Genomic DNA, 230,686 nt, shown 5'->3' with positions numbered 1-230,686 from the left:
ACCCGTGACCAGCGCGACTTTACCCTGTAATTGAAAGAAATTCATATTAAAATCCGTGATCTTTGTCTGTTCGGCGCTCATCCTTTTATCCCGCCATTCCTTTTTTGTTAATTTCTGAGTACATTGTAAAACGATTTTCTGTTAAAAATCAACTGATTTTAAGAGAAATTTCTTTTTTAATGTGTTTTATTCCATTCAAAAGAGAAATTTCTCTTAAACTGATAGTTGAATGAAAACGGTTAGAGTTGGATTTCTCGACGTTCGTTCTCTTTTCTGGACGTCATTAATAATTTTCTCGTCATCATTAGCCAGATTCTCGACATCTGCATGGTCTTTTTCGCCGTCCCAAGCCATTTTCTAGACGTTCTCTCCCACTTTCTCGACGTCAATTCCGGTTTTCTTGACGTCACCTGCTTCTTTCTCGACGTGACTCTCTCTTTTCTCGTCGTCATCGCCCACTTTCTCGACGTGGCTATCGCTTTTCCTGACGTCCCCGCTCCCTTTCTCGACGTCTCACACACCCATCACATAAAAAAGAGGCTCCCCAAACGGGAAACCTCTCCAAAAAAACTCTATTCCACTGTCTCAAGCGCCGCTTCTCTCAACCGTTCAGCAAATGCATCAGCCGCGATCGCTTTTGTTCCGCCGCCCTGAACAAAATTCGGCTTGCCGCCGCCTTTAGCTTCAATAAGAGGCATTACTTTCTCGGCTGCTTCTTTCATATTTCCACTGCAATTTGCTCCTTGAGCTAACACATACTGTAGCTGGTCCTTCTGTTCGCTCACAAGCACTACAATCCCTGAAGGCGTCTGTTCTACAATTTTCTTCCCAAGGTCTTGAAGGGTCTTGATCGTACGGTTCTCATAAACACGTTCTATAACCGGAACACCAGCAGCTTCACCTGCAGTTGATGCAAGATCGCGCGCTTCATATTCTAATAGTTGAGCCATTTGTTCGGCTAGCTGCTTATCTTTTTGCTTACTTTCCTTAATAAATGAGGAAACCTCTTGTTCCAAAGCTTCTTCAGGTCGCTTCATAAGGCCCTTAATACCGTTCAGCACCTTATGCTTGTTGCCTAATTGCTCAAGCACGCGGTTTCCACACACAAACTCGAGGCGAACTATCTTTTTCTGACGACTCCAGCCAAGGAGTTTGATCATCTGCACTTCGCCCGTGGATCTTGGATGGGTTCCGCCACAACCGTTATAATCCACATCAGGAATTACAACAAGACGAACGGCTTCATCGACAGCGAGTTTCTTACGAAGGGGGTACTGATTTGACTCATCCACCGTCATCCATTTAGTTTCAATTGGACGATTGTCACGGATCACCTCGTTCACCCGTTCTTCCGCTTTCTCAAGCGTCTCTTCCGTTAGGTCCGTAGCATCTAAATCGATGGATACGATTTCTGCACCCAAGTGGAAACTAAGCGTGGCCATGCCGAACTCATCTTGCATGATCGCAGATAAGATGTGCTGACCTGAATGTTGTTGCATATGATCAAAGCGCCTCGCCCAATCCACAACACCGTTCACTGTACTAGCATCTAGTGGTTCAGCTACATAATGGCGCACTTCTCCATCCACTTCTTCGACATTATCGACACGAATCTCATTCAGAGTTCCCTCATCAAAAGGTTGCCCCCCGCCTGTCGGATAAAAGGCCGTTTCTTCTAACACGACATAGTCACGACCCTCTTCATCCTTATCGTTTTTAACCACTTGCGTATCGAAAGACGTTTGGTACGCATCGTTATAAAATAATTTCTTCGTCATTCCTTATGCCTCCCATGCTGATGTATCGCGCTATTTATTAGATCGGAAGGTGTAACTCGGCTTTGGTTCCTGTTCCCTTCTCCGATTCAAATCGAATGTCCCCGTGGTGAGCCTTTACGATCTCAAAACAAATCGGAAGCCCCATCCCGAGACCATGTTCCTTAGACGTGTAAAAAAGAGTTCCTAGGTTCGCAACCTGGTCAGGCGACATCCCTTCCCCCTCATCTTCGATCGTCACAACCATTTCCCCGGTCGTCCGATCAGAGGTTAAGCGTACGGTAATATTCCCGCCATCTTCCATCGCCTCTGAAGCATTCTTGATAAAATTGATCAGCACTTGCTTGATCTTAGATTCATCCAAACTCACGATGAGATCCTGAGCTTCTGATTGGAATCCTATGGAAATCCCCTGGGATCTCAAACTACTCTTCATTAAATCGATGGTGTCGCTAATCAATCGATGAAGGTTACAAGGGCCAGGCTGAATGGCTGTCGGTTTACCAAGGAGCACGAACTGATTGACAAGCGTCTTCATCCGCTCTAATTCTGTTGAAATGACAGCCAGGTATTGTTCTTGATGTTGGCCTTCCTTCAGAAGCTCTGTTAAGCCGATAATAGAAGTCAGAGGGTTACGGATTTCATGAGCCAGTCCAGCACTGAACTTTCCGAGCGTCGACAGCTTCTCAGATTGAATCAGCTGCTTTTGAAGATCATAATAGTTCGTCATGTCCCTGAGTTGCGCAAAAGTACCAATAATATTATCCCCATCGAATAGAGGTAAAACATCAAGCTGGCAAATCCTTTTCTTTCGCTCATCATCCATATAAATCGTGACTTCCTCATTCTCAACTTTCGCTCCTGTTTTGAGAACCTGGTCAATATACGGTTTTATATAGTAGGTTTGCTCCCCTTGATCAAAACGCTCTTTCGTTTCGTAATCCATGATCTCCTCCAAGGAAGCATTGTACCTGGTTATGTATCCTTCCTTATCCGTCATCAAGACACCAAGAGGCGTTGTATCAATCATAATCCTGTTTAAGATCTCGAGCTCATTGTTCTTCTCCATGAGTCTAAGCTCACGCTCAATTGAATCTACCGTGGAAGATAAAAGCCCAAGATGAAAATGACTCGCATAGTCAACAAGGGTCATAATGGAAACCGTTCCTGTTAGATGTCCATCCCCCGAATAACTAAACGGCGCTGAGTAGCAAGCAATACCATGCAGCGCATCATAGTAGTGGTCGTCTCCAACCAACGCAACTGGTGTACCATGATAGAGTGAAAGACTAATGGAATTGGTACCCGCACGTTTCTCATCAAAGCGTACGCCGTTATGGATTCCGAACGTATTAACCATCTCCATAATACTCGGATCCCCGAATTGATCAATGAGATAGCCTTCCTCATCCGTCGTTGCAATTAAGATCGGTGCGCCATTCATGTAGTAGATCACTTTCTCCATAAAGTGATGAATGATCGGCAGCGAGACTTCTAGTTTCTTTCTGCTTCGCTCGATCTCTTCTTCTGTTAATTCGACTTGCAAGCTTGGCACACTGTTTGGATCCAGCCGGTAATTCTCCTTACACCTTTTCTTCGATTGCTCTATATATGTACGAAAATCGGTCATCCTCAACCCCCTCACCTCATATAGTTTCCTTATTTACCACTGTATCACACAAAGTGCTTCAATAAGAAAATCGAGCAAGAATTTTGCTTTAGAAGTTTATTTTATCAAAATATGTAAAAAAAGAATCTTTTTAGTAATTCTTTATTACCATTTATATCCTAACGTGTTATAATGCCATTAGAACTATATTCGACAAGTCAGACATCTTACCAACCTAGCCATTGGGGAGATTAACTATGGAATTTCGACATTATATAAATGAACACACGCCAACGGAAGAATTAAAAACGACCATTACGGATTTACGATCAACGATGATTGAAACAGGACTCACTTATGGACTTAATGACGATCGAACAATTGAGCTTAGTCAGAAGTTAGACCAGTATATTACGGAAATCCAAAAACGAAATGGGAATTCTCTTATGTAAAGCCTGAAGCTGAATGCTTCGGGCTTTTTTAGTATATAGCGCATACCATTCCCCCTTTTAACGCCTCTTTCTACCAATCATGCCCCCTTATTCTATATCTAAAAAATATACACGTTTCCTTCCCATTACCAAATCTCTCCCTTGAGGGATTATAAGACTATCCCCCCTCTTAACATAGGCATGACCAAATACCTAACCGATAAAGTATACGATAATAATATATTAAAATATTTAAAATGCATTGCTATGTTAAAAATTACATGTTTAAATACATGTAATACTAAAAATTGGTATTATAAAAATGTTACCAACGAGGGATGGTGGTTATTGTGAGGCGGTTGTTAAAAGATTTAAATAAAGAAGATCAAATTTCTAGCGACGTCGTTGTTAATGATAAATTAATATTAAAAAAAGGCACTCAATTGAGTCCTCACCTTCTGGAAAGACTAAAAAAATGGGGAGTCCTAGAAGTTGAAGTTAGTTCAAAAGTCCCTCACCCCTATCAAAATAAGGGGGCCGCAGATTCAACCCATCCCTATTATGAAAAATTATTCTATGAAAGCTTAGCTCAGGTTTATTCGGAAGAACGATACGGGCTATCCTTACATAAGGAAGAAATGATTCATTGGGTTAAAGAGTTGTTTATTACTATTATGAATGAGTCCTCAGCCACTCAACTGCTTTTAGACTTAAAGGAGAAAGATCCTTATTCGTATTTTCATTCATTTGACGTCTTCGTAATTAGTACCTTGTTTAGCAATTACTTAGGATCGGAGAATACATATGACTTAGCCAAATCATCCTTGTTTCATGATTTGGGCAAATTAGAAGTGCCGGATTCGATCTTGTTAAAGGAGCAAAAGCTTACATTTAAAGAGTACGAAACAATTCAAGAGCATACATTAAACGGAGAAAGATTGTTAAAGGGTCTGGATGAATCTATATTAGCTCAAGCTATGGCCCGTACTCACCACGAAAGACTAGATGGTTCAGGTTACCCCGACGGATTGACAGAAAAAGATCTCTTGCCAAGCAGTAAACTTTTGAGCATCGTTGATGTATATTCAGCTTTAACGTTGGACCGAGTCTATCGCTCAGCTAAACCATCGATTGAGGCAATGGAGATTTTACTAGAATCACCTAAACAATTTGATTACGAGCTAGTATATCGTTACATGAACATGATGAAAATTTATCCTTTAAACACCACGGTGTTAACCTCGACAAACGAAATAGCTCAAGTTACTTATATCTCTGATCAACAACCTGTAACACCGATTATTCAACTAGAGAAGAACAAAGAATATAAACAGATTCCTCACGACCTTTCTTTAACCATCAAAGAATTTGTCGGATGGAAAGAAGACTATGTGAAAGAAAGAGAAAAATCCAACTGGGATTTATACATGAATAGCTTATTATCCGCTGATAAAAGACAAGCAGAACTACAGCTAAACAAGATCATCGATAATATGAGAATTGAAGACATCTTCACAGAAGTATTTGCTACATCCATGAAACAAATCGGAGACATGTATGAATCGGGAGAGGTAACCATTGCAGAGGAACATGTAGCCACTTATATGACCAAGGAATTAATGAAAATGTTCTCAAAAGACGATCAATTGGAAAAATCCAAGTCTGGGAAAATTCTTTTAACGACCGTTGGAGATGAAAAACACAGTTTACCTTTGGAACTATTCTCCGAGACATTAGAACTGAACGGATGGGAAACCTATCATTTTCATCCTTCCATCCCTATAGAACCACTAACAGAATTCGTCAAAGCCAACCATATATCCTTCGTTGGTTTTTCTGTAATCATGGCAAAGAACATCCCACATGTGGAATCTGCTATTCAATATATAAAACAAAAGCTACCATCAATAAAAATCCTAGTAGGCGGCCCTCATATCCAACACATTTCCCCTAGTATGGTTGATGGTTTTGCCGAAAGTGCTACAGAAGGTTTACGTATAATGAATAATCTCAGATTCGAGATTCCAACGAATGCTTAAGACTCAAAGGCCTTACAATACTTTAGGTCCAATAAAAGAGCAGAAGCCCCTCCAAAAAGGAGAGTCTTCTGCTCTTTTAATGAAAAACTTATAAATACATGTGAACCCCAGGTCCAAAAGGAATACCTAAGAATGCAAATGCTAGTAATAGTACAATCCATACAGATAAGAAGATGATACTATACGGAAGCATAAGCGAGATTAGGGTTCCGAGACCGGCTTTCTTGTCGTACTCTTTCATAAACGCTAGAACGATTATGATATACGGGTTCATCGGTGTAATAATGTTCGTAGATGAATCCGCAATACGGTACGCCGCCTGAATAAAGGCTGGATGATAATCTAAGATGTAGAACATTTTGATGAAGATTGGCGCTTCTAGTGCCCACTGTGCTGAACCACTGAATACCAATAGGTTCATAAGTGCGGTTAAGAAAACGAAACCGATAATAACAGGAATACCCGTTAACCCGATGGATTCTAGTAAATCCGCTCCACTTACGGCAATCCACGTACCGATGTTTGTCCAATCAAAGTACGCAATAAATTGAGCAGCAGCGAAGATTAGTACGATGAATCCAGACATGTCTTTAATAGCGTTACCCATGAAGGTGGAGATGTCTTTCGTTGATGTAATCTTTTTCACTGTCACACCATATGCGACAGCCACTGTCACAAACATAAAGAGAATGATTGGAATAATTCCATCTAAGAAAGTGGAATCCAGAATGCCACCTGTTTCGCTACGTAAAGGTGAATTTGGCCAGAATAGAGCTACAAGCAACACGCCGATATAAGCCACTAGAGCAATGGCAGCGTTCTTTAACCCTTTCTTCTCTAGAGGAGTGGATGCATTCATTTCATTCTTCAGATCTCCCTCGTACTTACCAAGACGAGGTTCAACAATTTTCTCCGTCACAAGAGCACCTGTGATGGATAGCACAACAACCGATGCGATCATAAAGTACCAGTTGTCGAGTGGTGTTACGACAACACTCGACTCTAAACCTGCCATAACCTCTGTTGAGATTCCTGATAACAGAGCATCCGTACCGGCTACAACAATGTTCGCTGTAAACCCAGAACCGACCCCTGCGAAACCAGCAGCAAGACCTGCAAGAGGGTGTCGACCAACTGTGTAAAAGACCATTGCAGCTAAAGGTGGGACGATCACAAACGCGGCATCAGATGCAAGATTTCCCAAAATTCCGACAAATATAACTGCATAAGTTGTAAGGCTCGCTGGTGCTTTCAAGATTGTACTCTTAATCGCTGTTTCAATCAGCCCTACTTTATCCGCTAAACCAATTCCCAACATCATCGCAAGCACAAGACCTAAAGGCTTAAAGCCAGTAAAGTTCTCAAGCATGGACGTTAACATGTACTGAAGACCTTCACCAGAAACTAAACTTTTAATCGCAACTTCTTCTCCAGAACCTGGTTGAACTACGGAAGCACCTAAGCTTGAAACAACCCAAGAAAGTAAAATCATAAAGAGTGCAAGATAAACAAATAACATAAACGGATCCGGAAGCTTGTTGCCTGCCTTTTCAATTCCATTCAAGAAACGAGACATCCCTTTGGACTGCTTTTTGTCCTCAACTTGTGAAACATCAGTTTGTGGTAATGCCATGAACCCACCCTTTCTGTTATTAATGGTCATATTCCTTTATCCTTCCGTAAATTGGAAGGGAGAAAAGAGGGAATCAAAATCCCCTCTGTCCTTACTGATCCAAAACGAGTGAAAATACCTTTCGCGGTCTTCCTCGCTCTCCAGATTGAGCCTCGCCGCTTTGCTGAACGAGCCCCACTTTCTCCATTTCACTCAAAATCCTTCGCCCATTTCGCTCTGTACTCTGAAGCCAACGGGATAGATCCTGAGAGGTAAACGTTGTCCGCTCATAATGATGAGCGTACGATATAATCTTCGAGACCACTCCTGGACTAAGGGCAGCATCCTTAATCTTATCGGCCCACTCTCCAGCTCCTACCGTTTGATAAGAAATCGCCGCTTCCTGCTGCTTCAGCGTAATCGACTGGTACTCATCCACTATGAGAAGAGTCGGCTCATCAAATGTTTTATAATTTCGGAAGCCGAAGCGTACGTTTTGCTCTGCCTGAGAAACCGTCTCCCCAAAGCCAATGGCGATGTTCACCTGACTGGAGGTCTGCATTTCGGCATTTTGGATAAGGCTGAATAACTCCTCCTCAACCTCTGTCCACATCTGCCCCCTCGTTGTGAAGATAAAGAAGACCCCGTCCCCAATCTGCATCAGGGAACCACTCGTTTTCTCCGCAATTCGGAGGAGGAAGCGTCTGAGATCTAACTCCTGGTGCTTCATCCGGAAAGAATACTGAAGTTCTTCCCGTTGTTTCACTTCGAAGTCGACGCGACACCCGATCACAGCGACCTGTGCATTACGCAGTCGCTTTGACTGAGCCCGTTCTTCTAAGAATTGAAGAATGAGCTTAATCGATAAATAAGATGGCGTCACCCGGAAAACCGGTACTCCTAACGCTTTTAGCTGCCTGTACACCGTTTTGATCGATGTAATCGCAACCTCCGCTTTCCCTTCCTTATAAAGGTTGGAGTGGAAGTCCACCAATTCATTAGAATACTGATAACCCTCAAAGGGGTGGTTGTAATAGGTAAGCGACTGAAGGTCATAGTAGGAGAGAATCTTTTCGATTTCGTCGTCTGTAATGGTATCGATACTTACCTTCTCAAAAACTTTCTTACTCGTTAGCTGTGCTTCAAGTAAAATACCGAAGAAACTCGAACCGTGAAGGGGAGGATAACTCCCTTCTTCTGGTGTGATTAAGTTTTTCTCATAAGCATATGTGTAATTAAGGATTCCGGAGAAGAACCATTGATCCACCTCATATCGATGAGCGGAGAGAATGTCTTCTATATCCGATAAATCGTCGTACGTATAGGAAGCGACTTCTATGTCCTTAAATTCATCCGTTACATAAAGAATTTGTTCAAGGGAGTCCTGCGGTGCTATGACTCCGATCTTGGTTTTCATGTACATCACCTGTCTTCTGTCTTAAATATTCAGCTATGATTCGACTTCCTTTTTCTAAATCTGCCACTGAGGCATATTCTGCAGGATGATGACTAATCCCTTCTTTACAAGGAATGAAAATTAGACCAGAGGGCCATCTTACCGCCATATTCATCACATCGTGACCCGCTCCGCTATCCATCTGGATTGCTTCATATGATAGAGACTCACAAATGTCTACTAGATGTTTTTGCATCGTTTCATCCAATGCGACAGAATCGTTATCCACCAGGGTCTCAACCTCGATCTGAACATTCCGATCAATAGCAATCTGACCACATCGCTTACGAATATCTTCTGCCAATTGTCGTTTGGCCTCATCGTTTACGCTTCGTATATCAATACCAAGCTCGACTTCACCTGGTATGACGTTCATCGCATTCGGCCCAATCGCTACGGTGCTCACGGTAGCCACAAGGCGTTTCTCTAAAGCTTCATTTCGCCGGAGCGCCTCTTCCTCAACATAAGAGATAAGAGGAGCAATGGAAGCCAAGGCGTCCTGCCTTTTAGGCATCGGGGTGGTCCCGGTGTGGTTGGCCATCCCTCTCACGGTAACCTTCAAACGGATCGGACAAGCAATGCCTCGCACAATCCCTACTTCCGCCTGATGATCTTCTATCTCCGTACCCTGTTCTATATGAAGCTCAAGGAAACTTTCAAGACCTTCATCTGGCACATAAGCCTGATCAGCCGTATCCCAATCTAACCCGAAGGATTCGAAAACCTCACGGATCGTCTGACCCTCTCGGTCTGGAATGTCAGCAAGATCTTCTTGATCAAGGAGTCCTGTGATGGCTTTACTGCCAATCGTCGAGACTCCAAAGCGCGCGGATTCTTCAGAAGCGAAACAGATCACGGCTATGTTCTTCGTTGGAACAACGCCTTCATCTTTCATCAATTTAATGGCCGCTAAGCCCGTCAGCACACCAGCGGCTCCATCATAGCCACCGCCATTGTATACTGTATCGAGATGAGAACCGACTCCAACCGCCTGAGCCCCGTCTGCTACGTGCCACATTGCCCATTGATTCCCGGCCTCATCCTGCTTCACTTCAAGACCAAGTTCAGTAACCACTTCACGAAAAGCCTGGTGAGCTTCCCCTTCTTCAGGACTATAACTGAGCCTTGAGAACCCATCTGCCGGATTCATATCAGTCGTTCGATTCAATCGTCGTAACGTTTCGTCTAGCCACTTTTGCATCTCCAGTCCCTCCTTTTGCAATAGTGATATACATATCCAATGCAACCGCAAGAGCGCCTTCGTCGAAATCAAAAGACGGATGGTGATGCCCAGCAGCTAGTGGAGTCCCAAAGAGCATGTACGTCGCAATGCCATCATGCCCCTTCACTTCATTCACCATAAAGCTCGCATCTTCAGACCCAGATACAGACACAACCGGAATAATTTCTTCAATAACCGGACTATCTCTTCCCCACTCTTTAATCCATTCAACCGCTTCTTCGCTACAGCTGAAAGAGGACGTTTCGCCAACTTCATCGATCTCACAAGAGACATCATATAAATCGGCAACAGACCGAATCATACGAGTCGCTTCGTCATGAACAAAACAATGTACCTCGTGATTCTCACCTCTTGTCTCAAGCTCCAAATAGCCATGATCCGCAATGACGTTTCGGCCGCTACCTGCCTCTAATCTGCCAACGTTCACACGACTTGCGCCTCCGCTATGTCTTGGAATCGCATAAAGCTGCGTCGAGGCGGTCGCCGCAGCCAGTAATGCATTACGTCCTTCTTCCGGCTTCATACCAGCATGTGCGGAACGCCCTTTATAGGTCACATTCATTTTTGATGATGCGAGGAAGCCCTTAACAGAAGCTCCCACCGTTCCAACCGGCATGGAATGAATGCCAATGTGACCGGTATAGAATTCATCTACATTATGAAGCCAGCCCTGATCTGTCATCGCTTTTGCCCCTCGTCCACCTTCTTCAGCTGGTTGAAAAAGAAGCGTCAACTTCCCTGACAAAGCATCCTGTTCTCGGCTGATAAAATGAGCAAGAGCAACACCTATTGCCGTATGTCCATCATGACCACAGGCATGCATCACGCCATCTACTTTCGAGTGAAACCCTTTATGGAACGGTATATGAGAAGGATCCTTCGTCTCATTAATCGGAAGAGCATCGATATCGAATCGAAACGCTTTGTGAGGACCAGGTCTTCCTGTCTCCCATGTGGCGACAAGACCGGTATGGCCTCCCTTCATCGCGTTAAGCCACTCTTCTTCAACGCCCCATTCTCTCGCAGCTTGTTCCTGCTTATGTAAAATGGATTCTCTCGGAACCCCTTTTCGTGATTCAGAACTAAGGGCTTCTTTTCCAAGGAAAACCGTAAACCCGAGCGCCTCTAATTCTTTCCCGACCCGGTACGTCGTCACATACTCTGTAAAACCAAGCTCCGGATACTCATGAAGAGCACGGCGCCAATCCACAAGAATGGAGTTCAGCGGTGCGTTACTCACTGCCTCCACCTCCTTGAAGGGTTAAAAGCGTATCGTACGCAATTTGAGCCATTGTGGCACTGCCACCTGGGAGTGCTTTCTCATTTAACATAAACTTCGGATCGTGAAGTCCCATTTGATCTTCTTCTGATTCAATTCGCGTCCCGAGCCAGATGAACGCTCCGGGGTAACGTTCTAGGAATCTGGAGAAATCCTCTCCTGCAAGAACCGGCTGAACCTCCGGTGTAGAATCTTCGCCAAGCACCGTTCTCGCTGATCCTCTCGCCACTTCGGCCCATTCCGGTGTATTAATCGTGGATGGATAGCCATCTAAATACTCGATCTCTACGCTACCTTCAAACGCTTCTGCTACATTCTCTACAATCTTATGGAAACGATGCTTCACGCGTTCTTTAATCGCTGGCTTGTACGTTCGAACCGTTCCTTCAAGCGTCACTTTGTCTGCAATGACATTGTGCGCATAGCCACCGTGAATACTACCAACAGTCACAACAGCTGACTCAATCGGATCCACGTTTCGGCTGACGATGGTCTGGAGACTTGTGATGATTTGATTCGCCATAATAATCGCGTCATTCCCGTCTTGTGGCATACTCGCATGCCCGCCTTTCCCTTTTACGGAAATCGTAAAGCGATCAGAAGCTCCCATCATTTCCTGATCCCGAATCCCAACCTGTCCAACCGGAAGCGTCGGCCAAACATGTTGTCCGTAAATCACATCTGGTTCGTATTGTTCAAATACGCCATCATCCAACATCGGCCCCGCTCCGCCTGTGGGTGAATTCTCTTCAGCTGGCTGGAATACTAAAAGGACCGTTCCAGCTAACTGTTCCTTCAATTGATTTAATGCGTACCCAGTCCCTAAAAGCATAGACGTATGGGCATCGTGTCCACAGGCATGCATAACGCCATCGACCTCAGAACGATAGTCCACTTCCGCCTGTTCCGTAATCGGCAACGCGTCCATGTCCGCTCGCAGCGCCACCGTACCACCAGGTTGTTCCCCTTTGATGATCCCAAGCACGCCCGTGTCCGCAAATCCTTTCTCAAAAGGAATACCATACTCCGTCAGCTTCTCCTGAACAAAGCGCGATGTGTTCCACTCTTCCCCGCTACGCTCCGGGTATTGGTGCAAATATCGGCGAAAAGCAACAATATCGTTTTCTACCGGTTTAATAAGTTCTCGAAATGCATCTTTCAAACGACCACTCCTTAATAAAGGACATATTCCTTAAATGTTCCTTAATTAAATCTTAGTGTTACTATACTTTAAAGATCGAGATCTGTCTAGGGTAAATTTAGAAAGATTCAGATTTCTTTGTTCACTGTATGAGGACAACTTGAGCGCTCGACTTGTCTTTTTAAGATTGGAAATTCCAGAATTTGATTCTTCTTTTCAGCTGTATATTCTTTACAACAGTCGTTCGTGAAGCGCTTTCATGAGTTAGTGTCTTCTATTTAGTTGCTTTACCTAACGTTTTAGGACTGTTTTGGTTTGTCTTTCTGATATGGTAATAATAGCTACATGTGTGTTTGGGAAATTTGTTGGGATTGGGGTGGTGGGACTGGGGGACAGGTTCATTGTCCCGCGGGACCAGGGGTCTGGTCCCTTGTCCCGCTTTGGGATTGAGGGACAGGTTCATTGTCCCACGGGACCAGGGGTCTGGTCCCGTGTCCCGCTTCAAAGGCAAACTCCATTTACAATAGTTAATAACGAGACGTTAGGACATCCATTTAATCCCATAAAAATTGTTAACTCTTAATATTTTACAATATAATACATTCGAGAGGTTTGAAGGTTGAAAATCGGGTATATAGAACTTAAGGCTTACCATGCAATAAATGAGTCATCTAATAGAACTATCAAAAAATAGTAAAATTTGCACATTGAGGACCACATTTGGATTGTAATGTAAAATTTTTAATGATTAAATTAGGATAATTATTAGAGGATGGAGGTGTAATATAGGGAGAAAAAAATACCAGATCGAGGCGGTGGTTCACTTGAAGCAACTGACTAGAAATTTAAAAGAGGGAGACCTTATTTCTCAGGATGTGTCAGTCGGGGAAAAGTTGATTCTAAAAAAAGGTACAAAAATGACGCTCAATATTCAGGAAAGACTCAAAAAATGGGGCGTTGAGGAGGTTCAAATTCAGACAGCTGAAGAACCTGTACATAATGAACAACCAAACAAGAAAATACTTTCCGAAAATCCAACAAGATATGAATCGTTATTCCAAGAAAGCCTATCTACCGTATACTCAGAAAACAGATACGGCGTGGCACTCCATGCCAAAACCACGATCCACCGGCTTAAAGAGCTGTTTATTAAAGTAATGACCCACTCCCCTTTAAGCAGTAAACTTATGCAATTAAAGAAGAAAGATCCTCACTCCTTCCACCACTCCTTTGACGTATTTGTCTTTGGCGCTATTTTTAGCGATTATTTAAAGACTGGGGATCAGGAAGACTTTGCTACGTCCTGTCTATTTCATGACATTGGTAAGCTGGATGTGCCAGATACCATATTACTGAAAGAGTCAAAACTCACCTTTAAAGAATACGAGATGATTAAAGAACACACCATCAACGGAGAAGACACGCTAAGAGACCATAACGCTTCTTTATTAAGCCAAAAAATGGCTCGTTCCCACCACGAAAGACTAGACGGTTCCGGCTATCCCGACGGTTTCGAACATCTTTCTGACCCAGAGAAAATAATCGGCATCATCGATGTCTATTCCGCACTAACCTTAGATCGCGTGTACCGTTCAGCCAAGCCATCTGTAGAGGCACTCGAGATCATTCTCGAATCGAAATCACAATTCGATCCTCAGTTGGTCTACCGATTTATGAACATGCTGAAGATCTACCCACTCCACACGCGCGTTTTAACCTCAACAAACGAAAGAGCGCACATTATTTATGTGTCTGACAAACAACCCTTAACACCCATTATTCAATTCGAAAACACGGACACCGTAAAACAAATCCCTCATAATTTCTCCCTGTCCATCTCTAGATTCCTTGGATGGAAAGAAGATTATATTAGAGAGAGAAAAGAATCAAATTGGGCGCTTTATATGAAAAGCCTCTTTAATGCTGACAAGAGAATGGCCGAGTATCAATTTTATAAGCTGATTGATGACTTAAGAATGGAGAATATCTATACAGAAGTGTTCGCCGCTTCCATGAAAGAAGTCGGTCAGATGTATGCTGAAGGCAAGATATCCATTGCAGAAGAACACGTAGCTACCTATATGACGAAGGAACTTATGAAGAGCTTCACTCAGGAAAAAGGGAAAGAAGGAAATCAACAGGGAAAAGTCCTCTTAACCACAGTAGGAAAAGAAGGCCATAGCTTGCCTCTTGAACTATTTTCGGAAACGCTAAAGATCAATGGATGGGACACCTATAATTTCACCCCTTCCATTCCGATTAATGAACTGATCCATTTTGCCAAAATAAACGAGATAGCGTTTATCGGTTTCTCTATAATTATGAAAGACAACATCCCTCAACTAGAATCAGATCTACACCTCATAAAGACCGCCCTTCCATCCGTTAAGATTCTGGTCGGCGGCCCTCAAATAGATGAGGTTTCTCATGAGAACGTCGACGGTTTTGCGAAAGATGCTACGACGGGGCTTAGGGTTATAACGGAGTTGAGGGGATGAGCTGGGATTGTGGGATGCGGGGACAGGTTCCTCGTCCCGCGGGACCGGGGGTCTGGTCCCTTGTCCCGCTTCTGCTCTCTTACATTAATAGGAGGAGAGAGGCATTTATCACTCTTTTTTTCTTCAAAGTTCTCTATCTTCCTCTTCTTACATTCCTGCCATACTCTTCTACCAAATCAATAGCTAGCCTTCGCTGTTCTGCGGGAACTTCAATAATAACCTCACATTCAAAGTAACCAAATTCAAATATGTTTCTTTTATTATACGGAATGGAATAGTAGGGAGTTAGGTGGTTGTTTTTCAAAAGCCAGTACAGCTCCTGGGCTTTTCCGATCTCTTTTTCAGTACTACGAAAGATCACCGAAAGCTCATCCTTCTTCTCAAACACATAGAGATAAACCGCTAGCACCACACACAACGTCAGTAATACGGCATTTAACACCCTGACTCACCATCTTTCTTTTGAACTCTCTCTTTATAATAGTAATTAGGTACATGATTAACGTTTTCGAGAAGGCTTACACGTCAAATTGAGAAAGTTTTCGGGACTGGGGGACAGGTTTCTCGTCCCGCGGGCCCGGGGGTCTGGTACCTCGTCCCACTTGAGATGCGCCCCCTCCTCTCCATCTGTTACCTTTTACGAGAGTTATTGCTCTAAAAAGTCACAGAGGAGAACCATCTACGACCTTTTGATAAGATGGCAGCGTTAAAAGGTCACATATAGAGGCGATCTGTTACCTTTCTCTCTCAAACATCAGCCAAAAGGTAAGAGATTCGATCTATCTGTGACCTTTTTGAGATTTTTACCTAGAAAAATGTCATAGATTCTTGGTCTTGATCTACTGGGAGGGAGAGCGATGGAACCTTGCCCTGGCCCATAAGACTCACAAACCAGTCCGTTCCTTCAACTTTCTTCGAATCTCTTTGTTTTTCTCAATTTCCTTTTTCATAAGGACTATAAGATCTTCTTCAATTACCTTTTCAATTTCCTTGTAGCGTTTGGAAATAGTTGTTGAGGATCCACCATATTTTTCTCCTAACCCTTTTAGGGTCATGCGCATTCCACCAAGAACCTTTAGAGTGATATATTCGATGGAGGCTGCGTAATTAGCTGGCTTTTTGATATCTGGATTTTTCTTATCGCAATATTTTCTCCACAAGAATAAAGCGGTGTACTCAAAATTCTCTGGGTACTCTTCCCCTGCTGCAATCCCTTGGCTGATACGATCCGCTACTTCTTTAAACTGCTCGTTCTCCCATTCGAATTCAGGAACGGTAGACTTCGCTCCCGTACCACTTGGAGATCCGCAACACTTTTTATATTTCTCCCCGCTCCCACAAGGGCATGGTTCATTTCTTCCAATTTTACTCATAGTGTATCGTTCTCCTTTGTTCGTTTTTCCTCTGCAAGTATTAAGGGACAGGTTCCTCGTGCCACGGGCCCAGGGGTCTGGTCCCCCGTCCCAAAATTCATGCTCCTTTTCTCCATTTTAACCACTCAAGATGCAACAAAACTACTCGACCTCAAACCTACAGCGCAAAACGCCACAACACAACGCTCCACACAAAAACCCCCCTCTTGATCAAACGTTTGATCAAGAGAGGGATATCCGTTGTAATGCCTTTATTTACGCTGCTTCTGATGTTTCGTCTTTTCCACCGCGTGTCTTCCAGCTGATAAAGAAGCCGATTGCTAGAAGAGCGAACGTGCTGATGACAAAGAGAAGTTTTGATTCCATCAGGCTGATTAGATTTCCTAGGATGATCCCGACTGTACCGAAGTCAGCGTCACCGAATGTTGTTCCTTCAAATCCTAGTGAGCCTAGTACCGGTAGTAGAAGAGCCGGAAGGAAACTGATGATCGCACCGTTTGCGAATGAACCGACAACTGCTCCTCGGCGGCCACCTGTTGCGTTACCGAACACGCCGGCTGCTGCTCCTGTGAAGAAGTGAGGAACAAGACCTGGAACGATGACCTTAAGGCCAAAGATCGGTAGTAGGAACATGCTTAGTAGTCCTGCTACGAAACTTGTTAAGAAACCGATGATTACAGCGTTACTCGCAAATGGGAAAACCGCTGGAGCATCAAGAGCTGGCTTGGCATTTGGAACCACTTTATCTGCGATTCCTTTAAATGCTGGAACGATTTCAGCAAGTAACATGCGCACACCTGCTAGAATGATATAAACGCCTGCTGCGAATGTTAGACCTTGCATAAAGGAGAAGACTAAGAAGTTCTGCCCTCCGCTTAATTCTGTTTCAATGAAAGCAGGTCCTGCAAATGCTGCAACAACGAAGAACAAGATGACCATCGTCAAGGATACGGACACGGATGTGTCACGAAGGAATCCTAGAGATTTTGGAACTTTAATTTCTTCTGTTGATTTAGAATTCTTACCAATGCGCTTTCCGATGAAAGCAGAAACAAAGTATCCTGTAGAACCGAAGTGACCTACGGCAAAATCGTCTGAACCTGTGATCTCTCTCGTATAAGGTTGCAGAATTGCCGGGAAAAGTACCATTAGGGAACCAAGAATAATAGATCCGATAATAACAAGAGATGCACCTGATAAGCCGCCTTGCGAAAGGATAACTCCGATTAGGCAGGCCATAAACATCGTGTGGTGACCCGTAAGGAAAATGTACTTAAATGGCGAAAAACGAGCGATTAAAATGTTCGCTACCATTCCAAATAACATGATCATGGCTGTCTCTGTACCAAAGCTTTGCTGAGCCATAGCTACAATCGCTTCATTATTTGGAATGACTCCATTCACACTGAATGCATGGTCAAACATAGCGCTAAATTTCGTTAATGATTGAATTAGAACCTCTGCACCAGCACCCAGGATAACAAATCCCATGATCGTCTTTAGCGTTCCTGATAACGTATCAGCGAAATTCTTACGCTGAGCTACCAGACCAACGAGGGCGAACAGCCCGACCAGGATGGCGGGCGTTCCCAGAATGTCTTTCATAATTAAATCGATCATAATGTCTTCCCTCCTCTTGATTGCCTGACTTTAGATATTTTGCTCTAAAGCTTCTCTAAGTTCGTTCTTGTCCATTAAGTTCTTAAGCTGAACAACATTCTTGCTGCCGTCGTCTAAGCTGCCAACAATGTCTTCAGAACCAAGGTATAGGTCTGCTTGCTCTGATTTTGCAGAAGATAGGTCTGTGTGAGATACTTCTGCTTCTTTGTTAAGATCTTTCAAAATGCTTTTTACGTTCATTTCTACAATCATGCTGCTTCCTAATCCGTTACCACATACGACTAATACTTTTTTCATTCTAAATCCCTCCAAATTTTTTATACGTGCGAGTAGTTATTTACTAAGCTTAATACATCTTCTGTCGTGCTAGCGTTTAAGAGTTGTTCCATATTCTCCGGCTCAGACAGCATCGTTGTAAGCTGAGACAGAGCGGTTAAATGCGTTTCGTTATCGATTGCGGCTAACACAATAATAAGGTTGGCCTTGTGTTTCTCCTGATCAGAGAACGCAACCGGTTCGTCTACCTTGAGTAAGCTCATCCCAAGCTGCTCAACTCCCGCTTCCGGGCGAGCATGAGGAATCGCAATCTTTGGCGCAATGACAATATAAGGTCCTAATTCATTCACAGTATCAATCATGGCATCCACGTAGCGCTGTTCGATCTTCCCTGTTGCCAGTAGCGGCTGTGATGCTTTCGTAATCGCATCTTCCCAGGACGGGACAGATGGTTCAAACTGAATCGTTTCTGATGTAAGCAATTCGTTTAACATAGGTTTGTAAGGCTCCTTTATCGAAAAGGTCTGATTGGCTTGATAGGACATAAGCTGCTGCTTTAACGCATCTTCATCATGGACGGTCGCATGCTGCTTAATCATCGCTATCAGCTCATCTGTCTGGTCCAGTTCCGCCGATGGTTCCTGAAGCCTGTGGTTCAACTGCTTCAGCACATATTCCTTATCCACATCTTGCAAAAGAGCGGGAACGTGAATGACAGGTGTTTCTTTTTCTTTTAAGAAATTCGTTGCAAAAATCACATCGGCTCGTAGCTTGGTTTGCTGATACTCGCGGAAAGAGAGCGTGGCGATTACATCAATCCCTGTCATCATCGCCTCTAGCTGAGCTTTCAGCATATTGGATGTACCGATGCCATTTTCACACACAATAATCGCTTTATACTTCTTCTCAATCGTGCGGTCTTCCTTCGAGAGCCACCCTCCAAAGTGCATCGCGATATACGCAATTTCCTCATCTGGAATCGGCTTCTCCATATAGCGCTCAAGGTGAATGATCGAGCGCTTGGTCAATTTAAAGATCTCCTGGTAATGGGCTTGAATATGTTCAGATAGCTCATTATTTGAAGGAACATCGTATTTCAACCGATAATAAACCGGTTTCAAATGAAGCAATAAGTTCGCTTCCAGTTGCTCCCGATCTTCGAATAACACACAGGAGTAAATCTGAAAATCATCAACCATATCGTGAATCACTCGCTTCAATCCAGGCGCCTCAGGGTCCTCGTAAGGAGACGATGGCGGTTCCTGATGAACTTTTGAGCTTAGTAGATTCATAGCTAGAAAAGCTGTTTCATCTTCTGAAAAAACGTTATAGCCTTCTGCTCTGAGATGTTCGTTAATAAGATGAGCCGCTGTATAGGCTTTTGTCTTCTGAATCGCGTTTCGCTCGTCTTCATCTAACTGAATCTGCTTTTCATTCTTCACTCGTTCGATTGAAATGATCATTTGCATGGACAAAACCGTGATCATTTCATCTGTGAAAACGATCCCAAGCTCCTTCTCCGTTTCATAAAGCACCTTTTTAATAAAGGCCATGGAATCCGACTTATCGAATGAGGCAGGCAACAAAATTTGAAAAGCTTCCTCTCGTACCCCCTGCCACTTCTCATCGGTCTTCACTGAAACCAAGATGTGAGAAAGAAGCTGACGTTTGTGCAACTCTGCTCCTTCAAGGAAGTAACCATGACTTCTTGAATACTGCAGATCAAGTCGATGTTTCTTAAAGTATTCTTTAATTCCATCTAAATCCTTAATAATGCTTCCCCGACTCATTTGCGTATGTTCCATTAGATCCTTCATACGAATGTCGGCTGTATCGTTCAGCAAGTAGAGAGTTAAAAGAACTTTCCTCTCCTCCCGTGATAACCGGTAATCCCAGCGATCAGAGAGCTGAATCTTTTCGGGTAGCTGCATTTGCGTTTCAGTAGTAAGGAAAAATCCCTTCCCCCTATGACGCTGCACTTCCTCAAGCTCGTTATCTTCGAGCCAATCATTAATTTGTTGAATATCGTAATAGACTGTCCGGGCCGAAACACCGATCTTCTTCTGTAACCACTTGGTCGAAATCGGCGTATCCGATTGGTACAGCTGTGTGAGTAAATACGTTCTTCTCTTATCTAAAACCATGTCTCGCCCTCCACCTCCGGATGATGAAGTTTGCAAAATGATTATCCAAAGTCATCATGATGTTGAATATATTCTTAGTATAGAGTGTATTTCGTAGTTATGAAAGGGGTTTCAGTGTTTAACAAATGTAATAGAGAAGTTTGCAATTTTGCACAGAAGGTAGTAATGGGCCTGGGGGACAGGTTCCTCGTCCCGCGTGACAAGGGGTCTGGTCCGTTGTCCCCTTGTAGTCCGATGGCTTGGTTAACCAGACTTTTCTAGTTAAATGGAAAGAGTTGCTTGGTGGGAGTTGGGGATGGCGGTGGGTCTGGGATGGAGGGAGTGTGGGATGGAGGGACAGGTTCATTGTCCCACGGGACCAGGGGTCTGGTACCCTGTCCCGCTTCTTTGATGTTTTACTAGAGTTATAGCTCTAAAAAGTCACATAGAAGAACCATCATTTACATTTCATCCACATTAAAAACCTAAAAGGTCACAGAATAGGCTGTTCTACGACCTTTTAATCGTTATTACCATACAAAAGGTAACATAGACGCTCAATCAATGACCTTTTAAATGACTCTTAGTGGTAAAACGTCACAGAGTTCAGCGTACTCGCTCTCAATGCAAAAAACCCTTCTTCAGCAAGAAGGGCTTTCAGATAGAACTGCAAAAAATGGGACGAGGAACCTGTCCCTCAAATCCCGCTTCTCAAGTCCCCAACCGGACACGACCAATAACACTCTTAGATATACCCGTAACGCGGGAAAGCTGCCTATAGGTTACACCATCCAATTTTTTAAGCTGAGCCAGGATGCGGTTACGCTCTTCCCTTCCCATTTGCTGAAGCATTGTACTGTGAGGAACACCTAGCTTCACCATGCATTCCCTCACCTCGTGATCAGAAATTCGTTTGTCCTGAACCATTTCCAAGCAATGATCATCATTCTGTTCTTCCATGTGAGAAATATAGCGTATGAGAGCTGTCGAGTAGTCAGAGGAGTAGAGTGTCAGTCCCTTGCCTATATCTACAGGAGCAGAATGACCGAGGTAAGCTTGAAGACTTGTCCACTCGCTTTTCCATACGTTTTGAACGAGTCCAGCCTTCAAAGGGTTCTGGTGGATATACCTTATAACGGTAAGGAAATACTCATGATCGTGAACACATTCACTGAGGAAACGAGCCTGAAAAAGATGGCCAACTCTAGCATACTTCCTGTTATACCAGTATACATAACTTGAACTGATCCGTTTTAAGGTCAATGAGAAAGGCTCCATCCCTTCTTCGAACAAGAGATGGACATGATTATCCATAATGCAGTAGCCGTACAGTTTGAAATGGAAATGATTTTTGTAGTGTGTAAGGGTGGTGAGGAATTGTCGTTTGTCTTCAGGGTCTTCAAAAATCGTCTGCTGGTTAATGCCTCTTAGCATAACGTGATAAATCCCTGTTCGACTTTTTTCTCTTGGCTTTCTTGGCATTTGAGGACCTCCTTTAGTAGGAAGAAATGAGGGCTAACGTGGATATGAGGGGAGTCGTTCTTTCTTAAGTTTCTACGCCTTCTTGTAAAACCCTGCACAAAAAAAGAGAACAAACCTCTCTTCCCGGGGCCAGTATGGTAAAATAACTCCACACAAAAGGAGGGATTTTAATGGCTATACCATTTGTGAACCTTTTCCTATCAATGATTGCCATTGTCCTAGCGATCATGAGTTGGACAGGAAACGGGGATTGGTTTGGGTACATATCGGTCTTGTTAGGAGTTAGTTCTTTACTGAACGCGGTTAGTGACAAGAGAGAAAAGAAGCACAAAAAGATGATCCTTTCACTCGTTCTTGGCGCGATCTTAGTAGGACTTGGAGCTATAGAGATTGTTCTATAGATTGCCGTTTAAACTCAGCTTTCTAAAAAAATGAACCAGATGCCCCCTTCTTCCAAGAAGGGGGGGTTTTTTACGATTCACTAGAAGAGAAGAAAAGGGACAAGGAACCTGCCCCCAGTCCCGGGGGACGATGAACCTGTCCCCCAATCCCAACCACCAATCCCAATCCCAGCTAAACCGTTCCCGCCGCAGGGTCATGAACCCCGTGACGATAGAAGTCAGCATGAATCGGCTCAAGCGGCTTACGACCTAAGATAAGGTCGGCTGCTTTTTCAGCAAGCATCAGTACAGGCGCATGGATGTTGCCGTTTGTTACGTAAGGCATGGCGGACGCGTCAACCACTCGTAGGTTCTCAACGCCGTGTACCTTCATTGAATGTGGGTCGACAACTGACATCGGATCTGTAGCTGGTCCCATTTTCGCTGTACAAGAAGGGTGCAAAGCTGTTTCGGCATCTTCTTTTACCCACTCGAGGATCTCTTCGTCTGTTTGAACAGAAGGACCTGGTGAGATTTCTCCTCCATTATAGGTGTTCATACTTGGTTGAGCCATAATGTTTCGGGTTACTCTTACAGCTTCAATCCACTCACGTCGATCTTGTTCCGTGGAAAGGTAGTTGTACACCATGCTCGGGTGCTCTTTTGGATCTGTTGAACGGATCTTAAGGGAACCGCGTGCATCAGAGTACATCGGTCCAACGTGTACTTGGAATCCGTGTTTTGTTGCAGCTTTCTGGCCATCGTAACGGACCGCTACCGGAAGGAAATGATACATCAGGTTCGGGTAGTCCACGTCCTCATTCGAACGGACGAATCCTCCTCCTTCGAAGTGGTTCGTCGCCGCTGGACCGGTACGTCCGAACATCCACTGTAAACCGATCCAAGGCATGCGCGCCTTGTTTAAGTTCGGCTGCTCAGACACAGGCTCCGGGCATGTGTACTGGATGTATGCTTCAAGGTGGTCCTGAAGATTCTCCCCAACTCCCGGAAGGTCAACGACTGGCTTAATGCCAAGAGACATCAGGTGGTTCGCATCGCCTATACCTGAAAGCTGTAGCATTTGCGGCGTGTTAATCGCACCTCCAGAAAGGATGACTTCCCCAGCTTTTACTTGGTGAGTCTGTCCATTCCGAACATACGTCAGGCCTGTAGCTTTTTTCCCTTCGAAATCAATTTGCTTAACAAAAGCACGCGTTTTAACCGTTAAATTCTCACGATCCATCACAGGGTGCAGATAAGCGCGTGAAGCTGACATTCGTTGTCCTTTGTAGACGTGTTTATCAAACGGTCCGAATCCTTCTTGGCGGAATCCGTTCACATCAGGGGTTCTTGAATAACCTGCTTCAACACCGGAGTCAAAGAAAGCTTGGAATAAAGGATTCTTGGCAGGCCCGCGCTCTAATTTAATTGGACCGTCCTGGCCGCGCATCTCGTCATTTGGAGAAGCTAACGCATTCTCTAAGCGTTTGAAATATGGCAGGCAGTGGGCGAAATCCCACGTGTCCATTCCTTCATCTGCTCCCCAGCGCTCGTAATCTAATGGGTTACCACGCTGATAGATCATCCCGTTAATGGAACTTGAGCCACCAAGAACTTTTCCGCGGGCATGTTTAATGCGGCGTCCATTCATATGCGGTTCAGGGTCAGACTCGTACTTCCAATCATAAAGGCTTTTCCCAGCCGGAAACGGCAGAGCTGCCGGCATTTGGATTAGAAGGTCCCAGGAGTAGTCACTGCGGCCTGCTTCTAGAATAAGAACACTCTTCTTCCCGTCTTCACTTAGGCGGTTACCAAGCACGGAGCCTGCACTCCCGCCTCCAACAATTACAATGTCATATGATTCAGTCATATCTGTTCCTCCTTGATGAATTGGCGAAGAAAGGCTTCACGACGCCTTTCTTCATTTATAAAATGAATGCTTATAAAAGCTTGTCCATTTAGAACCAATTGATTGGTTCAGGGTTTAAGTTTTGGAAAATATGCTTTGTTTCCGTGTATTCTTCAAGACCTAATTTGCCTAGCTCGCGGCCGATACCAGACTGCTTGAATCCTCCCCACGGAGCATGAGGGAAATACAAGTTAAAGTCGTTGATCCACACTGTACCCATGCGCATCTTCGCAGCACAGCGTTCAGCTTTTCGTGTGTCATTCGTCCAAACTCCACCAGCAAGTCCGTAGATGGAGTCATTCGAAATTCTTACAGCTTCGTCTTCTTCAGTGAATTTCTCAACGGTGATAATCGGACCAAAGGCTTCTTCTTGCACAACCGTCATGTCTGATGTGCAGTCTGTGAAAATCGTTGGCAGGTAGAAGAATCCTTGCTGTAGCTCAGGATCGTCAGGACGTTTGCCGCCAACGGCTAACGTTGCCCCCTCGTTAACTCCTGCTTCTACATACTTCTCAACCTTCGCCAGGTGTTCAGCTGAAATAAGTGGTCCCATTTGCGTATCTTCATCAAATCCGCTGCCTAGCTTGAACTTCTTCACACGCTCAACAAGCGCTTGAACGAACTCGTCGTGAATGCTTTCTTCTACAATTAACCTAGTCCCAGCGGAACAAATTTGCCCTGCGTGGAAGAACACGCCGTTTAACGCTTGGTCGACAGCTGTTTCGAAATCCGCATCGGCAAAAATGATGTTCGGATTCTTCCCGCCAAGCTCAAGCGCAAGTTTCTTCACATTCGAACTTGCCGCTTGCATAATCTTTTTGCCGGTTACAATGCCACCTGTGAAGGAAATAAGATCGACATCTGTGTTGCTAGAAAGCTCTGCTCCAATCGTGCTTCCTGCACCAAGAACAAGGTTGGCCACACCCGCAGGTACGCCTGCCTCTTCAATGAGTTGGAAGACTTTGATCGTTGTTAGCGGTGTAATTTCACTCGGTTTCATAATGAGTGTGTTCCCCGTTGCAAGCGCCGGCGCTAATTTCCATGACGCCTGAAGTAAAGGATAATTCCAAGGCGTTATCTGTCCGCATACACCTACTGGTTCGCGAACGACTTTACTAATGGAGTTCGCTACCGGTGAATCGATCATCTCTCCACCATCTTTATCTGCAAGCTCCGCGTAATAACGGAAGACACCAGCGATATCCTCCATGTCCCCGCGACTCTCTTCTACCGTCTTTCCGGTATCTAATGATTCTAAGTAAGCAAGTTCCTCTTTATCTCGTTCAATAAATTCAGCAATCGTACGCACGATCGCGCCACGCTCTGTCGCAGGCGTCGACGCCCACTCTCCTTTATCAAAAGCAGCTCTCGCAGCAGCAATCGCTTCTTTTGCTTCAGTTTCATCTCCCTCAGGAACCGTTGCAATGACTTCCTGGTTATATGGATTCATGATTGTACGCGTATTCTCTGAATCCGCGCCAACCCATTTCCCATTTATATAATGTTGAAGCTGTAGTTTCAGATCCAATCCGATCCACTCCTTCGCATTGATTTTTGATTTATATTAAGTTTATTAAATATTTATTTAACGTTTTTAACGATAACACTATGATTAAACCTTGTCAAAATCTCTTCTCCAATACTAGAACTAGAAAGATAAGAAATTACTGGATTACCTATTCTAATAAGGATGGCGGATGTTTTTCTTTCCTGAAATTTACGATCAGCATTTGACATTTAATCTGAACGCGTTAACATAAAGTTCGTAAAGAATATTAGAATTTTTTTTAATAAAGATACTTTTGTTGAAGGAGCGACCCTATGAGTGAGTCAACCGAAAGACCAAAGCTCAAAATAGAAGAAGCAAAAGATAAAGTCATGGGCGCCATTGCAGAAACGATGGACCTATACGGGGTAACCCCGGCCGCTGCAAGCTTGTATGCAACCATGTACTTTGAAGATCAGATGACGCTTGATGAGATGCGCTCTGAGCTCGGCATGAGTAAGCCAAGTATGAGTACGAGCGTCCGCAAGCTTCAGGACATAGAAATGGTAAAGAAAACCTTCACCCGTGGTTCAAGAAAACACACCTATGTCGCAGAGAAAGATTTCTTCCAGTCCTTTATGGCGTTTTACTGTCAGATGTGGGAACGGGAAGTGAAAACAAATCTTGGAGCGATTGATTCAGCTCAGGAAGATTTTATAGAAGTTATGAAAGATTCGGAGAGCACACAAGAGATCGTCGCGAAGGCGAAGAAATACTACGATCAATTAGAAGAATCAAAAAAGTATTATCATTGGCTCGAGGAATTAGTTGAAAGCATCCGAAGCGGTGAGATCTTTGAATTCTTACCGAAAGATCAAACGGAATAAGAGGTGTGCGGGCAGCAACGTGTAAAGAAGCTGCCCCCTCTCTTCCCACCCACTCTTACATAGAAAAGAGCGGGATTCGTTTTGCATTTTTGTTAAGAAAATTCTTAATACATTTAACGTTAAATGTATTTAAGAAATAGATATCATTAAGAAAAGGGGAGTTTATCACCATGAAATCATGGAAAAAACAATGGAGCATGTTGCTTACAATCGTTATGATTACGGTACTCACAGCATGCGGAAGCACCAATGAAGCAGGTGGAGAAGAAGAAAGCAACAAGGAGCTCACGATCGGCCAAATCAGCTGGGCTGAAAACATCGCCGTCACGAATATGTGGAAGGTGATTTTAGAAGATAAAGGATATGAGGTAGAACTTGAGAACTTAAACATGGGAAGCACAATGGCAGCGTTAAAAAGCGGTGACCTGGATGCAAGTTTAGAAATTTGGTTACCTGTTCAGGATGCCAATTACTTAGAAAGCTATCAGGACACGGTCAATTTCTCCGATGCAACCTGGTATGACAACGCAAAAGTTGGACTTGTCGTCCCGGAATACTTGGACGAGGTAAACAGCATCGAAGACTTAAATGAGCACAAGGAAATGTTCGAAGGCAATATTGTCGGATTCGACCCAGGTGCCGGCACAATGGAAGTAACGGAACAATTAATCCAAGATTATGACCTTGATTACGTGCTTCAATCAAGCTCCGAACCAGCGATGTTAGCTGAAATTGGTGAAGCCGTGAAGAACGAAGAACCAATCGTAGCCCCACTTTGGAGTCCGCACTGGATCTTCTCCAAATACGATCTTAAATTCTTAGAAGATCCGAAGAAAACCTATGGCGGCGTAGAAAAAATTCACCACGCCACACGCCAAGGCTTCGCAGACGACCATCCAGAAGTGAGCGAATGGCTTAAGAACTGGAAGATGAATGACCAGCAAATTGGTGAACTAATTAATGTTGTCGAAAATAGTGAAGAACCAATCGACGGCGCCCGTGAATGGGTTGAGGAGAATGAAGAATTGATTGGGGAATGGGTGAAATAACTTGGGATTGGGGGACAGGTTCCTCGTCCCCCGGGACCAGGGGTCTGGTACCTTGTCCCGCTCTCTTACGTTTCACTAGTTTTATAGCTTGAAAAGGTCACAGATAGATTCTATCTGTGACCTTTTTTCTGGAATTAAGCCTTAAAAGGTCATAGAAGAGGTCGATCTGTGACCTTTTAAGGGTTGTAGCTTGTCAAAAGGTAATAGAGGGGCTTGATCTGTGACCTTTCAATCGGTTTTAGTTGTTAAAAGGTTACAGAAGGCCTCCTGAGAAACACCACCCCTATAAGCACGAAACCCTTATTTGTACCATGACGGATTAAGAAGGTTTTTGTGACGAATGACTGAAGAGAATTTATGCCCAGGGGCTGTCACCCTGATAAAGAACCTCTCATCCACCAAGATGGAAATACCCTCCAAGAGATAACGATCGTTAAAATCCCATTATTTACACATTTACCGCTACTTTGAACCTATGTAAAATAACTCATGCAGGAGGTGGAAACATTATGTTTTCTTATATACTTTTACTAATTTTAACTTGGGTGTTTGCTATAGGTCTGTTCAGCGCAGTCCATTCTGTATTAAATAGTAAAATAGAGAATGACGCTAGTACCGCCATTAAGGCTCTCGCACTCCCCGTTGCCATTTTAATTACTATAGCCACAACCGGCATAGTTTTTCACGGCACTTCTTTTCTACTATTCTTTGCTATGATTTTCGGAGTTACATTAAAGGGGCAAATGAAATTTTGGCGTCAGAAAAAAACTGTACATAGTCTCGAGGGCAAATAAAATGAAAATCCATAATTCTATTGCCTTAATCCTTAGTCTTGTTTTCGCGTTTAATTTTTACGATGTTAAGGGAAATGAAGCTTTGCTAATAGGCTTCATATTTTTCTTAATGTTACGTTTCATGATTAAAGAGCTCATTATTGTGATAAAAGAACGCACTAACCCACACAATGAGGTCGAGCATGAAGATGAAATGGATCTCAAGAGCTTCCTCAATTCGATAGAAGAACAAGTTGAAGAGGAAAAATTGAATGTCGTCCAAAGGGCAAGTAAGGCACAAAATACTTATCAACATAGTGCGTTAATGATGTTGGATCATTTAACCCTCGTCTATTTCCCCCTCCTATACGGAGTATTACATTATACAGAGGAATTAAATATAGATGAGCATCAAGCACTATCTATTAATCAAACGATTTGCAAACAGAGTTTAAATGAATGCAACTACATCCATAAGATTTTCCTTAGCTATTTTATTTATGAAAATCAAATAGATACTAGGGCAAAGGAGCATTTATTGTACCTTTTTAATATCTCTATTGTTGAATACGAGCGATACACAACAGAACCAACTGAAAAGATCATGGATATATTTGGGTTACCCGTTACGCCCTCTTTCAAAAAACTCGTAACTCTAGCATTGCAAAATCCATATCATTCGGGGCTAGGGGATAAGTTCATTATTCCAAGGGACTAAGCTACGGCCCGCTGTCCCTCAAACATTTGAAATAAAAACACCGCCAATGTCGCAACTGAATCGACGTTTGGCGGTGTTTTTCATATGTTGTTCATGACACCTATTAAAATTTATTCTATCGTAAATTTCATTTGAACAGCACGCTCTAGTTGCAGTCCACCATTGCTCTCAATCTCTTTTGAGATAAACAGCGTGTAAGTTTCACCTGAGTTGTACTCCTTTTCCGGTGCCACGGATACCACATTTGTTTCAGCGTCGTACGATATACTTACCGGCACAAAACTCATTTCTTCATCAAAAACAATAAAATTCAATGAATCTACCGCTTCCTCAGAAAGGTCAGAATTAAAAGTAACGTCCCACGTTTTATTTGCTTCTACGTCTTGCTTTTCCTGATAGTCCTCTTTCTCAGTATTTGCTTTTTCTTCCGTAACCGATTCTTGTGACTTTTTCAGCAAGGATTGTAATTCATATACTTCATTTCGAAGTTCCTCTATTTCTTCTTGTAAGCTTTCATTATCGAAGTCATCTTTATCGGTTCCAAACTTCTTACCCGCCCAATGAGAAAGGTGATCCGTCTGTTTTTCTAGCGCATTTAATTTATTTAACTGAGCGTTTAATTTTCCAGAAAAGCTATCCGCTTCACGATCAAATCGTTCGAGTTCTTCCTCTTCTTGAACTTCGACTTCTCCAGCCACAACGTCCTCTTCATCTTCCATTTCTTCATCGGATTCGTCAGATGAATCTTCTTCTTTTTCATCTTCTGAATCTTCACTGTCTTCTTCATCTTCACGTTCAACATCTTCTTCCTCGTCTTCCGTTGAACTGTCTTTCTCAGTATCTTCATAGGAGTCCTCATACTCACCATCGTCTGTTTCTTCTTCATTTTCACTCTCTATCTCTTGATCGACTTCTTCCTCATCATCGATTGTATCTAGAGGTTCCGAAGTCTCACCTTCTTCGTCTTCCTGGTCATCTTCATCTAAATGAAAATACTCTTCCATACGATCTTTGATTTCCTCATTCTCAGACTCAATACGATCAAGGCGTCTTTCTATCGTATCAAACCTACGATCCGCAGCTTTCTCCCATGCTCTATGTTTTCTGTCGTAGCTTTTTTCTTTCCTTTTCTCTTTTCTCTCTTCTTTTACATCTTCACGATCATCGTGATCGAATTGATGATGCTGCTCATGAACTTTTTCTTCTTTCTCTTTAGCCATTGAGACTGAAGGTGTAGCTCCAAGTAATGCAGCAGTTGTCATGACAGCAAAGATAGGTTTGATTGATTTCTTCAACATAATACCTCCCAAAGTATGTAACCCATTTAATCTCTTTATCGGAATGTGACCAATACATTTAAACGAGAAACCTCTAAACCATCGGATAGACCCACGCATCATACGAATATTGGAAATCCCCGCAAAAATATAAGAGCAGCAATTGAGCTATGTAAAGAAAGGCTTATCTCTATTATAGAAACCTGCATCATTTAGGCATTTTGTACCCGAACGTCCCATATAGTTTGAAATACACACCTAGGACTCCAGTCACAAAAACAAAACTAAGGAACTATAAATAATACTTTATTTAGTTATATAGGAATATTAATTATTTTAAAGAAATTATTGACAATAAGGCTAATATACTATTTAATCGTAAATGTTACAAAAATATTTCAAAGGAAGAGGTGTTAGGTATACGACCAGTATTTCTATAGAAAGTGCAGTAATCCACCCCAATGGATCGCTTGATTTAAAGCGATGAACCTCACCGAAACCAAAGAATGAATTCGTGATCACCTCCAATTCATTTCAACAACTTTCAGTACACAAGCAGTAAATTACTATAGTCGAAAACATACAGGACCACTTTGAACGTTTTCTCAGAGAATTTGAAACTTGAACTTCTACTCCATTATCCCAACTTAATAAAACCAGACACGTCTTAAGTATCGTTGATCAGCTTCTAAATATTCTAGAAGGGAATCCCTTCACAGGGCACCCCTCTTTTCATGTAATTTATTTTTAAATGTAGGCGGAGTGATCCACTTCTTTGCTAGGTAGTGGTTGTAAGAAAGAGGATTGTCATTAACAAAAATTTGAATATTTTTCATTAAGAAGAAAATTATTAGGAGGAATTAAATATGACTTTTTACGGAATTATTTTAGTTATTCATATTATCGCAGCAGTCTGTGGGTTAGGAGCCACATTTGCTCTTCCAGCATTAATGGGTTCGCCAAAGACGGTAGCGCAGGCGAAGTTTGCTCATAACGTAGCAGAGAAGGTAGAGAAGTTTGCGAAGATCGGGAGTATTACATTACTCCTCACCGGATTAGCTCTAGGAGCGTTAAATACATATTTATTTACAGAAATTTGGTTTCTTGCCTCTCTCGTCATTTACGTACTCGTTCAGCCGATTGTAGCAGGAATCGTGCCCAAGAAAACAGCTCGCCAGGTTGAGATTTTAGAGAGTTCTACTGACAAAGAGTTACCCGAGGAGTATAACAATATTGGGAAGGCATTAGTTCCTATTAATATGATTGCTCAGGTATCTGCTGTTGTTTTGATTGTGTTGATGACGTTGAAGCCATTTTAATAGAGGTGGGATTGGGATTGGGGGACAGGTTCATTGTCCCGCGGGCCCGGGGGTCTGGTACCCTGTCCCGCTTATCCCTGCCACTAAAAAAGCAGCCGAGTACTTACTGTACTCGGCTGCTTAAATGAATTTAGTTCTAACGGCCCCATTTACTAGAGCTCATTCCCAAATTAATCTACCGTTTTAAACTCCCTATATACATTCGTTTCTAAATCAAGGCCTTCAGTAGACATTAACCCTTTCACATGCAATGCATATTCTGTCCCTTTTTCATACTCACCCTCTGGCGTTGCTGTAATGATGGTGGTTTGATCCGAGGAATTAAAGGATGCCGACAGATCAATACGTACTCCTTTTCCATTATCAGAGACAATGTAGATATTTCGCTCATTGACCGTGGCCGGATCGATGTGAGTTCTCGTTTTAATGCGCCAAGTTTTATCCAGAGCGACATCTGTCATCTTGTCACCTTTTGGCGAGAAATCCTTTTCCATATGATCCGCACTTCGGAGATTCGCTGAAGCTACGTATCCATTGTAATCATCACTCTTAACCTCATAAGCTACAAAATGTCTAAATATATTCTCAGTTGGATAATAAGGGCCGCTCACAATCTCCAACTCCGTGTAATACGGAATAAGATCTAATTCACTACCATTAAAGTATCCATCCGATTTCAATCTCCCATAGTCTAAGTTTTCACTTAAATCCTCATCATTCATTACATAGACTTGGTCTCCAGGTGCAAACATCTGAGTGGTGTACGAATCTGCGTCTTTCCAATCATAGTTTTCTATATCCGACACAAGGTAACCATCATCTAGATGAAAAGAGAAATCTTCAGGCGTATCAGCTGTAGAAACCTTACTATACTTCTCTATAGTCTCGTACACCTTTTGTTGGTAAGGCTTTTCGCCCTCTTCATACTCTCTAACTGGGTTATTATCATTTGAATACCCGTTGTAGGCCATAACAGGGAAATACCACTGCTCTAAAATATGGCGGTTACTAGCCCCATTTACTGTAGGTAACGCCGATCTTGAAGCAAATTGATTCCACTTCATATTTAAAATATCAGCACCTACTCGAATATTGTACTCCGTATCGGTAGCCAAACGATCTTTATCCACGCCTTTAAGATCATGGTTAGTGATCTGCATAATACCGATCCCGCCGTCGTCTGCTATTTGAACGGTACCATCTTCTTTATACTGCCTCATGTAGTTCTCACCGGCAGCGATCCCTTTTAAAATCTCTGGCGGAATATCTTTCTCAATCGCAATCTCTGTCAGCAACTTGTGTTTCTCATAGACGGACAATTCCTCATACGTTTCTTCCTCTGCTGATACAGGCGTGGCAATAGCCAGTACCAACACAAATGAAACGATCAACCATTTGATACCCTTCATATGCTCCCAACCTCTCTAGGTTAATTTAGACGTCTCTACTTGTTTAGCTGAAATGGGTAGATTCATAGATTATGTAGTGATTTGTTTTAACGTTTTGCGAAACTAGCGCACCTCTTAACAAAAACGTCCTTTTGGATATTATTTCAAAACCTAACTAAAAATTCAATTCTGAGAGATTGGCGGGCTGGCGGGACTGGGATTGGGGGACAGGTTCCTCGTCCCGCGGGACCAAGGGTCTGGTACCCTTTCCCCATTAAAAAAGGAGAGACTCAAAGTCTCCCCCTGAATCAGAACTCTAAATTATTACTTAAAGTTCTTTACTCTATACAGTTCTGTCTGCTCATTATAAACAAATTCTAATCCATTTTCTTTTGCAACCTTCTTCACGTTTACTTTTCCTTTTACATCAAGTCCAAAAGATTCAAACAAACTCCCATCTGCGTATAAATTTCCATTCTTAACCTCAGCTACACTTCCCATATTAACCGGTTCAGCTCCTCCTTTATAAGCCAACACCGCATTTTTATAACCTGCGTTCAACTCCACAACCATTTGTCCCTCTTTTTCCGGACTCATCAACAGTACATCCTCAATTTTATCTCCATTTTTACCGTTAATATTATCGTAATTACCCATTTTTAACGGATCAACACTCAACGTATTTTTCTTTTCCTTAAACAAATCAGTCATTAACTTACCATTCACAATAGGATGATACGATACATTAGGATAATCACGTACAAAAACCTCTTCATTTACCAAGTACATACTTACAAATCCCTCGTCCAACCACTCATCATAACCGCCGTTCAGTTTTTTATGAAAACCAATTTCCACATATTCTTTATAAAACATAGGCATTGTATCAAACGTCTTTTCTAATCCAACTTCTCCAGTTCTAACATTATAACCCCAAAGTAAAGTCGGTTTATTCAATTCTTTCACTTCTTCATCTTTCAAAAATTCTTCCTTACTCATCGATAATGCTTTTTCACCAATCTCTCCTTTTTCCTTCTCCTCTTCCACTTTAAATGTCTTCTTTACTCCACTCTTCAATCGGTTTCCTTTTTCATCTTTAAAGTCCTTCTCTATATACATTGTGTACGTTTCACCTAGTTCATAGTCATCTACTCCACCAACACGAACTAATGTAGCTAATTTATGATTCTCTTTAAAATACTTGGTATGAAACAACTGAGTTTCTATCTTGTTACCTTCTTCATCTTTAATGTAAATCAATTCGTCAGATAAGTTCTCTGTATCCATCATTACATTAAACATAACATTCCATGACTTACCGGGACTAACGTTCTCCTCATAGCCCATCTCTAAGTAACTATCAGCGTATACTATATTTCCTTCACTTTTATGATTAAAAGAATCTATGATAGGTCCACTCCCAAATACCAACATTCCAGAGACTAAAACTGAAACCCCTACTACTTTCAATCCATTTGCCCATTTCATTTATCTACCCACTCCTTATAAAATTACATTTAAGTCCACACTAGAAAGAGACCACCAAGCATATAGGTGATCTCATCATTTATTTAATTCAGCAGATCAAAGAAGTTCACTTTATATTGAAGACTAGTTTCATTACCGTTACGATCTTTCAAACCTTCAACCGTTACTTCGTATACTCCGTTATATAGGTTGATTTGATCTGGATCAGGTCTGAATACAATACAATATGGGATGCCATACCATTGATTATTTATATTAAAATACTCGCCCAGTACATCACGTCCATCGGTGTTCATTGGCGTATCTTGAGTATTTAATTTATGAGTCTTACCATCAGCTAAGCTTTTAATTTCAACATTTACTTCAGTCAGCTCAGGAATTTGATAGAGATAAGGGTTTAACGATACAGACCATGGGGTGTCACTAGGAAAGAACTCCGCAGGAAAATAACGGTTTACTCCCGGCCATCCAATGTAATCATAATCTACTTCTTCCTCCCGACTTTTATCAAAGACCTGCATGGTTGAAAAAGTATAGTTATAGTAATTGCCCAATTTCTTATTTAAAGCGTAGCCAAAACCTACATCTTTAAGCTGGGGATTTAGGATCCAACGTCGATGGCCAACTCGGTCAATGTTAGAACGGCTCTCATCCATCATATAACTATATACCGAACTAGCTATTGTCCCTTTTTGAACAGCGCCATCTATTTCATAACTTGATGTGAAATCTTCTTTCGTATATTGCTGGCTTAGATTACTACTGGAGGTTGATTTATAGCCGATCTCATAAAAATCTTTATCCATGTCTGTCGGCTTTGTTGGATGATGATTCAAATACCCATTTGCAGCCGTAACTACAGCACCATACTGACCTTGCTCATTTAAAGAAGAATTAAGTTCTATGTCATCAGGTAATCCGGATAGGTATCTAACAAAATTTGTCATGTTAACGCCATCTTGAAGAAATCCTTGTTTTAACTCACCTGTGGTATAAGGAGCACGAATAGAAGGATCCTTCACGAATGGATTCCCTTCATATGTAGGTTTATATAAGTCCCACTTAGTCATAACTTCTTTCTTGGTATTTACTAGACTAGGGTCATGAGCTCCTAAAATGGTAAACTTCATTCTCACTTCATTATTTAATTGCTTGTTATCTACTGACTTAACTTCTCTCCCAATAATTAATGTATAGGTTTCCCCATTTACGTATCCAGCAATTGGAGGTTCGACTTTTATGCTTTTCTTAGTAGAGTTCACAGAAACATGAACGTCCATATCTTCACCATCTGCATTCTTTACCACCACATGATTAGTGGAGGATTGAAGAAGTTTGGTATTAAATTCTACCGTCCATTCTTTGTAGGGATTAACCTCTGATACTGAATCAAACTCTTTAAAGCTGCTTGCTGCATAACTCCTCTCTGCTGAAAGAAAGATTGTGACCATTACAATAATACTGAGTAAAATACCATACTTGCTAAACGCCCTCATTTTAAACCACCTTTTTGGAATCGATTCACATAGTTATTTCGACTCATTAGGTCGTTTTTCCTCTTTTTGGAACAAAATTTTCGGGGTTGGGGGACAGGTTCCTCGTCCCGCGGGCCCAGGGGTCTGGTACCCTGTCCTGCTCTCTCTGACGTTTTAGTAGAGTTATAGCATTAAAAAGTAACAGAAAGCATCCATCAGTGACTTTTCATCTAGAGTTAAGCTCTAAAAGGTCATAGAGGAAGTTGATCTGTTACCTTTTTAGCGTTGCAACTACCCAAAAGGTAATAGATTCACTCAATCTATTACCTTTCAATGCGCTTCTATCGTCGTAAGGTCACAGAACGCCCTAGCCCCTACTCAAGCGGTCTCCATTTTCAAGAGAAGAGATTTATTTTATACTGTAGGAAAGTAATGGGTCCAACAGATACAAAGGGAAAGGGAGTTCAAACTTATGACAAAGAAAGAAATAGAAGACCAAATCGCCGCAGTAAAATCCGATTACGTTCGTCTTCAAGGCGATTTAGAAAAGATGGAATCGATCGGTGGAAGAACGGAAAATGTTGAGAAGCAACTGGTAAGGTTAGAAGAAGAACTGGCGAGCTTAAACGACCAGCTTGCCAAGGTATAAAGAGACATGGAAGCTATTGATCAAACGTTTGATCAATAAAAAGCAGAAGTCCTTAGGTGGACTTCTGCTTTTTTAGGTTCGAACCTGAGGAACTGGTTACTTAATATTGATAAGACTGCCCGCCATCAATCGGGATGACAGCTGCGTTGATAAACTGTGCTTCATCTGAGAGTAAGAAGGATACTAGATTCCCTACCTCTTCCGGCTTTCCAAAGCGCTTCATAGGATTGGATTTAACAAATTCCTCTCCTGCTTCTTCCCATTGATCACCGCCGAGTTGTTTAAGAGAACCTTCTACCATTGGTGTCATGATCGCACCTGGTGCAATGGCTTTAATGCTTACACCATATTGACCATACTCCACTCCAGAATTTCGGGTGAGTCCAACTACGCCATGTTTACTTGCAGCATATCCAGACTGGTTTCCAACTCCACGAATTCCACCAACTGAGGCTGTATTTACAATAGAGCCAGAGCCTTGTTCTTTCATGACCTCAAGAACATATTTCATTCCATAAAAGACTCCATTTAAGTTGATGCCGACGACTTTATGAAATTCGTCTGATCCATAATCTTCAGTAAGATTCTGTTTCCCTTCAATGCCAGCATTATTAAAGAACCCGTCAATTCGACCAAAGTGTTCCTTCGTTTTATGGACATAGTTCTTAACAGCCTCTTCATCCGAAACATCCGCGGTAATGAGAAGAATCTCTGTTTCAGCCACTTCCTGCACACGCTTCTTGACCTTCTCGAGAGACTCCCCATTCACATCTACTAATGATAGTTTAGCCCCTTCTCTCGCAACCTGGATCGCTGTCGCTTCTCCGAGACCTGATCCTGCACCCGTGATGAGAACAACTTTTTCCCTTAACTTTAGCATCGAGCATCTTCCTTTCTTTGGAGGGTATCGTAATCTAGGACTATATTCCCCTGACGTTCCCTCTCAAAACGCTCACATGCAAGTGGACCAGAGGGACAGGTTCATTGTCCCACGGGACGAGGAACCTGTCCCCCTGGTCCCTGGAAATCTATCAAAAAACCAGCACACTAACCACTCCGATAATAACGCCCCACACCGGAAGACTAAGGGCCATCGCCCACATGAAACCCTTAAAGAAATTCTCTTCTTCATGCATTCGAACCCACTCCTCTCAATCTTTTACTATTAGCTTGGTCAAAAGGAGAGAGGGGTAAACTCGTTCACAATCCAATCTTCGGACGCAAAAAGGGTACTCAAACGTTTCGTTCGAGTACCCTTCTTCTTTATTCCAAACACTACTTAATTGTCTCAATCTTATAAATGAAGTAATAATGCTTATACAAAGCAAGCGCCACAATCAAGATCTGAACCAGCAAAATATCTACAAAAAAGAGCGAAGCTACGATAAACGTATCCGCAATAATGTTAATCCGAATCTTCTCTTTTTTCTTCATACCCTTCTTCTGAAGAAAAGCTAAGACATACTTCTGATAGACCGTTGTGTTTTTAAACCAGTTTTCCACCCGCTTAGAACTTTTCGAGAAACAAAATGCCGCAAATAAATAAAAAGGGCCGCCCGGCAGTACAGGCAGAATTGTCCCCGCAATGCCAATGCCGAGTGAGAGTATGCCTAATAAGGCAAACAGGAGATTTTTGAGCTTTTTCATGATTATCACCTTTTATTTCATCCAACTATATGGTGTATCTTTCAATTTGTATTCATTAACCCATATAAATTGTACGATAAATGAGCTCGGTTGTAATGAAATTAGATCGGGACAGGAGGGACAGGTTCATTGTCCCGCGGGACGAGGAACCTGTCCCCTCTTCCCATTATTTATTATTCCGCGCCTCAGCACGCTTTCGATCTAGATAATCAGAAAGAGCCTTCCGTACTTCCTGTTCTGACTTTCCTTCCTGAAATAATCGATCGGCTATCTCAAGCATTTCATCCTGAGCCTTCAGCGCGCCTTGCTTTTGTTGATCGTCCATAAAATACTCCTTTGATCTCTTTCTCTTGTCCATCTATGTAGTATACATTCTATTATGAGTTAAGATCAATGATCCGGGACAAGGGGTCAGGTCCCTAGGCCCGCGGGACAAGGAACCTGTCCCTCATGTCCCAGCCCCGCTCCTTTACATCTCTATCCATCTCATATAGTATCAAAGATGAAATTTGTTAATAGTATAAATTTTCAGTTAAAAAAGCAAGAAATTATACATAATCTTTCAGAGGTGATCATAATGAGGTTAATTAAAAACGGCACAATCATCGTAGGAAACGGCGAAACCCTTACAAATGCGAGCGTACTCATTAAAGATGGAAAAGTAAAGCAAATTGGAGAGGTAACGCTAAACGAGGAGCCTGAACAAGTGATCGATGCAACCGGCCACTATATCACACCAGGCCTTATTGATGTACACACGCACCTGGGAGTACATGAGGAAGGGATCGGCCAACCGGGGCAAGATTTTAACGAAACAAGCAGCCCTATTACGCCGGAAATTCGTGCACTTGATGGGATTAATCCTCGTGATAAAGGATTTGAAGATGCACGAAAAGCTGGCGTTACAACGGTTCAAGTGTTGCCAGGCAGCGCGAATGTGATCGGCGGTGAGATGGTGACGCTTAAGACAAGCGGGTCCGTCGTCGATGAGATGGTGCTTCGTAGTCCTTCTGGCATGAAAGCTGCTTTCGGTGAGAACCCGAAACGCCTTCATGGGACAAAAGGCCGAGCGCCCGTCACTCGTATGGGAATCGCAGCGATGTTCCGCCAGCAGTTGAGAAAAGCACAGCAATACAAAGAAAAGCTCGAGCGCGGAGAGAACGTGGAGGACAACCTAGGACTTGAAAACTTAGTCAAAGTTCTAAACAAAGAGATCCCCCTTCGCGCCCACGCGCACCGTGCGGATGATATTGTGACTCTTCTTAGACTGGCGAAGGAGTTCGATCTAAACATCAGTATCGAGCATTGCACAGAAGGTCATCAAATCCCAGATTACATTGCCCAATTCAACTTCCCAGCAGCCGTCGGACCGACCATGTCCACGCGCTCAAAGGTAGAATTAAGCGATAAAGGATGGGAAACAGCAGGCATCCTGAACCAGGCAGGTGTGTCTATATCGATCACAACCGATCACCCTGTCGTTGGCATTGAGTACTTGCGCATGAGTGCTATTCAGGCCAGAAATCATGGGTTAGAGGAAAAGGATGCATGGAAAGCCATTACGGTTAATGCGGCTAAGCATTTAGGTGTCGAGGAGCGCGTCGGGTCTTTAGAAGTAGGGAAAGATGCGGATGTTGTGATTTGGAATGAGGATCCGTTTGATGGTAGTAGTTATGTGTTGAAGACGTTTGTTGATGGGGAAGAGGTTTATTCGTTAGGTTAGATCTCAATAAATTAGAGGCGTTTAACTAAATTAGTTAAGCGCCTCTTTTTGATTTATCGGTACCTATCTGCTTGTCTCATTTGCAGTAGTTTCTCCCTTTAACATCAAATACTCTTCTTTTAATTGATTAAACTCTTTCCTATAATGCTCGGTTAATTCTTCGCCTAAGCGCCTTCTCCCTCTCTCAATAACATTCCAAATGGAACGAACAATCTGACCCGATTCTTCGTGTACACCATATTCAATGTCATCATCAATTAGTAGATAAAATTCTAGCAAACGACAATGCCCCTCGTACTTTAATGCAGTCTCTTTAATATTGCTATCAATAGAAAGTTTGCAATCGATCCAAATATCATCATTGATAACGATATCAGGACGAAGAAAATGTGTGTTGGAGTCATGTCCTTTCACAGGGATCGACACTTGAAAATCGATTGCTTTATGCTGGTTAATCATAAGCAGCACTTCTTTCACTTTGGATTCAAAACGAACCCCTAATTGAGCGAAGGCGTGGAGGTTTTGGTTACTCTTCTTTCTTCCTGATGCAGGTTTCTTCGTTTTCGTAACCGACTTCTTCCTAATGCCCACGTATTTCCGAAAGGCAGCCAATTCCTTTGGATGATACTTCTGAAATGTTTCCAAGATAAATTTGTTCGCTGCAGGGCTAAATGAGCCGAATTTCGTATGATGATCTTGTTCTAAGAAATCAATGTATAGCTCTTTCGCACGCTGAAGTTTTTCATGTCTTGTTATTCGTTCGCGGTCAAAATAATTGATCTTTTCAGGTTTGCTCATATAGGCCCCTCCTTCTAAAGACTTCGATTCATATAGTATAACAGGTACGGCCCTTGCCCTTCATTTTCAAATTTTTACACGAATCATCCAGTCGCCTTTTCTAATATAGGAAGACAGATTAAATTACAACGACTTCACCCAAAAGACCTACTCTCTTCACCCTTTATAGGAACCGATCCTTAAGACTTTATGACCTAGTAAACAACTCAGAATAAATGGTAAGCTACTCGAATGCCCTGAATAGATTGGTAAAACTTTCATTCACCGCATTTAATAATTACCATTACGGGATACGTTCCCAAACGGCCAACAGAACCTTTCTTGTTGAATGGCTCTGTCTGACCTCTAGTGAGAATGACACAACAAACACCCAGATGAACTAGAGTTAGGAGAGATAACATGGAAACTTTATACTACGGTGGCGACATTATTACGATGGAGCAGGAAAATGAAGAAGTAGAAGCTGTTTTAGTGAGAGATGGGAAGATTCAACAGAAAGGATCGAAGCTTGAGCTTGAAGCACAAGCGAGCGAAGGCGTTCAACGGATCGACCTAGAAGGGAAGACACTAATGCCTTCCTTTATCGATCCACATGGGCACATTTCATTCGTTGGACCGGTTGAGCAGATGGCCAACCTTAGCGAGTGTACGAATTTTAAAGAGATACAAGAAACGTTAGAAACTTATATGACAGAAAACCATCACGATTCGAACTCACCTGTAATCGGATTTGGTTATGACCCCACACGGTTAGAAGAACAACAGCATCCGACGAAGGAGATTCTAAATGCGGTCTCAACTGAGTCCCCTATTTTTATCTTACATGCTTCCGGGCATATGGGATGCGGCAATGATAGAATCCTAGATTTAGCCGGAATTGGTCAGGATACTCCAGATGAAGATGGAGGAACGATCGGACGGATTGAAGGCAGCCGTGAGCCGAACGGTTACTTAGAAGAAGGAGCGATGAAACCCGTTCAGAAGACCTTTTCTGGTAGAAATCTCGATTACTTTAAGATTGCCAAACAAGGCCAGGACGTCTATATCCGGAACGGTATTACAACGGTTCAGGACGGTGCTAGCTCCAGGCAAACCGTGCAGCTATTTCAAGCACTGGCTCAAGAGGAGAAACTTCAGATTGACGTCGTTTCTTACCCTACTATGGAAGGGGGCGGTCGGGACATCATGAAGGAGAATCCCGACTTTGCGAAAGTTTATCAGAACCGCTTTAAAATCGGTGGCTACAAAATCTTTCTCGACGGAAGCCCTCAAGGGAAAACGGCCTGGCTTACAGAGCCTTACGAAGGAGAAGAGAGTTACCGAGGATATCCGTGGTATACCGATGAGCAGGTAAAAGCTTATACGACCGAAGCCATAGAAGACGGCGCTCAACTCTTAACCCATTGTAACGGGGATGCGGCTGCAGATCAGCTTCTTACATCATACGAAAAAGCTTTAGAAGCATCCGACCGTTCTGATAAAAATGACCTCCGCCCAGTCATGATTCACTGTCAGACTGTACGGAATGATCAACTTGATCAGATGGCACGTATTCGGATGATCCCATCGATCTTTATGGCTCATACGTACTATTGGGGAGATGTGCACCTGAAGAATCTAGGGGACCAACGAGGACGTCGCATCAGCCCGGCCCGCTCCGCTTTGGACCGCGGTTTGTGTGTGAACTTCCACCAGGATCCCCCTGTCCTCAAGCCTGACATGCTTCATACAATCTGGTGTGCCGTGAACCGCCAGACAAGATCCGGTGCATCGATTGGGCCTGAGGAGCGTGTGAGTGTATATGAAGCCCTGCAAGCTGTGACGATTAATGCTGCTTATCAATATCGTGAGGAAGATGAGAAAGGGAGTATTACGGAAGGGAAACTGGCTGACTTGGTTGTGTTAGATCAGAATCCTTTGAAGGTTGATCCTTTTTCTATACGTGATATTCAGGTTTTAGAGACGATTAAGGAAGGTGAAAGTATCTACCGGGTTTAACGGGACAGGAGGGACAGGTTCATTGTCCCGCGGGCCTGGGGACCTGGTACCGTGTCCCACACCTGTGACCATAAAAAAACCTTCTTGATCAAACGTTTGATCAAGAAGGTTTTTTTTGTCTATATTAAGGGAGGATCGTTCCCCAGCCCTACCTCTCAAAAATAGTCCCCTCAATCCTCTCACCCAAATGGCGTCCAGGTTGGTCAGGAAGACATAAAATGCGATGCCCAACGGCTAAATCCTGAACAGAGAGTTCCCCTTCACTTTCCTCACGAATAAACACACTTGAAGAGTTCTGAAGAGTAGCAGAGATCGTGCCGTCACCGGTTTCACACTCAACCCTGATGAAAGGTCGCTTCTCAATCTTGACTCGCCCGACGTACCGCTCTCGTTCTTCTTCAAGGTCAAAAAGCTTAATTGCCTCACCAGGATTGATTTCATGAAGATAAAGTGTTCGATCTCCTTGATGCAAATACTGATGAAAGGCTCCACAGTTAATTCTGAAGGGTCTTGCTGGATAATCCCCTGTTTCCCGGTTCTCCGAGAGAATGTGCACATATCCATGCCCGGTGTTGCCTACGAATAGACCTTCTGATGGGGCCAAAATATCAGCGAAATCTAAACATACCCTCATACCTTCTCCTACTTCTACGATCTTTGTTACTTTATAATACGCCGTTTGTTTCTGCATTTACGTACTCCTTTTATATGGCTTTTTATAACACTCAACGAGGTCCGCCCTCTATCATTCAAAAGAGGGGAAACAGAAGAACCTCTACCATGTCTTTCCCTCCATTAAATATTAAAAAAGCACTGACTCTTCCTATACACCTCAGTCTATCATCTCGTTAGGAACTTTGAGAAAAGATGCTCTGTGTCTGTTGCCAGCTCCCCTCAAAACAATACCTCATCAAAAAAAGAAGCATAGGAATTTCCCCACGCTTCTGTTAAGCTCTTTCTAATAAATTTCTATCTTGAGCTAGTTCAAATAGCTTCTTAACTTCTTTCATATCAATGCCTTCTTTAAACAGCTGATCCGGGTCTAAATCTAATTCCCCCGGCCATGTGACCGTCTTTAAATCAGGATCTACGAAGACTTGGCGGAAAAACTCTGGTTCTTTTAGTTTTTCGAGTACACCTTCCATAAGTGGCTTGATATCCACAAATTTTTTAGATCCATCTGAAAAATCCAAGAGCAACCAACCATCTAATTCAGGGACCGGTACTGCCTTATGAATAAGAATCACAGAAAACACCTCCTATTATAAGGGTGGTATTTTATCAGGCACTTGGTTATTTCTACACGCCTTCCATGCCTTCATCATATCATCCTTATGATTGTCGAGCCAATTTAATACCTCCTTCTCCTTTACTCGAGGTATAGGAATGTCTCCCTTTAAATACTCACCTGTATTTATTTCTATTCTAGTCAATATTCCTGAATAATTAACATGAAAATGAGGGGGATCGTGATCATTATAGTATAAATGTATTGTAATCCCTCCAAAATGAGTTATGGTTGACATACATTCATCCCTGCTTTACTTCATTTTATTTATAAAACTTACTCCACAAATCTCCTTACCTAATCACCTTCTTCTTAATCAGCCCGCTAGTCCCCCTCCTCAAACTAACCGCTTCCCATAAAGCCTCATTTGACACGGTTTCTTCCCCCTTCAGATCAGATATCGTCCTGGCTAGCCGGTACATTTTCATCTGGAGCCGGTTACTCCAATTCTCTTTGACCGCACGATTTTGAAGAAATCGTTTCTGGTCCTCAGTTAAATGAATTTTTGTACGCACTTCTTCAACAGAAAGGTCCGCATTACAACATACTTTTCCGTGCCTTTTATACTGAAGGTCCCTGGCTGCTTGAACACGCCTTTGAATCTCAGAAGAACTAGGAACCTCTTCTTTTCGTTCCTTCTGAAGATTCACCGGGGCTAAATGAAGAATAATATCGATCCGATCCTGCACAGGGCCAGATACTTTGTTTTGGTAAGCCTGAATGGTTCTTGGGGAACAGGTACAATAATGGGTGGTGGCTCCAAGGTAGCCGCATGGGCAAGGGTTCATGGCAGATAAAAGCAGAAATTTTGCTGGGTAAGTCACAGTCGCTTGAGCTCGGCTGATCGTTACTCGCCCAGACTCGAGGGGCTGACGTAACATATCGAGTGTTTTCTTTGGAAATTCGGCTAATTCATCTAAAAAGAGGACGCCGTGATTGGCGAGCGAAATTTCACCAGGGGCGGGATTTGCACCTCCTCCTATAATGGAAACAGCAGAGGCTGAATGGTGAGGAGCACGGAAGGGTGGTTTTCCAAGGGAGGACATAGAGGTGTTGGCGAGCTCATATAAACTAACATTTTCAAGCTGTGACTCTAGTTCTAATTTCGGCATAATAGACGGGAAACTCTCAGCCAACAAGCTCTTCCCGCACCCAGGCGGACCGACCATCATCACATTATGGCCGCCCGCAGCCGCAATCTCAAGGGCACGCTTTGCCTTCTCCCGACCTATGACTTCTTTGAAATCAACCCCGTCAAAAGAAGGAGGGGCCACCACTATCCTCTCCTTAGGCTTCATAGAAGGCATTGCGCCGCTACCGGATAAATGACCCACAAGTTCCCTCAAATACTCGACGTACACAATCTCCAATCCTTCAATTTCTTGAATCGGTATACTGCAGTCATAGGGAACAAACAGGCGCTTGATCCCCAGTTTCTTGGCGGACATGATGGCAGGAAGAATGCCTCTGATCGACTGAACTTTGCCTGTTAACGACAAAGATCCGATAAACGCTGTATCGTCTGCAATCTCGCTCCTAAGCGTACCGAAACATTTAAGAATTCCTATCGCCATCGCCACGTCAAACATCGGACCGTGCTTTTTCTCCTCAGCCGGTGACAAATTCACAATTACCCTCCGGTCGAAAAAGTTTACCCCATATCCTTTTAAAGCAGCTAGCACTCGTTCTTTAGACTCTTTCACCGCAGCGCCGGGTAGTCCAACTACGACCACCGACTCCACGCCGTTTAGTTTCTCAACTTCTACTGTGACGGGATAGCCTTCAATTCCTTTTAGGCCAATGCTTTGAATCGCTACTGCCACCTTTTCACCTCCGTATGTACATCCTGCTTCTCTATTGATCAAACGTTTGATCAATAGTGTCAAACTTTGCAAATATACCGTAATCTCGTTCTTCCTTATGATTGTATTATGGATAGTTTACTCCTTTCCATTTGCCAAGGCGAATAGGAGTTATTTAGATTTAACTTGGTATAATCTGGACACATTTGAATTTCTCTCTAGTGAAAGTTGAAAATGAACGAGAGATCCTTAAGTCAAAATGAGAATTTAAGTAATTCCGTATTTGCACAACCTCTTCCCTTCCGAACAAAAAAAGAAGCACAGGGACCGCCCTCATGCTTCAAAGTTTATGATATACTCTTCGTGGGACGAGGGACCTGTCCCCGTTTCCCAAAAAATTGGAGCAAATTCATGAAAAAAATCTATTTCTTTTTATTTCAAACCTGTATCTTCAGCTTTTTAATCATTTCAAATGTCTTTTTAAACGATTACATTAGCTCACCGTTCACTAAAAGTGATCTCATTTCGATCCTTGTTGTTGCACTTATTGTTATTCCATTTATAAGTCAAATAGAGCACATATATAAACCATTTAGAACTATCAAAACAAAAAGCAAAGTCATCTTGTCCATCATTGCGTTTGTGACTGCATTCATTTTGGGAGCAGGACTAGAGAATATCTGGTTTATAATGACCGGGGAATTACTATTCGGTTGATAATGGGAAACGTGGACAGGTTCATAGTCCCACGGGGCAAGGGACCTGTCCCCGTTTCCCGCTAAAACAAAAAAAGAGGCTGGGCCAAAACTAGTCTCAGATAATTAAAAAGGTTCCAATCATCGTTTTTTTGATGATTGGAACCTTTTTTCTTAGGTTTACTTCTATAATCTATGGGTTTATTTCCGTTCATGGCATTGTACTTTCTTAAGTTCACTGCCATGAACGCAAATCCTAATTCATTATGAACATTCTCGTTGCCTCTAACGGACATTCGAGTGAAATGCAAATTAGCCTTCAAGAATCCAAAAACTGGTTCCACGTCTATTTTACGTTTCCCGTAGATTTCACCCGTTTTCTCGTCCGAAAGCTTCTCTTTAACCATATCCTTTTGTTGTTCCCATTTTTCATTATAATAAATTTTCCGGTTGTTTCCTTCTTTCGCCTTGGTACACTGAGCGCGGAGAGGGCAACCAGAACAGTCTTCACATTCGTATACTTTGAAATCCCTTGTAAAGCCACCTCGATCCGTTCGGTGGGATTGATATTGGAACGTCAATCGTTTTCCATTTGGGCATGTGAACGAATCGTCTTCCTCATTATATTCCCAATTAGCTGAGTGGAAAGAATTCTTCTTAAAGCTCTTTTTCTTCTCTTTGCGATAGGTATTGTAAGTAATGAGAGGCGTACGCTCGCGATTTTCTAGGATATCCTCATAATTTTCTTCATTTCCATAACTGGCGTCAGCCACGACGTATTCCGGAAGGTCAAAGTATTCGTTCTCGATGTAATCAAGAAAGGGTTTGAAGGTGCGTGTATCTGTTGGATTTGGGAAACTATCGTAAGCGAGCGTAAATTGCCCTTCTGTCGCAATCTGCACATTGTAACCTGGCTTCAGTTGTCCGTTCTTCATATAATCGTCTTTCATTCGCATAAACGTGGCATCATGGTCTGTCTTTGAGTAACTGTTGCGTTCTCCAAACACTTCCATGTCGTTTTGATATTTTTGTTTGCGTGCGGCAAAGTCCTTGAACTTTTTAAGAGATTGTTTTGGTTGTTTACGCTCTGAGCGAAGGTGTTTCCTTTCGCTTACATCCTCACTTGCCTCAATCTTATCATTCAACTCATCGACTTTTTCTTCCAACTTTTCAGCTATGAAAGAAAGCTCTTCGGTGGAAAGTTCGTCCGAGCTTTCTTGTTCGATCTCAGGTATAATTTCGTCTTTTAATAATTCATTGTATAGTTGGTTTGATTTTTCAATGAGTGCGGCACTGTATTTTTCAACGGCTTTACGCCAAACAAACGTAAACTTATTCGCGTTAGCTTCAATCTTGGTCCCATTAAAATCGCCTCATCATCAATCAATTCTTCTTGAACTAACTGACAACGAAACTGGACAAAACACTGACGAAGGAGCTCTTTAACTTCTGGATGGACCCGGAATCGATTAATGGTTCGATAGCTCGGTTCATACCCTTGAGCCAACCACATCATACGCACACTGTCCTGGAGAAGAGCTTCGATTTTTCTTCCAGAAAAAACAGACTGAGAGTAGGCACACAAAATCACTTTCATCATCATGCGTGGGTGATAGGCTGGACAACCTGTATGGCGTAAAAAACTAGCGAACGCTTCATCCGGGATTTGTTCTACCATATCGTGAACGGTGAAGGCAATATCATTTTCTTGAAGTTTCATTTCTAAATCTAAAGGCAAAACCACTTGATCCATGTTATACTGTTTAAACATAAGGGCACCTCCGGTTGGTTATTGTGTGGTTACTTTAATTCTATCAGAGGATGTCCTTATTGTTTATTAAAAACCAAGCATAAACATAAATAGAGTGGCCCCCACGAACAAAGTCTTGTTCGTGGGGGCCACTTTTAGTTTAATTTACTGGGTTTTGTCCCAGCCTCTTTTTAAAATGATTTATTTTTTCACAACGTTAGCTGCTTGTGGTCCGCGGCTTCCTTCTTCTGTATCGAAAGAAACAGCTTGGCCTTCTTCTAGCGTTTTGAAGCCTTCTTCTTGAATTGCAGAGAAGTGAACGAATACATCGTCTCCACCTTCTACTTCAATAAATCCGAAACCTTTGTCTGCGTTAAACCATTTTACTGTACCGTTATTCATTTAAATTCCTCCACGTGCTTTTGCACGAATATTACCATTCTTGCTCTAACAATTTCTTAAGATGAATCAAATTCTCAGGTTTATTATTCCGAACAACAATTAGTTAATTACAACTATATCATAGCTTTGGAACAAACGATATGAATAATCGTGCTCAGATTCACTTTACCAAGAAGTGGGACAAGGGGTCAGGTTCATAGGCCCGCGGGACGAGGGACCTGTCCCCCTGGCCCGCGGCCCAGCCCTCATTCACATATTATAAACCTCAAGCACGGCCTCCAACTTATGACCATCCCAAAGCGTCGTTTCCGTCCGTTCAGCCAACGCAAGAGCCGCCGGTGTAAAGGTATTATTGGTAATCACCCATGTGGCGTCTGCATGATAATATTCTTTACCTGATACCACTTCCTGAACCGCTTTGTTCCCGACTGAACTAGCGTATCGTTTCGCTTGGATTGCGTAGACACGGTCATTTTTTCGAGCTAGGATATCCACGCCTTGATCTCCTGAATTCTTAGTAGGAGAAGAACGAAAACCTAATTTAGATAATAAGCTAACCAAGAATTCCTCGAACTCCAATCCATTCATTTCGTTAATGGCTTCCATGGTCATCAGAGGAGGACTTTGTGTTGTTTCTTTATCCCTCATTAAATCTCGCTCCAACTTCATAGCTTTATAGTTTGCTTGGGCTTCATTTAAGAGATCATCTTCAATCAGCAGTTCTTTTTCGTAATTCCCGTAGCGTTTTCTTTTCAAAAATTCTACAAGAAAACCTAAGTTAGAAAAAGAGCGCACTTCCTCTTCTCCTAGACTTTGAATATACACATGAAGAACATGATCGAGTGGGTCACTTTCCTGAATACGCTCTTCCATTAAGAAGAAATCATCCCTTAACCGTTCATAGTTCACTTCTAAAACGATCAGCTTCATCACTTCAAGAAACGCTTCTTCGTTCCCTCTTACCACAAGTCCTCGCTTAGATAGCAGGTCAATGAGCGCGGTTAAATGATTATGATAAAAGGAGATCATCGAATGGACAGCCGGGGCATATGTAACATTCTCCGGGAGCCAATAGCTTTGAGTGAACGGTTTGGCATCTATGTAGTTTAATAGTTCCTTAAACACATCTGGAATAATGAGGTTTACGCATTGAGGTAAATACTTAGACACAAAATTCTCCATCAACCTCTCATGAAGTTCGTTAAGCTCCATAAGTTCAAGCTCAAACGCTTCACTTTCTATAGGGATGGAGTTTATCTCCTGTAAACCTATAGCATATTGGCTAAGCCCCCGTACAAGATTCGTTAAAGCTACTTTTCTTTCACAAGTACTTCTCTCATACTGTTCCTTTTTCTCCTCATGTTTCTTCCATTCCTCTTCTACTTTCTCTAACTTACTCTGAGCCAGCCGAAGCTGACTGTTTACATCATATTTTTCTTGTTTGGTCTTATGAATTTCTTTGTGCATGAGAGCCATTTTCTCATTCAGTTCATGGATTTCAGACTCTTTTCTCGCGATGTTCCTATCTAATTCCTCTATTTGTTCGTTTCGCATTTCAATTTGATTCGATAATGCTTCATTCTTCTTCGTTAGTTGATTCATTCTTTTTTCGGTCTGATGAAGAACTTTTACATTTTCTTCTCTTGCTTTTACTGCTTCTAGTGCCTCTTTCACATAGGCAAACATGGCCCATCTCCTCGCTGTATATCCATCATAGATGTATGTTCTTCGTACGATCCCTTTCCTCAACATATACCTCTTTTCAGAAGAGGAGGATATCGTTCTATCTCTTACTATAAACAATGAATCAAGTTTGGGACAGGTCGTTTTTCCACCCTAATATAAGTTAAACTAAAAAGAAGAACTTCCCCTTCACCCTGGAAACTTAAATAAGGAGGAGCAGTTGTTGAATAACTCAAAACATAAAAAAGACTATCCCAAAACTAATTTCGAAAATGATAGTAAGTTCAATGTCATTTTTCTACATGGCGTCCTATTGGTAGGAACCATATGCTTTGTCTTCTCTACAATAGGCGATTTCTTTTTCCCCGACTTAACTGGTGACGGCGGAGGAGTATATAACGCCATCTTTTCATACACCGTGGGTCTCGTTATCGGAATGCAAAGGTGGTATTGGGTGAAGAAAGATAGAGTTGAAGCGCGTTAGTGAAACACAATCGGGACGGGAGGATAACATTGTACCCAATCCGCAACCTCCGCTGGGTTCTCTCTGCCGTTTTACTAAAAAAATAGCCTTAAATGGTCAAAGATCAGGGCACTCAGTGACCTTTTGGCATGGATGATTCTTTTAAGCGGCACAGAGATATCTTTTAAGGAAGTACCAGATCCGCCCCTGTATTTCCTTGTGCCTATTAAAGGTAGAAGATTCTAATAAGAATAGCGATTATGATGTAAGGAATGGGGATACAGATCATCATTTTCAGAAACCCTTTAAGATTACCCTCGTCCCCTCTCTTCTTATATAAAAGCCATAGGTTTGGAGTGATGGAGTAGAACCAGAATTGAGGAATGATGACTAGCATGTGAATGAGAAAGCCATCTTTTTCACCGGTTAAGGCGATCCCCAAAGCAAAAGCCATCAAGAATAAAACATATAGTGGCAACAGCTTGCTATTAAAATCCAAATAATTTTTAAACAACATCTCCCCTGCTTTCTTATAATGTCACAAAAAAGAGAAGCATCCCTTTGAGATGCTCCCCTTCAACCTTATTTTACATCAAAGCGATCGGCGTCCATCACTTTCACCCATGCATCTACAAAGTCACGCACAAACTTCTCTTGGTTGTCGGCTTGCGCATACACTTCTGCATAGGAGCGAAGAATAGAGTTTGAGCCGAAGACAAGGTCGACGCGGGACGCCGTGTAAAGTAGCTCACCGTTATTACGGTCGCGGCCTTCGTATTCGTTGTAATCAACCGGCTCCCATTTCGTACCCATGTCTAATAGGTTCACGAAGAAATCGTTTGAGAGGGTCCCAACGTTATCCGTGAAGATACCATGCTTCTTATGACCATAGTTGGCACCGAGCACGCGCATCCCTCCGACGAGAACCGTCATCTCAGGCGCCGTCAGGCCAAGTAGTTGAGATTTATCGACAAGAATCTCTTCTGGGCTTAGTGTATATTCTTTCTTCTCATAGTTTCGGAATCCATCGGCCATTGGCTCTAGGAATTCGAAGCTCTCTTCATCTGTCATGTCTTCTGTCGCGTCCCCGCGGCCTTGCGTGAATGGAACCTTCACTTCAACACCAGCAGCTTTAGCCGCTTTTTCAACCGCTGCTGATCCACCAAGCACGATCAAATCAGCAAGGCTGACGTTCTTCTCGAATTCTTTTTGGATGTTCTCATAGATCGATAGAACCTTTTCAAGCTTTTCCGGCTCGTTGACTTCCCAGTTACGCTGGGGAGATAGACGAATGCGTCCTCCGTTTGCACCACCACGCTTGTCAGACTGGCGGTACGTGCTAGCTGCAGCCCATGCGGTTTTGACTAGTTCACTTACCGTCAGTTCAGAGCCGAGGATTCTGGCTTTTAAGTCTTCAATCTCTGAATCTGTTAGCTTGTAATCAACGTCTGGAATCGGGTCCTGCCAGATAAAGTCTTCTTTCGGTACTTCCGGGCCTAGATAGCGAGATTTCGGTCCCATGTCACGGTGAAGCAGCTTGAACCAAGCTTTTGCAAACGCCTCGGCAAATTCTTCTGGTCGCTGGTGGAAGCGACGGGAGATCTCTTCGTAAACCGGATCTTCACGTAGCGCTAAGTCCGCTGTCATCATCATCGGCTCTTCATTTTTAGAAGGATCTTCAGGGTCCGGTACCATGTGTTCTTCTTTCAGGTCGACAGCCTTCCATTGATAAGCGCCGGCCGGACTCTTCGTCAGCTCCCACTCGTAGCCGAATAAAAGGTCAAAGTAACTCATATCCCATTTCGTTGGGGTCGGCGTCCACGCGCCGTGAATTCCACTTGTGATTGCATCGCGGCCTTTTCCGCTTCCATGCGTACTCATCCAGCCAAAACCTTGTTCTTCGATGTCCGCCGCTTCCGGTGAAGCACCGACGTGAGCGACAGGATCCCCTGCACCGTGGGTTTTACCAAACGTGTGACCACCAGCTGTCAGAGCAACGGTTTCCTCATCGTTCATCCCCATTCGACCGAACGTGTCCCGAATGTCTTTCGCACTCAGAAGGGGATCTGGGTTACCGTCTGGACCTTCAGGGTTTACATAGATCAGACCCATCTGCACGGCAGCAAGCGGCTGCTCAAGCTGACGACCTTCCTCATAACGGTCATTGCCTAACCATTCCGTTTCGCTGCCCCAGTAGATGTCGTGTTCCGGGTGCCAAACATCTTCACGTCCTCCGCCGAAACCGACTGTTTCAAGGCCCATATCTTCTAGCGCAACGTTACCAGCTAGGACAAGCAAGTCTGCCCAGGATAGTTTATTGCCGTACTTTTGTTTGACCGGCCAAAGCAGGCGACGCGCCTTGTCTAAGTTCCCGTTATCCGGCCAGCTGTTTAGTGGAGCGAAGCGCTGCTGACCTGTAGAGCCCCCTCCACGGCCATCTGCGGTACGGTATGTACCAGCCGCGTGCCAGGACATGCGGATGAAAAGCGGTCCATAGTGTCCATAATCGGCAGGCCACCAGTCCTGACTGTCCTTCATGACTTTTTTCAAATCTTCCTTAACCGCCTTGAAATCGAGCTTCTGGAACTCTTCTCGGTAATCGAAGTCTTCTCCCATAGGGTTAGGCTTTCTGTCGTGCTGGTGCAGAATGTCCAAGTTCAGCTGATTCGGCCACCAATCCTTGTTCTTCGTCCCGACTTTGATCGGAGTAATTGCACTTGTTTCTTCCTGCTTCACCTGTCCACCGTGAGAAAACGGGCACCCTTCTGCCTGGCTATGTTCCATTTCATTATTGGTCATAAATAAGACTCCTCCCTATTTGTGAAAAAATTAAATACGTTATTAGATTATAATTATAATAAATAAACGCATAAATTGAAAGTTTGAACCCTTACCCTTCAGATTTTTTTATAAAAGAAAAGTCTTTGATCCAAAACAGGAGCAGGTCCGTTGTCCCGCGGGACGAGGGACCTGTACCTCTTTTCCCAAGCGAAAAACCCCTATTGATCAAACGTTTGATCAATAGGGGGGTTCTTAAAAGCTATTTAGGGACGGGTACCTGTCCCCTTGTCCCGCAAATAAAGAGAAGCACGGGAACCGCTCCCGTGCTTCTCTCTTTAAATTATGAAACTCGCTGTCTTTCAACGACTTCAGCTGTTCTTCTCGTATTATCTGCGATATCAACGGCTAATTGAATAAACTCTGCATAGATCTTGATTGTTCCCCAACCGATGAAGGTAACGATTAAAGTAACAAGAAATAATAAGAATTTACCTGTGAATAGATTAACCAAAGCAGCTAGAGTTCCAATTACTAGGACTGCTAAAGATAAGTATGTAAAAACTGCCTTAATAATTTTTAAAACTGGATATGAGTCCAACTTGTGACTGCTTGTACTACCAAGTAAAGCAGTTTTGATCATGTTTCCTTTGTCCATAGATTTCACCCCCTTTCAACAACCCATAGGAGCTCTTAGATTTTTATTAAATAAAACTCTTCTCTGAAAAACCTTTCTTTTTTGGTACGGGTTCACTTGATCCTTCATCTTCTACTTGACTCAACACATTACTGACAAACTCTTCTTCTTCTCCGTTAATAAGGCCGCGGAAAACAATCTCTTTAATTTGTACGTGATTAAATACGAAGGAATACTCTAAGCTTATGTACCCTTCAGGATATGGGCACCCTAGATAGTCAAACACCTCACCGCTATTTTTCATACGTTGCTTACGGCCGTATATCATAAGCTTTTTATTTCCGCCTTCTAGCTTTACTATAGAACCGATTGGTAAAATTTCTTCATGCATATGATTAACCTCCTTTCATTTTATATATTTGTATAAATCACACTAAAGATCATCCCTAGAACAGAAGATGCTAGTATATATTTAAAAGATTTAATGGCAGCTTCTACCCAATTCTTTCCTTGATTTATTATGTAGAACAAAATATTGCCTATTATCAATGACATGGATATGCCTACCGACATCCCTAAAAGTAAGCTCTGCGTGTTTATCCCGCCTATAATAGCTCCAAGAATAAGCGGTACTAGGAGATATTTAAATCGTTCTTTAATGTAATTCATTGCTTCTCCTCCGATTCATCTTTATTTGGCTGAGCTAAAGAATACACATTATCTCCAAATTGATAGGAGTCGAATCCTTTTTGAAATAAGAGTGAACTAATCCCCTTAACACCATCATCAATCAGTTCTGGTGCTTTCTTCGCCAATGATCCAGCACTTACAAAGCCAATTCCGATCTGCTCGGCAGTGTAAATCTTGCTACCTTTATCGTCTCCCCAAATGTCTTTGTGACCTTCTTCAATGATATTTGGTATATCAACCCAGTCATCTTTTCCTGGATTCACAAAAAGATCATCAACCATTTTAGTGAAGCCGCTTGCTATTTTATTGGCACCATCTAAAGCTAGATACCCCCCACCTACACCACCAGCAATGGCTAGAGGTGTGGCTGCACCCGCCGAGGATACTGCTGCCGTTATAGATGCAGCGATAATTTCTGTGCCAAAGGCTAATTCAAATGCCCCATCAGTTATCGTGATAACTGCCGAGCCAACTTCTTTCCATTCTACTGACTTAAAATGATGGACAGTAGCATCCCATGCAGTTTCCATCACATCAGCAGTTTGATGGTATGCATCTTTCACAAATGCTCTTGAAACATCCCAAGTTGTATTGAGAACGTCTTTTGTATCTTCATATGCAGTTTTCACAAAGCGTGAAGACTTTGTCCAAGCAGATTCAGCCACACCACTAGCCTTCTCCCAACTTTCATCAGCAATAGTAGTGGTAGAATTCCAAGCCGCGCCCATAATATTTTGAGTGTTGTGCCACGTATCATCCACTAATTTTGTCGTGGAGGTCCATGCACCCCCAGCTAGGTCACTTGCTCTATCCCACCCCTCTTGAACAAAGTCTGTAGATTTACCCCAAGCATTCTCCATGAAATTAGAGGTATCATGCCACACTCCTCCGGAATAATCTTTCGTTGAATCCCAAGAATTGTTCAAAACATTGGTAGCATCCGTCCAAGAATTTGAAACAAAGTCTGTTGAGCTACTCCAGGCAGCCCCGACCACATCCGAGGTATCATGTAAGAGGTTTTTGAAACGATTATCCTCTTCTTCCACAGCTCTTGGGACAATCTCACAGACATGTTGGCTTTTATAATGATTGAACCTCGTCTTTTCTGCTAACTTTACTACTTCATCTTCTGCGTAAGAGTAGCGATTCATTGCATCATGTACAAATGTTTCTATCCTTTTTAATTTTGCTTCAACTCTATTTAAGTCTGTAGAAACCCTCTGTAAGTGATCATTAATCCCATTGCGTGCACGGATGTTCCAGCTAATTTGACCACGGACACGGTCGATGTCATTCGATGCATGAGATACTTCAGAACTGCTCTTAGATAAACTACCTATATTCCCTCTTACTGCATGAATACTAATGTTCATTGCCAACTGATGTACCTCCTACAACTGTTAATCATTTTTTCTAGACAATGCTGCCGCACGTGCTTCTTCTTCACACTTTATTTGATAGGCGGCTGAATCAACTTTATGTTCCAGACTATAGAGAGTTGAAGTGATGCTATTCAATTCGCTATTAATCTGTTGAATCGCTCTATTCACGTAGATCATTTCTTCTGATTTCCAACTGTCATTTATACTAGATTGATAGTGCTCCAATCTATTTTTGACATCTCGTAAGGAATTGGCATATTGGCCAAGTTGATTTGCCTGCGATCGAGCTTCATAAACGTTAATTCCCATCTCACCCCATCCTTCCTTGCCAATTAAAGGCGTTATCCTTTATTCATGTTAAGCGGTTGGACCCGAAAGTTCGGATCCAATCGCTTAACATGATTAAAATGGATAGGTAAAAGGGGGCTTGTGGCACCTCTTTTACCTTCCAATTAGAAATTACTTAAACGCTTGTGCATTACTATTAATACTCGTCTCTGCCGCTTCATAGTTCGTGACCGTGTTGTCTAAGAATTTCGCATATGAATCAACGACTTCTCGGTAGGTTTCGAACTTCGGAGCTAGAGCGTTGAAATTCGCTCTGATTGTTTCAGATGCATCACTTTGCCACGTACTAGAAAGGTTGTTCATTTCTTTTTGGATTTCTTCTAAGCGTAGCGCTAAGTTTTGATTAATGGTACGGATGGAACCTGCTGTCTTTTGGACTTCCCCAAGGGAAATATGAATACCTTCAACAGACATGTCCGCCACCTCCTCTAAAAGTTAAAAGATATTAGTTCGATAAGCGTTTGGCTGCGTTGATCGTTTCTGTCTGAGTTTGGCGATAGGTCTTCGCACTAAGTTTAAGGAACTCAGAGTAATCAAGCATTAATTTGCGCATTTTCTGAAAGTCATCCATGAAGCCTTTAATCTGGGCAACGTAGGCTTCGTTGTCCGCCCCTTTCCATGCGGCTCCCATACCATCTACTTCATTAAAGAGCTGCTGGTATTGCTTCTCGTAATCTTGAGCTTGTGCATCAATCTTCTGTGCTGTAAGCTCGAGTTTCTCTGGGTCTACTACAATCTTTCTTGCCATAGTCCTAACTCCCCCTTATATTCATGACAATCGGTTTATATGAACAATAGCTTGGAGCCATTTTTCAAACCTAGCTCCAAAGCTGTTCTGTTACCATCCAGCACGTTACCTTTGTCGTCACATAACACGGTGTTGCCAGATGGTGTGAAAGCGCCATCTGATAAGTCTTTAAATGCACCCTTCAGTAGCATTTCTAATTCATGCACTTTGTTCGTTAATGGGATGTACACATCATAGGTTTGGCTCAGAACAGGTATCCGAATTTCTACTACTATTTTCTCCATCACCTTACACCCCCAAGAATGTTTCTGCTTCGCTTGTTTCAGAAGATACAAGCTTCACTAGAGTGAGCTTCCCTTTGTGGACGATGTAACCAAATCCATCTTCAAGCTCTTGGTAACTTTGATTGGAAGTCTTGATTTTCAACTTAAATTGATCAGCAATTCCGTTCCCCATCCAAAGGCCATCACTCAAAGACACTTTCGACTTGAACCAAGGCTCAAAGGATAGTGCGTTAATCTTCTCAATCGAGTCACAGATGATGAAGGATACATTGTATTCCTTCTCCCCTTTTTCCAGTAAGACTTGGAGTTTATCTTTCGCATCTTCAGATAACTTCTCTATTAAAGAAGATAGGGAATGAATCATACAGGTCACTTGATCAAAACTTGGAGGTTGTTCCCCTTGGGCTAGAGCGTCTTTGTACGTATTGTTTCTTGAAACCAACATGTTAAAGAGTTCTACAACAACAGATTCCAATTCTTCACTAGAATGCATATATCGGTAGATCTCTCTAGCGCCGTTTTCATATACATGATCCGGATCCATCACAAGTACTTCACCATCACCCTTTGAAGCGATAACTTGTGTGAGCCCTTGCATGAACTTAGCATCCTCCACACTTTGACCGGTTACGAGATTGATGTAGCGGTCGAAGTCACCATAACCAGCCTGTAAACTTTGCTTCTCAATTCCGACCGGAAGGATCCTGCCCCGGGCTTGATGCCCCGCTTCTGCTAGATAGGAAGCTGTGACCTCATCTGGTAAAATCGGAACGCGTCTCGCTTTAGTTCCGCTCCACTTTCGAGCGACCTTATCACAATACTTTCTTATGTTCTGCAACGTATTCTCCTCATCTTTGAACACGTGAGCCACTTGGAATTCATATACGTGCTCCGATTTAAAGATCCCACGTCCTTTATGCTTTGTAGGATAGACCCCATTTACGTTTCCGAGGACGCCTGAGTAATCGGCCTCATCATTTAGCTGCAAGACAAAGAGTTGCTTGAAGTTCTGTAATAAACGGAAGCGAACAGCACCGGTATTCGAAGCAGTCAGGATGAAGTAGATGCCGTATTTCGTACCTTCCCGTGTTAAGTAGGCGATCGCTTCTTCTTGAGCTTCATACGTTTCAGCAAACCCTGCGTAATTATGAATGAAGACGGTGATGACTGGGAATTCTTCTTTAGTTGCTTTCACATAAGAATGGTAATCGCCACCATAATCCGCGAATCGCTTCTTCCTACGATCGATTTCATCATAGAGCATCTTAATCAGGTTATGCGTCTTCTCTTCTTCACCAGACAACAAGACATCACCCACGTGAGGGGCTTTCTCAAATGATTTGAGCGTCTCTGCTCCGTAATCGAGTATGTACATGTTCACTTCATTTGGTGAATGATTCTCTATCATTTGATAGATAAGTGTGGTTAAGAAAGTCGTCTTCCCGCTTCCGCCTGAACCGTAAATAATGGCATTTCCTTCACGAGTTAATGGGAAGGTCATAGGCAGTTGCTCTTGGTTCGCCGGATGATCCACTTCCCCAATGATTGGTTGAATATGTCCCTTCACCGGTTTTGGTAGATTGTATTTTCCTGAGATCTCATCGACATAAATAAGAGCAGGGATTGGATCAAGCCAGATTTGCCTTACGCGAATCTCTTCTTCTGCTGCAATTGTAGATAAATACTTCGTAATTTCATCGATTTGCTTCGGCGGGTTTATGTTCAGTCCTTGTCGCTTATCTAATTTCACAGACTTCATTTCTCGGCCTAAGTTGTCTATGACGGTGATGCTTTCATCCTTCTCTGTTTCGCTTCGTTCTGAAGGGAAATATGGTGCCCCACCCCATGCGGATTGACCCATTTCAAACAGTTCGTTGAAGCCAACCTGTAAGTAAAAGCGTCCCGTTGTCGTCAGCTCTGCTGCATCCGGTCGTTTGATGACGTCCATACTGTCCGCTTTCTCCTGGACTTTAAGGGAGACCCGGAAGCGACTGTTACTCCAGATCTGATCATCCACGACGCCTGAAGGCTTCTGCGTAGCCAGAATGAGGTGAACGCCTAAGCTTCGACCAATACGCGCAGCACTAATTAATTGTTCCATAAATTCTGGCTCTTGCGTTTTCAGTTCAGCGAACTCATCGGAAATGATGAAGAGGTGTTGAACGGGCTCCGTCACTTTTCCTTCTCGGTATAGTTTTTGATACTTGTAGATATCAATATTACTTTCACCTACACGATCACTTGCTTCGTTGAAGATAGCTTGCCTTCGCTTTAACTCACTTTGGATCGAGATCAACGAACGCTTCACCGCCGGTCCGTCTAAGTTCGTGATGACACCTGCTACGTGCGGAAGTTCACTAAAGGTATGAGCCATTCCGCCCCCTTTGTAATCAATCAAGATAAAAGCGACTTCATCCGGATGGTAATTGACAGCAAGGGACATGATATACGCCATAATGAACTCACTTTTACCTGAACCGGTCATTCCTGCAACAAGTCCATGAGGGCCGTGGAATTTCTCGTGTAAGTCTAAATGAAAGAGTTCTCCATTTGTATCGACGCCCACTGGTGCCTCGAGTGTGATCGTTGGATCGTTTTCCTTCCAACGGGTTAATGCATTTAAATGTTCAATCTTGCCGACCTCAAACATTTCAAGGAATGTCAGCATAGACGGGAATTGGTAATCCGATGTTGAAGAGTCGAGCTGAATGTTGCTTAATTGCATAGCTAGCTCTTGCTCATCGCCTTTTTGGTAATATTCAGGGTTGAAGGTGACATATGCCCCCGTACTTTCGTTCTTGTCATACACCTTAGCTTCTTTGTCTTCTAGATCAACAACAAGCGTACACTCTTTCGGCAAACGGATCAGCTCGTCATACAAATGAACGACACTAAAGCCGTAGTTCTTCCTCTGCATGAGAATCGTTTTAATGAACTCTGCCTTAGAAGCTAACTGCTTATCAATAGCAAAGACCACGTAATGAGGCGTCACTCCATGTCGTTCATCATCGTTTGTCATCGCCTCACGCTTTGCTAATTCTTTCTCCATATAAGCAGAAATCTCTTTCACTTCGTTTGCATCTGTTGCGAGGAAGCGAATCCCTTCGTCCTTAGCCCATACATGAGGAAGCCATTTCGCAAACCCCCACTGCTCTTGTTCCTTCTTATCGTATAAAAATACGAGCCTTACTTCTTCGTAACTATGTAAACTTGTCAGTTGCAGGATCATGCTCTTAGCCAGATTGATAACGTCCTGACGTTCGCCGATCATCCCGCTCGCTCTGTCTTCTATAAGCGACATGGTAATCGGAACTTCTTTCAGTCTCTTCGGTTCTTCCGCTAGACTGTATAAGGCTTCTTCTAGGTTATCGTCCTCTAGTGTGAACTTCTTCTTCTGGTAGTTCAGATCGAGCGCTAATGGTACGTCTCCAAGACCTAAACGCATCTTCAGGAAGTCGTTCTGCTCTTTCGTCCTCTCCCACAGGTTACTCGCTAAGTTCCGAATTCGCTCTGTACTCTCCTCTACATCCACGGCGTTCTCAAGCATGATCTCCTGCTGATACGCCGTCTCATCCGCAATACTTGAGCGTATGTGATTGAGATAGTCTTTGTATTTCTCTTGCCGCAGTTGTTCTCTATCTTCTTTCTTCAACCGATCATTTCTTCTTGTGAGAACCGGGAACAACACGGTGCCAAGCAACATACTTAAGGACATCAAGAGCGTAGGGATGGCAAACATCATATCCCCACCACTATTCATCGCGTAATAAACGGCAAAGGCTCCTGTAAATAAGGAAGCCATCCCCATAGTCAGCGACGGGCCTAGCATGAGAATTAACGGGGTTTCTTCAATGTTCTCCTTGGAAGGTGGGGGATCTATCTTCCACTCTTTCTTCTCTACCTCCCGTTTAAACCTCGGAGAACGATAGAATGTCTTAAGAACCGATGCATCATGATCTTCTATTTCCTCTTCTGTCTCAACGATCGATGGTTTTTGAAAATGTTGTAGTTGTTGATCCTGGATCGTCACCGCTCCATCTGGATTGTTGATGGCCATAAAGCCATTTCCGACAATGATCTTTAACCCAATGACATACAGCATGTCCCCTGGTGCGAGTTCTTTCTGTTCTACTTTACGCCCATTTACATAGGTGCCATTGGATTGACTTAAGTTATAGAGAGTGATTTGTTGATTATGTATAACAAGCCTCATATGTTTAGAAGAAACGTAGGGATTGGAGAATTGAATGCCACAATCCGCAGCGCGCCCTATTATGAGCTGTCCGTTAGAGGGGAGCTTAAACTTTGTAAAGGCTCTTCGATCTTCTGTAACCGGTTCACAATATAACAAGACGGTTTCATCTATGTTTGGTAGATAAACTTTGTAGACCTGTGAAGAGGTAATGATTCTTTCTTTTACTTTTTGGTTGGATTCATCGAGGATATAGGCTTTCGTATTGGACTTAACAATCCATTGTCCTCCCACGCCTTCCACAGATATGACATTCTCCTCATATCCGTTCTCATTTCTATGCCTCATCCAGTATTGACCTTTGGGCTTATCAGGCAATACAAGTGAGAATAGGTCATTTCCTTTAAGTAAGGATAATTGCATTTCCTTCCTCCTATTCTGTTTTCTATCAAACGCCCTTTCGTACCATGAAGATTATACTACATCCAATCATTTCATTGAATGGAATATTATTATTTTTATATATAATTTAGGATTTTTTCAATCACCCACATTCGTGTAAGGGTTTACATGTAAAAATAATACTTATCAACGCCTCTTTGCACCTAATTTATAGTATTAGTATAATAATAGTGCTAACTTTTAAAAAAGATTGTTAAATTTTTTAGTATAAGGAGTTGTATCAGTGAGTTTATTTAATAAATTGAAACAAGGTGTATCAGAAGCAGGCTCTAAAGCTAAAAGTGCGGTTGAGATTAATAAGCTTAAAGCTCAAATTGCCCAGAAAGAAAAAGAGATCAAGAAGCTCTATACGACGATCGGAGAGAATGTATATGTAGCCCATCAGAATGGAGAAACAGATGTATCTAGCGAACGAAATATTGTCTATATCGAACAAATTAACGAACTACATAACGACCAAGAAGAATTGAAATCGGCTCTTCTGGCTATGAGTAATGTTAAGAAATGCTCGTGCGGGAGTGACGTTAGCCTTGAAGCGAAGTTCTGCCCTTCGTGCGGCCATGAATTTGAAGAAATCGAAAACCATGATGTCGACACCCTTGAAGAAACCGTCCTTCTGTCAGAAGGTAAAGCAACAGAAGCACCGGACACTTGTCCAAACTGTGATGAGATCGTCGAGAAGGATGCGAAGTTCTGCGGAGAATGCGGTCATATGATTGAAACGTAAAAATAAACCGGTCACCGCTTATCGCGTGTGCCGGTTTGTTTTTTACGATTCACCTAAGAGGAGAACCCGCACCTCCTAGGAAAAGAAGTTCATGACTTTCTGTTTCCATCTGCTTTTCTTAGGTTGCTTCGTCTTAGGACTCTTTAACATGACGAGTGTTAGATTGTCTGTTGCCTGTTCTGACCTCGCTGCGTCCTCCACAAGACTAGGTACAAATTCTTTAAGCGTCCCGGATTGTGACAAGAGTAATGATGGAAATTGTGACGGAGGATACAATGAATAAAATCCATCACTGCATAACACAAACATCTCTCCCTCTTTGAATTCTCCCCTTGTTTCATGAACTTCCACTTCTTCATCTATCCCCAAGCACTGCATTAGAATATGGCGCTTCGGGTGATGGAGCGCCTCTTCTCTTTTGACGTTTCCTTGCCTGATTTGATAAGACACCCAAGAATCGTCTTCAGTGAGTTGGTTCAATGTGAAACCCGGGCCTTCTACCCTCGCTTCCGCTCGCTTCTTTCTTATAGGACGCTCATCGTCTGTCATGTGGTAAACACGACTATCTCCCACATGCTTTACGATGTACTTGTGATGATGAATAAACACTAAAGACAGCGTTGTGCCTAGCTTAAAGCCTTCATGATAGCGAATCATGTTCAAATGGTTGTTGATTTCTTTAAAGAGTCTTTCTAATTCGTAGGAGACTTTGGAAAAGTCAACAGAAGAGCCAGGCTTTACTACAGAACTCGTATCCCACCAATTCTCCACATGGCGTAGAACAATCTCACTTGCACGATCTCCTAATTCATGACCGCCCATACCGTCTGCGACAAGGGCGAGAATGATGTGCCCTTGATCACGAATCTTTTTATATAAGATCATGCAGCGGTCTTCATTCACTTTTTTGGGGCCTGTTTTCGAGGCATATCCGATCTCCCATGCCAAATTATCCAACATCTTCACCCAACTGTATGTAAAATGCTGCTCGTCCAATCATGATGTGATCCTGATCGTTCACTTTATAAATGTGATGGGGCTCAATCTTGGTGCCGTTTACGATTGTTCCGTTACTCGAATGGACATCTTGAATTCCATATCCCCCGTCGTTTAGCTGAATCAGTTCCATATGTATCCGGGAGACGCCAACCGCTTCTACTACGTATGATACAGCATCAGGATCCCGACCAATCCGGAATCGCTCTTGGTTCACTTTGACTATTTCACCATTCACAAATCGAATAGAAAGGGGTTTGTTTCTCTCAGGCTCTTCCCCTCCAAGCAAGATGGTTGCATCTTCTTTCGGTTGGTGATCGTCATGAGGAGAAGCAGGCCGGACCGAACTTTCCCCTGGCTCACTATACACCTCTTCATTTCGGGATATGGATTCAAGTGGCTCACTTATTTCTGCTATGTACTTCTTGTTCTCTTCCTCTCTATAATTATGGTCTAATTGCTCGTTCACTTCATTAGGCTTCGATAATGTAAAACCAATATAAATAAGGTCAACTAACAATAAAGAGAAACCTAAAGAGAGATAAAGACTGCCTGAACGATGATCAGAAGTAAAATAGTAGTATCCAATACCAATCAGCCCAATAACCCCCATTAAAAGGAAGACGATCTTATTTCCCCTCGTGTTTCTTGAAATTGAATTCTTCATGTATGGTCTCCTTTATACAAATATACGAACGTTAGATTAGGTCGGTAAGCTCTGCTATGCCCACTGCGATGAGCGCTAGTGAAATGAAGGCTAGCATGATGGCAAACCTTGTTGAATTCTTACTCAAAACGTCTTCCCCCTTTTGCAGGTAATAGGTTCGTCTAACTGAAACCCTTGAATAGTATATAGGATTCTATACTTATATAAAATGAATTTACTGGATAAAGATACATTTCATACATTAAATTCAATGAATTGAAGTGATATAATATACGTTTGGAATAACAAACAGGAGAGGATTCTATGGAAAAAAGCTGCAAGACGTGCGGTCACCCCTTATATGAGGGTGAATGCAACCATTGCCCCCCACTTGAAGAAACAACATTACTAAACGAAAGTCCTTCATCAAATGATGAGACCACCTTATTATCCAAGGAAGATCAAGGCACCTTGGACCCTACCATTCTGCTTGAGGATGAAGAACATACCGATTCAACGGAGCTTCTAGATAGTCAAGCCATTAGCGAAGAGAGCGATACACCCATCCCTCACAATCACCTAAGCCATGACAAAGGGGAGATCCTCTTCGATCGGTATAAGATTCTATCGATTCTTGGTAAAGGTGGTATGGGAACCGTATACCTGACCGAGGACCAAAAGTTAGACGGGAAACAATGGGCGGTCAAAGAAACGTTAATGAGGAAAGAGGACTATCAAGAGTTCGTAGATGAGGCCAAAATGCTAGTCGACCTTGAACATGCGAACCTTCCTAACATCATTGACTATTACCCACCCGACCAGGACGGGAGAACCTACCTGGTTATGGATTACATAAAAGGAGAGACGCTAGGGGAAAAGTTTGAAGAACGATTCTCATTGCCCTACCATCAAGTCATTAAGTACGGAATTCAAATATGCAAGCTATTAGACTACCTTCACAGCCACAAACCAACACCCATCATTTACAGAGATTTAAAGCCTTCTAATGTCATGATTGATGAGAACGATAATGTCCAGCTAATCGACTTTGGGATTGCTCGTAAATATAAGGACGGGAAGCAAGCGGATACGGTTCAAATGGGGACTTATGGATTCGCCTCCCCTGAACAATTTGAAAACATTCAGACCGATCACCGCACTGACCTTTATTCATTAGGGGCTATGATCTACTACCTTCTCTCTGGTGGAAAGTATATGTATTCTTCACAAGAACCATTGCATATCTTAAATAAAGACGTCCCAGAAGAATTAAGTAAGATCGTTCAACTATTGGTCAAACCAGATATGAGGGAACGATACCAACATGCAAAAGATGTTAAGGATGACTTATCCAAATTGCGCTCAACAGGAGAATTATCTGCTAAGAAAGAGGCGAAACGTCTAGCCAAGGAGCACAAGAAACGCGTAAGGCAAGAGAAATGGACCCGCTTCAAGAAACAAACCAAGAAATGGAGCCTCATTACGGCATCTGTTCTTCTTGTAGGCGCCGTCCTCTTTGGTACGTATACATACACAGCAGCTAAATATAACAAGGATGCTACTATCGAGCAGTTTGAACAAGCTATTATTGAGGAAGATAAAGAAACCCTTAAGGACCTCCTTGTGTCCGAAGACCAGCGCCTGAAGATTAGAGATCAAGAAATCAATGTTTTCCTCGATTATTTAGAGCACGACCCTACATATATGGATGATCTTATTTCAGGATTAGAAGATCTCACAGATCAACAGATCTCCCTTTCTAATGCCGCTAAAGCGAGCTCTAAAGAGCCTCGGAAGGACCTTCCTTTCACGTTTGTAAAAGGGGACAAGAAATATGTAGTGATTGATACTTTCAAACTACAAGTGAGCCCGAAGTATATTACCGTTCATGCTAATCTGGCCAACACGAAGATTCTGTTGAATGACAAAGAAGTTGCCAACACACCTTCTGAGAATTATTCACAAGATTTCGGCCCATTCATGCCAGGTCTTTATTCAGTTGAAGCAGAGTGGACGTCAGAGTATGCAACACTTCAAGATCAACAAACGATTGAACTTTTCAACACATCTGAAGAGAAAATGATGGCAAACTTCAACCTCAGTGGCTATTTCATTGAATTGAACTCTAATTACGAAGAAGCCAAAGTGTTTATTAACGATGAGGACACTCGTTTACTCGTAAAGGATTCTCAACAATTTGGCCCCGTACAAGGGAACGGCTCTCAGAAAGTTCATACGGAGGTCACGTTACCTTGGGGAACTGTAAAGAGTGATGAAGTGACAGTTAAAGGACAGTCTATAATTGACCTGCCCATTGTTCCTTTAACGGATGAATTAAAGCATGAGTTGATGAAGGTGACAAATGAGTATGCATCTAGTGTTGTGAAGAGCTATACTTCAAACGATGCAAGCCAGTTGAAACATAGTAGCCAAGATGTATTCCTGACACACAAGGAACGACTAGAAACCTATAAGGATGAGAATCAGACCTGGAAGGGGCAGCTCATTAAAACGTCTTATGACTTAAATAGCTTTGACTTATACCAAAATGGGCAAGACGAGTATGAAGTGATGGCTAAAGCATCCATTATGAATAATGAAGTGATTAGCAAAGAAGATGAAACAGAAGAGCCAACCTTAACTGAAGACCATTATTCTATTATTTATCGTTATGATAAAGAACAATCAAAATGGCTCATTAAAGAAATGGACAAGATGGATTCCTATCATCCGCTCGCCCCTAAAGTTTATTCATTTGAATCCAAGGACACTGAAATATAATTTCCCATAAAAGAAGTCCATTCCCTCTTGCTTAAGGAATGGACTTCTCATCTTTATTGTAATGTCAGGGTCCCATCACCTAATATAAGTCGCTGGTACCCCTCTTCTCCTTTTTCCTGATCGATCTTGAATTCAAGTTCATTTACATGGTCTACATTTAGCTTCACAGGAACAGACTCTTGACCACTCGTCAAAGTCATTTTCTTAAGCACGTCCCCATCAGCCAATATCGTAACCTCACTCACAGCTTCGGCTCCACCTGTCTCCGTTTGGTCAACCCCTAGAGTCATACTAAATTCACTATATTTCTGACTCAACCTATATAAGAAATGCGGCGATTCATCATTTCCGAAATCAGGATCAGACGTCTGTGCTGTAATGGCATTGGAATAGACATTCCCAGAAACATCTGTAAAGAAACGGTCATATCGATCCATATAATAATAGTCAGATATCCTATACGTGATTTGTTCAGATAAAGGTTGTTCACCAGATGACAGTTCCTTGCCATCTTCTAAACTAATGTTCGCGATTGTACCAAATAGATGCAACTGGACGTAGGATGTCCCTTCTTTAAGGGTTTCCTCTAAGGGAAATTCTAGGGAGAATTCTTTTGAAATTCCACTAAAATATTTCTCGTTTATATAGGCGCTTCCCGATTCATCAGTCGATGGCACGAAAACGTATAAACCTTCGTTTATGTCGACATCCTTATGCGGGGTGACCTTCCCTTTGATCGTAACTTTGTTTGGTTTTACTTTCATCTCGTTTACTTCAATATCTTTTTCATCGTCACTAAGTTGATAGTTCATGTTAAAGTACTTGGATTCCATTTTAAACAAGGCTTTAGTGACATTTGTTCCTTTATCCTCACCAAGCTCCGCTGTTGTATATTCATCTTCCTTGGTGAAATAGATATCGTTTCCATCATCTGCATCAAGCTTCATTTGATAATCATAGCGATGGAGGTCCTTTCCTCTGTCGTTCGTAATGGCCTGGAAGCCAATCACATAATCCGGATACTGAATGACATCTAATCCAGATCGCTGGACATAATCCCCATTATCAAAGATCCACCTTGATTCAAGGTCTATATTATGAGCAATATACCGACTTCCACCTTCGAATTTATAGATAGCTGTTAGATCGCCATCTTTCATCCCTTCACCTAAGAAAGTGATCTTCCCCATCTCTTCTGATTCAAACAGAACCACATTGCGTTCTGTGTACCTGGAAGGAAACTCGATGAAGCGCTCCACTTTACTATCGATAGCAGTCGTATACTCCTCTAATTTCTCCTCCGCTACTAACCCTGGGAATTGGCTGTTTATTGCGCGTAGTTCTTTCACAGATTCCCGGGCTTGGTCAAATGCAAATAAGTCGATCTCTTCCTTCGTCTGTTTCAGGAGCGGCTTCGCAACCTTTGAACTCATTTGTTCGGTAAATGATTCTTTCAGGTCAGAGAGGTCTTTATACATTTTTGTATTAGGATAGTTATCTACCTGATAGAGAGCTTCTGATAATTGATCATAGGCGTATGAAAGTTCAGGGAAGTGGTCAGGCGAGAACTCTACATTATTCACACGCTCCTTGACCTCATCTGTTGAAGTCTGCAGCTCTTCCATTTCTGCTTGAAATTGTGTTGCATCTTGTAAGAGATCCTCAACGATGATGTGACGACTTTCCCCGTATGCTAAATCCTCACTATCCATCTCTAGTACTTCCTTATAGGCTTCGATTGCTTGATCAACTTCAGAGTTGGCCATCGCCTGATCTGCTTGACTCATTAGCTTCCCGTAAGCCTGATCAGATGAACACGCTGCGAGGGTCAAAGATGAAGAAAGGGATAAGGCTAGAATTATTTTTTGTTTCATTAGGATACGTCTCTCCCTTCCCAAACACTTTGTTGCTTCTCTCTCTTTCTAGTCATGAAGAACCATCCACCTGCACCAGCAACAACGAGTAAGATGATAAGTATACCAATGAGAGAAAAGGAAGAGGGTTCATATACAATATAACCACTGCTGTTCTGTAAGGTCACTTTATCTTTCTCACCCTCCACAAGAGAAACGCCGTGTGAGACGTACTTCACTTCACCCGGAAGCTCTAAGGTGGTTTCTACAGAAGGGTTAAGCTCCGTGAAATAATACACAGGTAGATCTTGAATAGCTTCTGCCTCGTGATCAAATTCTTCTTCTTCATCAACTGGTGACAAACGTTCCATTTGATAAGGGTTGTATCTCGCCATATCAGAGAACGAAACGAGTAATGAATCCGGGTGTAAAGCACTTATATGATCGAACTCAAATTTGGCGATCATCTTGTCGTCTTTTGTCTTCATCCCCTTCGATTCTAATACGTTTTCACCTGCTCTTTCGTTGGCTTGCTCAACACCTGATTGAATCTCTTCCATGAGCGCTTCTTCGCTATAAGACACTTCATCTAGGGGCATAGTGAAAATGGCTGTCCCTGACCCGTCTTTCTCTAATTCAACTTCTAGTGTTCCACACCCTGTTAAGAAGAGCAGAACAAAGGAAAATAGTATGATTATTCTACGCATCGAAATCCTCCAATTATGTAAATGTAAAATATAGCTATTAAAAAGGCGTAGGATATAGAAGTGGTTCTAATCCTTCTTTTATTTAAGCTTGGTAAAACGATAAAAGCCCATAAAAAAGTCACCTCATCTAAGATGCTTGGGTGACTTCATCAGTTTCTAGTGCTGAGAATGTAAAGGATAGGTAACCCAGGTAGGCGTACACAGCGGCTGATATAAGCGTAGTGATATAAAAGTTACTAAACGGAAACAAGATAACCAACATCTTCCCAAAGAACAGATAGGGTACATATTTCACATGAGGGCTAACAAGTAACAATAGGGCTCCTACAAAAATCCCCCAATAAGCAATTGTATCCAAGACATTTAAAATCAAAAAATATTCATGGAAGACAACGTTCGTAAACCGATCAATAAAATCAACCCCAAGCGCTCCAAATGCAATATATAAAGAATAGGGCATAATGGCATTCATCCAAGGAATGCTTGAGAACCAACCATTTAAGGCTTTTCGTACTTCATTAAACTGATTCATGGTCTTCTCCTCCTTTCAATAAGTATAATAGTAGAAGTACAGTAAATTTCTCACATAATAGACATTATATAATAGTCTTTAAGTCCTTTTCAATTAAATTTTTAATAGTTTAGATCGAGGGATTAAAACCTATTAAAATAAGGAAATAATGGATATTTAGTTCTGTTTATTGTAAATTTAATTAAAAATTATAATAACCGGACATGAGGGACAGGTACATTCTCCCCCATCCCACCGAAATAGTTCTTTTGAAATAAAAAGAGCAGAGACTGTTCAAGCGCTTCCTTTAAACAAAAAAAGAAGCACGGGCTCCGCCCCTGTGCTTTCACTGAAGTCAAATACTCTTTAGTTGAATAGGAAAATCTAATCTGTTCATTTCAATGCCTTATTCTAAAGAAATTAGAGGATACCACCATCACCATTCCTAAAATCAATACCGGGATCGATAACGTCTGTAGCAATGCTGGCGTACCTTCGAGCCCTACAAACTCACTAAATACAAATCCAGCTGCAAAAACCCACAATCCTACATAAGCAAGCACTTTCCCTGCCGTGCTCTTCCCTTTTCCTAACATCCGCGTTCCTCCTCTCCCCGTTCTTTATCATATTCCACTTAAAAGACCCTTTACTAATTAACAAATAAAGGGAAACCACCAAAAGCATATCACAGCCACTCCTGTATGAAAACCGAGAAAGCGAGATGACGGTCCTCGCGCTTTATTCAAACTGGAAAAAATCCACTACAAAAAAAGGAAGCACAATCGTTTCTGTGCTCCCTAAAAACGGGACAAGGGGTCAGGTTCATAGTCCCGCGGGCCGAGGAACCTGTCCCCCCATCCCACACAACACCTCATCCCAAAAAGTCATGCCATAAACAGCGCCCCATACCCGAGTGCCCCTGCAATAACAAACGCAGGATGGACTTTCCACCTTTCTAACAAGAGAAAACTGACAATCACTAAAAATGCAGTGTTCCAGACACCTCCTCCTTCGTAAGAACTCAGGAAAAATCGAAAGGCTATTAAACCTAGCAAAACGGCAATCGTCGGGCGAATGTACATCGTCATTCTCTTGACCTTTGGAGAATCTTTGTATTTATATAGAATACTTAAGAGAGCAATCATTAAAATCAAAGAAGGGGCCACAGTTGCAAAAATTCCTACAGTAGCCCCTGCTACTCCTGCTTCTTGGAACCCAATATAGCCAGCCATCTTTGTTGCAATAGGACCAGGCAGGGCATTTCCCATAGCCAAGACCTCACTAAATTCATTTACCGTTAACCACCCATACCGCTTCACGACCTCGTTTTCCACTAGCGGAATGGAAGCAGGCCCACCACCGTAACCTAATATACCTGGTATAAAAAAGGCTAAAAAGATTTTCCATAGGATCATGAGGATACCCCTTCCTGTTGCTTAGATTTTGAAGAGGTTTTGTCTTTCTTTAGGAAAGCTGCCATAAGTAAAATAGCAATAATAATGCCAGGATGAACATTAAGGACTTCCATGAACACTCCTGTTACAAGAGCCAGGAGGATTGTCGGTGTCCACCCTAATCCATCTTTGGATTTCTTCACAAATTGCCATGTTAATACTCCTAGCATGACACCAACGACAGGCACAACCGCTTGAGTCATTCCTTGTACCCAAGGTTGATCTTTTAAAGATGCAAGTGAGGTCAATAACACAATCATGAGGATAATGGTTGGCACGATCGTAGCCAACACTGCATTCAACACACCAAATAACCCCTGAACCCGGTATCCAATATAGCCAGCCATCTTCGTCGCAATCGGCCCAGGTAACGTGTTCGCTAGAGCTAATACATCAGAGAACTCATCATCGTTCATCCACTTATACTTCTCAACCACTTCTTTGTGAACTAATGGAATGGAGGCAGGTCCTCCTCCATAACCAAGTATGCCAACTCTGAAAAAAGCTAGAAAGATATGTAATGCTTTCACACCGACCCTGTCCTTTCTCATACTTTAATCCTTTAAATTCATTTTTTAAGCAGAAAATGAAAAAGGGGCAGCACGCGCCCCTTTTACCAACTACCAGGCAGCAATTGCCCCATCTGTACGTGCCTCTGTTCCACCAAACAACACGCCTGTGTCAGGGTCACGCCATATAATCTGGCCACGACCAAACCCTGAGCCGTCTAATGTGACCTTTATGTCATGCCCTTTTCTCGCCAAGCTTTGCGCAATATGGTTCGGGAACTGTGGTTCAACCGTTACAGTCTTGCCCCCCATCCATTGCCAGCGCGGTGCATCTAGCGCAGCTTGTGGGTTCAAATGAAAGTCCACTGTATTCATGACCACCTGAACGTGCCCTTGTGGTTGCATAAACCCTCCCATTACACCAAACGGGCCAACTGGCTGATCATTCTTTGTTAAGAAACCTGGAATAATCGTGTGAAAAGTCCTCTTGCCACCTTCAAGGGAATTATCATGATCCGGATCAAGTGAAAAATTATGCCCCCGGTTTTGAAGAGCAATCCCCGTGCCTGGTACCACAAGTCCAGAGCCGAAGCCCATATAATTACTCTGAATAAACGACACCATATTTCCTTCATGGTCTGCTGTAGCCAGATAAACAGTTCCCCCTTTTGGAGGAGTGCCTGGTTCAGGCGTGAGTGCTTCATCCCCAATAAGGGCGCGTCGCTCATCGGCATATGCCTCTGAAAGGAGTCCTTCTACATCAGCAGACATGTGCTTCTCTTCCGTAATGTACTTTTGGGCATCTACAAAGGCAAGTTTCATCGCTTCAAACATTTTGTGGTAAGATTCTGTAGATTCTTTCTCAGGGAATTCATAACCCTTTAATGTATTTAATGCCATGAGAGCCGCTAGACCTTGACCATTTGGTGGAATCTCCCAAACATCATAACCACGATAGTTCGTATGAATAGGCTTCACCCATTCTGGTTGATACGCTGCTAAATCTTCCTTTGAGAGGAAACCATCGTATTTTTTGGAGAAAGCATCGATTTTCTCTGCCAGTTCTCCTCTATAAAAACTCTCAGCATGAGTGTCTGCAATGGAACGAAGCGTTTCTGCATGTCCCGGTGAACGCCAAACTTCCCCAATTTCAGGAGCTTTTCCATTTGGAGCAAATGTTTCGAACCAAGCGTTAAATTCATCATCCGTTAATGTATTGCTAAACTTTTCATAAGCACGCTTCCAGAACTTCCCGAGTACTGGTGAGATTGGATACCCGCCTTCAGCATAATCGATTGCAGGCTTGAGAACTTCTTTAAATGGTAACTTACCAAATTTCTTTGATAGCTCTGCCCATCCTGCAGGAACACCAGGTACGGTTACAGGAACCCAGCCGAATGCCGGGATTTCGTCATGACCTTTCTCTTTCACTGCATCAATTGAAATGTCTTTAGGAGAAGGTCCACTGGCATTTAGTCCATGCAGTTCACCTTTTGTCCATACAAGGGCAAAGTTATCGCCACCGATCCCGTTTGATGTCGGCTCCACAACGGTTAAACAAGCAGCCGTAGCAATGGCAGCATCAATTGCATTTCCACCCTGCTTCATAATATCTAATCCAGCTTGTGCGGCTAATGGTTGAGACGTAGCGACCATGCCGTTTTGAGCAACTGTTGTCATTCGCTGAGATGCATATGGATAGGAATTAAAATCTTGATTCATAATACAACCACCTTTGTATGAGATAGAGTTTGATCCATTTTTGTCCTATGTAATTTCTTTTTATTATAGTGGAGACATGAAAGAATTTTCTATATATTTAGACAATTCATCAAGATACAACAAACTTAAGTAAAGATTTTATAAAAATAAAAAACACCAGCCTCAAATTTTTGACTGGTGTTGATAAATCGTTCGATAGATCCAATAGATTATAAATAGCAAAGAAGACAAGGATACTGAGACCCCTATAGCATTAAAGTGACCTTCTGCTACGTAGGCAACCATGCCGGTTATACTGCTAATGAAAAAGATAATGGGAAGGATCCACCCCACTGTAACGGAAGTGAACATCATGATAATCACCGGCATTAAGAGAGAAGCATAAAAGATCCCCACTAAGAAAAACAGCTCAAGAAGGGTTGGCTGAAAGATCGAATACCCTATAAATGCAATGAGAATGACAAAGCCATATATAAAACGTTCACCTGATGAAGTTCCGCTCTGCTGCAATTTTAAAGATTTAATAACCTGCTTCCCTGCTCTCATGAGAATAATCCCAATTAGTACAAGCAGAATATACTTTACAGCCGGGGAGGGGATGGATTGGAATGCCCTATAGAAAACTTCCTCCACTTCCCCCATTATCCCTTGAGCAATGACGGGGTATAAAAGAGTGGAAAAGGCTATAGGTAATGTCGCCCATACAGCTCCAGCTAACAGAAAGGTTGACCTAACTTTCATTTTGCTATGACTTTCTGCTAGCTTCCAAGCCGAAGGAGAGATGATAATTCTCCCCATTAATATAGCAAAGGTAGCCGTTGTATAGACCAACAGCTCTCTTTCTTGTATGACAAACAAGTATGGATGATATAACCGCATCCCATCATAGATCGCTTGAAGCGGGCTGACTAAAAAAGGATAAACAAGTGCAAAAACCAGTAAGGCGAAGAAAGAACCTAATATATAAATGCGGTATTTACGAGCCCACTTTTTTTTGCCGATTATCAAGTAGATTAGCCATAATACGAGAAGCGATAAGCCTGTCCCCATCACCATAGGAATCTGAAATCCTGCGTACCAGAGCATGCCTCCGCCGACACCTACGATAAAAATATCTAGTGAATATAATAATTTTAAAATGTATTGAAAGTAGGTTTGAGCAGAGCCCGTCAGCTTTCTACCAAGCCAGTCTGACATTGATGTGACCTCAGGCATCCTTTTTTGAATACCTAGAAGTACTACTGAAAAGCTCATAAATACAAGAAAGCCAATTAAAGCAAACCCAAAGCCTGCCAAGACACCGTATCGTAAAGATGCTTCAGCTCCCACAAATAAAGCGAACGGAGTCAGCCAGCGCTCTAACAAATATACCGTCGTCACGCCAATACCAAGGCTGGATTTAGGTGGTGTTACACTACTCACCCGTTAATCACTCCTTTCTCGATACTCTTTAGGAGATACCCCTAGCTTCTTTTTAAACGTCGTGCTGAAATAATGGAGTCGATTAAACCCTACTTGTTCAGCAATATCTGAGATACTTTTATCTTTGTTCGCCTTGAGTAAAGTCTTAGCCATGTCTACCCGATAGTTCGTTACATACTCAGAAAAAGATTGTCCAACTTCATCACTAAATCGGCGACTTAAGTAGGATGGATTTACGTGAATTTTATTTGCCACATTAGGTAGGTTCAAAGCTTCATCGTATTCTTCATGAACAATGTGTAAAGCGCTAATTACAAGTTGTGAATACTCCATAAAGTCCACATCGTTTGCAAATCGCTTCACAACTTCACGTAATTCACTTTCGATTAGGGGTTTGGTTAGGTACTCAGCCACCCCTACTTTTATGGACTGCTTCGCATATTCAAAATCCTGATGAGCTGTAATCATGACAATCTCAATGTTTGGAAACTTTTTCTTAAGGTCTTCCGCAAGCTCAAGCCCCGACCTCCCTGGCATTTCAATATCTAGGAATGCCAGTTGAAAATTCTTTTCTTCACTAAGATGCATGGCTTGACTGCCATCCGCTGCCGGATACAAATTCCACAAGGGACACTGCGGCTCAATCATCATTTTCAATTGTTCCAACATCATCGGTTCATCATCCACAAGTAAGACATTCATGTTTTACACCCCCATCCACTGCAATTTTTAAACTCCTGAGGAATCAGTCCGCCATGTTGCAATGGCCCTAACTCCTCCACTACCAATCGGTTCAAGACGGACTTCAGCACGCTCATCAAACAAAAGGTGGAGTCTCCGCTTAATGTTATCAAGCCCGTGGCCACTTTTGGAATCCTTATTTTGTTCACTCGACTCTTTCAGTCCAACAGCGTTATCGATGACTTCTAAGGTAACGAATCCATCGTTCTCCCGGAAACGAATGATAAGAACCGCTTCCCCTGTTTTCTTTTCGAGTCCGTGCTTAAACGCATTCTCCACTAACGTTTGAAGTAAATAAGGAGGGACATGCTGATCTGTATTACGGACATCCTCCTCAACACGGAGCCGATCTCTGAACCGTGATTTCTGAATTTCTAAGTAATGTTGTGTGTAGGACAACTCGGTAGAAAATGGTATTAAATGATCCTTAATATGATATTTGAATTGAAGAAACTTCGAGAAATGCTCCATCACTTCAATCAGCTGATCGATTCGCCTTAACCTTGCAAGCCCTAAGAGTAAATTCATGGTATTGAACAAGAAATGGGGTTGAATTTGCTGATTTAACTGCATATATTCACTATATTGCAGTTCTTTTTCAAGCTGGACTTGAACGTTCTGACTCTTCAAGAAATCCAGTTCTCGTTCAAAAGCTAAGATCATAAACAACGTAATTGCCGCAGCGATCGGAGCAATAATCGAAAACACAATCATCGTTGTGAAAAAGCTAAGAGTAATCAAGCCGCTACCACCCACTTTATTGATTTGCTTTCTATACACTTTAACACTTTTACGCAGTGATGTGTTCTTATATATTTGATTTTTCAGATCTTTCATTACAAATCCAATTCTCTAGGATCGTAATACCTATAGAAAAAGCCGAAAGAATACACTTCCTAGAAGGTTTCTTCCGACTTCGCATAACTAGACTACACCACATCACACGCATACATATGCCCGTCTTCTGCTTGGCGCAACTCTGGTTCTTTGGTTTTGCAAGATTCTTGTGCTAATGGGCAACGAGTATGGAATCGGCAGCCAGAAGGTGGTGAAATGGGCGACGGTACATCGCCTTTTAGAACGACGCGCTCCTTTTGCTTCCTGCGAGTTGGTTCTGGAATTGCCGAAAGCAGTGCCTTCGTATAAGGATGCTGCGGATTCTCAAACACCGACTTCTTATCCCCTACCTCAACGATTTTCCCAAGATACATTACAATGATTCGATCCGAAATGTGACGAACCACACCCAGGTCATGCGAGATAAAGAGAAAGGTGAGGTTATACTCTCGTTGTAGCTTTTTCAACAGATTTAACACTTGTGCTTGAACGGACACATCTAAAGCCGAAACAGCTTCATCACAAACGATCAATTTTGGATTAATCGCAAGCGCCCGTGCAATTCCAATACGTTGGCGCTGCCCTCCACTGAATTCATGCGGGTAACGATTCACGACATCTGCATTTAATCCTACTTGTTCTAACAGCTCTACTGTTCGCTTTTTTCGATCCTTCTTAGGGACTGAATTTAAGATGCTCATCCCTTCTTCAACAATCCGGCCAACCGTTTGTCTTGGATTTAATGAAGCGAAAGGGTCTTGGAAAATGACCTGTAAGTCTTTTCGCACATCGCGCATTTGTCTTTTGCTTAAGCTTGCTAGGTCTTGACCATTAAACTCAATTTCTCCTGATGTAGGGTTATCTAGACGAAGGATGGCACGACCTGTTGTTGACTTCCCGCAACCAGACTCGCCTACAATACTTACCGTTTCGCCCTCATAAATTTGAAAGTCAATGCCATCGACAGCTTTGACATGATTAACTGTTCGACCTAAGACGCCCCCTTTAATATCAAAATATTGCTTTAGGTTCCGAACATCTAATAAGGGTTGCTTTGTCTCAGTTCCCGGCATGCGCCATCTCTCCTTTCTCCTCCATCGGGTTTTCGCCCTGCCATTGATCACTGTAGATCCAGCACCTGGCTTTCGATCCATCCACATCCTTTAGTTCAGGAAGCTGTTGATGGCAAATATCCTGAGCAAATGGACAACGCGGTGCAAAGGTACATCCGGTTGGTCGTTTCGTTGGACTTGGCACAGTTCCATCAATCGCTTCGAGCTCGTCCTGATCTTCATCGATACGAGGAATGGATTTTAATAACCCTTTTGTATAAGGATGTTTTGGCGATTCAAAAAGGGAATCAACGTCCGTATGCTCGACAACCTTACCCGCGTACATAACGACCACTTTATCGCACGTATCAGCTACTACTCCTAGATCGTGTGTGATAAACATGATGGCAGAATTAAACTCTCGCTGCAGATCTTTTAATAAATCAAGAATTTGCGCTTGAATCGTCACATCTAGAGCTGTTGTTGGTTCATCCGCAATTAATAGTTCTGGGTTACATGCTAACGCCATGGCAATCACCACACGTTGTCTCATTCCACCACTTAACTGGTGTGGCTCTTGCTTTGCACGCTTTTCAGGGGAAGGGATGCCCACAAGTTCTAACATTTTCACCGCCTGTTCGAATGCTTCTTTCCGTCCCTTTTTCTGGTGAATTCGAATCGCTTCAGCAATTTGTTCCCCAACTGAATAAACGGGATTTAAAGAGGTCATTGGCTCTTGGAAAATCATCGAGATTTCATTTCCGCGAATCTTTCTCATCTGACCTTCCGTTTTCGAAAGGAGATTTTCTCCTTTAAAATTGATTTCTCCTCCGACAATTTTACCTGGAGGGCTCGGAACGAGTTGCATCACGGAGAGAGACGTTATACTTTTCCCGCACCCTGATTCTCCTACAATCCCTAAGGTTTCCCCTTTATTAATAGTAAAGTCAACCCCATCAACAGCGGGCACTTCTTCGTCATCGACATAAAAGTAGGTCTTTAGATCTTTCACATCCAGGATCGTTTCTTGATTGTTACTCATGTCACCACACCTCTCTAGTTTAGATCCACGCGTTTATTTAGTAGTCGGTAGGCAATATCAACGAACATGTTCACAATAACGAAAATAATGGATACAACGAGAATCGAGCCTTGTACTACCGGTAGGTCTCTCATTCGGATCGCATCGATGATCAAGCGACCTAAACCATTAATCGCAAATACGGTTTCGGTTAAGACCGTTCCGCCAAGTAATGCCCCGAACTGAAGCCCAACAACTGTAATGACTGGAATCAACGCATTTTTCAACGCATGCTTGTACACAATGTAGGTCTCTTTAACACCTTTTGCTTTAGCTGTACGGATATAATCCTGACTTATGACCTCGAGCATACTTGAGCGCGTCATTCGAGCAACAATAGCAGCTCCTGCTGTACCTAGTGTGATGGCTGGTAACACGACGTGCATGAAACTCCCCCAACCAGATACAGGGAAGATTTGAAAATTAACGGCAAAAGCAAGAATTAACATTAACCCAAGCCAAAAGTTCGGCAGGGATACACCTAATAGAGCTACGACCATTATGGAAACGTCTGATATGGAGTACTGTTTTGTTGCTGAGATAATTCCAGCTATTAAACCAAGTACTGTTGTCACAAGAATACTCCAGAAAGCTAGTTCAACTGTAACCGGTAACCGTGTGAAGATTTCCTCCGCTACTGGGCGGCCCGAGCGAACGGACGTCCCTAGATCCCCTGTCGCAACATCCTTCACATAATCTACATATTGAATAAGCAATGGTTTGTTTAACCCTAGTTGTTCTCGTAGCTGAGCTACTTGTTCTTTCGATGCACTCTCTCCTGCAAGCAATACTGCTGGGTCACCGGGTACCATTTGCATAATTAAAAAGACGACCAATATTACACCTAAAACGACGGGAATCATCTGCATCAATCTCCGTATGATAAACACAAACATGTAGCTCACTCCTTTAAATTTATTTTTTACTACGAGGGTCTAATGCGTCGCGCAGACCATCGCCAAAGAGGTTTAGTCCTAATACAATGAGAGCAATGGCCAATCCAGGGAACGTAGCAATGTGTGGGGCAGACCATAAGAAGTTACGTCCGTCACTTAGCATTGCTCCCCACTCAGGTGAAGGAGGTTGTGCTCCCATGCCTAAGAAGGATAAACCTGCTGCTGTTAAGATCGCTGTGGCCAAACGAAGAGTTCCTTGTACAATAATCGGTGAGAATATGTTCGGTAGAATATGAACCACAATAATATGGAAGTCTGACGCCCCTAGCGCCCTGATAGCATCGACATACTCTTTCTTCTTCTCACCTAACATCGAACCCCGTACAATCCTTGCAAACGTAGGAACAGAGAATATACCAACTGCAATCATGACGTTAATCAAGCTTGGGCCCAAGGCAGATATAATGGCTAAAGCTAGTAAAATACCAGGGAAAGCTAGCAAAATATCAATAAAGCGCATAATAACGGTGTCTATCCACTTTCCATAGTAACCTGCGATTAAGCCGAGCGTAATCCCGAAGAATGCACCTATTAATACGGAAACACTTCCGACGGCTAGAGATAACTGGGAACCATAAATGAGACGACTCAATACATCTCGTCCCTTATCATCTGTTCCCATCCAATGATCCAATGATGGGCCTTGTAATTTGTTGACGAGATCAATCTTTAAAGGATCATAAGGTGCAATCCACGGCGCCAGTATGGCTACCAGAAAGTAAAAACCAATGATCCAAGCTCCTACTACTGCCATTTTGTTTTTCTTTAATTGTTTGTAAACCTGGAGCCATCGCCCCAATTTGGATGATTTTTTCTTTTGAGAACTCGTATGAGGCCCCTGCTCCTCAACCTGTACCACTGGCTGACTCATCCTGTCCCCTCCTCGTTTTTTTATGTTGTATCTAAAATTATCAGAAAATAGATAAGATTTGTTTTATTTCAAATATTTCGTAAAGAAAACAAAAACTTGAGTCAAAATAACAGAAACATAGTATTCATAATTTTCATATAATTGTTTCAAGTTATTAAGAAAAGCGTCTAGCCCGGTAGAATAGCTAGGCAAATAGATTAAACAAAAGGTGGTGAAACCAAACGTGGACAATATTCGAATTCAAGCACTTCGACAAAAGATGAAGGAAACAGGAGTCTCAGCTGTCTGGTTAACATCTCCTGAGAACCGATTCTACTTCTCTCAATTCAAAGGTTCGAGTGGTTCCCTTTTTATTACAGAGGAAGAAACGATTCTATTAACAGACTTCAGGTATGTTGACCAAGCTCATGATGAGGCTCCTTCGTTTACGATTGTGGATCACAAACGAAAAGAGGTAGAAGAAGTCGCTCGGCTCTTGAATAAGCATTCTTGTTCAAATGTAGGTATTGAGCTCGTAACCCTCCCTACTCAATCATACTTAGAGGTAACGAAACGGTTACCGGAAGTTTCGTTTCAAGGTTTCGATGACGAGTTGAATGACATACGCATGATTAAAGATGAAAGTGAAATCCACTCACTCCATAAGGCTATCGAAATTTGTGACAAAGCATTTGATCACATAACGACCTTCATTCAACCCGGGATCACGGAAAAAGAGATCGGATTAGAACTAGAGACGTTCATGAGGAAGGCAGGGGCAGAAAGCATTAAGACGAATCACGTCATTGCCTCAGGTGAACGGTCCTCCCTCCCTCACGGTCAAGCTACAGACCGCGTCATCCAAAAGGGAGACTTTGTGAAAATGGACATCGGGGCGCGTGTTAACGGGTACTACTCTGATTTCACACGTACCGTCGTGCTAGGTGAACCATCTGATAAACAGAAGGATATTTATTCCATTGTACGAGAGACTCAGGAAGCATCATTAGAAGCAATTGGCCCAGGAAGAACTTGTTCAGAGATTGATCAAATTGGACGAGGCATTATTGAATCATACGGTTATGGAGAACATTTCGGACACAGTTTAGGGCATTCTATTGGACTTGCTTTACATGAGAAACCTGTAATGAGGGCTACAGATGACACCGTGCTGCAACCAGGTATGGTCATCACCGTTGAGCCAGGTATTTACTTAAAAGGGTTCGGAGGCGTCCGAATTGAGGATTTAGTTGTGATTACAGAGAAAGGTCACAACAACCTAACCCAAGCAACGAAAGATCTAATCGTTATTCCGGTTTAACAAGTACTATTCATAAGGGAGAGATGACCCATGACAAGAAAGAAATTTAGCGCATTATTATTCGCCGGACTGCTTACAATCATGTTTGCCCTAGCAGGCTGCGCGAGCGAACCTTCTAGCTCAGCAAGTGGTGAATCATCAGATGAGGGTTCTGATGAAAAAGGCGAAAAAGGCGGAGAACTTGTTTTAGCCGTACTATCTGACGCTACAAAACTTGACCCTCACCAAGGGACAGACATCCCTTCTGCTAACGTATATCACGGTAAAATCTATGAAGGTCTAGTTAAACAAGATAAGAACATGGAAGTACAACCCGCTCTAGCAACAGAATGGGAACAACTAGATGACACAACATGGGAATTCAAGCTTCGCGAAGGAGTGAAATTCCACGACGGTACGGAATTCAAAGCAGATGCTGTAAAGAAGACGTTCGAGCGTATTTTAGATCCTGAAACGGCTTCACCTCGTAAGAAGCTGTTTGAAATGATCACAGAAATTAAAGTGGTTGATGATTACACTGTACAACTGAAAACAGAGTACCCTTTCGCACCGTTACTCTCTAATCTTGCACACTATTCAGGCGGAATCATTAGTCCAAAAGCGATTGAAGAATACGGTCAAGACCTGGGTCAAAACCCAGTCGGTACAGGACCATTCAAATTTGATAGCTGGACACCAGGTTCTGAGATCAAGTTAACGAAGAACGAAAACTACTGGGGCGATCAAGCCAAAGTAGACAGTGTAGTATTCAAGGTCATTCCTGAAGATTCTACACGTATCGCTATGGTGGAAACGGGACAAGCTCACCTTGCTAACCCAGTACCGGTTAACCAAGTAGATCGCGTTGAACAAAATCAGGAAATGGAATTAAACCGTAGTGAAGGGCTAGGTATTGATTACCTTGGCTTCAACCTTCAAAAAGAACCGTTTGATAACAAAAAAGTACGCCAAGCCATTAACCTTGCTGTAGATACAGACGCGATCCTAAGCGGTGTATATAACAACGTGGGTACTGAAGCAACAGCACCTATGGGGCCTGGAGTTTGGGGTCACAACGAAGAGCTTGAAGGATGGGGCTACGATGTAGAAAAAGCGAAGAAACTACTGAAAGAAGCTGGCTACGAAGACGGCTTCAAGACATCCATATGGACCAACGATAACAAAGCTCGTGTTGACGTAGCAGAAGTCGTTCAGTCTCAGCTCAAAGGCGTCGGCATCGACGTAGAAATCAAAGTAATGGAATGGGGCGCTTACCTAGACGCAACAGCAAAAGGCGAGCACGACATGTTCGTTCTAGGCTGGTCAAACATGACAGGGGATGCGGATTACAACCAGTACTTCCTCTTCCACTCTGAAGCAAAAGGTACACCAGGAAACCGCTCCTTCTACTCTAATGAGCGCGTGGATGAATTAATTGATAAAGGCCGTGAAGAAACAGACACAGAGAAACGTCAAGAGATCTACGACGAAGCTCAGGAAATCGAAATGGAAGACGCACCAATGATCTTCCTACGTAACGATGAGGATCTTGTAGCAGTCGGTAAAGATGTGAAAGGATTCTGGATGCATCCTGCAGGTATTTATATGCTGAATGATGTAACGGTGAAATAATTGAATCTGATATGTGTGAACATTTTTAAACCCCAGGGGATTTCCCCTGGGGTTTTAGTTGATGAGGGACGGGACATGGGGGACAGGTTCATTGTCCCGCGGGACGAGGAACCTGTCCCCCTTTCCCTCCGGAAGAAAATTGTATGTAACCTTTCTTAAGAATAAACGGTTACACCTAGCAGAGTACTAAATCTTAACTTTACCGGTTCCCGTCAGTACGTTCACGTGCTCCCCCACATTCATACCTCATTGATTTCAATCACCTGCCCCAATTTTAACAAATTGAAGACCTTCCCCATTTCCACTTCCACTATATATACTCAAATACTCACCATTTATTTTAGCTACAAGTTTACTATTATCAGGTAAAGTCATAATGATTTCATCTCCTGTTTGAGTATAGGAGCCAACAAACTGAGTAAGATCGCTATTGAATTCAACCTTTCCATTACTTTTAAAAACATACACTCCATTCTTCCCTTCACCTCTGCTCCATTCACCTATAATCAAGTCATTCTTAGTTTCCATCACTTTTTTCTGGCGAAATACATTGTTATCCCATACATAAACTTGAGATAACTCATCGTTTTCACGGATGACTAATTCATTTTCCGCAAAGCTAGTAGTCCCCTGATGAAAGGAACTATCGTATAAGTCCAATAACATTTCTATATTCCTTTTATCCTTACTACCAATAACAAAAAAGCTTAAGTATCCACCACTACCAGTATTCTTTCCAATTACAAGCTGTTCACGTTTGTCACCCATAACTTTTCCGCTTGATAATAAAGATGGCTTAGCTTCCATTTCAGTAAATATTTCTTCCAATGATACTCTCCACTCATTTACTTCGGGTTGATATTGATAAATAGAGACCTGCACCTGGGCCTCTTCAAGAAAAGGGACTTTTTCTGTTCTAATTTCTAGAATCTCCGGTATGGCTTTACCGGTAATGTAAAACTGCGCAACTTCAATCTCAAATTCGTTAGCCCGAAAGGTTTTAAGTTTTTTCATTTGTTGATCCACTATATCCTTTGCTTCAATTGAGCCGCTTTGCTGATTACTGAAGTCTAATTTCCCAAATTGGTAATTTAATTCTTTGATTTCATGTTCATAATTTTCACCATTGGGAGGGTGCCCACCAAAGAAACTGTTAGCGATTGAAGCGAACTGCCCACCGATTGTTCCTAATCTGTCTTTACGTTTGCCATCGTCGAAATCTCTGTATTGGGTATAGAGCACTTCCCCAACAAATATGTTAGTAAGCAAATACTCTCTGTCTTTAAGATGGTCGTCGAACCTACCGCTGATATATTCATCTATTATATACTCTTCGTATTGTTGGAGTTCTTCTTCTGCGGGATCATACTCCCATGCTAACACTGTGATATAGTCCTCAGGAGGTTCTATATCATCATCTGAAAATGTTAAAGCCTTTTGAACTTCTTTATACAACTTCACATTGGAGGCAAGTACAGGGTTAGTCGTTGAGGGGGTATCATCACTTAATTCTTTAGCTTTAATACTTTCTGTTTTATTTTGTGTTCCTGCCTTTTCACTTTCAGGATTCATATTATTACAACCTACTAAGACTAGAAAAAGGACCCCTAGCAATAAATTTAAAACTCTCATTTGTTTCCTCCCAATTAAGTTAGTTAATCAATGAAATATGTACCTTCTAAAATAACCCCTCCTTCTTATAGTATAAGTAAACCTTTTCTCAATATAGTTATTTCGCTGTAGCCAGTTCTATTCCCTCTTTTTGGAAGTGGTTCTTTTTTAAGCAACCCACAATTTATTCCGGGACATTCGATTCATTAAGATGACTAAAAATCATGACATTACACCCTGAAAACCGACAGACTTTTGAACTATTTAAATTTTATAATTTACCTATTATTTCAATAAAAGAGGGGAATTACAGAGTATTTTTTTGGTACCAATCAGTGGATTAGACGTGAAGAATATAACTTATAAAATGCGTGGAGAGTAGCACCAGAACCGGTCCCGTGCTTTTAACAGTGAATCTTGATATGGAGTTGAATTGAAGTTTCAAATGGAAAAGATAACTTTATTTTACATAATATTCTTGTTATTTCGAGGGGTTTGTGTGTACTATATAAAGAACAAAAGCATACATTTTAACACCTAGAATATATTTATATAATTTATTATGAATAAAGGAGAGTGAAGTATGGAGTTTTTTGCTTATCGTGGTATTCGGCAAATTGTGTTTAGTACGTTGGCTCTTATTTCTTTGGGGTATCTCTTAGAATCCCCATCCTTATTTAGTTTTTTATCGCTTCTGGTCTGTGGGTATCTAGGTGTTGGTCGAGACATTATCCAACACAAAGATGTTAAAAAGAAAGTGCACGAACTACTAAAGGAAGAAGAATCTTTGCATTTGTTAAACGTGGCTTACCATGCCAAATTCGGGAAAGGTTTTACATCTCTTACTGACAGGCAACTATTGTTTACGGATAAAAAAGGTGAGTTGCTAGATAAAATTTCACTGTCGGCGGTTACCGACTATGGTTACGAGCAACAAGGGACTGGTAATTATGTCACCACACATGAGGAGTACGAGAATTTTGAAGTTTCCAAAACCACAGAAAGAAAACGAATAATATTCTTTATTGAGTATCATTCGGAAGATAATACTGATGATAGGTACAGAACGGAGTTTATTTTTGATGGTCGTCATAAAAAATACTATAAGAAAATCGAACAACTCACCACCACTGGAGTTGTTGCAGAAGAAAAAGAAGATGAACTTCAAGAGATATTGGATACGCATAAACATACGGTTTCGTTAAATGACTACATTGAAAACAATAGAGATTCTGTAGTTTCAACAGAAAACATTGAATTAGATAACATCTGCCCGGAGCTAACGGGAAATAGCATATCTCATATGGAAGGTCTTTATAAAATTGCAGAGAATAACCATCCCAAGATTAACGCATTAATTGATAAAGAGAAAAAGTTTTTTCTTGAGCTCTTAAGTATGTGTTACAAGATTGGAAATCGAATAGGGATTATTTCCTTACAACAAAAAAATGCGGATTTTAATTTGGTTGAGAGGATTGAAATTCCAGAAATTATCTCTAGGTTATACCGTTTAGAGGAAGTTCCAGATCTTCCGGTTACTAAAAAGCTGGTGTATTTGAAATACAAGGATTTACGAGAATTTGGAGACTTTTCTTTACCTGAAAATGTTTCCATTGAGATTATGGAAAACTATATAAAAGGTGGCTATGCTAGTACTGTGGTCAATTATTCTTATTGGCTAGAAGAAGCTAAAAAGCTGAAAAACAATAATGCTCCCCTTCCGAAAAACGAATTAGCATAATTGGAAATTAACATAGCAGTTAAGCAAAGAAAGGCTTAGAAGATCGAATCTTCTAAGCCCTTCTTGCATGCAGAAAAATCACTCACCTTTTACCATTATGAGCGCTCGAAAACCTACACCATTACTTACAAAGATGGGGCTTATACAATTAAAGAAATTAACATCTTCGACACCCTCAAATCAAAATTAAACTAAAAAGAAGCATGAGGCCCACCCCATGCTTCTCACCAAAATCCCCTAATTAGAAATTTCCTTATCAACTTCCACATAACTTGACGAAGAAGGAAGCCACAGTTCATCAGGAGCACGATTTTTCTCAAAGAACTCTATTAAATCACTTACAGTATCCCCCGGAATCTCATGTCCAGTATCATAATACAATCCGAATGCTCCGTTTGCTCCGGACTCGAAGTATAATTCTTTGTTGTTTTCCCATCTTGTTGGATACATTTCTTCACCCATCAGCTCCTTGATTAAACGTTTCTCCTCAGGTCCAAAAGTGTCTCCGTATTGATACGTATCGTTTCTGTCGTCTTCACCCTGATACATAAAGTTTGCTACACGATTGTAAGCCTCAAGGTCAAATGGTTTACCAATGAGTTGCTCCAGGTCTCCAACACCAATTGGGTAAATCAGCTCTTCTCCTTTGTATTCCTCCATAGGAATAATAGCCGTACTATTTACCCCACCAGAAGCCACAGCTTTTACTCTATCAGGGTGTAAAGCAGCCCAGCGGTTTGTGAAATTCCCTTCTGCCGAATAGCCGGAAAGGAACACTTTATCACTAGCAATCTCCTCGCCACGTTCATTTAGATAATTTATAGCATGATCAATCATCGCTTCTAATTGCAAATCCACGCGAGCTAAATTGTTGAAATCCTTAATCTCTAAACCTTCCGACTCAATTCGATCTATGAATCGTTCATCCGTTCTCATATTAGGTAGCATATTTTTCACATTCATTGTGTACCTGTCCAAAGCATGGGTATAGAAATAACCATGATCATACCCTACACGATATCGAGGGAAGGCTGGTGTAAGAGTTGGAACCCATAATCTTTCAGGGATGACCCTAGACAAGGAATAGCCACGTATTTGTTCCTTTGTTCTTTTCAATGTGTCTACATATTCGTTCGATGAACCAGTATTGTTCGGAACCACCATTAATCGTCTCGTTTTTCCCTCATTCTCTTCTTTATACCTTTCAGAAGGTAAACGAAGGAAATAAGGATAATTGAACCCTTCTTCCGGATCAGCCGGAATCATTATGACCCCTCCATCTGTGTCCTGAGGAAGAGAAGGGAGACCATCTGTAGTGAAGTTTATATAATGTCTAGCACCGGATTTCATATAAACCTTAAGCACGTAAGAAGCATTAAGTTCTAACGGAAGTAATCCATCCGATGTATCAATACTTAATCGTTCTCCATCAACCTTTAATGTACGAGTAAGATTATCACCGTCTTTCGCAATACCCATCAAATCAATATCTTCTTCCATGATAGAGTAATCATCCAATAATACTGATGGCTCAAAAGCATCGAGAGGACCTGTTACTTCATGAGTGTAGGTTTCCGCGTTACCAGTATTGGAAGTATTGTTTTCTTGTTCGATGGTGAAATCAAGGAAAACCTCATCCTTTAAACGTACTCCATCCGTAGACTCGATTTTACTAGATACATATAAAACGTAAGTCTCACCAGGAGTGTAGCCATTAGAAGGAGGGCGAATTTCTAATTCATCCGGTGCTTTCATATGTAATTCAACTTCTACTCTATCCCCGTTGAGTTTTTCTACCTTTACCGTTTCATCATTTATCGTACGTTCATCCACGTCAGTACTAAAGGTAACATTCCACTTTTTACTTCCCATTACTTCAGCGCTCACATTAGAAGGTATAGTAAAAATTAATACCAACATGATTCCTAAAAACCAGATCAGTTTCTTCATTAAAAAAATCTCCCTTCTTATTGGAATATACCGCTAAAATTAAGTAAGGTATGTGATATTCCACCTCTATCAAGGTGCTTTACGATATCCCAAACCCTCTTTGACCTTCAAACCTCGCTTATCCTTTTTCCAAATTTTGAACCTATCAATCTACCTACATGAAGAAAAACCCTAGTGTGTCGGCCTAGGGTTTCTATCTTCCTCTCTTTTCCCATATCACTGTTAGGTGAATATTCGGGGCAATTCTACTAAGAACTGCTATTGATATCCAAAGTAAACATATTTAATTTTAAGGTGTACATATATCATATTTCTATTACAAATAATTACTTATTACCCTTTAATAGATAACCCTTAGTTATTTTGTTGTATGAGAGGAGACCGGCGCAATTTGTCTTGAGTCCCGACACAACCCACCTCACTACAACGATATTACAAAAACCAGCTTATGAAATCTTTTATTACCGTGACGGTAGCCAAGACGTCAATTAGTGGCATCACTTTTTTGTAACTAATGCCTAAAGAAACAATAATAGCTGAAGTATTTTTCATTTTGGAAATCCAATTAGGGTTATCTTTTTTCATAAGTAATTCCTCCAGTGTAATAAGTATTTACACCGGCCACAGACAACCTTATTTTACCATTATTTTAAATAAATAACTACTGTGTTTATACTTTCTGTAATAATAGGTTGCACTGAAGAGAAAAGACGGGTATCTATTTTGGCTCAAAAGGAAAATTAGTTTTCAAAATAATGGGGAAATGATCGTCCAGAGTTTTACATTCCGATAAAAAAACGTGACCCGATAAGGTTTGCACTTTCATTCCTACTAGTTATTTAACAAACTTCCACTGGTAATATTATTTTCCACTTCATTAACTACGGTAGGAAATAGAGCTGTAATAGGTTGAGTTCTACCTTCACCTTTATTAGCATTATCAATACTTGCAACCTCGTTTAGCTCCTCTATATTGAAAGCATATTGCACTTGAACACTACCTTGCTCACCTATAAATGTAACTAAAATAACAGGATTAGGGTGAAACACTTCCGCATTTATCCAATGCCAGTGAAATTTTTGAACTTCTACAAATTCAAGTTCACTAGGTGAATTAATATCGTCGTAAACAGGTTTATTACTCCTGCTGATTTGTGTATACCCCTCAAAGTAATTGGATTGGTGATACGTAAGATTCTCATTCTTCTCTCCCTTATAAAATTCAACTTTAATTTCCATCTCCGTAAATTTAAAAGGTAAACCAACTGCTAATTTATAGCTTTTGGAGGTGGTACAAGTTTTCAGGTATACTTTAGATAAAATTGCAGCAATATACACACTAAAAACTTCCGCAGAATCTTTCTCTTTATTAAAAGTTAATTTTCCGCTTAAAAATTCAGATGGTTTTGGCAGTTTACTTACTACCCTATAATCACTCAGATTGCTAAGCAAGCGTGCAAACCCAAGTATAATAAGAGTTGCTACTAATATAGGTAATCCAATTAAAAATAATTTATAAAGTTGAAACTTGCTCTCATAAAGGTAACTAACCCCGAGAACTAACCAAACAAACACTGTAAAATATAGCGTGAACCCAGTAACTCTTAATATTGTATTAGTAAAGTCCGTACCCTGTTTATCAAAAATTTGTTCGTAGATTCTAAATTTATCTCTAAATTCTTTGTATATTTCTCCACTATCGTATGTGTTATATTTTGTGGGTATATCCATGATCCCCCACATTACCTCTCTTAGCTTTTGAATCATATGTTGGCTGTTTAAAGACACAAAAATGGATATTAATCCAACCAAGGCTAACAATCCACCTGTTAAACCAAATACTACTGTTAACATATCCTGCGAATAATTTACTTTTTCGTCAGCTAACATTTTATAAATTGCAGTTATTTTTTGATCAATTTCCTTCATTATCCCACTCACCAATTTTCAATAGAAACTTTTGTTAATCAAAAACATCTAAAAACTACCCCATCAATGTAACCGCAGTACGATCAATTTGAACTAAATCCCAAGTAGTAATAATCCCAAGAGGCTTCTCATTCCTGGATCCTGTTTCTGTAATTAGAATAGCCTCTAGCTTTTCATTCCGATCAAAATATTCTCCGAAAAGATCTTCTACATCATAAATAGTCTTATCCTTTGCTATGAATGCAACATTGTGATGGTCTTCTACATACAAGACTTCATTTACAGTCACTTCTCCTACTGGAACATATTCATCTGTCATATGTTCTGTAAACCATCGAAGTAGACCACCTTCGGTTAATAAACCTTTAAATTCTCGGCCAACATAAACAGGGACTTGTGAGAACCCATATCTTTTAATAGCTCTTAGCACATCTTTGACCTGAGATTCTTCTTCAAAATACAATACATTCTTAGAAGCAATCGCTGTTGCATATGGAGGTTGATGTAAAGCTCTATTAATATTCTCTAGCTTGGTAATTACATCTAAATGAGGCTCAGCTATATAAAATCCTTCTCTCACCTTCTCATGGACTAATGCATTGCGTAACTTGGCATATTGCTTTAGTTCTTGGAAGTGATAGCGAATAGTGGTGTGTCGTTCTCTTATTTTATGCAACAAATTCATAAAGTTATGATTTGGCTCATTATGGCTAAGTTCTTTTAACTTAGTATGTATCTGGTTGAATGCCACTTCAAAGCGCTCAACATTTTTCCTTTTTTCAATATTTACTTCGTTCATACTGTTCTCCTCTCATGTATTTGGACTCACATGCTTAAGAGGCTACTTTAAGAGTGCTTCATCCTTTGTAAGGCCTCTTTTAAATTATGATAGGCCGAAGCAAGACCTGCCCGGTCATCGAGTAATAGATTATAATATAGTTTCTTACCTCTAAATGGTAGAAACTCAGCCGCTTCATTAACGCTATCATAGGGGATATTCTGTTCTGTAAGATAATCTTTTACAAAAGACAACTGCTCATCTTCCCTAGCTGAATAAACAATTAAGTGAGCTCCAAACTCTTTACAATCCCTGAGCAGTTCAATAAGCATTTCATACGTATGACCTTCGTTATGATAATCAAAAACTGTGTTATCGAAATCATATGCGATCACTAGTTTTCCGTGCTTTTTCCATTCATAGACTAGCCTCTTAACTACATTTTCTTCGTTTAAGAAGTAATCCATAGATGCCCCCCTCCGCTCTTCCGTTAGCACACGTGGTCTTGCAAGTGAAATATACACTCTTTAAAATAACACCCTCCATCTTATATAGTAAGTAAGCCCTTTCTCAATATAGTTATTTCGTCGCAATTAACTATATCCCCTCTTTTTGGAAGGTGTTCTTTTTAAGTGATCATTATCACCTATAGAACATTAGACTCAACAATCCAACAAGGACCAAAATTAAAAAAGGAAGCACAGGAACTGTTCCTGCGCTTCCTCCCAAAAGACGCCAAAAGACGTTTTTTGTTATCTATATTTCTTCTCTCTGCTTCTTCATTGTATTTCTTATGACGATGTCTTGAGATTCTTTTGATGTTACAATATCTGAGACACCACTTCTCTGTTTTTTCTCATAACTAGTTCATGCAGATGGAAAAATTTTGAAGATTTCACATATGATTTCAAGCAACCTCTAATGTTGAAAAGATACTCGCCTTTTCATCACTGGTTCTTCAGCAATATTTTTTTAGCTTTAATAAGGCTTATATACCAATTGAGCTTTTTAGAGTTTTGTAATACTTCCCCAACATTGTATATTACGGGAACTATAACTCCACTAGATATAGATATACTACTCCCTACTTGAATCAGCTCTAAATTAAACCTTTCTGTGAATCTTTTATACAACTTCTCATTTAAAGCCGCAAAATACCATTTAACATTATATTCTCTAGCGTGATCAGCTACTATCAGCAATAGATCTTCGGAAATACCTCTCCCTCGATATCCTTTTTTTACTGTAAACTTCCCAATTTCAAATACTCCTTCTTTTTCACAAGGTACTAATTCGTTGTTTACAAAGTCAAAGTACCCTTCCACAAGAGAGTGTTTCTCAGGATTTCTAGGCAGAAATTCTATCGTGCCCACTATTTCTTTTCTGTGAGTTATTATGTATCGTGTTGCATCATCTTGTTTGTCTAAATATTTAGCCCCGCCTTCTTCACACGTCTGTCGCCATAACTCATTAAACTGGCTATTATATTCAACATTAGTTACCTTTCTATACACCTTATTCCCTCCCATTCCACATAATTAAAATTATATAATTCCTCTTACCTTTTTATGTTAGATTTATCCATCTTTCACAGGAAATATTGTACCAACTTCTACGATAAAATTAATGCTTTTTGTTCTAATTTATCAAAAATGACATACAGATAAATTGGTATAGGCACACCCTAATAGTCGTGGTAAAATTATACTGCAAAGGAGAGATTTTATGGATACAGAAAGAAACAATACCCAATTGGATAAAGAAGCAGGAGGTGAGAAGAAGAGTAATTTCTTTAAAACTAAGAGTGGAACCATCACTATAATTACTACAGTTATTATACTGATCATAGCAGCCTTTATGTACAACAATTATAGAGTAGCTAAAGAGGAAGAAGAAGAGTTTAATACTTATAAAGAAGACTTTACAGTAGCTCTTTCTCTCTTAGAAAACGAAGCATCGAAGAACTTAGATGTAGTAAGTGGAACAGAACAGACTTGGCGTGATGCTATTTTCAGTGACGAAGATATCGACTTCAACACGGCACTCATACTTCATTTAGCTGACCTAGAGGAAAATGGGACTTTAAAGGATTTAAAATCTGGTCGAGATAAATTAGATTCTAAAATTCAAGAACTACAGGACGTTCACCCTCAATTTGAGAACGTTTATGACGACTTCCTAGACTTATATGCTACATATACTCAAATTAATGATTTGGCTATTGAGCCTACTGGGTCATTGCAGAGCTATGGAGATAATTACGAACGTTTAAACGGAGATTTCAACCAATCCTATAGCACAATTAAAGTTCGTGTGCCTACGGAATTAAAAGGTAGCTAAATTACGTTATGAAGAAATTAATAGTTCTTACATTGTTGATATTCCTTACTGTGGGTTGTACTTCAAAATTGACAAATCAAGAGTTTAAGAATTTCAATTCGGATTATAATGATTTATATGAAGCTACTTCAGAGAAAATTCTTGATAGATCTTACGACGTGGTAAGTTACTCTGAGAATAAGAGAGAAAATGAAGAAATAAATATCTTACTAAATAAACTGGGGGAAATGATTTCAGATACAGAAGGATCAGTTCCAAGTGAGCATTCTGAACAATTTAATGAGATACAAACTTCCTATGAAAATCTAGTTGAGTTAGAGGAGCAAAACACGTCCTCATCAATAAATGAAGTGAAAATTACTAAAGCTGAAGAAGAAATATTTAAGTATAGAAATTCTTTTATCACATCTACTTCATCTACTAATGTTGTAGAGGACATCGAAAGTATGAGAAAGTTCAGCGACAACGAAATTCAAAACTTTAAAGATGAACATAATGTTATTCTAGAATCAACAGACATTGAATTTGATATTGCAAATAATTTGGATAAAGATTTCTTTATTGTGGGGAAAGCCGAACTTTCTGATTACTTCAATTATGGATTTACTAATGATAAGGATTACTTTAGTGTACGTCTCACTCCCTACAACGGAACATATACTGATAAGTGGGATCTTTATTTCCATAGAGAAAGTTTTAGTTCCCTTTATAGTGAATTAAAATCTGGTAAATCAGATATAATGGTAGTTGCAAATATTCCTAGGTGGAATTACGAAGAAAACCAAGGGAATATGGCTAAAGTTAACAGTGTTAATTGGAAATAACCCACCCTAAAGAGACTTTAATTCTGAATAGATTAACCACACTTCAATTATCCTACAAGATTACTTATTCCCTAGTAATGAGTGTATAAATAGCAGTAACGTAAAACACCTTCGAAACAAGACACTTTTTTAAAAGTTCTCATTCGAAGGTGTTTTTGCATATTCCTTTCAAAAATCCAATAAATAATACTACTAATCACCTCAATAAACCCTAACGATACTCACTTCCCCCTCCCCATATCGATCTGCCGCCCGTATGGCCCGTCTGTTCATGAACTTCTTCATCCACTAACTGAAGCACGCCAGGCTGCTCATGGTGATGCCATGTATAGCCTTCGGGAGTTTCACCTTGTGCCAGAGCTTGAAGATCCAACTGGTCCAAATTTAATTGGTTCGCTAAACCAGGGCTTTCTTGTAAACCTTGTAGTAAGGTATCATTGGCTACAGTAAAGTGCACGTCATCACTCGCAAGGTAAAGATCTTCGTTAATCATTGCGCTAAATTCTGATTCAAAGACAGGAAAAGTTCCTTCTACTATCTCTCCATTCGACAGTTCAATCTCATGTTGTGCAAAAGGAACTCCTGTCTCCGGATGCTCTGTTCCCATAAGTCCATCATTTCTAGTATCTAATTCATCAGCTATAACCGCATCAGGACCATCTACTATATCCACAACTCCTATTGCCAGGCTTGAGACGGCCACAACTTTCCCTACATTTTTCAGACCTTCAGCCGATTGAACCCAATCTCCACTACGTATTCCTTTATAGGTTTCTCCAACGTTAACGACTGTGTATTTTAAAGCTGAACCTACTCCTTTAATCGTACGACCAGAGGAGTCTTTAAGATCGTAGAATCCTTGTTGTTTGTAATATTCATCTTTTTTAACTAAACCATATGTACTTTGGACAGCCCCGTCTACAAACTGTCCAGCGTTATCTAAAGCCGTCTTAGTAGAAACTTGGACTTGATCTCCTACATCTTCAATCCATTCCCCCGTTCTGCTCCATTTCTTTCCTACTGCTTTTCCCGCTATTTTAGTGGCTCCGCCTACTACACCGCCACCGATTGTTCCTATTCCTTTGCCTGCTTTACGAAATAACCCCATAGTTTTTCCTCCATTTTTATAGCAGAATGACTAATTAAAAAAAACTTGCTGAACAACCGTTCTACAAGATATGTGTATACAAGAAGTTGGACCTATTTCTGAATGTAGATAAACTCATTAGCCCCTAAAAAACTAGAGTCGAAAGTTAACACTTTCGACTCTTAAGAGTACGTAGTTACCTAAGTTCTTATACTGCTTATTTATCCAAAACCGAAGAGAAACGCAATCACTACTAAAATTAAAAGGAGACATCCAACAAAATTTAATATCGTCTTTATAAGAGACTTGATTTTTGGCGCGAAAAGATACCACATAAACCCAAGGATAAATCCGGAAACAACATTATAGGTCGCTGTAAAAAACAATCCAATTAGAATAGATATAACAATAGAGCCATATTCATCAGGAGTTGATAAATCAGCGGCATAAGTAGAAGCTGTCTCATCCCGATGAGCCTGATCATAGGATGAATTCCTTTCCCTTTGAGCATTATTGTACGAAGGGGTACCTTCCTTCTTAACCTTACTATATGAAGGCGTTTTTTCCTTCTGCGGGTAGTATATTAAATTATGATTAAGACTCTCATAACTGGCATTTAACCAATCGTTTACTTCAGGGTCCTTACCTCTATTCATTAACTCAACTGTCGAAATGAGATCCTTGAATACATAATGCTCTGAGCCAATATTAGTTGCATGATTCATTACAATATTTATAGCAGCTGTTCTTTCATTTGGTGAATGGAGGAACAAGTCACCTAATATATCCACTACATCATCATGGTCTGGTTTTTGATCTAGAAGAATATTAAGATAAATCATTTCTACTAATAAGGGGACAGCATCCACGCCGTGCGTTGACCGACCATATATATATTCTTCTAGCACGTCGAGGGCAGATCTGTAATCATTCTGTTCACTGTAAGCGAAGGATAGACGATGTCGAAAACCAGCTTCATCTGGCTGAAGATCTATTAATTTCTTGAATATAGGTACCGCCATTGGAAATGCCTCTAAGTTTTCATAAACTGTGCCCATTATGATTAGAGTATCTATATTATTAGGGTCCTTTCCAAGCAAGGATTGAGCTATTATTTTAGCTTCTCGGAAACGTTTTAAATGAATTAAGCAAATGGCTTTCTGTTGAAGTAAAAACACATCGTTGGAGTAACGATTTTCCAATCTAAGCAAAATTTTAAGAGCATCTTTAAAATTCGAATGCTCCATATAGTTTAATACTATTTCCATTTGATCCTCATAATAGGTATCCTGTTGCGATCTTTGATCATACTTCTCTCGCTTGTCTGCATTATACAGAACCTCATAAGCTTCTCGTATTAGTTTAAATTCTTCAGGATGAGTTTCATTTGAATACTTTCTAAGCCCCTTGATATATGCCCTTTTAATATCATCTTGGGTAGCATCTTTAGAAACTTCTAATATATCGTAATAGTCTTGAGCCATCTATGAATCACCTTCTCTTAGATCTGCTAGTAATTCTTCCGCTCTTCCTGCTGTCCACTCGCCTTTATAATTCATAACCAACTCTTCCAAAACCTTTTCAGCAGAGCGTTCTTTTTCTGCCACTAGCATATTTTTCGCCTTAAGAAGTATAAGATCATCACGATATGGAGACTCAATAAAAGAAGTGTTGTTTGATTCAAGGAATTCATTGATATACTCCATAACCTCTATATTAGTTGAATCCATAGCAACGATGAGATGGTATAGAGCATCATCTGAATAATATCTGTCCTGGGAGAGGCTATAACTTTCTTTTAATTCTGTAATTGCAGAAGCATAGTCCCCATGTTGATAGTTACTTAACCCTTTCCGATAAAGTTTTATACTAGCTTTATCGTATATGTCTTTCACATTCATTCCTGCTTGATTTATTACCTCTTTAACCGATTGGTCAGCTTGATTTTTAGCATTTTTAGACGAATCCGTTACTTTTAAATTTTTAATCGAGCTTTTCAGTTCCCCTTTTTCAACTTCGAGGGTTGTATTTTGTTCCATTAGCAATTGATTTTCTTCATTTAAAACTTCAATTTTTTCTTGCAATCGCTTATCTTCATTTGCAACCACATCTCCCGAGAAGAGGGTAGTGGTGTAAAAACCAAGGGCGAGACAAGATGCTAAACCAAGGACATAGAGGGTTCTTTTACCCTTGTAAAATGGTGATTTTGATTCTTTCTTAGTTGCATAATCGGATTTCTTGTTCACTTTTGCCGTATTCACCACTTCACGTAAGGTATGGAGTTGAGGATCTTCCACACAATGAGGTGGTAAATTTTCTATTACACTTTCGGCTTCAACATATCTATCACTATGCAGCAGATGAAGAACGGCCGCTTTATATACTGGAAAGGGGAGAATGATTTTCTCCCCAATGGAAAGTACTCTTTGAAATAACAAATTAGCTTTATCAGGATCCTTTTGCTTCAGATAGATCAATCCATCGTTATAAGCTTGTATTGCTTCATTATAGGTACTTTCATTTTTTCTTATTTCTTCTTCCATTCTTTCAATCGGATATTCATTGCGAAGAGGAATACCTTTCCATAACTCTACAGACTTTTGGGGATATCCCATTAAAGCATATGCTAATCCTAATGACCATCTAATAGAAGGTTCATTAGGATATTGAGCATGAAGAGGAGCCAACAAGGTCTCAGCTTCTAGATATCTTTCCTCTTTCAGCAAATGAATAGCTTCATTATATTGATTCACATGTTTGTCCATAAAGAAGCCACCTTTTTACACTAGCTCAATAAGCATGTCAGTTAGTTCTTCTTCATACCTCTTTACAAGAGTTACATTATTTTCTTTCAAAGCTTGTTTCAGTTTATATAAAAGGTCTTCTATTCGTTTTTGTTCATCAGCTTCTACCTCATCAACAACTTTTTCAGCTCGATTGATTACATGTCGAACTTCTTCGTACATATCTGATTGTTTCCATTCACTTGAAAGTTTAGCTTTAGATTCTGCGACGCTTTGGTCAGACATAACGCCTGTTTGAGTGCGAACAATATCTTCTACTTTTTTACCGGTACTTAAGATTGTTCCTTCTACTTGCACATTTCCGTTAATATCATAAGAGAACTGAACCTCAATCATCTCTTCTCCAGCAGGACGTGGGGGAATACCCGATAAAACGATGTCATCAGAAAGCAAATTGTTTTGGCTTGTGTATTGATCCTCATTTTCTCCTTGATAAACGGAAATCTGGACTTCAGTTTGGTTATCACGAACCGTATAGTACGTTTTACTTTTAGTAATTGGTACTGTACTATTCTTCGGAATAATCGGATCGAAATATCCTGAAACAAATTGCCCGCCAATTTCTCTCACCACTTCTGTTCCTAGTGCAAATGGGCAAGAATCAATGACCATAAGTCCACTCTCACTCGAGATTTCACCAGATTTTATGCCACCTTGAACGGCAGCGCCAAGAGCCACTGCTTCATCAGGATTGATATCTTTCTTAGGTTTCTTACCAAACTTTTCGGAAACCATTTCAACTACTAACGGAATGCGTGTGGAACCCCCTATTAAAAGCACCTCATCGATATTAGCCATACCGAAAGAGGAATCATTGAGCACTTGGTCCACTTTTTCAATCGTCTTTGTTACCAATGGCTTGACCATCTTTTCGAACTTAGCTCGACTCATTTCCAGATTAATTGAAATAGGAGCGTTGTTATGTATAGCAATAAAAGGAAGGTTGATTGCCACTGTAGATTGACTCGATAATGCAATCTTCACATTTTCTGCTTCTGCTTTAATTCTAGCTTTTACCTGCTCATCACCAATCGCCAGAAGATCAACGCCTTCTTCCTTTTTCACTTCATCGATAATCCAATCAAATATCAGCTGATCAAAGTCCATCCCACCTAAATGATTATCCCCAGCCGTTGCTTTTATTTCCACTACCCCTGAAAAGATTTCAACAAGAGAAACATCGAAAGTACCTCCGCCTAAGTCATAAATAAGGATGTTTTGGTCCTTGTCCATATGGTCTAGTCCATAGGCAATCGCTGCTGAAGTAGGCTCATTTATGATACGCTCAACTTTCAGCCCTGCCAACTCTCCAGCTTTTTGGGTTGCTTTACGTTGAGAATCTGAGAAATACGCTGGAACTGTAACCACTGCTTCATTTACCGGTTCGCCAAGTTGTTCCTCAGCAGAAGACTTCAAATACTTAAGTATGTGAGCCGAAACTTCTTCAGGACGATATTCCTTATCACCAACACTCAACGTTTTATCTTCGCCCATTGAACGTTTAACTTCTAAAACCGTTTCTTTAGGAAAACTCGGGTACTCTTTCTTTGCTATAGGCCCTACTTTAATTTCACCTTTTGCATCAATTTGAAAAACTGAAGGAGTAGTTCGTCCTCCATTGCTATTTGTAATAATTTCTGGCTGCCCATTCTTCAAAAAAGCCATCGCTGAATTTGTTGTTCCTAAGTCAATACCGATCATCGCCATATTTATTCATCCTTCCTATTAATAATAAACTGTTTTAACTTTAGCTTCTCTTAACACGTCACCTGTTTCTTTATAAATAAAGCCTGCTTGAAGTACCTCGGCAACATGATACTTATCCACTTCAGGGTACTGATCAGGGGGAACAGTCCCAAGACTGATCATCTTTTCCCCATCTATTAATAGACCGAGTACAGTAATTTCCTCAACCCCAAGTTCATTCATTTGGTTGAGATATTTTCCCCGAGCACCTTCAATATGTTGTTGCCACTGAGTTAAACCCGAATTCTCTGCAGAGCGATAAATCAGATCTATAGCATCGTAACCTTCTATAACAAGATTTATAAACCCCTCTGTTTTTTCCTTCCATTGAATTTGTTCATTTTCAACAAATGTTTGGTCTTCTTTAGAAGATTGTTTCGCAAGATCCAGAATGCTATCTTGCAGTTCTTGTATTAGCTTCATGGATACTCTATTTCCTTTTTTCACTTCACCTTTAATCTCTTGAATGTAAGTCGCGATTTCAGTTTGTTCTACCAAGCCATCACTCGTGGTGTCCAAAGAATCCAAAGGCTCCAAATTCAAAATTTCTTCCTCTATAATTTGTTTATATTCTTCCATATTCTCTTCATCACCCGACCTTTGAATCAAATCTTCAAATCCATCTTCCATAGATTTTTGAAGTTTTTCCATTTGATTATTCCATTGAGGATAATACACTTCATTACCTACCTCGACTTTTAAACTCTCCAGTAAATCACTCATATTTCTATTAAAACTTTCATACGCTAGCACTAGATTCCAATTAAACAACCTTTTCGTGTAGCCAACAAAGAAACTATAGGGATTCCTACTTCCTTTAGCCTTTTTTTGCTCATTACCAAAATCCACCAATAACTCTATCTTTTTCATCTTCTAATCACCCATTTTCTGAAGCAGAGAGTTCGATCCAGAATCATAAGTAACCCCTTTTTGTTCTTGTAATAGTTTCAGTAAGATTGATCGATCTATTGTATCTAAGGTACATTCCTCACCATTTCTATAATCTTGCACTGTTTCAGAAGCTTTAATCAGAACTTCTTCTTCAATTAAATTACGAACCATTCTCCCATTCCCATGCCCCTCTGTACTTTGGCTAACCTTCACCGTAAGGATCTCTTGAACCAGATCCCAATTCTCTTTTTCAATTTTGTACTCTCGTTCTTGAAGAAGGTGGTCATGAATTTGCAAGAGTTCTTGTATACTATAGTCATGGAAATGAATATTGTATTTAAACCTAGAACGTAAGCCGGGGTTAGATCGTATAAAGTTTTCCATTTCTTCCGGATACCCAGCAAGAATAACAATTAAATTATGACGCTGGTCTTCCATTGCTTTAACCAGAGTGTCAATCGCTTCAATTCCGAAGTCATTTCCTTGAGAACGCACCAAAGAATAAGCTTCATCAATAAAAAGAACCCCTCCTTCAGCTTCTTTTATCTTCTTCATCGTCTTAGGAGCGGTCTGACCTACGTATTCTGCAACTAGATCTCTTCTACTTGCTTCTACTAAGTGCCCTTTATTTAAAACATTAAGAGCTTGATATATTTTAGCTACTAACCTAGCAACAGTGGTCTTCCCAGTACCAGGATTACCGCTAAATATCATATGTAGCGAAATCATCTCAGCTTTAAAACCTTCTTCTTTCCTTAACCTATTAAATTCCACCCAATCACATATTTCTTGCATTTTACTTTTAACGAATGGCAATCCTATCAAGGAATGTAATTCTTGTAATGACTTTTCGAGCGTTACCTTATCCCTCTGCTTCAACTCCGCATTCAATAGATCAGGTGAGTCGTTTATATTCTTCTCAAGCAAATTCAACCAATTTAGGAAGTTAGTTATCGCTTCTTCATTTGTAGACTCTTCTGCATTAGCTGCAGCTTTAAGAGAAAATTTTGCCCTTTTTAAACCAAACAACACTTCATGTACATTGAACTCGTTAATCATGTTCATGTTGTCCTCTATGTTCTTATGTATAAATAAATCATTATTCTGAAGTACAGAATGAGCATACTGTATGTAATATTCCGCTTTTAAGTAAGGAAAAGACAATATGGAGAACCATTCACGCTCTGCCGCTCTATAATCGCCTGTATCATTGTAATAGTGTGCAAGTTTTGACTTCCATTCAGCTAGCTGCCTATAAAAAGTAATACGAAAATCCATATTTCCCTGGTTTATAGCTTTCAAATGGTAGTCTTCCAATTTATTAGCTAACCGGTATAAACGAAGAAAGTTGTAGTGAATGGCTTCTAAGTCTCTATCAACAAATGCAATGCCCATTTCATTATGAAGGTCATTATAAGCATCCATTAGGTAGTGAAGATTTAAGTCTCTCAAATATCCTCTCCCTCCTTATCCATTCAACAATTGATCGAAAAATTGTGTATTCAACTCATATAATGATATGTAATCTCTCTTAACAATTAATACTGAATACTCGACATCCCTGATCGTTTCCTCTGATAACGCGTCAAGAATCTCATTAAAATAAAAGGTTCTTTCAGATTGTTCCACATTCGACAAATACAGAGCAACAAGACGGAAAATCGGTTCTATTACCCTTGAATCTCTTTTTAACTGCTCATACTGGGTATGAGTCTGAATGGAGTTATAACATAAGTTTAAAAACTGGTTGAGCAGTTTTTCTCTTTCAAGTGCTAAGGTAGGGTACTTAATTTTAATAATCTTTATAGACTTTTCCATTTCCCTTGGTTCATATCTGTACGAAAGTTCTAAACCATCAAATACTTCATCTTTCTGCTTATGGGCCTCATGCTCATCCAGTTCATGAGAAAACAAATAATACATGAAATATCGTTTTAGAGCAGGAATGATCTTAGTGTGGTTTACCATGGAATCGAATTCATAAAATGCCGCAGCATCATTCTTCAATTGATTAAGTCCTGCATGATTAGGCAAAAAACTCCCCAATGACTGAGTTAGATGATAGGCTGCTTCATAGTCACCTTTATCAAACAATTTATTGGCTGTCTGAAGACTACGGTCTTCAAACTCTCTAGAAGATGATTTTTGGGCTTCGTACCAAAACTGCCTAAGCACTTGTTCTAAACTTTTCTTATTCCTGCTTTTCACGCTCACCTCTATTAACTTTCCATATACCAATGATTTCTGAACTTCTGAAAACGTACCCACCTTCTCGAACAACAAGGTGAACGCTTGGTGATATTCTTGCATTTCCATCATGAGATCACAGTATTCCATCAAATACTCTAAGTTTTCAGAGTGATGGGTGAGCCCTTTCACGAGAATGCCCTTTGCTTCCAATACTTTGGCGTCCTTTAAGTAGACATAAGCCGCTTCGATGAAATAGACGGAGTTATTGAAATAGACATCTATCAGCTTATTAAGGTGTTTGGAGGTATTCGGGTAATCCCCTAGTCTGTGATAGGCCCTTGCAATTAAGTGTCTAGGATTTTCAGCCCCTGGGATAATTAATAGTATTTTTTTTAATTGTCTTATTGCCTCTTCATAATCCCCCTCCATATAAAGACGTTCTCCAAGCTCATTAAGATGCTCTATATCATTCCCATATAACAAAAATTGATCATAATGAGCTTTCTTATCTAGATCTGAAAGCACTTCATAAGACTCTCTAACTAATTGAAATTCTTCTTGGTTTACCTCGTTAGAAACCTGACGTATTAATGTAAAGTAAGCTTGTTTAATTTCTTTTTGTGTAGCGTTTTCTTTTATCTTTAGTCGTTCATAATGAGTGCTAATAGTACCATCCCCTATCCCTTTTATCGACACGAATATGGTATTTTTTACTTATTTCAGCATCTTTTTTTGATTTATCCGCTAAAAATTAAACCTTCATTTCAAATAAATGTAATTTACGTAGTATTATTTGACTTGTTCGGGGAATCGAAATATATGAAGTTCGGTTTAAAAATTCGATTCTAAACATAAAAATCCCCAGGAGACTAACATAAATAAAAACAGGAGTTCTAATATAAGAACTCCTGCTTTTAGGGCTTAATCAATTGCCAGTTAGATCCAAGTTATAGTGGATATAAATCATAATTTTATATAAACTTTTTGCTAATGGCTTTATATAGCGATATACCTTTAAAGTGTTACTTTACGAGGAAAGGCATTACTCAAATTTTAAAACGAATAACACCTTTATATTTTGCTACGTTTATTTCTTCTACTTTCCTGCCTTATTAATTCCTATACTAAAAGAATCATCTTACGCCTAATCTATTAATTCAAGAAGAACGCATCTAAATCGTCATCATTACGTAATATCTTATTTTCCCCCACACCTAATTCGACAGCTAAATCTACTGAAGCTGCTGCTAAAACATCAGAATTTGCATTCAAATCAAATGCTGCTTCAATCATTGAATTATAACGCTCATATGCAGTATTAATTTTATTGATGATTCCATGATAAGCATCATCTACACTAGAGAGAATTGAATGAGTGTAAGAATTTAACACTTTCTTTAATTCCTGTTCTTTAGCCCCTAATTTGTCTTTAGCAAATCCCCATACAAAATTAGCAGTCACTGTACCTATAACAGCCCCCAGGACTGGAATCGGAATTAACGTCTGCCCAATTGCACCACCCGTAGCAGCTATGCCAGCTTCAATACATAAGACCTGCCCTTCGGTAACGAACTCATCCATATTAATTTCACCACTATGTAAATCTGTCACTAACGAAGATAATCCCATAGAAGCGCTTGTCACAGCCCCTGCAAACGGCGCAGATAGAGTAGTTAAATTTGTTAGAAGATAGATACTTCCAGCAGTTACTCCACCTTTAGTACCTGATTTTGCAGAACTCAAACCAATTTCCGTCCAATCTTCTTTATCGAACTCTTGAATTTTTTTACCACTCTTCACCTTATTATAGACTACTGTTATAGTATTTAACGAGGCTGCTACTGCCGCTGCAGTCCCTGCAACTTTTACACCCTCACCAATAGAAGCTCCTCTTTTAGCCTCAATAATACTACGTTTTCTTTCTGCTTCACTTTGGATATCATCTTGCATACGTTGGTTTTCGTCTACAATGTAGTCTTGATGTTTTGAGACCGTTTCACCTGCTTTACCCAATTGTACTTCACTATAATCAGATACAGATGGTTTTACGACATCTTGAAAAGTACGCCCAGTTTGGGCTTCAATTTCTTCAACTTTTCGAATTATTGCACCTATCGATTTGTCATTTAAGTAATCTGGGTTTTGACCTGATTTAATCGCTCTAACGATTTCATACTGTTCTTTAGGGATCGAATAATTCATAGTAAAATCTTGATAGTTATTAAAATGCTCTAGAACAGCCTCAAGTGTATTATTGGTACCATTGATGAATTTTGATTGATATTTTAATCCGTTTAAAATAAAATCTTCCTGGGCAGTTCGCCCAACTCCATCAAAAGTAGCCACCTTCTCTTGGCCTTTCAAAACCGCCCAAGCGTTACGTACATTAACTTCTAAATGTTCTGCAATTTCTCCGTGTTTCGTTTGTTCAGAACCTAATATGTTTTCTGGTTTTGATAAGAAGTGACGCATGTTCATCATTTGTTGTAGGGCATTTTCAAAGTTCAAATTTTGTTGATGCTGAGCTTGTAATTTCTCTCTTACTAAATCATCTATCTGTTTACCTATACTGTATTGTTTCCATTGATTAAATCCATCTACCCCAACAGCAAAGGTTTGATCCTTCCAAACATTTGCCGCCATCTATTTGCCAACCTCTTTCATAAATAGCTGTGACAAACTTTCTGTGTTATTTATTATCGCTCTTAACTTATTTCGTTCGCTTTTAGAGAAAGATGTAAAAGACTTTACTTCCCTGTTTTCACTAATAAAAGAGATCAAACTTTGCTCTAATTTTGTTGCTAACGATTCAGTGGAAGACTTTAAGCTTTTTATTTCAGTAGTTGTAGCATTAAACGTTTTTGTTGCTTTAACGATCTCAACTCTTTCCTTATCAGCTTTAATTGCAGCTTCTTTGTTCTTTTTACTTGCAAAAATCCCTCCGGCTGTTAAGCTTACAGCACCAATTCCCCAACCAACTGGGCCTGCTAGTGCGAGCAATGCACTTCCTCCTGCCATGCCTCCACCTCCAGCTGCTGCAACACCACCACCTAGCCAAGCTAATGCGGCATTAGTTGCTGCTGCTCCAGATAAACCAGAGATGGCCGCACCTGTTGAAGCTGTTCCGAAAGTCGTTGCAATCGCCATAGCTGCAGAAGGGGCAAGCGCAGCTGTAGCAACACCTGCACCTACACCTGTCGCAGTCCCCCCGCCAGCTACCTTTATCATTTCTTTTTCATCATATGTAATTTCGCTTAGTGCTTTAAAAGTGGTTAGGTTGACTTGAACTTGTTCAAAGCTTTTTCCAAATTCCTTAGGAGTATTGGCTAATGTATTTATATAGGTTTCTACTTTTTCGATAACGCCTACACCAAAAGACCGAGTATTATGTAGTTTTACCGCATTGTTTTGTAGTGCTTTAGAAGACCTTTCGTATTGATTAAATGCCTTTTTAAGTTCCTCTACAGCTTCCTTTTTTAATGTACTATTCAGCATAGGTTAACACTCTTTCTTTTTCGTTATAGTAAAATGTATAGGTTATTATTCATGAAACTATTTTACTATAAAACTTCACCATAAAGTAGTTTATTTTGAATATTTTTACACATTACTCTTGTCATTTAATGTTATTTATATGAAGGGGTGGATTGCACACCAAATTAGGAATATCCCTGGCTCTCCCCCCATTATTCCTCCAAAAATTATTATCCATATTAAATCTAGCTGTTTGTAGTCTCATAACTACTTTATTTCACGGTTTCATAAACCTTACCTCATAAATCCAGTATTTTAGCTAGAATAACTAATATATCGATTACTAGAAAGTATATAGCGTTTGTGGGTACAAATATGGAGAGGCCGGTAATTTTAAGTGGCCGTAACCATTCATTTAAAAAGGAAGCACGAGAACCGTCCCCGCGCTTCCCGCACTTAAAAGTAAGAACTTTATAAATTATGTCGTTCTTTTAGCGTATTTATTGCCTTCATAACTTCTTCAAAATCGGTTGTTCCGTTTGAATTTTTGTCCGTTGTAATATGCGCTACTAACTGTCTATGCAAATTACCTCCATATTCCATCATCACGAATATTGCTGGTCGCGAAGTTTCAACATTATCATCCCAATCTACTAAACCATAACTAACTACATAATTAATGTCCTTACCATGGCTGGAAGGCACTTTGATTTTATCCCAAAACTCATGAACATTATTTTCTCTTGGTGCCAGATTTATCACTCCTATAAATCATATTTAATAAAAATAAAAATGTAACAATGTATTGCTTCTCCGTACCAGGACTTTCTTCCTTCTTTAGGGATGCAATTTCCCATCTCCCTACATGATATAGAGTGTAGAAACTCCGGAAGGGCGGGGCCGGTTCTCACACTTCCTAAAAATCAAAAATCAACTAAAAAAAGAAACACGGGAACCGTGCTTCCTTGCTTTTTTTAAAACTTCTGTGTCTCCCCGTATCCCATCACCACAACGCGGGTATTCCCTTTTACATACTGAAGTATTTCATGGTCTTTATTTTCCATAAACCCAACAATCGGAAATGCTTCCGATAACGCATCATAGTCAGACTGAGCGGGTGCCTGTTCCCTTGTCGGGAATGTATGGCTAGGGATAACAACCTCCACGTTTAATAAGTTATCCACCGCATACGCGGCTTCCTTCGGCCCCATCGTAAATGTACCCGAGGAGGACAAGATTGCAATAGTAGGCTGATACACTTCTTGAATCCATTTCATATCCGCCATTAAGGCCGTGTCCCCAGAATGATAAATAACGGGGCCGTTTGTGAAGTTAAGTACATACCCTGCCGCTTCACCTGCATACGTTAAGTTCCCTGTGGTTTCTCCGTGACTTGATGTATGCTTGGCTGGAACCAAGGTAGCTGCAACACCATCAAGCTCAACCGCGCCCCCGAAGTTTAGAGGGAATACATTCTGGATCCCTTCTCCCATTAGAATCATAGCCAGCTCATATTGTGCGATGATCTGACATTCAGGATTCGTAGACAATACTTTTTCCACGCCACTCGTGTGATCAAAATGTCCATGCGTTAACAAAATCCCGTCCAATGAACGGAAAAAGGCTTCTGTTCGGTATTCGTCTGGACAGCCTGGATTCATGTCAAAAAACGGATCCACCAAGTACTTTTTCCCCTCCTCAGTTGTAAACAGAAACATCGCGTGCCCTAACCGTGTAAGCTGCATATGCAACCCCTCCTTTTTTTATGACACAACTTTACGTGTTTCATTTAAAAGTTATGTATTTTCATACATCCGCTCTTGCAGGTCTGCAAGCGCCTCTGACTGTTGATCAAGTTGATCAATTTGGAAATGATCAGCAGAGCAACGCTCTCTTCAAATTTATGATCAACTAGAGGATGGTGATCTAACATGTACACCACAGTCTTAGTTGAACGACTCAAGCAATTAGGAAGAGTTGCACATTCAAGTAGTAATTTGTTTTCAACCTTTTCCCTCCTTCCAATAAACCATTACTCCTTTAGATCTAATTGCAATATTTATATTTATGAGATTAGCTGTAATTTATAACCGGAATTAAAGCTTACCTATACCTTTGTCCTATTTCATTCTCATATTGCATACATTGTCTTTGATAAAGAAGGGGGGGGTATATGTTAGAGGTAGGAAAAAGAATTTTTAATAATAATGTCGTTCCATTAATAGTGATCTTAACTTGTTCCATGTTGGCTTTTATCGCACATAAGCTTTCAATTAATTTGTCTCATGTTCCTTTATCTCAGTTTATCTCTTTAAGTGTTGATAACATTTTTCCTGAAGAAGAAACTTTTAGTGTTTGGATAAATGTTGTACTACCAGCGATAATGTATTTGGGAGCTTGTTCATTATTCTTGTGGATGGGGATTGCAAATTTTGTGTCTATCAAAGCAGAAGGCGGTCCCAGAGCTTCTTCCTCGTATAACTTATTTCACAATCACTTACTTAACCACCTTCTTCTTAACCAACCCGCTATTCCCCCTCCTCATCGTAACCGCCTCCCACAACGCCTCATCCGACACCGCTTCCTCACCTCTCAGATCAGAAATGGTCCTGGCCAGACGGTGCATCTTCATTTGTACACGATTACTCCAATTCTCTTTCACCGCTCTGTTTTGAAGAAACGACTTTTGCTCCTCTGTTAAAGGGATCATCGTACGTACTTCTTCTATAGACAAGTCAGCATTACAGCACACTTTCCCGTGCCTTTTATATTGAAGATCACGCGCTACTTGAACTCGTTTCTGAATATCTGAGGAACTAGTAGCGTCTTCTTTCCTTTGTTGCTGAAGATTTACTGGGGTTAAATGAAGGATGATATCAATGCGGTCCTGAACAGGGCCTGATACTTTGTTCTGGTAAGCCTGAACTTGTTTGGGGGAGCAGGTGCAGTAATGGGTCGTGGCGCCAAGGTAGCCACAAGGGCATGGGTTCATGGCGGATAAAAGCAGGAATTTGGCCGGGTACGTAACGGTCGCTTGGGCACGACTGATGGTTACGCGTCCGGATTCAAGCGGCTGACGTAGCATATCGAGCGTTTTCTTCGGAAATTCGGCTAATTCATCTAAGAAAAGAACGCCATGATTGGCTAACGAAATTTCACCAGGCGTGGGGTTTGAACCGCCTCCAATGATGGAAACTGCGGATGCGGAATGGTGCGGGGAGCGAAAGGGTGGCCTTCCTAGTGAGGATAATGAGGTATTGGCGAGCTCATATAAACTTATATTCTCAAGCTGTGACTCTAGTTCTAACTTTGGCATTATCGAAGGGAAACTCTCAGCTAACAAGCTCTTCCCACAACCAGGCGGACCGATCATCATAACGTTGTGGCCACCTGCAGCCGCAACCTCAAGCGCACGCTTCGCCTTCTCCTGCCCTATGACTTCTTTGAAATCAACTCCAGGAAAAGAACCATTGTCCAGAGCCAACTCAGTCATAGGAGGTACAAGAGACAAATCGCCTCCTCCGGATAAATGATCGACGAGTTCCATCAAATATTCGACGTAGATAATCTCAAGCCCTTCAATTTCCTGTATCGGCACACTGCAATCATAAGGGATAAAAAGACGCTTGATCCCTAGTTTCTTCGCTGACATGATCGCAGGAAGAATACCTCGGATCGACTGAACTTTTCCGGTCAACGAAAGGGAGCCAATAAACGCTGTATCATCTGGAATCACGCCCTTCAGTGAACCGAAACACTTAAGAATGCCAATGGCCATGGCCACATCAAACATCGGGCCGTGCTTCTTCTCCTCGGCAGGCGATAAGTTCACGATTACCCTTCGATCGGTAAAATTAATACCAAAACCTTTCAGAGCTGCTAGCACACGCTCCTTTGACTCCTTTACTGCAGCACCGGGTAAGCCGGCCACCACAACTGACTCCACGCCGTCTAGCTTCTCGACTTCTACGGTTACAGGATAGCCTTCAATTCCTTTTAGGCCGATACTTTGAATGGCTACTGCCATCGCTTCACCTCCTGATTCTACGATTTTAAACTTACTGATTAGAAAATGGATAAGACGTATGAGGGGGAATATGGAGATTCATGTGGATAAAAATGTGGATCCTATAAACGGTTAATCACGCGTCTAGGGATTCCTGTTACTCTAGATGGTTGCCGAATAGACACGCCATCTATTTCTTTAATTCTGCTCAATACTTCATCCCTATCTACCTGGTTCAATTTCTGAATTAAACTACTGCTCGGGATGCCCATATTTCTTAATTGCTCCTGTAACTGCTGATCAGTTATCCTCGCACTTCCATTAATCTCAAGGCAATGATCTTTATTTTCCTTTTGCATAAATTCAACATACTGTTGAATGGCCTTCCGCCAATCATCAGAGAACAACTGTAAAGCTCGTTCTTTATCAATAAATGTTTCTTTTTCCTGCACATAGTCCTTACAGCTGGTCCATTTCCCATCCCACACACTTTTCACCAGACCTGCTTTAAGAGGGTTTTGGTGGATGTAGCGAAGCACAATAATAAAATAAGCAGGATCCTCAACAGTCTCACTTCTATACCTGCCCTGAAACAACGGACCACATCGATCATACTTCATGTTGTACCAGTAGATATAGCTTGAACTTATTCTCTTCAACACGAGTGACACCGGCTCCTCTTCTTCCTTTAGCAAGAGATGGACATGGTTATCCATTAAACAGTAACCATAGAGTTTATAGCCACTAACATCCTTATAACATCTAAGTGTCTCAAGAAATCGACTCCGATCTTCCTCCTCTTCAAAAATGGTCTGCTGATTGATCCCTCTCAACATAATGTGATAGACACCATTCAAGCTTTTCTTCCTTGGTCTTCGCGGCAAATAAAAATCACCTCGCTTTACCACGGGGACAGGTCCACCGGTTCATTTTACATGCGTAATAAAAGGATAAAATTAAGGAAAGAGAGTTAATGAAAATGAGGTTGCAATTCGAGGGTTGTTCATACTAATAATTCTATGTAGATCCTATAATTCCTTCAACCATTATGACAAAAGACAAACTTTTCAATAAAATACCACCAGATCATTCCAAGGGTTCACACCCCCTCACAACGTGTGCCAAGGGACCCGCCCCCACGGTACTTAAAAGCTAATTAAGAAAAAGTTCCCAATTTCTAATGATGAACATAAAAGGCACAAAAGGAATCCACTAGTTAGGAGGGGTATATGAGCAGTATCTAATGCCTTGATGATTGTTACTATACCGAAAATGACATTAAATATAGAAGCTAGAAGTACCAAGATTAATATAGGTGACCAATGGACGTCGTTAAGGGTTAATAAAGATATGACTCCTCCTATAAAAATGACCCACAAAGTTGAGTAGATTGTACCTTTCATCTGCAACTCCTTTTGAGATTTAGATTATAGCATAATACCTTTTGCCAACTTCATTGTAATAAATAAGCCACATCGTTAGGGCATAGGAAGCGCGGGTACGGTTCTAGTGCTTCATTAAAACCGAAAAAGTTCACTAAAAAAAGAAGCACAGGAACCGTCCCTGTGCTTCCCAAGAAGACCGAACACATTAGAATTTCACATGAGATGAAACCTGGGGATTATGTACTGATTATTAACAAATACAATTACGCTATACGCCAGATTACCAGTAATTACAATTATGATCACGAGACCGAAAGACATTACCGCGAGATTAAAAGTGTGAGTGAGGAACTTCCTTCTGTTACGCCTCTAGAAGGAAACTTAAAACAACTCCCAAAAGCTATACAAGCAAAATTAGGCCGAAGAACTACTACAAAACTGACTTATTATCATCAAACGTTATTTAATTTACCATAAAAGGAGAGGTATTAAATGAAAAATAGACAGTTATGGTTGGTGCGCCCAATCCCACGTGGTATTGATAAAATTTCTTATTTTATTAAGAACGAAATTATCCAAGTAGGTTGGAACGAAATCGGAGACCTAAGTCTGTGCCAAAACAGAGAGGATATTAGGGAAAATGTTAACCACCAAGGATTAAAACCACAAGATGCTAACTTAAAAGTAGGTCTACTCTACAATTTTCGCTTTCTGATGAAGGCAGGGGACTATTGCATCCTCCCTTATCAAGACCACTTCTATGTGGCAGAAATTACAGGTGATTATGATTACGAACCCCAATTAATGCTCCAGCAAAGAGCTGTGCGTTTTTTAAACGAAGGGCAACCACTCGGATTGAAAGAATCTCTTCCTGCTGTACTACAGAAATCTCTACGCTCTAGACTTGCTTTAGCAAACCTCACAGATCACATTGAACTTTTTTTATCCCACATCAATGAATCTAGTAGTCAAGTAGCTGTAAATACGAATGAAAAACTTCAAGCTCTATTACCTCGCTCACTTGATATTATAGAAGAAGGCTTAGAGAGTTCTGATGAACGAAATCGCTTATTAGCAGCCCTTGCCGTTACTTCTTCTCTAAAAAAATAAAGAATTAGAAGTTTTGTGATTAAAGGGGGCAAAGAGCATTGCCTCCTTTTCTATATTATTATTCAACTTACTAAATAAATTATGAACCACCTTCCTCTTAGTCAATTCACTATCCCCTCTCCTCGCCGTATTCCACTTCTGCCATCTTTTTGATCCACCGCGGGAAAAGAATGATCCACATGTGCTTACTTCCCAAATAGCAGTAGCTTTATTTGTGCCAGGGGACCCGTCCCCGTGGTACTTCCTACTCAGTTCTATCAACATTCCCAATATCAGAAAACAGATGAATTCAAAGAAAAATATAAAAAAAGAGCTTCAATCGAAGGAAAGAACGCTGAGCTCAAAAGGTTCCATGGCCTATCCCGTGCTAGGGGGTATGGTCTATTAAGTATGTCTAAACAATCGAAGTTAGCAGACATAGCAGTTAATATAAAAAGAATAGCAGCCCTAGTATCATAAGAAAACAGAGGATATAGAACAAAAATCCTCTGAAATGCTTCTTTTACTATAAAAAACCAAAATAAAAAGTAAAAATTAACCACATCTAGTTACTGCGCTTCCAGTAAAAGGGACTTTTTCACTGGTCCCGAACCGTCCCCGTTCTTCCTATGCTAGTGATGTATATTTAACCTTTTCCTTTGTTAAAGTCTTAAAAAAACATCTTAAACAAAACTTTTTTTGTTCCAACTCCTTTTTATATTTAGAGGTCATATCAGGTATGTCTATATTATTTGTTGGCTGCATTTGATACGATTCATTTATAGAAATCTCAGTTAATTCATTTCTTGGTATAAGTCTTTCACACTCAGAGCATATTCCCTGACTCAATCCTAAATTGCTAACACCATTTATACACGTAGCTTGTAAATTGTAATTAAAATATTTCTTAGAGGAGTATGTTTCATCTTCAGAACCGTATTCGGCTGAAAAGCAATAGCCGCCTGCACTGTTAAAGAATACTTCCCCTTTTTCAATAATGCTATATGTAAATTGACCAGATATTGAAAAATGTTCTAATGGATCAAATATTGTATCTTCGCATACCTGACACCTATCACGATCCAATACTAAATTTAAATTTGTCTCACCCAATCTATACATTATATGGAATTCTCTTAAAAATTCTTCTACTATACTTCTATCTTTAATTCTAATCATATTTTCCCAATGCTTTGTTTTAGATAACGAAGAACAATTATAAGATCCCACCCACAAGATATCATCTATAATGATAAATTTATGATGCATAAGTGAATTATACTTATGATTATTAGTACCCAAACTAACTGCGATCCCCATTCCTTTTAATTGGAGAAATACCTCTCTAGCTGAATTATCCTTTTCTTCATTTTTGACAATGTTAACCTCATTAAATATAGCAAGCTTTTGAGCATTACAAGCTAATACCTCCTTCAATAAATCATTATCAGTTATAAAAGACATAGCTATAAATAATCTTTCCTTCGAGTATTTAATATCTGTAGCAACTCTTTCAGCAATTTCATGAGAGCTTCCTGGTCTAGCAAAATACGCCTCAATTGTCATCGTTTATTCCTCCTATTCTTTTATAAGATAAAGACGAAACATTAAGTAACACTTGATATTTATGTACTATATTATAACCAATTTAGGTTTTAATACCCCCCAATAAGTTGTATACAACAAACACCAATTACAGTTTTGAGAAACACGAGGGCGGTCCAAAACCAGTGAAAAAGTACTTATTTTATAAAAGTGCTGCACACTTACCTCAAAATACAGATATAAAAAGAAGCAAACCATCTATATACAGTAGGTGATTTGCTTCTTCATTATGATTATTTGACTTTTTCACTGGTCCCGAACCGTACCCGTGCTTCTTACAATAATTCCTTCAACCATTATGACAAAAGACAAACCTTTCAATAACATACCACTAGACCATCGCAAAGGGTTCGATGTGTGCCAACGGCCCCGTCCCCGTGGTACTTCTGATATACCAATTATTCTACCATGCGTAGCGCAGAGACGGTTCTAGTGCTTCCTCTGAAACCATTGTTATTAGATTTCACCATATTTGCTAACTATTATTGAAAAAATGATTAAATTCCTCTGCAGTAAGGATTCTAATATCCTTTAAATTAACCACTTCCTCATATACCTCAATATTGATTCTAACCCTTCCCTCCAACGAATATCTGGCTAAAAAATCGTTAGTAATTTTACGTGCTTCTATGCCAGATAGATTCTCTTTTATTTCTATTGGATGTACTAATTCATCTGTTCCTTCTCCATGATGGATATATACATCATAATAATTTTCATCAATATAATGTTCGATATAGATGTCATAAAGTTTCATGCCATTCCCACTTTCAAAGATATGTTTATCCTCCCCCCGATATTATTATAAATAAGGATTTAATTCACGGGAGAGAAAGACATTTACACGCTTATAAATTGTTGAATTTCACCTTAATTTCTTAGTTATTTTATTTTGGGTTACTCACTGATATATTGAAGCGCGTGGATGTTTCTAGCGCTTCATTTAAACCGAAATATTCCCTTCAAAAAAAGAAGCAAGGGAACCGTCCACGCGAACCCTACATTTTCCATATGCCACTGCACTAGTGTGTTATGCCCACATTAATTTCATTAACTTAGGATATATTTGTTCTGCAGCATTTACTTCATGATTAAAAGTCGGGTGACTACATTGGGGTTAAAGTTTTCTTCAAACATTAATCCAGCTGAGATACTCACTCTAACATCTTCCTCATAAAACGTGTTAAATCTAAGACCCTATTCACTTCATTTAGCAGTTTATGTAAGGACTCTTTTTTCAATGGATCAGTAAAATTGGCTACATCAAAACCAAAAACATCAACCATATCTTCATTGGAATCAAAAGCAACAGCTAATACGATAGAGCCGTCATTTTCCATTTTATGTTCCGTTCTAAAGAAATGACTCCCATCTTGATTTTGACCTTCTTCCAACCCTTGTTCACTAATTAATCCCCTAAATTTGTTAATATTAGACACTTTCATCCCACCTTTATATACTGTTAAATTAAAAAATCTCTTATAAAGAATAAACCTAATATGTAATTCTTGTTGTGTATTTTCTGCGGAATCGATTAGTTTTCCTGCAACAGCTTTTGCTATATCAAAAAAACCATAATACTCCCCCTTATATAGAACAATCAATTCTACTATCCTTCCTCCTTGACAAATTGTTTTCCCTTGTTTTTTTAGTCTTCTTTGATTTTTATCTTAAAATTTTTTTAGTTACACCATCTCATCCCTAGGGAATATAACTCTGGTATCATAAATAAACAAAATTTCCATGAAAACCAGAAAATTTAACTATTAAACTGGAAACCTTATTTAGAGATCACTCAAAATATTGCTAAAGAGACAATGGGTGTAAACTCTAAAATAGAATTGGGAAGAAGCGTGGGCAAGGTTCTAGTGATTCACTAAAATCGAAAATTCACTAAAAAAGAAGCACAGGAACGGTCCCTTTAAGTATTACGCACTATCCTATGAATACTCATAATCCAAAAGTGGTTAGTGGATAAATATGTTAAAATAAAACTTACTGAATGATCAAAGGGGAGGCGATACGTTGGAAGGTTGTTTATCGTTTATATTTATAGTCATTATGCTGTTCGTAGTTGGTTATTCGGGAAATAAAATTAATTTATTGCTAAATGTTCCTAATGACTATTATATTGTTAAATACTTATCCATAATGGCTTTGCCTCTAGCTATATATATAGGCTATGGTATCTACAAATATGTAAAAAACAATAGACCCGAATTCGAAGGAGTTATTCAATATCCATTCAGAGAGGCAGCTGGTGAAGTGAACTTTAGACAACTAATAGGACATAGTAGTAAAATTTATAAACTAACTTTAAATAAAGATGAAGGGTATATAGAGGTCGGAGGGAAATTGACTATTCCTTTTAAAAGTGTAATTGGGAGCTGGAGAATTACATACGATGAACCCAAAATAGAGACATTGGTAATAGATTTCTCGGATTTTAATGGGTCCACGAAAACTGTTACCTTATATTCTCCAAACAGGATGAATGAGGTAAATGATATATTTTTGGGGGCTGATAAGAAGATTAATAACTTAATACAAAAAGAGGACAATGAAGAACTTAACTCTAATCTGAATACTGTTATAAACTTTACTAATAAATACGGTTATATAGGATTAAATGAAGGTCGGGAAAGAATGAAGGAATATACGCTTGACTACGAAAGAAGGTCTAGAGTACCAATCCATATACTAAGTGAAAGCTCCGCTAAATACGATGTTAATAATATCGCAATGAGGAATGAAATTCGATGTGAAATTAAAGAATTGGAATCTTCTTTCTCACTTATTGTTGCTGAAGCAGGAATACTCATAACAAATGTATTTGTATCAGAAGATGATAAAACCATTTATAAGTGCTTATATAACTCTTTTAATCGCAACTGATATCACGATGGAACTTGGAAGGTCCATGTTTTGGCTATGGTGGAAGTGGTAGCAAAATTTATGAGTGAGACGGCCAAAAAGCTTGACTTTGAAGAAGAAATAGCTTTATTACAGAATAAGCATGAAAAAGAAAAAATATATAGTGAAAAATACTATGATGATTTAAATAATTTATGAAAAAGCGGATATATGCTGTAGGTTTCTTATAAAGATTTCATTTTATGCGATTCTCTCTGGGAGCAAGAGAACCACTGGAATAAGAGAAAATGTCTTTTCAACGAGAAGGAGCAACTCAACTAAAATTTGTTCTACTCCTTCTAAGAAGCGCAGGGAGGGACGGTTCTAGCGCTTCCTTCGATACAATAAACTCAACTAAAAAAGAAGCACGGGAACCGTCCCTGTGCTTCCTGAACGGAAAATCCTCGTTGCTCCTTGTAAGCTTGGAATTCTTCAGTGAAGATAATATCTCCACCATTTTCACTTACGGTCATTAACTTCTCCTGGTCATAAACAATCTCTTCTGTTCTTCCTCCATAAAACTCAAAGGCGTTCTCATGAGAACGCAAAACATCACGTGTAGTAAAAGGGGGCTCTTGCCACTCTGCATACTTATATCGCGAATGTGAAAGAACAAAGGCTATGACATAAGCTTTGTCCCACTTCCCATTTGCCTTTTCAACTTTCGCTTCCCCAAAGTCCACCTGTAACTGGTGACCTGGGGGTAATTCCTCAACTTCTTCGTACGTACGATAGGTCAACATTTTCGGTATGTATGCTTTTCTCTCAACTCCCTCACATACGTTCGGACAGTGCTTTCTCCTACATCTGAGAAAGAACATCGTTCTTCCAACCAGTATGAAATCTGGGAAGCTGATAGATCCGGGTGTTCTCTCAACCATGAGAGGATTTGTTTCTGGTAAGGATCTAGTTTTCTTGATCTAGTTTTCAAAATCTCCACCCACTCCAATGCTTCTTCAAAATCTCTTTCTAAGTATTCATAGACTGTTGTTCTAGATAGGTTGCACTTCCGTGTAATAGCTGCCACTTTAAATCCTTGCCTTTTTAATTGATGTACCTCAACGATGGTTTCTAATTTACTCACCTTCCTGATCCTCCACTTCATCCGTTAAATCCATGCTTTCTTATTTTAACGGATGGGAGGTCATTAGTGATCAAACAGTTTCCAATTCTGTCGAGCGAAAAAGGGTGCAAAGAGCATCGCCTCCTTTTCTATAGCATTATTCAACTTACTAAATAAATTATTAACCACCTTCCTCTTAGTCAATTCACTATCCCCTCTCCTCGCCGTATTCCACTTCTGCCTTCTTTTTGATCCACCGCGGGAAAAAAATGACCCACATGTGCTTACTTCCCAAATAGCAGTAGCTTTATTTGTACCAAGGGACCCGTCCCCGTGGTACTTACGGTAGATTAGCTATATACGATAAAGATGATATTACTAAATATACAATGGCAGTAAGCAATGAAAAAATATATGAAATCATACTTAAATATCCTCCAAGATTGTTACGGTTAAAAATTACTGCGATGTTTATTGATTTAGAAGAGGGCAAAATTATAGATGAACAGATATTAAATGCATAAAAATTAAGCATGACAAATATACCCGCCGAGCCAAAATGAGCCCCGCGGGTAATTTTCAAATCAAAATTCTTTATTATTCTTTTCAAATCGCCAAGCGTCCAGACACAAAGCAATAAAGTCACGCCTTTGCCATCTAATCCATTTCTCGTATTGCATGAAGCTACTATTTCGTTGAATAACCATTAGGATTATTTCTGTGCCAATTCCATGCATCAGTAATTATTTTCTCTAATGAATCAAACTGAGGTTTCCACCCCAAAATACTTTTTGCTTTCTCTGAAGAAGCAATTAAGACAGCTGGATCACCAGCTCTTCTTTCTTTCACTTCCGCTGGAATTGGATGTTTCGTTACCTGTCTTGCTACATCAATCACTTGTTTAACTGAATAGCCATTTCCATTACCAAGATTAAAGATTTCACTTGGATTATCATTTCTTAAATACTCTAATGCTAAATAATGTGCTGATGCTAAATCCATTACATGAATATAGTCCCTTACACATGTCCCATCTTCCGTAGGATAATTGTCACCGTACATATAAATTTTATTTCTTTGACCAAGTGGAACTTGTAAAACTAATGGAATTAAATGAGTCTCCGGGTCATGATGTTCTCCAATTCGTGCACTCTCATGAGCTCCTGCAGCGTTAAAATACCTTAAAGAAACAAATTTAATACCGTAACCTTGATCAAACCATTTCATCATTTTTTCCATAGCTAATTTTGTTTCGCCATATGTATTCGTTGGATTATTTTCATCTTTTTCAAGAATAGGAATGTTCCTCGGCTCCCCATAGGTAGCTGCCGTTGAAGAGAAAACAATTTTGCTTACGTTATTTTCTTTCATTACATCTAATAAGCACATCATTCCATAAACATTGTTATCATAATACTCAAACGGCTTAGTCATACTCTCACCGACTAAGGAATTAGCAGCAAAGTGAATTACCGCTTCAACGTTATGTGATTTAAAAACTTTGTCTAACTCCTCTTTATCTCTAAGATCAATATGATAGAGTTGTTCTTTATTAATTGATTGTCTATGACCGCTCTGTAAATTATCGACAACAACAACATCTTCATTCTGACCTAGGAAATATCGTACTGTATGAGAACCAATATACCCTGCTCCACCAGTTATTAAGATAGTCACTATGTCAACCTCCTTTCATTAGAATTTTAATCATTAAATGTTAGAGAGTATACTGCTTCTCAAAATAGTTCTGGTATTCCCCACTAATAATTTTCTCCCACCACTCTTTATTATCAAGATACCATTGAATAGTTTGGGAAATTCCTGTCTCAAATGTGTAACTAGGCTTCCAACCTAGATTTTCAAGTTTAGTAGGATCTATTGCATAACGTTTATCATGACCTAGTCGATCTTTAACAAACTCAATTAACTCTTCAGCTTTACCTAAAAGTTTTATTATCGTTTTAACTACTTCTAAGTTGGTCCGTTCATTATGACCACCTACGTTATAAACCTCACCATTAACCCCTTCATGTAGTACTAAATCAATCGCTGCACAGTGATCAATTACATGTAACCAATCACGAATGTTTTTCCCATCACCATAAACAGGAACCTTTTGATCTTTTAAGACACGTGAAATGGTTAATGGAATTAATTTTTCAGGAAAGTGATAGGGACCATAATTATTAGAGCAACGAGTGATGTTTACAGGTAATCCATATGTTTCGTGATAGGATCTAACTAATAAATCAGATGACGCCTTGCTTGCACTATAAGGGCTATTGGGTTGTAATGGTGTCTCTTCTGTGAAGAATGTAGTTGCATCAAAATCTAGCTCTCCATATACTTCATCTGTTGAAACATGTACAAATTTTGTAACATCAACGGCTCTTGATGCATCTAATAATACTTGTGTGCCGACTACATTCGTTTGCACAAATACCCCTGGATCTGTAATGGAACGGTCAACATGACTTTCTGCAGCAAAATGAACAACGTAATCAAATTTTTCCTTTTCAAAAAGTGCTATAATTTTTTCACGTTCAGCTATATCCGCTTTTACAAAATAATAATTTTCTTTTGTTTCAATATGCTTGTGCTTTGTTAAATCACCAGCATAGGTTAGTAAATCTAAATTATAAATGTCACATTGTCGATACTTGTCCACCATATATTGAACAAAGTTACCGCCGATAAATCCGGCACCACCTGTAACAAGAATTTTTTTTCGTTCCACTTATTTCACCTCTTGTGCTAATTCATTTAAATAATGTTTTAAGGCTTCCTGCCACTTTGGTAGACGCTTAAATCCATTATCAATTAGCTTTTGCTTTGACATACGTGAGTTTTTTGGCCTAACAGCACGTGTAGGATACTCTTCTGTTGAGGTTACGTTTACTTTAATATCTTTATTGGCTTGTTGAAAGATTTCAGAAGCCAACTCTGCCCATGTACAAAATCCCTCGTTTGATGCAAGGTAGACACCATACCTTTCCGTTTGGATCATATCGATTAATAAACGTGCTAAATCAAATGTATACGTTGGTGAACCATATTGGTCGCCGACAACATTTATTTCATTTCGAGTTTCAGATAATCGAAGCATGGTTTTTATAAAATTATGTCCGTTGATTCCGAAAACCCATGAAATACGAACGATAAAATGCTCTTCGAGCAAATCTCTTACAACTTTTTCTCCTTCATATTTCGTTAAACCATAATAACCAACAGGATCGGGTTTATCAACTTCTTTAAATGACTCCTCACCTTTACCATCAAAAACATAATCAGTACTTATATACATCAACTTTGTATTAACTTTCTTAGCTGCTGTAGTAATAAATTTTGTACCTAATACATTTACATTCCAGCATGTTTCTTTATCATCCTCTGCCTTATCAACTGCTGTATATGCAGCACAATGGATGATCACATCTGGATTTGTTTCTTGTACATATTGATATACTTGCGCTTCATTAGTAATGTCTACATCTTCCCTGCCAATTCCTATCATATTTAATCCACGTTTTTTACCTTCTTGTACAACATCAAAACCAAGTTGACCAGTATAACCAGTTACTAAAACCTTCATATTACACTACTCTCCATAATTAAAGTTATTTTCAGCATCTTTTAATAGAGGTGCCTTTTGATCTTTTTCTGACAGAATAGGAGTTATATCACTTGGCCACTCAATACCAATTTTAGGATCATTCCAGATAATACCTCGATCATTTTCTGTTGAGTAAAGCTCATCTACTTTATACTGTACCTCAACATTATCTGTTAAAGTTATAAACGCATGTGCAAAGCCTTTTGGCACTAATAATTGTTTTTTATTTTCTTCAGTTAATTTAATCCCAAACCATTCACCGAAAGAAGGGCTATTTTTTCTGATATCAACAGCAACATCAAAAATAGCCCCTTGTGTGCAACGTACTAGCTTTGTCTGCGCTTTAGGGTTTAATTGATAATGCAGTCCTCTTAATGTACCTTTAGCTGCAGAAAATGAATGATTATCCTGAACAAAATTCAACTCTATTCCAGACCCTGAGAATTTTACATCACTGTATGTTTCCATAAACCAACCTCGATGATCACCATGGACCTTTGGTTCAATAACTAATACGCCCTCTAAATACGTTCCAATAACCTTCATATTTCACCTCTCATGATTAGTACTTTATTTCTCCATTGGCAACTTTTAATAGATATTGGCCGTATCCCGTTTTAGAAAATAGCTCACCAGATTGAATTAACTTTTCTTTACCAATCCAGCCATTAATATATGCTATTTCTTCAGGTGCAGCAATTTTTATACCTTGATGCCCTTCTACAGTTTTAACAAAGTTAGTTGCCGCAACTAAACTTTGGTGAGTGCCAGTATCCAGCCATGTATATCCACGACCTAAAAGTTCAACATTAAGTTCTCCAGTATTTAAATAGGCCTCATTAACAGATGTAATTTCTAATTCACCACGTTCAGAGGGTTTAATTCCTTTAGCAATCTCTACAACACGGTTATCATAAAAATAAAGGCCGGTAATAGCATAATTTGATTTTGGAAATTTTGGTTTTTCTTCTACACTGATTACTTTGCCTTCCGCATCAAATTCTACAACTCCGAAACGTTCCGGATCTTGTACGTGATAACCAAACACAGTTGCTCCAAATTCTTTGTTTGCTGCTCGTTGAAGCATTATCCTCATGCCACTACCATAATAAATATTATCACCCAATATCATGGCTACAGAATCTTGACCAATAAATTCCTTGCCAATTAAAAAGGCCTGGGCTAAACCATCAGGACTTGGTTGAACTTTATATTGAAGCGAGATACCAAATTGAGAACCATCCCCTAATAAACTTTCAAAACGAGGAGTATCTTCTGGAGTCGATATAATTAAAATTTCATTTATTCCCGCTAACATTAAGGTTGATAATGGATAGTAAATCATAGGTTTGTCATAAATCGGCAACAGCTGTTTGCTGGTTACCATTGTTAATGGGTACAAACGAGTTCCACTACCACCAGCTAAAATAATGCCTTTCATAAATAACCTCCTCATTAGAATCATTTATTATTAATTAAGTGTCTTAAAGCATCTTTACCTTTTTTATCATAAATAAATCCCTAATTTTTAGGTAATAATCTAATATAAATTCCATTAATCCCTATTAATAATCAATTTCAGCCAACGTTTTATATACTTAATATTCAATAATAATATTAAGCCAAATAAAATATAGTTAATTACTACCAAACTGAAATACAGGCATACAATTTGTAATAAAATAAAAGTTAATGAACTTACCATTGTCATCCAGTCTACTTTTATTTGCACAAAATGGCGTGTTTCACTCATCCTTATTATCCAAACAACCAAAAAGCTTAACATAGTTGCAATACTTGCACCATTTATTCCATATTGAGGAATCAGTAAGAAATTCAAAACAATATTAACAACTGCCCCATAAATTGAGGTCTTAAAAATCCCTGAAGTCTTCATATTTGCTAAATAGTTCATCCCAATAAACATAGAAAAATTAGAAAAAAGAAGTGACAATAAAAGAAATGGGACATATCTCCACACACTACCATAACTTTCCGCCAAAAAGTAATCTACTATTATCTTTAAAAAACATAAAATCATACTAATAATTATCAAAAGAAATGATGATAAGTTGTTAAATACATTACTATAAAAAATATTTTTTTCACGGCTATCTTTCTCTTCAATCGCTGAGATTTGCCAAGCCTGAATGAAAACCGCGGACACTATATTTAATATACTGGGAATTTTAGATGCAACAGCATAAATTCCATTACCCGATAATCCTATAAAATAACTAATAAAAAATCGATCAGAAAGATTCATTACCCACCACATAAGTTGATTGGGTATTAGAGGAAAGCTATATATCATCATACTCTTTAATATATTCATATTAAATTTCGTCAAATTTACAGTTTTTAAAACACCGGCAAATATCATAATAAACATTACACTGAACATATATGCAAGTAACTGTGCAAAAAAATAAGCATATAAAACATTAAGATTCATATTGAAGAATACAAGAGTAAAAATAAGCATTAGAAAAGACAAGATAATACTATTTAATGAATAAATAATATTCTTTTGTAACCCCTTAATATATTGCGATAAAAATATATTTATCATTTGGAAAATCAATACAAACATTATTAAAAATAGATAATCAACCTGAATAATATTGCCAATAATAACACCTATTAATAATAAAATTACTGATGACACAATTATAGTGACGAATCCTGTATTAAAAATTACTATATGGTTATTTTTATTATCAAGAGCAAAACGCAATGCTGCTTCAGATATACAGAAAGATACAGTAGGAATGGCTAAAGTTATTATAGTAGTAATTAGATCCACATATCCGTATTGTTCTGTACTAAGGTAAAACGTATATATGGGTATTAATATAAACAAAATTAATTTACTACCAATATTGCCTATCCCAAAAATCACAGTATTTATAAGTAACTTTTTAGTCTTTGTCATTAAATAAGCACCTATTCTCGTTGAAAGAACGAAATCTATATTAGGCATGTAAGGCTTAGTGTTTAAGTATAAACTAAATCTCTATAACCCTCTTTTTTCGATCCCATCTACTATTTAAGTCGATAGTTTTTTGACAATGCAAAAATCAGTAATATAGTATTTTTATAGGCTAAATCCTAACTAAACTTCCTTCGTTTATTTTAAATACCATTTTACATAACCATTGGTTTTAAAAACCTAAATAATGTGGCAACCTACTTACTTCTTAATTTAATTTGCATTTTTAATAATTATAATCGCTTATCGAAAAATAAAAAGGCAACAATTTATTGGGAATATAAGCTTAGATACCTATTTGCCATTTCCTCACATTTGAAGAAATTAGTATTGTCAATTTCTAAATTATTTTTGTTCTTTATTTTTTTTAATGGGTTTATTAGTCCATCATTTTCTCTTAAGTCAAAAGTCTCACATGAATTTACATATAACTGTTTAATTTCATTATGGATTGGAATTTCTGATACTATGCAATAAATATTATTTACAAGTGCTTCGACAAAAGATAAATGGAATGATTCAGTTCTTGACGCTGATATATAATAGTGTGCATTATTAAATATTTCCTCCTTATCCTCAACAAAGCCCATAAACGCAATATTAGAATACTTATTGTACTTATTCTTTAATTCTATAAAATCTTTTCCAACTCCATATATCTTAAGCCTGTATCTATGTTGCTTCCCAAAAACATTTACAAAAGATTGAATTGCAAATTCATTATTTTTTAATTCTGTTAGTTCATCAACCATAATAAAAGTAATTTCACCAGAATGATCAATTATATTGGTTTTTGTAGTATATCTCTCTACAGAATTATAAACTGCAAAAGTGTTGGTCAAAGAATATTTTTCATCTAAATATTCTTTAAGACTATATGAAACGCATATCACCTTATTATAATTTTTGATTGAAGATAAAAATAACCTTTCCATGACAAAACCTAATAATTTGCCGTGTCTATATTTAAAATCAGAATTAAAATAATTATGAACGGTTACATATTTTTCAACATATTTAATAGAAGAAATTAATAAAGTACTTCTAAAGCAGAAAGCATGTAGTAAATCAGGGCGTATGCTTACAAGAACTTCTTTAACTTTCTTATGGTATTTGTAAAAATTGAATCTACTTATATTATCCAATGAAAAGATTTTAACCCCAAGATATTTAAAATCATCAACCATTGATAGAGATGTTTCCGAGCTTAGAGTAATTATATATATATCCAAACCTTTCTTTTTTGATAGCTCTTTAACCAGGTCATACAACACAAAAACAGGACCACATTTTTTTAAATTAGATATAACATATACTATCTTCATTTTATAACCTACCCTTACTCAGATAAAATATGTTTAATATAGATTCTGTAGTTCTTATATTTATTATATTTACTTTGTACCTGCTTATTGTTTTGAGTAATAAAGCGTAAAATACTAAATATAAAGAGCTTTATGGTATAAGAAAGAAGAAATGTTCTCATATTTCGTCTATGATTATACTTCTTAGAAAAAACCAGTCGACTATCTAACATTTTTTTAAATTTATTAGATGTATTACTATCATTTGCCTCTGATTGTCCACCTATATGGATAATTTCATAGTCAGGTGTAAATAAAACTTTCATTCCTTTTTGTGATACTTTGTAGCAAAGGTCCATATCTTCGGAATAAAGAAAATAATCTTCCGAAAATCCTTCCACTTTATCATACAAGTCCTTTGATATAATCATAAATGCACCAATTACCCAATCAACATACAGTTTTTTATTGTGATCACCTAAATACGGTGAAAATCGTTTTTTGTATTTATCTGGAAAAAACCTCCCAATTTGAAATTGCTCAATAACTATATTGATTGGAGTATCAAACATGTAGCACGAAGGTTGCAAAGAATAATCTTGATTCAATAATTTACAACCAATTAGTCCAATCTTATCATTTAAATATCCAACTATTTTTTCTAATCCTGGCTTGATTAATACGGTATCTGGATTGAGTAATAATATATTTTCATTTTTAGCATAACTAACTCCAATATTATTACCTTTTGAAAATCCTACATTTTCATTCAGTTTTATTAATCTTATATTTCCTTGTTTTAAATCCTCAATAACTTTACAGGTTTTGTCCTGTGAATTACTATCAACAATTATAACTTCACTATTTGGTAAATATTGTTCCAATGATTTCAAGCAGTCTGTTATGACTCTTTCACAATTCCATGTCACAATTACTACACTGATCATGCCTCTACCCCCATTTCATTAGAAGAGGAAATCCTTCTAACTTTTTTAGCAGCAAATCTATGGATAAAATAAACTAAAATAAGATTTAATACTAATTCTATACTGTTAAAATAAAATGTAAAAAAGCTAATGCATATGGAATAAAAGAATGTGAAACTAACGAACAAATTGAAAATTGAACAGTTATAGTTAGTTTTGACTACCAAACTGAAATATTTCCCGCTGAAAAAACCATAAAAAAACGGGAATAAAACTATCCCTATAAAGCCAAAATCAATAAAAACTTCTTTTAAATATGTCCCAGTAGTTAACCATGGGTAAATCAAGTTCTCTTTCCACCCGGCTTCAATTAATGTAAATTTATTTAAAAATAAATCCTTTGTTTGAGTAAATGAGAGAATTCCTGATAAACTGCTCAATCCAAAACTATGTGATGTATTCGCACCCAAATAGTTACTTAAATTCATGAAATTACTTGTTAAATACAACAATGGATCAATTAAAAACCATAAATTTTCATTCAAATTGAAATCTACCAAGTTTGTTTTATACCTAATATAACTTTGGAAGTTATCAACATATAAATACATCGCACCAGTAAATACCGTTATAATAACAACTGTATAAAGTAAAAAAGTTTTAATATTAATACTTTTTCCCTGAGATTTAAAATACAGGAGTAAGCACAGAAAATATATTATTGGGAATTTATTTCCTTTTAATACTATAATAATTAATGATAGTAATATCATAATTAAAATACTTTTAACTCTGTACTTTTGAAAGATTAGATAGAAACCGATAAACCAGAATACATATACAGTCAAATAAAGGATTTCTAAATATCCAATATAGTAATGTTCCCGTGATAATCCCCCAAGTACAGGAGGAGCTCCCAATTTAACTATCGTTAACATAAAAGCACTAGTTATTACAAAAAATAGGAAGGTTGCCGCTAAAAATAGTTTATTTCTATTATATTCATAAGATATAGGTGGTATTGTTATTCTCTTACCAATAGAACTTCCCATTATGAACATCAAATAGCTTATAATTAATGAAAAATAAAACGGAGCAGATAATGGTGTTAAAATACCAATTATTTGTGATAAATAAAGTACTAATATTGTTGACCATATAAATGTATATAAAAAGATAGGTTCGTTTAATTTAAATTTTAGATTTCTAATTGAATATAATATTATGATTATAATAAGAAATAGTAAATAATTCATTTAAAATCTTCTCCATTCCTAAAGTAGATCCGTTTCATGAATTCGTTTAGACTAATATTTAAGTCTGTTGATCATTTAACTGGAGTTATCTCGGCTTAATATTATTAAGTTTAGATTAAACATAAAGTAGGACAGCAATAAGAAAATAATATTAAATGCACATTTTTATAACGAACCCACATGGAATTATTTGTCCTAAGAAAAATGAGGAATATTAAAAGTATCATCTAACCTATTACATACAAATTACTAAAGTGACACTAGTATAAAATATACTATTTGATCTTTATGTTGTTTTTAACACAAAATTCTGTTTGATCAATGGCTATACATGCAAGCTGTTTTAAATACTTATTAGACTCATTTAAAGTACTAGTAATTTCTTTTCTTCTTTCCCAAACTTTTTGAAACTTAATATTAAAGTCTGTATTTTTAAAATTCTTTAGTTTATAATTTAACATTTCTACATTTGAATACTTGCATACTTCCTGCATTTTATTTTCATAGCCAAGTGAAATAAAAGGAACTGAGTTTTTAATAGACATCACGACACCGTGATATCTCATTGAAACCACAAGAGTTGAATTTTTAATATATTTATTGTAGTCATAAACATCATTTATATTTAGTATTTTTATTTTTTCCTTAGGTAAGCCTATTTTTATAAACTCACTTACATATCTATTGTGTAATTCAGTTTCTAAGTACTCTCCATGCATGTGAGGTAAAATATAAAGCTTCAATCTATTATTTTGTATAAAATTAACATAATCAATTAAAACTTTATTTTTTAGATCTTCAAATAGATCTTCATTTTTAAAATCTGGATGCCATGTTTCTAGTTTTGTTGGAATGAATACTGTATAATCCTCCGTTATTTGTAAAGTATCATCTTCAAACAAGAAAGCTGTATCAACTGATCTTACTGAGAATACGTTAATAGAATGAAGATAATCTAGACTAGCCTGTTCTCTAACATATACATCTGATCTTCTAAGAATAAATTTTGCAATACTATCAAATAAAAAGTTACCACTACTTCCAACGGTATTATTATGAAAAATAAGTTTTCCCCCAAGAAGTATTACTATCAAAGACCTTATCAAAAATCTCCAATCCTTGTATATGCCAATATTTGCACCACAGGGTGATACGAAAATGAATTCTGATGACTTAACTAAATTTTGTAATTCCCTTAAGGTTGTATTGTATATGAATTTTATCTTAAATAAAGAAAAAAATAGGAAAATCAAAATCTGTAACAATCCAATATTCTTTAGACTCAGATCTGTTGCATGATTAATATTGTCGTCATTGACCTCTAGCTTCCCATTAGTATTATATATAATATTTATTTTACAATCTTTAAATCTTTTCCTTAATTCTTGGATTAAGGATATACCTGCAATGTCATCACCAAAATTTTTAGTATGTTGATTTAATATAAGTATGTTCATATTCTTAGCTCACTTTCTTCCTTAAAAAAATTGAATATATTTTAATTCTCATTTTATTTGGTAACAGTGCAACAAAACCTTGAGAAAAAGAAGAAACTAGAAAATCTTTTGTAGAATAAAATTTAATTTTTTTAAGGTGGTATTTAAATTTAAATATACCTTTAAAATATTGAAAACCGCCTCTTCTATTAAACATATCTGCATTAGCTCTCATAAATAATAAGGGCTCATCAATATTATGACAAATCGATCCATTTAAAATCATTCTAGCCCATAAATAATAGTCCTCGAATAAATTGAAATGTTTGTATCCTCCCGCCCTTATTACGTCACTTTTTTTATACATAACCGCAGGGTGAGTAAATGGATTTCTTTTTTTACTGTATCTAATAATTTCTTCGTGATGTGTAGGTAATCTTTTTATCGCATTAATAGTATTAATATCCTTATCAAATTCAGCAACTGCTGAGCTGACAATTGACAATGAACTATTCTTTCTAAATAAATCTAGCTGTTTTTCACATCTATCTTTTCTCGATATATCATCTGTATCCATTCTAGCTATCAATTCATTTTCACACTTATTCAAGCCGATATTCAATGCTTTTCCTAACCCTACATTTTCTTCCAGAGCAACAATTTTTAAGGTTTCACTCTTAAACTCATTTATTACTTTCTCTAACTCGTCAGTCAATAACCCATCCTTTACTAACACAATTTCATCCGGTTTTACAGTTTGATTAAACATACTTAATAAACTCTCTCTAAGAAAATGTGGATTTTCTTTATAGTAAACTGACATTAAGACGGAATACTTTAAATCATTCATGAACTTACCTCTGTTTCCACTTAATTTTTAATATCTACTTTCTCATACACTAAGTTTCCAAAAACCTTATTAAAAACACCAACCTTACTTCCAAACAATTTTATAAGCCAACCTAATGATTTAGTCAGTATTATCTTTCGTCCATGTTGCTCTGCAATTTTTTGCACCATTAGGCTTGTGTTTATATATTCATCATCTTGCGGGAAGAGAATCCCATGGGCTTCAATGTCTACGTATTTTTTCAAATCAGCACTCAACTTTTCAATATTGATCATACTCCTTTGATTATGAATCATAGGAAATAGCGGCGTTTTTAATGCGAGTTTTTCTAATTTAGCATAATTCCCTGGACAATTAGGCCCGTATACTATAGGCGGCCTTAATATAGCTATTTTAAATTTATTATCTGTTAACTTCATTAATTCTTTTTCAGCTTCTAGCTTGCTCATCCCATAATATGTTTTAGGTCTAGGGATTGTATCTTTTGTTATAATTACTTCATCACCGATTTTCCCATTCTTACCATATACGCCCATAGTACTTAAAAATATGAATTGGTTCACACCCTCTTTTTTGGCTTTTTTAGCCAGTTCTACCGTTAAATCTCTATTTACTTTAAAATATTTAGCCGTATCGTTTTCTTTAACATGGACAATTGCTGCAGTATGAAAAACAACCTCATATCCAATAAAAGACCTTTCCTTCCAACTATCATCTCTTACACTAATAGCATCTATTGTATACTTATCAGGAAATTGAGCAACCAAGTTTTGAAATGACCTACCTATATAACTATTAGCTCCTGTTACAAGTATCTTTTTCATTTTGAAACAGTCTCCTCTTTAGTAGCAGCTACCTCTTTAGCGCCTTGATTAATTTCAACTAAGCACTTGTTAACATATCTATCTTCCCCTAATAACACAACACCAATAGTTCTTAAAATTATCTTCAAATCTAGCCATATACTAAAATTCTCTACATAATAAACATCAAACTTGTATCGATTTTTTAGGGAAAGATAGATATTGCCGCTCACTTGTGCTAAGCCTGTCATACCCGGACTAATGTTAAGTCTTTTTAAAATTTCATCATCGTAATCTGAAAGGGATGCAATTCTTTCAGGTCTTGGCCCAACTAGACTCATTTCACCCTTTAATACATTTAGTACTTGAGGAATTTCATCTACCTTCGTTCTTCTTAGCAACTTTCCAATTGCAGTAACACGATCATCGTCTTTCATTACCTCTTGACCCTTAACCATTTTGTCCGATCCCGGTTTCATCGTACGAAATTTATAAACATTAAAGATTTGTTTGTTTAGTCCAGGTCGTTCTTGTAAGAAAAATACAGGCCCTTTTGAAGTAGCCTTAATTAATACAGCTACTATAATCCACAGTGGTAAAAACACTAAAAGCACTATTAATGAGACTACAATATCAATTATTCGCTTTATAAATCTTTGAGACTTTTTTCCTTGCATTACAATCCCTCAATCTTATAATCAATAGGAATTAAATACCCATCACTAAGTTTTATATCACCATCGTGTTTATCAGTCTTCGCTGACCAAACTCTAATGGTTTTATCTCCATCTTTATAAAAAGCACCTGGATACGGAGGAGTTACAGCTCTTACTAATTTTTCCGCTTCATCCATAGTCATACTATTAAATATCTGACCATCTTCAGGCTTTCTTCCTGGCCATTCTGTAGCAACCGCATCGTCTTGCTTTGTAAGTGTAATATTGTTATTAACTATTTCCTCCCAATACTTTGCAATAAGGGTAATGTGCATATCGTCCACTTTTTGATAAAGTTCTGTTGCTGTTGTATTCTGATCTAGCTTAATAACTCCTTGACCAATAACATCTCCTGTATCTACACCTTCGTCCAACTTAAACATAGTTACACCAGTTTCTTTTAACCCTTTAATAATTGCCCACGGTATTGCTGCTCTCCCTCTACCGACTGGTAATAAGGTAGGATGCATACCGATGCAACCATACGTAGGTCCTTCAAGGACGTCTTTCTTAGCTATTTGGGACCAACCAATAATAAACAACCAATCAATTTGGTGTTCTTTTAAAGTACTAAGAACCTCTTGATCGTTGATGTTATCAATCTTCAAGAGGGGTGCATTATGTTCATTTGCAATCTCATCTAAATAAATTCTACCTGACTTATTCTTCGCTTTTTCATCTTTAAGAGTGATGAGTAAATCAAGAGTCCCACCAATGCGATATATTTCTTCAATACAACTCAGACCTAATTGTACACAAGTAGCAAAAGCTATTTTTTTCTTCAAATTATCTCATCCTCTCTTTATCTAGAATCCACGTCTAAATACACTTTCAAAGGCCTCAGCATAAACCATTCCAGCTTGGCCACCACGGTAGGCTGCTAATCCTTTGATTGCCTCATTACTTCTAGGATGAGGATAATCTCTCATTACACCCCTATACTGAGCTAGAGCCTCTATCTTTTTCTCAACACTCTCTTCACCAACCTCAATAAAAGCGTTTGGTGAAAACTGATTCATCGTTTTGTTTAGTCCCCATTCCGTAGATGATGGAACTTCCATGAAGAGTAGTTCTTTTAAAGGTTTAACATCGCTTCTTCTTTGGAATAACCTTGATGCCGCTTGGCAAGCCAAAGAAGTGTGTAAGTGGTCGTTATTTAAATCCGCTGGATGGTGTGTAAAAATCACATCCGCACCAGTCTCAATAATTTCTTTTTCAATAAACTGTACAAGTTTTAAATGTGGGACCATGTTAAATTCAATGTTTGGAAATTCGCCCGTAATGACTCTATCAGCACCGAGAATATTCATCGAGCTACTTACATCTTCATTTAACTCTTCCGTGCTCGGTCTGAAGTTTCTAGCATTAACATCACCTGAAAGGATGCAGACATTTACGGAATGTCCTTCCTGTGCTAATTTATACATAGTAGCACCTGCTCCTAAAACTTCATCATCTGGGTGTGCAATAACAACTAAATATGACATATTATTTACCTCGCTTAATTTTAGTATCCATTCTTCTTATAATAACTTTTAGTAGATTAGAACTTACTTGGAATCTTCAAATCTATTACTCCAACCAACTACTAAACCACTAAAATTGTTATCTACTACTGATAGCCACCTCGTAATATCTATTCAATCTACGAAACAAATACGAAATAGATATTTACTATTTTAATACTTCAAACCGAGTTTCTTCCTATTATATTGACCATTCATTCAATCTATAAATCTCACTAAAAACGCCTCAAACCCTTACCCTGCAAGGTTTCTATCCTTCAATCTAACCACGATAATCAGTTCCTTACCCCCATTCAATCCCCCCCACTAATAAGATTTCCGAAAAGCCAATCTAATCAATATTTTTTAAACCTAAATCCTCTGCTTTTAACACGATATACAGCGATCATCTATTAGCAATTCTTCCTTAACCCAATTCATTCTGCCTAAAAATAAATCAAGAAAAAGAGCCAACCTCCCCACCAACCAAACATATCTCCCCATACCCATCCTGATACATCACAAACAATTCATCCGAATGATCAAGCTCCTCCATTATCAAATGCCTATGATATTCCCGTTCTAAATGATTACGATTACTCTGACATGCAGCAGCTTCAGATCTATCAATAATTCCTCTAACTGAAACAACAGCGATCGCTGATAGAAAACCGAGAATTGTAATAACAGCCAACAACTCCACCAAGGTAAACCCTTGGTTACCATACTTAATCTTATGTATAAATATAAATCGATATTTCATCCCCTGGCCTCACTCGTTTACTCACTTTATTGACTACGTCATTTAGGTTCATTTAACTTCTAAAAATTACCCATTCCCAATCATTCTGTGCCGAGTTTCTTCCTATTAAATATACATACACACAAAGAAAGAATATAGCCTCAACCAAATCAGCTATATTCTCCCTCATGTTTACTTCACTGCAAGCAGTGCTTTTCCCTCTACAACACGTCCATTAGCAATGCCCACAACACGCTCCCTCAAGACATCTTGGCTAACGCTATCATAAGTCTCAATTGTATCCATCACATGATCAAGATTTAGGTTCAAAGCTTTCCCCACATAAATCTTCTCCCAAACCCGCTCATCATGAACCTCATCCTTACCCAATAACTCCTCATACAACTTCTCCCCAGGCCTCATACCAGTAAACTCAATACCAATATCATCAACCTCAAACCCAGAAAGCTGAATCAGGTTCTTAGCAAGATGCGTAATCTTAACAGGCTCACCCATATCAAGCACAAAGATCTCGCCGCCTTTTGCTAGAGACCCAGCCTGAATCACAAGCCTTGAAGCCTCAGGAATCGTCATAAAGTAACGAATCATATCCGGGTGAGTAACAGTAACCGGCCCGCCTTGGGCGATTTGTTTCTTAAATAGCGGGATGACGCTGCCACGGCTGCCGAGGACGTTCCCGAAACGAACAGCGACGAAACGGGTTTCGCTTCTGGCATCCATGTCTTGGACGATCATTTCAGCCATCCGTTTTGAGGCCCCCATGACGCTTGTTGGGTTGACGGCTTTGTCTGTTGATACCATCACGAACGTGCCAATGCCATTTGCATCTGAAGCTTCAGCAACGTTTTTCGTACCGATCACATTATTCTTTACCGCTTCTTCCGGATTACGTTCCATCAACGGAACATGCTTGTGGGCAGCAGCATGGTAAACCACGTCAGGCTTATGCTTCGCCATTACAGCCATCATTTTTTCTCTATGTTGAACATCAGCAATTTCCGTTATAATTTCGAATCGATCTTTATAGACATTTCGTAATTCCATTTCAATCGTATAAATACTGTTTTCACCGTGACCCAATAAAACGATTCGTTTCGGCTCGAATTTACAGATCTGACGACATATTTCAGATCCAATTGAACCACCAGCTCCTGTAACGAGAATCGTGCGGTTCGTTAATGTCTCTGACACACTCCCCATATCAAGCTCAACAGGCTCTCGGCCGAGTAAGTCTTCAATCGATACATCGCGGATTTGATTAACTGATATGTTCCCCATTACAAGATCCTCGATCATCGGTAGAATCTGCACATTTTTCACTGCGGATTGAGCCAAAGAGACGATCTCCTTAATACGTGCTTTTTCAACCGATGGCATCGCAATGACAATATGGTTGACCCCCTGTTTTTCCACTACAGAGGATAAGTCTTTAATGGCCCCGTAGACAGGTAAACCCGTTACGTTCAAATGGCGCATTGTAAAATCATCATCTACAAAGCCGATCAGCTTCACATTCGCCGCTTCGCTTTCCTTCATTTGACGTGCCAGCATCCGGCCGGCTGATCCAGCTCCAATAATAAGCGTACGCGTTTGGCCTTCAACGAATGGGATAGCTGCTTCTTTCGATTCCTTAAGTTTCGTTAAAGAAAAATGAAACCCATATGTTTTATAATACTTCCAAGCAAATCGGACACCGCCGATTAAGATTATATGTAGCATCCATGTAACAACTAGTGCTCGCTCATAAGTATCTTGATACAAGAGTAACTGCATCCCCGCTGTACTAAGAATGGATAAGGTGACCACACCACCGATGCCAATAAGCTCTGGAACACTAGCATATCGCCACACCCTTCTGTAAAGACCGAAGAAGGAAGAAAATATATGGTGCGTAATGAGTAGAGTAATAGATGCCATGATCATTTTCGTATCAAATACATGGGTATAAGGATTAAGGAAAAAGTGCGACATAAAAATCGAAAACGATACAATGCCAGAGTCTATTACCATTAATAGCAACAACCGCTTCCCAAACGTCATATGTACTCACCTCTTTTCATCTGTTGTTTATTCAATTGGTTGGTATATCGTTCTTGCAAACAAAAGGAACGATTCACATTCCTCTCTCCTCTCAAAGCTTATTTGAAAGTATTCAAGAGACATAAATATACGTTTACAACCTGCTCCAATCTAGCGAAATCACAAACCTATATTTATGACGTAATAAGTATTTAAGACATGACAAACAGCAGGAGAAAGCGAAAACTGTTCTGCTCACTCCTGTTTTGCCAGTCATAACAGGGCATCAAACCCCACCTCACACCCCACTACTGACGACAAGCGTCTAAGGTGCTAAGCTTATGCTTCACCCACAGCAGGGCCGAGTGCCTCCGATGATAGTGGCTAGGAGGCATTGCCAAATAATATAACTTGTGTTCTTATCTCTTTTGGAAAATCCCAAGAAATTTCTTCTGCTTAATTCGGTGAGGCATGTCCATGGCGGCCATCTTGCCTTCTAGCAGAAGCTCTGCGTTATCCATAAACTGATAGGTCATTTCCGTTCCGAACTCCTGGTCGATGACGTTATAAGCACTCTTCATATAGAAACTTCTTGTCGAAGTATTGTGTGCGTCTGAAGCAACGAAGTGAGTTAAATTCGCCTCGATCATTTGTTCTGAGAATTTGGCTATTTTTTTGCCAAATTTACCGGCTATGCTTGCAGCGGTGACTTGGGTGAAGGCACCGTTCTTAACGAACTTGTATAACTGATCCGGATGCTGAACGAGTTCCCGATTGCGCTCCGGATGAACGATGATTGGTTTGTAGCCTGCTACCTGAAGGTCAAACAATAATTGACTCGTATAGCGTGGAACGTGATCAGATGGAAGTTCTACAAAGATATATCCGCTTGTCTCCTTTAGCGGTAAGAGACGTCCTTTCGTGATGTCATCTACCATATCTCCATGAATACGAGTTTCCTGGCCTGGTAAGATCGTTACGGGAATATCCCGATCCTCTAGTTCCTCATTTAAAGCGCGGACGGAATCGATTACGCCCTCTCGATGGTTCTCAAAAGCCCCATTCTGGTCATGTGGGGTTGCAATGATGGTTCTGATGCCATCCTTATAGGCAGCTCGTGCCATTCGAATACTATCGTCCATCGATTGCGGCCCATCATCTAAACCAGGTAAGATGTGACAATGGATATCGATCAAAAGACTCACCCTCCACCCTTACGTACATCTATTTATCTAGTACAAAGGAAATATTTTCATTATTTCATTTATTATATCAGCCTAGAATTCGCTTGAGAACCAAGAAAAATGTCGAATACTAGTAATTTTTCCGTTTTCTAGCAAAACACAACTATTTTCCTATTAAAAATAAAGAGAAGCAACCTCTAGAAAACAGAGGTAACTTCTCTCTTTTAGCTGGATCCATAATAATAGTAATAGTTGCTTTTTTTGATGTTCTTCCCATTAAGGACAACACCGAGTAGTTTAGCTTGTGCGTTGATTAGTAGCTCTTTAGCCTTCTGGGCTGCTTCGTGTTGTGTTTGCTTACTACGCACAACAAGCAGGACACCGTCACAGGCATTCGCTAAAATTTGAGAGTCCGTTACCGCTAGCACAGGCGGCGTATCGAAGATCACCATGTCATAGTTGTTCTTTGCTTCTTCAATTAAATTCGTCATTGCATTGGAACCAAGAATCTCCGCTGGATTAGGTGGAATAGGACCACAGGGCATAACGCTTAAGTTCTCAACCTCTGATTGAAAGACGATGTCAGATAGTTTGTTCTGACCGACAAGGTAGTTACTTAAACCGGTTAAGTTACTTACCCTGAAGGTATAGTGGATAGTGGGCTTACGAAGATCGGCGTCAATCAACAGCACTTTCTTCCCCTGCTGGGCAAAAACAGTAGCAACGTTCGCCGCTGTCATTGACTTCCCTTCACCTGGCCCAGCTGATGTAACGAGTATGGTACGCGTTTCCTTATCGACAGAGGCAAATTGTAAATTAGTACGTATGGTGCGGTATTGCTCTGATATCGGAGACTTTGGATTACTATTTGTAATTAGCGTTCGTGCTTTCTGTATAAAGTTCTTATTTTTCTTACGCGCCAAGTGAATCACTCCTTGAGGAAGACCTGGAATGAGATCGTGTCGTACGTGCCGGGCCAACGTCTTCATCCTTTACTTCTGAGATCACACCAAGTACCGGTAGTCCAAGTGTCTTATCGATATCTTGTTCATCTTTAATCGTATTATCTAAGTACTCCAACAAGAAGGCTAAACCAACGCCAACCATCGCACCAAGCACAAAGGCGATCGCTATATTAAGCATAGGGCTTGGTTTCACTGGGCTTGGATTTTTGGGTACTTCAGCTGCAGCCAGGGGCTTAACGTTATTTACTTCGAAAACATCAGGTATTCTTTTCTCGAAGCTTTCAACCGTTTTGTTTGCAATGTTAACTGCTTGTTCAATGGAGGGGTCTGTTACAGTTACTTTAACCACTTGCGATTCAGCTCCACTTGAAAGAGAAATCTTATTCGTTAACTCACTTGCGGTTACATTAAGATCTAGTTCATCAATAACATAATCTAAAATATACGGATCCTTTAACAAGTCATTATATGTCGCAATCATTCCGACATTGGTTTGGATCGTACTATAGTTATATTCAGACGGCTCTTGCGTTTTCTCACTTACAGCAAATCGAGCGCTTGATTCATAAATCGGCGTTAGGACAAAGTAACTAACGACACCACTTACGACTGTGGCTAATACAATAAGAGATAGGATAAGAACGATTCGTTTCTTTAACACATCGAAGATTTCCTTGAGAGAAATCGTTTCTTCCATCAGTAAACCCCCTAATATATGTAACTACTTCTATGATATGGACACATTATAGCACAATATTCTAGTTTTTTACCTAAATTTCTATAAAAGTTAACAATATCCTACGTTATAATTCGTTATTCCTATAAATCTATATATTCTCTTAAATCCTCACGAGAACCACACCATAATTCTTAGTTAGAACTTCCTGAAAAAGTGAGCCATAATAAATAAAAGCGCTCTTATTATAAGAGCGCTCTGTCGCTATTTACCAATATACTCAAGTATTCTAGGATGCTGTCGCAACTTCTCCCTAGCAAGCCTCCCCCAGTTCTTCACAGCCTGTTGAGTCGTCCCTTCCCGTTCAGCAATTTCTTTTATGGTTAATTCACGTAGAACAAACCCATCAAACCACTTCCGCTGGTTCCCCGTTAACGTCCCAACTATTCCCTGGTAAAGGTAAGGATCAACAGCAAAGGATGAATCATAGTAAACGGACTCCTCCTCTAACAAAAGCGTAACGACTTCATCTTTCTCTGCAATTCGGTTCTCTTTCCTCATCTTTGAAATCAACCGGTTTCGCACAATAAAGTAAATATACGAGGATAATTTCCCCTTTTCCTCCTGATAATTCTCTCCCGCTTCCCACAGTGCCAAAAGCCCCTCCTGATAAAAATCCTTGTGAGGATCCCGAATCCTGAGTTTATGAATAATGTGATGAATCATAGGAGTGAACTGCTCTACAAGCTCACTAAAGTCCTCTTTAACATCTGTCACGATGTCCTCTTTTCAAAAAGCGCGCTTTTCCTTTTATTCCGCCGGTAAGGAAAGCATATAGAAAGCCGCGCCTTTCTTCATGGAGACAAAGAGAGTATTTCTTCAACTAAACGTCACGTTTCCAGTCATAAAACAACAAAAACGGACAACTAACCTTCCTATTTACCCATAATTTATGAAGTATTATGTAATTTTTATAGGTATTTAGACATTTTATATTGTAATATTTGGAATTATTCGACTATAATATATGTATTGAGGTGAGCGCTTTCTTACATACATTTTAAGATCATCAGAATCTCTATCCTATACTTCATAGGAACATGCAGATGTGATAGCCATATGATTGCGAGAGGAGGACCGATCTTTCATGTGTGGCTTATGATAGCGCACGGTTGTATACTACTTTAACTCTAGGGGGATTTGAGAAAAATGAAGATAGATACAGAACATTCGAACGGTAATCCGTTCTACGAGGGTCTTATTACTAAGGATACGTTGGCCGTTTTACCTGTTTATCATGAATGGTACCAAGCCCGCATCATCGACCGCTTCAAGGCTGATGTTTACCTAACCGAGACACCGTCCAAGGTGATCGACCTTGCTTGCTTATACTGGATGAGCTCTCCGAGCGCCATGCGCCGATCGATTAATGTTTTACTGAATTGCCACAAGAAGCTACCTGTTGCCATTCAGCCCGAGTTAAACATTTTCGCTTGCCCTACTGCTTCACCTGAGCAGTTCGGCTGCATGTGGATCTTCCCTTGGCACATTGCTGACAAAGGCGGAGACAAGTCAAGCTCATACGTCATTTTCCATAACGGCACAAGAATCGACCTGCCTGTATCCTTTTATGTCTTACAAAAGCAAATTCAACGCACGTGCGAGATTATGGTCCGTTACATGAGTTCCATAAACGAACGATAGCGAGGATAGAAAACTCTAAACCCCGCACAATCCCCCATTACCAAGCCAGCGAACCCCACGGGTTCCCTGGCTTTTCTCTTGCCTAAAAAACGGAGTTCCAAGGTTGCTTTCTTGCGGTAAAACAATGACGCGTGCCAGACACCCTTTCGTCCACTAAAGTGCTGTGCTTCACCTTGAAGTCCACCTGAAATGGACAATTCAAGCATAGGCCTCAGTGTTTCGTCTCGATCGTTTACTAGTTTTATAGGGAAATAAGAACCCCAGATTTATCATCTGCTTTCTTAAACCGGGGATATTTCAAACAGTCCGAATCCTCCTCTTCCATTTGATGAACCCGATCCCTTAAAGCCTCTAATCCGTAAGTAAATGCATAGCGAGCTGTTTCCATCCATATCTCCCCGTCTCCCTTCCCATCTGGTAGCTGAAGCCCGTCAGAAAGGAGCAATAGACGGTCGACGTTGAGCAAAGGAAGAGTGCCCCAATCGAGAAAATCCAGCGCTTCTTCGCTTCCATCTAGAATGGGGTAACCCTCCTTAGTGTTCAGCTTTCTTCGGTTATCGAGTAAGATAGGTTTTATTTCTTGTTCAAAAATCGCGTCGTTCAACAGCTGGCCCCCAGATGCGCGCTCCCTCGTCTCCTCAAGTCTCTTCAAAGCAATATCATCAAATTGCGCCACATGATCATACGTTAGAGCACGAATGGACCCATCTTTGTACTGAACAAAAATCATGCAATCTCCTGTTTGAACGTACGATAATGTTCTGTCTTCATTAAGTTGAATCGCAGCTATTCCGCAGGTACTTCTTGCCTCTTTAGGCACATCAGCTATGGAAGCGTCTCCCCCGTATTCGCGAACATTTTTACGCCCGAGCGTCTCGTTCGCTACCTTCACGATGGACAAGAGTTCCACCTCTCCTGGTGGCTGTTCCATATTCTGAGCAAGGACCGAAGCAGCTAATTCTCCAGGTATGCCATCTATGCCCGTCGCCCCATCAACAACAGCGTAGCGATCCGCTTCTTCATGTAGGACAACCCGGTCTTCGTTCATCGGCCGGCTCCCTTTCTCATAAATAGAAGAAATGTGTCTCAAGTGATCCCCTCCATTAAATAAAAAAAATGGCCCATCCCCTTATGAGATCGGCCATTTCATTTATTAGTCTTGTACTTGAACCTGCACAACTTCACCATTCTTAATATCTTCCTCAGAGAAAGATAAAGGAATTTGAAGGACGCGGTAGTCATTCTTCTCTTCTTTATATTGGAATGGGAATAACTTTTCCTGCTCTCCCACATTTAGGCTTAAGTATAAGTCATTATGCCCTGGTCCAAATTCCGTGGAATCTGCTTCTATTTTAAGCGCCTGAGCAACCCCGCCAACGTTTTTGATTAAATGGTCATGATCTTTCACTAAATTACTCATCTGTCTATTCCTCCCTGTGAAACTTTGATACTACTATTATGCAGGATTTCCAACATTTCGACAACCGTTTCCTCATTTTTGGTATACAAGGATAATTCCACCTCACGCGCACATAAAAAGACCTGATCCATTATAGATCAGGTCCTGAATGAGTTAGCCTCGCACAATAACTTTAGATTTCTTAAGATCTTCCGTTTCCGCTTCCATAATTTCTATATTACGGAATGCTTTACGATCACTATTGTAAGTAAGCTCAAACGTCTTATCGTTAGCTTTAATGGAAACTTTACTATTCTTAGTAGCACCTTTAATATCTGCTAGCTTAATCTCAACTGCATTTACACCCGTTAGAACTTGAACAGCGTTTCCGTTCACTTCTTTAAATGTATACGTTTTTTCTTTTGGTGCAGCAGATCCGCCTGATTCGCCGCCTCCATCACTGCCACCGCCGCTTGCGGTTTGGTTAGAGTCAGAGCCAGATTCAGAGTCTTTCTCGCTTGAGTCTTTAGAAGAATCACTGTCAGAATCTTTCTCTTTATCAGAGGAGCTATCTTTGCTAGATTCTCCCTCTTCTTTGCCATCTTCTTTACTTGAATCATCTTTAGAATCAGAACCGTCGCTTCCTTTTGTTCCTTCTTTCTCTCGTTCAGATGATTCACTGTCTTTTTCGTCGGATTTCTGATCATCTTTATCTTCAGACGTTTGATCGTTCTCCGTCGTTTCAGCTTTATCCTTGTCTGGGTCTTTCTCATTACCTGCTTCATCAGAGCTGCATCCGGCTACTACGAGCACTAGGGCTAAAAGCATTGGAGTCAAAAATTTCTTAAACAATGCGAACTCCTCCTATTTTCATATTAATATTGGTACATTCACTAAAATCTAGTATAACATGGCAAGAGTTTCTAGCAATGGGGCTAAAGAATGGATATTTCTGCCTTTCTATGTAAACACCCAAAAATTCGTTAGTGAATGAATGCACTTCCTTTATATTCCTTAAAAGCATCTCTTTTAAACGAGTAAAGAGTAAGACTTTTCGCTCATATTTATTTTTTGTTCAGACACAAAGAAAAAGGGATAAAATAAGGTTTTCCTTCTTTTAATATGCATGTTTTCCATAAATTAAGGAAAAAATATTTTTTACACCCACATCCTTAGTCCTAGCTACTTTCATTAGTTTTCCTTTCATTCCACAGATGACCATTTTCGGAAATTGGTATTGAAGTCCTATTCATTTCAAGGTAAAATTTACAATGATTTTTATTTCCATGATAAAAAAATCCAATTAAGGGAGGTGGAACCATGTTATTGTCGAATGCTGTTCAACTCTTTCAGCAAAGTCTCGTTGATAAAAGCCGAAGTGAGGAAACGATTCGAGGCTATTTGATGGATTTAACGATGTTCGATCAATTTTTGACAAACTTGTATAATTGTCCATTCTATGTGGAAGAACTAAGCGAAACCGATATTGAATTCTATATGAGGATGCTTCGTGAGGAGAAGGGATATAAGCCTGCAAGTATTAATCGTCATCTGCACTCAATTCGATCATTTTGCCGCTATTTATATAAGAAGGGACACGTCGCCCAGGATCCGGCTATGGCTGTTGAAGCCTTAAGGAAGGAAACGAAAGAGCGCACATTCTTAACGCAGAAAGAGTTAACAAAATTATTAGGATCTATTGAACACCCACTGGTAGAACTGGCCTGTCGAGTCATGGCCAACACAGGTCTTCGTGTATCAGAATGTACGAATCTTAAGATTGCCGATGTCGATCTTAAGGGGAATTTGATTCATGTGATCGCCGGTAAAGGAAATAAAGATCGTGTTGTACCGATTAGTAAGAAGTTGAAGCCTTACTTAGTGGAGTATCTTGATGAATGGAGACAGCCTACTCCATCCGAATACTTTTTCGCTACGAAGAAGACAGGGAAACTTTCCCCGTCTTACATTAATTATGTACTAGCCGAGACGTCACAGAAGTTAAAATGGGAAAAAACCGTGACCGCACACATACTTCGTCACACCTTCGCCAGTCATCTTGTTGCGAAAAATGTGAATACTGCGAATATCAGTAAATTACTCGGGCACGCCGATGTTCGAACCACTTCCGTTTACATGCACTCGGATATGAAGAATTTACAAGAAGCTGTGAATCAACTATAACGTTAGGAGGACAACTCAGAGAATTATGTCAGAAAAGAAACGCAATAAAACACAGGAACGTGTACAAAGTATCCTGCAATTACTATCACAAGGAAAAACGCGCGAAGACATTGCGCTGAAATATAAAATGAAAACGTGGAAATCGATTGATATGTTTATGAGACGACAAGGATATCGGTGGGATCCAGATGAGGGAACCTATTTTCCAAAGGAAGAAGAACAGGCATCTGACATACATATAGAAGAAGATGTTCAAAAAAATGCACCTGAGCACGATGATCGAGCGGAAGATATTATTATAGCCCTGCAGCGGGCACGGGATATACGAGTGGTGGCTCGTCAGTTCCAATTTAAAAATCACCGCGATCTAGGTGCCTACATGCGCTCCAAGCATTATTACTGGAATGCGGAGCAAAACAATTATACGTTAAGTACTCGGAAAGAATCGACGTTCATCGAAAAGCTCTTAGAACAAATCCCGTCATTTACAAATATTCGATATCACTCAGGCCAAAATGACGGTAGTGGCTTAGAAAAGTTTTATCCCGTCTTCGAATTCTTAAATGAAAACTTAGATGGACTGAAAAATTTATTAACTTATCCACAAGAGGCCCAGGGTGTACAACCTGTACAACCCACCCCTTCTAGTACAAACATTGAACAAACAAACCAAAATGAGTATAAAGTCCCAGTACGTTCTTCGATCTATGAACTTATCCACAACTTTGCAGAAGAGACAAGCGTAAATCCAGAGACTTTACTCGAAAATGCAATTAAGCAATATGTATTGAACCATGATCCAGCAACACCTTAGGTAAGAGTAACATTCCCTCTTCAATCCCTTCTCACGCAAGGCCTCAACAACTTTTATTTTTTGAAAATGTTGTTGTTGTGTTACTGAGGTTAAGTGCGATTAACGCAACAACAATCGAAGTTACCTTCTCTAACGGCGTTACAGAAGAGTTTACTGTCGATGAGTTAACTCCAGATGTTGAAAACGAAGTAACTGTTACATATGAAGACGAAGAATATACTGTAACAGTTGATGACTACTCCCCTGAACCTCAAGTTGAAGACGTTTCAGCTAAATCTTCTAAAAGCTTACACGTTACATTTAACAAGCCTGTTGATGAGACAAAAGCTAATCTTTCCGTTAAAAAAGGTGCTGTAACTGCTAGCATCTCTTCTGTTGATTTCAATGAAGATATGACAGAAGCTACTATTGAACTAGGTTCTAAGCTAACAGCAGGAACTTATACAGTTAACGTTTCTGGTGTTACTGATGAAGTGCTAACTGGTTCTGTAGAAGTTAAGGACGAAATGGTAGATTCTATTGAAATTCTTTCTGAGGTAGCACCATTAACTGATGGTTCTGATGCAGACGCGCTTGTAGACGACGCTACTGTTGGTTACAAAGTATACAACCAGTATGGTGAAGACATTACAAAATACACTGCTGTAACAGCTACAGCTAGCACTGGTTCAGCAACTGTAGACTCTGTAAACAGCCAAATCAACCTTGACGGCTCGTACGAGCAAGATGACAAGGTTACTCTTACTATTGTACATGGTGGTACAGCTACAACTGCTACTCAAACATTAACTGTTAGCTCTCAAGCTAAAGCAGCTGATGTAGAAATCGGTTCTCTTTACAATGAAGATGGTAAAGCGTTAAATGAAGACACTGATTTATCTAGTGATGAATTCTATCTACCAGTACAAGTAGAAGACCAATATGGTAATGCAATCACAAATGTTTCTCAATTAAACAGTGACATCTTAATTAATGAAACGAACACAACAGTAGTAGACTTTGCGTCTAACTTCACTACAGTTGAAATTGATGGCGAAGATGTACCAGCGCTTAAAGTTAATGCTCCAGCAGGCGGCGTTAAAGTAGGTACTAGCACTCTAACGCTTATCTCTAAAACAACTGGTGATAGTGCTTCTGTAAAAGTTGAAGTTTCTGAAGCCACACGTACAAACGAAGTTGCAATAAGTCAACCTGCTTTAGTTGTTGCTGGTGAAAAAGCACTACTACCTGCTCAGGTTCTAGATAAAGAAGGTAACCTTGTTGCAGATGTTGATATCTTAAATGACTCTGTAAAAGGTGTAGACGTGACTGTAGGTAACACCACTCTTGCAAATCCATTTGTAGAAAAAGATGGCGATATCTACGTTGAAGTTCCTGCTAGCGAATTATCTACTACAGGTGCTGTAGCAGTAGTTGCTGTTACATCTAGTAACAAAGTAAACACTACAACATTAAATGTCCGTGAAACGGCTGAACCAGTTGTGATTACTGGCCTAAATTCCGATTTCAGCAAAACATTAAAAGCTTCTGCAACTACAACTATTACAACTGCTGACCTAAACGTTCAAGATCAATACGGTCGCACAATGGATGAGGATACGCTAGATGCTTGGTTAGATGCAGATGCTGCTAACAAAATTGTAGTAACAGAAGACGAATCAAGCTCTATCGTAAGCATCTCTGATGTAGCTGGAGATAATGAAATTACAGCTTCTGGTGAATCTGTTACAGTTACAGCTGGTACTACCAATGGTGAAGAAGAACTTACAATGCAACTTGAAGATACTAACGGTGTTATTCAAGGAAGTGCTGCTGAATCTACACTTCGCGTAACAGACGGTACTGAGTACGAGTCTTACAGTGTTGAAGCAGTAGGTACTGTATATGACGAAAACGGTGCTGGACAAACTGATGCTGACGCTTATGATGAAGACGTTAAAGTATACGGTGTATTAAATGACGGTAGTAAAGTACAACTTACAGCCGGAACTGATTTCACTGCTAAATCTACGAACTCTGCACTTTCATCAGACGTTGCAGACGGAACGATTGATGCTAACGGAATGTCAATTAGTTATGCTACAGATGCTACTACTAAAGAGCTTCCAATGACAGTAACAATTAATGCAACAGGTGAACAATTCACACAAAATGTTACTTTCTCTAAAGAAACTCCAGAAGTAGACAGCTTAAAAGTAACTGAAGACACTGCTCTAAATGCTGATTCAGTTTCTTCTGTTGCCTACGATATTGATGCTGATGGTAATGATTTCAATGTTGCACAACTTACAACGGGTAATCCTAGTGACTACAACGTAATTGTTACAGACCAGTACGGGGTGGACGTTCTAGCTAATGCAACTACAGGTGCTGTGACATTCCCTGACTCAACAACTGCTGCTGCACCAAGCGTAACAATCACACCGGTTAAAGGTGAAATCAACATTAACAACAACGGTTTAACTAACGCTACTGTAACAGATGCTTCTCTATCTGCTGGTGAAGAGTTTAACGTAACTCTAACTTATGATAGCGGCGCTTCTGAAACTGTTAAAGTTGTTGCTGAATAATTAACTTTATACTAAACCGCATGGATTCTAATCCATGCGGTTTTTTATGCAATTTAGAGTCTTTATCTCGTGAAGTGGCTGCGCCCTCCAAAACGCTTCTGGTTATTCTAAAATGCTAAGCTCTTTTATATAAGGCTTGAACCATATCAGCGCTCATTTGACTCACAGAAGCGAATGTGTTTCTAATTAAAGAGTTTTGAAGGCTCTCCTCTAAATAAGCGGAGGATTTACTAGTTGGTTGAGATGTCTCAGCCTTCTGCACAGGCGTTGTTTGTTTTACATTAACCTGCTTATCCTTAACAGCAATATCTTGCGTAATGCCCTCTTTTGCGTAATAAGCGTTCATTTCCTTTTCGATTGAGGTTGCTACTTTAGCGATCTCAGGTTCACGGTAAGCTTTCGCTGCTGCGATAGCCTTCTGAGCAAGGTCCGGATTTTCTTTCATATATGGATTTGCGTACCATTCATTTTGTTCAAACCTACCGTCACTAGCTACAGTTGGATTGTTCCATTTACTGTCGAACCATTCATTGGTTGGTTCTTCCACCCCATACTCCGCTGCATGGCCTGCATTGCTATTTAAGCCTAGCACATAAGGGGTCACCCCTGGAGCTTGTTTAAACTCTTCTATAGACTCATTTACACGCTCTTTCCATGACTCTACAGCATCCTGATCTCCTTCTGCCTTTGCTTCCTTAAGAGCGCTCATACGAGACTCAATTAAATTACCCCAATAAGTTTTGTTCTCCGTTAGTACACCGCCTTTAAGATCGTACCAGGCCGGGTGTTGTTTGGCTTGGAAGTTATCGTATGTAGACCAATCGTTTGAGTTGATGGCGGATGCGATTAGAGAGTTTTGATGTTTATTTAGATCGTGTAAGGGGTTTATAGCTCTTTTAGCTGTTTCCATTGTTGAGGACCAGTTTTTTGGGTCTTTTAGTTTATGGTTATATGTAAAACTTGAAGACCTATTTAATGAGTTAATTAAAGGCATTTGCACATAGTTCACTCCTTACGTTCAGGACATTTTAAATTTATTGTTTATGTGTCCATTTAGAAAAATGACCTGTAGACAATTTTGTCTACAGGTCAGTAATAGTAACTTTTATTGAATAGTTAATTCTACTGTTGCATCAGATTCTGTTCCTGCTACCTCAGTAAGTCTAACGTCATTTCCATTTGCATCAGCAGTATAACGAGTAGAAACTGTTGGATTAGCATTCAAAGAAGCGATAATACGGTCTCTAACCTCTGCTACTGTCTCGTCCGTGGCTAATAATGTAACATTTACGGATTGGTCAAACCCATCAGTATTTGTTACTTGAGCAGTAATAGATTGATTAGTACCTGTAAGGTTGCCTTGAAGTACTTCTGTATTAAATACTCCCGCAACAGGATCTACACCATCAGCAAGCTCATTAGAGCCAGCAAAGGTTACCCCAGTACTATCTGGATCTGTGCTAGTTAGAGTAAATGTAGACTCGTTTGAATAGTTACCCTCATCCTGTGTCAACACAACTGTATCATTATTAGTTGTTGCAGTATATAAAGGGCTAAGTGTAGCGTCAGCATTGATTGCATCAGCAACTTTGTTAGCAACAACAGATGGAGAATCACCTGTCACAATATTTGGAACTGTAGTGCTACCAACTGGACCATTATCATTTGTTACAGTTACTGAGAAGTTAGAAGAGTTAGCACTTGCTCCTGCTGTAATTTGGTTTGTTAGTGATTCTGCAGAACCTTCTGTACCTACAGTAGTATCATTAGTAGAGCCAAGGGAAGCCCCGAAACTTAATGTAGTTGATGAATCATCAATTGTAGAAGGCGTTGCAACATCATTACCTGCTAAGTCCTCAAGAGGAGAAACACTTCCTTCTCTATAAGTAACTTCACCAATGTCAGAACTAGCAAAAGTACCTGCTGGGAATGTTAATGTTACAGTGTTTCCACTAATTGAAGCCGATGTAGCATTGTTGACATCTGCTGTTGTAGTATCATCATCTTCGTCTACAGAAAACTGGCTTGCTAAATTCGCTGCAGTTGCTGACGAAGTTACAGTTTCATCGAAAGTAACTTCAAGTGTTTGGTTGTCTGTAGCATTTGCTGATAACATTGTTGGAATTGTTGAATCAACTGGATCAGTATTGCTAACAATCTCAAACTCTTTACGGTCACCATCTTTACGATAAGTTACTGTATCCCCCTCAGAAAGTTGCTGCTCAAAGTACGCTTCAGAAACAGAACTCTCAGAATCTGTTGTAAATAGAACTCCATCAGTGTAATCGAATGATTCAACATCACCATTAATATTTAACTCGAATGTGTTAGCATCTTCGTCAAGGTTCATTACTGTACCAGTGAATAAAGTAGTTTCTGGCTCACCAGCAAAGTCAGCTTCAATTACTTGAGCAGGAACTAGACGTAGGTTCTCTTCACGGTTATCGCTTGAGAAGTCATCTTCAGTTACCCCTGTTGCACGTACGGATACAGAAGCACCTTCGGCGCCAGTGATACTAAATGTATCTTTGCCAGATGCGATGTTTTTGTTAAGTGTTAAAGATCCACCAACTTCGATAGTTGTGCCATATGCAATAGCATCGCCTTCACCGTCTTCATAACCATAACCATCAACGCTTACTGGTTCGCTACCAGTATTTCTTACAACGTAAGTTACGTCATATGGTACGTCATTAAGAGTCATACCACTTTGGTTAACTGGATTGAATGTAACGTTTAGAGGAGCATTTTCAAGAGTTACATCTGTACCGTCTTTACCATCTACTCCTAGGATAGCGCCAACTACACGTTCTTGTTCGAAGTTTGTAGTTTCAGCAATTAGGCGTGGTTCACCTGACTCTAATACACCAGATTGAGTGTTTTGAGCGTTGTTTTGGTCGATCCAAACGATTGGAGTAGCAACTTCATCGTCTTCACCGTATACAACGAATTCTGCTTTACCTTCATCATTTAACTTCAACTGAATTTCAGCATCGTTACGACCATTTAGGATTGTACCTAGTAAGTCATCACTATCTACTGTTTTAATGTCAGCATCCGTGTTTGTAGAACGAAGATCGTCAATATCTTCTTGAAGCGCTACGTTTACAATTCCACCATCGTAAGCTTCGCCATCTTCGTCAGTTACTGTAACAGAGTACTTACGACCATTGTCATAACCCGCTGCTGCTTCGTCTTCGTCACTAACAAGGTTTAATGAAGCTGTAAGGTCTTCGCCTTCAACAGTGAATTCATTAGTTTCTTGTGCGCCAGAGAATGTTACTTTACTAGCAATAGCTTGAAGCTCAGTAGCATCCCAACGAGCTTGGTCTAAGTCGTCGCGGTCAGAGTTAAGGAATACAACTGGTGTAACAGAAGTGTTTGTACCACTTACAGAGAATGTAGCTTCACCGTTAGCATCTGTTTCAACGATAACGCCATTTTCTTCTCCATCAGTTGTTTGGTAAGGAGTAGCAACGTTTCCGTAGCTTGGATCTCCAACTACTGCATTTGTTACGTCAGAAGGTTTAACATTTACATTCTCAAGGAACGTAACGTTAAGTTCTTCGTTTGATACAGGCTCTCCAGTTTCAGGATCAAGATACTTAACTGTGTAAGTTTTCTCTTCACCGTTCGCTAGTGTGCTGTCAGCTTCGTCTTCAGATACTGTAAGGATGTTATCAACACCCCAGTAAACTTTAGCGTTGTCACGAACTGCTGGAGCAGTTGTAGGGTAAACCGCTACGTTATCTACACCATCGTTGTATTGAGTGTAAGAGTATTCAGCAATACCGTCTTCGTTTGTGTAAACTTCGAATTTGTGGTCTTCGTTAAGGCTGTCTGTTGGAGCGTCAACGTTGAATGTTACAGGGATTCCTGCTTCTTTTACGCCAACATCAGCTTTAAGAGTAACCTCTTTACCAACTACAGACTGTTTAGATTCTGAAACAAAGTCGATTGCATCAGGTACTACAGCTGAAACAGTTTCGAATGAACCTAGAACTTCGTCGTCTGCCATAACTGTGTATTCTTGACCAGCTTCGTGAGCTTCCGTAGTTAGGTATACAACGCGATCGTCAGTTTGTTTTACAACTGCGTTTTCGATTGTAAGACCTTCAATTGAGAAGTCAATTGCGTCTACATCGCTTACTGGCTCAACGAATTTCACTTCTACAGTAGTATTGTTAATCGCACTTACCGATTCAACATCAAGGTTAACACCAAGACCCCACTCAGCAAGCATGTCGTCCGATACCATAGCGTCTTCATCATCAGCAAGCATGTCGATGATTTCAGAAAGATCGCTATCTGGGTTATCTAAAGTAGCGTCTACAAGTGCTTCGTAAGTGTAGTATACTTCGTCAGAGCTAACTGCTTTGATTGTACCTGCTTCTTCACCATCTAGAAGCATGTTTACGAACTCTTCGTAAGTAATTACGCTAACTTCACCGTTTTTCTCTACTACAAGATTGTCAACAGCTGTTTCTGCTGCGTCAACTGTTTGTGGTGCAACACCGGCTACTGCTGGTACTGCTAATGCTGTTGCTAAAGCCGCTGATGACATAACTTTAAATTGGCTCTTTTTCATTATGAAAGTTCCTCCTCTTAATCTTTAAGAAAGTTTTTTATATCTTTATTAATCTATTGAAATGACTTCCGGTACCACTGGTTCTGGTTGTTCACCGTCTGGGTTTGGAAGGCCATTGTCAAAGTTTGTGACGAGTTCATATGAATCTACAACACTACCGTCAAGCGTATTGCTAGAGTCGTTTGATAGATTGTCCAATAGTGCCAATGGATTCTCATCAGGCTGGTCAAAAACAGCCGTTACAAACGGTTCATATTTCACGTAAGCGTCACTATCTAGACCTACAGCTTCAATTGTAGGCTGTTCATTTGAAACGAAGTCGTACAATCCACCGTCCTGGTCGATCAAGGCGTTTGTGAACTGCTCGTACGAAACGAGGAACGTATCTCCGTCAAAAGAATAAACTAAATGTTCGATATTGGATTCTGCGGCATCAACTGTCGAGTGAATAGCTGGAGCGATAACAACGGCTGATGTAAGTGCTGATGCGGCCACCCACTTTGTTAGATGCTTCATCGAATTCACCCTTTATGGCTTAGAAACTACAGTAGCTTCTTTAAGCTGAGCTTCAGAATAACCAGAGATCTGGATGTTACGGAAAGAATCACGGCCATCGTCGTAGCTAAGTTCTACTTCTTCACCGTCGATCCAAAGTGCGATTGTGCTGTCAGCAGTTTCGCCATCTAGCTCATCTAGACTTACTTCTACAGCCATTACGCCTGGAAGTGGAGCAGCTACTTTACCGTTAAGTTCAGTTACAGAACCTAATTCTTTAACTTCGCCTGGCTCTTCTTTCTCATAAACAACCCATGCGCCTTCAAGTTCTTCTTTTTCGAAACCAGATACTTGAATATTACGGAAAGCGTCGCGCTCTGCATCGTATTCAAGTTCTACTGTTTCACCATCAACGTCAAGAGTTACAACTGTTTCAGCTGTAGCACCGTCAAGGTTATCAAGAGGAATTTCTACTGCGAATACTCCTGGAAGTGGAGAAGCAATGTTTCCTACTTCAGAAAGCATTGAGTAGTCAGGTCCTTGGTTGTCTTTCCAGATCATCCATGCATTGTAAAGCATTTTAGCGAAGTCGCCACGTTTGATTTCATCATGTGGTTTGAATTCACCGTCTGGGAAACCATCAGCGATATCTAACTCATATACAGCATTGATGTAAGGGTAAAGTTTTGTTTCTTCAAGATCTGTAAATGGAGCATCTTCGTACTTGTCCTCAGATTCAGGTTTAAGTTCGAAAGCTTCAATTACGATTTTAGCCATTTCTGCGCGGTTTAGCTTCATGTCTGAGCCAAACTCAACTTCAGAATAACCATCGAAAATTTCAGCATCGTAAAGTGCTTGAATTTCGTTTTCGATACGTGGAGGAACGTCCTCAAAAGTTGCAGTAAATTTGTCAGCTGCTTCTAAGCCACGAGCGGCGAAGATCATTTCAGCTGCTTCACTACGCTTCAGGCTTTCTTCTGGTCCGAATGTACCATCTCCATAACCAGTGAAAACACCTTCTTCGTATAGTGCGTTAATTTCTTCATAGTGACGAGTGTCCTGATCAACATCTGTGAAATCGTCAGCTGCAGCTGCTGATGCTACTGCTGGCGCTACTGCAGAACCTACTAAAGCTGCAGATGCAGATGCAACCATGAACTTGCGATAAGACTTTGGTTGAAATGCCATTAAAGTTTTTCCTCCCTTTATGTACCTAGTACATATTTATATATCAGGTTCCTGGGATGAGAGTCCCATCCAACAAGAACCCTTTTTCACATTGTTTGTGTAAACTTTTCCAACCCACATAATACTTTTTGAGGTGAAAATTGGTTTACATGGAAATACTCACATTGTAATTCTAACAAATCTATTTCTTTTTTCAACTAATAAATACACATTTTGTCTATTTTATTTCAAAGATAGGTAGATTTGTTACAAATTGACGAAGAATGTAATAGAATTCCTCGTGCAATTATTACAACTTTTCTTACAATAACGTTTCCTAGTATATCATGGTAATTTAGATAATTACAAGAAATATCCACCACTAAATTACATAAAATTTACACCACAATCACTATATCTATGCCAGGTCTCTTTTTCTATGCACATAATTGAAAATGAGCCCTGAGATCAGCCAGAACAGTACGTTAACTTGAGGTATAAAGATCAAGTTATTCGCGAGATTCTGCCCTGCAAATGTTCCACTTCCCACAAATAGACCCACAAGCAATAGTTTCTTCAATAGATCTTCACGGTTTCGGATAAATTGTTTCCCTATAAAGATGTAATAGTAAATATAGATCGCTAAGAAACTTAAGAGACCAATCGTCCCTGTCTCAGAAGCGACTTTCAGATAGGAATTGTGTACCGAGTACTGATCATGTCCAAAATCAAGACTTGGATACCTTGTGACATATTCTTTGTAACGAACGTCATAGTTACCAATACCAACACCAAGGATTGGATAGTCTCTGTACATGAAATATCCTGTCTTCCAAAGGGTTACCCTTGAAACAGCGGTTTTATCTCCGTAACTTTTCTGGCGTTTTTCTTCTTCTGTCTCCTCGTCCCCAGGTTCGCCTTCTACCGGGGCTTCTGAGGAAGGGATTAAGGACTGTACCACATAGATCGCTGACTTTGTGCGGTCCTGTACGTCTGGGAGGTTGTAGACAATGACACCTAGAATAATCGTTGCGATAATCATATGAATCGTAAATAGCTTCTTATAGAACCGTTTTGGCACAAGAAGTGACGTAAATAGAATCGCCATCGCCATAATCATCCATGCCGAACGTGTATAAGTGAAGATTTGGTTAATCACGTAGACAGCAAACAAAGCGAAGAATGCAAGCTGCATTTTCCGATCTTTAAAATAAGCTACAGCAATAAGTAAGAGAATTGGCAAGATAAAGTTAATAAATCCGGCCCAGTAGTTCGGGTTCACCATCGTAGACATAACACGACCGTGCGCTTCTTCAAGAGCATAAAGACCAGCTGTATTCAGGTTCCATTGGAAGGCGTAAGACAGAATGCCCCATACCCCAATAACGGCTAGAACACTTGCTAATGTAATTCCCATCGTTTTGAATTCGTTTCTCGAGAAGCTTACCTTCGTTACGATGTAGAATAGAACAACGTAAGATACGTAGCGAATGATTTCTTTAATACCTGGGAACAGGGATTCAGCTTGTGTTAATGATATAACCTGGATGATAAAGAATAAGCCGAATAAGGCCATAAAGGTTTTCATCGAAAGATCGCTATTTAGTGTGATGCGCTTGGTTTTTAATTCATAAGCAGCAACCACTGTCAGCAACGGGATAAGTACAACTTCCGCTGAGACCGGAATGGGTCCCAGATACACTTTCAATGGAACAAGTGGCATGATGATCAGGTGCAAGAGCACCAGGTAAAATGTTAATGAATGTTTCTGTGCCATGTGTTGGTACACTCCTCTTTTTCTATTTGGCTCTGTTTAAGCTTTGTGTTTTTTATTTTTAAAGTAATGGTGGAAGACCGTAGGTATTGCGGATGTTTCCGTTAGCTTTAGTTTGGCGTAAGGTGGTCCGTGAAATCACTCGCTTTCCGCGGCTAGCTGGGGAGCCTCCTCAGTCGCATTCGCTCCCTCCGGGGTCTCCCCTAGGCTCCTACTGCCGCAGGAGTCTCGCGATTTCCCGAACCACCTCTTCTTTATATGGATCAAACGGAAACATGCCATAAAAGGCGTTTCCACAAAATTCCCGCTTAAGCAGCAGGGCCGTTCGCAAAAACAAAAGGCAGGGGTGTCTGGGGAACGGGGAGACTCCTACGGGAGAAAGAGGTCGACGAGACCCCACAGAGAGCGCTAGCGAACGAGGAGGCTCGACAGCTCGCCCGTGGAAAGCGAGTCGTTCCCCAGACACCCAATCCTCTCATCAAACATAACGGCCCCTATCCCTCACAACATAACAGAGCTTTCTTTACGTCTTACTTAGAGCGCGTGCAAAAAAGAGAAGGGTTCATCCAGACGAAATAGACGAGCCCTTACTCTAAAAGTTTCACGCTTCTAGAAATTTTTTATACATCTTTTTCGTTGCCTCAGCAAGCTGCTCTAGTGAGAAGTTGGTTGAGGCATAGGTATGGAACTTTCGGCCCAGGTCGGCTAGTTCCCCCTGTTGTTTCCTTTCAATCGCTTCAGCGAAAGCGTTCTTTAGGGCTCCTGAATCTTTAATCGGCACGACCCAGCCATAGTCTTTCACCATGTGCTGAACACCTCCGACGTCTGTTGCAATGACGGGGGTGTCTTCCCTGCCTGCTTCAAGAAGAGCTAGTGGGAAGCTTTCGCTATAGGAAGCGAGTAGTCCGACGTCTGAGATTTGGTAAAGGTCAGGTACATCGCTTCTGAAGCCTAGGAACTGAACTTGATTCTCAATTTCTAGTTCCTTGACGCGTTTCTTTAACGCTTCTTCTTCTGGTCCTCCGCCGATAAGGAGGAGTTTGAAGGAAGGGTTGTTTAAGGCTTTGACGGCCCCGAAGACTTCTTCGTGTCCTTTGATCGGGTGGAGACGGGCGACCATGGCGGTGACGAAGTCGTCCTCATTTACGTTCAAGTCTTCACGTGTGAGGGTGCCTTTTGCATAGGACCCCTTTGAGAAATCGATGCCGTTATAAACGGTCGTGATTTTGTCAGCTGGGATGCCTAGTGAGATGAGGTCTTCTTTGAAACGTTCGGAGACCGCAAAAAAATGATCAATCCGGTTGATCGCCCACAGATTGATTTTCGTGAAGATCTTCCCCTTGATTCCGCCCTTTAAGAAATCAAGCTTCGGATCACTATGAATGGTTGTAATCCACGGGATATTGGTCGAACGTTTGATCAAGGCCCCGTACAGATTCGCGCGTGGTCCGTGTGTATGTAAAAGGTCATAGCCTCCGTCTTTCAGGAACCGCTTCAGCTTACTGATGATTCGGAAATCGTAGCGTGAGCTCTGGTCGAGCAGGTGCACATCGATTCCCTTTTGAATCGCCTCGTCATAAAGCACTCCTTTTTGCATAACAAGGAGAGAGACTTCTTGCTTCCGGAACTGAGAAAGCAATGTAATGAGGTGGTTCTTCGATCCGCCCGTTTCCCCGCCGGAGATTAAATGAACGACTCTCATGATGAACCCCCTCCATTACTTTCCTTATACACGCGCTGTTTGAAACTTAAATTTTTGAATATAGCATATAAAAGCGTGGATGCTTTGTTCACTTGCTTGAAGTGCTCGCTGTAGGCGTACTTGCCATACACGGCATCAAAGCGTTTCTTAAATGTTTCATGATCAAGCTGTAAAAACGTCTCGACTGCTTCGACTTTCGTGTTCTCAACGAGCTGAGCTTTATAGCGAGACAGAGCTAAGAAACCATCAAAGTCAATTCGCTGGGATTCAAAGATCTCCACCGCTCGCGTCTTCAGATCAAAGCTCTTCGTAATATCCACCACACAGTTAATCTCCTCTTTCGGAAGAGCTGTATTGATTTCATAGAGTCTCACCAAAGGATCGCGCTTCGTTTGATCAAGCGCATCCCTGAGGAGATGACCCGTTTCAATATGATCGCTATGGCAATCTACGAAGACCGGAGCGTACACAACGTCAGGCTGCACTTCTTCAATCACCTGCTTCAGTCGCTGCTGCAGGGAGTCGGTACTCGCTAGCTCGCCGTCTGGTTCGTCGAAGAAACGAACGTCGTGAAGCCCAAGGAGTTCCTTGACGTTGTACGCTTCATTGCGGCGGCGCTCGATTAGTTCGGATTGACCTAATTCAGAGACGCTTCCGGCTCCGTTTGTTAAGAAGATTACCGTCGCTTCAGCCCCTGCTTCGATATGCTGGCGCAATGTGCCCCCGGCGCCGATTGTTTCATCATCGACGTGTGGCGCAAGCAGCAAGACACGCTCCTCCTCTAGAGGCGCGGTGTTGAGCTGACCTTTATAATAGCGTTCCAATACAAGGTCTGTAATGGGATGGATGATGGGTGAGATTGATTGTAAAATCTTTCGCTTCATAAATGTAATCTCCTTTAACCTAGAACGAATCTATGTCTCCCGGGGTAATGTACCACGCTTCAGGCTGTTGAAGGTGGGCCGTATCGTCTGCAATATCCTTCCCGACTAGAGGCATCGGGCTGTCTTTATGGATAAAGCCGTGTTTCAAAAGCGTTTGGGCAGAGGGGCTCGTCGTAAGCGACCATGTCTGAATGACGTCGACTTGTTTTAACCGAACAGCCGCTTCCTGAAGAAGAACGTCCCAATCCTGTTCTTCTCTCGCCAACCAGTCGACGATGAAGCCGTTCTTATAAGAGCCCTGGTCCTGTATGGAATACGTAAGATAACCCCTTAAGGTGTCATCTTTATAGTAGGCGAATGTGTGGTACGTCTTCTCTGGGTGCTTCTTATAGCGCCAGTTTAAGTAGTCTGCATCCCTAACGAGCTGTGCTTTTGCCTGATGTCTTGTGGCTTCAGCTAGTTCATCAAACGTGTGATCAAACGCTGTAACGTCTTGGATCGTGCCGTTATGGGGTTTGATTTTACGCGTTTGCCATTTCGAGATGACCCCATCAAGTGGGGTAAGCAGCTTCAGGGGAGCGATCTTGCTTGATAGAAGCGCGACTGGTCGCTGCATCAGGACGTATCTCGGCATGTCTGTCATATGAGCTGCCCCTGTATAGCGGAGGAAGAGCTCCTTCGCCTTTTCAGCAGGGAAACCGTACAAGAAGTCGATGCCCTGATCATTTGCGTGTTGTAGTAGTTTCTCGTTTAACTTCTTATATATACCTTTCCCTCGTGCGTCAGGATCGACCATCGTATCAATACGGAGGCCGACGGTGCGACGCTTCCCTTCAATCCATGCATCCCCGATCCAGAGAGAAATGTGACCAAGAATCGCTTCCTCTTCTTCAAAGACTAGAATCCACGGATTAAAGTCGTTCGGATGCTGTAAGAACTTCCACTCCCATACGGAGAGGGAGCGTTCTTTTCCGAATACTTTGGTGAACAGCCCCTGAATCTTTGGTTCATCGCCGGGTTGGTACGTTCTGATTGGCATAAGTGTCATCCTTTACTAAAAGTGCAAAGAGGCTTGACCGCTTGCCAAGCCTCGCTTTTATTTCTTCGTTACGATCTTCCAGAGGAATTTCGGTAAGGCGAGCTGGCGTTTGAATCGTTTCGGATCTGTGGCTAAGCGGTAGAACCATTCCATTCCGACTTTACGAAACGGCGCCGGTGCTCGTTTTACATGCCCGGCATAGACATCAAAGCTTCCGCCAACACCCTGGAACACTTTCACCGGCAGGCGGTCTTTGTTCTCACGAATCCAAAGCTCTTGCTTCGGAGAACCGAGGGCGATAAACATGACGTCTGCTTTCGATTCCTGGATTTGCTGGATTAGGGCTTCCTGATCCTGTACATAGCCATTTGCATGTCCGGCAACTTTAAGCGCTGGATACTTCTCTTGAATGTTGTCGATCGCTTTTGTGACGACTTCTTCTTTTGCCCCATAAAAGAAGACGCTGTAGCCTTCTTTCGCCGAGAGCTTCAGAAGGTGGTCCATCATATCGACGCCAGTGACGCGGGAGCGAACTTGTCCACCGCTTAGGCGGGATGCAAGAAGCACCCCTACTCCGTCTGGGATCTGGAACGTTGAACCGTTGATGAGATCACGAAGGGTCGCATCTTCCTGCGCCTTCATGATCTTCTCCGGGTTCACGGCAATAATCGTGGATTGCTCAAGTCGCTGCACGCGGGTCTTTAATTGCTGAGTGATCTCTTCATATGATAATGGGGAGACTTCTACTCCCATGTATTGTTCATTTTTCATTGATGTATCCCTCTTAGTTTATTGGCTTAAGGCCTGTTAAGTGACCGATCTGGTAAAGGGTCATTCCCTCGTGGTCCGGCACGCAGTTACGTGTATCAAGAACAACAGGTGTCTTCATGTATTGAGCGAAGAGGCTCGGGTCCATTTCTTTAAACTGACGGTGATCAGCCAGGATAAGCGCTGCATCCGCATCTTTTAATGCTTCTTCTACGCTGTGTAACGGGATGTCTGTCATCTCCTGCTTCACGAATGGATCGTGTGCTGCAACCTGGAAGCCTTTTTGATGCGTTTGAAGACGCTTTGTAATCGTGACAGCTGGGCTTTCACGTACATCGTCTACGTTCGCTTTATAAGATAGGCCGAATACGGCTACTTTTGGATTGTCGATATTCTCCGTTAACGTTTCGATCTTCTCAACAACAAATGAAGGCATAGAATCATTTATTTGACGAGACGTCTGCATCAGTGGTGTCACTTCTTCAGCCTTTTCAATAATGAAGTAAGGGTCAACGGCGATACAGTGTCCGCCTACACCTGGTCCTGGCTGCAGGATGTTAACACGTGGGTGCATGTTGGCAAAATTAATGACTTCATGCGCGTTCACATCAAGCTTGTCGGATACTTTAGCTAGTTCATTGGCTAGGGCAATGTTTACGTCACGGAATGTGTTTTCCATTAACTTCGACATTTCCGCTGTAACAGCTGTTGTTTCGTGGATGTCTCCTTTTACAACAAGACGGTACACGTCCGCTGCTTTCTTCGCGCCTTCTGGTGTTAAGCCACCAACGACGCGTGTGTTATGGATTAATTCTTCCATGATCTTACCTGGAATCACACGTTCCGGGCAGTGGGATACGTAAAGGTCGTTGCCTTCAAGGTCCCATCCTGCATCACGAAGAACCGGAGCGACGACGTCATCAATCGTTCTCGGTGGGATCGTTGACTCAACGATGATTGTGTTGCCTTTCTCAAGGACAGGCAGAATCGATTCTGTTGCCTGTGCCACATAGTCCGTATTCGCCGTTTTGTCTTCATAGACAGGTGTTGGCACTGCAATAATGAAGACATCCGCTTTCTGGACTTCTGTTGAGGCTGTTAATCGACCGGATTCAACCGCTTCTTTCACAACTTCAGGCAATCCTGGTTCTTCTATGTGAATGTTTCCTTCGTTTAGCGTATCTACTACTTTCTTATTTACATCAACGCCTACTACATCGTAGCCAGCTTTTGCGAAAACAGCTGACGTTGGAAGGCCGATATAGCCTAGGCCGACTACACAAATTTTTGTCATAACGATCTCTTCTTTCTCCTTTAATATTTGATTAGAGTATAGCAAAGAATTCCAACCCTTGCGAATAGTTATTTCCGTCTGAATTTCGAATCTTTATTTCATTTTCTGACAAAAGGTGCTACTATGAAATTGAGTTTGTAGCAGTAAAGGATTGGAAAGATAACTTATGAAGATTGTTATTTCAGGGTTTTATGGGCTAGGAAATACAGGAGACGAAGCGATTCTTGATAGTATGATTGATAACTTACGATCATCGCTCGATGAGCCTGACCTCACTGTTTTTTCCCTTTCCCCTGACGAAACCGCATCTAAACATTCAGTTACCAGCATATATCGAGGCTGGCGTCATGATTTTAAGAAGAAGGTACGAGCACTTCGTGAAGCTGACCTTCTCCTAAGTGGTGGCGGCGGCTTACTTCAAGATACATATCCTACTCGTATTATTTTCGGACCTCTTCCATATTATTTACTTATTGTGCTATTAGCGAAATTGTGTGGCACGAAAGTAATGTTCTTCTCTCAAGGAGTCGGCCCCGTCACAAGCAAATATGGGAAGCTTCTTATGAGAATGTTCGGGAACTTGGCAGATTTTATTACGGTGCGCGATGATTATTCCAAGAACTACCTTCATGATCTGAAAGTCACCCGTCCAAAGACGGTGGTGACCGCAGATATCGTATTCGCCTATCAGGGCCGTGACGACGATGCTTGTGTTGAATCTCTTCCTATTAAACGGGATGATTCTCTAGTCGGCATCAGCGTACGCCCCTGGTTCGAGGAAACCCGCTATCAGAAAGAGATGGCGCTCTTGGTCGATCGTTTGATCAAGGAGCACGGCGTCACGCCTGTTTTTATTCCGATGGAAGGCGAACACGATGCCTCTGTGTCCCGTACGATTCAAGGGCACATGGAACACGGCGACAAAACGTACGTCTTAGGCACGGATTTCACACCGAACCAATACTTACAGTTTATGAAACATTGCGATACAGTCATCGGCATGCGCCTGCACGCGCTGATCTTTGCAACGCTTGCTTCTGTTCCATACGCAGGGATTAGCTATGATAAAAAGGTTGAGAGTCTCGCGAAACGAACAGGCATGTGGGACTATTCCACAACGCTTGAAGAGTTCACGGCGGATGACCTTTATCCGAAAGTGGCACAGATCCTAGAGAATCATGATGCTCTAAGTGATGAGCTTGATCAAGAGCGAGCCGCACTTCGGGAACAAGCCCTTCAAAACCTCGAGCTTATGAAGAAGCATTTCGTAAAGTAACGGATGCTTCTCCCTCGAGTCGCGGGGATTTTCATTTATAGTTGTATGGCTTACAATGGTCATATGTGAAATTTTAGCTTATCTCGTAACCCTATACATTTTTACTTTGTACATAAATCAACTCGAGATTTTGGTATACTCGGAGGAACATTATGAGAATTTTATTGGCAACGGTATTCAATTACCCCCACACAGGTGGGCTATCAACCCATATGACAACTTTAAAATCGGGGCTTGAGGCTTTAGGACATGACGTTGAGATTTTGTCCTTTAGTGACCTGCCCTATTACAAACAACAATTCTTCGCAAAAGGACCCAGTTTCTTTATGAATCGCATGGTCCCTGGGAAGGGTATTTTGCTTGGGCATAAATTACGCCAGAATATGCTGAAAGACATGATTAAAAAGCAGCATGATCAAAAGCCCTACGATCTTGTGAACGCTCAGGATATCTATGCAACGTTTGCCTCTTTAGAGGCGGGTGTGAATACCGTTACGACCGTGCACGGCTATATGACATTTGAGGCGATTAGCCGCGGATCGATTAAGTCGGACAGTGAGGAAGCGAAGGTCTTACAGGAGAAGGAAACAGAGGCCTACAAGAAGACGCGCCAAGTCATTACGGTCGACTACCGCATTCGAAACTACGTCCGTGACCTTGCTGGTGTGGATGGCATTCGCGTGCACAACTTCATCGACGTGGACCAGTTCCGCCCTCAAACGGACCGGAAACAAGAGTTCCGCAAGAAGTTCGGCTTCAAGGAAGAAGATAAACTCATCTTCATCCCCCGCCGCTTAACGAAGAAAAACGGTGTGATCTATCCTACGAAGGCCCTGTCGCTTATTCAACAATCATTCCCGGAGGCCAAGCTCATCTACGCCGGCAGCGGTGAAGAGGAACAAGCCGTCCGAGACGAAGCAAAAGCAAACGGCACAGAATCCTCTGTCCACTTCCTAGGAGACATCCCTCACGAGGTGATGAAGGATTACTACGCTATGAGCGATATCACGATGGTTCCATCCGTTCACTCAGAAGGCGTCGAAGAAGCAACGTCGATCTCAGCATTAGAAGCCATGGGCAGTGGCGTACCCGTTATCGCCTCAGCCGTAGGTGGCCTAAAAGAAATTGTCGATCACGAAGAAAACGGCCTACTCGTCCCAGAAAAAGACATAACGGCCCTGGCCCAAGCCGTGGAGCGCATACTTTCAACACCCACATTCGGCGAACGCATGGCCCTACAGGCCCGCCTCCTGATCGAACAAGAATATTCTCACGTATCAGCGGCCACATCCTATGCTAGTATTTACGAAAATGTATTGCAGCACGTTTATTAAATAGATGTTTTTCAAGTTCAAGGTTTTAAAGGGTTTCCTGTAGTTGAAGGGTTTTTCTTTCTGCTATATGCGCCCCCTTTTACCGAGGGATTCGTTCTCCTAATTATGTTGGGGGAGGGAGATGGGCGAGACTCCTATGGAAAAACGGACAACCGAGACCCCACAGCGAAGCGAGGAGGCTCGGCCGTTCGTCCATGGAAAGCGAGTGACTCCCCCTCCCCTCTTCCCGCTTATAAAAGTGGGTCCCTACTCGTTGAAAAACAAGTATATGAAGAAAGAAGAAGGTATTCAACATGTCTGGATTAAAGAAAACCGCAATCTGGATTACGATGCTATCGATTTTGTTGAAACTACTTGGGTTTGTAAGGGAGAGCATGATGGCCAGAGAATTTGGTGTAAGCGAAAGCACCGATGGCTTCTTGCTTTCCTTTACTTTTGTCACGCTAATCTTAGCGCTGATTGCGAACGGATTTAATTCCGTCTTCCTCCCCCATTACGTCAAGCATCGTAAAGCAGATGTAGAGAAAGCCGAACGAAATGCCAACAGCATTTTAAACTACACGACGATCTTTTTCCTCGTTGGATCGGTGGCAGCGTATTTCCTCGCTCCTTACATCGTTCCATTTCTGTACGGAGACCGGTCGGCGTTAACGCTAGAAATTACGATTGAGCTCACGCAAGTGTTCTTCATCTTTATGGTCGTCATTGCCTTAAGTGGTGTACTCGAATCGTACCTGCAGGCGCGCCGTATTTTCGTTCCGACTCAGATCTCAAAGATTATGGGTACGCTTATGGCGACTGTGTTCCTTGTTCTGTTCGCAGATCTTTGGGGCATTTACAGTATGGCGTACGGATTTGTGTTTGGTACGTTCCTCGGTGTTGTCATTCAGTTCGTTTCCTTGAAGCGAGGCGGATTTAAATGGATGCCGAGCCTGAAGTTTGATGAAGAGTTCGGGCGTAACTTTTTAATCTTGTTAGCACCCGCCCTTCTCCACTCTTCTGTTGGCCATATTAACGTGTTCGTCAACAAAATGTTCGCAGCCCGTATTGATACAGGGGCCACGACGTATTTAAACAATGCATCCTTACTGATGAGTATTCCGAGTACGATTTTCACAACGACGATTGTTGCGATTATCTTTACACTCCTGTCAGAACAGGCTCAACAGAAGGAAAAGTTTAAAAACACCCTTTATATGGGGTATCAAATTGGGATGATGACGCTGTTGCCGATCGCGGTCGGTACGTTCTTAGTGGGTAAAGCTGCAATTTCCTTCATTTATGAAGGTGGTAAGTTCACACCAGAAGACACAGCGAATACGTACTACGTTCTTCAGCTCTATATTCCGATTATCTTAACGCAGGGTCTCCTTGTCATTGGGGTAAAAGGACTGTACGCGCAGGAGAAAACGAAGAAACTATTAAGCATCAGTTCCACCACGATTATTTTAAACGCGGTGTTAAACTACGCCTTTATTCAGCCGATGGGCTACCCGGGACTTGCTTTATCAAGTTCTGTAGTCGCGGTGTATTACGTCTCAGCCGTTACTTATGCGGTGTATCAGGATTACGACAAGAGCGAGCTTATGCAGATTCCGGCACTCTTCTTTAAAGTGCTGATTCCGACGATTATCATGGCGTTGCCGATTTATCTGATTCAGACGTTGACAGATATTGAGTCGCTCTACGCTCTATGGGAGCTCGTTATTCTCGTTCCGATCGGGATTGTCTTTTATGTGATTGGCCTTTATGTGTTCTACCGTGAAGGCTTCAGGCAGATGATGCGCTTAGTGAAAGATCGTAAGAGTATGAAACAAGGATAAGGAGGGTTAGACGATGAAACGGTGGCGAATCTTAGCCGGACTGATTACATTAGCCGCAGTTGCCGGTTTATGGGTCATTTTCTCCCCTGAACCAGTCGACGGGATGAAAGAAGTGACAGTGGGCGAAGAAGAAACGATCGCCCACATCTTCGGTGATGGTCTTCAGTTTATGGAACAGGATACAGAGAAACATGAATGGGTCGCCGCCCGTGACGTCGTCTATTCCTATGAAGTGTACGCGGGCAACGAGCACATCGGTGAGGTTTCTATCACAGACCGGACGCTCCGTAACGGCGATGAACTTCATTTTTCTTCTTTTGAAAATAAAGGTGATGACACTCACACGGTTACGATTGAGTATCCCCTCTCAGGTGAGATGGAGTTAACTTCTTTTGACGACATCGGTTCAGCGATTGAGCATAAGCATGATTCAACCGTTGGAGTCGACCCGACGACGATTCCAGTCGGATACGGGACGCTCGCTGATGGCAGCTCGGTCTGGCTTGGTCAGCGTTACACTTCTACGGTTTTAACGAAAACCTATGAATCTGGTAAAACGAGCGTTGTACGAGAGTTAGATGAGGAAACCAACCCTTACGAAGTTGAGGACGAACGGTTGAGACAGACACTTGAAGCGAGTGGTGACCAACTAGCCGAAAGCTGGCTGATGCGCTCAGGCGATCCCCTCTTCTCTTCTATAGAAAAGGCGACTGCTTGGGCCGAGGATATGGCTGTCGATTACCGCTGGGCGAAGAAGTGGCTGACGCCGGCTGGTGTGTATCAGAAGGTGCCATGGTCGATTGAACCGGGTACAAAAATGGGCTACGGCCGCGTGATCGGAACCCTACCTCACCAGGATGCTTTATCACGGTATGAGGCAACGGGTGAGCGTTTCTTTGAAAGCATTTCGCTTAATGCGGTGACAACGATTGAAGCGTATCGCGCTGAGAAAGAAACAGAGCTTTGGAAGACGGAGTATACGAGTACGTGGGTAAAAAAAGCTTACGGCATTCACGCTCCTTATACAGATACGCGTCATAATGAAAAGCTTGCTTTATTCTTAATGAATGCAGCAGACGGGCTTGGTATTGAGTCTCTTCAGTCAGAAAGCGTGAAGTACGCGGATTACCTTGTCGCACAGGCTGATGATGGTAATACGATTTCCTTTGGAGACGATGCCTTTCTTGTTGGGGACTATGATGGACCTGGCAAAGAGGAAGTCCCTCACGCATCGCTCAATCACGCACTGGGTGAGTCCGATTATTTGCTGAAGGCGTATGAGCGGACGGGTGATGAGAAGTATTTGAACCTGGCCTACTCGATTCGTCAGGCGATTGAAATGATTGGCACAGAGTGGATTCGTGAAGAAGGCGAGCATGAGGATGACGTCTGGTATCAAGTGAATGAGGATCATACGTTTGAAGGTAATGACTATCAGTTATTAACGTTGGTTGATTTATATAAGAATCAGAAGGCCTGGGCCGAGACAGAGTACGGTGTGAGTGATGTGTATAATACATTGATTGAATCGAAATCGTCTTATCTGGAGCGAACTGGTCTTGATGTTGAGAAAGCTGTGAATGAACGCATCTCCCCTTAGGAGGTGCGTTTTTTTGGTTTGGGTGGTGGGGCTTTAGTGTGGTAGAGAGGTGATGGGTGTCTGACACGGTTTAGTGCTGTAGAGCGTTGGTGTGTGTCTGACACCCTTTAGTGCTGTAGAGGATTGATGATAGTATTTAGCCGTTAGGATGGTTTTCTAGACGTTTGAGAGGAGAATATGGACGTGGTGTAGCTCTTTCTCGACGTTAGATTCGGGTTTCTCGTCGTGCGGATGTTTTTTCTAGACGTAAGGGACGGTTTTCTTGACGTGCGTGGCCTCGTTCTAGATGTCAGAGTTCATTTTCTCGACGTTCACCCTGCCCACTAAAGTCAAAAGTATTTTAATACAGTAAAGGATAGCAGGGTGTCAGACACCCTGCTATCCTTTAAAGCAACACCGCGTGTCAGACACGCTTCACTCTACTAAAGTAAAAGGAACAGGCCGCGGGCGGCCTGTTCCTTCCTTTTTTATGATTCTGTTTCGGTTTTGGTTTGTTTTTTGTTGCCTCGTTGGAAGAGGCGGACGATTTTCTTGGATAGGTCGTCGAAATACGTGTAGACAACCGGGATGAGTAAGAGCGTGAAGAAGCTTGAGACGGTGAGACCAAAGATAATGGTGATCGCCATCGGCTGCTGGGCTTCTGCGCCTTCTCCTAGTCCTAAGGCTAGTGGAATCATTCCGAGTACGGTTGTGAGTGTGGTCATTAAGATCGGGCGAAGGCGACTTGGTCCCGCTTCTAGAATCGCTTCGTAGCGATCGACGCCTTTTCGTCTGACGATGTTAATGTAATCCACGAGCACAATCGCGTTGTTTACAACGATCCCGGCGAGCATGATGACCCCGATGATAGCTGGTACACTAATCGGCTTCCCTGTAATGAATAGGCCGCCAAGTACGCCAATAATTGTAGCTGGCATCGAGAACATGATGACAAATGGATACAGGAAGTTCTCAAACTGCACGGCCATTACGGCGTAGACAAGGAAGATCGAGAAGATCAACGCTAGTGCCAGATCTCCAAAGGAATCAGCCATGTCCTCTGCCTGTCCCCCTATTGAATAGGAATAGCCTTCTGGGAAGTTAATGCGATCGAGTTCGGATCGAATATCTTCTGTAATGCTTCCAAGGTCGCGGTTTACAATGTCGCTTGTGACGTTGACTTGCTTTTGCTGATTCTCACGAAGCAATGTCGATGGTCCCTGGACTTGTTCGAGCTCAGCGACGGTTGCGAGCGGGATCATGTCGCCCGTCTGGGTTTGGATATTCATCGATTCTAAATCGCTAATCGTGCGACGTTCATCATCTGGAAGAATGATGCGCACATCGATTTCCTCCCCAGCTTCACGGAAACGGGTGGCCGTTTGACCGCTAAAGCCAAGCTGCACCTGGCTCATCACCTGCTGATAGGAAAGGCCGTACTGCGCGGCTTTGTCCCGGTCGACGTTGACCTGGATTTCAGGGCGCCCTTCTGAAGCTGATGATTCAGGATTGTGAACGCCGTCGATCTGGTCAATCGTCCAGGTGACTTGATCGGCAAGTTCCCGTAAGACTTCATATTCTTCACCGTTTAGCTGAATCTGAACTGGAGCCCCTGTCCCAAGACCCGCTGCCATTTCACTAACGGTGATTTCAGCCCCAACTATATCACGGAGATCTTCATCCATCTCTTGCATCACAGTGGATGTTGTTTTGTCCCGTTCTTCTGGTGGGACGAGCTGTATCGTGTAGGTGGCTTCATTGGCTGTTGATGAGAATCCTTCGAAGCCTCCTCCACCGATGCTTAAGTAATTCGATGAAATGATCTCTTCGTATGGTTCTAACTTTTGGTCGATTTGTTTTGTAATCGATTCTGTTCCTTCTAAGGACGTTCCGGATGGTGCTTCAACGGTTACCTCGATTTGGCCCTGGTCAGATGGTGGAATGAATTCCGTACCAAGGAGAGGTGCGAGAAATCCGCTTCCGACGATTGCGAGAATCGTAACGATGACCGTAATGAGACGATGTCTTAGCACCCCGCGAAGCATCGAGCGATAGCCGTTGTTGATTTTGTCCATGAAACGGTCGAACCAGTAGCGGCGTCCGTTGTCCTTCATCGCTTTCGTTAAGAGCTTCGATGACAGCATTGGAATGAGCGTGATCGAGACGATTAAGGATGCGACGAGTGAGAAGGAAACGGTTAACGCGAGTGGCGTGAACAGTTCTGATGCGATTCCTTCAACGAATACGATCGGCAAGAATACCACGAGCGTTGTCGTCGTTGAGGCAATAACGGCAGGTGCGAGTTCTGATGCCCCTTGTTTGGCCGCTTCTTTGAGCGAGTATCCGTTCTGCCTGTAGGCGACGATATTTTCTAGTATGACGATCGAGCTATCGACCATCATTCCGATTCCTAAAGCGAGTCCGCCCATCGTGAGGACGTTCAACGTGTTGCCAGTAAAGTACATAAGCGTAAATGTTGAGATGATCGCAATCGGAATGGAAATCCCAATAACGATCGTTGCCCGTACACTCTTCAGGAATAAGAGCAGAATGAGTACGGAGAACAGACCACCGAGAATGATGTTTTGTACAACAGAGCGAATCGATTGTTTGATAAAGGTCGAGGTATCAAACACGATGTCCATGCTCACATCACTAGGTAAATCCTCCTCCACGTCATCCTTAGCCGCTGCTACGTTGTTGGCTACTTCTACTGTGTTCCCGTCTGATTTTTTCAAAACGGATAAGACAACAGAGGGCTGGCCGTTGACGCGGGAGATCGTGGTCACGTCTTTGAACGTGTCTTTAACCGTTGTCACGTCCTCCAGTTCTAGCTGAGCTCCAGTTGGAGAGGTGATGATCGTTTCTTTCACATCTTCAATCGTTTCGAACTCTCCCTGAATGCGAACCTGCAGGTCTTGGTCCCCTTTTTCAAGCACGCCTGCTGACGTGGACTGGTTGGCTGCGTTAATAGCCTGCACGAGAGTCTGAGCGTTTAAGCCGTATTGCGCCATTCTCGCACGGTCGATCTGCACTTGCACCTCCCGGGAGCGGCCCCCTTCGATGCTGACAGATCCGACACCCCCCTGCCGTTCAAAATAGGGAACGATGTTATCTTCAGCGATTCCTTGCAGACTTGAAGCATCTTTACCAGATAAGCCCACCCACATGACTGGAATTTGCTGTGGATCAAAGCGTAATATGCTCGGGTCCGCAGCATCTTCTGGCAGGAGCCCTTTAATCTGGTCGACTTTTTCCCGGACGTCGAGAAGAGCGTTATCTAAGTTCGTCCCATTCTCAAACATCAGAATCACGAGGGATGCGCCAGGCTGAGACTGGGATTGCACGGTGTTAATGCCCTCAATGGAACTGACAGCCGATTCGACTGGACGGCTGACGAGTTTCTCCACTTCCTGCGGGGCAGCATCCGGATATTGTGTCGACACGACGGCAATAGGTAGATCGATCTCAGGATAAAGGTCGATCGTCAGGTTTCGTAGTGAAACGAAGCCAAGAGCGACGATCGCAAGGACGATCATAAAGACGCCGACGGGTCGTTTAACGGAGGATTCGACGAGTTTCACTAGTCTACCTCCTTCATGATGCGGATCTTGTTGTCATCGGACAGAGTGAGCTGCCCTTTCGTTACGACTTGATCTCCTTCCGTCACGTCGCCTGTAATCGCCGTAAGGTCAGACTGAGCCCGAACGACTTCTACAGCTGTTTTCACCGCACGTTCCTCTTCAATGATGTACACGTACGTTTCTTCATTTTCTTCTACTACTGCAGAAGTTGGGACCAAAATTTTATCGGCGACGGTCATTTCAGGTAGCTGAAGTGTGGCCATCATGCCTGGTTTGATCTTGGCATCTGCATTTGTGACGGTTGCCTCAACCGGGTACAAGCCACTGTCGTTTGTAATGGATGAGATGTAGGTCACCTTCGAGGTTACGTCTTCATCTAGTGAACTCATGAAAGCCGGAATCTCTTGATCTTTTTTAAATAGAGAAAGTTCATCGGCTGTTACGGAAACTTGTAAGGTGATCGGGTTCAGCGCTACAATCGTCGCAAATGGTTGCTGACCGGACACCATATCCCCTACTTCGCCGTTCACGGACGTGACTTCGCCTGATATGGTCGCTACAATGGCCGCGTTACTTAGCTGACCTCTGGTTGAGTCGAGTTGCGCCTGAGCCTGATCCACCTGGAGCTGAGCCTGTTCGACGCTAATCTGTGCACTATCATACTGCGCTTCTGCCTGGTCGACGGCACGCTCTGCTTGGCTTACGGCTTGTTTGGCGTTTTCTTTTGCAGGGCCCATGAGCTTGTCTTCCTGCTCCTTAGCGTCATTTAATTGTTCACGCGCGTCACGAAGCGATTCTTCAGCGGCGTCACGCTGACTTCTTGCCGCTTCGAGCTGCTTTTGGGCAGACTGGACGGAAATCTTCTGGACCTCAATCTGGTCATTTACATTGGAAGCACTGACTCGGCCAATGACGTCACCTTTTTGAACGGTATCTCCTTTCGATACGTTCACCTCCACCAGTTCGCCTGTTGATTTCGGCAGGATCGGTGCATTCTTGCTCGGCATGGCCCGTCCAAACACTTCACGCTCAACGACGAGGTCGCCTTTACTTACTTGCGCCACTTCTACGGGCGTCACTTGTTCCACTTCTGACTGTGTGCCTTCTGTTGAATCATCAGAGCATGCTCCTAACACTAGGGATAGGGTCAGCATGGCTCCGGCTAATACCTTCTTGTTCATTCTTCTCGTACTCCCCTCAGTTGTCTCTTACAATAAGGAAATGTTCATACGGTCTGCAATGTCCTGGCAGTCTTGTTCCATTTCCGGCAGATCTTTAAAGTGAGCAAGCATTCCCTGAATCATTACCGTTTCAGGCTTCTCCTTCTTCACTTCATTCTCTATAATCTCTAAAGCATGCGTCAGTTCTTCGATGCGATTCTTATGTAGGGAAAGGGTCTTTATTTTCTCTTTCATCGACTCTAGCTGCCCCAGAATACTCTCATCTTCCTCAGGCAGATCAAGCCCCATGGAGATCGACTCCACCTGTTCTTTCGTGATAAGCGGATCATCTGATTCTTTCATTAGTCCAGTTATCGCATCATCCAATCGTCTAACGATAAAATCGGCTAAACGTTTGGCATCAAGAGGCAACTGATCAATGACGAGCCACTTAAAATAGCTCTCCATCATTCCTTCTAATAGAATGCTTGCGTCAACGATCTTAGGCGTAAGCGCTTCCCCGTAAATATTGAGGAGGTTCTCATTACTCCACCTGAAGTTTTGCTTGCGCATCTCCATCATAAAGCTATTGGCTTCTGATTTAATATCGACGTTATCGCGCATATGCATAATGATAAATTCTTTATTATTTTGAAAAGCTTCTATATAGACTTGAATCTGGCGGGCTAATGACTCCTTCGGCGGCAGCGCTTGTTTCCGAACTTCCTCTACTCGCTCGACAAGGTCATTGTAGTAGTATTGGTGAATGTTTAACGTCAGGTCTTCTTTTGAAGAGAAATGCAGGTAAAAAGCGCCCTTCGAGACCCCACTTTGGTCGGCAATTTCTTGTATGGATGTGGAATGGAACCCTTTCGTTGCAAATAGCTTCATCCCGGTTTCAATGATGCGTTGTTTCTTCTCATTCATAAAGTCTTCATCCTCTCTCCCTCTAGCATATCATCCCACAGCTGGGTAAGATAGAGGACTGGGCATGACTGGTCAGTCAAGCCATGGATACTATACTATATTGGGTGTCCCTTTACAATAGCTTCCACCTCTTAAATGTGTATAGAGCGTGTCTTTTTTAGTATGGACGAGGTTGGGTGGTTTCATAAACTTATGCGGAGAGAATGTTTCCATTAACGTTATTATGAGCTTAAGGTGAACCGGGAAATCACTCCCTTTCCGCGGCGAGCTGGGGAGCCTCCTCAATCGCTACGCGCTTTCCGGGGTCTCCCCTAAGCTCCCAATGCCGCAGGAGTCTCGCGATTTCCCGGTTCACCTTTACCATAATTGGAGTAATGGAAACATGCTATAGGCCCCTGGAAGATGTATAAAACACACCCAGCTTATGTTGGGGGCCGTTCGCAAAACCCATAGCATGCCCTGTCAAAAGTGGTGAACGGACCTCACCTAATCACCTCTAATCCTCTCCTCACATATAGCGCGGGTTTCCGTTCCACCCAATTCGGCGAAGGTGGCCCTGGAAATTGCGAGACTCCTGCGGGAGAAAGAGGTCGACGAGACCCCGGAGGGCACGAACTTTGCCCGAGGAGGCTCGACAGCTCGCCCGCGGAAAGCGAGTGATTTCCAGGGCCACCTTACTCCCCAATAAAGCAAACGGAAACATTTTCTATTTGTGAGCAAAAAGAAGAGCCTGCTTGGGAGCAGACTCTTCTTACATTCAGGATTTCATGTATAAGGAGCGTGAGAAGGTTGCAATGGCCAGTCCTGTTAGCTGCATTTGCCGCTTAATGGAGTAACCTGAAGTTGTGATATCTATGATGGATTCATCAGAGAACATCACCTTACTGCCCTGGTCTCCTTTATTCTCTTCATATTCCTTTACGTGGTAAAATGAGATCCATCCACAATACATATTGCGCGGGGACATTGTGGGAAACATAAATGTCCCCTCACTCGGATTTACGGGTACCGGGAGCTTGCTTTTTGTCTGTAATATCTTCTCCATCGCCATCTGTCTTCCAATAAGAGTCGATCCTCCCATCAAACACGACTCGGTTATGATCTGTTTAGGTGTTTTTCTACAATAGATCACACGGTTTGGTTCGAGGATTTTGGATACATTGGTGGGATGGAGATTTGAGAAGACTGCCATTGTATCTGGATTAATTATATAAGCCTCTCTCACTTCTTCCCCCATCGCTTGCCTCCTTATAGAATATATTTACATTTATGTGATTCTATTATACCGGAATAACACTTGAATTTTGAGAATTATTTGTATATTTCTTCAAATTTTTATTTGAAGTAGTATTTTAGAACTATTTTCCGCTCGAAATTGCTATATATCTGATATACTGGGGGTCACCATATATTGGGAGGTCATGCTGACATGGGGGAGATGCATCCTGCCACTGGTACATACGACGTGAAGCGTCAGGCAAATCTGTCCTTAATGGACAAGGCGTTAACGCGTATGCAGACAAAAGGTAACGAGGACGTGAAGATGATCGAGGATTCGTTAAAAGAACCCGAGCATCCAACTCTCGGAGCCGTCATTGATACGAAGGCTTGAGTGTATTCTCAAGGCGAAGCAAAAACCCACTACCTTTATGGTAGTGGGTTTTTCCATTAATCGTTCATATCGTCATCTGTATTGTTTGTGTTTCCTTCTTTATCGCCTTGTTGCATGTTATCATCTTCATTCATTTTTTCTTCTTCTTTGTCCATGTTCTCTTCTTCTTTTTGATTCTCTTCTTGTTTCATGTCCTCATCGTTTTCCATTTCATCTTTCTTATCTTCTTCCATCTGTTGCTCATCTTGCTTCTGTTCTTCTTGTTGCTGCTCGTTTTCTTCAGGCGTTTCTTCCTCAGTATCACCACAAGCCGCCATTAGAGATAGTGCAAGCGCTGAAGCACCTAATTTAAATAACCAACTTTTCTTCATGTTCATTCCTCCTAAGTATAGTGGAATCCCCTGATTCTTCAGGAGTTCCGTTGTACTAGTTGTTAGAATGAGCTTTTATTGGAAAAGTATGCATGGTTTTTTACACTTTTTGGGTTTTGTTTTTTTGAGGTGGGAGGATGTATTTGGGCGGGGTTCGGACACTCTGGAGCTGGTCTGGATGCTTTTGACTGGCGTCCGGGCACTTCGGGCGAGCGTCTCGTCACTTTCTCGCTCGTTCGGACACTTTCGCGCGGCGTCCGGGCACTTCGGGCGAGCGTCTCGTCACTTTCTCGCTCGTTCGGACACTTTTGCGCGGCGTCCGGGCACTTCGGGCGGGCGTCTTGTCACTTTCGCGCTCGTTCGGACGCTTTTGAGCGGCGTCAGGGCACTTCGGGCGGGCGTCTCGTCACTTTCGCGCTCGTTCGGACGCTTTTGAGCGGCGTCCGGGCACTTCGGGCAGGCGTCTCGTCACTTTCGCGCTCGTTCGGATGCTTTTGAGTGGCGTCCGGGCACTTCGCCAGGACCTCCCGTCACTTTCCTCCCTCGTTCGGACGCTTTTGAGCGGCGTCCGGGCACTTCGGGCGGGCGTCTCGTCACTTTCGCGCTCGTTCGGATGCTTTTGCGCGGCGTCCGGGCACTTCGCCAGGACCTCCCGTCACTCTCCTCCCTCGTTCCGACGCTTTTGAGCGACGTTCGGGCACTTCCCACGTGCCTCCAAACAAAAAACGCTCCAAAGCTACATAATAGCACTGGAGCGTTACACGTAATGATTAATCTTCTTTATCGCCTAGGGCGAACATGATTTCAGCTTCACAGACGGTTTCGCCTTCAGCTGTTTTGGCTGTGGCTTTTCCTTTTCCGATGCTGGCTTTAGCACGGATGATTTCGACTTCTAGAATTAGTGTGTCGCCTGGGCGCACTTGGCGCTTAAAGCGGCACTTATCGATGCCTGTGAAGAAGGCAAGACGACCCTGGTTTTCTTCTTTTTTCAGCATGGCTACGGCGCCTACTTGGGCAAGAGCTTCTACGATCAACACGCCTGGCATGACGTTGTAGCTCGGGAAGTGGCCCTGGAAGAAAGGTTCGTTTGCGGTTACGTTCTTTTTCCCGACAGCGCGTTTACCTTCTTCTAGTTCTGTGATTTGATCAACTAGAAGGAATGGGTAGCGGTGCGGGATAATGTCTTTAATTTGTTCGATATCTAGCATAGATAGGGAGCCTCCTATTCGGTTTTCGTTACGATATCTATAATATGTTGCCACGTATCAAGTTTCAAGGCATCGGTTGGATTTCCGTCTCCAATCACGCCATATCCGATCATAACGCCACCAACGAGAGCGAGTGCACAGATGACCAGAACGACAATGATCCGTAACCAGATCGGAAAGACACGACGACGATAACGTTCAGGTTTCTTTTCTTTATCCTGCTTCTTAACTTTGTCGGTTTCTTTCGAGGCTTGGCTCTTTGTTTTCTCTTGATTCTGTTGTTCTTTCTGAATTTCTCGTCGTTCAGTGCGACTGGTTGGCTCTGATTGTTTCTTTTCTGGCATACCTACAGACTCCTTATCCATTCGTTTGGCGCTTCTGAGTGTTTAACGTAGCTGGTTGACTAGTCCCATCATCTGGTCGCCCATTGCGATCGAGCGACTGTTAAACTGATAAGCGCGTTGCATCATAAGCATATCTGTCATTTGTTTCGACATGTCGACGTTTGAGGTTTCTAGGGCACCTTGCTTCATATTGATGTTCTCAGGTGCTACCCCGCTGACAATGTCCTCCACGTTTAGGTTTCCTATTCCCTCACCAGGGATTCGAAACACATTTTGACCGGCTGCTTCAAGTAATCGAGGTCGCTCAGCGTTAACGATCTGAAGACGACCGACTTCATTTTGCAAGCCATTCTGTGTAAGGAAGATCGACCCGTCTTTTCGTATCGTCATTTGCTCGAACGTATCGCTAAAGACGATCGGCCCATCTTCACCAAGAACAGGGTTGCCATTTGATGTCACCATCATGACTTCATTAGCATTGACCGGAGTGAAGGAGAAAGAGCCGTCTCGTGTATAGCGGGTTTCTTCTTGTCCGTTTATGGTCGTTTGAATTTGAAATAGATGCTTTTCATCTTGAAGGGCCACATCTAACGCACGACCTGTTTCTTTAATCGATCCCTGTGACAGATCAATGTCCGTATGAGCCAGTTTAGCACCTGAACCCATGCGAAGTCCATCGGGGGTTAACCGATTTGGATTGTCCCCTTCTTCTTCGATGTTGTCGATTTGCTGGTAGAGAAGAGAAGCGAATTCAGAGTTCTTCGTTTTGTAACCGGGTGTTTCCATGTTGGCTAAGTTGTTCCCGACTAAATCAAGCTTTTGCTGAAGCTGCCCCATCGTGACGGCCGCTTGCATTGAAGATCGTAGCATGTAAAAGATCCCCCCTAGCGCACTCTGGCAATTTCATTAACTGCCTTGTCCATACTTTGGTCATAGGCTTTTAATACTTTCTGATTGGTTTCAAAAAGGCGGTAGGAATTCATCATATCAACCATCGTCTTTGAAGCATCCACATTAGAACGTTCAAGAGCATTTTGTTGAACTGAGAATGTTACATCCCCCGTTGTTCGTGCATTCTGAACAGCCTCGCCTTCTCCTCCATCAAAACGGAAGAGGTTCCCACCTTCTTTCACCATTTGGTTCACGTCATTCGTATATGTAAGACCGAGTGGAGTCGCTTGTCCACCCGCTTCTAAAATGCCATCACTTGTCACATTAAAGTCCATACCACCCGTTTGAATCCGGGCACCGTTTTGATCCAAAACGTAGTTCCCGGCGTGGGTAGTCAGGAAGCCTTGTCCATCAACGGTAAAATTCCCGTTTCTCGTATAGCGCTGTTCGCCGTTTTCATTTTGAACGGTAAAGAAAAGCGCTCCAGATTCATCGGGAATATTGCCGTTGATGAGTGCCATGTCAGAGAGGATTCCTGTTTCTCGAATATCGCCTTGAGCAAAATCAGGTATCTCTTCTTGAACATAAACGCCAGTGTTCATACCGCCGATATCCTTGTTAACAGGTAGCGTGAGACCGCCGGATTGCGTCGGGATTTCTTTGCCGCCCATTTTTTGCATTAAAAGTTCTGGGAAAGCGCGCATCGATGATTGATCGGCTTTGTACCCAGGTGTTGTGGAGTTGGCTAGATTATTAGAGAGCGCTTCTTGCTGACGCTGTTGAGCGAGCATACCAGAAGCTGCTGTATAGAATCCTCTTAACACGAGACTTGTCCTCCTTCAGGCTTAGACAATGTTGTTTTTCGGTAATTTATCGATGTTCTCAAGCATAATGCCTGTCCCTTTTGCCACACAGTTCATTGGTTCTTCTGCTACTAGGACTGGGACTTTGAGTTCTTCTGCTAACAGTTGGTCAAGGCCGTGTAATAAGGCACCGCCTCCTGTTAAGATCACACCGCGGTCAATAATGTCCGCTGAAAGTTCAGGTGGTGTGCGCTCTAGCACTTGCTTCGCTGATTGAACAATAACGGCCACTGATTCTTTCAGTGCTCCTTCAATCTCTTCGGAGTACACGGTAATCGTACGCGGCAGACCTGACACCATGTCACGCCCGCGAATGTCGATCTCTTCTTTACGTGATCCAGAGAAGACCGTAGCAATGTTCACTTTGATGTCTTCTGCTGTGCGCTCACCAATAAGAAGCTTGTAGTTCCGCTTGATGTATTGAAGGATTTCGTTATCGAATTTATCTCCGGCCATTTTAATAGATGAGGCGGTGACAATGTCGCCCATAGATAGAACTGCGATATCTGTGGTACCACCGCCGATATCTACTACCATGTTCCCGCTCGGCTGGAAGATGTCCATTCCAGCGCCAATTGCAGCGACTTTCGGCTCTTCTTCAAGAAGAACGCGTTTACCGCCGCTCTTTTCAGCTGCTTCTTTAATGGCTTTTTGCTCGACTTTCGTAATGTTTGTCGGGCAGCAAATCAGCATACGAGGCTTAGACAAGAATCCTCGAACGTTGATCTTATTGATAAAATGCTTTAGCATCGCTTCTGTTACGTCAAAATCTGCAATAACGCCATCTTTCAACGGGCGAATTGCTTCTATATTCCCAGGAGTACGTCCCACCATACGACGGGCTTCATCCCCTACTTCTAAGACTTTACCACTATTACGGTCCATCGCGACTACGGATGGTTCATTAAGTACAATACCTTTACCTTTTACGTGAATGAGTACGTTCGCTGTACCCAAGTCTATCCCTATATCTCTTGCAAACATGAGATATTGATCCTCCCTGCTCTTCTGATACTTCCGAAAACAGTTTTCTTCTAGTAATATATTTTATCACAAAATTCCACAATTTTAGTCATAATTAGAGAAAAAAGTTTCCAATACCAAAAGAATTAGGCCTTTGGGAGGACCATAGTCTTATCCAGCCGTATTTGCAGGCGCCTCCTGACTTGCTTTTGTTTTGTATTTCTTCTTCGTCGCTTCCCCGCCACGCAGGTGACGAATCGCTTTATGGTAATCTAAAATATCCTTCACCTCGTTGGCTAATTCGGGATTGATTTCCGGCAACCGCTCCGTCAAATCCTTGTGAACAGTACTCTTAGACACGCCAAATTCCTTGGCAATGACCCGGACGGTTTTCTTCGTCTCCACGATATATTTCCCGATCTTGATTGTTCGCTCTTTGATGTAATCGTGCACACCACTCGCCTCCTGATGATTGGATGTCAAAGGTGTGAAATGAGACAAGGCACTGGGCTATAAGTATATGTTTAGTATGCAGCTTCTAGGATGCAGGCTCTTCTATGTCCGGTAAGGTAAACCTCTAAAAACTCTCACCTCAAACCTTTCTATAACTCGGTTTGTAACAGAATATGTTTCACAAAAACCCTTTATGCTTAAAACATCACAACGGACAAGGACTTTAGCCACATTTCTTTCACAAACTGAGGCATTGCCCCTTTTATGCGGTGAAGGGACAGTGCGTGTCTGACACCCTTTAGTGATGTAAAGGGATGACGCGTGTCTAACACCCTGCACTTCTCTACCGTAGTGAAGGGTGTCTGGCACGCGTTCGTTCTCTAAAGCGTTACAGAGCATAAATAGACCCGGTCCGTGGCAGTGCCTGCCACGGACCGGGTGGTGTGTTTATTGAACGATCTCCATATTTAGGCGACTCATTGCTTGAAGCGGGAGCCTGGCAAAAAAATAATGACTGAGTTCATTTACAAATCTGAAATAAGATTCTAATAAGATTGATTTGTCTTCTTTAGCAAGACCCAGATAGTAAAGCTGAAATGGTGTTGGGTCTTGGATCTTTTCTAGAATGTCTAACGCTTGTTGTGTTTCTCCTCTTACAATGGCCAAGTGAGCTTTTTCTGTGGGATCGAGTGTAGTAATGCCCTCAGTTCTCCCGTGAACAGCTGATATAAAAGGGATATTATGGTTATCAAGAACGAATTGGAGGGAACGAATGTTATATTGCTCTGCAATCGCTTGCGCTTGGTTAATATGATAGAGCGTAGCCTCGTACCCTTCAAAGAGATATGTAAGGGCAAGGCTCGAATGGATTTTTGCGATTCTTTCAGGTGATAAGTCTTCATTCATAATATTAAATGCATATTTTCGAGCGATAATGAGTTCATTATTTCTCCAATGGTAACGGAATAATAGATATTTGTATCTTAACGTGAGGTACTCCTTCAAGATCGATGGTTCTAACTCGTCCAATTTTTCTTTGAAGCGGTCTATGTATACAGCAAACATACTAAATCGATTCGAGTCATAATAAAGAATGGACTGAATTAAGTCTACAAAGCATTCCTGTTCACCCGTAACTAAAACAATTTCTTGAAGATTATCAAATGTTTGACTAATATTTAGTTTTCCATTTTTGTAATGGTAGTAGATTTCATATAACTGTCCCCAGGAACGGTCCATGATATCTGTAGATCGCTTATTTTCTTCTATCATCCACAATAATTCTTTATCTAAATCATTCACAATCAAAAACTCCATACCGTGTTGGCGAGCTTCGGGAGTCTTTCTCTCTAAGCAAATCTCTTTAATCATGTGAAGAGCCTGGTCCTTCCCGTGTATTTTAGGAAGTGTATTCTTCAACATATAAAGAGAAATATTCTGTGTAGACAACTCTCGAATAATAGCTTTTGCACTCATGGATATCATCACCCCATAACCGGACTTTTTTAGAAACAAATTGTGACAGTCTCAAACAATGCCAAACTAAAATTACCAAAATTTCAGAATAATTGATACCCTTTCTACAAAACAAGAACTAAATCGACAAAACCTCCATATGCCGCACACCTTTAGGCTTTACAGCAATGAAGCGTGTCAGACACCCTTTAGTTCTTCACCGCACTAGCGGGTGTCTGGCACGCTTTAACTCTCCACCGCACTAGCGGGTGTCTGACACGCTTTAGTACGGGAACGTGAAAAAACCACCCATAGGGTGGTTTTTTCTGTTCTTTATGCGTTTGTCATCGAGATCGATGATTCTTCTTCATCTTCGTTTGGTTGTTCTGTTTCAGGTTGTTTGTCTTCGTCTGCATCAGTGGATTCGCCATCCTCTACATCTTCAGATCCATCTTCAGTTTGACCTTGGTCTTCGCCTTGGTTTAGGTCCTGGTCCTGGCCTTCGCCTTCGCCTTCAACTTCAGCACCTTCTTCTTTGTCCGCTTCAGCATTAGCATCTGTTTGATCCTTAAGTTTGCTTAGTGGTTGGAAGAAGTAATCTTCTGGATTTAGAGCTTGGTCGCCGTTACGTACTTCAAAGTGTACGTGGAGGCCACTAGCTTGTCCAGCTAGACTGCGTCCGGATGTTCCGATTACGTCGTCTTGATTAACCTTGGCACCGACTTCTACAAGGACGTCACCTAAGCTCATGTAACGAGTCTTGATGTCGTCTTCATGTGTGATCTCGATGTATTTGCCATATAGCGCATCTTCTTTTACTTCCGTGACGGTTCCTGTTGCAGAAGCTACCACATCAAAAGATTCGCCATCTTCTCGTGCAATGTCAATTCCATTACTTTGGTAAAATTTGTTGTTGAATTGAATGATGGCCTGTTCTTTCTCTTCGCTGCTGCTGTCATGATCGTAGAACTTTGTTTTGATGACAGCTTGGTCTTGATTTAAAACTGGCATGTTTAAGTTCTCATTCAGGTCCATAACCGGTACAGATTGGTCGTCCTCGTAAGAGTACTCAATGCCACCTTCTTGTTGGCCTTCTTCAGGTTGAACGTTATCCACGTTCTGATTCATACTTTGGAAAACAAGTACTCCTGTCAAAATCAAAGCTGCAGCAACTAGATAAACACTTGGGAAAAACCATTTTTTGCGGAAAACACGTTTCCAATTGTTTTTTGAAACGCTTTTGTTTTCTTCCTCTCTCATTTCATCATCACCTCAGGAATCATTCTGATCAGAAAGAGGAAGAACTATACATTTTTTATAAAAAATTTTTTAAACTTATTTTTCGACAAATCCGGGATCTTATACGCTTTTTTTACTTCGAGGCCATTTTGGGTAGAAAAGAGTCCACGTTCTCAATCGCCACCCCTTTGTAATAATGGGTTACGATCTCTTTGTAGTCCTTCCCTTCTTGGGCCATGCCGTTGGCTCCGAATTGACTCATACCAACTCCGTGACCATAACCTTTAGTCTTAAAGATAAAATGATTATCTCTGTACTCAACCGTGAAGTCAGAAGACTGGAGTGCAAGCGCCTCCCGGATTTCACGACCTGTGAGCGTTTTGTCTCCAATGGTTGCTTTTGAGATCCGATTACTTTCCGTTTTCTCAATATTGGCTAACACTGGCTTTGTTGGATCGATGTTCACCGCTAACAGGTTCTCCACTTCCGATTCAGAGAATACCTTTTGATCTAAATACTTTGGTGAGGTTTCATCCCACGGACTTGAGACACTTCGAAGATAAGGGATCTCATTCTTCCAGTAATCTTCCGAGTTCTCCGTTTTCCCATTGGACGTGGAGAAGAACGCAGCAAAAATCGGATCGCCTTCAAACGTCAGGATCTCACCCTTTGTTTCCCCAACAGCTTGACGAACCTTCTGAATCTTCCACTCGTAATCCGTGCCCCATATTTGGCGCAGTTCTTCATCGTTCTTGTAGACCTGGTGTTGAACGGTGTCTGTAACGTCCGCTCCGCCCTGAAGCTTCTCTTCTCCTTGGACGAGGTACCGTACAATATACGTTCGTGCCGCAAGGGCTTGTGCTTTCAAGGCTTCGATTTCGAAATCTGCTGGCATTTCAGAGGCGACAACACGAGACACATATAACTCGAGTGGTACCTCCTCCACTTGATTTGCTTGATCACGTAGGACCGATACGACAAAGGCCGGGTTCTCTTCAAGATTGTACTCCGCCACAGCCTCCGTCGCAGCTGGCTGTTCTGTAGCTCCTTCCTTGTTGTGTTCGATAAATGGTACGACAATTAACGTCGGAAGTACGAGAATCATAAGAACTAACACACTTATGATTATAAAACTCGGCCCCTTCCACATCTTCATTCAGAAGCCCCCTTTTCTAGTTACTCTACTATCTAATCTATACAGATTTCCCCTTTAGTAGAACCACAGGTGAGAAAAAGTGTAGATTGTTGTGATGGGACAAGGTGTCTTTGAATAAGGTAAGGGGTGACGTGCTGGGGGTGTCTGAATTACGACTTTTGACGTCTAGATTCATTGGACTCACGTCTAGTTTCTGATTGATGACGACTAAATTACTTAAGGTCATGTCTAGATTCTGGCTAACGACGGCTAAATTCATTGAGATCATGTCTATTTCCTGGCTGAGCACAACTAAATTCCTTAGGAGCACGGCTAGATTTTAGCTAGCTACGGCTATATTCATTGAGATCATGTCTAGATCTTGGCTGATAACGGCTAAATTCCTTAGGAGCACGGCTAGATTCTGGCTCGCCACAGCTAAATTCCTTAAGAGCACGGCTAGATTTTGGCTAGCCACAGCTAAATTCCTTAAGAGCACGGACAGATTCGTTCAGACCATGTCCAGATCGTGTCTGTACCTCCCTGCACCATTACATAACACCTTATTTAGCTTCGATTGAACATAAAAAGAGACTACCTCCATTGGAGATAGTCTCTAGGCTATACGATATCTAATTAAGATGATAAGGATGATTTAACGTCAGTTTGTGGATGATCTTCTTCTTCTTCAACTTCGTCATCAATGCGTTCCACATCTGCACCAAGGGCTACTAGCTTGCTTTCAAAATCAACATAGCCTCGATCTAAGTGCTTCAGTTCAGTGACGCGAGTGTGACCGTCAGCTACTAAACCAGCCACAATAAGGGCAGCGGCTGCGCGAAGATCTGTAGCAGATACTTCTGCACCTTGTAAGGATGAAGGACCTTCAACAATAACAGAACGGCCTTCAATCTTCAGGTTCGCGTTCATGCGACGGAATTCTTCTACGTGCATGAAACGGTTCTCAAAGACTGTCTCTGTAATGACACTTGTGCCTTCTGCTTGCAGCATAAGGGCCATCATTTGTGACTGCATATCTGTTGGGAAGCCTGGATGCGGCATTGTCTTAAGGTCAACGGCTTTTAGCTTTTCAGGTCCAATAACACGCAGACCTTCGTCTTCCTCTTCGATAATGACACCCATTTCTTCCATTTTGGCCACAAGGGACCTTAGATGCTCTTGTTCAGCGCCTTTTACGAGTACGTTTCCTTTTGTGATTGCAGCAGCAACCATAAATGTTCCTGCTTCAATACGGTCAGGAATAATGTTGTGCTCCGCGCCTACAAGCTTTTCTACACCTGTAATGCGAATCGTTTCTGTACCTGCACCGATGACTTTTGCTCCCATCTTATTCAAGTAGTTAGCTAAGTCAACGATTTCTGGCTCTTTGGCGCAGTTTTCAAGAACGGTTTTGCCTTCTGCTAAAGCAGCGGCCATCATAACGTTCTCTGTTGCACCAACACTAGGAACGTCAAAGTAAATACGAGCGCCTTTCAGACGGCCTTCGGTATACGCTTCAATGAAGCCGTTTCCGACATTTACTTTCGCTCCCATAGCTTCGAACCCTTTTAGGTGCTGATCAATTGGTCGAGAACCAATCGCACACCCTCCAGGTAGTGCTACTTTCGCATGCCCATATCTAGCTAATAACGGGCCTAATACAAGGACAGAAGCTCTCATTTTGCGAACATACTCAAACGGTGCTTCTGTTGTCAGCTCTTTTGATGCATCAATTGTAACAGTGTTGTTTTCTACATTTACTTCGGCATTCATATATCGTAAAACTTCACTAATTGTATGAACATCAGCAAGAGCGGGTACATCTTTTAAAATACTTTTTCCTTCACTAGCGATTAAACCTGCTGCGATGACAGGCAGAACAGCATTCTTTGCACCTTCAACTTTTACAGTGCCTGTTAACTTGCTGCCACCGCGGACGATGATTTTTTCCAAGGTCATTCCCCTCCGCGTCCATTTTCTCTATATTAATATTCACTCGTTATTATCGGCGTTCCAAATATGAGGGTTGTCTTTGCGCCCATTCCTTGCCGAAGGGCATACTGAACATTCATCGCCCCATTGTCCGAGTAAGGAAGCGCCTGATTCCATTCGTTTGTAAATCCGGTTACTGAAATAAAACCTGGTTCTGTTAGTGTTTGTAATTTTTCGATTTCTAGTCTTGTACTAAATTTTTCAAGCAATAAAACACCATCTATCTTATCATTTTTATCCGCTTTCACACAAGTGAAAATTGTGGTATTTTCTTGAAAAAAGGCGGATTTGACGCGATTCAGACGGTTTGTCATAAATTGCTTGGTATGAGAGTCCCATGTTGGTCCCGTCATTTTATAAATGATCTCGGCATAAGGCTCTTCATGTTTAGACACAAGTATTATAAATTGTTCGGATCCTGGTATTGATTTATGATGGTTCATTGCAATGATTTTTGTTACATCTTCCGTTTCATGGGTGGTTACCGATAGGTCGGGATTGGTTGATTTGAGCTGATTGAGAAGCGCCGGAAGTTGGTTTTCTTGAAATTGTTCTTTCAAGACGATTTCCCATTGAGTCATAGAAATCCCTTCTTCCGATAAAAACGCGGACACATCTTGGAGTGGTTGCAATGGAGACTGAGTACTCGCCCCAGCACTCATTTGATTCACATATGAGTTCAGAGTAACTGCCAGTAAAATAATAATAAAAAATGGTTTCGTTTTGTTTAACATTTCGCTCTCTCCCCTTGGAAAAAATCATATCTCCATTATCAACGAGAGAGGCATCAAACATACTTCAAAACCTTCGACAGTTCTCGAAAGAAAAACTGCCTGTGTCGGCAGTTTTCTATAAAAGAAACTTTAAATTCTGAGACCATTGCAAATAATCTAAGAAGAAGTTGCTTACAGCTGTTCCAATCGTAATCGTTAAAAACATCAAAAGTACTCGCGCTTCGAATACGCGCCCTTTTTTAATTAACCCATCCAAATTGAGGGCTTGTAAAAGACGCCATGTAATTAAAATAAAAACAATATGCGAAATCATATTCGTAAGCGATTGGTATCCTACTAAATCCATTTAAGTCACACCTTTGCATGCTGGTTTCTACTAAAACTCTGACATTGGCATGCGTAATTGTCAATCTTGGGACGTGACTCGGTATACCATTCCTTTTTTTAAGTTACTCTAAACCTATTCCACTCAATAAAAAGTAGTTCTTCTTCCTTATATCGGTCCATTTCGACAATTTATTTAGGAATTCCTTTTTATGTAATGTATTAATTTGTTAAATTTTAATGAATTTTTGAACTTTCGATGATTCCATTGCTCTCTCTGAGCGTAAGGCAATTCAGGAAATATGATATTTGATGGGGACGCCGTGAGGTCCGTTATTCCAAATAAGTGAAGTTCTGGATGGAGGACTGCGAGACTCCCGCGGGGAAAGGAGCCTAGGGGGAGACCCCGGAAGACGGCTTGCCGTCTGAGGAGGCTTCCCAGCTCCCCGCAGGAAAGCGAGTTGTCCTCCATCCAGACCTAGCACACATACCGAAACGGACCATTCCATGCGAGTCTACTCAAAAGAAAAAGCCTTAAGCTAACATCATGTCAGCTTAAGACTTCTCTATAAGATCTAATCGGTTGAGGGCACGTTTTAGTGCTAACTCGGCTCGGACTAGATCGACGTCATCTTGTTTGGAGTTTTTACGGCGTTCAGCACGTTCCTTCGCTTTGCGAGCACGTTCCACGTCGATGTCTGTTGGAGTTTCCGCTGACTGGGCAAGGATTGTTACCTTGTCAGGTCGAACTTCTACAAAACCTCCGCTTACGGCAATCATCTCAGAGGACTTACTGCCTTTTAGGCGTACTGCACTGATTGCTAACGGTGCAACCAATGGTATGTGCCCTGGCATAATCCCTAGTTCGCCGCTTACCGCCTTACAACTTACCATTTCAAATGAATCTTCTAAAACCGGGCCATCAGGAGTGACAACACTCACAGTTAGTGTGTTCAAGATTACCCCCCCTTTGGGCTGGAATGAAGCGGCATCTGCTTGATACAGGATGCCGCTTTAATATTATTGTTCCATTGATTTCGCTTTTTCAATTACATCGTCAATGCGTCCAACTAGGCGGAATGCGTCCTCTGGAAGGTCATCGTACTTACCGTCTAGGATTTCTTTAAATCCTTTAACAGTTTCGGCAACTGGCACGTAAGAACCTTTCTGACCTGTGAACTGCTCAGCAACGTGGAAGTTTTGAGATAAGAAGAACTGGATACGACGCGCACGAGATACAGTCTGCTTATCTTCGTCAGATAATTCGTCCATACCAAGGATTGCGATAATATCCTGAAGCTCTTTGTAACGCTGCAATGTACTTTGAACTTGGCGGGCAACTTCATAATGCTCTTCTCCAACAACAGCTGGGTCAAGGGCACGAGATGTGGAAGCAAGTGGGTCTACGGCTGGGTAGATACCTTGCTCTGAAAGTTTACGCTCAAGGTTTGTTGTTGCATCTAAGTGGGCGAACGTTGTCGCTGGCGCCGGGTCCGTGTAGTCATCGGCAGGTACGTAGATCGCCTGAATAGAGGTTACGGAACCTTTTTCAGTTGATGTGATACGCTCCTGAAGCTGACCCATCTCTGTTGCAAGAGTTGGCTGGTAACCTACGGCTGATGGCATACGACCAAGTAGGGCGGATACCTCAAGACCACCTTGTGTGAAGCGGAAGATGTTATCGATGAAGAATAATACGTCCTGACCTTGCTCATCACGGAAGTACTCCGCCATTGTAAGACCAGAAAGCGCAACACGCATACGTGCACCAGGTGGTTCGTTCATCTGACCGAATACCATGGCTGTCTTCTTGATAACTCCTGAATCTGTCATTTCGTAGTAAAGGTCATTTCCTTCACGAGTACGCTCTCCAACACCGGCGAATACGGAAATACCACCGTGCTCTTGGGCGATGTTGTTGATTAACTCCTGAATTAATACCGTTTTACCTACACCGGCACCACCGAACAGACCGATCTTACCACCCTTGATGTAAGGAGCTAGTAAGTCTACAACTTTAATTCCTGTTTCAAGAATTTCAGTTTCTGTAGATAGTTGTTCAAATGTTGGTGCTTCACGGTGAATTGGGTCACGACGAAGACCTTCTTGAAGAGGTTCGTCTAAATCAATTTTTTCACCTAATACGTTAAAGACACGTCCTAGTGTAACGTCACCTACTGGAACGGAGATTGGCGCACCTGTATCAACGACTGGTAGTCCACGAGTCAGACCTTCTGTTGAAGCCATCGCTACTGTACGAACCGCATTATCTCCAAGGTGAAGTGCTACTTCTAACGTAAGGTCTACGTTACTTTCGGATTCATCTTTTGCATCGTAATGGACCGTTAAGGCGTTGTAGATCTCAGGCAAGTGGCCTTCTTCGAACTGAACGTCTACTACGGGTCCCATTACCTGTGTAATGCGTCCTTTACTCATGTTTTCCCTCCTAACTTACTTTCACGTTCATCCAGGGCTCGCCTACTCTAAGGCTGCAGCTCCACCGACAATCTCGGTGATTTCCTGGGTGATGGATGCCTGACGTGCACGGTTATACGATAGCGTAAGATCTCCGATAAGATCGTCCGCATTATCTGTCGCAGCTTTCATGGCTGTCATACGAGCAGCATGTTCACTGGCTTTCCCGTCTAATAAGGCTCCGAAGATTAAACTTTCAGCGTATTGAGGAAGAAGTGACTTCAAGATTTGATCCTGGTCTGGCTCATATTCATATGAGCTTAGCTTCTTACCTTCTGTTGAGATATCTGTTAATGGAAGCAATTTCGTTTCTGTTACTTCCTGCGTAATTGCACTTACATAATGGTTGTAGTAAATATACAGTTCATCAATGACGCCGTCAGCATAAAGCTCGACTGCTTCGCTTGCTACATCTTTAATGTCAGCAAATGCGGGCTGGTCTGCCACTCCTGTAATTTCACGCTCAATTGGCATATCACGTTTTGTGAAGAAATCACGGCCGACACGTCCCATTGGGATTACTGTATATTCATCCTTTGAGCTATGTGTATTTTGGATCTTCTGATACACCTTACGAAGCACACTACTATTGTAAGCTCCTGCTAGACCACGGTCTGATGTAATCACAAGGTAACCTGTCTTCTTAACAGGACGAGTGTTTAACATCGGGTGACTCACATCACCACCACCGTTTGCAATCGAAGCTACAACTTCTTGAATCTTATCCATGTAAGGATTAAACGCTCTAGCATTTTGCTCAGCACGATTCAATTTCGAAGCTGAAACCATCTCCATTGCTTTAGTGATCTGTTTCGTTTTCTTCGTAGAACTGATCCGATTCTTTATATCTCTAAGGGATGCCACGCTGTTTCACCACCCTTTCTTCAAAGGTTGCTTATCTGATCTCCAAAGGAGCCAATTAGGCTACTTTGAAGACCGTTTAGTTTATTATTCAGATACGACGAATGTCTTCTTGAAACCTTCGACCGCACTGTTAAAGTCTGCTTTTTCAGGAAGTCCACCTGTTGAGCGGATGTGCTCATAAATCTCTGGTTTGTTCTTTTCGATCCATGTTTGAAGTTCGTCTTCAAAGCGCTGGATGTTGTTGACAGGAATATCATCAAGATATCCATTAACAAGAGCGTAAATGATCGCAACCTGTTTCTCTACTACAAGTGGTTTGTGAAGACCCTGCTTCAGTACTTCTACCGTACGTTCACCACGGTTCAGTTTCGCTTGTGTTGCTTTATCAAGGTCAGAACCGAACTGAGCGAATGCTTCAAGCTCACGGAAGGATGCAAGATCCAGACGAAGGGTACCTGCAACTTTCTTCATCGCTTTGATTTGGGCAGAACCACCAACACGGGATACGGACTGACCAGCGTTAATGGCTGGGCGTACACCTGAGAAGAACAAATCAGATTGTAAGAAGATCTGTCCATCTGTGATGGAAATTACGTTTGTAGGGATATAAGCTGAGATATCGCCCGCTTGTGTTTCGATAAATGGAAGGGCTGTTAGTGAACCGCCACCTTTTGCATCACTAAGCTTCGCTGCACGCTCAAGTAAGCGAGAGTGAAGGTAGAATACGTCACCAGGGAAAGCTTCACGGCCTGGAGGACGACGAAGTAGCAAGGAAAGTTCACGGTATGCAGCCGCTTGTTTAGAAAGGTCATCATACACAACAAGTACGTTTTTACCGTTGTACATGAATTCTTCACCCATTGATACTCCCGCATATGGAGCAAGGTAAAGAAGCGGAGCTGGCTGAGAAGCACTTGCTGTTACAACAATTGTGTAATCTAGCGCACCGTGCTTACGAAGCGTTTCAACTGTACCACGTACGGTTGATTCCTTCTGGCCAATCGCTACATAAATACAGATCATATCCTGGTCTTTCTGGTTAATGATCGAGTCAACCGCAACGGTTGTTTTACCTGTTTGACGGTCTCCGATAATTAACTCACGCTGACCACGACCGATTGGTACAAGAGCGTCAATCGCTTTGATACCCGTTTGAAGTGGTTCATCAACGGATTTACGGTCCATAACACCTGGTGCAGGTGATTCAATTGGACGAGTCTTACTCGTTTCAACTGGTCCTTTTCCGTCTACAGGTTGTCCAAGTGGGTTAACAACACGTCCTAGTAGTTCCTCCCCTACTGGTACCTGCATGATGCGTCCTGTACGACGAACTTCGTCGCCTTCACGGATCTCAGTAAATTCACCAAGGATAACGATACCGACGTTGTTCTCCTCAAGGTTCTGGGCCATACCCATAACGCCGTTTGCGAATTCAACGAGCTCACCAGACATGACGTTATCAAGGCCATGGGCACGAGCAATACCGTCACCAACCTGGATGACTGTACCTACATCGTTGACTTCAATTTCAGAATCATAATTTTCAATTTGCTGCTTAATCAGCGCACTGATCTCTTCAGCTTTGATGCTCATGCAATTTCACCCCTATCATCATTTGTTTGCAGAAACTAATTTCCGCTCGATTCGCTCTAATTTGCCACTCACACTGCCGTCATAGATGCGATTTCCGATGCGTAGCTTAATGCCGCCAAGCAAGGAAGGATCAATCACGTTGTGAATGCGTAGAGTTTGTTTGTTAAGCTTTTTCGAGAACACGTCTTGAACCATCTTCTCTTCATCTGGGCCTAACGCACGAACTGAATAGACTTCCGCTTCTGCAATCCCGCGCGCTTCGTTGGTTCGCTCAATAAACGCATCAACCATTGCTGGAATCATATCCTCACGATGACGATCGATAGACATGTCTAACGTGTGCGTCACTTCTTCTGAGTATCCTTGAAATACATCGCGCAGTAGCTGTTTCTTCTTATCTTTTCGAATGCGTGGATGCTTTAGAAAAGAGTTTAGTTGTTTATCTTTACGAAAAACTTCCCCAATGGTGCGAAGTTCTTCTTCAAATGTTTCGAGTTTCGATTTTTCCTGTCCGAGTTGAAAAAGAGCCGTTGCATAGCGTTTTGCCACTACTTCGTTACTCATCGCTCTTCTCCTACTTCTTTAATGTACTCATTGATCAGTTTCTCTTGATCTTGCTCAGATAATTCTTTCTCAATTACCTTACTCGCAATACGTACGGACAAGGAAGCCACTTGATCTTGAAGGGCTTGAATCGCTTTTTCTTTTTCAGTCTCGATCTCTTGACGAGCTGATTCTTTAATGCGCTCACCCTCAGTGCGGGCAGCTACAATAATATCTTGTTCCTGCTCTTTAGCAGCTTTTTTAGCGTCTTCGATAATTTGATGTGCTTCTTGGCGCGTCTTCTTCAACTCTTCTTGAGCTTCAGTCGACATGCGCTCAGCATCTTGGCGGTTCTTCTCAGCCGTATCAATTTCGTTGGAAATGTGATCTTGGCGTTCCTTCATAACATTCATCAGTGGTCCCCATGCAAAAATGCGTAGGAGAATTAATAAGATGATGAACGTGAATAGAAGGGTGGCCATGTCTCCCCACGCAACACCGTGAGCTTCTTGGCCTGTCTCAGCGCCCAGAATTAAAAATCCAGTTAATGACTGCACACCATTCACTCCTTTCACACTTATCTGTAACAGGCATGACATTAGAAAAACTCTGCTTTTCACGCCCTAATACGGGGGTAAAGTCGGAGTTTTTCTATGTATCTTGTATTCAATTCTTTTCATTTAAGGTATAAGGAATGGCGAAGACAATACTGGTCGTACTCCGCCATTTTAAATCAAAATCTATTAGCTTCCCATTACGATAAATGCGATAACAACAGCGATGATTGGAATCGCCTCAACTAGTGCAACACCGATGAACATTGTTGTTTGAAGGGCACTACGTAGTTCTGGTTGACGAGCAATCCCCTCTACTGTACGACTTACGATTAAACCGTTACCGATACCAGCACCAAGTGCCGCTAGACCTACTGCAATTGCAGCTGCTAATGCTCCCATACTCATTAAAAATTCCTCCTCTAAAATATTAGATAATGCATTACTTAAATTTTATAAATTAATGATCGTGACTCACTTTGTGAGACATATAGACCATTGTTAACATAACAAAGATAAACGCCTGAATCGCACCGACGAATACACTGAAACCTTGCCAGGCAATCATCGGGATAATACCGCCAAAGAATCCTCCGATACCAGAGGTCATAAGGCCAGCCAGTAGTCCTAAAAGAATCTCACCGGCGTAGATGTTACCAAATAGTCGGAGTCCAAGTGTTAAGGTGTTCGCAAACTCCTCAATAATCTTAAGTGGGAATAAGAAAGGCAGCGGACGGAAAAATTCCTTCCCGTACTCTTTCACTCCTTTAATCTTGACCCCATAGTAATGCGTTAGCACAACGACCATTGTTGCAAGTGTTAGTGCTAATGCTGGATCTGCAGTTGGTGATTTCCAATAGATTGTGTGATCCACACTAATCATTGTTATAACCCCAAGCATGTTTGAAACAAAGATGAACAAGAGTAATGTTAATCCTAGTGGCAGGAATTGCTTCCCTGTCTTCCAATCCATGTTGCTGCCAATGATCCCCTTTACGAAATCAATAACCCATTCCATAAAGTTCTGCATCCCCGTTGGCTTTCGTTTTAAATTAGCTGTTGCTGATACAGCCAAAATGAAAACGATAACAGCACTGACGATAATCATTAGCACGTTGGACATGTTGAAATCCAGCCAGGATATGTCAAGTACATCCGTAACCATAGGTTGTTTGTGATCCAAATTCTTCACCTCTCTTCCTTGGGCTAATCTTATTTATCTCTAAATCTAGAGATTAAAAATTCTATCATAATAACAACGTACGTTGTCATTAATCCAATAACGACTGCAATTAAGTGGAAATGTTGTGAATATTGAAGTGCAATAAGAATGGCTAAACCCGCAGCAGCAAACCTTGAAAAGGTTCCTAATGTTCTGCTGGTTCTGTTCTCTGAAGCAGCTTGTCCCATTTGTTTAATCTTGCGCTGCATTAGCCAGAGGTTAAAAAAACTAATAGCAGCTCCCAGGAGCAAACTCATAAAAATGACTTGGTAATCTGTAAACCCAGCACCGAGTACAATCAATGCGAGAAGGTATAACATCCATTTTCTTTGGCGGGTAATCATCTGTTGGAATTGTTGTGGCATGTTTAATCTTCTCCCGTGTATTTTCGCACTAAATAGATCGTGCCATATGTACCTGCGGCTAGTCCGGTGAAAAGACCTAGGATTAGAAAGAGTGGTGATGTGGTAAACTGGTTATCAAGCCAGCGTCCGAAAAAAATTCCTACTAATGTGCATCCGGATAGTTGGGATAAGATCCCACTCGTCAATGCCATAGCTTTAAATGGATTATCATTCGAGGCCATGAAAACAGCTCCCACTTAAGTTTTCATAGAAATCTTAAAAATTTTGTCGTTTTATGAAAACCTTATCATTCCGCTTAAATTAGCATACAATAGGGGTTTTCTATTGTCAATCCGTTTGTGAAGAAAAGTCATCGCTGTAAAAATATGTGAGTAAACATTCAAATTGTCACAAATTCATTATTTCACAAGTGCACCCGTATTGTACACAAATACCCTTTTAAAATCAAAAGTATTTTTTGGTTATAATACGCTTTCGGACGCATTCATTTCGACCCCGTTCACTTTGTGACGTTTTTGTGAAATTTTTAAAAGAGGCTGTTCCAAAAAGTTGTCGCTCAACTTTTGGAACAGCCTCTTTTATTTAGGACGTATGTCTTTATGTTGGAACCTGTCGAATTAGAGGGGTTCTTGCTTTGAGATGGGAGTTTCTGAATGTTAGGTCACAGACGTTCTCGACGCTAGACCTTGCCTTCTCGATGTCGAAGTCCTTTTTCTAGACGTGCGAACCACTTTTCTAGACGTCGGGACTTGTTTTCTCGATGTTGAAACTCATTTTTTCGATGTCGTGACGGGTTTTCTCGCCGTTAACCCCCGTTTTCTTGACGTGCAGATAGGCTTTCAGGACGTCGCTTCCCACTTTCTCGACGTCCTCCCTATAATCAATCCGCCCCCTCCCCTACCCTTCTATTTAAGGAAAAGTCTGGCCAATGGTAATCGGGGTTTCGAAGGACTGTGTTACTCCACCTTGCTTCACTGTTACAACAGCCAGGTAGGTTCCATCCTCGCCCACCTCTTTTTTATCTAGTGTACCTTCTACCATTCCTCGAGCTACATCTTCATTTTTAAATAGAGGTCTAATGTAGCGGAGCGTTTCCGGATCATATAAATCGACTTCTAGCAGATCGGCTGCAAGTGGTAAGTAGAGTTTGTATTGATACTCCTCTTCTGAGAATGGTTTGAGCGAGAATTCAAGACCCATGGCTCGTGGGAACTCGGCTTCTTTTGTAAGAGCTAAGTATGGAAGCTGATAGGTTTTATGATCATCTTTTAACTCAAGCCACCCTTGTATAAATGTTTCTTCGTTCCGCAGATTATGCTGGTGAATCGATAAAGAGATCGGCACCGTCTTCTTCTCCCCTGGTTGAAGCGAGAAGCTCATCGGGAGCTGAAAGCGGATGCCCCTTTCTTGCTTAGGTATGGTGAAGCGGTAATCTTGGGGCTCGTCGCTTGAATTCTCTACAGTAATCTTAGTCTCCCGCGTTTCTGTGTCATCAAGTATTCGACCAAAAGCTAAACGACCATTGTAGAGAATGGACGATGGCTCAGCAGCTGCGAGTGGTTCAATGCGTCCCATTCCCTGGGCGATCGGCTCTACATTTTCTCCGTTTGCTTCCTTTAATACGGTAGCTGTTGAAAGGAGTGCAGCTTTTAACTTCTCAGGTCCCCAATCAGGGTGGGCTTCTTTTAATAAGGCTAACGCTCCTGCGACATGGGGGGCTGCCATGCTCGTTCCTTGAAGGTCCTTATATCCTCCTGGAACTGTACTGGTAATGGCGACGCCCGGGGCAACGATGTCAGGCTTGATGTCCCAGTTCCACGTCACAGGGCCTTTTGAACTAAAGCTTGCAATTGTATCTTTATTCACTTGAAACTTTGTTTCGAGCCAATTGTTCGTGTCAGCTATTTGTTGTTTCAGCCACTGTCCCTGTTCTTTTGTTAAGGCTGCAACCGGAATGGTTACGTCTCCTTCAATGGCACCCTGGAACTCTCCATCTTCGTTGTTATATATAAGAGCTGCTACTGCACCGGCTTTTTCAGCCATCATGGCTTTCTCCGTAAACGTCACCTCTCCCCGCTCTATTAACGCAATTTTGCCTTGGACGTTTTGAGTGATTTGTTTACCGAGACCAGCTGAAGCAACCGTGTAAGTTTTTCGAAGATCCCATGGTTCAGAGCCCATCATGGGCATAACAGGGAGCGCTTTTCGCGAAAGGGCATCATAAAGATACGGAATTTGGAGCGGTGGCGTCGAAGCACCGACAGCAATAGATTTTATAGCTGTTGCCGGAGATCCCACCGTCCACTCCCCTGGCCCGGAGTTTCCGTTTGAGATGACCATCGCGACTCCCATATCTACAGCTTGGTTGACCGCGATACTCGTTGGCCAGTCGGGCCCGTTTACAGAGCTACCTAGAGAAAGATTGATAATGTCCATCCCGTCTTCGACCGCCTGCTCGATCGCAGCTATGACCTGAACAGAAGAGCCGACTCCACCAGGACCTAGCGCGCGGTATCCGTATAGCTCCGCATCTGGCGCCATGCCTTTTAGTTTGCCGTCCGCTGCTATAATTCCTGCCACATGGGAGCCATGAAGAGTAGGTTCCCCTTGGGTTTCGAGCGTTTCCATCGGATCCTCATCAAGGTCGACGACATCATACCCGCCTTTAAAATTCTTCTTCAAATCAGGATGGTTGTAGTCAATACCGGTATCGATCACGCCGACCTTCACTCCTTTACCAGTATAGGGAGTGGATCTGAATGGATCCTTATTTTCTAAGACAAAGGGAACACTTTCATTAATATGCACCTGGTAGGTTTGCGAGGGAAAAGACTGCTCTACGAAGTCGGACTTTTCTACCCGTTCTAAATCCCTTACCGATCCACGAAGAGCTAGCCCTTGCAAAAGCGTGTCATACACATGGATCACTTCAACGCGAGGGTGGTACTTCTCAATATAGGACTTCCATTTATGTGCATCATCTTCCACTTCAATGATAATCGACTGTAGCTCCCGCTTCCCCATCGCCTGCTGGCCAGGACTGCCTAATAAGAAGCTAAAGAGTACCATAACGACAACGATTTTCTTCAAACAAAACCACCACCCTTTTCCTCTATCTTCTGAAAGAACCCTCCACTTCATACATAGAAACTACACTTTAGTGCTTTGCAGAAATGGTGGGTGTCTGACACGCTTTAGCGCTGTAGAGGATCAGTGGGTGTCTGGCACGCTTTAGTGCTGTAGAGGATCAGTGGGTGTCTGGCACGCTTTAGTGCTGTAGAGGGTCAGCGGGTGTCTGGCACGCTTTAGCGCTGTAGAGGGTCAGTGGGTGTCTGACACACTTTAGCGCTGTAGAGGGTCAGCGGGTGTCTGGCACGCTTTAGTTGGGTAAAGAAAAAAGCAAGGGACGCGGGGTCCTCTTGCTTTTATCATTAGTCGTCTTTGGTTGTGAAGGGTTGTGGTTTTTCTTCCTGGTAGTTGAAGAAATAGCGCATGGCTTCTGCGATTCGGGCGGATGCTTGGCCGTCTCCGTATGGGTTGGAGGCTTTCGCCATTGCATCGTACGAAAGGTCGTCCGATAGCAGTTCGTTTGCCATGGAGAAGATATTCTCTTCGTCTGTTCCGGCAAGTTTTAATGTACCTGCTTTAATTCCTTCTGGGCGCTCGGTTGTGTCACGAAGGACAAGAACCGGTACCCCAAGGGACGGCGCTTCTTCTTGAACTCCCCCACTATCTGTCATGATCAGGTGAGATCGTGACGCGAAGTTGTGGAAGTCGATAACATCAAGTGGCTCAATTAAGTGAATACGGTCGTCCCTGCCAAGAATTTCGTTGGCTGCTTCCTGGACCGCAGGGTTTAAGTGAACCGGGTAAACCACTTCAACGTCTTCATGTGTTTCCACTAAGCGTTTGATGGCTTTGAACATGCCACGCATCTTGTCGCCTAAGTTTTCACGACGGTGTGCAGTAACGAGAACAAGACGTTTGTCTTTCCCTTTTTCTAAAATCTCGTGTGCATAATCGTCTTTAACTGTTGTCTTAAGCGCATCAATCGCCGTATTTCCTGTGACAAAAATATTGTCCTCAGGTTTATTCTCATCCAATAAATTTTGCTTGGACTGATTGGTTGGTGTGAAATGAAGATCAGCCATTACGCCTGTAAGCTGACGGTTCATTTCTTCCGGGAACGGAGAGTACTTATTCCATGTGCGCAGTCCCGCTTCTACGTGCCCAACTGGGATCTGGTTGTAGTAAGCTGCAAGACTTGCTGCAAATGTTGTTGTTGTATCTCCGTGAACAAGCACAACGTCTGGCTTTGTTTCCTTCATGACTCCATCAAGTCCTTCAAGAGCACGCGTTGTGATCTCTGCTAAGGTTTGACGGGATTTCATAATGTTTAAATCAAAGTCAGGTGTAATGCCGAAGATCCCCATTACTTGGTCCAGCATTTCACGGTGTTGAGCTGTCACGGTAACAATTGGTTCAAATTGGTCTGAACGTTTTTGGAGTTCCAAGACGAGAGGGGCCATCTTAATGGCTTCAGGTCTTGTCCCAAAAATCGTCATGACTTTTATTCGTTGGCTCATGTCGTTCACTCCAAACAAAACTTTATTTCGTTCCGAACAGACGGTCTCCTGCGTCTCCTAAACCTGGTACGATATAACCTTTTTCATTTAGTTTCTCGTCCATTGCCGCAAGATAGATATCTACATCAGGGTGTGCTGCCTGAATTTCTTCGACACCTTCAGGAGCGCCAACCAGGCACATTAAGCGGATTTGCTTCGCGCCGCGCTTCTTAAGTGAGTGGATGGCTTCGATAGCAGAACCACCTGTTGCAAGCATTGGGTCCACAACGATCATTTCACGTTCTTGAACGTCGCTTGGAAGTTTCACATAGTATTCAACTGGCTTAAGCGTTTCAGGATCACGATAAAGTCCAACGTGACCTACTTTCGCTGCTGGAATTAAGTCTAAAATTCCATCTACCATACCTAGTCCTGCGCGAAGAATAGGGATAATCGCAATCTTCTTACCTGAAATCACTTGGGATTTCGCTTCTGAAACGGGTGTTTGAATCGTTACTTCTTCAAGTGGTAAATCACGTGTGATTTCAAACGCCATTAAAGCTGCTACTTCATCTACAAGTTCACGGAATTCCTTCGTTCCTGTTTCTGTCTTCCGTATGTACGTTAGTTTGTGCTGAATAAGAGGATGATCAAATACATAAACCTTACCCATGAGCCGATCTCTCCTTTAATTGAATAGTTTGCATCCTTAAAATTGTACTGAATTCTGGGTTGTGTTTCAAGATGCATGAAACAATCTCTACACAAAATATTCTAAGGTCCTTTTGGCTTTTGTGACGGTTTTGTGAATTTTTTTCTTCTATTATATAGAGCCTTACATATTCTTACTTAGTTTACCACAAAAAAGCCCGTTTCATGAAAAAGCTAGACAGACTAATTTTTAATGATGAGTGAGACATAGGAGGCGCTTTACTACGGTACAGTATTGATGGGTGTCAGACACCCTTTACTTCGCTACTGCGCTGATGCGTGTCTGACACCCTTCACTTCGCCACCGCACTGACGGGTGTCTGACACCCTTCATCCCGCTACTGTACTGAAGGGTGTGGATACTGAAAAAAACTCCAACTCATAAGGAGTTGGAGTGTGGGTTCAGTTTATTCTTCTGTTTTGTTTAATAGTTTTTGCGCGAGGCCGGACAGGTTGTCGGTGGTGCCATGGATATCTTGGATGGCATCGACGATCAGGTCAAGGTCTTCTTTATTTCGGTTGAACATGTCTACGTATTGGTTCATTTCCATCTTCACTGTTGCTAGTCCATTCGTGACTTGTTTCATATCTGTTTGGGATTGCTTCGTTGAAGCGTTCATTTCCTGCATGGATACTTGCAAGGTCTGAATGTTTTCGTTGCTTTCATTTGTAATTGAATTGATTTGATTACTCATTTGCTTGGAGTTTTCTGCTAGTTTTCGCACTTCTTCTGCTACAACAGCGAATCCTTTTCCGCTTTCTCCGGCACGAGCCGCTTCAATGGATGCGTTTAAAGCCAGTAGATTCGTTTGGTCCGCGATGCCTTCAATTTGGTTTGTGATAGATGTAATTTGTTGAGACAGATCATCTAGTTTTTCCATGGTTGCCATGCTGTTATTAAACTGTTCAAGCACCGTTTGGAAAGAGTTCAGCATTTCATTTACTTTTTGATCATTCATATCTGTTAAAGAAATTAGATTCTGACTGCTCTTTTGCGTATTCTCTGTGTCTTTCCGAATCCGGTCCGCTTTCTCAGACGTTTCGTTCATGGACGCATCTGTCTGTTCTACAGAAGCTGCTACTTCCTGACTAATCGCCACTAATTCCCGGCGAAGCATCTCGTTCCGATCATTGGCTTCAATTGCTTGTGATGCTTTCACAGCTAGGTAATGATCTACTACAAGCTGACTATCCAGATTCATTATATTCGTTACCGCCACCAAAATATCAGAGAGCTTGTGGGGTTGATCCTGATAAGATTCCACCACTTTTGGAATCAGTAAGTTGCTAAGAGCGGAATATGTAGCAAGGAACCAGGCAACCGGAAGCTCCACACCACCATGGGTGCGTCCAATTCGCTTACGCATGTTCATATACGCTTCATCAATATTTCCGGAAAATGCACTATCAAAATACTCGACAAATACTTGCTTCAGTTTGTCATGAGAACTATGATTCGTTGCAATTTCATTTAGTCGAGGGTGAGCATACAAGTGCTCCAATACTTTATCCAGCAGTTGATCGCTCAATGCTAACACAGCTGGTTTCACTTCTTTCACTGTAGCAAGCTGTTTATCCGTTAAACTCATATAACTTAAACGTCCGGTAAGATCCTGGTCATCGACTGTTACAGGCGTTCCCATATCTGCATACGCACTCGCTGCTTCAAATCGGGCCGTTGGTCTCTTTTTTGTAAAAATACTCATCGTAATTCCCCCTTTATTCCTTCTTCTTATATCGGCTTTAGGTGGAGGAAACTTAATCTTGCTAGCGCATTTGATAAGTTGCGGTTCAGATTAGGATGAGGAGGTGACCATGGACAGACTTTGACCTTTTGTTTCGCTAGAAATTTCTTTATTGCATTCTTGTTTTCTTGGTTGCTTGGATTTCTTTCTTTATTACTCTTGAGACTTTGTGCATTCTGGGTTTGGTTTAGACACTGGGGCGGGGGTTTCTGCATTCCGCTCACGGTTTCGACACTCAAACTTTGGTTTCATCACTCTATCTCAGTTTTCTTCACTACTCCAACTCCTTTCTTCATAACCCCGACTTCTTTCTTCACTCCAAAACCACTTTAGACATTACAGAACCTCTATCTTCACTCCACATCTAGTTTAAACACTCTGACCAAGCTTTCTGCATTCCGCTCTCCCTTTCGACACTCAAACCCCGGTTTCTTCACTCCATCCCGGCTTTCTTCATTACTCGAACTCCTTTCTTCATAACCCCAACCTCTTTCTACACTTCAAAACCACTATAGACATTCCAGAACCTCTATCTACACTCCACATTCGGTTTAAACACTCCGACCACGCTTTCTGCATTCCGTTCTCCCTTTCAACACTCAAACCCCGGTTTCTTCACTCCACCCTGGCTTTCTTCACTACTCCAACTTCTTTCTTCATACCCCCAACCTCTTTCTACATTTCAAAACCACTTTAGACATTCCAGAACCTCTAACTTCACTCCGCATTCGGTTTAAACACTCCGGCAACACTTTCTGCATTCCGCTCTCCCTTTCGACACTCAAACCCCAGTTTCTTCACTCCACCCCGGCTTTCTTCACTACTCCAACTTCTTTCTTCATAACCCCAACCTCTTTCTACATTTCAAAACCACTTTAGACATTCCAGAACCTCTATCTACACTCCACATCCGGTTGAAACACTCCGGCAACGCTTTCTGCATTTCGATCCTACTTTCGACACTCAAACCCCAGTTTCTTCACTCCACCCCGGCTTTCTACACTACTCGAACTCCTTTCTTCATAACCCCAACCTCTTTCTACATTCCAAACCCTCTTTATACATTCTAGAACCACTATCTACACTCCACTTCTGGTTTAAACATTCTGACCACGCTTTCTGCACTCCGATCCCACTTTCGACACTCAATCCCCGTTTTTCTACACTCCGCCCCCGCCCACACCACTCACTCCCCACCAACACAAAACAAAAAAGCCTCTCCCCAAAGGGGAGAGGCTCGCTCACACTCAATCTACTTATGCATATAACTCAAAACGAGACGTTAAGGCCAGGACGCGGTCGCGGGCTTCGGCTAGTTTGCCTTCGTCTTCGTGGTTGTTTAGGGTGAAGGCGATGATGGATGCGATCTCATCCATTTCTTCTTCTCCGAAACCACGGGATGTGACGGCTGCTGTTCCGATGCGGATGCCGCTTGTGACGAATGGGCTTTCTGGATCGAACGGGATCGTGTTTTTGTTCACTGTGATTCCGATGTCATCCAGGGCTTTTTCGGCTACTTTTCCTGTTAGGTTCAGAGGACGTAAGTCTAGTAAAAGCAAGTGGTTGTCTGTTCCACCTGATACGAGACGGACGCCTTCTTTTTGTAAGGATTCACCCAGGCGCTTGGCGTTGTTGATGATTTTCTCTGAGTAGTCTTTGAAATCATCTTGAAGAGCTTCCTGGAAGCTCACTGCTTTGGCTGCGATGACGTGCATAAGTGGGCCGCCTTGCATGCCTGGGAATAAAGCTTTGTCGATTTTCTTCGCATATTCTTCTTTACAAAGGACCATGCCACCACGTGGACCGCGAAGGGTTTTGTGTGTTGTGGTCGTTACGAAGTCTGCGTATGGTACCGGGTTTGGATGGTGGCCTGTTGCCACAAGACCGGCTACGTGCGCCATATCCACAAGCAGGTAAGCTCCTACTTCGTCCGCGATTTCACGGAATTTCTTAAAGTCAATGGAACGAGGGTACGCACTTGCACCAGCTACGATGAGCTTCGGCTGTACTTCGCGGGCTTTCTCAAGTACGGCTTCGTAATCGATTTGTTCTGTTTCCTGATCGACGCCGTAGTCTACAAAGTTGTACAGTTTCCCGCTGAAGTTAACAGGGCTGCCGTGTGTTAAGTGGCCGCCGTGGTTTAAGTTCATACCAAGTACTGTGTCACCTGGATCAAGCACTGCAAAATAAACCGTCATGTTCGCTTGAGCACCTGAGTGAGGTTGAACGTTGGCGTGGTCCGCTCCGAATAATTTTTTGGCGCGGTCGCGAGCAAGGTTCTCTGCAATATCGACGTGTTCACACCCGCCGTAGTAACGTTTGCCAGGATAACCTTCTGCGTATTTGTTCGTTAATACAGATCCTTGAGCTTCCATAACGGCTTCAGATACAAAGTTCTCCGATGCAATCAGTTCGATTTTCTCCTGCTGACGCGTTTTTTCGAGTTGAATGGCTTCCATAATTTCTGGATCAACTTGTTGTACGTGCTTCATGTGTACGTCCCCCTTTAAATTCGTTTCGCCCTTCCTAATCACAGGTAACGGACGATGGTTCTTCTATTGTGTAAACTGCCCGGTTGCCACCAATGAGCTTCGGACGAGATCGCGCATTTGTCACGTGAGCCTCTCCGATCGTCTTTTGCTTAAACCTGACAGGTACAGCTACTTTCTTCAAATGCATGCCAATAAACGTATCGCCAATATCGATCCCGGCGTTTGCCGTAATCTCCTCAACGACCACTGGGTCTTTCATCTGATGATACGCGTGCGTGGCCATGGACCCTCCCGCTTTGCGGACCGGAATGACTGACACTTCTTCTAAACGGTGTTCACGTAAGACGTCTCGTTCTAGAACGAGCGCTCGATTGAGGTGCTCACAGCATTGGAAAATGAGCCTGACTCCGCATTGATCTTTAAGACGCGCGAGTTCTTCGTAAAGATCCTCAGCGATCTTCTGACTTCCGCTTGTGCCGATGTGTTCTCCTGCGACCTCACTTGTGGAACAACCCACTACGAAAAGGTCGCCCTCTTTTAAGTATGAACTGTCGATCCATTCATCGACAATTTGCTTTATGTCCTCTTTTACAGTCATGGAAGGATTCCTCCCTTTTATAATCAGAGGCATAATGGACGAAAAGGAGAAGGAAACACACAGACGCATTCCTTCTCCTTCCTCGCTTTATGCTTCGTATTCCGAGATTTTAGAAACGCGGTTTGCGTGGCGTCCGCCTTCAAATTCCGCACTTAACCAAGTCTTTGCAATTTCACGCGCAAGACCAGGTCCGATTACACGCTCACCCATTGCAAGAATGTTTGAGTCATTGTGTTCACGCGTTACTTTTGCCGTGAATAGGTCGTGAACGAGCGCACAGCGCACGCCTTTTACTTTGTTCGCAGAAATAGACATACCGATGCCTGTACCACAGATCAGGATTCCGCGGTCAAATTCGCCATTGGCTACGCGTTCTGCTGCAGGAATGGCGTAATCTGGGTAATCGACAGAACCTTCACAGTCACAGCCGATGTCCTCAAATTCAATGTTCATTTCTTCTAAAAGGCTTGTTACTTCCTTACGAATGTTCACGCCTCCGTGATCTGATGCTACGATAACTTTCATGATGATCATCCCTTCTCTATATCTGTAATTCGAAATCGGTGGATTTGTTGTCTTAATCCGTCCGCTTGTTCCTGAAGCGCATGGGCAATCTGATCAATGGATTCGATTAATTCTGTCTGATGCTGTACGGATGAGCTTGCTTGAAGCGTACCGGCTGAGGTTTCTTCTGCAATGGCTGAGACTTCTTGTGATTGAATCGATGTCGATTGGAGTGACGTTAACTGCTGGTCTACAAGGGCAGAAATCTCCTGGACCGCTAACGCAACTTCGTTAACAGACGTCGACATATCCGCGATCGCCTGATTGGTCTCTCCGCCACGATCCGCTTCACGGCGAGCAAACTGAACCCCATCGGTAATCTTTTGGACCACCTGTGAGACATCTTTTTGCATATTTTGAATCAGATCAGAAATGCCTTTAACCGCTTTGCCGCTCTCGTCAGCAAGCTTCCGCACTTCTTCTGCGACGACAGCGAAGCCTTTTCCATGCTCACCGGCACGGGCTGCTTCGATGGACGCGTTTAAAGCCAGCAAGTTCGTTTGCTCGGCAAGGTTGCCAACAAGGGAGATGATGTCTCCCACTTTCTTGGCGTTCGTTTCCATGCGTTCGACCGCTTCTAAAGAAAGCTCCTGCTCTTCTGCGATGGACTGGATGCCTGTTACGAGTGAGTGAACGACTTTCTCGCTGTCTTGCAGCGTTGCGATCATGTGTGAAGACATCTCATGAGAACGCTGCGCTTTTTGTTGAACTTGTGTTGCGAGTTCGGTTGTTTCTTCGATCGCTTCGGCTGTTTGTTGAATGGCAGTAGATGAGTTCTCTGAGCCTTGCGAAATTTCATCGATCGTCTCTGATATAAGCCGCGCTTGATCTGTCGCTTGTTCGGTTGCCTTTTTTATGGCGGTTACCGATTGATTCGTTTCCCCGAAATTCTGGTCAATGTTATGTACCATGCCTCTTAAATTGGTCATCATCGTTCCAAAAGCTGTACCGAGGGAGCGAATTTCGTCGTCTGATTTAGAGACAGCCACTTCATCCGTTATATCCCCAAGAGCTGCTTTAGCGGCGATTCCTTCCAATTTAAGAAGAGGTTTTGTAATAAAACCGGCTGCTACATAAGCAAGAATGCCTGACCACAGTATGCCGAGGGCGAACGTGATCAACGTAAACGGCACGATGCCAAGACCGATGGTATCTTTCATCCGGTCATACAGCACATAAATGAAAAAAGCGCTCGTTGAATACGTGATTACAGCAAGCGCTGTGATGAACACAACAAGCTTTAATCTGAGACTAAACCGATATTTCTTTTTCTCCGCCACTTCTGCCATCTCCCTACAAAAACCTTTGTCCTACTTATTGTCTAATTTTTCGATAAGAAGTTCAACATGTTTTTCAATTTCTGTAAGCGTTTTTTCGTAGGTATCTGCATCCCCTCCAAATGGATCGGAAATGTCAGAGTTAGGTAGATTTGCTTCGATTTCACGGATGAGTGAGATCTCTTCGTTCAGGTGTTGCACTAAGGCCTTTTCTAGTTCTTGCGGCGTGTTATATTTTTGGCGATTCTTTTGTAAAAAGACTGCCTTTCTATCTTCTAAAGTAGAGTAAGCTTCTTTAAGCTGCTGCCACTGATTGTGATCATTCTGGAGAACGTATTCTTTCAGCGTAAACACGTTATCTTCAAAGCGCGGATACTCCATCACAACGCTTTGCTTATGCTGCGCGGTCATGGTTAACACAAGGTCCGCCCACCTCATCAGATCGAGTGAAAGAGGTTGCGACTCGTGCTTAAGGGAAATCCCTTTCTTCATAAGAGCTTCTTCTGTCCCTTTAGAGGCTCTTGAACCCTTATGAGCAAAGATCCCAGCTGACCTTACTTCGATGTCTCCATTCTTCTCCCTTAACAAGGCTTCTGCCATCGGACTTCTACATGTATTCCCTGTGCACACAAACAATATATGCTTCATTCTCAATCCTCCACTAATGTGCTTATCTTACCTGCATTATAACATATGAACCGAGGAAGACGCCTGAGGTAAGAAAACTCCTTCGTTCATATACAACAAAGGAGTTTTGTCGTTAAAATGGCTTAAATTCGTGGGTAATTTCCCCATCTCGATTTCTGTACTGGAAGATATAGCGAATCCCATCTCCTCTTGAAGGGTTTTCAACGTTTTTGATCGTTAAGGCCGTTCCCTTATAAAAAGGAAAGCCGTGTTCGTAATTGCCTTCGAGCTCGATTTCGAAGTTCCCTTCCGTGTCAATATACCCACTTTTGCCTTCTGCTACCGCATGGGCGAGGCCGTCTACGAACCATCCAATCACTCTGAACGTTGGTTCGATAACAAGATCCCCGCCTTTGTTAATGACCCCGCACTTCTGGTCTATACAAACCGTCGCATAATCATCGTGAAACGGGTAGGCCTCATCATATTGAGCCTCGATTTTCATCGTTCCTTTTTTGTTAATAAAGCCAAATTGCCCATTTACCTGAACAGGAGCAAGGCCTTCAGAAAAGCCGTACGCTTTAGTAAACGTATCGTCTATAAGTTTCTTACCATCTGAATCGATATAATGATAGCGCCCGTCGTCTTGCATCACAAGAGCTACACCCTCATTGAAATGAAAGGCTTCTCTATAGAGGGGTTCGATGACCATGTCCCCGCTTCGATTGATGTACCCCCACTTTTCGTTCTTCACAACGGGAGCATAGCCATCTTTAAAACTTTTGGCGCCCCGATATTGTGTGGCAATCACCATTTCCCCGTCTGTGTCGATGTAACCTCTCGCTCTATCATTCACCACTAAAGCTCGCCCGTCATGAAAGGCTTTGGCCTGTTCATACGTTTCATCGAAAACCTGCTCTCCTTGCTGGTTTATAAACGTATAAGACTCATCGCCCCCGATCTCCCCCTTCGCGGCTGGGAAAAGAGGTTGCGTGAAATAGTAGCTTTCCATCATATACTCAGGGCCACGCCCTCTTATGCCAGAAGTCAGTTGAATTCCGTAAAGAGGATAATTGCTGTTGTATCCTGTTTCAAGCACGAGTTCCCCTGTTTCATCCACAAAACCTAGTTCAGCGTTCTCGTTTACCGTGAAATAAAGGGTGTCGTTTGAGGTCAGTTGAATGTACAGCAGGTAAGCTCCACTCATTACCACAAGGAGGAGTCCCGCTATAAGCCATTTCCTTTTGGAGCGCCTTTGGGATTTACGCCCTTTTGCCTGGTCGACCAGAAAGGGATCGTCATCTTCGACGATGGACTCAGGTGCTGCTGGGGGCGGGCGTTCTTCTGTTTCCTCTTCTATTGGTTCAAGTACCTCTTTTTTCTTCGGTGGGTCGTATGTAGGTCGTTGAGGTTGAAACTCGAACATGGATTCTTCGTTCTTGTCTTGAATGTAGGCCTGGTCTTTGTTGCATTTGGCGCACGATTCGCCTTCTTCGATCTGTGCGCCACATTTCTTGCATTCTTTCATTGGGTCACCTCACTTTCCTAGTGGATAGGTCTTTTTCTACTAGAGGCCATCAAATTCATGAACCACTTCTCCGTTTTTATTTCTGTATTGGAAGAAGAACCGATTCTGATCTTCTTCTGGATTCTCATTTGCTTTTATCGTAAGGACCAATCCATTGTAATACGGAAAGCCTTGGCCCATGGCATCGACCTCAAATTGGGTTTCCCCTTTGGTATTAATGTAGACCATACGTTGTCGATCGTTTGTGAAGGCAAAGGCAAGTCCATCCACGAACCATCCAATCGATTCGAACTCTGGCTCAACAACCATGTGTCCTCCTTTATTGATCACGCCGCATTTATTCTCCTCAGGGCATACGGTCGCATAGCCATCATGAAAGGGATAGGCGTTGACGAATTGAGGCTTGATCTTTGTATTCCCGTCTTCATCAACATAACCAAAGCTCCACCCTTCTTCAAACCGGACTGGCGCGAGACCTTCTGAGAAAGCACGGGCATCCGGGAAGGTTTTCTCCATGATTTTCTTCCCTTCTGTATCAATGAAGTATGCCCTGCGATCCTTCTTCACAAGAGCCACCCCACCGTTGAAATGATAAGCTTCTTCATAAGAAGGTTCTATGACCATATCCCCGTCTTTATTCACATAGCCCCAGTAGCCTTCGACCATCACAGGGGCGTACCCTTCTTTGAAATCTTTGGCATTATGATAATCGGCTGGAATAACCATTTCTCCCTCCACGTTTATGAAGCCCCGTAATCCGTCTTTTATGACAAGGGCGCGGCCCTCATAGAAAGGTAGGGCCTGCTGGAAAGAGGGTTCGATCCCCCATTCCCCCTCTTTGTTGATATAGCCAAACGTTGGACCCTCCTCCATTGAAGGTACCCTTGCCGGATAAAGTTCTCCTGTAAACTGCATTCCTTTGCCAATATGCTCAGGACCCAGGTCCTTGGCATCTTCCTCATAAGGGAACGTGGGTTGGATTTCGCGATCTGTTTCAAGCACGATTTTCCCTGCTCTGTTCATGAATTGTAGTTGCCCTTCCTCATCCATCGTAAAATAGAGCGTATCCTTCGAAGTGATCTGCATGTATATGAGAAAAGCTGCGCCCAATACAATAAGGAGCAGGCCTGACACGACCCATCTTACTTTTGGGCGCTTGAATTCTTTTGACTTTGACTCGGTCTTTTCGCCGAATAAGAAAGGGTCTTCCGGTTCGGTTTGTTCGACTCGTTCAGGTTGAGTAACGGAGGCCTCTTCTACGGGTTCGGGCTCCTCCATCTCCCGCTTTCTTTTCGGCGTTTCATATGTAGGTTGTTCTGGCTCGTAATCAAACATCGATTCTTCGTTTTTTCTTTGTATGTAATCTTGTTCTTCTTTACAATTCTCGCATATGTCCCCCGCTTCAATCGGAGAACCACACCTCTTGCACTCCCCCACCGTTCCACCTCCACAATTTTCCTATATCTATTGTAGCAGGAAGTGTGGTCTTTTTTCGATAAAAAAGCCGCCCGAACATGATTCGGACGACTCAGTTATTTATACAGCGCAGCGGTTCGGGCCGACTTCCATTTCACGGCGTTCGTCTGCGTCTGGTTGCTTTTTACCCATATTGGTTTTGCGAATTTCTTCGTGACTGTTTGGCTGAGGCGGAAGGTTATCGGTCACAAGGTGACGGAATTCACTCTCATCCTCTACCTGCAAACGATCGTTTTGCTTATAAAGCTCCTGCAGCTTCCCTTGCACCGTTCCTTCTTCATTCACTTCTTCCATTTTACCAAAGTGGGCCGGCAGAACGATTAAGTCCTGAGACAGATCTTTGTAGCGGCTGTAAAGCGTCTGACGAAGATCCTCTACCCAGTCTTCTGCTTTCCCGGCAAGGTCCGGACGGCCAATGGATTGAACGAATAAAATATCGCCTGTTAGCAAGTATTTCTGATCGACGATAAAGCTTGTGCTTCCGATCGTGTGACCTGGTGAATAGAAAGCAGCAACCTTCACATCGCCAACGGAGATTTCTGTGCCGTCTTCTAAACCACTATACGAAAACTCAACCCCGACATCATCTTGTTTCGGGAACCAGTAAGTGGCGCCTTCTTGGTCAGCGAGTTCTTTACCTCCTGAGATATGGTCCGCGTGTAAATGGGTATCGAGCACGTGTTTAATGGAGATGTTGTGCTTTTTCGCGAACTGTTTATAGTGGTCTGTCATACGGTTGGCATCCACAACAGCTGCCTCGCCGTTTGCTATGATCATGTAAGATAAGCACCCTTTTCCGAGGCGAAGGAACTGATACAGCTCGCCGCCACCGGTTAGATCCCCAATTTTGACCGGCTCAAGGTGTTCACTCCAGGCGGTCATTCCACCTTCAAGGTAGGTAACCTCCTCAAGACCTGCTTCTTTCAGGATTTCAACGGCTTTCTGTGAAGAAATGCCTCGAGCACAAACGACGTAAACGGGTTGGTCATTTGGAAGCTTTTCTTTCACGTCACCAGGATCGCTTTCGAGCGTTTTAAAAGGGATATTCAAACTGCGAACATTGCGGCCTTCTACAGCCCACCCTTCGTAGTCTTCCTCTTTTCGAATATCGAGAAGAAATACTTCCTCATTGTTCAGAATCTTTTTAGCTAATTCATCTACAGTTAATGGTTGTAGTGCCATTTTAAACCCTCCTGTTCATTGTTAAAGAAGAATGTCCCACCATATCTTGATGGCTGTGCCGACTATAAGTACGGCGAGAATCGTTTGCAGTACGTTCGTATTGGCTTTTTTCCCTGCTTCGGCTCCAAGTTGAGAGGTTATGATGCTTGCAATCCCGATCGCGATTGCAGGCATGATCGGTACATCACCTGAGAATAGCTTACCTGTTACAGCGCCAATCGATGAGATAAATGTGATGGCCAGTGAAGAAGCGATGGTCATCCGGGTCGGAATGTGAAGGATACTGAGCATAATCGGTACAAGTAAAAAAGCTCCGCCTGCACCGACGATTCCCGCTCCGATTCCGACGATAAATGCCGAAATAGAGGCGACCCATTTGTTAAAGTCCGGGTGATCCTTTCCTTCCGTCTGTTCGTGTGTCGGGATGAACATCATGACTACGGCAATCAGTGCAAGGACACCGTACACAATATTTACGACTTTCTCAGATAAGTACGAGGCTCCAAATCCTCCTAATAAGCTACCGATTAAGATACTTATGCCCATATAGACGATTAACGTTTTATGAAGGTAGTTCCCCTTACGGTACCCCCATACGCCTCCAAATGAAGCTACGAAGACTTGCACAGCCACAATACCAGCAGCTGCATGGGCGCTGAAACCAGCGAAGCCCAGTAGTGGTGGGATATAAAGCACCATCGGATAATTGACAATGGCACCGCCTATGCCAACTAATCCAGATACGAAAGAACCGACAAGTCCAATAGCAAAAACCGTTAACAATAATGACCATTCCATACAACTAGCACCTCTTTACCTGCCACAGCTTCCTTCTTAGTCTGCAATCCCTGTCCACTTTTTATCCTAAAAATTAGGCTCACAATACCTATACCACTATCTGTACTCACAAAACATCAAAAATCCTTTCCTGCTTTAGAGAACGACAACATGCCAGACACCCTCCACTGCTTTAGTGCAGTGAAGGGTGTCTGGCACGCGTCTTCGCTTTAAAGGACCGCAGGGTGTCTGACACGCTGGGGTTTGTTACCGTATTAAAGCAAGTTTATAGGATGAGCTGGAGGCCGAATGCGCAAAGGATGCTGCCTCCGAACATTTCTGAGTAGGTACCGAGGAGCCCTTGAACTTTCCTTCCGAGCAGAAGTCCTCCCCATGTGAGTACGGTACTGGCGAGTCCAAATAAAACGAGCGTTATAAGAGTACGAGCTCCGGACATTCCGAGACTTAGCCCGACTGAGAAGCTGTCTAAACTAACGCTTAAGGAGAAGATAATGAGGCCAAATCCTACGGGTGTGAACGCAGGCGCGTCGTCTTTTTGAAAGGAGGAATAAAACATTTGCGCACCCAGAATTAGGAGCAATACCCCTCCGGCTACTGTCGCGACTGAACCTAGCTGAGCAGATAGAAATCGGCCGACTACCATTCCGATAAAGGGCATGATTACATGGAATATTCCTACTGTAAGTCCGATCGTGCCTATTTTTCGAAGCCTGAGCGGAACCATTCCCATCCCAAGGCCGATTGAAAAAGCATCCATTCCTAATGCTACTGCCATCATGGTAAGCGTAACAATCTCTCCAATAATCGTGAACGAATCCATAAAAAAACTCCCCCTCGGGACATGCTAGTTCAGCATATGCGAAAAAGGAGGAGTTTAGAAGAAGCTATTTGTCTTGGGTAATAACGCTAGTTGATGCTTTCTTTAACCGGTTCATAACAGCATAGCCCATCCCGTATTCCGGGAAGCTTTCACATAGGATCACGTCAATGGTATCGGTAGAAAACGCGCGCAGGGCGCTATACAAGTGAACAGCCACTTCGCTTAACTGCTCACGAGAACCACATACCTGTACCTCATCTGCTTCGATTTGATCCACATGTTCCTCACTGATAATGACACCGACGCGTTTGTCATTCTCTCTAAGCTGGTCAATCTGACTTTGAAGAAATTCAAGGTCTCCTTCTACAAGCCAAAGAGGGGCTTCAGGGGCATAGTGCGTATACTTCATGCCTGGTGATTTTGGTTTTTCTTTTTGATTTAGTAAAGCGGCATCGAAGTCCGTCGGCCCCACTACGCTCTCAAGGTCTTCTTTTGTAATGCCACCTGGTCTTAAAATTACCGGACGGTCCCCTGTGCAATCCACAACGGTCGATTCAACGCCTACGCCTGTCTGGCCCCCGTCTACAATTCCAGCAACGCGGCCATTCAGATCTTTGTACACGTGATCGGCTGACGTTGGGCTCGGGCGACCAGAGCGGTTCGCACTCGGCGCAGCGAGCGGGAGCCTGCACGCTTGTAATAATGCACGGGCTACCGGATGATCAGGAATCCGGACGCCCACAGAAGATAATCCTGCCGTTACATTTGAGGCACAGGCGCCGTTGCTCTCTAAAATAAGGGTAAGCGGTCCAGGCATAAAGGCATCGATTAGCTTATGGGCGATGTCCGGAATATGCGTCACCACGTCTTCAATATGCATTTTATCGGCTACGTGCACAATAAGCGGATTGTCAGCCGGCCGACCTTTAGCTGCAAAAATGTGTTGCACCGCTTCGTCATTCAGCGCATTCGCCCCAAGGCCGTACACCGTTTCAGTAGGAAAAGCGACAGCCTGATTCTCTTTAAGACATTCGGCCGCTTCATGGATTTGTTGATCGTAATCGTTTATATGTTGAGGATCGATGGTCCAAAATTTCGTTTCTGTTGTACTCAAGGTTCGAGCATCCTTTCTCTGTTTGCCAACATTATTCTTATATTATGAGCTTTCTTCTCCCTTTTCTGCAAGTCCTCTACCTATTCTTATGAGTAAGATCTACTTAAAACGGGTAGAGTGTAATTGTGCAACCAAACAAATGTATGGAGGGATTTTTCATGAAAGTACTTTATACAGCAGAAGCAACAGCAAAAGGCGGACGCGAAGGTTCCGTTTCAACATCTGATAATAAAGTTGAACATAATCTGTCTACGCCAGAAGGTCTTGGCGGCCAAGGCGGAGACGGTACAAACCCTGAACAATTATTCGCATGTGGCTATTCAGCGTGCTTCGATGGCGCACTAAACCTTGTTGCCGATCAGTCTGGTGAACAGATTGAATCAACGGTTACAGCTAAAGTTGATATCGGTAAAGGAAACGACGGCTTAGGTCTTGGCGTGAACTTACATGTTGAGATCAGCGGTGTTGACCAAGCTAAAGCTGAAGAACTTGTGAATAAGGCACACGATGTATGCCCTTATTCTAAAGCGACACGCGGTAACATCGAAGTTTCTCTAGAAACGAAGGCTGTGTAAAGCAGGCTTTTAGACTCAGGAAGAGGCTATCCTATAGGATAGCCTCTTTTTATATAGCAAATGTGAATAAAAGGGGGGTTCATCCACATGTTTGCACAAGTTATTAACAAGTGTTATCCACAAGTGTGAATAACTAACTCTTACTCGATTCATAGCACCACCAGTTTCCGGTTTGTGCTGGTAACTCTTTCTCATCAATCGGGACGGCGGATGAGTCTATTTGTTGATACTGATAGGTTTGAAGCAATGGTTCTAGCGTGCGTTGATGACTGAAGACATATAATTTCTGAAGGCCTTGCTCTTCCACGTGTTGCTGTAAGACTTCGAAAAGTGTGAGGACAAGCTCTGGTCTTACTCCGGATTGGAAGTATAGGGATCTTAGCCAAACGGACTCTTCTTCGACGGGCACAAGAGCTACAAATCCTTGCTGCTCGCCGTTTAATGTGACGATGTGTCCGTGTTCCATTAAGCGCTCCCGATCTGTTAGCTGTTCTAGCTTATCCCCAAAGAAATCTTCCATTGTGGATTCTTTATGATCTTTTATATGAGTAAGTTCAATCATATAATTCCCTCCCTGGCATTGTTACTACTATCTATATGAAATGCTAGAGAGAATATGATAGATTTCTATAAAAAGCTAAACCACTCGGTTAAGAAGAACTTCACTTCGACTTTTTCTCGCTCTGCTTTTGCACTTGAGTCTACTTCTTCTTTTGGCTCTTCTTTCGTTGTGGACTGCTCCTCTTCGATCTCTTGAGCCGGTTCATCTGTTGTTTCTGCAGCTACTGATGTGCCGTTATTGAAATCAAGGAAGCAAAGTGGTGGGAATAGCACACACCACCAGTTGGCTCCATCTCCATTACCTAACGTAATTAAGATTGCTTCATATTCACCAGCTGGGTAAAGATACGTTCCATAAAGTTTAGCCGGAAATTCTACATGCTTCCCGTAATCCACAGTGTAAGATGTTTGAACACCTTCTTCTTTCAACACGTTATCCACAATTTCCTCTAATTCACCTAGTCGGCTCTGAATTAGTTCACGAGCTGCTTCAATAGAGGTTAACTCCTCGACCCAAACGGTGATCTCAGCATTGACGGCGTCTCTTACTTTTCGTTTAATCGCCTGATCTCGATCACGGTCACTATTTGCTAGAATGCGTAAACGAATGGCTTGATCTGGAATGACTTGAATATCCGTGCCACGGTCAGGCGCCTCATTATACCCTTCCAATGTATAAGGAAACAATACCGCACAAAGCACAACCAACAACGCAACACCAACCGCTTTCTTTACATTCACCTTCTTCAACATATTCATATCCCCCGTCCCCTTTATGTTTTGCTTCGTCCTTTTCTCTTACAACCAGTATGAACAGCAAACCACCCCCCTATACCCAAAAATCTACTAAAATTTAAAACTATCACTTTAGTAGGGTGAAGGGGGAAAGGGTGTCTGACACGCTTTAGTGCTGTATAAAAACGGGGCGTGTCTACACCCTTTAGTGCTGTACAAGAACGGGGCGTGTCTGACACCCTTTAGTGCTGTACAAGAACGGAGCGTGTCTGACACCCTTTAGTACTGTACAAGAACGGGGCGTGTCTGACACGCTGGTGTGCTTTAAAGCTGTGCATAGAAAAAGCCTGGCTCGTTTTAGAGCCAGGCTAGGATGATGCGGTCTTTTTGGTTGATGTCTTGTATGACGTTTAAGTTGGCGTATGGGAAAGTTTCGTGAATAATAGCGGAAACATCTTCTCCTTGGTTATGGCCGATTTCAAAGGCAAGGAGTGTTTCTTCTGCTTTTACTTTTGGAACCTGACTCACAATTGCTCGGTAAGCAGCAAGTCCGTTATCGTCAGCAAATAGCGCTAGTTCAGGATCGTGATTGACGACCACATCAGATAAGCTTGAGCGGTCAGATTCTGGAATGTACGGGGGATTAGAGACGATCACATCCATCTTCTCCCCTGTTTCTACAATTGGCTCGAGGAAGCTTCCCTCATAGAAGGAAATCTCTGCTCCAAGACTCGTTGCATTCTCTCTTGCAACTTTTAGCGCCTCAGGGGATAAATCGACAGCTTTCATGGAGACGCGTTGTAGCTCTAGCGCGAGTGTAATCGCAATAATGCCACTACCTGTTCCTATATCCACCATGTTCAGCGTCTGGTCACTCCAGCCTTTCTTTTTCAGCTGATCCGTCACTGCTACAATAAGCTCTTCTGTTTCTGGGCGAGGGATCAGAACGTGACCATTCACGATAAAGTCACGACCGTAAAACTCTTCTTGCCCGATTAGATGCTGAACAGGGACGCCTTCTTCTGCATGGGTGCGGATATCTTTCTCGAACTGAGCAAAAAGCTCAGGATCGATTCCATCCCTTCCATTTGCAAGGAGCTGGGCACGGCTGCATTCTAAATGGTGCATCAGTAATAAATCCGCCACGTTTGCTTCTCGATCTCTCTCCGTTAAAAAAGAGGAAGCCCAGCGACGGGCTTCCCAAATTGTTTGATTCGACATGTTATTCTCCGATCGAAGCAAGCGCTTTTGTTTGTTCTTCCATAATCAACGCTTCTGTGATCTCGTTTAGGTTACCTTCAAGAATCTTATCAAGCTTCTGAATCGTTAACCCAATACGGTGATCGGTCACACGGTTTTGTGGGAAGTTGTACGTACGAATACGCTCAGAACGATCCCCTGAACCAACAGCAGACTTACGGTTCTCATCATACTTCGCTTGTTCTTCCTGTTGGAATTTCTCATAAATACGTGCACGTAAGATCTTCATGGCTTTCTCTTTGTTCTTGATCTGGGATTTTTCATCCTGACAAGAAGCAACGATTCCAGTTGGTTCGTGCGTTAGACGAACGGCAGACATAGTGGTGTTAACACTCTGTCCTCCTGGTCCACTTGATGCGAACGTATCCACTCGAATTTCTTTCTCATTAATGTCGACTTCGACTTCTTCTGCTTCTGGCAGACAAGCGACAGTCGCTGTAGACGTGTGAATACGGCCTCCAGATTCCGTTTGTGGTACACGTTGTACGCGGTGTGCACCATTTTCGAACTTCAGCTTGGAGAATGCGCCACTCCCGTTTATCATAAAGATAATCTCTTTATATCCGCCTACTTCACTTTCATGAGCTTCAATGACTTCTGTCTTCCAGCCATTTGCTTCTGCATAACGGGAGTACATGCGATAAAGGTCTCCAGCAAACAAGGCTGCTTCATCGCCACCCGCTGCACCACGAACTTCCATAATAACGTTCTTATCGTCATTTGGATCTTTCGGGATAAGAAGGATCTTAAGGCGCTCTTCCATCTTGTCTTTCTCTGCAGAGAGTTCAGAAATCTCTTCTTTCGTCATTTCTTTCATCTCATCATCAAGATCTTCTTCAAGCATGGCTTTGGCGTCATCAAGCTGCTGAACCGTATCTTTGTATTCGCGGTAAACTTGAACCGTTTCTTCAAGGCCCGCTTGCTCTTTCGAGTATTCACGTAGTTTGTTTGAATCGTTCACGATTTCCGGGTCGCTAAGCAATTCATTTAGTTTTTCATACCGATCTTCTAAGGTTTGAAGTCTATCTAACACTTGCATCCACCTCTTTTTTGTCCATAACAGTCTAATTATAGTATAGGCGATAAAGGGAGTCAAAAGAAGTCATAACCGCACATTTTTTAAATCCTTTCCCTTCTGGCCTTATGTAAAAAGGTCAGCTACTTGTAGCTGACCTCCTTCTTTATTGCTGTAAAGCAGCGACGGGTGTCTGACACCCTTTAGCTTACTATAGTTAATCGACAATTTTCACTCGGATGTTGTAACGAGGAAGGGCGCGCTGGATGGCTGTTTTAATGTTTTGGGTTGTTACCATGCGCTCGTCATTGCTCTTAATGTCTTCATCTACTGTGACCCTGACGCGCACGACATCTTTATTGAAGATCACACGGCGCACCTTAACGCCTTCTAGAGTGTCGACTGCTTCATATACTTTCTCACGATCTTTACGAAGTCCCCAAGTCTCCCCCACTTGGTTAATCTGCATCGGATTATCTGATTGCAAATTTCGGGAACGCTTCGGCTCATGGTGCATCATGGAATCCGTGTTCCGTGCAAAGAATTGAACATCCTGCACTTCATCTGTCGCCTGTGGATTTGATGCGCATGCGCTTAGTAACACGGCGGCTGCTAAACCTACTGACACTAAAGCTATTCTCATGGAGAAACCTCCTTTTCAGCTTGTTTCTAATAGCTTCTCCATAAGAATCAGGACTATGTTTGAACACAAACGGTAAATCGAGGAAGAAAAGCACTGTAGTGCGGTACCGTGCGAAAGGGTGTCTGACACCATGTACTGCTTTAGTGCACTAAAAAGCCCCTTCCGTTGTGGAAAGGGCGTTTGGTTATGATTTTTGGGTTTGGGTCGCTTTTACGATGTGCCTGGGTTTGTTGGGTACTTCATGGTGATGGCGGCAACGAGGCTCATATGATTCGGAGGCACCGACTAAGATGATCGGTTCGTCATATGAGGCAGGACGGCCATCAATTAAGCGCTGTGTCCGGGTTGCGGGGGATCCGCATACTGGACAGATTGCTGATAATTTCGTAACGGATTCACTGACTGCCATAAAGGTTGGCATACATCCAAACGGTTCTCCACGAAAATCTAGATCCAAACCGGCAACGATGACGCGGTGTCCTCGATCAGCAAGGGTTTGAGCAACCTCAACGACATGATCATCGAAGAACTGAACTTCATCGATCCCTACAACATCTACATTTTCATCTACCACATCAAGAATCTCCGTTGAATGGTCTAATGGTCGAGCTAATACAGACGTTCCATTGTGACTCACGATGGAATCCTCTGCGTAACGGTTATCTAGAGCTGGTTTAAATACTTTTACGGAAAGGTTTCCGTATGTAGCACGGCGGACGCGGCGAATCAGCTCTTCTGATTTCCCTGAAAACATACTCCCACAAATCACTTCAATCCAACCGCTGTGTTTCATCACATGCACAAGCCGGTCTCTCCCTTCTCTTCCTCGTTCCTTTTTCTTATCATGTACCACTTTGTTGGGTACTATCAAAACTCTATATCAAAAGGGGGAATCGCCTAATAACTGGTTTAAGAATTCACCCTTCAAGCTATTCATGGCATAAAAAAACAGGCAAAAGGTTAGACAATTTGCCTGTTTTTTATCTCCAAAACTAAGCGACGAATCGCAACTTAGCCAAGGTTGTATTTTTTCTTAAAGCGATCTACACGGCCACCAGCTTTGTCAGCTTTTTGCTTACCAGTGTAGAATGGGTGTGAAGCTGAGCTAATTTCCACACGGATTAGAGGGTAAGTGTTACCATCTTCCCATTCAACAGTTTCATCAGAATGTAACGTTGAACCCGTTAGGAATTTGTAGTCAGAGCTCGTATCTAAGAATACGACCTTACGGTAATTCGGGTGAATTCCTTCCTTCATGCTTTTCCACTCCTTTTTGCCCTGCGTCCTTAGGAAACAGAGTTATTCTAAGAGGTTTTAATTGGCTGGATCGACCCAGCCGAACTTAAACTCACATAGAAAGATTATAACAGTAGCCCCTCTTAAATGCAACAGCCATTCGACGACTTAAAAGGAGCTCTGTTTGTTTCAATATTTGCTATAAATCCTTGCTATGAACGACGTGAAGAGTTTTTACCCTTCATTTCTTCATCCATGAGTTGGAAAAATTCGTCGTTATTCTTCGAAGATTTCAAACGACGCAAGAAGCGGTCGACGAAGTCGTGCTGGTCGCCCATCGTTTTGCGGATCGCCCAGATCTTCTCAAGATGCGGTTTTGGCAGGAGCAGTTCTTCTTTACGCGTACCTGAGCGCTTGATATCAATCGCAGGGAAGATACGGCGTTCTGCAAGAGAACGATCTAAGTGAAGCTCCATATTTCCGGTTCCTTTGAATTCTTCATAAATAACGTCGTCCATACGAGAGCCTGTATCAACAAGAGCTGTCGCCAGGATCGTTAGACTACCGCCTTCTTCGATATTACGGGCAGCACCGAAGAAACGTTTCGGACGGTGGAATGCCGCAGGGTCAATACCACCAGACAGCGTTCGTCCACTTGGCGGGATCACGAGGTTATAGGCACGAGCCAGACGCGTAATGCTATCCATTAAGATAATGACGTCTTTCTTATGCTCAACAAGACGCATTGCACGCTCTAGCACAAGCTCTGATACCTTAATATGGTTCTCTGGAACTTCATCAAATGTTGAACTGACAACATCCACATCCGGCTGAACAGAACGCTCAATATCCGTTACTTCTTCCGGACGCTCGTCTACAAGAAGGATGATTAACTTAGAATCAGGATGGTTTTGAGAGATGCTGTTTGCAATTTGTTTCAGTAGCATGGTTTTACCGGCTTTTGGTGGTGCTACTACAAGACCACGCTGACCGAAACCAACCGGTGTCATGAGGTCGATAATTCTCGTTGAAAGCTTTTTCGTCTCAGTTTCAAGTCCCATCATACGATCAGGATATAGTGGCGTTAGAGCCGGGAAGTGTACACGCTCTTTTGCGGAATCAGGGTCTTCGCCGTTAACAGCATCAACGTGAAGAAGGCCATAGTAGCGCTCATTTTCTTTTGGCGGACGTACTTTACCCGACACCTTATCCCCATTTCGAAGATCGAAACGACGGATTTGTGACGCTGAAATATAAATATCTTCTGCACTTGGAGAGTAATTAATCGGACGTAAGAAACCAAAGCCTTCTGAAGGGATAATTTCTAGAATTCCGTCCATGAATAGGAAGCCATCTTTTTCAGCTTGCGCCTTTAAGATCGCAAAGATTAATTCTCGTTTCGTTAATTTCGCATAGTAAGAGACTTTATATTCACGTGCTAAGGAATAGAGTTCCTTTAAATTTAAGGTCTCAAGATGCGATATGGATAGTGAAACGGACACAATATCACCACACCTATGTTTATTTATTTTTATAATCTATGAAAGGAAACAGTTCGAATATAGCTTCTGCAATGGATAAAAAATGGATCTTTTTTAATTGAAGGAAGTCTTTAGAAGCTAGAATAGAAGTTTGCCAACGGGGTTTAAAAAACGAATTTTTATGGATGCTTTTTAAACAACTATCATTTTAACCCTAATCCATCTGTTTATTCAACTCCAGATTAAAAAAAATGAGCGCACCCTTTATGAGAGTGATTTTTAAGAGTAGAAGAAGAAGTTCTTTATGAATAGGTAAGCGACTACTCATACGTGATGAAGCAGTCGCTTAGTCTATCTTTTTTATGGTTTAATTACTAGATTTGGTTTCTTTTTCAGAGAATGGTCGCCATCTATAAAGCGAACCGTTCCTGATTTCGCGCGCATGACAACCGTTTGGGTCGTCGCATGCACACCTTTGAACTGTACACCTCTGAGCAATTCACCATCTGTAACGCCTGTTGCGGCGAAAATGGCGTCGTCGCCTCCACAAAAGTCATCCATATGTAACACTTTGTGAATATCATCGATGCCCATCTTCATACAACGTTCTTCTTGTTCAGCGTTCTCCGGGAGTAATTTCCCTTGAATTTCTCCACCTAAACATTTCAGAGCGGCTGCTGCTAAAACGCCTTCTGGAGCTCCTCCGCTTCCGAACAAAATATCTACGCCTGTATGATCGAATGCTGTATTGATCGCCGCTGCTACATCTCCATCAGAAATGAGCTTAATGCGTGCGCCCGCCTGTCTGATCTCTTCGATCAACCCTTCGTGACGCTTTCTGTTCAATACAATGGCCACAACATCCTCGACATCTTTGTTCTTGGCTTTTGCCACTGCCTTTAAATTCTCTTCAACGGAAGCATTAATGTCGACTAAGCCGACTGCCTCCGGTCCAACGGCTAGTTTCTCCATGTACATATCTGGTGCGTGAAGAAGTTTACTATGATCAGCTACAGCGAGAACAGAAAGTGCATTCCACGTCCCTTGTGCCACGATGTTGGTTCCTTCTAAAGGATCAACCGCTACATCGACACGGGGGCCGTATCCATTTCCGAGCTTCTCTCCTATATAAAGCATAGGAGCCTCGTCCATTTCCCCTTCTCCGATCACCACTGTGCCTTTCATTGGAATTGTATCAAAGACGTCACGCATAGCGCTTGTGGCTGCGTCATCCGCTTCATCTTTCTTTCCTCGTCCCATCCAGCGCGCTGACGCAAGCGCCGCGGCCTCTGTGACGCGTACTAATTCCATCGTTAAACTTCTTTCCATGGTAATTCCTCCCCTTGTTTGTAAGCGTGGCTTAAGAGAAGCTCCCTCCCACAAGAGCCTCTCCCCTCACGCTTTACGTTGGTTGATCACCCACATCTCCATGGAACACACGTTTAAGAATTTTGAAATTGTTCGATTTCGGCTTCAGTCATTTTCTCACGCCAGATCACAGCACCAAGGTCAGAGAGTTTCTCTACTAAGTTCTCATATCCCCGGTCGATGTGTTCAAGACCTGTGATTTCTGTTACGCCGTTCGCCATTAAACCTGCTGCGACAAGAGCAGCACCTGCTCGTAAGTCGCTTGCTTTTACCTTAGCCCCTTGAAGGGTTATCGGCCCATTTACAATGGCCGAACTTCCTTCCACTTTGATGTCTGCATTCATACGACGCAGTTCATCAATGTGTTTAAAGCGTGCTTGATAAATCGTATCCGTTACAACGCCTGTCCCTCTTGCTTGTGTTAAAAGTGAGGTAAAAGGCTGCTGGAGATCCGTCGGGAACCCTGGATAGACGAGTGTCTTAATATCCACGCTTGTCAAAGGATTTGAACGTCTGACAAGGAGTTGATCATCTCCGGTTTCCACTACAATCCCCATCTCTCTTAATTTCGCAATCAAGGATTCTAAGTGTAGAGGGATGACATTATCAATAATGACTTCCTCTCCCTTAGCCGCTGCCATGATTGTATACGTCCCTGCTTCAATACGGTCCGGAATGATCGTATGCTGGCAGCCACTTAAATGGTCAACGCCCTCAATACGAATCACATCTGTTCCTGCTCCTTTAATTTTAGCCCCCATGCTAGTTAAAAGAGTCGCAACATCAATAATCTCCGGTTCCTTAGCAGCATTTTCAATAATCGTTTTCCCTTTTGCCTTTACAGCTGCAAGCATAATGTTAATGGTTGCACCAACACTCACCACATCAAGGTAAATGCGTGCTCCACGTAATTCTTCTGCTCTAAGGTAAATTGCTCCTTGCTCATTGGTAACTTGAGCCCCAAGAGCTTCAAAACCTTTAATGTGCTGGTCAATTGGGCGAGGACCTAAATGGCATCCTCCAGGTAAGCCGATTACAGCTTTCTTAAAGCGACCTAACATCGCCCCCATAAAGTAGTAAGAAGCGCGAAGCTTCTTTACCCGTCCGTTTGGCAGGGGCATCGAGATCATGTCTGAAGGATCAATATAAATATCTTGGCCACGTTTAGAAACGCGCCCTCCTATTTCCTGCAGTAAGTGGCTTAGAGTGTCAACATCAGAAATATTCGGTAACCCCTCAATTGTTACAGGTGATTCAGCTAGAATAGCAGCCGGTAGTAATGCGACCGCACTGTTCTTCGCTCCGCTGACGCGTACCTTCCCTTTGAGAGAGTGACCTCCTTCAACAAGCAATTTTTCCATGACGGACTCCCTTCTTTCATGTAAAGCCTATTTTAGATTAGGCTTATTTTGCACAATATTTCCAAGTTCATGCACGATTTATTTATTCCAATCGTTCTTGAACTTTTCAATACCTTGATCAGTTAGTGGATGTTTTACTAACTGAGTAATAACTTTCAATGGAATAGTCGCAATATGCGCACCATGTAAAGCGGCTTCTGTTACGTGCATTGGATGACGAACAGATGCAGCGATAATTTCTGAATCAATGCTGTGACGGTCGAAAATCTCTGCGATTTGCGCGATTAAGTCCATCCCGTTTTGACCGATGTCATCCAGGCGACCTAAGAATGGTGATACGTATGTGGCACCAGCGCGCGCAGCTAAAAGCGCTTGGTTGGCATTAAAGATAAGCGTTACGTTTGTTTTAACGCCCTTTTCTGATAATTTCTTAACAGCTTTTAGTCCTTCAAGCGTCATTGGAACCTTAATTGTAATATTCGGTGCAATCTTTACTAATTCCTCTGCTTCGCGCAACATTCCTTCTGCATCTTCTGCCATAACTTCTGCGCTTACAGATCCTTCTACTTCATCTGTGATTTCTTTTAAACGGTCATGAAACGAAACGTTTTTCTCTTTCGCAACTAGTGAAGGGTTTGTTGTAACTCCTGCTAGGATTCCTAATGCGTTTGCCTCGCGGATTTCGTCAATGTTCGCTGTGTCGATAAAAAATTTCATGTGAATTTCCTCCCCTAATGATGTGCAATTATTTATGTGAGCTGTTCACTTCCCATTTAAGTGAACAGAAACCACTCTTTAGATCTATATAACTAGTACTTTCGCCATTTAAAACGTTTTCATTTTATATAAAAGGAAACCGCCGAACTAGCGGCGGTTACTCTTTTGTTTACTATGCCTTCTGAGAAGAACCGAATTCGCGCATTTTGCCGATTACAGTTGCTTTGATCGCGTCGCGACCAGGACCCATGTATTTACGAGGATCGTAAAGGTCAGGCTTTTCAGCAAGAACTTCGCGAATCGCTTTACCTTGGGATACTTGGTTCTCAGTGTTTACGTTAATTTTCGCAGTACCGAAGGAGATTGCTTTTTGAATGTCAGCAGTTGGGATTCCAGTACCACCATGAAGAACTAGAGGCTTGTCTACAAGACCCATGATTTCTTCCATACGGTCGAAGCCTAGGTTAGGTTCACCTTTGTAAGGTCCGTGAACAGAACCTAATGCTGGAGCGAATACGTCAACGTTTGTTTCATCAACAAGTTGCTTACACTCAGATGGAATTGCGTATGCTGCTTCAGCATCGTCAACGATTAGATCGTCTTCCTGACCACCAACACGGCCAAGTTCTGCTTCAACAGATACACCGTGGATATGAGCTAATTCAACAACTTTCTTCGTAACAGCGATGTTTTCTTCTAAAGGATCATGAGAAGCATCGATCATTACAGATGTGAAACCAGCGTGGATTGCTTCCGCACATTTTTCGAAGCTAGAACCGTGGTCTAAGTGAATCGCAACTGGAACTGTTGTACCGTAAGATTCCATAAGTGCTTCTACCATTGATACAACAACTTTGAAGCCACCCATGTAACGTGCTGCGCCTTCAGATACACCTAAGATTACTGGAGATTTCTCTTCTTCAGCAGCCTGAAGAATCGCTTGAGCGTACTCCAAGTTGTTTAGGTTAAATTGGCCAACACCATAACGGTTTTCTTTAGCCGTTTCTAACATTTCTTTCATTGATACTAGCGGCATGGACTAGTCCTCCTTTATATACTTTCACAGAATCACATCGTATAGTGTTTACACCATCATACGTTCCAATTCTCTGACATAGGAATTTAACACCTTTTCCTTACATAGCATACCAAGTCCATACCACTGGTGCAACAGCCCAATTAAACGTTAGCGCTTACATAAACATTTTTCCTGCAAACGCCGGTCTAATGCAAAATATTCAAAATAATCTCCCTAATTTCTTGTACGTTAAAAGGCTTCGAAATAACCGTTTTTACAAGGGAGTGTGAGTGAGCCCCCTGCAGATCATCTTCTGATAATCCACTCATAAGTACAGCAGGAATTTGATAGTTCTCTGCTTGTAATTCATCCAGTACTTCAAGACCATCTTTAACCGGTAACTTATAATCTAATAGTAAAAGGTCTGGATGTTGTTCTTTGACGAAATCGACTGCTTCTTGCCCTGTTTTTGCTTCGATTACGTTTAGTTCCATCGTTTTCAGTACTTCTCTTAATAGCATGCGTATTCCAGGTTGATCATCAACCACTAATACTGACTTCGTCATAGTTCCCCTCCGTCCAAGTGTTTAATCCTTTAATTTATGTATGACCTTTACATTATGTCAATTCGCTTAAAGAATAGCGAATTCCTGCATGCTTTTTCCGAAAACCCTAATATTCCCTTTTGCTCTATTATTTTACGGAAAGTTTAAAAGCCGATACAATATGAACGAGTTCATGCTAAAAGGAGGAAAACCCGTTGCTTAAAATGCTAGCTACTCAAATTACCGGCCTTTTCAGAGGGATTCATGAGAAGGAAGAATTTCAAATAGAAGATGTTGCCCGTTCTTTATCACAAGCTGTTGTGGGGGATGGTCGGATTTATGTGAAAGGATTTGGTGAAATGGTTGCCATTGAATCTGAAGTGCAATCAGGTCCTGAACCTTTGCCGAAACAGCACGTTTATGACCCTTCTGTCTCCTTAAGTCATCTCGATCGCGTAATTGTTGCTTCTCGCTTTGCAGACGATGAGAATGCTTTATCGTTCATCAAGGATGTGCAAGAGCAAGGTGCGGAAGCTATTCTTATTGCTGCTGAGACAAAAGAGGACAATCCAGCTAAAGAGCAAGCGGATTTCTTTATTAACACCAGAGCAAAAGGACCGCTTCTCCCATTTGAAATGGAGCGCGTCGGCTTCCCAAGCACCATAGCCATGCTATATGTCCACCACGCCCTCTTCGTCACCGTCAAAGAAATCACCGACGAATACGACATCGACTAACACTTCTATGCGGTGAAGGGATGGTGCGTGTCAGACACCGTTTAGTGCTTTAATGAAGTGCAGGGTGTTTGACACGATTTAGCGCTTTACCAGTGTGCAGGGTGTCTGACACCCTGCTGTTCTTTACAGCGTTAAAGTGAATAGGGTAAAAAAAGCCTGCCGGGTGATCGGCAGGCTTTTTAGTGGTTTTATTTCTGACATGCTCCTACGAAGCCGTGGAATAGGCTTTGTGGGTTTGTCGGACGAGATTTGAACTCTGGGTGGAACTGGGATGCAACGAACCAAGGGTGGTCTTGAAGTTCGATGATTTCTACAAGGCGGCCATCTGGGCTTGTCCCTGAGAATAGGAAGCCTTGGTTTTCCATTTCTTCACGGTACTGGTTGTTGAATTCATAGCGGTGACGGTGACGCTCATAAATCACTTCTTCACCGTACGCTTCTTTCGTACGAGTACCTGCAGTAAGCTTGGCAGGGTATACGCCTAAACGAAGTGTGCCGCCCATATCTTCTACATCTTTCTGTTCAGGTAGAAGGTCAATGATTGGGTGAGCCGTTGTTGGGTCGATCTCAGCAGAGTGAGCACCGCTGTAGCCAAGTACGTTACGAGCAAATTCAACCGTTGCTAGCTGCATACCTAAGCAGATTCCTAAGAACGGAACTTTCTGCTCACGCGCGTAGCGAATCGCTTCGATTTTACCTTCAATGCCGCGGTCACCAAATCCACCTGGTACTAAAATGCCGTCAGCGTGGGAAAGTTTCTCATCAACGTTTGCTGCTGTTACTTCTTCTGAGTTTACCCAGTCAATTTTAATATCACTATCAAAGGCATAGCCTGCGTGTTTCAGTGCTTCGACAACAGAAATATACGCATCTGGTAATTCTACATACTTACCAACTAAAGCGATTGTTGTTTCAGATTTTAAGTTTTTCACTCGATCAACTAAACCGTTCCATTCTGTCATATCTGCTTCTCCGCAGCTTAAGCCAAAGTGGTCACACGTAATTTGATCAAGGCGCTGGTCCTGTAGCATAAGTGGTACGTCATATAGCGTTTCCGCATCTCCAGCTTCAATAACGGAATTCTCGTTAATGTCACAGAATAGCGCAATTTTATTCTTCATATCCTGGCTAATTGGCATTTCTGTACGAAGCACGATAACGTCTGGCTGAATTCCAAGAGAACGCAATTCTTTCACCGAGTGTTGGGTTGGTTTTGTTTTCATTTCACCTGCTGCTTTAATATAAGGCACTAGCGTACAATGCAGGTACATCACGTTTTCTTTTCCGATGTCACTCTTAATCTGACGGATGGCTTCTAGGAATGGAAGAGATTCGATATCCCCTACCGTTCCGCCGATCTCCGTAATAACAACGTCAGCATTTGTTTCTTTACCGGCACGGAAAACGCGTTCTTTAATCTCATTCGTGATGTGAGGAATGACCTGAACCGTTCCTCCTAAATAATCACCACGACGCTCTTTCTTGATGACAGTAGAATAGATTTTACCTGTTGTAACGTTGCTGTATTGGCTTAAGTTAATATCGATAAAACGCTCATAGTGTCCAAGGTCTAAGTCGGTTTCTGCTCCATCTTCTGTTACGAAAACTTCACCGTGCTGATACGGACTCATTGTACCCGGGTCTACGTTGATATATGGGTCAAACTTTTGAATCGTTACTTTTAATCCTCGGTTTTTCAATAGACGACCAAGTGATGCTGCTGTGATCCCTTTCCCAAGAGAAGATACAACCCCACCGGTTACAAAGATATATTTCGTTTCTGCCATTTCGTCATCCCTCTTCCTTTATTTAATCCTCAGGAGGTCTTCGATACTTATATGCTATACATTTCATTATCTTTTTATAAAATAGAAAAGCGCTCCCGTTAAATCTAACGGGAGCGCTTTAGTTTCCGATCTCTTTTAGAGAGCCCAAA

The 230,686-nt window shown here is 41.7% G+C and carries 210 protein-coding genes and 2 pseudogenes (1 of these 212 running past the window's edge); 38 read left to right on the top strand and 174 right to left on the bottom strand.

All coding sequences use genetic code 11. From position 1 onward, the window contains the following. From LQ226_RS10835 to LQ226_RS10820, 4 genes are all read right to left on the bottom strand, one after another. Positions 1-81, bottom strand: partial view of an SDR family oxidoreductase gene (locus LQ226_RS10835; RefSeq protein ID WP_231417913.1) — the start only. It extends 711 nt beyond the left edge of the window; only the first 81 of its 792 coding nucleotides appear in the window; the start codon lies at positions 79-81; its stop codon lies beyond the left edge, outside the window. Positions 82-213: 132 nt separating this feature from the next. After that, the gene (locus LQ226_RS10830; RefSeq protein ID WP_231417912.1) at positions 214-354 is read right to left on the bottom strand and encodes a hypothetical protein; all 141 of its coding nucleotides are present in this window, start codon (positions 352-354) and stop codon (positions 214-216) included. A 218-nt stretch (positions 355-572) separates the two neighbouring features. Next, positions 573-1,778 (bottom strand): alanyl-tRNA editing protein, encoded by a 1,206-nt coding sequence (locus tag LQ226_RS10825; protein ID WP_231417911.1) that lies wholly within the window; start codon positions 1,776-1,778, stop codon positions 573-575. A gap of 37 nt (positions 1,779-1,815) precedes the next feature. Then, entirely contained in the window at positions 1,816-3,405 is a 1,590-nt protein-coding gene (locus LQ226_RS10820) for an ATP-binding protein (protein ID WP_231417910.1), read from the bottom strand. A gap of 236 nt (positions 3,406-3,641) precedes the next feature. Here LQ226_RS10820 and LQ226_RS10815 point away from each other — a divergent pair, with 236 nt between their 5' ends. Then, a complete protein-coding gene (locus LQ226_RS10815; RefSeq protein ID WP_231417909.1) occupies positions 3,642-3,836 on the top strand; it encodes an aspartyl-phosphate phosphatase Spo0E family protein in 195 nt (64 codons plus the stop codon). Between the two features lie 329 nt (positions 3,837-4,165). Next, positions 4,166-5,854, top strand: a complete 1,689-nt coding sequence (locus tag LQ226_RS10810) for an HD domain-containing phosphohydrolase (protein ID WP_231417908.1) — start codon at positions 4,166-4,168, stop codon at positions 5,852-5,854. Positions 5,855-5,942: 88 nt separating this feature from the next. On the opposite strand, the gene LQ226_RS10805 is transcribed toward LQ226_RS10810, so the two are convergent. The 5 genes from LQ226_RS10805 to LQ226_RS10785 form a co-directional block, all read right to left on the bottom strand. Beyond that, positions 5,943-7,487, bottom strand: a complete 1,545-nt coding sequence (locus LQ226_RS10805; protein ID WP_370635484.1) for an AbgT family transporter — start codon at positions 7,485-7,487, stop codon at positions 5,943-5,945. Between the two features lie 91 nt (positions 7,488-7,578). Then, positions 7,579-8,883 (bottom strand): ATP-binding protein, encoded by a 1,305-nt coding sequence (locus LQ226_RS10800; protein ID WP_231417907.1) that lies wholly within the window; start codon positions 8,881-8,883, stop codon positions 7,579-7,581. Then, the gene (locus LQ226_RS10795; protein ID WP_231417906.1) at positions 8,840-10,123 is read right to left on the bottom strand and encodes a M20 family metallo-hydrolase; all 1,284 of its coding nucleotides are present in this window, start codon (positions 10,121-10,123) and stop codon (positions 8,840-8,842) included. The genes LQ226_RS10800 and LQ226_RS10795 overlap by 44 nt, the downstream gene beginning before the upstream one ends. Further along, complete coding sequence (locus LQ226_RS10790) at positions 10,074-11,405, bottom strand: amidohydrolase (protein WP_231417905.1); 1,332 nt, start codon at positions 11,403-11,405, stop codon at positions 10,074-10,076. Before LQ226_RS10790 ends, LQ226_RS10795 begins: the two co-directional genes overlap by 50 nt. Then, the gene (locus LQ226_RS10785) at positions 11,398-12,606 is read right to left on the bottom strand and encodes a M20 metallopeptidase family protein (protein ID WP_231417904.1); all 1,209 of its coding nucleotides are present in this window, start codon (positions 12,604-12,606) and stop codon (positions 11,398-11,400) included. Before LQ226_RS10785 ends, LQ226_RS10790 begins: the two co-directional genes overlap by 8 nt. A gap of 803 nt (positions 12,607-13,409) precedes the next feature. On the opposite strand from LQ226_RS10785, the gene LQ226_RS10780 reads away from it, so the two are divergent. Beyond that, positions 13,410-15,083, top strand: a complete 1,674-nt coding sequence (locus LQ226_RS10780; protein WP_231417903.1) for an HD domain-containing phosphohydrolase — start codon at positions 13,410-13,412, stop codon at positions 15,081-15,083. Positions 15,084-15,216: 133 nt separating this feature from the next. Here the strand turns inward: LQ226_RS10780 and LQ226_RS10775 are convergent, their stop codons facing one another. The 6 genes from LQ226_RS10775 to LQ226_RS10750 all read right to left on the bottom strand — a co-directional run bounded on the left by LQ226_RS10775 (position 15,217) and on the right by LQ226_RS10750 (position 21,957). Further along, complete coding sequence (locus tag LQ226_RS10775; RefSeq protein ID WP_231417902.1) at positions 15,217-15,525, bottom strand: hypothetical protein; 309 nt, start codon at positions 15,523-15,525, stop codon at positions 15,217-15,219. A 442-nt stretch (positions 15,526-15,967) separates the two neighbouring features. After that, positions 15,968-16,456, bottom strand: a complete 489-nt coding sequence (locus tag LQ226_RS10770; RefSeq protein WP_231417901.1) for an SEC-C metal-binding domain-containing protein — start codon at positions 16,454-16,456, stop codon at positions 15,968-15,970. A 255-nt stretch (positions 16,457-16,711) separates the two neighbouring features. Next, positions 16,712-18,076: a PTS ascorbate transporter subunit IIC gene (locus LQ226_RS10765; RefSeq protein WP_231417900.1), complete on the bottom strand. Its 1,365-nt coding sequence runs from the start codon at positions 18,074-18,076 to the stop codon at positions 16,712-16,714. 30 nt (positions 18,077-18,106) lie between these two features. After that, a complete protein-coding gene (locus tag LQ226_RS10760; protein ID WP_231417899.1) occupies positions 18,107-18,373 on the bottom strand; it encodes a PTS sugar transporter subunit IIB in 267 nt (88 codons plus the stop codon). A 20-nt stretch (positions 18,374-18,393) separates the two neighbouring features. After that, positions 18,394-20,496 (bottom strand): BglG family transcription antiterminator, encoded by a 2,103-nt coding sequence (locus LQ226_RS10755; protein ID WP_231417898.1) that lies wholly within the window; start codon positions 20,494-20,496, stop codon positions 18,394-18,396. A 690-nt stretch (positions 20,497-21,186) separates the two neighbouring features. Next, complete coding sequence (locus LQ226_RS10750; protein ID WP_231417897.1) at positions 21,187-21,957, bottom strand: transposase; 771 nt, start codon at positions 21,955-21,957, stop codon at positions 21,187-21,189. Between the two features lie 170 nt (positions 21,958-22,127). Between LQ226_RS10750 and LQ226_RS10745 the strand changes: the two genes are divergently transcribed. Then, positions 22,128-22,358 (top strand): hypothetical protein, encoded by a 231-nt coding sequence (locus LQ226_RS10745; RefSeq protein ID WP_231417896.1) that lies wholly within the window; start codon positions 22,128-22,130, stop codon positions 22,356-22,358. Positions 22,359-22,530: 172 nt separating this feature from the next. Here LQ226_RS10745 and betA read toward each other — a convergent pair whose 3' ends face one another. Both betA and betB read right to left on the bottom strand, forming a co-directional pair. Beyond that, a complete protein-coding gene (betA, locus tag LQ226_RS10740; RefSeq protein ID WP_231417895.1) occupies positions 22,531-24,207 on the bottom strand; it encodes a choline dehydrogenase in 1,677 nt (558 codons plus the stop codon). 88 nt (positions 24,208-24,295) lie between these two features. Next, on the bottom strand, positions 24,296-25,768 hold the full coding sequence (betB, locus tag LQ226_RS10735; protein ID WP_231417979.1) for a betaine-aldehyde dehydrogenase: 1,473 nt from the start codon (positions 25,766-25,768) through the stop codon (positions 24,296-24,298). A 299-nt stretch (positions 25,769-26,067) separates the two neighbouring features. Here betB and cudC point away from each other — a divergent pair, with 299 nt between their 5' ends. From cudC to LQ226_RS10715, 4 genes are all read left to right on the top strand, one after another. After that, positions 26,068-26,619, top strand: coding sequence for a choline uptake/conversion transcriptional regulator CudC (gene cudC / locus LQ226_RS10730; protein ID WP_231417894.1), 552 nt, complete (start codon positions 26,068-26,070; stop codon positions 26,617-26,619). Positions 26,620-26,789: 170 nt separating this feature from the next. Continuing rightward, complete coding sequence (locus LQ226_RS10725; RefSeq protein WP_231417893.1) at positions 26,790-27,668, top strand: glycine betaine ABC transporter substrate-binding protein; 879 nt, start codon at positions 26,790-26,792, stop codon at positions 27,666-27,668. A gap of 509 nt (positions 27,669-28,177) precedes the next feature. Further along, positions 28,178-28,462, top strand: a complete 285-nt coding sequence (locus LQ226_RS10720; protein WP_231417892.1) for a hypothetical protein — start codon at positions 28,178-28,180, stop codon at positions 28,460-28,462. A gap of 109 nt (positions 28,463-28,571) precedes the next feature. After that, positions 28,572-29,159, top strand: coding sequence for a hypothetical protein (locus LQ226_RS10715; protein ID WP_231417891.1), 588 nt, complete (start codon positions 28,572-28,574; stop codon positions 29,157-29,159). Positions 29,160-29,269: 110 nt separating this feature from the next. On the opposite strand, the gene LQ226_RS10710 is transcribed toward LQ226_RS10715, so the two are convergent. Further along, positions 29,270-30,457 carry an Ig-like domain-containing domain gene (locus LQ226_RS10710; RefSeq protein WP_231417890.1) on the bottom strand — a complete coding sequence of 396 codons (1,188 nt, stop codon included), beginning with the start codon at positions 30,455-30,457 and terminating at the stop codon, positions 29,270-29,272. A gap of 845 nt (positions 30,458-31,302) precedes the next feature. Between LQ226_RS10710 and LQ226_RS10705 the strand changes: the two genes are divergently transcribed. Continuing rightward, entirely contained in the window at positions 31,303-31,755 is a 453-nt protein-coding gene (locus tag LQ226_RS10705) for a DUF2269 family protein (protein WP_231417889.1), read from the top strand. Positions 31,756-31,925: 170 nt separating this feature from the next. Here the strand turns inward: LQ226_RS10705 and LQ226_RS10700 are convergent, their stop codons facing one another. The 3 genes from LQ226_RS10700 to LQ226_RS10690 all read right to left on the bottom strand — a co-directional run bounded on the left by LQ226_RS10700 (position 31,926) and on the right by LQ226_RS10690 (position 36,127). After that, on the bottom strand, positions 31,926-33,164 hold the full coding sequence (locus LQ226_RS10700; protein ID WP_231417888.1) for a transglycosylase SLT domain-containing protein: 1,239 nt from the start codon (positions 33,162-33,164) through the stop codon (positions 31,926-31,928). 303 nt (positions 33,165-33,467) lie between these two features. Further along, complete coding sequence (locus tag LQ226_RS10695) at positions 33,468-34,631, bottom strand: hypothetical protein (RefSeq protein WP_231417887.1); 1,164 nt, start codon at positions 34,629-34,631, stop codon at positions 33,468-33,470. 83 nt (positions 34,632-34,714) lie between these two features. Beyond that, positions 34,715-36,127, bottom strand: a complete 1,413-nt coding sequence (locus tag LQ226_RS10690) for a CAP domain-containing protein (protein ID WP_231417886.1) — start codon at positions 36,125-36,127, stop codon at positions 34,715-34,717. A gap of 451 nt (positions 36,128-36,578) precedes the next feature. On the opposite strand from LQ226_RS10690, the gene LQ226_RS10685 reads away from it, so the two are divergent. Then, entirely contained in the window at positions 36,579-36,755 is a 177-nt protein-coding gene (locus LQ226_RS10685; protein WP_231417885.1) for an SE1832 family protein, read from the top strand. A 100-nt stretch (positions 36,756-36,855) separates the two neighbouring features. Here the strand turns inward: LQ226_RS10685 and LQ226_RS10680 are convergent, their stop codons facing one another. The 3 genes from LQ226_RS10680 to LQ226_RS10670 all read right to left on the bottom strand — a co-directional run bounded on the left by LQ226_RS10680 (position 36,856) and on the right by LQ226_RS10670 (position 38,727). Beyond that, entirely contained in the window at positions 36,856-37,635 is a 780-nt protein-coding gene (locus LQ226_RS10680) for an SDR family oxidoreductase (protein ID WP_231417884.1), read from the bottom strand. Between the two features lie 395 nt (positions 37,636-38,030). Further along, positions 38,031-38,402, bottom strand: a complete 372-nt coding sequence (locus LQ226_RS10675) for a YbaN family protein (RefSeq protein WP_231417883.1) — start codon at positions 38,400-38,402, stop codon at positions 38,031-38,033. A gap of 166 nt (positions 38,403-38,568) precedes the next feature. Next, complete coding sequence (locus tag LQ226_RS10670; RefSeq protein WP_231417882.1) at positions 38,569-38,727, bottom strand: hypothetical protein; 159 nt, start codon at positions 38,725-38,727, stop codon at positions 38,569-38,571. Between the two features lie 252 nt (positions 38,728-38,979). Here LQ226_RS10670 and LQ226_RS10665 point away from each other — a divergent pair, with 252 nt between their 5' ends. Continuing rightward, the gene (locus tag LQ226_RS10665) at positions 38,980-40,125 is read left to right on the top strand and encodes an amidohydrolase (RefSeq protein ID WP_231417881.1); all 1,146 of its coding nucleotides are present in this window, start codon (positions 38,980-38,982) and stop codon (positions 40,123-40,125) included. 63 nt (positions 40,126-40,188) lie between these two features. Here LQ226_RS10665 and LQ226_RS10660 read toward each other — a convergent pair whose 3' ends face one another. Then, the gene (locus LQ226_RS10660) at positions 40,189-40,923 is read right to left on the bottom strand and encodes a hypothetical protein (protein WP_231417880.1); all 735 of its coding nucleotides are present in this window, start codon (positions 40,921-40,923) and stop codon (positions 40,189-40,191) included. Between the two features lie 399 nt (positions 40,924-41,322). Between LQ226_RS10660 and LQ226_RS10655 the strand changes: the two genes are divergently transcribed. After that, complete coding sequence (locus LQ226_RS10655; protein WP_231417879.1) at positions 41,323-42,921, top strand: amidohydrolase; 1,599 nt, start codon at positions 41,323-41,325, stop codon at positions 42,919-42,921. A 148-nt stretch (positions 42,922-43,069) separates the two neighbouring features. Here the strand turns inward: LQ226_RS10655 and LQ226_RS10650 are convergent, their stop codons facing one another. From LQ226_RS10650 to LQ226_RS10625, 7 genes and pseudogenes are all read right to left on the bottom strand, one after another. Next, entirely contained in the window at positions 43,070-43,612 is a 543-nt protein-coding gene (locus LQ226_RS10650) for a 3-dehydroquinate synthase II domain-containing protein (RefSeq protein WP_231417878.1), read from the bottom strand. Between the two features lie 256 nt (positions 43,613-43,868). Continuing rightward, positions 43,869-44,168, bottom strand: coding sequence for a DUF2442 domain-containing protein (locus LQ226_RS10645; RefSeq protein WP_231417877.1), 300 nt, complete (start codon positions 44,166-44,168; stop codon positions 43,869-43,871). Positions 44,169-44,183: 15 nt separating this feature from the next. Next, positions 44,184-44,447 carry a DUF4160 domain-containing protein gene (locus LQ226_RS21155; RefSeq protein ID WP_354665916.1) on the bottom strand — a complete coding sequence of 88 codons (264 nt, stop codon included), beginning with the start codon at positions 44,445-44,447 and terminating at the stop codon, positions 44,184-44,186. Positions 44,448-44,502: 55 nt separating this feature from the next. After that, positions 44,503-46,032 carry a YifB family Mg chelatase-like AAA ATPase gene (locus LQ226_RS10640; protein WP_231417978.1) on the bottom strand — a complete coding sequence of 510 codons (1,530 nt, stop codon included), beginning with the start codon at positions 46,030-46,032 and terminating at the stop codon, positions 44,503-44,505. Positions 46,033-46,789: 757 nt separating this feature from the next. After that, a pseudogene (locus tag LQ226_RS10635) lies at positions 46,790-48,477 on the bottom strand (IS1182 family transposase). A 180-nt stretch (positions 48,478-48,657) separates the two neighbouring features. Next, positions 48,658-48,858 (bottom strand): cold-shock protein, encoded by a 201-nt coding sequence (locus LQ226_RS10630; protein ID WP_231417876.1) that lies wholly within the window; start codon positions 48,856-48,858, stop codon positions 48,658-48,660. 249 nt (positions 48,859-49,107) lie between these two features. Further along, positions 49,108-50,544, bottom strand: a complete 1,437-nt coding sequence (locus LQ226_RS10625) for a restriction endonuclease (RefSeq protein WP_231417875.1) — start codon at positions 50,542-50,544, stop codon at positions 49,108-49,110. A gap of 220 nt (positions 50,545-50,764) precedes the next feature. Here LQ226_RS10625 and LQ226_RS10620 point away from each other — a divergent pair, with 220 nt between their 5' ends. Then, entirely contained in the window at positions 50,765-51,025 is a 261-nt protein-coding gene (locus LQ226_RS10620; protein ID WP_231417874.1) for a hypothetical protein, read from the top strand. Between the two features lie 205 nt (positions 51,026-51,230). On the opposite strand, the gene LQ226_RS10615 is transcribed toward LQ226_RS10620, so the two are convergent. The 11 genes from LQ226_RS10615 to essC all read right to left on the bottom strand — a co-directional run bounded on the left by LQ226_RS10615 (position 51,231) and on the right by essC (position 62,486). Beyond that, positions 51,231-51,503, bottom strand: coding sequence for a hypothetical protein (locus LQ226_RS10615; protein ID WP_231417873.1), 273 nt, complete (start codon positions 51,501-51,503; stop codon positions 51,231-51,233). Between the two features lie 83 nt (positions 51,504-51,586). Next, positions 51,587-53,803 carry a catalase/peroxidase HPI gene (katG, locus tag LQ226_RS10610; RefSeq protein ID WP_231417872.1) on the bottom strand — a complete coding sequence of 739 codons (2,217 nt, stop codon included), beginning with the start codon at positions 53,801-53,803 and terminating at the stop codon, positions 51,587-51,589. Between the two features lie 322 nt (positions 53,804-54,125). Next, the gene (locus LQ226_RS10605; protein WP_231417871.1) at positions 54,126-54,440 is read right to left on the bottom strand and encodes a hypothetical protein; all 315 of its coding nucleotides are present in this window, start codon (positions 54,438-54,440) and stop codon (positions 54,126-54,128) included. Between the two features lie 46 nt (positions 54,441-54,486). Further along, entirely contained in the window at positions 54,487-54,810 is a 324-nt protein-coding gene (locus LQ226_RS10600) for a DUF4176 domain-containing protein (RefSeq protein ID WP_231417870.1), read from the bottom strand. Between the two features lie 20 nt (positions 54,811-54,830). Then, positions 54,831-55,088, bottom strand: a complete 258-nt coding sequence (locus LQ226_RS10595) for a hypothetical protein (protein WP_231417869.1) — start codon at positions 55,086-55,088, stop codon at positions 54,831-54,833. After that, complete coding sequence (locus LQ226_RS10590; RefSeq protein ID WP_231417868.1) at positions 55,085-56,488, bottom strand: hypothetical protein; 1,404 nt, start codon at positions 56,486-56,488, stop codon at positions 55,085-55,087. The genes LQ226_RS10595 and LQ226_RS10590 overlap by 4 nt, the downstream gene beginning before the upstream one ends. A 21-nt stretch (positions 56,489-56,509) precedes the next feature. Then, the gene (locus LQ226_RS10585) at positions 56,510-56,800 is read right to left on the bottom strand and encodes a hypothetical protein (RefSeq protein WP_231417867.1); all 291 of its coding nucleotides are present in this window, start codon (positions 56,798-56,800) and stop codon (positions 56,510-56,512) included. A 150-nt stretch (positions 56,801-56,950) separates the two neighbouring features. After that, on the bottom strand, positions 56,951-57,253 hold the full coding sequence (locus LQ226_RS10580; protein WP_231417866.1) for a pore-forming ESAT-6 family protein: 303 nt from the start codon (positions 57,251-57,253) through the stop codon (positions 56,951-56,953). A 31-nt stretch (positions 57,254-57,284) separates the two neighbouring features. Beyond that, on the bottom strand, positions 57,285-57,587 hold the full coding sequence (locus LQ226_RS10575; RefSeq protein WP_231417865.1) for a WXG100 family type VII secretion target: 303 nt from the start codon (positions 57,585-57,587) through the stop codon (positions 57,285-57,287). A 35-nt stretch (positions 57,588-57,622) separates the two neighbouring features. Further along, positions 57,623-57,871 (bottom strand): ubiquitin family protein, encoded by a 249-nt coding sequence (locus LQ226_RS10570; RefSeq protein ID WP_231417864.1) that lies wholly within the window; start codon positions 57,869-57,871, stop codon positions 57,623-57,625. Positions 57,872-57,875: 4 nt separating this feature from the next. Next, positions 57,876-62,486: a type VII secretion protein EssC gene (gene essC / locus LQ226_RS10565; RefSeq protein ID WP_231417863.1), complete on the bottom strand. Its 4,611-nt coding sequence runs from the start codon at positions 62,484-62,486 to the stop codon at positions 57,876-57,878. 262 nt (positions 62,487-62,748) lie between these two features. Between essC and LQ226_RS21150 the strand changes: the two genes are divergently transcribed. Continuing rightward, positions 62,749-63,252 carry a zinc ribbon domain-containing protein gene (locus LQ226_RS21150; protein WP_231417862.1) on the top strand — a complete coding sequence of 168 codons (504 nt, stop codon included), beginning with the start codon at positions 62,749-62,751 and terminating at the stop codon, positions 63,250-63,252. A 75-nt stretch (positions 63,253-63,327) separates the two neighbouring features. Here the strand turns inward: LQ226_RS21150 and LQ226_RS10555 are convergent, their stop codons facing one another. Further along, complete coding sequence (locus LQ226_RS10555; protein WP_231417861.1) at positions 63,328-64,248, bottom strand: PP2C family protein-serine/threonine phosphatase; 921 nt, start codon at positions 64,246-64,248, stop codon at positions 63,328-63,330. After that, positions 64,202-64,915 (bottom strand): FHA domain-containing protein, encoded by a 714-nt coding sequence (locus LQ226_RS10550; RefSeq protein WP_231417860.1) that lies wholly within the window; start codon positions 64,913-64,915, stop codon positions 64,202-64,204. Before LQ226_RS10550 ends, LQ226_RS10555 begins: the two co-directional genes overlap by 47 nt. A 303-nt stretch (positions 64,916-65,218) precedes the next feature. On the opposite strand from LQ226_RS10550, the gene LQ226_RS10545 reads away from it, so the two are divergent. Continuing rightward, entirely contained in the window at positions 65,219-67,675 is a 2,457-nt protein-coding gene (locus LQ226_RS10545; protein WP_231417859.1) for a protein kinase domain-containing protein, read from the top strand. A 53-nt stretch (positions 67,676-67,728) separates the two neighbouring features. On the opposite strand, the gene LQ226_RS10540 is transcribed toward LQ226_RS10545, so the two are convergent. The 14 genes from LQ226_RS10540 to nikC form a co-directional block, all read right to left on the bottom strand. Continuing rightward, on the bottom strand, positions 67,729-69,549 hold the full coding sequence (locus LQ226_RS10540) for an NPCBM/NEW2 domain-containing protein (RefSeq protein WP_231417858.1): 1,821 nt from the start codon (positions 69,547-69,549) through the stop codon (positions 67,729-67,731). Next, a complete protein-coding gene (locus LQ226_RS10535) occupies positions 69,549-70,235 on the bottom strand; it encodes a hypothetical protein (protein WP_231417857.1) in 687 nt (228 codons plus the stop codon). The genes LQ226_RS10540 and LQ226_RS10535 overlap by 1 nt, the downstream gene beginning before the upstream one ends. A gap of 127 nt (positions 70,236-70,362) precedes the next feature. Then, positions 70,363-70,767 (bottom strand): hypothetical protein, encoded by a 405-nt coding sequence (locus tag LQ226_RS10530; RefSeq protein ID WP_231417856.1) that lies wholly within the window; start codon positions 70,765-70,767, stop codon positions 70,363-70,365. 377 nt (positions 70,768-71,144) lie between these two features. Continuing rightward, positions 71,145-71,342 carry a hypothetical protein gene (locus LQ226_RS10525; RefSeq protein ID WP_231417855.1) on the bottom strand — a complete coding sequence of 66 codons (198 nt, stop codon included), beginning with the start codon at positions 71,340-71,342 and terminating at the stop codon, positions 71,145-71,147. Between the two features lie 288 nt (positions 71,343-71,630). Next, positions 71,631-72,161, bottom strand: a complete 531-nt coding sequence (locus tag LQ226_RS10520) for a chromate transporter (protein WP_231417854.1) — start codon at positions 72,159-72,161, stop codon at positions 71,631-71,633. Continuing rightward, on the bottom strand, positions 72,158-72,751 hold the full coding sequence (locus LQ226_RS10515; RefSeq protein WP_231417853.1) for a chromate transporter: 594 nt from the start codon (positions 72,749-72,751) through the stop codon (positions 72,158-72,160). Before LQ226_RS10515 ends, LQ226_RS10520 begins: the two co-directional genes overlap by 4 nt. Positions 72,752-72,820: 69 nt before the next feature. Continuing rightward, a complete protein-coding gene (locus tag LQ226_RS10510) occupies positions 72,821-74,431 on the bottom strand; it encodes a gamma-glutamyltransferase family protein (RefSeq protein WP_231417852.1) in 1,611 nt (536 codons plus the stop codon). Positions 74,432-74,593: 162 nt separating this feature from the next. Then, a complete protein-coding gene (locus LQ226_RS10505) occupies positions 74,594-75,853 on the bottom strand; it encodes a hypothetical protein (RefSeq protein WP_231417851.1) in 1,260 nt (419 codons plus the stop codon). Between the two features lie 3 nt (positions 75,854-75,856). Then, positions 75,857-76,555, bottom strand: a complete 699-nt coding sequence (locus LQ226_RS10500) for a response regulator transcription factor (protein ID WP_231417850.1) — start codon at positions 76,553-76,555, stop codon at positions 75,857-75,859. A 27-nt stretch (positions 76,556-76,582) separates the two neighbouring features. Beyond that, positions 76,583-77,431: a sensor histidine kinase gene (locus LQ226_RS10495; RefSeq protein WP_231417849.1), complete on the bottom strand. Its 849-nt coding sequence runs from the start codon at positions 77,429-77,431 to the stop codon at positions 76,583-76,585. 92 nt (positions 77,432-77,523) lie between these two features. Then, positions 77,524-78,504, bottom strand: a complete 981-nt coding sequence (locus LQ226_RS10490; RefSeq protein WP_231417848.1) for an ABC transporter ATP-binding protein — start codon at positions 78,502-78,504, stop codon at positions 77,524-77,526. After that, entirely contained in the window at positions 78,491-79,525 is a 1,035-nt protein-coding gene (locus LQ226_RS10485; RefSeq protein ID WP_231417847.1) for an ABC transporter ATP-binding protein, read from the bottom strand. The genes LQ226_RS10490 and LQ226_RS10485 overlap by 14 nt, the downstream gene beginning before the upstream one ends. Positions 79,526-79,539: 14 nt before the next feature. After that, a complete protein-coding gene (gene nikB / locus LQ226_RS10480) occupies positions 79,540-80,460 on the bottom strand; it encodes a nickel ABC transporter permease (protein WP_231417846.1) in 921 nt (306 codons plus the stop codon). Between the two features lie 19 nt (positions 80,461-80,479). Then, the gene (gene nikC, locus LQ226_RS10475; RefSeq protein WP_231417845.1) at positions 80,480-81,391 is read right to left on the bottom strand and encodes a nickel transporter permease; all 912 of its coding nucleotides are present in this window, start codon (positions 81,389-81,391) and stop codon (positions 80,480-80,482) included. A gap of 223 nt (positions 81,392-81,614) precedes the next feature. Here nikC and LQ226_RS21145 point away from each other — a divergent pair, with 223 nt between their 5' ends. Further along, positions 81,615-82,691: a M24 family metallopeptidase gene (locus LQ226_RS21145; protein WP_231417844.1), complete on the top strand. Its 1,077-nt coding sequence runs from the start codon at positions 81,615-81,617 to the stop codon at positions 82,689-82,691. 30 nt (positions 82,692-82,721) lie between these two features. Beyond that, positions 82,722-84,302, top strand: a complete 1,581-nt coding sequence (locus LQ226_RS10465) for a glutathione ABC transporter substrate-binding protein (protein ID WP_231417843.1) — start codon at positions 82,722-82,724, stop codon at positions 84,300-84,302. A gap of 255 nt (positions 84,303-84,557) precedes the next feature. Here the strand turns inward: LQ226_RS10465 and LQ226_RS10460 are convergent, their stop codons facing one another. After that, positions 84,558-85,934, bottom strand: a complete 1,377-nt coding sequence (locus LQ226_RS10460; protein WP_231417842.1) for a hypothetical protein — start codon at positions 85,932-85,934, stop codon at positions 84,558-84,560. A gap of 562 nt (positions 85,935-86,496) precedes the next feature. On the opposite strand from LQ226_RS10460, the gene LQ226_RS10455 reads away from it, so the two are divergent. Beyond that, entirely contained in the window at positions 86,497-87,654 is a 1,158-nt protein-coding gene (locus tag LQ226_RS10455; RefSeq protein ID WP_231417841.1) for a hypothetical protein, read from the top strand. Positions 87,655-87,891: 237 nt separating this feature from the next. On the opposite strand, the gene LQ226_RS10450 is transcribed toward LQ226_RS10455, so the two are convergent. The 6 genes from LQ226_RS10450 to LQ226_RS10425 all read right to left on the bottom strand — a co-directional run bounded on the left by LQ226_RS10450 (position 87,892) and on the right by LQ226_RS10425 (position 93,825). Beyond that, the gene (locus LQ226_RS10450; RefSeq protein WP_231417840.1) at positions 87,892-89,604 is read right to left on the bottom strand and encodes an alpha/beta hydrolase family protein; all 1,713 of its coding nucleotides are present in this window, start codon (positions 89,602-89,604) and stop codon (positions 87,892-87,894) included. A 432-nt stretch (positions 89,605-90,036) separates the two neighbouring features. Continuing rightward, the gene (locus LQ226_RS10445; protein WP_231417839.1) at positions 90,037-90,189 is read right to left on the bottom strand and encodes a hypothetical protein; all 153 of its coding nucleotides are present in this window, start codon (positions 90,187-90,189) and stop codon (positions 90,037-90,039) included. Between the two features lie 246 nt (positions 90,190-90,435). After that, on the bottom strand, positions 90,436-91,533 hold the full coding sequence (locus LQ226_RS10440) for a hypothetical protein (protein ID WP_231417838.1): 1,098 nt from the start codon (positions 91,531-91,533) through the stop codon (positions 90,436-90,438). A gap of 55 nt (positions 91,534-91,588) precedes the next feature. Further along, positions 91,589-92,332 carry a CBS domain-containing protein gene (locus LQ226_RS10435; protein WP_231417837.1) on the bottom strand — a complete coding sequence of 248 codons (744 nt, stop codon included), beginning with the start codon at positions 92,330-92,332 and terminating at the stop codon, positions 91,589-91,591. A 47-nt stretch (positions 92,333-92,379) separates the two neighbouring features. Beyond that, positions 92,380-92,778, bottom strand: a complete 399-nt coding sequence (locus LQ226_RS10430; RefSeq protein ID WP_231417836.1) for a hypothetical protein — start codon at positions 92,776-92,778, stop codon at positions 92,380-92,382. Positions 92,779-93,258: 480 nt separating this feature from the next. Further along, the gene (locus LQ226_RS10425) at positions 93,259-93,825 is read right to left on the bottom strand and encodes a GNAT family N-acetyltransferase (RefSeq protein ID WP_231417835.1); all 567 of its coding nucleotides are present in this window, start codon (positions 93,823-93,825) and stop codon (positions 93,259-93,261) included. 211 nt (positions 93,826-94,036) lie between these two features. On the opposite strand from LQ226_RS10425, the gene LQ226_RS10420 reads away from it, so the two are divergent. Both LQ226_RS10420 and LQ226_RS10415 read left to right on the top strand, forming a co-directional pair. Next, positions 94,037-94,651, top strand: coding sequence for a hypothetical protein (locus tag LQ226_RS10420; protein ID WP_231417834.1), 615 nt, complete (start codon positions 94,037-94,039; stop codon positions 94,649-94,651). A gap of 8 nt (positions 94,652-94,659) precedes the next feature. Next, positions 94,660-95,475, top strand: coding sequence for a hypothetical protein (locus LQ226_RS10415; RefSeq protein WP_231417833.1), 816 nt, complete (start codon positions 94,660-94,662; stop codon positions 95,473-95,475). A gap of 211 nt (positions 95,476-95,686) precedes the next feature. On the opposite strand, the gene LQ226_RS10410 is transcribed toward LQ226_RS10415, so the two are convergent. The 11 genes from LQ226_RS10410 to LQ226_RS10360 form a co-directional block, all read right to left on the bottom strand. Continuing rightward, positions 95,687-96,583, bottom strand: coding sequence for an HNH endonuclease (locus LQ226_RS10410; protein ID WP_231417832.1), 897 nt, complete (start codon positions 96,581-96,583; stop codon positions 95,687-95,689). Between the two features lie 200 nt (positions 96,584-96,783). Further along, a complete protein-coding gene (locus LQ226_RS10405; RefSeq protein WP_231417831.1) occupies positions 96,784-98,046 on the bottom strand; it encodes a J domain-containing protein in 1,263 nt (420 codons plus the stop codon). Next, positions 98,047-99,327 carry a tetratricopeptide repeat protein gene (locus tag LQ226_RS10400; RefSeq protein WP_231417830.1) on the bottom strand — a complete coding sequence of 427 codons (1,281 nt, stop codon included), beginning with the start codon at positions 99,325-99,327 and terminating at the stop codon, positions 98,047-98,049. 15 nt (positions 99,328-99,342) lie between these two features. After that, the gene (locus tag LQ226_RS10395; protein WP_231417829.1) at positions 99,343-101,073 is read right to left on the bottom strand and encodes an Hsp70 family protein; all 1,731 of its coding nucleotides are present in this window, start codon (positions 101,071-101,073) and stop codon (positions 99,343-99,345) included. Positions 101,074-101,091: 18 nt separating this feature from the next. Then, on the bottom strand, positions 101,092-101,982 hold the full coding sequence (gene grpE, locus LQ226_RS10390) for a nucleotide exchange factor GrpE (protein ID WP_231417828.1): 891 nt from the start codon (positions 101,980-101,982) through the stop codon (positions 101,092-101,094). Positions 101,983-101,985: 3 nt separating this feature from the next. Continuing rightward, a complete protein-coding gene (locus tag LQ226_RS10385; protein ID WP_231417827.1) occupies positions 101,986-103,455 on the bottom strand; it encodes an AAA family ATPase in 1,470 nt (489 codons plus the stop codon). A gap of 15 nt (positions 103,456-103,470) precedes the next feature. Then, complete coding sequence (locus LQ226_RS10380) at positions 103,471-104,889, bottom strand: J domain-containing protein (protein ID WP_231417826.1); 1,419 nt, start codon at positions 104,887-104,889, stop codon at positions 103,471-103,473. Positions 104,890-105,345: 456 nt separating this feature from the next. Beyond that, the gene (locus LQ226_RS10375; RefSeq protein WP_231417825.1) at positions 105,346-106,836 is read right to left on the bottom strand and encodes a hypothetical protein; all 1,491 of its coding nucleotides are present in this window, start codon (positions 106,834-106,836) and stop codon (positions 105,346-105,348) included. Further along, positions 106,837-107,688: a hypothetical protein gene (locus tag LQ226_RS10370; protein ID WP_231417824.1), complete on the bottom strand. Its 852-nt coding sequence runs from the start codon at positions 107,686-107,688 to the stop codon at positions 106,837-106,839. It lies immediately after the preceding gene. A 450-nt stretch (positions 107,689-108,138) separates the two neighbouring features. Then, a complete protein-coding gene (locus LQ226_RS10365) occupies positions 108,139-108,429 on the bottom strand; it encodes a hypothetical protein (RefSeq protein WP_231417823.1) in 291 nt (96 codons plus the stop codon). A 212-nt stretch (positions 108,430-108,641) separates the two neighbouring features. Then, the gene (locus LQ226_RS10360; protein ID WP_231417822.1) at positions 108,642-109,412 is read right to left on the bottom strand and encodes a metal-dependent hydrolase; all 771 of its coding nucleotides are present in this window, start codon (positions 109,410-109,412) and stop codon (positions 108,642-108,644) included. 20 nt (positions 109,413-109,432) lie between these two features. Between LQ226_RS10360 and LQ226_RS10355 the strand changes: the two genes are divergently transcribed. Beyond that, a complete protein-coding gene (locus tag LQ226_RS10355) occupies positions 109,433-109,582 on the top strand; it encodes a hypothetical protein (RefSeq protein WP_231417821.1) in 150 nt (49 codons plus the stop codon). Positions 109,583-110,164: 582 nt separating this feature from the next. Here LQ226_RS10355 and LQ226_RS10350 read toward each other — a convergent pair. After that, positions 110,165-111,694 (bottom strand): YifB family Mg chelatase-like AAA ATPase, encoded by a 1,530-nt coding sequence (locus LQ226_RS10350; protein WP_231417820.1) that lies wholly within the window; start codon positions 111,692-111,694, stop codon positions 110,165-110,167. A 101-nt stretch (positions 111,695-111,795) separates the two neighbouring features. Beyond that, positions 111,796-112,530: a transposase gene (locus LQ226_RS10345; protein ID WP_231417819.1), complete on the bottom strand. Its 735-nt coding sequence runs from the start codon at positions 112,528-112,530 to the stop codon at positions 111,796-111,798. A gap of 750 nt (positions 112,531-113,280) precedes the next feature. Between LQ226_RS10345 and LQ226_RS10340 the strand changes: the two genes are divergently transcribed. From LQ226_RS10340 to LQ226_RS10330, 3 genes and pseudogenes are all read left to right on the top strand, one after another. Further along, positions 113,281-113,535, top strand: coding sequence for a hypothetical protein (locus LQ226_RS10340; protein WP_231417818.1), 255 nt, complete (start codon positions 113,281-113,283; stop codon positions 113,533-113,535). A gap of 15 nt (positions 113,536-113,550) precedes the next feature. After that, positions 113,551-114,168 (top strand): hypothetical protein, encoded by a 618-nt coding sequence (locus tag LQ226_RS10335; RefSeq protein ID WP_231417817.1) that lies wholly within the window; start codon positions 113,551-113,553, stop codon positions 114,166-114,168. Between the two features lie 246 nt (positions 114,169-114,414). Beyond that, positions 114,415-114,624: pseudogene (locus LQ226_RS10330) on the top strand (transposase); the annotation flags it as partial. Positions 114,625-114,774: 150 nt separating this feature from the next. Here the strand turns inward: LQ226_RS10330 and LQ226_RS10325 are convergent. The 3 genes from LQ226_RS10325 to LQ226_RS10315 form a co-directional block, all read right to left on the bottom strand. Beyond that, positions 114,775-115,713, bottom strand: a complete 939-nt coding sequence (locus LQ226_RS10325; protein WP_231417816.1) for a phospholipase D-like domain-containing protein — start codon at positions 115,711-115,713, stop codon at positions 114,775-114,777. Positions 115,714-116,227: 514 nt separating this feature from the next. Beyond that, the gene (locus tag LQ226_RS10320; RefSeq protein ID WP_231417815.1) at positions 116,228-116,509 is read right to left on the bottom strand and encodes a hypothetical protein; all 282 of its coding nucleotides are present in this window, start codon (positions 116,507-116,509) and stop codon (positions 116,228-116,230) included. Between the two features lie 397 nt (positions 116,510-116,906). Further along, a complete protein-coding gene (locus tag LQ226_RS10315) occupies positions 116,907-117,356 on the bottom strand; it encodes a hypothetical protein (protein ID WP_231417814.1) in 450 nt (149 codons plus the stop codon). A gap of 421 nt (positions 117,357-117,777) precedes the next feature. Here LQ226_RS10315 and LQ226_RS10310 point away from each other — a divergent pair, with 421 nt between their 5' ends. Together LQ226_RS10310 and LQ226_RS10305 are read left to right on the top strand one after the other, a co-directional pair. Beyond that, positions 117,778-118,647 carry a hypothetical protein gene (locus LQ226_RS10310; RefSeq protein WP_231417813.1) on the top strand — a complete coding sequence of 290 codons (870 nt, stop codon included), beginning with the start codon at positions 117,778-117,780 and terminating at the stop codon, positions 118,645-118,647. Between the two features lie 30 nt (positions 118,648-118,677). Further along, the gene (locus LQ226_RS10305) at positions 118,678-118,824 is read left to right on the top strand and encodes a hypothetical protein (RefSeq protein ID WP_231417812.1); all 147 of its coding nucleotides are present in this window, start codon (positions 118,678-118,680) and stop codon (positions 118,822-118,824) included. 191 nt (positions 118,825-119,015) lie between these two features. Here LQ226_RS10305 and LQ226_RS10300 read toward each other — a convergent pair whose 3' ends face one another. Continuing rightward, a complete protein-coding gene (locus LQ226_RS10300; protein ID WP_231417811.1) occupies positions 119,016-119,408 on the bottom strand; it encodes a DDE-type integrase/transposase/recombinase in 393 nt (130 codons plus the stop codon). Then, entirely contained in the window at positions 119,402-119,749 is a 348-nt protein-coding gene (locus tag LQ226_RS10295) for a terminase gpP N-terminus-related DNA-binding protein (RefSeq protein ID WP_231417810.1), read from the bottom strand. Before LQ226_RS10295 ends, LQ226_RS10300 begins: the two co-directional genes overlap by 7 nt. A 368-nt stretch (positions 119,750-120,117) precedes the next feature. On the opposite strand from LQ226_RS10295, the gene LQ226_RS20930 reads away from it, so the two are divergent. Then, the gene (locus LQ226_RS20930) at positions 120,118-120,252 is read left to right on the top strand and encodes a hypothetical protein (protein WP_255688479.1); all 135 of its coding nucleotides are present in this window, start codon (positions 120,118-120,120) and stop codon (positions 120,250-120,252) included. A gap of 163 nt (positions 120,253-120,415) precedes the next feature. On the opposite strand, the gene galE is transcribed toward LQ226_RS20930, so the two are convergent. The 21 genes from galE to LQ226_RS10190 all read right to left on the bottom strand — a co-directional run bounded on the left by galE (position 120,416) and on the right by LQ226_RS10190 (position 141,513). Continuing rightward, complete coding sequence (gene galE / locus LQ226_RS10290) at positions 120,416-121,405, bottom strand: UDP-glucose 4-epimerase GalE (protein WP_231417809.1); 990 nt, start codon at positions 121,403-121,405, stop codon at positions 120,416-120,418. 40 nt (positions 121,406-121,445) lie between these two features. Further along, positions 121,446-122,465 carry a dTDP-glucose 4,6-dehydratase gene (gene rfbB / locus LQ226_RS10285; protein WP_231417808.1) on the bottom strand — a complete coding sequence of 340 codons (1,020 nt, stop codon included), beginning with the start codon at positions 122,463-122,465 and terminating at the stop codon, positions 121,446-121,448. Next, positions 122,466-123,320 carry a dTDP-4-dehydrorhamnose reductase gene (gene rfbD / locus LQ226_RS10280; protein WP_231417807.1) on the bottom strand — a complete coding sequence of 285 codons (855 nt, stop codon included), beginning with the start codon at positions 123,318-123,320 and terminating at the stop codon, positions 122,466-122,468. Between the two features lie 6 nt (positions 123,321-123,326). Continuing rightward, a complete protein-coding gene (gene rfbC, locus LQ226_RS10275) occupies positions 123,327-123,887 on the bottom strand; it encodes a dTDP-4-dehydrorhamnose 3,5-epimerase (RefSeq protein ID WP_231417806.1) in 561 nt (186 codons plus the stop codon). Between the two features lie 16 nt (positions 123,888-123,903). Next, positions 123,904-124,782, bottom strand: coding sequence for a glucose-1-phosphate thymidylyltransferase RfbA (gene rfbA / locus LQ226_RS10270; RefSeq protein WP_231417805.1), 879 nt, complete (start codon positions 124,780-124,782; stop codon positions 123,904-123,906). 114 nt (positions 124,783-124,896) lie between these two features. Next, the gene (locus LQ226_RS10265) at positions 124,897-126,276 is read right to left on the bottom strand and encodes an oligosaccharide flippase family protein (protein WP_231417804.1); all 1,380 of its coding nucleotides are present in this window, start codon (positions 126,274-126,276) and stop codon (positions 124,897-124,899) included. Positions 126,277-126,602: 326 nt separating this feature from the next. Next, the gene (locus LQ226_RS10260) at positions 126,603-127,658 is read right to left on the bottom strand and encodes a glycosyltransferase (protein ID WP_231417803.1); all 1,056 of its coding nucleotides are present in this window, start codon (positions 127,656-127,658) and stop codon (positions 126,603-126,605) included. A gap of 14 nt (positions 127,659-127,672) precedes the next feature. Next, on the bottom strand, positions 127,673-128,584 hold the full coding sequence (locus LQ226_RS10255; protein ID WP_231417802.1) for a glycosyltransferase family 2 protein: 912 nt from the start codon (positions 128,582-128,584) through the stop codon (positions 127,673-127,675). Then, positions 128,581-129,819, bottom strand: coding sequence for an O-antigen polymerase (locus LQ226_RS10250; RefSeq protein ID WP_231417801.1), 1,239 nt, complete (start codon positions 129,817-129,819; stop codon positions 128,581-128,583). Before LQ226_RS10250 ends, LQ226_RS10255 begins: the two co-directional genes overlap by 4 nt. Positions 129,820-130,094: 275 nt before the next feature. Continuing rightward, positions 130,095-131,276 carry a polysaccharide pyruvyl transferase family protein gene (locus LQ226_RS10245; RefSeq protein ID WP_231417800.1) on the bottom strand — a complete coding sequence of 394 codons (1,182 nt, stop codon included), beginning with the start codon at positions 131,274-131,276 and terminating at the stop codon, positions 130,095-130,097. A 4-nt stretch (positions 131,277-131,280) separates the two neighbouring features. Then, entirely contained in the window at positions 131,281-132,105 is an 825-nt protein-coding gene (locus LQ226_RS10240; protein ID WP_231417799.1) for a glycosyltransferase family 2 protein, read from the bottom strand. A gap of 20 nt (positions 132,106-132,125) precedes the next feature. Next, positions 132,126-132,929 (bottom strand): NAD-dependent epimerase/dehydratase family protein, encoded by an 804-nt coding sequence (locus tag LQ226_RS10235; RefSeq protein WP_231417798.1) that lies wholly within the window; start codon positions 132,927-132,929, stop codon positions 132,126-132,128. Further along, complete coding sequence (locus tag LQ226_RS10230; protein WP_231417797.1) at positions 132,926-133,585, bottom strand: sugar transferase; 660 nt, start codon at positions 133,583-133,585, stop codon at positions 132,926-132,928. Before LQ226_RS10230 ends, LQ226_RS10235 begins: the two co-directional genes overlap by 4 nt. Beyond that, entirely contained in the window at positions 133,585-134,409 is an 825-nt protein-coding gene (locus tag LQ226_RS10225; protein ID WP_231417796.1) for a formyltransferase family protein, read from the bottom strand. The genes LQ226_RS10230 and LQ226_RS10225 overlap by 1 nt, the downstream gene beginning before the upstream one ends. Positions 134,410-134,430: 21 nt before the next feature. Beyond that, on the bottom strand, positions 134,431-135,111 hold the full coding sequence (locus LQ226_RS10220; RefSeq protein WP_231417795.1) for a PIG-L deacetylase family protein: 681 nt from the start codon (positions 135,109-135,111) through the stop codon (positions 134,431-134,433). Between the two features lie 475 nt (positions 135,112-135,586). Continuing rightward, the gene (locus LQ226_RS10215; RefSeq protein WP_231417794.1) at positions 135,587-135,892 is read right to left on the bottom strand and encodes a type II secretion system protein; all 306 of its coding nucleotides are present in this window, start codon (positions 135,890-135,892) and stop codon (positions 135,587-135,589) included. Positions 135,893-136,063: 171 nt separating this feature from the next. Next, positions 136,064-137,932 carry a polysaccharide biosynthesis protein gene (locus LQ226_RS10210; RefSeq protein ID WP_231417793.1) on the bottom strand — a complete coding sequence of 623 codons (1,869 nt, stop codon included), beginning with the start codon at positions 137,930-137,932 and terminating at the stop codon, positions 136,064-136,066. Between the two features lie 398 nt (positions 137,933-138,330). Continuing rightward, positions 138,331-139,107, bottom strand: a complete 777-nt coding sequence (locus tag LQ226_RS10205; RefSeq protein ID WP_231417792.1) for a tyrosine-protein phosphatase — start codon at positions 139,105-139,107, stop codon at positions 138,331-138,333. A 212-nt stretch (positions 139,108-139,319) separates the two neighbouring features. Beyond that, positions 139,320-140,018, bottom strand: a complete 699-nt coding sequence (locus LQ226_RS10200; protein WP_231417791.1) for a CpsD/CapB family tyrosine-protein kinase — start codon at positions 140,016-140,018, stop codon at positions 139,320-139,322. After that, complete coding sequence (locus LQ226_RS10195; protein WP_231417790.1) at positions 140,008-140,757, bottom strand: YveK family protein; 750 nt, start codon at positions 140,755-140,757, stop codon at positions 140,008-140,010. Before LQ226_RS10195 ends, LQ226_RS10200 begins: the two co-directional genes overlap by 11 nt. 243 nt (positions 140,758-141,000) lie before the next feature. Continuing rightward, on the bottom strand, positions 141,001-141,513 hold the full coding sequence (locus LQ226_RS10190) for a sigma-70 family RNA polymerase sigma factor (RefSeq protein ID WP_231417789.1): 513 nt from the start codon (positions 141,511-141,513) through the stop codon (positions 141,001-141,003). Positions 141,514-141,945: 432 nt separating this feature from the next. Between LQ226_RS10190 and LQ226_RS10185 the strand changes: the two genes are divergently transcribed. Continuing rightward, positions 141,946-142,440, top strand: coding sequence for a competence protein ComK (locus tag LQ226_RS10185; RefSeq protein ID WP_231417788.1), 495 nt, complete (start codon positions 141,946-141,948; stop codon positions 142,438-142,440). 241 nt (positions 142,441-142,681) lie between these two features. Here the strand turns inward: LQ226_RS10185 and LQ226_RS10180 are convergent, their stop codons facing one another. From LQ226_RS10180 to LQ226_RS10170, 3 genes are all read right to left on the bottom strand, one after another. Next, positions 142,682-143,530: a protein phosphatase 2C domain-containing protein gene (locus tag LQ226_RS10180; protein WP_231417787.1), complete on the bottom strand. Its 849-nt coding sequence runs from the start codon at positions 143,528-143,530 to the stop codon at positions 142,682-142,684. Between the two features lie 63 nt (positions 143,531-143,593). Then, positions 143,594-143,860, bottom strand: a complete 267-nt coding sequence (locus tag LQ226_RS10175; protein ID WP_231417786.1) for a hypothetical protein — start codon at positions 143,858-143,860, stop codon at positions 143,594-143,596. Between the two features lie 153 nt (positions 143,861-144,013). Next, the gene (locus tag LQ226_RS10170) at positions 144,014-144,691 is read right to left on the bottom strand and encodes a hypothetical protein (protein WP_231417785.1); all 678 of its coding nucleotides are present in this window, start codon (positions 144,689-144,691) and stop codon (positions 144,014-144,016) included. 468 nt (positions 144,692-145,159) lie between these two features. On the opposite strand from LQ226_RS10170, the gene LQ226_RS10165 reads away from it, so the two are divergent. The 3 genes from LQ226_RS10165 (at position 145,160) to LQ226_RS10155 (ending at position 149,407) form a co-directional block, all read left to right on the top strand. Beyond that, complete coding sequence (locus LQ226_RS10165; RefSeq protein WP_231417784.1) at positions 145,160-146,023, top strand: tyrosine-type recombinase/integrase; 864 nt, start codon at positions 145,160-145,162, stop codon at positions 146,021-146,023. Positions 146,024-146,150: 127 nt separating this feature from the next. Further along, positions 146,151-146,837 (top strand): hypothetical protein, encoded by a 687-nt coding sequence (locus LQ226_RS10160; protein WP_231417783.1) that lies wholly within the window; start codon positions 146,151-146,153, stop codon positions 146,835-146,837. A gap of 77 nt (positions 146,838-146,914) precedes the next feature. Then, positions 146,915-149,407: a hypothetical protein gene (locus tag LQ226_RS10155; RefSeq protein WP_231417782.1), complete on the top strand. Its 2,493-nt coding sequence runs from the start codon at positions 146,915-146,917 to the stop codon at positions 149,405-149,407. A 115-nt stretch (positions 149,408-149,522) separates the two neighbouring features. On the opposite strand, the gene LQ226_RS10150 is transcribed toward LQ226_RS10155, so the two are convergent. From LQ226_RS10150 to LQ226_RS10105, 10 genes are all read right to left on the bottom strand, one after another. Then, positions 149,523-150,407: a hypothetical protein gene (locus LQ226_RS10150; RefSeq protein ID WP_231417781.1), complete on the bottom strand. Its 885-nt coding sequence runs from the start codon at positions 150,405-150,407 to the stop codon at positions 149,523-149,525. 105 nt (positions 150,408-150,512) lie between these two features. Continuing rightward, positions 150,513-153,995, bottom strand: a complete 3,483-nt coding sequence (locus LQ226_RS10145; protein ID WP_231417780.1) for an autotransporter outer membrane beta-barrel domain-containing protein — start codon at positions 153,993-153,995, stop codon at positions 150,513-150,515. Between the two features lie 48 nt (positions 153,996-154,043). Beyond that, a complete protein-coding gene (locus LQ226_RS10140) occupies positions 154,044-154,511 on the bottom strand; it encodes a hypothetical protein (RefSeq protein ID WP_231417779.1) in 468 nt (155 codons plus the stop codon). Between the two features lie 12 nt (positions 154,512-154,523). Then, a complete protein-coding gene (locus tag LQ226_RS10135) occupies positions 154,524-155,678 on the bottom strand; it encodes an S-layer homology domain-containing protein (RefSeq protein WP_231417778.1) in 1,155 nt (384 codons plus the stop codon). A gap of 397 nt (positions 155,679-156,075) precedes the next feature. After that, positions 156,076-157,434, bottom strand: a complete 1,359-nt coding sequence (locus LQ226_RS10130; protein WP_231417777.1) for an O-antigen ligase family protein — start codon at positions 157,432-157,434, stop codon at positions 156,076-156,078. A gap of 598 nt (positions 157,435-158,032) precedes the next feature. Beyond that, positions 158,033-159,133 carry a glycosyltransferase gene (locus tag LQ226_RS10125; protein WP_231417776.1) on the bottom strand — a complete coding sequence of 367 codons (1,101 nt, stop codon included), beginning with the start codon at positions 159,131-159,133 and terminating at the stop codon, positions 158,033-158,035. Continuing rightward, positions 159,130-160,017, bottom strand: coding sequence for a PIG-L deacetylase family protein (locus tag LQ226_RS10120; protein ID WP_231417775.1), 888 nt, complete (start codon positions 160,015-160,017; stop codon positions 159,130-159,132). The genes LQ226_RS10125 and LQ226_RS10120 overlap by 4 nt, the downstream gene beginning before the upstream one ends. A gap of 19 nt (positions 160,018-160,036) precedes the next feature. Further along, positions 160,037-161,056, bottom strand: coding sequence for a GNAT family N-acetyltransferase (locus LQ226_RS10115; RefSeq protein ID WP_231417774.1), 1,020 nt, complete (start codon positions 161,054-161,056; stop codon positions 160,037-160,039). Between the two features lie 57 nt (positions 161,057-161,113). Next, entirely contained in the window at positions 161,114-161,827 is a 714-nt protein-coding gene (locus LQ226_RS10110; RefSeq protein WP_231417773.1) for a WecB/TagA/CpsF family glycosyltransferase, read from the bottom strand. Positions 161,828-161,840: 13 nt separating this feature from the next. After that, positions 161,841-163,118, bottom strand: a complete 1,278-nt coding sequence (locus tag LQ226_RS10105) for a nucleotide sugar dehydrogenase (RefSeq protein WP_231417772.1) — start codon at positions 163,116-163,118, stop codon at positions 161,841-161,843. A gap of 166 nt (positions 163,119-163,284) precedes the next feature. Here LQ226_RS10105 and csaB point away from each other — a divergent pair, with 166 nt between their 5' ends. From csaB to LQ226_RS10085, 4 genes are all read left to right on the top strand, one after another. Next, entirely contained in the window at positions 163,285-164,394 is a 1,110-nt protein-coding gene (gene csaB / locus LQ226_RS10100; protein WP_231417771.1) for a polysaccharide pyruvyl transferase CsaB, read from the top strand. 152 nt (positions 164,395-164,546) lie between these two features. Continuing rightward, complete coding sequence (locus LQ226_RS10095; protein ID WP_231417770.1) at positions 164,547-165,728, top strand: glycosyltransferase family 4 protein; 1,182 nt, start codon at positions 164,547-164,549, stop codon at positions 165,726-165,728. 293 nt (positions 165,729-166,021) lie between these two features. Next, positions 166,022-167,551 (top strand): murein biosynthesis integral membrane protein MurJ, encoded by a 1,530-nt coding sequence (gene murJ, locus LQ226_RS10090; protein WP_231417769.1) that lies wholly within the window; start codon positions 166,022-166,024, stop codon positions 167,549-167,551. A gap of 13 nt (positions 167,552-167,564) precedes the next feature. After that, complete coding sequence (locus LQ226_RS10085) at positions 167,565-169,151, top strand: glycoside hydrolase family protein (RefSeq protein ID WP_231417768.1); 1,587 nt, start codon at positions 167,565-167,567, stop codon at positions 169,149-169,151. A 467-nt stretch (positions 169,152-169,618) separates the two neighbouring features. Here the strand turns inward: LQ226_RS10085 and LQ226_RS10080 are convergent, their stop codons facing one another. The 4 genes from LQ226_RS10080 to LQ226_RS10065 all read right to left on the bottom strand — a co-directional run bounded on the left by LQ226_RS10080 (position 169,619) and on the right by LQ226_RS10065 (position 176,038). Then, positions 169,619-172,714 (bottom strand): efflux RND transporter permease subunit, encoded by a 3,096-nt coding sequence (locus LQ226_RS10080; RefSeq protein WP_231417767.1) that lies wholly within the window; start codon positions 172,712-172,714, stop codon positions 169,619-169,621. After that, entirely contained in the window at positions 172,714-173,895 is a 1,182-nt protein-coding gene (locus tag LQ226_RS10075; protein ID WP_231417766.1) for an efflux RND transporter periplasmic adaptor subunit, read from the bottom strand. Before LQ226_RS10075 ends, LQ226_RS10080 begins: the two co-directional genes overlap by 1 nt. Positions 173,896-173,922: 27 nt before the next feature. Further along, positions 173,923-174,801, bottom strand: coding sequence for a TetR/AcrR family transcriptional regulator (locus LQ226_RS10070; RefSeq protein ID WP_231417765.1), 879 nt, complete (start codon positions 174,799-174,801; stop codon positions 173,923-173,925). A 757-nt stretch (positions 174,802-175,558) separates the two neighbouring features. Further along, positions 175,559-176,038, bottom strand: a complete 480-nt coding sequence (locus LQ226_RS10065) for a competence protein ComK (RefSeq protein ID WP_231417764.1) — start codon at positions 176,036-176,038, stop codon at positions 175,559-175,561. Between the two features lie 192 nt (positions 176,039-176,230). Between LQ226_RS10065 and LQ226_RS10060 the strand changes: the two genes are divergently transcribed. Continuing rightward, positions 176,231-176,413, top strand: a complete 183-nt coding sequence (locus tag LQ226_RS10060; protein WP_231417763.1) for a putative motility protein — start codon at positions 176,231-176,233, stop codon at positions 176,411-176,413. Between the two features lie 56 nt (positions 176,414-176,469). On the opposite strand, the gene LQ226_RS10055 is transcribed toward LQ226_RS10060, so the two are convergent. The 38 genes from LQ226_RS10055 to LQ226_RS09870 form a co-directional block, all read right to left on the bottom strand. Beyond that, a complete protein-coding gene (locus LQ226_RS10055) occupies positions 176,470-176,784 on the bottom strand; it encodes a hypothetical protein (RefSeq protein ID WP_231417762.1) in 315 nt (104 codons plus the stop codon). A 770-nt stretch (positions 176,785-177,554) separates the two neighbouring features. Further along, the gene (gene fabZ / locus LQ226_RS10050; RefSeq protein WP_231417761.1) at positions 177,555-177,992 is read right to left on the bottom strand and encodes a 3-hydroxyacyl-ACP dehydratase FabZ; all 438 of its coding nucleotides are present in this window, start codon (positions 177,990-177,992) and stop codon (positions 177,555-177,557) included. Between the two features lie 14 nt (positions 177,993-178,006). Then, on the bottom strand, positions 178,007-178,336 hold the full coding sequence (locus LQ226_RS10045) for a DNA-directed RNA polymerase subunit beta (protein ID WP_231417760.1): 330 nt from the start codon (positions 178,334-178,336) through the stop codon (positions 178,007-178,009). Between the two features lie 42 nt (positions 178,337-178,378). After that, positions 178,379-179,206, bottom strand: a complete 828-nt coding sequence (locus tag LQ226_RS10040; RefSeq protein ID WP_231417759.1) for a flagellar hook-basal body protein — start codon at positions 179,204-179,206, stop codon at positions 178,379-178,381. A 14-nt stretch (positions 179,207-179,220) separates the two neighbouring features. Continuing rightward, on the bottom strand, positions 179,221-180,051 hold the full coding sequence (locus tag LQ226_RS10035) for a flagellar hook-basal body protein (protein WP_231417758.1): 831 nt from the start codon (positions 180,049-180,051) through the stop codon (positions 179,221-179,223). Positions 180,052-180,072: 21 nt separating this feature from the next. Beyond that, a complete protein-coding gene (gene mreB / locus LQ226_RS10030; protein WP_231417757.1) occupies positions 180,073-181,074 on the bottom strand; it encodes a rod shape-determining protein in 1,002 nt (333 codons plus the stop codon). A gap of 150 nt (positions 181,075-181,224) precedes the next feature. After that, a complete protein-coding gene (gene spoIIID, locus LQ226_RS10025) occupies positions 181,225-181,506 on the bottom strand; it encodes a sporulation transcriptional regulator SpoIIID (protein ID WP_231417756.1) in 282 nt (93 codons plus the stop codon). 447 nt (positions 181,507-181,953) lie between these two features. Beyond that, positions 181,954-182,982, bottom strand: a complete 1,029-nt coding sequence (locus tag LQ226_RS10020) for an AimR family lysis-lysogeny pheromone receptor (protein ID WP_231417755.1) — start codon at positions 182,980-182,982, stop codon at positions 181,954-181,956. A gap of 312 nt (positions 182,983-183,294) precedes the next feature. After that, positions 183,295-184,221: a stage II sporulation protein SpoIIQ gene (spoIIQ, locus tag LQ226_RS10015; RefSeq protein WP_231417754.1), complete on the bottom strand. Its 927-nt coding sequence runs from the start codon at positions 184,219-184,221 to the stop codon at positions 183,295-183,297. A gap of 112 nt (positions 184,222-184,333) precedes the next feature. Next, a complete protein-coding gene (gene spoIID / locus LQ226_RS10010; protein ID WP_231417753.1) occupies positions 184,334-185,356 on the bottom strand; it encodes a stage II sporulation protein D in 1,023 nt (340 codons plus the stop codon). Between the two features lie 615 nt (positions 185,357-185,971). Then, a complete protein-coding gene (murA, locus tag LQ226_RS10005) occupies positions 185,972-187,288 on the bottom strand; it encodes a UDP-N-acetylglucosamine 1-carboxyvinyltransferase (RefSeq protein ID WP_231417752.1) in 1,317 nt (438 codons plus the stop codon). A gap of 32 nt (positions 187,289-187,320) precedes the next feature. Further along, positions 187,321-188,061, bottom strand: coding sequence for a YwmB family TATA-box binding protein (locus tag LQ226_RS10000; RefSeq protein ID WP_231417751.1), 741 nt, complete (start codon positions 188,059-188,061; stop codon positions 187,321-187,323). 115 nt (positions 188,062-188,176) lie between these two features. Continuing rightward, entirely contained in the window at positions 188,177-188,407 is a 231-nt protein-coding gene (locus LQ226_RS09995) for a DUF1146 family protein (RefSeq protein ID WP_231417750.1), read from the bottom strand. A gap of 533 nt (positions 188,408-188,940) precedes the next feature. Then, positions 188,941-189,342, bottom strand: coding sequence for a F0F1 ATP synthase subunit epsilon (locus LQ226_RS09990; RefSeq protein ID WP_231417749.1), 402 nt, complete (start codon positions 189,340-189,342; stop codon positions 188,941-188,943). Between the two features lie 63 nt (positions 189,343-189,405). Further along, on the bottom strand, positions 189,406-190,821 hold the full coding sequence (gene atpD, locus LQ226_RS09985) for a F0F1 ATP synthase subunit beta (protein ID WP_231417748.1): 1,416 nt from the start codon (positions 190,819-190,821) through the stop codon (positions 189,406-189,408). Between the two features lie 42 nt (positions 190,822-190,863). Beyond that, positions 190,864-191,724 (bottom strand): F0F1 ATP synthase subunit gamma, encoded by an 861-nt coding sequence (locus tag LQ226_RS09980; RefSeq protein WP_231417747.1) that lies wholly within the window; start codon positions 191,722-191,724, stop codon positions 190,864-190,866. A gap of 84 nt (positions 191,725-191,808) precedes the next feature. Then, positions 191,809-193,317, bottom strand: coding sequence for a F0F1 ATP synthase subunit alpha (gene atpA, locus LQ226_RS09975; RefSeq protein ID WP_231417746.1), 1,509 nt, complete (start codon positions 193,315-193,317; stop codon positions 191,809-191,811). A gap of 18 nt (positions 193,318-193,335) precedes the next feature. After that, positions 193,336-193,881, bottom strand: a complete 546-nt coding sequence (locus LQ226_RS09970; protein ID WP_231417745.1) for a F0F1 ATP synthase subunit delta — start codon at positions 193,879-193,881, stop codon at positions 193,336-193,338. Next, complete coding sequence (locus LQ226_RS09965) at positions 193,878-194,417, bottom strand: F0F1 ATP synthase subunit B (RefSeq protein ID WP_231417744.1); 540 nt, start codon at positions 194,415-194,417, stop codon at positions 193,878-193,880. Before LQ226_RS09965 ends, LQ226_RS09970 begins: the two co-directional genes overlap by 4 nt. Positions 194,418-194,603: 186 nt before the next feature. Continuing rightward, positions 194,604-194,816 (bottom strand): F0F1 ATP synthase subunit C, encoded by a 213-nt coding sequence (gene atpE, locus LQ226_RS09960; protein WP_284526997.1) that lies wholly within the window; start codon positions 194,814-194,816, stop codon positions 194,604-194,606. Positions 194,817-194,874: 58 nt separating this feature from the next. After that, positions 194,875-195,597 carry a F0F1 ATP synthase subunit A gene (gene atpB, locus LQ226_RS09955; protein ID WP_231417742.1) on the bottom strand — a complete coding sequence of 241 codons (723 nt, stop codon included), beginning with the start codon at positions 195,595-195,597 and terminating at the stop codon, positions 194,875-194,877. A gap of 29 nt (positions 195,598-195,626) precedes the next feature. Then, positions 195,627-196,001, bottom strand: a complete 375-nt coding sequence (locus tag LQ226_RS09950) for an ATP synthase subunit I (RefSeq protein ID WP_231417741.1) — start codon at positions 195,999-196,001, stop codon at positions 195,627-195,629. Positions 196,002-196,003: 2 nt separating this feature from the next. Continuing rightward, positions 196,004-196,222 carry an AtpZ/AtpI family protein gene (locus LQ226_RS09945; protein WP_036779991.1) on the bottom strand — a complete coding sequence of 73 codons (219 nt, stop codon included), beginning with the start codon at positions 196,220-196,222 and terminating at the stop codon, positions 196,004-196,006. Positions 196,223-196,910: 688 nt separating this feature from the next. Next, a complete protein-coding gene (locus tag LQ226_RS09940; RefSeq protein ID WP_284526597.1) occupies positions 196,911-199,091 on the bottom strand; it encodes a S8 family serine peptidase in 2,181 nt (726 codons plus the stop codon). A 341-nt stretch (positions 199,092-199,432) separates the two neighbouring features. Continuing rightward, complete coding sequence (gene wecB, locus LQ226_RS09935) at positions 199,433-200,587, bottom strand: non-hydrolyzing UDP-N-acetylglucosamine 2-epimerase (protein WP_231417740.1); 1,155 nt, start codon at positions 200,585-200,587, stop codon at positions 199,433-199,435. A gap of 22 nt (positions 200,588-200,609) precedes the next feature. Continuing rightward, positions 200,610-201,239 carry a uracil phosphoribosyltransferase gene (gene upp, locus LQ226_RS09930; protein ID WP_231417739.1) on the bottom strand — a complete coding sequence of 210 codons (630 nt, stop codon included), beginning with the start codon at positions 201,237-201,239 and terminating at the stop codon, positions 200,610-200,612. 445 nt (positions 201,240-201,684) lie between these two features. Then, positions 201,685-202,983, bottom strand: coding sequence for a globin-coupled sensor protein (locus LQ226_RS09925; protein ID WP_231417738.1), 1,299 nt, complete (start codon positions 202,981-202,983; stop codon positions 201,685-201,687). A gap of 1,295 nt (positions 202,984-204,278) precedes the next feature. Beyond that, positions 204,279-205,514, bottom strand: coding sequence for a serine hydroxymethyltransferase (locus LQ226_RS09920; protein ID WP_231417737.1), 1,236 nt, complete (start codon positions 205,512-205,514; stop codon positions 204,279-204,281). Positions 205,515-205,548: 34 nt separating this feature from the next. Next, positions 205,549-206,112 (bottom strand): TIGR01440 family protein, encoded by a 564-nt coding sequence (locus LQ226_RS09915; protein ID WP_231417736.1) that lies wholly within the window; start codon positions 206,110-206,112, stop codon positions 205,549-205,551. 87 nt (positions 206,113-206,199) lie between these two features. Next, on the bottom strand, positions 206,200-206,637 hold the full coding sequence (gene rpiB, locus LQ226_RS09910; protein ID WP_231417735.1) for a ribose 5-phosphate isomerase B: 438 nt from the start codon (positions 206,635-206,637) through the stop codon (positions 206,200-206,202). A 5-nt stretch (positions 206,638-206,642) separates the two neighbouring features. Continuing rightward, positions 206,643-207,965 (bottom strand): methyl-accepting chemotaxis protein, encoded by a 1,323-nt coding sequence (locus LQ226_RS09905; RefSeq protein WP_231417734.1) that lies wholly within the window; start codon positions 207,963-207,965, stop codon positions 206,643-206,645. A 21-nt stretch (positions 207,966-207,986) separates the two neighbouring features. Beyond that, positions 207,987-208,601 carry a low molecular weight protein arginine phosphatase gene (locus LQ226_RS09900; RefSeq protein WP_255688459.1) on the bottom strand — a complete coding sequence of 205 codons (615 nt, stop codon included), beginning with the start codon at positions 208,599-208,601 and terminating at the stop codon, positions 207,987-207,989. 112 nt (positions 208,602-208,713) lie between these two features. After that, a complete protein-coding gene (locus tag LQ226_RS09895) occupies positions 208,714-210,108 on the bottom strand; it encodes a WG repeat-containing protein (RefSeq protein WP_231417733.1) in 1,395 nt (464 codons plus the stop codon). Between the two features lie 39 nt (positions 210,109-210,147). After that, complete coding sequence (locus tag LQ226_RS21140; protein ID WP_231417732.1) at positions 210,148-211,545, bottom strand: WG repeat-containing protein; 1,398 nt, start codon at positions 211,543-211,545, stop codon at positions 210,148-210,150. Positions 211,546-211,644: 99 nt separating this feature from the next. After that, the gene (locus LQ226_RS09885) at positions 211,645-212,766 is read right to left on the bottom strand and encodes an MBL fold metallo-hydrolase (RefSeq protein ID WP_231417731.1); all 1,122 of its coding nucleotides are present in this window, start codon (positions 212,764-212,766) and stop codon (positions 211,645-211,647) included. A gap of 21 nt (positions 212,767-212,787) precedes the next feature. Further along, positions 212,788-213,564, bottom strand: coding sequence for a sulfite exporter TauE/SafE family protein (locus tag LQ226_RS09880; protein ID WP_231417730.1), 777 nt, complete (start codon positions 213,562-213,564; stop codon positions 212,788-212,790). Positions 213,565-213,829: 265 nt separating this feature from the next. Beyond that, positions 213,830-214,384, bottom strand: a complete 555-nt coding sequence (locus LQ226_RS09875) for a manganese efflux pump MntP (protein WP_231417729.1) — start codon at positions 214,382-214,384, stop codon at positions 213,830-213,832. A 64-nt stretch (positions 214,385-214,448) separates the two neighbouring features. After that, the gene (locus tag LQ226_RS09870) at positions 214,449-215,498 is read right to left on the bottom strand and encodes an L-threonylcarbamoyladenylate synthase (protein WP_255688456.1); all 1,050 of its coding nucleotides are present in this window, start codon (positions 215,496-215,498) and stop codon (positions 214,449-214,451) included. Between the two features lie 158 nt (positions 215,499-215,656). Here LQ226_RS09870 and LQ226_RS09865 point away from each other — a divergent pair, with 158 nt between their 5' ends. Next, positions 215,657-216,073, top strand: a complete 417-nt coding sequence (locus tag LQ226_RS09865) for an organic hydroperoxide resistance protein (protein WP_284526598.1) — start codon at positions 215,657-215,659, stop codon at positions 216,071-216,073. Between the two features lie 133 nt (positions 216,074-216,206). Here LQ226_RS09865 and LQ226_RS09860 read toward each other — a convergent pair whose 3' ends face one another. The 13 genes from LQ226_RS09860 to LQ226_RS09800 form a co-directional block, all read right to left on the bottom strand. Continuing rightward, positions 216,207-216,635 carry a GNAT family N-acetyltransferase gene (locus LQ226_RS09860; RefSeq protein ID WP_231417727.1) on the bottom strand — a complete coding sequence of 143 codons (429 nt, stop codon included), beginning with the start codon at positions 216,633-216,635 and terminating at the stop codon, positions 216,207-216,209. A gap of 65 nt (positions 216,636-216,700) precedes the next feature. Continuing rightward, complete coding sequence (gene spoIIR / locus LQ226_RS09855) at positions 216,701-217,393, bottom strand: stage II sporulation protein R (protein WP_231417726.1); 693 nt, start codon at positions 217,391-217,393, stop codon at positions 216,701-216,703. A 333-nt stretch (positions 217,394-217,726) separates the two neighbouring features. After that, positions 217,727-218,590 carry a peptide chain release factor N(5)-glutamine methyltransferase gene (gene prmC / locus LQ226_RS09850; RefSeq protein WP_231417725.1) on the bottom strand — a complete coding sequence of 288 codons (864 nt, stop codon included), beginning with the start codon at positions 218,588-218,590 and terminating at the stop codon, positions 217,727-217,729. Position 218,591: 1 nt separating this feature from the next. Then, positions 218,592-219,662: a peptide chain release factor 1 gene (gene prfA / locus LQ226_RS09845; RefSeq protein WP_231417724.1), complete on the bottom strand. Its 1,071-nt coding sequence runs from the start codon at positions 219,660-219,662 to the stop codon at positions 218,592-218,594. Positions 219,663-219,861: 199 nt separating this feature from the next. Then, a complete protein-coding gene (locus tag LQ226_RS09840) occupies positions 219,862-220,287 on the bottom strand; it encodes a putative periplasmic lipoprotein (RefSeq protein ID WP_231417723.1) in 426 nt (141 codons plus the stop codon). A 184-nt stretch (positions 220,288-220,471) separates the two neighbouring features. Beyond that, positions 220,472-221,089, bottom strand: coding sequence for a thymidine kinase (locus LQ226_RS09835; protein ID WP_231417722.1), 618 nt, complete (start codon positions 221,087-221,089; stop codon positions 220,472-220,474). 209 nt (positions 221,090-221,298) lie between these two features. Continuing rightward, positions 221,299-221,544: a type B 50S ribosomal protein L31 gene (locus tag LQ226_RS09830; RefSeq protein ID WP_036780038.1), complete on the bottom strand. Its 246-nt coding sequence runs from the start codon at positions 221,542-221,544 to the stop codon at positions 221,299-221,301. Between the two features lie 191 nt (positions 221,545-221,735). Then, positions 221,736-223,025 carry a transcription termination factor Rho gene (gene rho, locus LQ226_RS09825; RefSeq protein ID WP_231417721.1) on the bottom strand — a complete coding sequence of 430 codons (1,290 nt, stop codon included), beginning with the start codon at positions 223,023-223,025 and terminating at the stop codon, positions 221,736-221,738. Between the two features lie 339 nt (positions 223,026-223,364). Next, positions 223,365-224,333 (bottom strand): class II fructose-bisphosphatase, encoded by a 969-nt coding sequence (gene glpX, locus LQ226_RS09820; RefSeq protein ID WP_231417720.1) that lies wholly within the window; start codon positions 224,331-224,333, stop codon positions 223,365-223,367. A gap of 113 nt (positions 224,334-224,446) precedes the next feature. After that, positions 224,447-225,733 (bottom strand): UDP-N-acetylglucosamine 1-carboxyvinyltransferase, encoded by a 1,287-nt coding sequence (locus LQ226_RS09815; protein WP_231417719.1) that lies wholly within the window; start codon positions 225,731-225,733, stop codon positions 224,447-224,449. Between the two features lie 78 nt (positions 225,734-225,811). Beyond that, positions 225,812-226,450: a fructose-6-phosphate aldolase gene (gene fsa / locus LQ226_RS09810; RefSeq protein WP_231417718.1), complete on the bottom strand. Its 639-nt coding sequence runs from the start codon at positions 226,448-226,450 to the stop codon at positions 225,812-225,814. Between the two features lie 172 nt (positions 226,451-226,622). Continuing rightward, a complete protein-coding gene (gene fba / locus LQ226_RS09805) occupies positions 226,623-227,486 on the bottom strand; it encodes a class II fructose-1,6-bisphosphate aldolase (protein WP_231417717.1) in 864 nt (287 codons plus the stop codon). Positions 227,487-227,674: 188 nt separating this feature from the next. Continuing rightward, entirely contained in the window at positions 227,675-228,034 is a 360-nt protein-coding gene (locus LQ226_RS09800) for a response regulator (RefSeq protein ID WP_231417716.1), read from the bottom strand. Between the two features lie 203 nt (positions 228,035-228,237). On the opposite strand from LQ226_RS09800, the gene LQ226_RS09795 reads away from it, so the two are divergent. Next, positions 228,238-228,750, top strand: a complete 513-nt coding sequence (locus tag LQ226_RS09795) for a DUF2529 family protein (protein WP_231417974.1) — start codon at positions 228,238-228,240, stop codon at positions 228,748-228,750. Between the two features lie 188 nt (positions 228,751-228,938). Here the strand turns inward: LQ226_RS09795 and LQ226_RS09790 are convergent, their stop codons facing one another. Then, positions 228,939-230,537, bottom strand: coding sequence for a CTP synthase (locus LQ226_RS09790; RefSeq protein ID WP_231417715.1), 1,599 nt, complete (start codon positions 230,535-230,537; stop codon positions 228,939-228,941). Positions 230,538-230,686 lie beyond the last annotated feature (149 nt).

This window comes from Pontibacillus sp. HN14 (assembly GCF_021129245.1).
Classification (GTDB): Bacteria; Bacillota; Bacilli; order Bacillales; family BH030062; genus Pontibacillus.
The sequence above is the reverse complement of the archived record's forward strand: the minus strand, read 5'-3'. Positions and strand labels throughout refer to the sequence as shown.

What these genes read in the sequence shown, in the direction of transcription:
- LQ226_RS09950 (WP_231417741.1), bottom strand. Translation starts at nt 196,001, where the DNA reads ATGCCACAACAATTCCAACAGATGATTACCCGCCAAAGAAAATGGATG.
- fabZ (WP_231417761.1), bottom strand. Translation starts at nt 177,992, where the DNA reads ATGCTAGATATCGAACAAATTAAAGACATTATCCCGCACCGCTACCCA.
- LQ226_RS10490 (WP_231417848.1), bottom strand. Translation starts at nt 78,504, where the DNA reads ATGCCGGGAACTGAGACAAAGCAACCCTTATTAGATGTTCGGAACCTA.
- LQ226_RS10230 (WP_231417797.1), bottom strand. Translation starts at nt 133,585, where the DNA reads ATGCAAGGAAAAAAGTCTCAAAGATTTATAAAGCGAATAATTGATATT.
- LQ226_RS10130 (WP_231417777.1), bottom strand. Translation starts at nt 157,434, where the DNA reads ATGGCACAGAAACATTCATTAACATTTTACCTGGTGCTCTTGCACCTG.
- LQ226_RS09815 (WP_231417719.1), bottom strand. Translation starts at nt 225,733, where the DNA reads ATGGAAAAATTGCTTGTTGAAGGAGGTCACTCTCTCAAAGGGAAGGTA.
- LQ226_RS09970 (WP_231417745.1), bottom strand. Translation starts at nt 193,881, where the DNA reads ATGAGTAACGAAGTAGTGGCAAAACGCTATGCAACGGCTCTTTTTCAA.
- LQ226_RS10515 (WP_231417853.1), bottom strand. Translation starts at nt 72,751, where the DNA reads ATGAGAAAGGACAGGGTCGGTGTGAAAGCATTACATATCTTTCTAGCT.
- LQ226_RS10400 (WP_231417830.1), bottom strand. Translation starts at nt 99,327, where the DNA reads ATGGACAAACATGTGAATCAATATAATGAAGCTATTCATTTGCTGAAA.
- LQ226_RS10695 (WP_231417887.1), bottom strand. Translation starts at nt 34,631, where the DNA reads ATGAAATGGGCAAATGGATTGAAAGTAGTAGGGGTTTCAGTTTTAGTC.
- LQ226_RS10700 (WP_231417888.1), bottom strand. Translation starts at nt 33,164, where the DNA reads ATGAAGGGTATCAAATGGTTGATCGTTTCATTTGTGTTGGTACTGGCT.
- cudC (WP_231417894.1), top strand. Translation starts at nt 26,068, where the DNA reads ATGAGTGAGTCAACCGAAAGACCAAAGCTCAAAATAGAAGAAGCAAAA.
- LQ226_RS10410 (WP_231417832.1), bottom strand. Translation starts at nt 96,583, where the DNA reads ATGGGGTTATTTCGTAAAGCAGGCAAAGGAATAGGAACAATCGGTGGC.
- murJ (WP_231417769.1), top strand. Translation starts at nt 166,022, where the DNA reads ATGTCTGGATTAAAGAAAACCGCAATCTGGATTACGATGCTATCGATT.
- nikC (WP_231417845.1), bottom strand. Translation starts at nt 81,391, where the DNA reads ATGAGTCAGCCAGTGGTACAGGTTGAGGAGCAGGGGCCTCATACGAGT.
- mreB (WP_231417757.1), bottom strand. Translation starts at nt 181,074, where the DNA reads ATGTTTGCAAGAGATATAGGGATAGACTTGGGTACAGCGAACGTACTC.
- rfbD (WP_231417807.1), bottom strand. Translation starts at nt 123,320, where the DNA reads ATGAAGGTTTTAGTAACTGGTTATACTGGTCAACTTGGTTTTGATGTT.
- LQ226_RS10625 (WP_231417875.1), bottom strand. Translation starts at nt 50,544, where the DNA reads ATGTTTGCCTATGTGAAAGAGGCACTAGAAGCAGTAAAAGCAAGAGAA.
- rfbA (WP_231417805.1), bottom strand. Translation starts at nt 124,782, where the DNA reads ATGAAAGGCATTATTTTAGCTGGTGGTAGTGGAACTCGTTTGTACCCA.
- LQ226_RS10520 (WP_231417854.1), bottom strand. Translation starts at nt 72,161, where the DNA reads ATGATCCTATGGAAAATCTTTTTAGCCTTTTTTATACCAGGTATATTA.
- LQ226_RS10750 (WP_231417897.1), bottom strand. Translation starts at nt 21,957, where the DNA reads ATGCCAAGAAAGCCAAGAGAAAAAAGTCGAACAGGGATTTATCACGTT.
- LQ226_RS10745 (WP_231417896.1), top strand. Translation starts at nt 22,128, where the DNA reads ATGGCTATACCATTTGTGAACCTTTTCCTATCAATGATTGCCATTGTC.
- LQ226_RS09945 (WP_036779991.1), bottom strand. Translation starts at nt 196,222, where the DNA reads ATGGCCTCGAATGATAATCCATTTAAAGCTATGGCATTGACGAGTGGG.
- katG (WP_231417872.1), bottom strand. Translation starts at nt 53,803, where the DNA reads ATGACCAATAATGAAATGGAACATAGCCAGGCAGAAGGGTGCCCGTTT.
- LQ226_RS09905 (WP_231417734.1), bottom strand. Translation starts at nt 207,965, where the DNA reads ATGGCAGAAGTGGCGGAGAAAAAGAAATATCGGTTTAGTCTCAGATTA.
- LQ226_RS10545 (WP_231417859.1), top strand. Translation starts at nt 65,219, where the DNA reads ATGGAAAAAAGCTGCAAGACGTGCGGTCACCCCTTATATGAGGGTGAA.
- LQ226_RS10445 (WP_231417839.1), bottom strand. Translation starts at nt 90,189, where the DNA reads ATGAAAAAAGATAACCCTAATTGGATTTCCAAAATGAAAAATACTTCA.
- LQ226_RS09915 (WP_231417736.1), bottom strand. Translation starts at nt 206,112, where the DNA reads ATGACTGTAAAAGAGGACATAAAGCAAATTGTCGATGAATGGATCGAC.
- LQ226_RS10550 (WP_231417860.1), bottom strand. Translation starts at nt 64,915, where the DNA reads ATGAAGAATTCAATTTCAAGAAACACGAGGGGAAATAAGATCGTCTTC.
- LQ226_RS10820 (WP_231417910.1), bottom strand. Translation starts at nt 3,405, where the DNA reads ATGACCGATTTTCGTACATATATAGAGCAATCGAAGAAAAGGTGTAAG.
- wecB (WP_231417740.1), bottom strand. Translation starts at nt 200,587, where the DNA reads ATGAGCCAACGAATAAAAGTCATGACGATTTTTGGGACAAGACCTGAA.
- atpE (WP_284526997.1), bottom strand. Translation starts at nt 194,816, where the DNA reads ATGGGAGCATTAGCAGCTGCAATTGCAGTAGGTCTAGCGGCACTTGGT.
- LQ226_RS10665 (WP_231417881.1), top strand. Translation starts at nt 38,980, where the DNA reads ATGAGGTTAATTAAAAACGGCACAATCATCGTAGGAAACGGCGAAACC.
- LQ226_RS09830 (WP_036780038.1), bottom strand. Translation starts at nt 221,544, where the DNA reads ATGAAGGAAGGAATTCACCCGAATTACCGTAAGGTCGTATTCTTAGAT.
- LQ226_RS10580 (WP_231417866.1), bottom strand. Translation starts at nt 57,253, where the DNA reads ATGTCTGTTGAAGGTATTCATATTTCCCTTGGGGAAGTCCAAAAGACA.
- LQ226_RS10705 (WP_231417889.1), top strand. Translation starts at nt 31,303, where the DNA reads ATGACTTTTTACGGAATTATTTTAGTTATTCATATTATCGCAGCAGTC.
- rfbC (WP_231417806.1), bottom strand. Translation starts at nt 123,887, where the DNA reads ATGAAGGTTATTGGAACGTATTTAGAGGGCGTATTAGTTATTGAACCA.
- LQ226_RS10415 (WP_231417833.1), top strand. Translation starts at nt 94,660, where the DNA reads ATGAAGAAATTAATAGTTCTTACATTGTTGATATTCCTTACTGTGGGT.
- LQ226_RS09895 (WP_231417733.1), bottom strand. Translation starts at nt 210,108, where the DNA reads ATGAAAGAATGCAAGAAATGTGGCGCACAGATCGAAGAAGGCGAATCG.
- LQ226_RS10460 (WP_231417842.1), bottom strand. Translation starts at nt 85,934, where the DNA reads ATGAGAGTTTTAAATTTATTGCTAGGGGTCCTTTTTCTAGTCTTAGTA.
- LQ226_RS09925 (WP_231417738.1), bottom strand. Translation starts at nt 202,983, where the DNA reads ATGAGTATTTTTACAAAAAAGAGACCAACGGCCCGATTTGAAGCAGCG.
- LQ226_RS10605 (WP_231417871.1), bottom strand. Translation starts at nt 54,440, where the DNA reads ATGGACAAAGGAAACATGATCAAAACTGCTTTACTTGGTAGTACAAGC.
- LQ226_RS10110 (WP_231417773.1), bottom strand. Translation starts at nt 161,827, where the DNA reads ATGAAAAATGAACAATACATGGGAGTAGAAGTCTCCCCATTATCATAT.
- spoIIQ (WP_231417754.1), bottom strand. Translation starts at nt 184,221, where the DNA reads ATGAGAGAGGAAGAAAACAAAAGCGTTTCAAAAAACAATTGGAAACGT.
- LQ226_RS10335 (WP_231417817.1), top strand. Translation starts at nt 113,551, where the DNA reads ATGAAAAATAGACAGTTATGGTTGGTGCGCCCAATCCCACGTGGTATT.
- LQ226_RS10670 (WP_231417882.1), bottom strand. Translation starts at nt 38,727, where the DNA reads ATGGACGATCAACAAAAGCAAGGCGCGCTGAAGGCTCAGGATGAAATG.
- LQ226_RS09880 (WP_231417730.1), bottom strand. Translation starts at nt 213,564, where the DNA reads ATGGAATGGTCATTATTGTTAACGGTTTTTGCTATTGGACTTGTCGGT.
- LQ226_RS10650 (WP_231417878.1), bottom strand. Translation starts at nt 43,612, where the DNA reads ATGCAGAAACAAACGGCGTATTATAAAGTAACAAAGATCGTAGAAGTA.
- LQ226_RS10260 (WP_231417803.1), bottom strand. Translation starts at nt 127,658, where the DNA reads ATGAAGATAGTATATGTTATATCTAATTTAAAAAAATGTGGTCCTGTT.
- LQ226_RS10800 (WP_231417907.1), bottom strand. Translation starts at nt 8,883, where the DNA reads ATGAAAACCAAGATCGGAGTCATAGCACCGCAGGACTCCCTTGAACAA.
- LQ226_RS10680 (WP_231417884.1), bottom strand. Translation starts at nt 37,635, where the DNA reads ATGCTAAAGTTAAGGGAAAAAGTTGTTCTCATCACGGGTGCAGGATCA.
- LQ226_RS10070 (WP_231417765.1), bottom strand. Translation starts at nt 174,801, where the DNA reads ATGAATGAGAAGAAACAACGCATCATTGAAACCGGGATGAAGCTATTT.
- LQ226_RS10420 (WP_231417834.1), top strand. Translation starts at nt 94,037, where the DNA reads ATGGATACAGAAAGAAACAATACCCAATTGGATAAAGAAGCAGGAGGT.
- LQ226_RS10195 (WP_231417790.1), bottom strand. Translation starts at nt 140,757, where the DNA reads ATGGAAGAAACGATTTCTCTCAAGGAAATCTTCGATGTGTTAAAGAAA.
- LQ226_RS10500 (WP_231417850.1), bottom strand. Translation starts at nt 76,555, where the DNA reads ATGAATGTCTTACTTGTGGATGATGAACCGATGATGTTGGAACAATTG.
- LQ226_RS09920 (WP_231417737.1), bottom strand. Translation starts at nt 205,514, where the DNA reads ATGAAGCACGTACAACAAGTTGATCCAGAAATTATGGAAGCCATTCAA.
- LQ226_RS09865 (WP_284526598.1), top strand. Translation starts at nt 215,657, where the DNA reads ATGAAAGTACTTTATACAGCAGAAGCAACAGCAAAAGGCGGACGCGAA.
- LQ226_RS10040 (WP_231417759.1), bottom strand. Translation starts at nt 179,206, where the DNA reads ATGCTACGATCTTCAATGCAAGCGGCCGTCACGATGGGGCAGCTTCAG.
- LQ226_RS10325 (WP_231417816.1), bottom strand. Translation starts at nt 115,713, where the DNA reads ATGACAATTGAGGCGTATTTTGCTAGACCAGGAAGCTCTCATGAAATT.
- LQ226_RS10320 (WP_231417815.1), bottom strand. Translation starts at nt 116,509, where the DNA reads ATGAAACTTTATGACATCTATATCGAACATTATATTGATGAAAATTAT.
- LQ226_RS10715 (WP_231417891.1), top strand. Translation starts at nt 28,572, where the DNA reads ATGTTACGTTTCATGATTAAAGAGCTCATTATTGTGATAAAAGAACGC.
- LQ226_RS10220 (WP_231417795.1), bottom strand. Translation starts at nt 135,111, where the DNA reads ATGTCATATTTAGTTGTTATTGCACACCCAGATGATGAAGTTTTAGGA.
- upp (WP_231417739.1), bottom strand. Translation starts at nt 201,239, where the DNA reads ATGGGTAAGGTTTATGTATTTGATCATCCTCTTATTCAGCACAAACTA.
- LQ226_RS10340 (WP_231417818.1), top strand. Translation starts at nt 113,281, where the DNA reads ATGAAACCTGGGGATTATGTACTGATTATTAACAAATACAATTACGCT.
- LQ226_RS10725 (WP_231417893.1), top strand. Translation starts at nt 26,790, where the DNA reads ATGAAATCATGGAAAAAACAATGGAGCATGTTGCTTACAATCGTTATG.
- LQ226_RS20930 (WP_255688479.1), top strand. Translation starts at nt 120,118, where the DNA reads ATGGCAGTAAGCAATGAAAAAATATATGAAATCATACTTAAATATCCT.
- LQ226_RS10720 (WP_231417892.1), top strand. Translation starts at nt 28,178, where the DNA reads ATGTTTTCTTATATACTTTTACTAATTTTAACTTGGGTGTTTGCTATA.
- csaB (WP_231417771.1), top strand. Translation starts at nt 163,285, where the DNA reads ATGAAGATTGTTATTTCAGGGTTTTATGGGCTAGGAAATACAGGAGAC.
- LQ226_RS10830 (WP_231417912.1), bottom strand. Translation starts at nt 354, where the DNA reads ATGGCTTGGGACGGCGAAAAAGACCATGCAGATGTCGAGAATCTGGCT.
- atpA (WP_231417746.1), bottom strand. Translation starts at nt 193,317, where the DNA reads ATGAGCATCAAAGCTGAAGAGATCAGTGCGCTGATTAAGCAGCAAATT.
- LQ226_RS09900 (WP_255688459.1), bottom strand. Translation starts at nt 208,601, where the DNA reads ATGAAGCATATATTGTTTGTGTGCACAGGGAATACATGTAGAAGTCCG.
- LQ226_RS10000 (WP_231417751.1), bottom strand. Translation starts at nt 188,061, where the DNA reads ATGTTAAACAAAACGAAACCATTTTTTATTATTATTTTACTGGCAGTT.
- LQ226_RS09875 (WP_231417729.1), bottom strand. Translation starts at nt 214,384, where the DNA reads ATGGATTCGTTCACGATTATTGGAGAGATTGTTACGCTTACCATGATG.
- LQ226_RS10770 (WP_231417901.1), bottom strand. Translation starts at nt 16,456, where the DNA reads ATGAGTAAAATTGGAAGAAATGAACCATGCCCTTGTGGGAGCGGGGAG.
- LQ226_RS10245 (WP_231417800.1), bottom strand. Translation starts at nt 131,276, where the DNA reads ATGAACATACTTATATTAAATCAACATACTAAAAATTTTGGTGATGAC.
- LQ226_RS10675 (WP_231417883.1), bottom strand. Translation starts at nt 38,402, where the DNA reads ATGAAAAAGCTCAAAAATCTCCTGTTTGCCTTATTAGGCATACTCTCA.
- LQ226_RS10060 (WP_231417763.1), top strand. Translation starts at nt 176,231, where the DNA reads ATGGGGGAGATGCATCCTGCCACTGGTACATACGACGTGAAGCGTCAG.
- LQ226_RS10815 (WP_231417909.1), top strand. Translation starts at nt 3,642, where the DNA reads ATGGAATTTCGACATTATATAAATGAACACACGCCAACGGAAGAATTA.
- LQ226_RS09790 (WP_231417715.1), bottom strand. Translation starts at nt 230,537, where the DNA reads ATGGCAGAAACGAAATATATCTTTGTAACCGGTGGGGTTGTATCTTCT.
- LQ226_RS10300 (WP_231417811.1), bottom strand. Translation starts at nt 119,408, where the DNA reads ATGTTGACCTATCGTACGTACGAAGAAGTTGAGGAATTACCCCCAGGT.
- LQ226_RS10125 (WP_231417776.1), bottom strand. Translation starts at nt 159,133, where the DNA reads ATGAGAGTCGTTCATTTAATCTCCGGCGGGGAAACGGGCGGATCGAAG.
- LQ226_RS10575 (WP_231417865.1), bottom strand. Translation starts at nt 57,587, where the DNA reads ATGGCAAGAAAGATTGTAGTAGACCCAGAGAAACTCGAGCTTACAGCA.
- LQ226_RS10755 (WP_231417898.1), bottom strand. Translation starts at nt 20,496, where the DNA reads ATGGTTTTAGATAAGAGAAGAACGTATTTACTCACACAGCTGTACCAA.
- LQ226_RS10435 (WP_231417837.1), bottom strand. Translation starts at nt 92,332, where the DNA reads ATGAACGAAGTAAATATTGAAAAAAGGAAAAATGTTGAGCGCTTTGAA.
- glpX (WP_231417720.1), bottom strand. Translation starts at nt 224,333, where the DNA reads ATGGAAAGAAGTTTAACGATGGAATTAGTACGCGTCACAGAGGCCGCG.
- LQ226_RS21155 (WP_354665916.1), bottom strand. Translation starts at nt 44,447, where the DNA reads ATGTCAACCATAACTCATTTTGGAGGGATTACAATACATTTATACTAT.
- LQ226_RS10045 (WP_231417760.1), bottom strand. Translation starts at nt 178,336, where the DNA reads ATGCCAGAAAAGAAACAATCAGAGCCAACCAGTCGCACTGAACGACGA.
- LQ226_RS10825 (WP_231417911.1), bottom strand. Translation starts at nt 1,778, where the DNA reads ATGACGAAGAAATTATTTTATAACGATGCGTACCAAACGTCTTTCGAT.
- LQ226_RS10765 (WP_231417900.1), bottom strand. Translation starts at nt 18,076, where the DNA reads ATGATCGATTTAATTATGAAAGACATTCTGGGAACGCCCGCCATCCTG.
- LQ226_RS10430 (WP_231417836.1), bottom strand. Translation starts at nt 92,778, where the DNA reads ATGGATTACTTCTTAAACGAAGAAAATGTAGTTAAGAGGCTAGTCTAT.
- LQ226_RS10710 (WP_231417890.1), bottom strand. Translation starts at nt 30,457, where the DNA reads ATGTTGAAGAAATCAATCAAACCTATCTTTGCTGTCATGACAACTGCT.
- LQ226_RS10540 (WP_231417858.1), bottom strand. Translation starts at nt 69,549, where the DNA reads ATGAAACAAAAAATAATTCTAGCCTTATCCCTTTCTTCATCTTTGACC.
- LQ226_RS10760 (WP_231417899.1), bottom strand. Translation starts at nt 18,373, where the DNA reads ATGAAAAAAGTATTAGTCGTATGTGGTAACGGATTAGGAAGCAGCATG.
- nikB (WP_231417846.1), bottom strand. Translation starts at nt 80,460, where the DNA reads ATGTTTGTGTTTATCATACGGAGATTGATGCAGATGATTCCCGTCGTT.
- LQ226_RS10510 (WP_231417852.1), bottom strand. Translation starts at nt 74,431, where the DNA reads ATGAATCAAGATTTTAATTCCTATCCATATGCATCTCAGCGAATGACA.
- LQ226_RS10360 (WP_231417822.1), bottom strand. Translation starts at nt 109,412, where the DNA reads ATGCAGCTTACACGGTTAGGGCACGCGATGTTTCTGTTTACAACTGAG.
- LQ226_RS10145 (WP_231417780.1), bottom strand. Translation starts at nt 153,995, where the DNA reads ATGAAAAAGAGCCAATTTAAAGTTATGTCATCAGCGGCTTTAGCAACA.
- atpD (WP_231417748.1), bottom strand. Translation starts at nt 190,821, where the DNA reads ATGAGTAAAGGACGCATTACACAGGTAATGGGACCCGTAGTAGACGTT.
- LQ226_RS10160 (WP_231417783.1), top strand. Translation starts at nt 146,151, where the DNA reads ATGAAAACGTGGAAATCGATTGATATGTTTATGAGACGACAAGGATAT.
- LQ226_RS09840 (WP_231417723.1), bottom strand. Translation starts at nt 220,287, where the DNA reads ATGAGAATAGCTTTAGTGTCAGTAGGTTTAGCAGCCGCCGTGTTACTA.
- LQ226_RS10185 (WP_231417788.1), top strand. Translation starts at nt 141,946, where the DNA reads ATGAAGATAGATACAGAACATTCGAACGGTAATCCGTTCTACGAGGGT.
- LQ226_RS10075 (WP_231417766.1), bottom strand. Translation starts at nt 173,895, where the DNA reads ATGAACAAGAAGGTATTAGCCGGAGCCATGCTGACCCTATCCCTAGTG.
- LQ226_RS10660 (WP_231417880.1), bottom strand. Translation starts at nt 40,923, where the DNA reads ATGAGCAAACCTGAAAAGATCAATTATTTTGACCGCGAACGAATAACA.
- LQ226_RS10595 (WP_231417869.1), bottom strand. Translation starts at nt 55,088, where the DNA reads ATGAATTACATTAAAGAACGATTTAAATATCTCCTAGTACCGCTTATT.
- LQ226_RS10395 (WP_231417829.1), bottom strand. Translation starts at nt 101,073, where the DNA reads ATGGCGATGATCGGTATTGACTTAGGAACAACAAATTCAGCGATGGCT.
- LQ226_RS09885 (WP_231417731.1), bottom strand. Translation starts at nt 212,766, where the DNA reads ATGGCACTACAACCATTAACTGTAGATGAATTAGCTAAAAAGATTCTG.
- LQ226_RS10355 (WP_231417821.1), top strand. Translation starts at nt 109,433, where the DNA reads ATGACACAACTTTACGTGTTTCATTTAAAAGTTATGTATTTTCATACA.
- betA (WP_231417895.1), bottom strand. Translation starts at nt 24,207, where the DNA reads ATGACTGAATCATATGACATTGTAATTGTTGGAGGCGGGAGTGCAGGC.
- LQ226_RS10370 (WP_231417824.1), bottom strand. Translation starts at nt 107,688, where the DNA reads ATGCTGAATAGTACATTAAAAAAGGAAGCTGTAGAGGAACTTAAAAAG.
- LQ226_RS10655 (WP_231417879.1), top strand. Translation starts at nt 41,323, where the DNA reads ATGGAAACTTTATACTACGGTGGCGACATTATTACGATGGAGCAGGAA.
- LQ226_RS10210 (WP_231417793.1), bottom strand. Translation starts at nt 137,932, where the DNA reads ATGACGTTTGGGAAGCGGTTGTTGCTATTAATGGTAATAGACTCTGGC.
- LQ226_RS10485 (WP_231417847.1), bottom strand. Translation starts at nt 79,525, where the DNA reads ATGAGTAACAATCAAGAAACGATCCTGGATGTGAAAGATCTAAAGACC.
- LQ226_RS10175 (WP_231417786.1), bottom strand. Translation starts at nt 143,860, where the DNA reads ATGAGTAATTTAGTGAAAGATCATGACCATTTAATCAAAAACGTTGGC.
- LQ226_RS10525 (WP_231417855.1), bottom strand. Translation starts at nt 71,342, where the DNA reads ATGTTAGGAAAAGGGAAGAGCACGGCAGGGAAAGTGCTTGCTTATGTA.
- LQ226_RS10240 (WP_231417799.1), bottom strand. Translation starts at nt 132,105, where the DNA reads ATGAATGATTTAAAGTATTCCGTCTTAATGTCAGTTTACTATAAAGAA.
- fba (WP_231417717.1), bottom strand. Translation starts at nt 227,486, where the DNA reads ATGCCGCTAGTATCAATGAAAGAAATGTTAGAAACGGCTAAAGAAAAC.
- rpiB (WP_231417735.1), bottom strand. Translation starts at nt 206,637, where the DNA reads ATGAAAGTTATCGTAGCATCAGATCACGGAGGCGTGAACATTCGTAAG.
- LQ226_RS10055 (WP_231417762.1), bottom strand. Translation starts at nt 176,784, where the DNA reads ATGAAGAAAAGTTGGTTATTTAAATTAGGTGCTTCAGCGCTTGCACTA.
- LQ226_RS10235 (WP_231417798.1), bottom strand. Translation starts at nt 132,929, where the DNA reads ATGAAAAAGATACTTGTAACAGGAGCTAATAGTTATATAGGTAGGTCA.
- essC (WP_231417863.1), bottom strand. Translation starts at nt 62,486, where the DNA reads ATGCAATTATCCTTACTTAAAGGAAATGACCTATTCTCACTTGTATTG.
- LQ226_RS10805 (WP_370635484.1), bottom strand. Translation starts at nt 7,487, where the DNA reads ATGGCATTACCACAAACTGATGTTTCACAAGTTGAGGACAAAAAGCAG.
- LQ226_RS10585 (WP_231417867.1), bottom strand. Translation starts at nt 56,800, where the DNA reads ATGGGAATTAACGTTTATGAAGCTCGATCGCAGGCAAATCAACTTGGC.
- LQ226_RS10065 (WP_231417764.1), bottom strand. Translation starts at nt 176,038, where the DNA reads ATGGGGGAAGAAGTGAGAGAGGCTTATATAATTAATCCAGATACAATG.
- fsa (WP_231417718.1), bottom strand. Translation starts at nt 226,450, where the DNA reads ATGAAATTTTTTATCGACACAGCGAACATTGACGAAATCCGCGAGGCA.
- LQ226_RS10375 (WP_231417825.1), bottom strand. Translation starts at nt 106,836, where the DNA reads ATGGCGGCAAATGTTTGGAAGGATCAAACCTTTGCTGTTGGGGTAGAT.
- LQ226_RS10135 (WP_231417778.1), bottom strand. Translation starts at nt 155,678, where the DNA reads ATGGCATTTCAACCAAAGTCTTATCGCAAGTTCATGGTTGCATCTGCA.
- LQ226_RS10165 (WP_231417784.1), top strand. Translation starts at nt 145,160, where the DNA reads ATGTTATTGTCGAATGCTGTTCAACTCTTTCAGCAAAGTCTCGTTGAT.
- LQ226_RS10570 (WP_231417864.1), bottom strand. Translation starts at nt 57,871, where the DNA reads ATGGAGAAAATAGTAGTAGAAATTCGGATACCTGTTCTGAGCCAAACC.
- LQ226_RS10685 (WP_231417885.1), top strand. Translation starts at nt 36,579, where the DNA reads ATGACAAAGAAAGAAATAGAAGACCAAATCGCCGCAGTAAAATCCGAT.
- LQ226_RS10455 (WP_231417841.1), top strand. Translation starts at nt 86,497, where the DNA reads ATGGAGTTTTTTGCTTATCGTGGTATTCGGCAAATTGTGTTTAGTACG.
- LQ226_RS10265 (WP_231417804.1), bottom strand. Translation starts at nt 126,276, where the DNA reads ATGACAAAGACTAAAAAGTTACTTATAAATACTGTGATTTTTGGGATA.
- LQ226_RS10535 (WP_231417857.1), bottom strand. Translation starts at nt 70,235, where the DNA reads ATGCGTAGAATAATCATACTATTTTCCTTTGTTCTGCTCTTCTTAACA.
- LQ226_RS10105 (WP_231417772.1), bottom strand. Translation starts at nt 163,118, where the DNA reads ATGACAAAAATTTGTGTAGTCGGCCTAGGCTATATCGGCCTTCCAACG.
- LQ226_RS10630 (WP_231417876.1), bottom strand. Translation starts at nt 48,858, where the DNA reads ATGAATAACGGTACAGTAAAATGGTTTAACGCAGACAAAGGTTTCGGA.
- LQ226_RS10115 (WP_231417774.1), bottom strand. Translation starts at nt 161,056, where the DNA reads ATGCCAATCAGAACGTACCAACCCGGCGATGAACCAAAGATTCAGGGG.
- LQ226_RS10405 (WP_231417831.1), bottom strand. Translation starts at nt 98,046, where the DNA reads ATGGCTCAAGACTATTACGATATATTAGAAGTTTCTAAAGATGCTACC.
- LQ226_RS09860 (WP_231417727.1), bottom strand. Translation starts at nt 216,635, where the DNA reads ATGATTGAACTTACTCATATAAAAGATCATAAAGAATCCACAATGGAA.
- LQ226_RS10440 (WP_231417838.1), bottom strand. Translation starts at nt 91,533, where the DNA reads ATGAAGGAAATTGATCAAAAAATAACTGCAATTTATAAAATGTTAGCT.
- LQ226_RS10120 (WP_231417775.1), bottom strand. Translation starts at nt 160,017, where the DNA reads ATGAAGCGAAAGATTTTACAATCAATCTCACCCATCATCCATCCCATT.
- LQ226_RS10450 (WP_231417840.1), bottom strand. Translation starts at nt 89,604, where the DNA reads ATGAAGAAACTGATCTGGTTTTTAGGAATCATGTTGGTATTAATTTTT.
- LQ226_RS10085 (WP_231417768.1), top strand. Translation starts at nt 167,565, where the DNA reads ATGAAACGGTGGCGAATCTTAGCCGGACTGATTACATTAGCCGCAGTT.
- LQ226_RS10465 (WP_231417843.1), top strand. Translation starts at nt 82,722, where the DNA reads ATGACAAGAAAGAAATTTAGCGCATTATTATTCGCCGGACTGCTTACA.
- grpE (WP_231417828.1), bottom strand. Translation starts at nt 101,982, where the DNA reads ATGAAAAAGATAGAGTTATTGGTGGATTTTGGTAATGAGCAAAAAAAG.
- prmC (WP_231417725.1), bottom strand. Translation starts at nt 218,590, where the DNA reads ATGTCGAATCAAACAATTTGGGAAGCCCGTCGCTGGGCTTCCTCTTTT.
- LQ226_RS10020 (WP_231417755.1), bottom strand. Translation starts at nt 182,982, where the DNA reads ATGAGTGCAAAAGCTATTATTCGAGAGTTGTCTACACAGAATATTTCT.
- LQ226_RS10690 (WP_231417886.1), bottom strand. Translation starts at nt 36,127, where the DNA reads ATGAGGGCGTTTAGCAAGTATGGTATTTTACTCAGTATTATTGTAATG.
- LQ226_RS10250 (WP_231417801.1), bottom strand. Translation starts at nt 129,819, where the DNA reads ATGAATTATTTACTATTTCTTATTATAATCATAATATTATATTCAATT.
- spoIIR (WP_231417726.1), bottom strand. Translation starts at nt 217,393, where the DNA reads ATGAATATGTTGAAGAAGGTGAATGTAAAGAAAGCGGTTGGTGTTGCG.
- LQ226_RS10215 (WP_231417794.1), bottom strand. Translation starts at nt 135,892, where the DNA reads ATGAAATATCGATTTATATTTATACATAAGATTAAGTATGGTAACCAA.
- LQ226_RS10530 (WP_231417856.1), bottom strand. Translation starts at nt 70,767, where the DNA reads ATGAATCAGTTTAATGAAGTACGAAAAGCCTTAAATGGTTGGTTCTCA.
- spoIID (WP_231417753.1), bottom strand. Translation starts at nt 185,356, where the DNA reads ATGAAGATGTGGAAGGGGCCGAGTTTTATAATCATAAGTGTGTTAGTT.
- LQ226_RS10495 (WP_231417849.1), bottom strand. Translation starts at nt 77,431, where the DNA reads ATGAAAGATCTGAAAAATCAAATATATAAGAACACATCACTGCGTAAA.
- LQ226_RS10795 (WP_231417906.1), bottom strand. Translation starts at nt 10,123, where the DNA reads ATGCAAAAGTGGCTAGACGAAACGTTACGACGATTGAATCGAACGACT.
- LQ226_RS10600 (WP_231417870.1), bottom strand. Translation starts at nt 54,810, where the DNA reads ATGCATGAAGAAATTTTACCAATCGGTTCTATAGTAAAGCTAGAAGGC.
- LQ226_RS09800 (WP_231417716.1), bottom strand. Translation starts at nt 228,034, where the DNA reads ATGACGAAGTCAGTATTAGTGGTTGATGATCAACCTGGAATACGCATG.
- LQ226_RS09995 (WP_231417750.1), bottom strand. Translation starts at nt 188,407, where the DNA reads ATGGATTTAGTAGGATACCAATCGCTTACGAATATGATTTCGCATATT.
- LQ226_RS10255 (WP_231417802.1), bottom strand. Translation starts at nt 128,584, where the DNA reads ATGATCAGTGTAGTAATTGTGACATGGAATTGTGAAAGAGTCATAACA.
- LQ226_RS09795 (WP_231417974.1), top strand. Translation starts at nt 228,238, where the DNA reads ATGCTAGCTACTCAAATTACCGGCCTTTTCAGAGGGATTCATGAGAAG.
- LQ226_RS10140 (WP_231417779.1), bottom strand. Translation starts at nt 154,511, where the DNA reads ATGAAGCATCTAACAAAGTGGGTGGCCGCATCAGCACTTACATCAGCC.
- LQ226_RS10350 (WP_231417820.1), bottom strand. Translation starts at nt 111,694, where the DNA reads ATGGCAGTAGCCATTCAAAGTATCGGCCTAAAAGGAATTGAAGGCTAT.
- LQ226_RS10095 (WP_231417770.1), top strand. Translation starts at nt 164,547, where the DNA reads ATGAGAATTTTATTGGCAACGGTATTCAATTACCCCCACACAGGTGGG.